General features: G+C 54.5%; 214 protein-coding genes, 4 tRNA genes, 3 other RNA genes, 4 pseudogenes and 1 riboswitch (2 of these 226 cut by a window edge). Of the genes and pseudogenes, 135 read left to right on the forward strand and 90 right to left on the reverse strand.

Translation table 11 applies throughout. The features are described from left to right. Positions 1-169: the start of a VirK/YbjX family protein gene (locus L462_RS20060; RefSeq protein WP_032677786.1), read on the reverse strand. It extends 788 nt beyond the left edge of the window; 169 of the gene's 957 nt are visible here — the first part of the coding sequence; its start codon is at positions 167-169; its stop codon lies off the left edge, out of view. Positions 170-328: 159 nt separating this feature from the next. On the opposite strand from L462_RS20060, the gene macA reads away from it, so the two are divergent. Next, a complete protein-coding gene (macA, locus tag L462_RS20055) occupies positions 329-1,444 on the forward strand; it encodes a macrolide transporter subunit MacA (protein ID WP_032677787.1) in 1,116 nt (371 codons plus the stop codon). Next, on the forward strand, positions 1,441-3,381 hold the full coding sequence (macB, locus tag L462_RS20050; protein WP_032677788.1) for a macrolide ABC transporter ATP-binding protein/permease MacB: 1,941 nt from the start codon (positions 1,441-1,443) through the stop codon (positions 3,379-3,381). Before macA ends, macB begins: the two co-directional genes overlap by 4 nt. Before the next feature lie 70 nt (positions 3,382-3,451). On the opposite strand, the gene cspD is transcribed toward macB, so the two are convergent. Further along, a complete protein-coding gene (gene cspD / locus L462_RS20045; RefSeq protein ID WP_008499993.1) occupies positions 3,452-3,673 on the reverse strand; it encodes a cold shock-like protein CspD in 222 nt (73 codons plus the stop codon). A gap of 267 nt (positions 3,674-3,940) precedes the next feature. Between cspD and clpS the strand changes: the two genes are divergently transcribed. The 3 genes from clpS to L462_RS20030 all read left to right on the forward strand — a co-directional run bounded on the left by clpS (position 3,941) and on the right by L462_RS20030 (position 7,391). Beyond that, positions 3,941-4,261, forward strand: a complete 321-nt coding sequence (gene clpS / locus L462_RS20040) for an ATP-dependent Clp protease adapter ClpS (protein WP_006174393.1) — start codon at positions 3,941-3,943, stop codon at positions 4,259-4,261. Positions 4,262-4,289: 28 nt separating this feature from the next. Continuing rightward, positions 4,290-6,569: an ATP-dependent Clp protease ATP-binding subunit ClpA gene (clpA, locus tag L462_RS20035; RefSeq protein WP_020884836.1), complete on the forward strand. Its 2,280-nt coding sequence runs from the start codon at positions 4,290-4,292 to the stop codon at positions 6,567-6,569. A gap of 375 nt (positions 6,570-6,944) precedes the next feature. Next, complete coding sequence (locus L462_RS20030) at positions 6,945-7,391, forward strand: hypothetical protein (RefSeq protein WP_032677789.1); 447 nt, start codon at positions 6,945-6,947, stop codon at positions 7,389-7,391. Positions 7,392-7,461: 70 nt separating this feature from the next. Here the strand turns inward: L462_RS20030 and infA are convergent, their stop codons facing one another. The 5 genes from infA to trxB all read right to left on the reverse strand — a co-directional run bounded on the left by infA (position 7,462) and on the right by trxB (position 13,286). After that, complete coding sequence (infA, locus tag L462_RS20025) at positions 7,462-7,680, reverse strand: translation initiation factor IF-1 (protein ID WP_002211347.1); 219 nt, start codon at positions 7,678-7,680, stop codon at positions 7,462-7,464. Positions 7,681-7,964: 284 nt separating this feature from the next. Then, a complete protein-coding gene (aat, locus tag L462_RS20020; RefSeq protein WP_020884834.1) occupies positions 7,965-8,669 on the reverse strand; it encodes a leucyl/phenylalanyl-tRNA--protein transferase in 705 nt (234 codons plus the stop codon). Between the two features lie 46 nt (positions 8,670-8,715). Further along, a complete protein-coding gene (gene cydC / locus L462_RS20015) occupies positions 8,716-10,437 on the reverse strand; it encodes a heme ABC transporter ATP-binding protein/permease CydC (protein ID WP_032677790.1) in 1,722 nt (573 codons plus the stop codon). Beyond that, the gene (cydD, locus tag L462_RS20010) at positions 10,437-12,203 is read right to left on the reverse strand and encodes a heme ABC transporter permease/ATP-binding protein CydD (RefSeq protein WP_032677791.1); all 1,767 of its coding nucleotides are present in this window, start codon (positions 12,201-12,203) and stop codon (positions 10,437-10,439) included. The genes cydC and cydD overlap by 1 nt, the downstream gene beginning before the upstream one ends. A gap of 114 nt (positions 12,204-12,317) precedes the next feature. Then, the gene (gene trxB / locus L462_RS20005) at positions 12,318-13,286 is read right to left on the reverse strand and encodes a thioredoxin-disulfide reductase (RefSeq protein ID WP_025204565.1); all 969 of its coding nucleotides are present in this window, start codon (positions 13,284-13,286) and stop codon (positions 12,318-12,320) included. A gap of 543 nt (positions 13,287-13,829) precedes the next feature. Here trxB and lrp point away from each other — a divergent pair. The 10 genes from lrp (at position 13,830) to L462_RS19955 (ending at position 27,984) form a co-directional block, all read left to right on the forward strand. Next, positions 13,830-14,324 (forward strand): leucine-responsive transcriptional regulator Lrp, encoded by a 495-nt coding sequence (lrp, locus tag L462_RS20000; RefSeq protein ID WP_000228469.1) that lies wholly within the window; start codon positions 13,830-13,832, stop codon positions 14,322-14,324. 135 nt (positions 14,325-14,459) lie between these two features. Next, complete coding sequence (gene ftsK, locus L462_RS19995) at positions 14,460-18,290, forward strand: DNA translocase FtsK (protein ID WP_032677793.1); 3,831 nt, start codon at positions 14,460-14,462, stop codon at positions 18,288-18,290. A gap of 127 nt (positions 18,291-18,417) precedes the next feature. After that, positions 18,418-19,032 carry an outer membrane lipoprotein periplasmic chaperone LolA gene (lolA, locus tag L462_RS19990; protein WP_014169368.1) on the forward strand — a complete coding sequence of 205 codons (615 nt, stop codon included), beginning with the start codon at positions 18,418-18,420 and terminating at the stop codon, positions 19,030-19,032. A gap of 9 nt (positions 19,033-19,041) precedes the next feature. Then, the gene (rarA, locus tag L462_RS19985; protein ID WP_032677794.1) at positions 19,042-20,385 is read left to right on the forward strand and encodes a replication-associated recombination protein RarA; all 1,344 of its coding nucleotides are present in this window, start codon (positions 19,042-19,044) and stop codon (positions 20,383-20,385) included. 92 nt (positions 20,386-20,477) lie between these two features. Further along, positions 20,478-21,770, forward strand: coding sequence for a serine--tRNA ligase (gene serS / locus L462_RS19980; RefSeq protein WP_008499983.1), 1,293 nt, complete (start codon positions 20,478-20,480; stop codon positions 21,768-21,770). A gap of 211 nt (positions 21,771-21,981) precedes the next feature. Next, a complete protein-coding gene (dmsA, locus tag L462_RS19975; protein WP_020884827.1) occupies positions 21,982-24,423 on the forward strand; it encodes a dimethylsulfoxide reductase subunit A in 2,442 nt (813 codons plus the stop codon). 10 nt (positions 24,424-24,433) lie between these two features. Beyond that, positions 24,434-25,051 (forward strand): DMSO/selenate family reductase complex B subunit, encoded by a 618-nt coding sequence (locus tag L462_RS19970; RefSeq protein ID WP_014169373.1) that lies wholly within the window; start codon positions 24,434-24,436, stop codon positions 25,049-25,051. Position 25,052: 1 nt separating this feature from the next. Further along, a complete protein-coding gene (locus L462_RS19965; RefSeq protein WP_025204556.1) occupies positions 25,053-25,916 on the forward strand; it encodes a dimethyl sulfoxide reductase anchor subunit family protein in 864 nt (287 codons plus the stop codon). Positions 25,917-26,190: 274 nt separating this feature from the next. Continuing rightward, complete coding sequence (locus L462_RS19960; protein WP_014169376.1) at positions 26,191-27,339, forward strand: MFS transporter; 1,149 nt, start codon at positions 26,191-26,193, stop codon at positions 27,337-27,339. 123 nt (positions 27,340-27,462) lie between these two features. After that, complete coding sequence (locus L462_RS19955; protein WP_020884824.1) at positions 27,463-27,984, forward strand: anti-virulence regulator CigR family protein; 522 nt, start codon at positions 27,463-27,465, stop codon at positions 27,982-27,984. 34 nt (positions 27,985-28,018) lie between these two features. Here L462_RS19955 and pflA read toward each other — a convergent pair whose 3' ends face one another. The 4 genes from pflA to ycaO all read right to left on the reverse strand — a co-directional run bounded on the left by pflA (position 28,019) and on the right by ycaO (position 34,322). Beyond that, positions 28,019-28,759 carry a pyruvate formate lyase 1-activating protein gene (gene pflA / locus L462_RS19950; RefSeq protein ID WP_020884823.1) on the reverse strand — a complete coding sequence of 247 codons (741 nt, stop codon included), beginning with the start codon at positions 28,757-28,759 and terminating at the stop codon, positions 28,019-28,021. 204 nt (positions 28,760-28,963) lie between these two features. After that, positions 28,964-31,246 (reverse strand): formate C-acetyltransferase, encoded by a 2,283-nt coding sequence (gene pflB, locus L462_RS19945; RefSeq protein WP_014169380.1) that lies wholly within the window; start codon positions 31,244-31,246, stop codon positions 28,964-28,966. Between the two features lie 51 nt (positions 31,247-31,297). Beyond that, entirely contained in the window at positions 31,298-32,155 is an 858-nt protein-coding gene (focA, locus tag L462_RS25005) for a formate transporter FocA (RefSeq protein ID WP_025204555.1), read from the reverse strand. A 406-nt stretch (positions 32,156-32,561) separates the two neighbouring features. Continuing rightward, entirely contained in the window at positions 32,562-34,322 is a 1,761-nt protein-coding gene (gene ycaO / locus L462_RS19935; protein ID WP_032677795.1) for a 30S ribosomal protein S12 methylthiotransferase accessory factor YcaO, read from the reverse strand. A gap of 127 nt (positions 34,323-34,449) precedes the next feature. On the opposite strand from ycaO, the gene L462_RS19930 reads away from it, so the two are divergent. From L462_RS19930 to L462_RS19870, 13 genes are all read left to right on the forward strand, one after another. Further along, positions 34,450-35,142, forward strand: a complete 693-nt coding sequence (locus L462_RS19930) for a DUF421 domain-containing protein (protein WP_032677796.1) — start codon at positions 34,450-34,452, stop codon at positions 35,140-35,142. A 162-nt stretch (positions 35,143-35,304) separates the two neighbouring features. Beyond that, complete coding sequence (gene serC, locus L462_RS19925; protein WP_025204554.1) at positions 35,305-36,393, forward strand: 3-phosphoserine/phosphohydroxythreonine transaminase; 1,089 nt, start codon at positions 35,305-35,307, stop codon at positions 36,391-36,393. A gap of 68 nt (positions 36,394-36,461) precedes the next feature. Then, the gene (aroA, locus tag L462_RS19920) at positions 36,462-37,745 is read left to right on the forward strand and encodes a 3-phosphoshikimate 1-carboxyvinyltransferase (RefSeq protein WP_032677797.1); all 1,284 of its coding nucleotides are present in this window, start codon (positions 36,462-36,464) and stop codon (positions 37,743-37,745) included. A gap of 253 nt (positions 37,746-37,998) precedes the next feature. Further along, positions 37,999-38,682, forward strand: a complete 684-nt coding sequence (gene cmk / locus L462_RS19915; protein WP_014169386.1) for a (d)CMP kinase — start codon at positions 37,999-38,001, stop codon at positions 38,680-38,682. A 110-nt stretch (positions 38,683-38,792) separates the two neighbouring features. Further along, positions 38,793-40,466: a 30S ribosomal protein S1 gene (gene rpsA, locus L462_RS19910; RefSeq protein ID WP_014169387.1), complete on the forward strand. Its 1,674-nt coding sequence runs from the start codon at positions 38,793-38,795 to the stop codon at positions 40,464-40,466. Positions 40,467-40,637: 171 nt separating this feature from the next. Then, complete coding sequence (gene ihfB, locus L462_RS19905) at positions 40,638-40,925, forward strand: integration host factor subunit beta (protein ID WP_008499965.1); 288 nt, start codon at positions 40,638-40,640, stop codon at positions 40,923-40,925. 215 nt (positions 40,926-41,140) lie between these two features. Beyond that, entirely contained in the window at positions 41,141-43,405 is a 2,265-nt protein-coding gene (locus L462_RS19900; protein WP_032677798.1) for a ComEC family protein, read from the forward strand. Between the two features lie 36 nt (positions 43,406-43,441). Continuing rightward, positions 43,442-45,190, forward strand: a complete 1,749-nt coding sequence (gene msbA, locus L462_RS19895) for a lipid A ABC transporter ATP-binding protein/permease MsbA (protein ID WP_032677799.1) — start codon at positions 43,442-43,444, stop codon at positions 45,188-45,190. Beyond that, positions 45,187-46,164, forward strand: coding sequence for a tetraacyldisaccharide 4'-kinase (gene lpxK / locus L462_RS19890; protein WP_032677800.1), 978 nt, complete (start codon positions 45,187-45,189; stop codon positions 46,162-46,164). The genes msbA and lpxK overlap by 4 nt, the downstream gene beginning before the upstream one ends. Before the next feature lie 44 nt (positions 46,165-46,208). Continuing rightward, on the forward strand, positions 46,209-47,438 hold the full coding sequence (locus L462_RS19885) for a winged helix-turn-helix domain-containing protein (protein ID WP_032677802.1): 1,230 nt from the start codon (positions 46,209-46,211) through the stop codon (positions 47,436-47,438). Between the two features lie 45 nt (positions 47,439-47,483). After that, positions 47,484-47,666: a protein YcaR gene (gene ycaR / locus L462_RS19880; protein WP_006174474.1), complete on the forward strand. Its 183-nt coding sequence runs from the start codon at positions 47,484-47,486 to the stop codon at positions 47,664-47,666. Further along, a complete protein-coding gene (kdsB, locus tag L462_RS19875) occupies positions 47,663-48,409 on the forward strand; it encodes a 3-deoxy-manno-octulosonate cytidylyltransferase (protein ID WP_032677803.1) in 747 nt (248 codons plus the stop codon). Before ycaR ends, kdsB begins: the two co-directional genes overlap by 4 nt. Before the next feature lie 141 nt (positions 48,410-48,550). Next, complete coding sequence (locus L462_RS19870; protein WP_014169395.1) at positions 48,551-49,444, forward strand: YcbJ family phosphotransferase; 894 nt, start codon at positions 48,551-48,553, stop codon at positions 49,442-49,444. Here L462_RS19870 and elyC read toward each other — a convergent pair. Next, positions 49,421-50,200 (reverse strand): envelope biogenesis factor ElyC, encoded by a 780-nt coding sequence (elyC, locus tag L462_RS19865; protein ID WP_014169396.1) that lies wholly within the window; start codon positions 50,198-50,200, stop codon positions 49,421-49,423. The genes L462_RS19870 and elyC overlap by 24 nt on opposite strands. A 124-nt stretch (positions 50,201-50,324) precedes the next feature. Here elyC and cmoM point away from each other — a divergent pair, with 124 nt between their 5' ends. The 7 genes from cmoM (at position 50,325) to L462_RS19830 (ending at position 60,963) form a co-directional block, all read left to right on the forward strand. Continuing rightward, positions 50,325-51,104: a tRNA uridine 5-oxyacetic acid(34) methyltransferase CmoM gene (gene cmoM / locus L462_RS19860; protein ID WP_032677804.1), complete on the forward strand. Its 780-nt coding sequence runs from the start codon at positions 50,325-50,327 to the stop codon at positions 51,102-51,104. Between the two features lie 3 nt (positions 51,105-51,107). Then, positions 51,108-52,430, forward strand: coding sequence for a chromosome partition protein MukF (gene mukF, locus L462_RS19855; RefSeq protein ID WP_014169399.1), 1,323 nt, complete (start codon positions 51,108-51,110; stop codon positions 52,428-52,430). Beyond that, a complete protein-coding gene (mukE, locus tag L462_RS19850) occupies positions 52,411-53,115 on the forward strand; it encodes a chromosome partition protein MukE (protein ID WP_014169400.1) in 705 nt (234 codons plus the stop codon). The genes mukF and mukE overlap by 20 nt, the downstream gene beginning before the upstream one ends. After that, positions 53,115-57,566, forward strand: a complete 4,452-nt coding sequence (gene mukB, locus L462_RS19845; RefSeq protein ID WP_014169401.1) for a chromosome partition protein MukB — start codon at positions 53,115-53,117, stop codon at positions 57,564-57,566. Before mukE ends, mukB begins: the two co-directional genes overlap by 1 nt. Positions 57,567-57,743: 177 nt before the next feature. Further along, positions 57,744-59,567, forward strand: coding sequence for a L,D-transpeptidase (gene ldtD, locus L462_RS19840; protein ID WP_032677805.1), 1,824 nt, complete (start codon positions 57,744-57,746; stop codon positions 59,565-59,567). Positions 59,568-59,743: 176 nt separating this feature from the next. Further along, positions 59,744-60,295, forward strand: a complete 552-nt coding sequence (locus tag L462_RS19835; RefSeq protein WP_014169403.1) for a peptidoglycan L,D-endopeptidase MepK — start codon at positions 59,744-59,746, stop codon at positions 60,293-60,295. A 20-nt stretch (positions 60,296-60,315) separates the two neighbouring features. Continuing rightward, entirely contained in the window at positions 60,316-60,963 is a 648-nt protein-coding gene (locus L462_RS19830; protein WP_020884810.1) for an MBL fold metallo-hydrolase, read from the forward strand. A 50-nt stretch (positions 60,964-61,013) separates the two neighbouring features. Here the strand turns inward: L462_RS19830 and aspC are convergent, their stop codons facing one another. The 4 genes from aspC to pncB all read right to left on the reverse strand — a co-directional run bounded on the left by aspC (position 61,014) and on the right by pncB (position 66,883). Further along, positions 61,014-62,204, reverse strand: a complete 1,191-nt coding sequence (aspC, locus tag L462_RS19825) for an aspartate transaminase (RefSeq protein ID WP_020884809.1) — start codon at positions 62,202-62,204, stop codon at positions 61,014-61,016. A 185-nt stretch (positions 62,205-62,389) separates the two neighbouring features. Next, positions 62,390-63,478 (reverse strand): porin, encoded by a 1,089-nt coding sequence (locus tag L462_RS19820; RefSeq protein ID WP_020884808.1) that lies wholly within the window; start codon positions 63,476-63,478, stop codon positions 62,390-62,392. 631 nt (positions 63,479-64,109) lie between these two features. Further along, a complete protein-coding gene (gene asnS, locus L462_RS19815) occupies positions 64,110-65,510 on the reverse strand; it encodes an asparagine--tRNA ligase (RefSeq protein ID WP_032677806.1) in 1,401 nt (466 codons plus the stop codon). Positions 65,511-65,680: 170 nt separating this feature from the next. Next, positions 65,681-66,883: a nicotinate phosphoribosyltransferase gene (gene pncB / locus L462_RS19810; RefSeq protein WP_025204545.1), complete on the reverse strand. Its 1,203-nt coding sequence runs from the start codon at positions 66,881-66,883 to the stop codon at positions 65,681-65,683. Positions 66,884-67,138: 255 nt separating this feature from the next. On the opposite strand from pncB, the gene pepN reads away from it, so the two are divergent. After that, positions 67,139-69,751 (forward strand): aminopeptidase N, encoded by a 2,613-nt coding sequence (pepN, locus tag L462_RS19805; protein ID WP_032677807.1) that lies wholly within the window; start codon positions 67,139-67,141, stop codon positions 69,749-69,751. Positions 69,752-69,794: 43 nt separating this feature from the next. On the opposite strand, the gene ssuB is transcribed toward pepN, so the two are convergent. From ssuB to ssuE, 5 genes are read right to left on the reverse strand one after another with little or no spacing between them, the layout of a single operon-like run. Continuing rightward, complete coding sequence (gene ssuB, locus L462_RS19800) at positions 69,795-70,565, reverse strand: aliphatic sulfonates ABC transporter ATP-binding protein (protein ID WP_032677808.1); 771 nt, start codon at positions 70,563-70,565, stop codon at positions 69,795-69,797. After that, a complete protein-coding gene (gene ssuC / locus L462_RS19795) occupies positions 70,562-71,353 on the reverse strand; it encodes an aliphatic sulfonate ABC transporter permease SsuC (protein WP_020884803.1) in 792 nt (263 codons plus the stop codon). The genes ssuB and ssuC overlap by 4 nt, the downstream gene beginning before the upstream one ends. Before the next feature lie 9 nt (positions 71,354-71,362). Beyond that, positions 71,363-72,508 (reverse strand): FMNH2-dependent alkanesulfonate monooxygenase, encoded by a 1,146-nt coding sequence (gene ssuD, locus L462_RS19790; RefSeq protein WP_032677809.1) that lies wholly within the window; start codon positions 72,506-72,508, stop codon positions 71,363-71,365. Further along, on the reverse strand, positions 72,505-73,467 hold the full coding sequence (locus tag L462_RS19785; protein WP_020884802.1) for a sulfonate ABC transporter substrate-binding protein: 963 nt from the start codon (positions 73,465-73,467) through the stop codon (positions 72,505-72,507). The genes ssuD and L462_RS19785 overlap by 4 nt, the downstream gene beginning before the upstream one ends. Beyond that, the gene (ssuE, locus tag L462_RS19780) at positions 73,460-74,035 is read right to left on the reverse strand and encodes an NADPH-dependent FMN reductase (RefSeq protein ID WP_032677810.1); all 576 of its coding nucleotides are present in this window, start codon (positions 74,033-74,035) and stop codon (positions 73,460-73,462) included. Before ssuE ends, L462_RS19785 begins: the two co-directional genes overlap by 8 nt. 249 nt (positions 74,036-74,284) lie before the next feature. Here ssuE and pyrD point away from each other — a divergent pair, with 249 nt between their 5' ends. Next, entirely contained in the window at positions 74,285-75,295 is a 1,011-nt protein-coding gene (gene pyrD, locus L462_RS19775; RefSeq protein WP_032677811.1) for a quinone-dependent dihydroorotate dehydrogenase, read from the forward strand. Between the two features lie 165 nt (positions 75,296-75,460). Further along, on the forward strand, positions 75,461-76,003 hold the full coding sequence (gene zapC / locus L462_RS19770) for a cell division protein ZapC (RefSeq protein WP_032677812.1): 543 nt from the start codon (positions 75,461-75,463) through the stop codon (positions 76,001-76,003). Here the strand turns inward: zapC and L462_RS19765 are convergent. Then, complete coding sequence (locus tag L462_RS19765) at positions 76,000-77,109, reverse strand: YcbX family protein (RefSeq protein ID WP_032677813.1); 1,110 nt, start codon at positions 77,107-77,109, stop codon at positions 76,000-76,002. The genes zapC and L462_RS19765 overlap by 4 nt on opposite strands. Before the next feature lie 98 nt (positions 77,110-77,207). Here L462_RS19765 and rlmKL point away from each other — a divergent pair, with 98 nt between their 5' ends. The 6 genes from rlmKL (at position 77,208) to rmf (ending at position 85,136) form a co-directional block, all read left to right on the forward strand. Beyond that, positions 77,208-79,316: a bifunctional 23S rRNA (guanine(2069)-N(7))-methyltransferase RlmK/23S rRNA (guanine(2445)-N(2))-methyltransferase RlmL gene (gene rlmKL / locus L462_RS19760; RefSeq protein WP_032677814.1), complete on the forward strand. Its 2,109-nt coding sequence runs from the start codon at positions 77,208-77,210 to the stop codon at positions 79,314-79,316. A gap of 12 nt (positions 79,317-79,328) precedes the next feature. After that, a complete protein-coding gene (locus L462_RS19755; RefSeq protein WP_014169423.1) occupies positions 79,329-81,236 on the forward strand; it encodes an ABC transporter ATP-binding protein in 1,908 nt (635 codons plus the stop codon). Positions 81,237-81,249: 13 nt separating this feature from the next. Further along, positions 81,250-82,503, forward strand: a complete 1,254-nt coding sequence (gene pqiA / locus L462_RS19750) for a membrane integrity-associated transporter subunit PqiA (protein WP_020884797.1) — start codon at positions 81,250-81,252, stop codon at positions 82,501-82,503. 4 nt (positions 82,504-82,507) lie between these two features. Next, the gene (gene pqiB / locus L462_RS19745) at positions 82,508-84,148 is read left to right on the forward strand and encodes an intermembrane transport protein PqiB (protein ID WP_020884796.1); all 1,641 of its coding nucleotides are present in this window, start codon (positions 82,508-82,510) and stop codon (positions 84,146-84,148) included. Continuing rightward, positions 84,145-84,711, forward strand: coding sequence for a membrane integrity-associated transporter subunit PqiC (gene pqiC, locus L462_RS19740; RefSeq protein WP_025204538.1), 567 nt, complete (start codon positions 84,145-84,147; stop codon positions 84,709-84,711). Before pqiB ends, pqiC begins: the two co-directional genes overlap by 4 nt. A gap of 257 nt (positions 84,712-84,968) precedes the next feature. Then, entirely contained in the window at positions 84,969-85,136 is a 168-nt protein-coding gene (gene rmf / locus L462_RS0123305; protein ID WP_013097261.1) for a ribosome modulation factor, read from the forward strand. Between the two features lie 72 nt (positions 85,137-85,208). Here rmf and fabA read toward each other — a convergent pair whose 3' ends face one another. After that, a complete protein-coding gene (fabA, locus tag L462_RS19735) occupies positions 85,209-85,727 on the reverse strand; it encodes a bifunctional 3-hydroxydecanoyl-ACP dehydratase/trans-2-decenoyl-ACP isomerase (protein ID WP_014169427.1) in 519 nt (172 codons plus the stop codon). Between the two features lie 68 nt (positions 85,728-85,795). Next, positions 85,796-87,556, reverse strand: a complete 1,761-nt coding sequence (locus tag L462_RS19730; protein WP_032677815.1) for an AAA family ATPase — start codon at positions 87,554-87,556, stop codon at positions 85,796-85,798. A 186-nt stretch (positions 87,557-87,742) separates the two neighbouring features. Between L462_RS19730 and matP the strand changes: the two genes are divergently transcribed. Further along, positions 87,743-88,195 (forward strand): macrodomain Ter protein MatP, encoded by a 453-nt coding sequence (gene matP / locus L462_RS19725; RefSeq protein WP_014169429.1) that lies wholly within the window; start codon positions 87,743-87,745, stop codon positions 88,193-88,195. A 69-nt stretch (positions 88,196-88,264) separates the two neighbouring features. Here the strand turns inward: matP and ompA are convergent, their stop codons facing one another. Beyond that, on the reverse strand, positions 88,265-89,320 hold the full coding sequence (gene ompA / locus L462_RS19720; RefSeq protein WP_020884794.1) for a porin OmpA: 1,056 nt from the start codon (positions 89,318-89,320) through the stop codon (positions 88,265-88,267). Between the two features lie 354 nt (positions 89,321-89,674). Further along, entirely contained in the window at positions 89,675-90,184 is a 510-nt protein-coding gene (sulA, locus tag L462_RS19715; RefSeq protein WP_032677816.1) for an SOS-induced cell division inhibitor SulA, read from the reverse strand. Between the two features lie 217 nt (positions 90,185-90,401). On the opposite strand from sulA, the gene L462_RS19710 reads away from it, so the two are divergent. Then, positions 90,402-91,028, forward strand: coding sequence for a TfoX/Sxy family DNA transformation protein (locus L462_RS19710; RefSeq protein WP_032677817.1), 627 nt, complete (start codon positions 90,402-90,404; stop codon positions 91,026-91,028). Here L462_RS19710 and yccS read toward each other — a convergent pair. Further along, positions 90,985-93,147 carry a YccS family putative transporter gene (yccS, locus tag L462_RS19705; protein WP_020884791.1) on the reverse strand — a complete coding sequence of 721 codons (2,163 nt, stop codon included), beginning with the start codon at positions 93,145-93,147 and terminating at the stop codon, positions 90,985-90,987. The two genes, L462_RS19710 and yccS, sit on opposite strands and share 44 nt — an antisense overlap. 19 nt (positions 93,148-93,166) lie before the next feature. Next, a complete protein-coding gene (locus L462_RS19700; protein ID WP_014169434.1) occupies positions 93,167-93,613 on the reverse strand; it encodes a YccF domain-containing protein in 447 nt (148 codons plus the stop codon). Positions 93,614-93,736: 123 nt separating this feature from the next. On the opposite strand from L462_RS19700, the gene helD reads away from it, so the two are divergent. Next, positions 93,737-95,791, forward strand: coding sequence for a DNA helicase IV (helD, locus tag L462_RS19695; protein WP_032677818.1), 2,055 nt, complete (start codon positions 93,737-93,739; stop codon positions 95,789-95,791). 59 nt (positions 95,792-95,850) lie between these two features. On the opposite strand, the gene mgsA is transcribed toward helD, so the two are convergent. Then, positions 95,851-96,309, reverse strand: coding sequence for a methylglyoxal synthase (mgsA, locus tag L462_RS19690; protein WP_020884788.1), 459 nt, complete (start codon positions 96,307-96,309; stop codon positions 95,851-95,853). 80 nt (positions 96,310-96,389) lie between these two features. Continuing rightward, positions 96,390-97,052: a curli synthesis inhibitor gene (locus tag L462_RS19685; RefSeq protein WP_032679662.1), complete on the reverse strand. Its 663-nt coding sequence runs from the start codon at positions 97,050-97,052 to the stop codon at positions 96,390-96,392. Positions 97,053-97,224: 172 nt separating this feature from the next. On the opposite strand from L462_RS19685, the gene L462_RS19680 reads away from it, so the two are divergent. Further along, complete coding sequence (locus L462_RS19680) at positions 97,225-97,641, forward strand: CoA-binding protein (RefSeq protein WP_025204532.1); 417 nt, start codon at positions 97,225-97,227, stop codon at positions 97,639-97,641. 34 nt (positions 97,642-97,675) lie between these two features. On the opposite strand, the gene hspQ is transcribed toward L462_RS19680, so the two are convergent. Then, positions 97,676-97,993 carry a heat shock protein HspQ gene (gene hspQ, locus L462_RS19675; protein WP_013097248.1) on the reverse strand — a complete coding sequence of 106 codons (318 nt, stop codon included), beginning with the start codon at positions 97,991-97,993 and terminating at the stop codon, positions 97,676-97,678. Between the two features lie 60 nt (positions 97,994-98,053). Continuing rightward, the gene (gene rlmI, locus L462_RS19670) at positions 98,054-99,244 is read right to left on the reverse strand and encodes a 23S rRNA (cytosine(1962)-C(5))-methyltransferase RlmI (RefSeq protein WP_032677819.1); all 1,191 of its coding nucleotides are present in this window, start codon (positions 99,242-99,244) and stop codon (positions 98,054-98,056) included. A 175-nt stretch (positions 99,245-99,419) separates the two neighbouring features. Here rlmI and L462_RS19665 point away from each other — a divergent pair, with 175 nt between their 5' ends. Genes L462_RS19665 through yccX form a run of 3 tightly spaced genes read left to right on the forward strand, consistent with a single transcriptional unit; the run spans position 99,420 to position 101,069 of the window. Continuing rightward, positions 99,420-99,977 carry a kinase inhibitor gene (locus L462_RS19665; protein WP_032677820.1) on the forward strand — a complete coding sequence of 186 codons (558 nt, stop codon included), beginning with the start codon at positions 99,420-99,422 and terminating at the stop codon, positions 99,975-99,977. A 7-nt stretch (positions 99,978-99,984) separates the two neighbouring features. Continuing rightward, the gene (locus L462_RS19660) at positions 99,985-100,776 is read left to right on the forward strand and encodes a helix-turn-helix transcriptional regulator (protein WP_032677821.1); all 792 of its coding nucleotides are present in this window, start codon (positions 99,985-99,987) and stop codon (positions 100,774-100,776) included. A gap of 11 nt (positions 100,777-100,787) precedes the next feature. Beyond that, on the forward strand, positions 100,788-101,069 hold the full coding sequence (gene yccX, locus L462_RS19655) for an acylphosphatase (RefSeq protein WP_020884783.1): 282 nt from the start codon (positions 100,788-100,790) through the stop codon (positions 101,067-101,069). On the opposite strand, the gene tusE is transcribed toward yccX, so the two are convergent. Together tusE and yccA are read right to left on the reverse strand one after the other, a co-directional pair. Continuing rightward, a complete protein-coding gene (tusE, locus tag L462_RS19650) occupies positions 101,066-101,395 on the reverse strand; it encodes a sulfurtransferase TusE (RefSeq protein ID WP_020884782.1) in 330 nt (109 codons plus the stop codon). The genes yccX and tusE overlap by 4 nt on opposite strands. An 88-nt stretch (positions 101,396-101,483) precedes the next feature. Further along, entirely contained in the window at positions 101,484-102,143 is a 660-nt protein-coding gene (yccA, locus tag L462_RS19645; protein ID WP_014169445.1) for an FtsH protease modulator YccA, read from the reverse strand. 269 nt (positions 102,144-102,412) lie between these two features. Here yccA and L462_RS19640 point away from each other — a divergent pair, with 269 nt between their 5' ends. From L462_RS19640 to L462_RS19630, 3 genes are all read left to right on the forward strand, one after another. Then, complete coding sequence (locus L462_RS19640; protein WP_032677822.1) at positions 102,413-104,041, forward strand: ABC transporter substrate-binding protein; 1,629 nt, start codon at positions 102,413-102,415, stop codon at positions 104,039-104,041. Between the two features lie 144 nt (positions 104,042-104,185). Beyond that, a tRNA-Ser gene (locus L462_RS19635) sits at positions 104,186-104,273 on the forward strand. A 133-nt stretch (positions 104,274-104,406) separates the two neighbouring features. Then, positions 104,407-104,494: transfer RNA gene (locus L462_RS19630), tRNA-Ser, on the forward strand. 109 nt (positions 104,495-104,603) lie between these two features. Here L462_RS19630 and L462_RS19625 read toward each other — a convergent pair. After that, positions 104,604-104,855 carry a DUF4942 domain-containing protein gene (locus L462_RS19625; RefSeq protein ID WP_323133841.1) on the reverse strand — a complete coding sequence of 84 codons (252 nt, stop codon included), beginning with the start codon at positions 104,853-104,855 and terminating at the stop codon, positions 104,604-104,606. Between the two features lie 644 nt (positions 104,856-105,499). Between L462_RS19625 and L462_RS24140 the strand changes: the two are divergent. The 10 genes and pseudogenes from L462_RS24140 to L462_RS24150 form a co-directional block, all read left to right on the forward strand. Next, positions 105,500-105,949 (forward strand): annotated as a pseudogene (locus L462_RS24140) (type VI secretion system ATPase TssH); the annotation flags it as partial. A gap of 1 nt (position 105,950) precedes the next feature. Beyond that, on the forward strand, positions 105,951-106,592 hold the full coding sequence (locus tag L462_RS19620) for a hypothetical protein (RefSeq protein ID WP_032677824.1): 642 nt from the start codon (positions 105,951-105,953) through the stop codon (positions 106,590-106,592). After that, complete coding sequence (locus L462_RS24145; RefSeq protein ID WP_072031437.1) at positions 106,589-106,801, forward strand: hypothetical protein; 213 nt, start codon at positions 106,589-106,591, stop codon at positions 106,799-106,801. The genes L462_RS19620 and L462_RS24145 overlap by 4 nt, the downstream gene beginning before the upstream one ends. Before the next feature lie 185 nt (positions 106,802-106,986). Further along, entirely contained in the window at positions 106,987-109,842 is a 2,856-nt protein-coding gene (locus L462_RS19615) for a type VI secretion system Vgr family protein (protein WP_254067909.1), read from the forward strand. Further along, positions 109,839-110,270, forward strand: coding sequence for a hypothetical protein (locus tag L462_RS19610; protein WP_032677825.1), 432 nt, complete (start codon positions 109,839-109,841; stop codon positions 110,268-110,270). The genes L462_RS19615 and L462_RS19610 overlap by 4 nt, the downstream gene beginning before the upstream one ends. Positions 110,271-110,303: 33 nt before the next feature. Next, on the forward strand, positions 110,304-112,082 hold the full coding sequence (locus tag L462_RS19605; protein ID WP_255358175.1) for a lipase family protein: 1,779 nt from the start codon (positions 110,304-110,306) through the stop codon (positions 112,080-112,082). 45 nt (positions 112,083-112,127) lie between these two features. Then, positions 112,128-112,319 (forward strand): hypothetical protein, encoded by a 192-nt coding sequence (locus L462_RS25455; RefSeq protein WP_233093471.1) that lies wholly within the window; start codon positions 112,128-112,130, stop codon positions 112,317-112,319. After that, positions 112,312-113,079, forward strand: a complete 768-nt coding sequence (locus L462_RS19600) for a hypothetical protein (protein WP_032677826.1) — start codon at positions 112,312-112,314, stop codon at positions 113,077-113,079. Before L462_RS25455 ends, L462_RS19600 begins: the two co-directional genes overlap by 8 nt. A gap of 48 nt (positions 113,080-113,127) precedes the next feature. Continuing rightward, on the forward strand, positions 113,128-113,916 hold the full coding sequence (locus L462_RS19595) for a hypothetical protein (RefSeq protein WP_032679664.1): 789 nt from the start codon (positions 113,128-113,130) through the stop codon (positions 113,914-113,916). 27 nt (positions 113,917-113,943) lie between these two features. Continuing rightward, a pseudogene (locus L462_RS24150) lies at positions 113,944-114,189 on the forward strand (PAAR domain-containing protein); the annotation flags it as partial. 232 nt (positions 114,190-114,421) lie between these two features. On the opposite strand, the gene L462_RS19590 reads toward L462_RS24150, so the two are convergent. The 3 genes from L462_RS19590 to hpxO are packed head-to-tail and all read right to left on the reverse strand — an operon-like array spanning position 114,422 to position 117,591. Beyond that, on the reverse strand, positions 114,422-115,372 hold the full coding sequence (locus tag L462_RS19590) for a PDR/VanB family oxidoreductase (protein ID WP_032677827.1): 951 nt from the start codon (positions 115,370-115,372) through the stop codon (positions 114,422-114,424). Between the two features lie 12 nt (positions 115,373-115,384). Then, a complete protein-coding gene (gene hpxD, locus L462_RS19585) occupies positions 115,385-116,419 on the reverse strand; it encodes a molybdenum cofactor-independent xanthine hydroxylase subunit HpxD (protein WP_032677828.1) in 1,035 nt (344 codons plus the stop codon). A gap of 17 nt (positions 116,420-116,436) precedes the next feature. Beyond that, positions 116,437-117,591 (reverse strand): FAD-dependent urate hydroxylase HpxO, encoded by a 1,155-nt coding sequence (gene hpxO / locus L462_RS19580; protein ID WP_032677829.1) that lies wholly within the window; start codon positions 117,589-117,591, stop codon positions 116,437-116,439. Between the two features lie 242 nt (positions 117,592-117,833). Here hpxO and uraD point away from each other — a divergent pair, with 242 nt between their 5' ends. Together uraD and uraH are read left to right on the forward strand one after the other, a co-directional pair. Continuing rightward, positions 117,834-118,334, forward strand: a complete 501-nt coding sequence (uraD, locus tag L462_RS19575) for a 2-oxo-4-hydroxy-4-carboxy-5-ureidoimidazoline decarboxylase (RefSeq protein WP_032677831.1) — start codon at positions 117,834-117,836, stop codon at positions 118,332-118,334. Then, entirely contained in the window at positions 118,331-118,654 is a 324-nt protein-coding gene (gene uraH / locus L462_RS19570) for a hydroxyisourate hydrolase (RefSeq protein ID WP_032677832.1), read from the forward strand. The genes uraD and uraH overlap by 4 nt, the downstream gene beginning before the upstream one ends. On the opposite strand, the gene guaD is transcribed toward uraH, so the two are convergent. Further along, on the reverse strand, positions 118,634-119,953 hold the full coding sequence (gene guaD / locus L462_RS19565) for a guanine deaminase (RefSeq protein WP_032670561.1): 1,320 nt from the start codon (positions 119,951-119,953) through the stop codon (positions 118,634-118,636). The two genes, uraH and guaD, sit on opposite strands and share 21 nt — an antisense overlap. Before the next feature lie 99 nt (positions 119,954-120,052). Then, entirely contained in the window at positions 120,053-121,549 is a 1,497-nt protein-coding gene (locus L462_RS19560) for an NCS1 family nucleobase:cation symporter-1 (RefSeq protein WP_014169461.1), read from the reverse strand. A 144-nt stretch (positions 121,550-121,693) separates the two neighbouring features. On the opposite strand from L462_RS19560, the gene L462_RS19555 reads away from it, so the two are divergent. The 3 genes and pseudogenes from L462_RS19555 to puuE all read left to right on the forward strand — a co-directional run. Beyond that, the gene (locus tag L462_RS19555; protein ID WP_020884746.1) at positions 121,694-122,410 is read left to right on the forward strand and encodes a GntR family transcriptional regulator; all 717 of its coding nucleotides are present in this window, start codon (positions 121,694-121,696) and stop codon (positions 122,408-122,410) included. After that, a pseudogene (locus L462_RS19550) lies at positions 122,410-123,280 on the forward strand (aspartate/glutamate racemase family protein); the annotation flags it as partial. The gene L462_RS19555 and the pseudogene L462_RS19550, both read left to right, overlap by 1 nt. After that, a pseudogene (puuE, locus tag L462_RS19545) lies at positions 123,183-124,100 on the forward strand (allantoinase PuuE); the annotation flags it as partial. The pseudogenes L462_RS19550 and puuE, both read left to right, overlap by 98 nt. Before the next feature lie 90 nt (positions 124,101-124,190). Here the strand turns inward: puuE and hpxZ are convergent. The 4 genes from hpxZ to hpxW are packed head-to-tail and all read right to left on the reverse strand — an operon-like array spanning position 124,191 to position 127,750. After that, positions 124,191-124,577, reverse strand: a complete 387-nt coding sequence (gene hpxZ / locus L462_RS19540; protein WP_032677834.1) for an oxalurate catabolism protein HpxZ — start codon at positions 124,575-124,577, stop codon at positions 124,191-124,193. Beyond that, entirely contained in the window at positions 124,574-125,971 is a 1,398-nt protein-coding gene (locus tag L462_RS19535) for an AtzE family amidohydrolase (protein WP_032677835.1), read from the reverse strand. Before L462_RS19535 ends, hpxZ begins: the two co-directional genes overlap by 4 nt. Beyond that, positions 125,968-126,156 carry an oxalurate catabolism protein HpxX gene (gene hpxX, locus L462_RS19530; RefSeq protein ID WP_025204497.1) on the reverse strand — a complete coding sequence of 63 codons (189 nt, stop codon included), beginning with the start codon at positions 126,154-126,156 and terminating at the stop codon, positions 125,968-125,970. Before hpxX ends, L462_RS19535 begins: the two co-directional genes overlap by 4 nt. A 10-nt stretch (positions 126,157-126,166) precedes the next feature. Continuing rightward, positions 126,167-127,750 carry an oxamate amidohydrolase gene (hpxW, locus tag L462_RS19525; protein ID WP_032677836.1) on the reverse strand — a complete coding sequence of 528 codons (1,584 nt, stop codon included), beginning with the start codon at positions 127,748-127,750 and terminating at the stop codon, positions 126,167-126,169. Between the two features lie 153 nt (positions 127,751-127,903). Between hpxW and hpxU the strand changes: the two genes are divergently transcribed. The 7 genes from hpxU to hpxK all read left to right on the forward strand — a co-directional run bounded on the left by hpxU (position 127,904) and on the right by hpxK (position 134,256). Then, entirely contained in the window at positions 127,904-128,743 is an 840-nt protein-coding gene (gene hpxU, locus L462_RS19520) for a MurR/RpiR family transcriptional regulator HpxU (protein WP_020884740.1), read from the forward strand. A 192-nt stretch (positions 128,744-128,935) separates the two neighbouring features. Continuing rightward, positions 128,936-129,718 (forward strand): transporter substrate-binding domain-containing protein, encoded by a 783-nt coding sequence (locus tag L462_RS19515; RefSeq protein ID WP_020884739.1) that lies wholly within the window; start codon positions 128,936-128,938, stop codon positions 129,716-129,718. A 4-nt stretch (positions 129,719-129,722) separates the two neighbouring features. Beyond that, a complete protein-coding gene (locus L462_RS19510; RefSeq protein WP_014169471.1) occupies positions 129,723-130,388 on the forward strand; it encodes an amino acid ABC transporter permease in 666 nt (221 codons plus the stop codon). Next, positions 130,388-131,044 carry an amino acid ABC transporter permease gene (locus tag L462_RS19505; protein WP_025204495.1) on the forward strand — a complete coding sequence of 219 codons (657 nt, stop codon included), beginning with the start codon at positions 130,388-130,390 and terminating at the stop codon, positions 131,042-131,044. Before L462_RS19510 ends, L462_RS19505 begins: the two co-directional genes overlap by 1 nt. After that, a complete protein-coding gene (locus L462_RS19500) occupies positions 131,025-131,762 on the forward strand; it encodes an amino acid ABC transporter ATP-binding protein (protein WP_032677837.1) in 738 nt (245 codons plus the stop codon). Before L462_RS19505 ends, L462_RS19500 begins: the two co-directional genes overlap by 20 nt. Positions 131,763-131,776: 14 nt before the next feature. After that, a complete protein-coding gene (locus L462_RS19495) occupies positions 131,777-133,018 on the forward strand; it encodes a pyridoxal-phosphate-dependent aminotransferase family protein (RefSeq protein ID WP_014169474.1) in 1,242 nt (413 codons plus the stop codon). Continuing rightward, positions 133,015-134,256, forward strand: a complete 1,242-nt coding sequence (hpxK, locus tag L462_RS19490) for an allantoate amidohydrolase (protein ID WP_032677839.1) — start codon at positions 133,015-133,017, stop codon at positions 134,254-134,256. Before L462_RS19495 ends, hpxK begins: the two co-directional genes overlap by 4 nt. On the opposite strand, the gene L462_RS19485 is transcribed toward hpxK, so the two are convergent. Continuing rightward, positions 134,253-135,368, reverse strand: a complete 1,116-nt coding sequence (locus tag L462_RS19485; protein WP_032677840.1) for an ABC transporter ATP-binding protein — start codon at positions 135,366-135,368, stop codon at positions 134,253-134,255. The genes hpxK and L462_RS19485 overlap by 4 nt on opposite strands. A 321-nt stretch (positions 135,369-135,689) precedes the next feature. Here L462_RS19485 and L462_RS19480 point away from each other — a divergent pair, with 321 nt between their 5' ends. From L462_RS19480 to L462_RS19455, 6 genes are all read left to right on the forward strand, one after another. Next, the gene (locus L462_RS19480) at positions 135,690-136,904 is read left to right on the forward strand and encodes an extracellular solute-binding protein (protein ID WP_032677841.1); all 1,215 of its coding nucleotides are present in this window, start codon (positions 135,690-135,692) and stop codon (positions 136,902-136,904) included. Between the two features lie 57 nt (positions 136,905-136,961). Next, positions 136,962-138,266 (forward strand): carbohydrate ABC transporter permease, encoded by a 1,305-nt coding sequence (locus tag L462_RS19475; RefSeq protein ID WP_032677842.1) that lies wholly within the window; start codon positions 136,962-136,964, stop codon positions 138,264-138,266. 11 nt (positions 138,267-138,277) lie between these two features. Beyond that, the gene (locus L462_RS19470) at positions 138,278-139,129 is read left to right on the forward strand and encodes a sugar ABC transporter permease (protein WP_014169479.1); all 852 of its coding nucleotides are present in this window, start codon (positions 138,278-138,280) and stop codon (positions 139,127-139,129) included. Positions 139,130-139,131: 2 nt separating this feature from the next. Continuing rightward, entirely contained in the window at positions 139,132-140,334 is a 1,203-nt protein-coding gene (locus L462_RS19465) for a glycoside hydrolase family 53 protein (RefSeq protein WP_032677843.1), read from the forward strand. 30 nt (positions 140,335-140,364) lie between these two features. Then, on the forward strand, positions 140,365-142,422 hold the full coding sequence (locus tag L462_RS19460) for a beta-galactosidase (protein WP_032677844.1): 2,058 nt from the start codon (positions 140,365-140,367) through the stop codon (positions 142,420-142,422). Between the two features lie 99 nt (positions 142,423-142,521). Continuing rightward, positions 142,522-142,764 carry a PTS sugar transporter subunit IIB gene (locus tag L462_RS19455; protein WP_025204491.1) on the forward strand — a complete coding sequence of 81 codons (243 nt, stop codon included), beginning with the start codon at positions 142,522-142,524 and terminating at the stop codon, positions 142,762-142,764. A 104-nt stretch (positions 142,765-142,868) separates the two neighbouring features. Here L462_RS19455 and L462_RS19450 read toward each other — a convergent pair whose 3' ends face one another. After that, a complete protein-coding gene (locus L462_RS19450) occupies positions 142,869-144,134 on the reverse strand; it encodes a maltoporin (protein WP_032677846.1) in 1,266 nt (421 codons plus the stop codon). Between the two features lie 269 nt (positions 144,135-144,403). Here L462_RS19450 and L462_RS19445 point away from each other — a divergent pair, with 269 nt between their 5' ends. After that, positions 144,404-145,480, forward strand: coding sequence for a LacI family DNA-binding transcriptional regulator (locus tag L462_RS19445; RefSeq protein ID WP_032677847.1), 1,077 nt, complete (start codon positions 144,404-144,406; stop codon positions 145,478-145,480). Positions 145,481-145,521: 41 nt separating this feature from the next. On the opposite strand, the gene L462_RS19440 is transcribed toward L462_RS19445, so the two are convergent. Then, positions 145,522-146,523, reverse strand: coding sequence for a magnesium transporter (locus tag L462_RS19440; protein WP_032677848.1), 1,002 nt, complete (start codon positions 146,521-146,523; stop codon positions 145,522-145,524). Positions 146,524-146,583: 60 nt separating this feature from the next. Beyond that, a riboswitch (M-box (ykoK) riboswitch) is annotated at positions 146,584-146,753 on the reverse strand. 290 nt (positions 146,754-147,043) lie between these two features. Here L462_RS19440 and L462_RS19435 point away from each other — a divergent pair. Then, positions 147,044-147,547 (forward strand): DedA family protein, encoded by a 504-nt coding sequence (locus L462_RS19435; RefSeq protein WP_025204489.1) that lies wholly within the window; start codon positions 147,044-147,046, stop codon positions 147,545-147,547. 1 nt (position 147,548) lies between these two features. On the opposite strand, the gene L462_RS19430 is transcribed toward L462_RS19435, so the two are convergent. Next, positions 147,549-148,298, reverse strand: a complete 750-nt coding sequence (locus L462_RS19430; RefSeq protein WP_032677849.1) for an SDR family oxidoreductase — start codon at positions 148,296-148,298, stop codon at positions 147,549-147,551. A 100-nt stretch (positions 148,299-148,398) separates the two neighbouring features. Between L462_RS19430 and L462_RS19425 the strand changes: the two genes are divergently transcribed. Together L462_RS19425 and agp are read left to right on the forward strand one after the other, a co-directional pair. Continuing rightward, a complete protein-coding gene (locus L462_RS19425; RefSeq protein ID WP_020884724.1) occupies positions 148,399-148,758 on the forward strand; it encodes a winged helix-turn-helix transcriptional regulator in 360 nt (119 codons plus the stop codon). Between the two features lie 86 nt (positions 148,759-148,844). Beyond that, positions 148,845-150,086, forward strand: coding sequence for a bifunctional glucose-1-phosphatase/inositol phosphatase (agp, locus tag L462_RS19420; protein WP_032677850.1), 1,242 nt, complete (start codon positions 148,845-148,847; stop codon positions 150,084-150,086). A 32-nt stretch (positions 150,087-150,118) separates the two neighbouring features. Here the strand turns inward: agp and L462_RS19415 are convergent, their stop codons facing one another. Next, positions 150,119-150,346 carry a YccJ family protein gene (locus tag L462_RS19415; protein ID WP_014169490.1) on the reverse strand — a complete coding sequence of 76 codons (228 nt, stop codon included), beginning with the start codon at positions 150,344-150,346 and terminating at the stop codon, positions 150,119-150,121. 18 nt (positions 150,347-150,364) lie between these two features. Next, the gene (gene wrbA / locus L462_RS19410; protein ID WP_014169491.1) at positions 150,365-150,961 is read right to left on the reverse strand and encodes an NAD(P)H:quinone oxidoreductase; all 597 of its coding nucleotides are present in this window, start codon (positions 150,959-150,961) and stop codon (positions 150,365-150,367) included. A 391-nt stretch (positions 150,962-151,352) separates the two neighbouring features. On the opposite strand from wrbA, the gene L462_RS19405 reads away from it, so the two are divergent. Continuing rightward, positions 151,353-151,523 (forward strand): con-10 family general stress protein, encoded by a 171-nt coding sequence (locus L462_RS19405; protein WP_001273664.1) that lies wholly within the window; start codon positions 151,353-151,355, stop codon positions 151,521-151,523. Between the two features lie 117 nt (positions 151,524-151,640). After that, positions 151,641-152,564 carry a DMT family transporter gene (locus L462_RS19400; protein WP_032677851.1) on the forward strand — a complete coding sequence of 308 codons (924 nt, stop codon included), beginning with the start codon at positions 151,641-151,643 and terminating at the stop codon, positions 152,562-152,564. On the opposite strand, the gene rutG is transcribed toward L462_RS19400, so the two are convergent. The 7 genes from rutG to rutA are packed head-to-tail and all read right to left on the reverse strand — an operon-like array spanning position 152,552 to position 157,992. After that, entirely contained in the window at positions 152,552-153,880 is a 1,329-nt protein-coding gene (gene rutG / locus L462_RS19395) for a pyrimidine utilization transport protein G (RefSeq protein WP_014169495.1), read from the reverse strand. The two genes, L462_RS19400 and rutG, sit on opposite strands and share 13 nt — an antisense overlap. A 21-nt stretch (positions 153,881-153,901) precedes the next feature. Then, on the reverse strand, positions 153,902-154,396 hold the full coding sequence (rutF, locus tag L462_RS19390) for an NADH-dependent FMN reductase RutF (RefSeq protein WP_014169496.1): 495 nt from the start codon (positions 154,394-154,396) through the stop codon (positions 153,902-153,904). Positions 154,397-154,405: 9 nt separating this feature from the next. Then, positions 154,406-154,996 carry a malonic semialdehyde reductase gene (locus L462_RS19385; RefSeq protein ID WP_025204485.1) on the reverse strand — a complete coding sequence of 197 codons (591 nt, stop codon included), beginning with the start codon at positions 154,994-154,996 and terminating at the stop codon, positions 154,406-154,408. Positions 154,997-155,005: 9 nt separating this feature from the next. Continuing rightward, positions 155,006-155,806, reverse strand: coding sequence for a pyrimidine utilization protein D (gene rutD, locus L462_RS19380; RefSeq protein WP_020884719.1), 801 nt, complete (start codon positions 155,804-155,806; stop codon positions 155,006-155,008). Between the two features lie 7 nt (positions 155,807-155,813). After that, entirely contained in the window at positions 155,814-156,200 is a 387-nt protein-coding gene (rutC, locus tag L462_RS19375; RefSeq protein WP_020884718.1) for a pyrimidine utilization protein C, read from the reverse strand. A gap of 11 nt (positions 156,201-156,211) precedes the next feature. Beyond that, entirely contained in the window at positions 156,212-156,901 is a 690-nt protein-coding gene (rutB, locus tag L462_RS19370) for a pyrimidine utilization protein B (RefSeq protein WP_032677852.1), read from the reverse strand. Continuing rightward, a complete protein-coding gene (rutA, locus tag L462_RS19365) occupies positions 156,901-157,992 on the reverse strand; it encodes a pyrimidine utilization protein A (RefSeq protein ID WP_025204484.1) in 1,092 nt (363 codons plus the stop codon). The genes rutB and rutA overlap by 1 nt, the downstream gene beginning before the upstream one ends. A gap of 243 nt (positions 157,993-158,235) precedes the next feature. Here rutA and rutR point away from each other — a divergent pair, with 243 nt between their 5' ends. Then, positions 158,236-158,874, forward strand: coding sequence for an HTH-type transcriptional regulator RutR (rutR, locus tag L462_RS19360; protein WP_014169502.1), 639 nt, complete (start codon positions 158,236-158,238; stop codon positions 158,872-158,874). Here the strand turns inward: rutR and L462_RS19355 are convergent. Next, positions 158,871-159,266, reverse strand: coding sequence for a lysozyme inhibitor LprI family protein (locus tag L462_RS19355; RefSeq protein ID WP_020884714.1), 396 nt, complete (start codon positions 159,264-159,266; stop codon positions 158,871-158,873). The two genes, rutR and L462_RS19355, sit on opposite strands and share 4 nt — an antisense overlap. 99 nt (positions 159,267-159,365) lie before the next feature. Continuing rightward, on the reverse strand, positions 159,366-163,328 hold the full coding sequence (putA, locus tag L462_RS19350) for a trifunctional transcriptional regulator/proline dehydrogenase/L-glutamate gamma-semialdehyde dehydrogenase (RefSeq protein ID WP_032677853.1): 3,963 nt from the start codon (positions 163,326-163,328) through the stop codon (positions 159,366-159,368). A gap of 423 nt (positions 163,329-163,751) precedes the next feature. Between putA and putP the strand changes: the two genes are divergently transcribed. After that, entirely contained in the window at positions 163,752-165,260 is a 1,509-nt protein-coding gene (putP, locus tag L462_RS19345; RefSeq protein WP_020884712.1) for a sodium/proline symporter PutP, read from the forward strand. Between the two features lie 115 nt (positions 165,261-165,375). Then, entirely contained in the window at positions 165,376-165,795 is a 420-nt protein-coding gene (locus L462_RS19340) for a DUF3574 domain-containing protein (protein ID WP_014169506.1), read from the forward strand. A 32-nt stretch (positions 165,796-165,827) separates the two neighbouring features. Here the strand turns inward: L462_RS19340 and L462_RS19335 are convergent, their stop codons facing one another. Then, positions 165,828-167,012: a NupC/NupG family nucleoside CNT transporter gene (locus L462_RS19335; protein WP_032677854.1), complete on the reverse strand. Its 1,185-nt coding sequence runs from the start codon at positions 167,010-167,012 to the stop codon at positions 165,828-165,830. Positions 167,013-167,263: 251 nt separating this feature from the next. On the opposite strand from L462_RS19335, the gene efeU reads away from it, so the two are divergent. From efeU to phoH, 4 genes are all read left to right on the forward strand, one after another. Then, complete coding sequence (gene efeU, locus L462_RS19330; RefSeq protein ID WP_020884710.1) at positions 167,264-168,097, forward strand: iron uptake transporter permease EfeU; 834 nt, start codon at positions 167,264-167,266, stop codon at positions 168,095-168,097. Positions 168,098-168,139: 42 nt separating this feature from the next. Further along, a complete protein-coding gene (gene efeO / locus L462_RS19325; RefSeq protein WP_032677856.1) occupies positions 168,140-169,267 on the forward strand; it encodes an iron uptake system protein EfeO in 1,128 nt (375 codons plus the stop codon). Between the two features lie 5 nt (positions 169,268-169,272). Next, entirely contained in the window at positions 169,273-170,556 is a 1,284-nt protein-coding gene (gene efeB / locus L462_RS19320) for an iron uptake transporter deferrochelatase/peroxidase subunit (RefSeq protein WP_020884708.1), read from the forward strand. Positions 170,557-171,055: 499 nt separating this feature from the next. Beyond that, complete coding sequence (gene phoH, locus L462_RS0123320; RefSeq protein ID WP_024908976.1) at positions 171,056-171,844, forward strand: phosphate starvation-inducible protein PhoH; 789 nt, start codon at positions 171,056-171,058, stop codon at positions 171,842-171,844. Between the two features lie 116 nt (positions 171,845-171,960). On the opposite strand, the gene L462_RS24155 is transcribed toward phoH, so the two are convergent. From L462_RS24155 to L462_RS19305, 5 genes are all read right to left on the reverse strand, one after another. Next, a non-coding RNA gene (locus L462_RS24155) (RtT sRNA) lies at positions 171,961-172,098 on the reverse strand. 44 nt (positions 172,099-172,142) lie between these two features. After that, positions 172,143-172,280: non-coding RNA, RtT sRNA (locus tag L462_RS24160), on the reverse strand. A gap of 44 nt (positions 172,281-172,324) precedes the next feature. Beyond that, positions 172,325-172,412: transfer RNA gene (locus tag L462_RS19315), tRNA-Ser, on the reverse strand. A gap of 147 nt (positions 172,413-172,559) precedes the next feature. After that, complete coding sequence (locus L462_RS19310; protein WP_032677857.1) at positions 172,560-173,237, reverse strand: isochorismatase family protein; 678 nt, start codon at positions 173,235-173,237, stop codon at positions 172,560-172,562. A 20-nt stretch (positions 173,238-173,257) separates the two neighbouring features. Continuing rightward, positions 173,258-174,118 carry a pirin family protein gene (locus tag L462_RS19305; protein WP_020884706.1) on the reverse strand — a complete coding sequence of 287 codons (861 nt, stop codon included), beginning with the start codon at positions 174,116-174,118 and terminating at the stop codon, positions 173,258-173,260. Between the two features lie 109 nt (positions 174,119-174,227). Between L462_RS19305 and L462_RS19300 the strand changes: the two genes are divergently transcribed. Continuing rightward, positions 174,228-175,133: a LysR family transcriptional regulator gene (locus L462_RS19300; protein ID WP_025204476.1), complete on the forward strand. Its 906-nt coding sequence runs from the start codon at positions 174,228-174,230 to the stop codon at positions 175,131-175,133. A gap of 120 nt (positions 175,134-175,253) precedes the next feature. Here the strand turns inward: L462_RS19300 and L462_RS24165 are convergent. After that, a non-coding RNA gene (locus L462_RS24165) (RtT sRNA) lies at positions 175,254-175,391 on the reverse strand. Between the two features lie 44 nt (positions 175,392-175,435). After that, a tRNA-Ser gene (locus L462_RS19295) sits at positions 175,436-175,523 on the reverse strand. Between the two features lie 232 nt (positions 175,524-175,755). Between L462_RS19295 and ghrA the strand changes: the two genes are divergently transcribed. The 4 genes from ghrA to L462_RS19275 all read left to right on the forward strand — a co-directional run bounded on the left by ghrA (position 175,756) and on the right by L462_RS19275 (position 178,670). Then, complete coding sequence (ghrA, locus tag L462_RS19290; protein ID WP_020884704.1) at positions 175,756-176,694, forward strand: glyoxylate/hydroxypyruvate reductase GhrA; 939 nt, start codon at positions 175,756-175,758, stop codon at positions 176,692-176,694. Between the two features lie 84 nt (positions 176,695-176,778). Beyond that, positions 176,779-177,516: a phosphatase gene (locus L462_RS19285; RefSeq protein WP_014169516.1), complete on the forward strand. Its 738-nt coding sequence runs from the start codon at positions 176,779-176,781 to the stop codon at positions 177,514-177,516. Positions 177,517-177,536: 20 nt separating this feature from the next. Beyond that, positions 177,537-178,091 carry a TorD/DmsD family molecular chaperone gene (locus L462_RS19280; RefSeq protein ID WP_032677859.1) on the forward strand — a complete coding sequence of 185 codons (555 nt, stop codon included), beginning with the start codon at positions 177,537-177,539 and terminating at the stop codon, positions 178,089-178,091. A gap of 96 nt (positions 178,092-178,187) precedes the next feature. Beyond that, complete coding sequence (locus L462_RS19275) at positions 178,188-178,670, forward strand: DUF1097 domain-containing protein (RefSeq protein ID WP_074176885.1); 483 nt, start codon at positions 178,188-178,190, stop codon at positions 178,668-178,670. Between the two features lie 43 nt (positions 178,671-178,713). Here the strand turns inward: L462_RS19275 and csgG are convergent, their stop codons facing one another. Genes csgG through csgD form a run of 4 tightly spaced genes read right to left on the reverse strand, consistent with a single transcriptional unit; the run spans position 178,714 to position 181,055 of the window. After that, complete coding sequence (gene csgG / locus L462_RS19270; RefSeq protein ID WP_014169519.1) at positions 178,714-179,547, reverse strand: curli production assembly/transport protein CsgG; 834 nt, start codon at positions 179,545-179,547, stop codon at positions 178,714-178,716. Between the two features lie 26 nt (positions 179,548-179,573). Next, positions 179,574-179,987 (reverse strand): curli production assembly/transport protein CsgF, encoded by a 414-nt coding sequence (gene csgF / locus L462_RS19265; RefSeq protein ID WP_020884701.1) that lies wholly within the window; start codon positions 179,985-179,987, stop codon positions 179,574-179,576. A gap of 23 nt (positions 179,988-180,010) precedes the next feature. Further along, positions 180,011-180,400 (reverse strand): curli production assembly/transport protein CsgE, encoded by a 390-nt coding sequence (gene csgE / locus L462_RS0123325; RefSeq protein WP_020884700.1) that lies wholly within the window; start codon positions 180,398-180,400, stop codon positions 180,011-180,013. A gap of 4 nt (positions 180,401-180,404) precedes the next feature. Then, positions 180,405-181,055, reverse strand: a complete 651-nt coding sequence (csgD, locus tag L462_RS19260) for a biofilm master transcriptional regulator CsgD (RefSeq protein ID WP_020884699.1) — start codon at positions 181,053-181,055, stop codon at positions 180,405-180,407. 767 nt (positions 181,056-181,822) lie between these two features. Here csgD and csgB point away from each other — a divergent pair. The 5 genes from csgB (at position 181,823) to ymdB (ending at position 184,296) form a co-directional block, all read left to right on the forward strand. Next, a complete protein-coding gene (gene csgB / locus L462_RS19255; RefSeq protein ID WP_020884698.1) occupies positions 181,823-182,278 on the forward strand; it encodes a curli minor subunit CsgB in 456 nt (151 codons plus the stop codon). Between the two features lie 41 nt (positions 182,279-182,319). Next, a complete protein-coding gene (gene csgA, locus L462_RS19250) occupies positions 182,320-182,775 on the forward strand; it encodes a curli major subunit CsgA (RefSeq protein WP_014169524.1) in 456 nt (151 codons plus the stop codon). A gap of 59 nt (positions 182,776-182,834) precedes the next feature. Next, positions 182,835-183,167 carry a curli assembly chaperone CsgC gene (csgC, locus tag L462_RS19245; protein WP_032677861.1) on the forward strand — a complete coding sequence of 111 codons (333 nt, stop codon included), beginning with the start codon at positions 182,835-182,837 and terminating at the stop codon, positions 183,165-183,167. Between the two features lie 159 nt (positions 183,168-183,326). After that, positions 183,327-183,647 carry a fimbrial protein gene (locus tag L462_RS19240; RefSeq protein WP_014169526.1) on the forward strand — a complete coding sequence of 107 codons (321 nt, stop codon included), beginning with the start codon at positions 183,327-183,329 and terminating at the stop codon, positions 183,645-183,647. A gap of 106 nt (positions 183,648-183,753) precedes the next feature. Continuing rightward, positions 183,754-184,296 (forward strand): O-acetyl-ADP-ribose deacetylase, encoded by a 543-nt coding sequence (gene ymdB / locus L462_RS19235; protein WP_032677862.1) that lies wholly within the window; start codon positions 183,754-183,756, stop codon positions 184,294-184,296. A 34-nt stretch (positions 184,297-184,330) separates the two neighbouring features. Here ymdB and mdoC read toward each other — a convergent pair whose 3' ends face one another. After that, the gene (gene mdoC, locus L462_RS19230; protein WP_014169528.1) at positions 184,331-185,470 is read right to left on the reverse strand and encodes a glucans biosynthesis protein MdoC; all 1,140 of its coding nucleotides are present in this window, start codon (positions 185,468-185,470) and stop codon (positions 184,331-184,333) included. A 255-nt stretch (positions 185,471-185,725) separates the two neighbouring features. Here mdoC and mdoG point away from each other — a divergent pair, with 255 nt between their 5' ends. The 3 genes from mdoG to L462_RS19215 all read left to right on the forward strand — a co-directional run bounded on the left by mdoG (position 185,726) and on the right by L462_RS19215 (position 190,108). After that, complete coding sequence (gene mdoG / locus L462_RS19225; RefSeq protein ID WP_025204472.1) at positions 185,726-187,279, forward strand: glucans biosynthesis protein MdoG; 1,554 nt, start codon at positions 185,726-185,728, stop codon at positions 187,277-187,279. Then, the gene (gene mdoH / locus L462_RS19220) at positions 187,272-189,800 is read left to right on the forward strand and encodes a glucans biosynthesis glucosyltransferase MdoH (protein WP_020884696.1); all 2,529 of its coding nucleotides are present in this window, start codon (positions 187,272-187,274) and stop codon (positions 189,798-189,800) included. Before mdoG ends, mdoH begins: the two co-directional genes overlap by 8 nt. An 80-nt stretch (positions 189,801-189,880) precedes the next feature. Then, on the forward strand, positions 189,881-190,108 hold the full coding sequence (locus L462_RS19215) for a YceK/YidQ family lipoprotein (protein ID WP_020884695.1): 228 nt from the start codon (positions 189,881-189,883) through the stop codon (positions 190,106-190,108). 6 nt (positions 190,109-190,114) lie between these two features. Here L462_RS19215 and L462_RS19210 read toward each other — a convergent pair whose 3' ends face one another. From L462_RS19210 to L462_RS19200, 3 genes are all read right to left on the reverse strand, one after another. After that, entirely contained in the window at positions 190,115-190,489 is a 375-nt protein-coding gene (locus tag L462_RS19210) for a MysB family protein (protein WP_020884694.1), read from the reverse strand. 84 nt (positions 190,490-190,573) lie between these two features. Further along, positions 190,574-191,803: a multidrug efflux MFS transporter MdtG gene (gene mdtG / locus L462_RS19205; protein ID WP_032677863.1), complete on the reverse strand. Its 1,230-nt coding sequence runs from the start codon at positions 191,801-191,803 to the stop codon at positions 190,574-190,576. A gap of 141 nt (positions 191,804-191,944) precedes the next feature. Beyond that, entirely contained in the window at positions 191,945-192,871 is a 927-nt protein-coding gene (locus L462_RS19200) for a Kdo(2)-lipid IV(A) acyltransferase (RefSeq protein ID WP_032677864.1), read from the reverse strand. Positions 192,872-193,093: 222 nt separating this feature from the next. Between L462_RS19200 and L462_RS19195 the strand changes: the two genes are divergently transcribed. Continuing rightward, positions 193,094-194,143, forward strand: coding sequence for an oxygen-dependent tRNA uridine(34) hydroxylase TrhO (locus L462_RS19195; protein ID WP_032677865.1), 1,050 nt, complete (start codon positions 193,094-193,096; stop codon positions 194,141-194,143). Positions 194,144-194,184: 41 nt separating this feature from the next. Here L462_RS19195 and L462_RS19190 read toward each other — a convergent pair whose 3' ends face one another. From L462_RS19190 to mdtH, 9 genes are all read right to left on the reverse strand, one after another. After that, a complete protein-coding gene (locus L462_RS19190; protein WP_020884691.1) occupies positions 194,185-194,763 on the reverse strand; it encodes a YceI family protein in 579 nt (192 codons plus the stop codon). Between the two features lies 1 nt (position 194,764). Beyond that, positions 194,765-195,331 (reverse strand): cytochrome b, encoded by a 567-nt coding sequence (locus tag L462_RS19185; RefSeq protein ID WP_025204469.1) that lies wholly within the window; start codon positions 195,329-195,331, stop codon positions 194,765-194,767. 228 nt (positions 195,332-195,559) lie between these two features. Beyond that, positions 195,560-195,673, reverse strand: a complete 114-nt coding sequence (locus tag L462_RS0123335) for a DUF2770 family protein (RefSeq protein ID WP_032670549.1) — start codon at positions 195,671-195,673, stop codon at positions 195,560-195,562. Between the two features lie 59 nt (positions 195,674-195,732). Next, positions 195,733-196,851: an N-methyl-L-tryptophan oxidase gene (solA, locus tag L462_RS19180; protein ID WP_020884688.1), complete on the reverse strand. Its 1,119-nt coding sequence runs from the start codon at positions 196,849-196,851 to the stop codon at positions 195,733-195,735. 116 nt (positions 196,852-196,967) lie between these two features. Beyond that, positions 196,968-197,222, reverse strand: coding sequence for a biofilm formation regulator BssS (bssS, locus tag L462_RS19175; protein ID WP_008500827.1), 255 nt, complete (start codon positions 197,220-197,222; stop codon positions 196,968-196,970). Positions 197,223-197,495: 273 nt separating this feature from the next. Continuing rightward, positions 197,496-197,741 (reverse strand): DNA damage-inducible protein I, encoded by a 246-nt coding sequence (gene dinI / locus L462_RS19170; protein WP_020884687.1) that lies wholly within the window; start codon positions 197,739-197,741, stop codon positions 197,496-197,498. A 74-nt stretch (positions 197,742-197,815) separates the two neighbouring features. Next, complete coding sequence (gene pyrC, locus L462_RS19165; RefSeq protein WP_032677867.1) at positions 197,816-198,862, reverse strand: dihydroorotase; 1,047 nt, start codon at positions 198,860-198,862, stop codon at positions 197,816-197,818. Between the two features lie 126 nt (positions 198,863-198,988). After that, on the reverse strand, positions 198,989-199,549 hold the full coding sequence (locus tag L462_RS19160) for a lipoprotein (RefSeq protein WP_020884685.1): 561 nt from the start codon (positions 199,547-199,549) through the stop codon (positions 198,989-198,991). Positions 199,550-199,673: 124 nt separating this feature from the next. Beyond that, on the reverse strand, positions 199,674-200,882 hold the full coding sequence (mdtH, locus tag L462_RS19155) for a multidrug efflux MFS transporter MdtH (protein WP_032677868.1): 1,209 nt from the start codon (positions 200,880-200,882) through the stop codon (positions 199,674-199,676). Positions 200,883-201,118: 236 nt separating this feature from the next. Between mdtH and rimJ the strand changes: the two genes are divergently transcribed. From rimJ to murJ, 4 genes are all read left to right on the forward strand, one after another. Next, positions 201,119-201,703 carry a ribosomal protein S5-alanine N-acetyltransferase gene (gene rimJ, locus L462_RS19150; RefSeq protein WP_013097146.1) on the forward strand — a complete coding sequence of 195 codons (585 nt, stop codon included), beginning with the start codon at positions 201,119-201,121 and terminating at the stop codon, positions 201,701-201,703. Between the two features lie 9 nt (positions 201,704-201,712). Continuing rightward, positions 201,713-202,363, forward strand: coding sequence for a YceH family protein (locus tag L462_RS19145; protein ID WP_014169549.1), 651 nt, complete (start codon positions 201,713-201,715; stop codon positions 202,361-202,363). 2 nt (positions 202,364-202,365) lie between these two features. Beyond that, positions 202,366-203,289 (forward strand): Gfo/Idh/MocA family protein, encoded by a 924-nt coding sequence (locus L462_RS19140; RefSeq protein WP_020884683.1) that lies wholly within the window; start codon positions 202,366-202,368, stop codon positions 203,287-203,289. A gap of 191 nt (positions 203,290-203,480) precedes the next feature. Next, entirely contained in the window at positions 203,481-205,016 is a 1,536-nt protein-coding gene (gene murJ / locus L462_RS19135; RefSeq protein WP_020884681.1) for a murein biosynthesis integral membrane protein MurJ, read from the forward strand. 59 nt (positions 205,017-205,075) lie between these two features. Here the strand turns inward: murJ and flgN are convergent, their stop codons facing one another. The 3 genes from flgN to flgA form a co-directional block, all read right to left on the reverse strand. After that, entirely contained in the window at positions 205,076-205,501 is a 426-nt protein-coding gene (gene flgN / locus L462_RS19130) for a flagella biosynthesis chaperone FlgN (RefSeq protein WP_025204463.1), read from the reverse strand. 4 nt (positions 205,502-205,505) lie between these two features. Continuing rightward, positions 205,506-205,799: a flagellar biosynthesis anti-sigma factor FlgM gene (gene flgM, locus L462_RS19125; RefSeq protein ID WP_032677869.1), complete on the reverse strand. Its 294-nt coding sequence runs from the start codon at positions 205,797-205,799 to the stop codon at positions 205,506-205,508. Positions 205,800-205,892: 93 nt separating this feature from the next. Further along, the gene (flgA, locus tag L462_RS19120) at positions 205,893-206,552 is read right to left on the reverse strand and encodes a flagellar basal body P-ring formation chaperone FlgA (protein WP_032677870.1); all 660 of its coding nucleotides are present in this window, start codon (positions 206,550-206,552) and stop codon (positions 205,893-205,895) included. A gap of 157 nt (positions 206,553-206,709) precedes the next feature. Here flgA and flgB point away from each other — a divergent pair, with 157 nt between their 5' ends. The 11 genes from flgB (at position 206,710) to flgL (ending at position 216,564) form a co-directional block, all read left to right on the forward strand. After that, entirely contained in the window at positions 206,710-207,126 is a 417-nt protein-coding gene (gene flgB, locus L462_RS19115) for a flagellar basal body rod protein FlgB (protein WP_014169556.1), read from the forward strand. Between the two features lie 3 nt (positions 207,127-207,129). Continuing rightward, complete coding sequence (gene flgC, locus L462_RS19110) at positions 207,130-207,534, forward strand: flagellar basal body rod protein FlgC (protein WP_013097138.1); 405 nt, start codon at positions 207,130-207,132, stop codon at positions 207,532-207,534. 11 nt (positions 207,535-207,545) lie between these two features. After that, on the forward strand, positions 207,546-208,256 hold the full coding sequence (gene flgD / locus L462_RS19105; RefSeq protein ID WP_020884678.1) for a flagellar hook assembly protein FlgD: 711 nt from the start codon (positions 207,546-207,548) through the stop codon (positions 208,254-208,256). A 26-nt stretch (positions 208,257-208,282) separates the two neighbouring features. Next, on the forward strand, positions 208,283-209,491 hold the full coding sequence (gene flgE / locus L462_RS19100; RefSeq protein WP_014169558.1) for a flagellar hook protein FlgE: 1,209 nt from the start codon (positions 208,283-208,285) through the stop codon (positions 209,489-209,491). A gap of 20 nt (positions 209,492-209,511) precedes the next feature. Then, positions 209,512-210,267 carry a flagellar basal body rod protein FlgF gene (locus L462_RS19095; protein WP_032677871.1) on the forward strand — a complete coding sequence of 252 codons (756 nt, stop codon included), beginning with the start codon at positions 209,512-209,514 and terminating at the stop codon, positions 210,265-210,267. Between the two features lie 11 nt (positions 210,268-210,278). Then, complete coding sequence (gene flgG / locus L462_RS19090; RefSeq protein ID WP_008500810.1) at positions 210,279-211,061, forward strand: flagellar basal-body rod protein FlgG; 783 nt, start codon at positions 210,279-210,281, stop codon at positions 211,059-211,061. Between the two features lie 57 nt (positions 211,062-211,118). Continuing rightward, positions 211,119-211,817 (forward strand): flagellar basal body L-ring protein FlgH, encoded by a 699-nt coding sequence (gene flgH, locus L462_RS19085; protein ID WP_023311139.1) that lies wholly within the window; start codon positions 211,119-211,121, stop codon positions 211,815-211,817. 12 nt (positions 211,818-211,829) lie between these two features. After that, positions 211,830-212,927 carry a flagellar basal body P-ring protein FlgI gene (locus tag L462_RS19080; RefSeq protein ID WP_014169561.1) on the forward strand — a complete coding sequence of 366 codons (1,098 nt, stop codon included), beginning with the start codon at positions 211,830-211,832 and terminating at the stop codon, positions 212,925-212,927. Next, on the forward strand, positions 212,927-213,880 hold the full coding sequence (gene flgJ, locus L462_RS19075; protein WP_014169562.1) for a flagellar assembly peptidoglycan hydrolase FlgJ: 954 nt from the start codon (positions 212,927-212,929) through the stop codon (positions 213,878-213,880). The genes L462_RS19080 and flgJ overlap by 1 nt, the downstream gene beginning before the upstream one ends. Before the next feature lie 75 nt (positions 213,881-213,955). Continuing rightward, on the forward strand, positions 213,956-215,596 hold the full coding sequence (gene flgK, locus L462_RS19070; protein ID WP_025204461.1) for a flagellar hook-associated protein FlgK: 1,641 nt from the start codon (positions 213,956-213,958) through the stop codon (positions 215,594-215,596). Between the two features lie 14 nt (positions 215,597-215,610). After that, positions 215,611-216,564, forward strand: coding sequence for a flagellar hook-associated protein FlgL (gene flgL, locus L462_RS19065; RefSeq protein ID WP_014169564.1), 954 nt, complete (start codon positions 215,611-215,613; stop codon positions 216,562-216,564). Positions 216,565-216,639: 75 nt separating this feature from the next. Here the strand turns inward: flgL and L462_RS19060 are convergent, their stop codons facing one another. After that, positions 216,640-217,854 (reverse strand): MFS transporter, encoded by a 1,215-nt coding sequence (locus L462_RS19060; RefSeq protein WP_032677872.1) that lies wholly within the window; start codon positions 217,852-217,854, stop codon positions 216,640-216,642. A 109-nt stretch (positions 217,855-217,963) separates the two neighbouring features. Between L462_RS19060 and L462_RS19055 the strand changes: the two genes are divergently transcribed. Then, positions 217,964-218,899 (forward strand): LysR family transcriptional regulator, encoded by a 936-nt coding sequence (locus tag L462_RS19055; RefSeq protein ID WP_032677873.1) that lies wholly within the window; start codon positions 217,964-217,966, stop codon positions 218,897-218,899. A gap of 40 nt (positions 218,900-218,939) precedes the next feature. Here the strand turns inward: L462_RS19055 and rne are convergent, their stop codons facing one another. After that, complete coding sequence (gene rne, locus L462_RS19050) at positions 218,940-222,050, reverse strand: ribonuclease E (RefSeq protein WP_032677874.1); 3,111 nt, start codon at positions 222,048-222,050, stop codon at positions 218,940-218,942. A gap of 572 nt (positions 222,051-222,622) precedes the next feature. Between rne and rluC the strand changes: the two genes are divergently transcribed. Next, entirely contained in the window at positions 222,623-223,570 is a 948-nt protein-coding gene (rluC, locus tag L462_RS19045; RefSeq protein WP_032677875.1) for a 23S rRNA pseudouridine(955/2504/2580) synthase RluC, read from the forward strand. 63 nt (positions 223,571-223,633) lie between these two features. Here the strand turns inward: rluC and L462_RS19040 are convergent, their stop codons facing one another. Next, positions 223,634-224,218 (reverse strand): Maf family protein, encoded by a 585-nt coding sequence (locus L462_RS19040; protein ID WP_032677877.1) that lies wholly within the window; start codon positions 224,216-224,218, stop codon positions 223,634-223,636. Between the two features lie 140 nt (positions 224,219-224,358). Here L462_RS19040 and yceD point away from each other — a divergent pair, with 140 nt between their 5' ends. The 9 genes from yceD to pabC all read left to right on the forward strand — a co-directional run. Further along, positions 224,359-224,880 carry a 23S rRNA accumulation protein YceD gene (gene yceD, locus L462_RS19035; RefSeq protein WP_014169570.1) on the forward strand — a complete coding sequence of 174 codons (522 nt, stop codon included), beginning with the start codon at positions 224,359-224,361 and terminating at the stop codon, positions 224,878-224,880. Positions 224,881-224,896: 16 nt separating this feature from the next. Beyond that, positions 224,897-225,070, forward strand: coding sequence for a 50S ribosomal protein L32 (gene rpmF, locus L462_RS19030; RefSeq protein WP_003857964.1), 174 nt, complete (start codon positions 224,897-224,899; stop codon positions 225,068-225,070). An 80-nt stretch (positions 225,071-225,150) separates the two neighbouring features. After that, positions 225,151-226,185, forward strand: coding sequence for a phosphate acyltransferase PlsX (gene plsX, locus L462_RS19025; protein WP_014169571.1), 1,035 nt, complete (start codon positions 225,151-225,153; stop codon positions 226,183-226,185). A 6-nt stretch (positions 226,186-226,191) separates the two neighbouring features. Then, on the forward strand, positions 226,192-227,145 hold the full coding sequence (locus tag L462_RS19020; protein WP_032677879.1) for a beta-ketoacyl-ACP synthase III: 954 nt from the start codon (positions 226,192-226,194) through the stop codon (positions 227,143-227,145). A gap of 15 nt (positions 227,146-227,160) precedes the next feature. Then, positions 227,161-228,090, forward strand: a complete 930-nt coding sequence (fabD, locus tag L462_RS19015; RefSeq protein ID WP_032677880.1) for an ACP S-malonyltransferase — start codon at positions 227,161-227,163, stop codon at positions 228,088-228,090. Between the two features lie 12 nt (positions 228,091-228,102). Continuing rightward, positions 228,103-228,837, forward strand: coding sequence for a 3-oxoacyl-ACP reductase FabG (gene fabG, locus L462_RS19010; protein WP_014169575.1), 735 nt, complete (start codon positions 228,103-228,105; stop codon positions 228,835-228,837). A 154-nt stretch (positions 228,838-228,991) separates the two neighbouring features. Next, complete coding sequence (gene acpP, locus L462_RS19005; protein WP_003857954.1) at positions 228,992-229,228, forward strand: acyl carrier protein; 237 nt, start codon at positions 228,992-228,994, stop codon at positions 229,226-229,228. Positions 229,229-229,317: 89 nt separating this feature from the next. After that, positions 229,318-230,559, forward strand: coding sequence for a beta-ketoacyl-ACP synthase II (gene fabF / locus L462_RS19000; RefSeq protein ID WP_014169576.1), 1,242 nt, complete (start codon positions 229,318-229,320; stop codon positions 230,557-230,559). A gap of 121 nt (positions 230,560-230,680) precedes the next feature. Further along, positions 230,681-230,686, forward strand: partial view of an aminodeoxychorismate lyase gene (gene pabC, locus L462_RS18995; protein ID WP_032677881.1) — the 5' portion only. It continues 804 nt past the right edge of the window; only the first 6 of its 810 coding nucleotides appear in the window; it begins with the start codon at positions 230,681-230,683; the stop codon falls past the right edge of the window.

Here is a 230,686-nt window from a genome sequence, read left to right on the forward strand (position 1 = left end):
TGGTGCTGAACGGTGTCATCAGCGAACGGAGCATGAATTTACGTCGATAAGCGGGGTTTTGCCATGCCAGCCCCGGAGTGATCTTCCCGAAGGCCAGATTATTGAAGAGCTGCCAGCCGGATTTAGGCTGGGGCTGATGAGAAAAAAGTGTATCGACGATGGAAGACATGTTAGATCCTGCTTCTGAAGGAAGGGCTCTATTTCAGCAGGCGAAATTTCAATAACTCATCAACAAATTGAGGCGATTTCGGTGCGCGGGGGTTTCGTTGAGGAGTCGTTTAGATAGAATCAACGTTTATAATTGCCAGAACATTTATTTGGAATATTTATGAACCTCAAGGGAAAACGCAGAACGTGGTTTCTGCTGCTGGCGGTAATTGTTATCGGGGGAGGGTTCTGGCTATGGCAGATCCTGAATGCCCCTGTACCACAGTATCAAACACTGATTGTCCGTCCGGGCGAGCTGCAGCAAAACGTGCTGGCGACGGGAAAACTGGATGCCCTGCGCAAGGTTGACGTGGGTGCACAGGTAAGCGGTCAGTTGAAAACGCTGTCGGTTGAGATTGGCGACAAGGTGAAAAAAGGCCAGCTGCTGGGCGTTATCGATCCTGAGCAGGCGCAAAACCAGATCCGTGAGGTGGAAGCCACGCTCATGGAACTGCGTGCCCAGCGTGCACAGGCGGAGGCTGAGCGCAACCTGGCCCAGGTAACGTTAACGCGTCAGCAGGCGCTGGCCAAAACGCAGGCCATCTCGAAACAAGATTTAGACACGGCCGCCACCGAGCTGGCGGTTAAGCAGGCGCAGATCGGGACTATCGATGCGCAGATCAAGCGCAACCAGGCCTCGCTGGATACGGCCAAAACCAACCTCGACTATACGCAGATTGTGGCGCCCATGGCCGGGGAAGTGACTCAAATTACCACGCTGCAGGGGCAAACGGTGATTGCGGCGCAGCAGGCGCCCAACATTCTGACCCTGGCGGACATGAGCACCATGCTGGTGAAAGCCCAGGTCTCAGAGGCGGATGTTATTCATCTGAAGCCGGGGCAGAAAGCCTGGTTTACCGTCCTCGGCGATCCTCAGACGCGCTATGAAGGCGCGCTAAAAGACATTCTGCCGACGCCGGAAAAAGTGAACGATGCCATCTTCTACTATGCGCGCTTCGAGGTACCTAACCCGCAGGGCGTGTTGCGTCTGGACATGACCGCACAGGTGCACATTCAGCTTACCGGCGTGAAAAATGTGCTCACCATTCCTCTCTCTGCGCTGGGTGAATCCACCGGCGAGAGCCGCTATAAAGTGAAAGTGCTGCGCAACGGCGAAACGCGTGAGCGAGAAGTGGTCATTGGTGCACGTAATGACACCGACGTGGTGGTGGTCAAAGGGCTGGAAGAGGGTGAGGAGGTTGTCACCAGCGAAAGCCTGCCCGGAGCCGCTAAATGACGGCGTTGCTTGAGCTGAATGACATTCGTCGTAGCTATCCGTCGGGCGATGGCCCGGTTGAGGTGCTGAAGGGGATCACCCTGCGCGTCGAAGCGGGCGAGATGGTGGCGATTGTCGGTGCGTCCGGCTCCGGTAAATCGACGCTGATGAATATTCTCGGCTGTCTGGACAGACCCACCAGCGGCACCTATCGGGTGGCCGGAATGGATGTTTCCACGCTGGACGGTGACGCGCTGGCAAAACTGCGGCGGGAACATTTCGGTTTTATCTTCCAGCGTTACCATCTGCTCTCTCACCTGACGGCGGCGCAGAACGTCGAAGTGCCGGCGGTCTATGCCGGCGTCGAGCGGAAAAAACGCCTTGAGCGCGCCCAGATGCTGCTGACGCGTCTGGGGCTGGCGGAACGGGTGGAGTACCAGCCCTCGCAGCTTTCCGGCGGCCAGCAGCAGCGTGTCAGTATCGCACGCGCGCTGATGAACGGCGGTCAGGTGATCCTCGCAGATGAACCGACCGGGGCGCTCGACAGCCATTCGGGTGAAGAGGTGATGGCGATCCTTCACCAGCTTCGCGATCAGGGGCATACGGTCATCATCGTTACCCACGATCCGCAGGTGGCTGCACAGGCCGAGCGCATCATTGAGATCCGCGACGGAGAGCTGGTCAGCAACCCGCCGGCGCGACACGCCCGGGCGGCGGCGCCGAAAGAAGTCCTGCCGGCGTCAACCGGCTGGGGACAATTTTCCAGCGGGTTTCGTGAGGCGCTGACCATGGCCTGGCTGGCGATGGCCGCCAACAAAATGCGCACCCTGTTGACCATGCTGGGCATCATCATTGGTATCGCCTCGGTGGTGTCGATTGTGGTCGTGGGCGACGCGGCCAAACAGCTGGTGCTGGCGGATATTCGGGCCATCGGGACCAACACCATTGATGTCTATCCCGGCAAAGATTTTGGCGATGACGAGCCGCAGTATCAGCAGTCGCTGAAGTACGACGATCTGGCGGCTATCCAGAAGCAGCCGTGGGTAAATTCGGCCACGCCGGCGGTCTCGCAAAACCTCCGTCTGCGGGTAGGCAATGTTGACGTTGCTGCCAGCGCCAACGGTGTCAGCGGCGATTACTTTAACGTCTATGGCATGACCTTCAGCGAAGGTGCCACCTTCAATGCCGAGCAGTTAGCGGGCCGGGCGCAGGTGGTGGTGCTTGACGCCAACTCGCGCCGGCAGCTCTTCCCCAATAAAACCAACGTGGTGGGCGAGGTTATCCTTGTCGGAAACATGCCTGCGACGGTGATTGGCGTGGCGGAAGAGAAACAGTCGATGTTTGGCAGCAGCAAGATCCTGCGCGTCTGGCTGCCCTATACCACCATCTCCGGACGGATTATGGGGCAGTCCTGGCTGAACTCCATCACCGTTCGCGTGAAGGAGGGCTACGACAGCGCGCAGGCCGAGCAACAGCTGGAACGGCTGCTGACGTTGCGTCACGGGAAGAAAGATTTCTTCACCTGGAACATGGACGGTCTCTTGAAAACGGCGGAAAAGACCACACGTACTCTTCAGCTGTTCCTGACGCTGGTGGCGGTGATCTCGCTGGTGGTTGGCGGTATCGGGGTGATGAATATCATGCTGGTATCGGTCACGGAACGTACCCGGGAGATTGGCATCCGCATGGCAGTCGGTGCCAGAGCCAGCGATGTGCTGCAGCAATTTTTGATTGAAGCGGTGCTGGTGTGTCTGGTGGGCGGCGCGATGGGCATTGCGCTGTCGATGATGATCGCGTTTGCTCTGCAGCTTTTTTTACCCGGCTGGGAGATTGGTTTCTCGCCGGTGGCCATTCTTACCGCATTTTTGTGTTCGACTTTTACCGGCATTTTGTTTGGCTGGCTGCCTGCCCGCAATGCGGCGCGTCTGGATCCTGTGGATGCGTTGGCTCGCGAATAGGCTGAAAATAAAAATGCCAGCCGATCGGGCTGGCATTTTGACGGCGGGATGTACACAATAAAACAGAGAGCTATGCGACCGTTTCTGCTTCAATGGGTACGATCAGGCTTGCATGATTGCCTTTGGGTCCCTGGTGTACATCGAACCGGACGGACTGCCCGGCTTTGAGCGTTCTGTAACCATCCATCTGAATGGTGGAATAGTGAGCGAAGATATCCTCGCCGCCGCCTTCGGGGCAGATGAAGCCAAACCCTTTGGCGTTGTTGAACCACTTAACAGTACCCATTTCCATGCTTCGACATCCTTCGTAAATCTTATAAGTTAAGATGGAATGAACCGGTGGTGGAGTGGGGGCTGTTCAAAACCTCGCCATCTCACGCTTGTACAATTTAGAGAAACGAAAGAAGTCGTCAAGCGTTTGGCGCTTGAGATGGGACAATAATCAACCAAAGTTTGAAGCAGTTAACGCTATTGCAACAGTTTGTGACAGACATCGCGGATGACAGTAATAGATGATTGTTATCTAACATCTGAGGTAGATTCAAAGTGGTTATGCAAAATGGGTAAGACCAACGACTGGCTGGATTTTGACCAGCTGGCGGAAGATAAAGTGCGTGACGCGCTAAAACCGCCATCTATGTATAAAGTTATGTTAATGAACGATGATTACACGCCGATGGAATTTGTTATTGACGTGCTACAAAAGTTCTTTTCTTATGATGTAGAACGTGCAACGCAACTGATGCTTACCGTTCATTATCGTGGCAAAGCTATCTGCGGCATCTTTACCGCCGAAGTGGCGGAGACCAAAGTCGCGATGGTGAACGATTATGCGAGGGAGAACGAGCATCCGTTGCTGTGTACGCTGGAAAAGGCCTGATAAGGCATAAAATTTGGGGGAGGTGCCTATGCTCAATCAAGAACTGGAACTCAGTTTAAATATGGCTTTCGCCAGAGCGCGTGAGCACCGACATGAGTTTATGACCGTCGAGCATTTACTGCTCGCACTGCTTAGCAACCCATCTGCCCGCGAAGCGCTGGAAGCCTGCTCCGTGGATCTGGTGGCGCTACGTCAGGAACTCGAAGCCTTCATCGAACAAACCACACCGGTGCTGCCAGCCAGTGAAGAAGAGCGCGACACGCAGCCGACGCTCAGCTTCCAGCGCGTGTTGCAGCGTGCGGTATTCCACGTCCAGTCTTCCGGACGTAGCGAAGTGACGGGCGCAAATGTGCTGGTCGCCATCTTCAGCGAGCAGGAGTCACAGGCTGCCTACCTGCTGCGCAAACACGAAGTCAGCCGACTCGACGTGGTTAACTTTATCTCTCACGGAACGCGTAAAGACGAGCCGAACCAGGCATCGGATTCCAGCAATCAGGTCAATAACAATGAAGAGCAAGCAGGCGGGGAGGATCGTATGGAAAACTTCACCACCAATCTCAACCAGCTTGCTCGCGTTGGCGGTATCGACCCGCTGATTGGTCGCGATAAAGAGCTGGAGCGCGCGATCCAGGTATTGTGCCGTCGCCGCAAGAACAACCCACTGCTGGTGGGTGAATCTGGCGTCGGTAAAACCGCGATTGCCGAAGGTCTCGCCTGGCGTATTGTGCAGGGCGACGTACCGGAAGTGATTGCCGATTGCACTATTTACTCGCTGGACATTGGCTCGCTGCTGGCGGGCACTAAATACCGCGGCGATTTTGAAAAACGCTTTAAGGCGCTTTTGAAACAGCTTGAGCAGGACACCAACAGCATTCTGTTTATCGATGAGATCCACACCATCATCGGTGCCGGTGCGGCCTCGGGTGGCCAGGTGGATGCCGCTAACCTGATCAAACCGCTGCTCTCCAGCGGTAAGATCCGCGTGATTGGCTCTACAACGTATCAGGAGTTCAGCAACATTTTTGAGAAAGATCGTGCCCTGGCGCGTCGTTTCCAGAAAATCGATGTGACTGAACCTTCTGTTGAAGAAACCGTGCAGATCATCAACGGTCTGAAACCGAAGTACGAAGCACACCACGATGTGCGTTATACCGCCAAAGCGGTACGTGCGGCGGTGGAGCTGGCGGTGAAATACATCAACGATCGTCATCTGCCGGATAAGGCCATTGACGTGATTGATGAGGCAGGGGCGCGTGCGCGTCTGATGCCGGCCAGCAAGCGTAAGAAAACCGTTAACGTGGCGGATATCGAGACCGTGGTGGCCCGTATCGCGCGTATCCCTGAGAAGAGCGTTTCTCAGAGCGACCGTGACACGCTGCGCACCCTTGGCAATCGCCTGAAAATGCTGGTCTTTGGGCAGGATAAAGCCATTGAGGCGTTAACCGAAGCCATCAAGATGGCCCGTGCCGGACTGGGGCATGAACATAAGCCTGTCGGTTCCTTCCTGTTCGCCGGTCCGACCGGTGTGGGGAAAACCGAGGTCACGGTTCAGCTCTCCAAAGCGCTGGGCATTGAGCTGCTGCGTTTTGATATGTCCGAGTACATGGAGCGTCACACCGTCAGCCGTTTGATTGGTGCGCCTCCGGGCTATGTGGGCTTTGACCAGGGCGGTCTGTTAACCGACGCGGTGATCAAGCATCCGCACGCGGTACTGCTGCTCGATGAAATCGAGAAAGCGCACCCGGACGTGTTCAACATCCTGCTGCAGGTGATGGACAACGGGACGCTGACCGATAACAACGGGCGCAAGGCGGACTTCCGCAACGTAGTGCTGGTAATGACCACCAACGCCGGTGTACGTGAAACGGAGCGTAAATCTATCGGTCTTATCCATCAGGATAACAGCACCGATGCGATGGAAGAGATCAAGAAGATCTTTACGCCGGAGTTCCGTAACCGTCTGGACAACATCATCTGGTTCGATCACCTCTCTACCGAGGTTATCCATCAGGTAGTGGATAAGTTCATCGTCGAGCTGCAGGTTCAGCTGGATCAGAAAGGCGTGTCGCTGGAAGTGAGCCAGGAGGCCCGCAACTGGCTGGCTGAGAAAGGCTACGACCGTGCGATGGGGGCCCGTCCAATGGCGCGTGTGATTCAGGACAACCTGAAGAAACCGCTGGCGAACGAGCTGCTGTTTGGCTTGCTGGTAGACGGCGGTCAGGTGACGGTCGCGCTGGACCAGGAGAAGAATGAGCTGACGTACGATTTCCAGAGTGCGCAGAAGCACAAGCCGGAAGCGGCTCACTAATTTCCAGCATTAGTCTTAAAAACCGGGCAATACACTGCCCGGTTTTTTTATGCCTGCTCACACCGAAACTTTGCGAGGCGCTTTCCATATTTTCATCTCACTCATTGCTGTATAAATTCACAGTCCTAGAATGGCGGCGCACCTGCAAAATCAGGTGTCAGGATTGGCGTCCTGAAAGTGTGTGAGCAGCACCATTGCTGCAGGCTTCGTTCGCCCTAAGGAAAAGGGTATAATTCTGCATCTGGCGGGCGAATCGGAAGCTTCTTTTGAAGCGCCAGTAGCACACACACTGGTACGCCAATTCCTTTTCGTCCGCCGCCAGCGAATCTGGCGTTTCCTGCGGTGGTAACTCAACGTGTGTGAAGGTATTACCCAATGAATACAGAAAACTGTTTCTCCCAGCTCTACAGCGAACTCTCCCTCAACCCCGATCTCCCGACCCTGGCCGGGCGCTGCATGCTGCTCACCGAAATTCTGCTGGACTGCAACGCCCACCCGCAAACGCAGCCCGTGTGCCGCTGTTTAGGCGCGTATCTGGAAGAAGTCAAAAGCGGACTCACAGAATCAATGCGTGATTTTCAGATAGTGGAATTTGAGGAGGACGCTGAACCACCGCGACAAAAAGCGTGGCTACTGGAAGATACCGAAACAAAGTGTGACTACTGCCGGGCAGTAAACCACGTGCTGCTGGTGTCCCATTTTGATCGGGATATGCTGCCGCACCTGACGGGATTGCTGCATGATATGGCGCATTCCATGGCCGGGGATTTAATCACGCCGGCGCAGCCCCGCATGACAATACATCTTCCTGCCCGGCATTAAACCGTTAAATAAAAAAGGCCGGGGTTAACCCGACCTTTATATATTCATCTGCCATTACAGGCGAAAACAATTAGCGACTACGGAAGACAATGCGGCCTTTGCTCAGGTCGTACGGGGTCAGTTCAACAGTCACTTTGTCGCCCGTTAAAATGCGGATATAGTTTTTGCGCATTTTACCGGAGATGTGCGCAGTTACCACGTGACCGTTTTCCAGCTCTACGCGAAACATGGTGTTAGGCAACGTATCAAGTACGGTACCCTGCATTTCAATATTGTCTTCTTTGGCCATCTAATCCTCTGGGGTATCACTACCAAGTTTTGAACCGGCAAGATAATGCCGAAATTCATCAATTAAGTAAAGAATTGCGCGTTTAAAACGCAGCAAAATAGTTTCGGCGCATTGCCCAAGCGTCACGGTACAACCGAACGGAAAGCGCATTCGTAAAGGGGATACAACAGGATAAACGTCAGGACGTTATCTGAAGCGGAGGACCCAAACGGCGGCGAGGCAACAGGCAGAACCTACTCTGCGGCATAATTATAACACCCTCACAAAAAATATGCGGAAAACATTTAGGCATTGGGCATAAAGAGCGTTCTTGGTACCCAGAAGTCTCGCGGCAGCTTCTCCTGACGGCAAACATCCAGATGTTCTATGTAGTGACGGCGGGGGATGTCAACCGCGCCGAGCGAGGCAGTATGCTCATTGAGGACCTGGCAATCCATCAGTTTTCCGCCGCGCTGGGCAAACTCCTGGCAGAAGATCAGCAGCGCGGTTTTCGAGGCATTCACGGCACGGGAGAACATCGATTCGCCGCAAAACAGCGTCCCCTGCGCAACGCCATACATCCCGCCGACGAGTTCACCGTCTTGCCAGACTTCAATGGAGTGCGCGAAACCCAGCTCATGCAGCTGGTGATAGGCGGTAATGATATCGCGGGTGATCCAGGTTCCTTCATGACGGTCTTCGGCACAGCCTTCAATGACCTGACCGAAGGCATGATTCAGGGTGACGCGGTAGGGTGATTTCGCATGGAAACGCTTCATGCTGCGGCTCAGGTGAAACTGCGCCGGCCACAGCACGGCACGGGGATCGGGCGACCACCATAAAATCGGGTCGCCGGGTGAAAACCACGGGAAAATGCCGCGCTGGTAAGCCATCAAAAGCCGCGCAGGACTGAGGTCGCCGCCAAGGGCCAGCAGCCCATTAGGTTCACGCAGCGCTCCCTCCGGCGAAGGGAACGCGATGTTATGACGAGAAAGCTGGACCAGGCGCATGACAGCAGAACTCCAATACGCGAGTTAGGATCGGTACAAATATAGTCTACAGACGCTGTTTAAACTGGTAGTAGCGACCCTGTTTCGCCAACAGTTCTGTGTGACTACCTTGCTCAATAATATGTCCGTTGTCCATCACAATTATCTGATCAAAACTCGCCAGCCCGCGCAGGCGGTGGGTGACCATCAGCACGGTTTTTCCGATCATAACATGGGCCAGTAAATCAAGGATTTGGCTCTCGGTTGTTGCGTCCAGCCCTTCGGTGGGTTCATCAAGCAGCATCAGCGGCGCATCGTGCAGCAACGCGCGTGCAATCGCCAGACGGCGCAACTCGCCGCCGGAGAGTTGACGACCGCCTTCCCCGAGCCAGCCGTTCAGCCCGTCGTTCTCAAGCAGTTTTTGCAGCCCAACCTGCTCCAGCATGGCGCGCAGATCATCGTCGGAGGCCTGAGGTGCCGCGAGCAGCAGGTTATCACGCAGCGTCGCGCTGAAGAGGTGCACGCGCTGCGGAACCACGCTCACGGTCTTGCGCAGCGTCTGTTCGCTGAAGTCGGTCAGCGGCGTATCGTTAAACCGAATCTGACCGTGCTGCGGATCCCAGGCGCGGGTCAGCAACTGAAGAAGGGTGGATTTACCGCAACCGGTACGACCGAGGAGCGCAATCCGCTGGCCTGCTTTAACAGACAGCGTGATCCCTTCCAGCGCGTTTTGCGCCTGTTTTTCATAGGCAAAGGTGACGTTATCCAGGGTCAGCGCAACCTGCGCCGGCACGGCGGTCTGAGCGCCGCTGAATGTAACCTCCGGCTCCTGCTCGGCAATCTGGGTGATGCGCAGGGCAGAAGCGATGACCTGTCCGAGATGCTGGAAGGCGCCCGTCACCGGGGCCAGCGCTTCAAACGCGGCCAGGGCGCAGAAAACGAAGAGGGCAATCAGAGGGCCGGGCTGGGTATTTCCACCTACACCACCTGAAGCCATCCACAACATGGCGATGACCGCCACGCCGCCGATTAACATCATCAGCGCCTGGGAGAATGCCGTCAGCTCCGACTGGCGGCGCTGAGCTTCATGCCAGTTCAGCTCAGTGCTTTCCATTTGACTGCGATAACGCGAGCTGGCACCAAAAATGGTCAGTTCCGCCTGTCCCTGCAGCCAGGATGTCAGCTGCTGTCGGTAGTCGCCGCGCAGTCGCGTCAGGTTCTCTCCGGTGGATTTACCTGCACGATAAAACAGCGGTGGCAGGATAATCAGCGTCAGCAGCATGATGCTACCCAGCGTGAGCGCAACGGGAACGTCCAGAACCGACAACCCCAGCGTGACCACCACAATCACCACAAACGCCCCCACGATGGGTGAGATGACGCGCAGGTAAAGGTGATCCAGCGTGTCGACATCGGCTACGACACGGTTGAGTAACTCACCCTGACGAAAACGCGCCAGCCCGGCAGGGGAGAGGGGTAACAGTTTGCTGAAGGTGTAAATGCGCAGGTGCTGTAGCACGCGGAAAGTGGCGTCGTGGCTGACCAGACGCTCAAAATAACGTCCGGCAGTACGCGTGATTGCGGTGCCGCGAACGCCTGCCGCCGGAAGCATATAGTTAAAGCTGTATAAACCCGCGAACCCCGCGACGGCCGAAGCGGACAAGAACCAGCCGGAGAGCGTAAGCAGACCGATGCTGGCAAGCAGGGTAACAATCGCCAGCACAATGCCCAGCAGCAGCATCCATTTATGGCGTTTATAGAGCGCAAGATAGGGAAGCAGAGCACGCATCAGATATCCTCCTGACGGTTTGCCAGCAGGGTGGCAAACGGGCCCTGCGCGGCAACGAGAGAGGCGTAATCGCCTTGCTCAACAATATGACCATTTTCCATAACCCAGATCTGATCCCAGTCAGCAATACCTTCCAGCTGATGGGTGACCATCAGGGTGGTCTGCTGCCGCGAGGCCGCATTCAGGGCATCCATGACGCGTTGCTCACTGTGTGCGTCAAGGCTCGCTGCTGGCTCGTCGAGCAGCATGAGCTGGCATGGGTTAAGCAGCGCGCGGGCAACCGCCACACGCTGGGCCTGACCGACTGACAGGCCGGCAGACTGGTCACCGACAACGGTATCGACACCCTGCGGAAGCTGCGGCAGAAACTCGCTGACCCAGGCGCGGTCGAGCACGGATTGCAGTTCATCGTCACGTGCATCCGGGCGAGCCAGCAGCACATTGTCTCGCAACGTGGCGGCAGGAAGCTGAGGGTTTTGTCCCACCCAGCTAAGCTGTTTACGCCAGGCAAGCGGATCGAGATCGCGCAGTTCAGTTTGGTTGATCCGCAGCGATCCGGTGTAGGCCATAAAACCCGATAGCGCATTGAGCAGAGAGCTTTTCCCTGAACCGCTGATGCCTACGAGCACCACACGTTTTCCGGCCGGAAGGGTAAAGTTAAGCGGGCCTGCCAGCACGTTGCCTTCAGGCGACAGAATGGAGAAATCACGCGCTTCAAGGGTAACCGGCTCTTTGGCGTTCAGCATCACGTCACCGCGTTCCGGATGCGCCAGTGGCGTTTCCATAAACGTCTTCAGGCTGTCAGCCGCGCCCACGGCCTGCGCTTTTGCATGATAGAAGGTACCCAGATCGCGAAGCGGCTGGAAAAATTCGGGGGCCAGTATCAGCGCAAGGAAACCGGCTGAAAGGGTCACCGCCGTGCCGTAGTGGCCAAAATCGAGCGCGCCGAGATACGAGAAGCCAAAGTAGACTGCCACGAGCGCAATCGACAGCGAGGTAAAGAATTCGAGTACGCCGGAGGAGAGGAACACCAGACGTAACACTTCCATGGTGCGCTGACGGAAATCCTGCGATGCGAGGCGGATATTTTCAGTTTCCGCTTCACCGCGGCCAAAAATGCGCAACGTTTCCATGCCGCGCAGACGGTCAAGGAAATGGCCGCTTAAGCGACCCAGAGCCAGAAAGTTACGTCGGTTAGCGTCCGCGGCGCCCATGCCCACCAGCGCCATAAACAGCGGGATCAGCGGGGCTGTGCCCAGCAGGATCAGCGCTGCCATCCAGTTGACCGGGAAAATGGCGATGACAATCAGCAACGGAACGAAGACGGCTAGCGCCATCTGTGGCAGATAGCGCGCATAGTAGTCATGCATATCGTCAATCTGCTCAAGGATCAGCGTCGCCCAACTTCCCGCGGGTTTACCCTGGATCCACGCCGGACCGGCCTCCTGAAGGCGGTCAAGCACCTGACGGCGGATCTCATAGCGGATATGCTGTCCGGCGTGAAAACCCACGCGCTCACGCAGCCAGACCACCCAGGCACGAAGAACAAAAATCAGGATCAGGACGATAAAGGGCAACAGGAGTGCTTCGCGCGGAATGTTCTCCATGATCATGTGATTAAGAATGCGGGCCAGCAGCCATGCCTGGGCAACAATCAACAGACCACTGACAAACCCCAGAAAACGGGAGATTGTTAGCCAGCGGCGGGAAAGAACGCTTTGCTGTTTCAGCCAGCGTGTTAACTCTTGTTGACGGGTTTTTTCCATTGCGTACTTAGCAGGTGACGTTATTAGAAGTTGGGCAGCGCAATGTTACAACGGAGAGACAATAAAGGCGACTTATCGCCGCCTTTATTTACGTTTGTTACTGACTTGTAAAGATTATTTACCTTGTTCCGCCAGCCCGTCGAGGTAGCGTTCAGCGTCCAGCGCGGCCATACAGCCGGTGCCAGCAGAGGTGATCGCCTGACGGTAGATATGGTCCATCACATCGCCAGCAGCGAATACGCCAGGAATGCTGGTCTGGGTCGCGTTGCCGTGAATACCGGACTGCACTTTGATGTAGCCGTTTTCCAGCTCCAGTTGCCCCTCGAAAATCGCGGTGTTCGGGCTGTGACCGATCGCCACAAACAGACCCGCCACTTCCAGCGTTTCGACGTTATCGGTGTTCTGGGTATCACGAATACGCAGACCGGCAACGCCCATCTGATCGCCCGTGACTTCTTCCAGGGTACGGTTGGTGTGCAGCACGATATTGCCACTCGCCACTTTATCCATCAGACGTTTGATCAGGATCTTCTCTGCGCGGAAGGTGTCACGACGGTGGATCAGGTGCACTTCAGAGGCGATGTTCGCCAGATAAAGGGCTTCTTCCACGGCAGTGTTGCCGCCACCGATAACCGCCACTTTCTGGTTGCGATAGAAGAAACCATCGCAGGTTGCGCAGGCGGAAACGCCACGGCCTTTGAATGCTTCTTCAGACGGCAGACCGAGGTAACGGGCAGAAGCGCCGGTCGCGATGATCAGCGCATCACAGGTGTACTCGCCGCTGTCGCCCGTCAGACGGAACGGACGGTTCTGCAGGTCAACCTTATTGATATGATCGAACAGAATTTCGGTTTCGAATTTCGTCGCATGCTCGTGCATACGCTCCATCAGCAGCGGCCCGGTCAGGTCGTTCGGGTCGCCTGGCCAGTTTTCCACTTCCGTGGTGGTGGTCAGCTGACCGCCTTTTTCCATGCCGGTAATCAGAACCGGTTGCAGGTTAGCGCGTGCAGCATAGACCGCCGCGGTATATCCCGCAGGTCCAGAACCAAGAATTAGCAGCTTACTGTGTTTGGCCGTGCCCATGAGATCCCCATTGTTGTTGGCAGACATTTGGCTGGATTGTAGGGAATTTGTTGTCGTAAAAAAAGAGCGCAGCAATTTTGATATCGATATGTGCAATAGCCAGCGACGATGAATTAAGCGCTATAACATCACGCTTTGCGCCGAAATTCGCTCGTTTGTACGGCAATAAAATGAGGATTAATACCCTGCCGTAATGAATATCCGGCATGTTGTACTAAAAATCGATGTTTTGCTTTGACAATCCCCTGCGCTTTTGCGAAAACATTCAAGGAAGAAAAAAACCGCGTTAACCGCATGCCGCATAGGCATGCACGTAAATGCCATTTTTACCGGGTCAGTGAAATCTACGCATGGCGTGGACAGACGCCATACGTGATATCGGTGACTGCCTTCGGGCAACGGTCTTCTTACCAACAGAACCCGAATCCGCATCGCGTCTAATACATAACCAGGCGATGTGATGACTAACGGGTACAGGCTCTGAACAGTGATGTGCACAGGGTCCAGGCAGGAGTAGGGAAGGAATACAGAGAGACAATAATAATGGTAGATAGCAAGAAGCGCCCTGGCAAAGATCTCGACCGTATCGATCGTAACATTCTTAATGAATTGCAAAAGGATGGGCGTATTTCCAACGTCGAGCTTTCAAAACGTGTGGGACTTTCCCCGACGCCGTGCCTTGAGCGTGTGCGCCGACTGGAAAGACAGGGTTTCATTCAGGGCTATACGGCTCTGTTGAACCCGCATTATCTGGATGCCTCACTTCTGGTATTTGTTGAGATTACTCTGAATCGTGGTGCGCCGGATGTGTTTGAGCAATTTAACGCCGCTGTACAAAAACTTGAAGAAATTCAAGAGTGTCATCTGGTATCCGGTGATTTCGACTACCTGTTGAAAACCCGTGTGCCTGATATGTCCGCCTACCGTAAGCTGCTGGGTGAAACCCTGCTGCGTCTGCCGGGCGTGAATGACACCCGTACCTATGTGGTGATGGAAGAAGTCAAACAGAGCAATCGTCTGGTTATTAAGACGCGCTAACACGGAACAGGTGCAAAATCAGTGTAGTTTGATTACACTCCTGTTAATCCATACAGCAACAGTGCCGGGGATACCCGGCGCTGTTGTCCGTTTTAGCAAACAGGCAGGATATGCCTGATACCTGGAGAGCCTTTCTTGAGCCAGGAATACACTGAAGACAAAGAAGTCACATTATCGAAGCTAAGCAGCGGACGTCGTCTCCTCGAGGCTTTGCTGATTGTTATTGCCCTTTTTGCCGTCTGGCTGATGGCAGCCCTACTCAGTTTCAACCCCTCAGATCCCAGCTGGTCACAAACCGCCTGGCATGAGCCTATCCATAACTTAGGCGGTGTTCCCGGCGCCTGGCTTGCAGATACGCTCTTCTTCATTTTCGGGGTGATGGCCTACACCCTTCCCGTCATTATCATTGGCGGATGCTGGTTTGCCTGGCGCCATCGTCAAAACGATGACTATATCGACTATTTCGCGGTGTCGCTGCGCCTGATTGGCGCACTGGCGCTGATCCTCACCTCGTGTGGGCTGGCGGCTATCAACGCCGATGATATCTGGTATTTCGCCTCTGGCGGGGTGATCGGCAGCCTGTTGAGCTCTGCGCTACAGCCCATGCTTCACAGCAGCGGTGGCACGCTTGCGTTGCTCTGCATCTGGGCGGCAGGACTGACGCTGTTCACCGGCTGGTCGTGGGTGAGCATCGCTGAGAAGATCGGCAGCTTTATCCTCACCCTCCTGACCTTCGCCAGCAACCGTACCCGTCGCGACGATACGTGGGTTGACGAAGATGAATATGAAGATGAGTACGAAGAGGAAGACGATGCTCCCGTACAGCGTCGCGAATCTCGTCGTGCCCGCATTATGCGCGGCGCGCTGGCGCGTCGTCAGCGTGTTGCCGAGAAATTTGCCAACCCGCTAGGCCGTAAAACCGATGCGGCGCTCTTCTCCGGCAAACGCATGGATGAAGACGATCAGGTTGAATATCGTGCAGCCGGTGCGGCTGTCGATCCAAACGATGTGCTCTTCTCTGGCAACCGTGCCACGCCGGGAGCGTTTGATGAATACGACCCGCTGTTAAATGGCCACTCCGTGACCGAGCCGGTCGCTGCAGCGGCCGCCGCCACTACGGCTTCACAGGCGTATGCCGCTCCAGCCGATGCGGTGATGCCTTCAGCACCGGTTCCACCACCCGAATCCGCCATTCAGCAACCTCAGGTGGAGTGGCAAACCGCCCCTGGCGTTCATACGCCTGAGCCGGTTATTGCGCCAGAGCCAGAGAGCTATATTCCTGTCCAGCAGGAAGCCTGGCAGCAGCCTTATCAGCCGGAGCCGGCATATGAGCCTCAGGGATATCCGCAGTATGCGCAGCCTGCCGCACAGCCTCATCAGGAGTACGTGCCGCAGCCGGTTGAACCTGAACAGCCATACGTAGCGCCTCAGCCAGAGCCTGACGTGGTGGAAGAGGCGAAACCGTCTCGTCCGCCATTGTACTATTTTGAAGAGGTCGAAGAGCGTCGTGCCCGCGAGCGTGAACAGCTGGCGGCCTGGTATCAGCCTGTGCCTGAACCGGTGCAGGAGCCTGTAACTAAAGCCCCTTCTGTTTCGGTTCCTCCGGTTGATCCAACGCCTGCCGTTGCACCTGTTGCTGAAAGCGTGAAGCAGGCTACAGCGGCAGCCGCTGCGGCTGCCCCGGTCTTTAGCCTCGCCACAGGCGGTGCGCCACGTCCACAGGTGAAAGAGGGCATTGGCCCGCAGTTACCTCGCCCAAACCGTGTTCGCGTGCCAACGCGGCGTGAGCTGGCCTCCTACGGTATCAAGCTCCCTTCTCAGCGTATGGCTGAGGAGAAAGCGCGCGAGAATGAGTATGAAGATGACGTTGATGAAATGCATCAGGATGAACTGGCGCGCCAGTTCGCCGCGCAGCAGCATCAGCGCTATGGCGAAGAATACCAGCATGAAGTGCATCATCCGCAAGACGAAGATGACGCGGCTGAGGCGGAATTAGCGCGCCAGTTCGCGGCCACGCAGCAGCAGCGTTATGCCGGTGAGCAGCCTGCTGGAGCGAATCCGTTCTCGCTGTCGGATTTTGAATTCTCCCCAATAAAAGATCTGGTTGATGATGGCCCGAGCGAGCCGCTGTTCACGCCGAGCGTGATGCCGGACGCTGAACCGACGCGTCCGCAGACTGCGCCAGCGCCGCAGGCGTATGCACAGCCGCAACAACCGGCACCGCAGGCGTATGCACAACCGCAGCAACCGGCACCGCAAGCGTATGCACAGCCGCAGCAACCGGCGCCGCAGGCGTTTGCACAACCGCAACAACCGGCACCGCAGGCGTATGCACAGCCGCAGCAACTGGCGCCGCAGGCTTACGCGCAACCGCAGCAGCCACCACAGCCGCCGCAGTTCCAGCAGCCTCAGGCACAGCCGCAGGAGAGTCTCATTCACCCGCTGCTGATGCGTAACGGCGACAGCCGTCCGCTGCAGCGTCCAAGCACGCCTCTGCCGTCGCTGGATCTGTTAACTCCACCGCCGGCTGAAGTCGAGCCGGTCGATACCTTTGCTCTTGAGCAGATGGCTCGTCTGGTGGAAGCGCGTCTGGCGGACTTCCGTATCAAGGCTGATGTGGTCAACTACTCCCCAGGGCCGGTGATCACTCGCTTCGAACTTAATCTGGCACCAGGCGTAAAAGCCGCGCGTATTTCTAACCTTTCCCGTGACCTGGCGCGGTCTCTGTCGACCGTGGCGGTGCGTGTTGTAGAGGTTATTCCGGGTAAACCTTATGTTGGTCTTGAACTGCCGAATAAGAAACGTCAGACCGTTTACCTGCGCGAAGTCCTGGATAACGCGAAGTTCCGCGATAACCCGTCACCGCTGAGCGTGGTTCTGGGTAAAGATATTGCGGGCGAGCCGGTGGTGGCCGATCTGGCAAAAATGCCTCACCTGCTGGTGGCTGGTACCACCGGCTCCGGTAAATCCGTCGGTGTGAACGCCATGATCCTCAGCATGCTCTATAAAGCGCAGCCGGAAGATGTTCGTTTCATCATGATCGACCCGAAAATGCTGGAACTGTCGGTCTATGAAGGTATCCCGCATCTGCTGACAGAAGTGGTTACCGACATGAAAGACGCGGCCAATGCTCTGCGCTGGAGCGTTAATGAGATGGAGCGTCGCTACAAGCTGATGTCTGCGCTGGGCGTGCGTAACCTTGCCGGTTATAACGAGAAAATCGCCGAGGCGGCACGGATGGGCCGTCCGATTCCGGACCCTTACTGGAAACCGGGCGACAGCATGGATGCCCAACATCCGGTGCTGGAAAAACTGCCTTACATCGTCGTGCTGGTGGATGAATTCGCTGACCTGATGATGACCGTCGGTAAAAAAGTGGAAGAGCTGATTGCACGTCTGGCGCAAAAAGCGCGTGCGGCCGGCATCCACCTGGTTCTGGCGACGCAGCGTCCGTCTGTGGACGTCATTACGGGTCTGATCAAAGCGAACATTCCAACCCGTATCGCGTTTACCGTATCGAGCAAAATTGACTCGCGTACTATTCTCGACCAGGGTGGCGCGGAGTCGCTGCTGGGTATGGGGGACATGCTTTACTCTGGCCCGAACTCCACCTCTCCGGTGCGTGTTCACGGCGCCTTTGTTCGCGACCAGGAAGTTCACGCCGTGGTGCAGGACTGGAAAGCGCGCGGTCGTCCGCAATATGTTGATGGCATTACCTCCGACAGCGAAAGCGAAGGCGGCGGTGGTGGCCTGGACGGCGGCGAGGAGCTGGATCCGTTATTTGACCAGGCGGTTAACTTCGTCACCGAAAAACGTAAAGCCTCTATCTCGGGTGTGCAGCGTCAGTTCCGCATCGGCTACAACCGCGCAGCGCGCATCATTGAGCAGATGGAAGCGCAGGGCATTGTGAGCGAGCAGGGGCACAACGGTAACCGTGAGGTGCTGGCACCGCCGCCGTTTGATTAACCTTCAGTGATTGCAAAGAAGGGTAAATCAGCCAAAATTAAGCATTTTCTTCTGTCGCCTGCCTTCGGGCAGGTACACAATAGAGGGCAGAACCCCATATCGGGATGACGTATTTTAAGGAATAACAATGAAAAAAATCGCAATCGCCTGTGCATTACTCACCAGTTTTGTCGCCAGCAGCGTCTGGGCTGATGCGGCCAGCGACCTTAAAAGCCGACTGGATAAAGTGAGCAGTTTCCACGCCAGCTTCACGCAAAAAGTGACTGACGGCAGTGGCAATGCGGTGCAGGAAGGTCAGGGGGATTTGTGGGTAAAACGCCCGAATCTGTTTAACTGGCATATGACTCAGCCGGATGAGAGTATCCTGGTTTCTGACGGTAAGACCCTGTGGTTCTACAACCCGTTTGTCGAGCAGGCTACCGCGACCTGGCTGAAAGACGCGACCAGCAATACGCCTTTCATGCTGATTGCGCGTAACCAGTCCAGCGACTGGCAGCAGTACAATATCAAACAGAATGGTGATGAATTTGTTCTGACGCCGAAAGGCAGCAATGGCAACCTGAAACAGTTCACCATCAACGTGAGCACCAACGGAACCATTAATCAGTTTGGTGCGGTTGAGCAGGACGACCAGCGTAGCAGCTACCAGCTCAAGACCCAGCAAAATGGCGCGGTTGACGCGTCTAAATTCACCTTTACCCCGCCGCAGGGCGTAACGGTGGACGATCAGCGCAACAAGTAAGAGGCATGAGTGAGCAATCTGTCGCTCGATTTTTCTGAGAATGCGTTTCAACCTCTGGCCGCTCGTATGCGGCCAGAAAATTTAGCGCAGTACATCGGCCAGCAACACCTGCTGGCTGCGGGGAAACCCTTGCCGCGTGCCATTGAGGCCGGGCATCTGCACTCCATGATCCTCTGGGGCCCACCCGGAACAGGCAAAACCACGCTCGCGGAAGTTATTGCCCGCTATGCTAACGCGGATGTCGAGCGCATCTCGGCGGTCACGTCCGGCGTGAAGGAGATCCGCGAGGCGATTGAACGTGCGCGGCAAAACCGCAATGCCGGGCGACGTACCATTCTCTTTGTCGACGAAGTTCACCGTTTCAATAAAAGCCAGCAGGATGCTTTCCTGCCGCACATTGAAGACGGCACCATTTTCTTCATCGGTGCCACCACCGAAAACCCGTCGTTTGAACTCAATTCCGCACTGCTTTCCCGTGCACGTGTTTACCTGCTCAAATCCCTGACCGTGGAGGATATTGAACAGGTTCTCACGCAGGCGATGAACGATAACGCGCGCGGCTACGGCGGGCAGGATATCGTTCTGCCTGACGACACGCGCCGGGCGATCGCTGAACTGGTTAACGGCGACGCCCGCCGGGCACTTAATACGCTGGAAATGATGGCCGATATGGCCGAAGTGGATGCGTCCGGCAAGCGGGTACTGAAACCGGCGTTGCTCACCGAGATCGCCGGGGAGCGCAGCGCGCGTTTCGACAATAAAGGCGATCGGTTTTACGATCTGATTTCGGCACTGCATAAGTCGGTGCGCGGCAGCGCGCCCGATGCGGCGCTTTACTGGTATGCCCGCATTATCACCGCCGGTGGCGATCCGCTGTATGTGGCCCGTCGCTGCCTGGCGATTGCCTCTGAAGATGTCGGGAATGCCGACCCACGCGCCATGCAGGTGGCTATTTCGGCCTGGGACTGCTTTACCCGCGTCGGGCCTGCTGAAGGCGAGCGTGCTATCGCTCAGGCGATTGTTTATCTGGCCTGCGCACCGAAAAGTAACGCTGTCTATATCGCCTTTAAAGCGGCCATGTCCGACGCCCGCGAACGTCCGGATTATGACGTGCCGGTACATCTGCGCAATGCGCCGACCAAACTGATGAAAGAGATGGGGTATGGGCAGGAATACCGCTACGCCCACGACGAACCCAATGCCTACGCCGCCGGGGAGGAATATTTCCCGCAGGAGATGGCACAAACCCGCTATTATCACCCCACAAACAGAGGTCTTGAAGGCAAGATTGGCGAAAAGCTCGCCTGGCTCGCCGGACAGGATCAAAATAGCCCTATAAAACGCTACCGTTAGTGCGATCGTTGCGGTAATGTTGGCAATGTATCCCTGTGGCCGCAGGCTGTGGTCACATTTTCCTATTTTAATTCGATAAGCACAGGATAAGCATGCTCGATCCCAATCTGCTGCGTAATGAGCCAGACGCAGTCGCTGAAAAACTGGCACGCCGGGGCTTTAAGCTGGATGTAGATAAGCTGCGCGCTCTTGAAGAGCGTCGTAAAGTTCTGCAGGTACAAACTGAAAATCTGCAGGCAGAGCGTAATTCTCGATCGAAATCCATCGGCCAGGCGAAAGCGCGCGGGGAAGACATTGAGCCATTACGCCTGGAAGTGAACAAACTGGGTGAAGAGCTGGATCAGGCGAAAGCGGAGCTGGACGTGCTTCAGGCCGAGATCCGTGATATCGCGCTGGCGATCCCGAACATTCCTGACGATAGCGTACCTGTCGGTAAAGATGAAAACGACAACGTTGAAGTGAAACGCTGGGGCACGCCTCGCGAGTTCGACTTCGAGGTTCGCGATCATGTGACCCTGGGCGAAATGCATGCCGGCCTGGACTTTGCGGCCGCAGTTAAGCTGACCGGTTCTCGCTTCGTTGTGATGAAAGGCCAGATTGCTCATCTGCATCGCGCTCTGGCGCAGTTTATGCTGGATCTGCACACCGAGCAGCACGGTTACAGCGAAACCTACGTCCCGTATCTGGTTAACCACGATACGCTGTACGGTACTGGCCAGCTGCCAAAATTTGCCGGCGATCTGTTCCACACCCGTCCGCTGGATGAGGAAGCTGACAGCAGCAACTACGCGCTGATCCCAACTGCGGAAGTGCCGCTGACTAACCTCGTGCGTGATGAGATCATCGACGAAGACGACCTGCCAATCAAACTGACAGCACACTCTCCGTGCTTCCGTTCTGAAGCGGGTTCTTACGGTCGTGACACGCGTGGTCTGATCCGTATGCACCAGTTCGACAAAGTAGAGATGGTGCAGATTGTCCGCCCGGAAGAGTCGATGGACGCGCTGGAAGAGATGACCGGCCACGCTGAGAAAGTGCTGGAGCTGCTGGGTCTGCCGTACCGTCGTATGGCGCTGTGCACCGGTGATATGGGCTTTGGTGCCTGCAAAACCTTCGACCTGGAAGTCTGGGTTCCTGCGCAGAATACCTACCGTGAAATCTCCTCCTGCTCAAACGTCTGGGATTTCCAGGCGCGTCGTATGCAGGCACGTTGCCGCAGCAAGTCTGACAAGAAAACTCGTCTGGTGCATACCCTGAACGGTTCTGGTCTGGCTGTCGGTCGTACACTGGTTGCCGTGCTGGAAAACTATCAGCAGGCGGACGGTCGTATTGAGATCCCTGAAGTGCTGCGTCCGTACATGAAAGGCCAGCAGTACATCGGTTAATGATTTGACGTGAAACAAAAAAGCGCCTCAGGGCGCTTTTTTTATACCTTAGAATTGATACGACGCAATAACCCCTCCCTCCAAAGTAGTAATACTCCTCCGAATGAAAGTCAGCATAAAAAACCAATAACGAAGTTATTCGTTATATATAAAACTATATAGCGGCATATGCCGCCTCTCTTTTCTTTGTGAGCAACCAAAGTGAGTCTCTATGAAAATCAAAGCGCCTGAAGCGTTAATGGCTGCCGAGGTCACTCGCCGTGGGTTGATGAAAACCACGGCAATTGGTGGTCTGGCCGTTGCCAGCAGCGCCTTTACGCTCCCTTTTTCTCGTCTGGTGTCGGCGGCGGATGCATTGTCCCCGGCCACCCCGGAAAAAGTGGTGTGGAGTGCCTGTACCGTAAACTGCGGTAGCCGTTGTCCACTGCGTATGCATGTGGTGGATGGTGAGATTAAATATGTCGAAACCGATAATACCGGGGACGATAACTACGAGGGGTTACATCAGGTCCGCGCCTGCTTACGCGGCCGTTCAATGCGTCGTCGCGTTTATAACCCGGACCGCCTGAAGTACCCGATGAAACGCGTTGGCAAGCGTGGAGAAGGGAAGTTCGAGCGCATTAGCTGGGATGAAGCCTACGACATCATCGCGACGAACATGCAGCGTCTGATCAAAGACTACGGCAACGAATCCATCTATCTGAACTATGGCACCGGGACGCTCGGCGGCACGCTGACCCGCTCCTGGCCACCGGGGAAAACGCTGGTGGCCCGTCTGATGAACTGCTGCGGCGGTTATCTGAACCATTATGGCGACTACTCTTCGGCGCAGATTGCCGCCGGTCTGAACTACACCTACGGTGGCTGGGCAGACGGTAACAGCCCGTCTGATATCGAAAACAGTAAGCTGGTGGTGCTGTTCGGCAACAACCCGGGTGAAACGCGTATGAGCGGTGGCGGGGTAACGTACTACCTCGAACAGGCGCGCGCCAAATCGAATGCCCGCATGATTATTATCGACCCGCGCTATACCGACACCGGTGCAGGGCGTGAAGATGAGTGGATCCCGATTCGTCCTGGCACCGATGCTGCGCTGGTCTCCGCGCTGGCGTGGGTGATGATCACTGAAAATCTGGTCGATCAGCCGTTCCTCGATAAATACTGCGTCGGTTATGACGAGAAAACATTGCCAGCCAGCGCGCCGGCTAATGGCCACTATAAGGCCTATATTCTCGGTCAGGGCAGCGACGGTATTGCCAAAACGCCGGAATGGGCGTCCACCATCACGGGAATTCCGGTAGACCGTATTGTTCAACTGGCACGCGAGATTGGCTCGGCTAAACCGGCCTATATTAGTCAGGGCTGGGGTCCACAGCGTCATGCGAACGGTGAAATTGCCACCCGTGCCATTTCGATGCTCGCCATTCTGACGGGTAACGTAGGCATTCATGGCGGTAACACCGGTGCGCGTGAAGGCTCCTATGAAGTGCCGTTTGAACGTATGCCGACGCTGGAAAACCCGGTTCAGACCAGTATCTCCATGTTTATGTGGACTGATGCCATTGAACGCGGCCCGGAAATGACTGCGCTGCGTGACGGCGTGCGGGGTAAGGACAAACTGGATGTCCCGATCAAAATGATCTGGAACTACGCCGGCAACTGTCTCATCAACCAGCACTCTGAAATTAACCGCACCCATGAAATCCTGCAGGATGACAAGAAGTGCGAGATGATTGTGGTGATCGACTGCCACATGACTTCTTCGGCAAAATATGCCGATATTATTCTCCCGGACTGCACGGCCTCTGAGCAGATGGATTTCGCGCTGGATGCCTCCTGCGGCAACATGTCCTACGTCATCTTTACCGATCAGGCCATTAAACCTCGCTTTGAGTGCAAAACCATCTATGAGATGACCTCTGAGCTGGCGAAACGTCTTGGCGTTGAGCAGCAATTTACCGAGGGGCGCACGCAGGAAGGGTGGATGCGCCATCTGCATGAACTCTCCCGCAAAGCGATCCCTGACCTCCCGGATTTCGATACCTTCCGTGAGCAGGGGATGTACAAACAGCGTGATCCGGAAGGCCACCACGTGGCGTACAAAGCTTTCCGTGACGATCCGCAGGCCAATCCGCTAACCACGCCATCGGGCAAAATTGAAATTTATTCAGAAGAGCTGGCAAAAATTGCCTCTACCTGGGAGTTGCCGGAAGGGGATGTTATCGATCCGCTGCCGATCTACACGCCGGGCTTTGAAAACTACAACGATCCGCTGACCGCGAAATTCCCGCTGCAGTTGACCGGCTTCCACTACAAAGCGCGTGTTCACTCTACCTATGGCAACGTCGACGTACTGAAAGCTGCCTGCCGTCAGGAGATGTGGATTAACCCGATGGATGCCAAAGCCCGTGGGATCAGCAATGGCGACCGCGTGCGCATCTTTAACGGTCGCGGTGAGGTACACATTGAAGCCAAGGTGACTCCGCGCATGATGCCTGGCGTTGTCGCGCTGGGGGAAGGGGCCTGGTATAGCCCGGATGCGAATCGCATCGACCAGGCAGGCAGTATTAACGTACTGACCACGCAGCGTCCGTCGCCACTGGCGAAGGGCAACCCGTCCCACACGAACCTTGTTCAGGTTGAAAAGGTGTAAGGAGTAACCGATGACAACCCAGTATGGATTTTTTATTGATTCCAGCCGCTGCACCGGGTGCAAAACCTGCGAGCTCGCCTGCAAGGATTACAAAGATTTAACCCCGGACGTCAGCTTCCGCCGTATTTATGAATACGCGGGCGGTGACTGGCAGGAAGACAACGGTGTCTGGCACCAGAACGTGTTTGCCTACTACCTGTCGATTGCCTGCAACCACTGCGAAGACCCGGCCTGTACCAAGGTCTGCCCGAGCGGGGCGATGCACAAGCGTGACGACGGGTTTGTGGTGGTGGATGAAGATGTCTGCATCGGCTGTCGCTACTGCCACATGGCCTGTCCGTACGGTGCCCCGCAGTACAACGCCGCCAAAGGGCATATGACCAAGTGCGACGGCTGCCACACCCGCGTGGCAGACGGCAAAAAGCCAATCTGCGTGGAGTCCTGCCCGCTGCGCGCGCTGGATTTCGGTCCTATCGACGAGTTGCGTAAAAAACATGGTCAGCTGGCGGCCGTCGCACCGCTGCCGTCCGCGCACTTCACGAAGCCGAGCATCGTGATTAAACCTAACGCCAACAGCCGCCCGACAGGGGATACCACCGGCTACCTGGCAAACCCGAAGGAGGTGTGAGATGGGAAGTGGATGGCATGAATGGCCGCTGATGATCTTCACGGTCTTTGGGCAGTGTGTGGCGGGCGGTTTTATTGTCCTCGCGCTGGCGCTGCTGAAAGGAAATCTCACTGCTGAGCAACAACAACGTTTAGTGTTGAGTATGTTTGGCCTGTGGGTGCTGATGGGAATTGGCTTTATTGCCTCTACGCTGCACCTCGGCTCGCCAATGCGCGCGTTCAACTCTCTGAACCGGGTGGGAGCATCGTCACTCAGTAATGAAATCGCCAGCGGGGCGATCTTCTTTGCTGTGGGTGGGCTGGGTTGGCTGCTGGCAGCACTGAAGAAATTGCCGGCAGGGCTGCGCAGCGTGTGGCTGATTGTCACGATGGTGCTGGGCGTGGTGTTTGTGTGGATGATGGTGCGGGTCTATAACACCATCGACACCGTGCCGACCTGGTACAGCATCTGGACGCCGATGAGCTTCTTCCTGACGCTGTTTATTGGTGGGCCGCTTCTTGGCTTCATGCTGCTGCGCGTCGCGGGTGTTGACGGTTGGGCGATGCGTTTGCTGCCTGTCGTTTCACTGCTGGCGCTGGTGGTGAGCGCAGTCGTCACCCTGATGCAGGGCGCGGAGCTGGCAACCATTCACAGCTCTGTTCAGCAGGCGTCTGCCCTGGTGCCGGCATACGGCTCGCTGATGGCCTGGCGCGTGGTACTGCTGGTGGTGGCACTAGTGTGCTGGATTGTGCCTCAGCTTAAGGGGTATCAACCCGCGCTGCCGCTCCTGTCACTGGCTTTTGTGCTGGTCCTCGCAGGTGAACTGATCGGCCGCGGTGTGTTCTACGGTTTGCATATGACCGTAGGTATGGCCGTCGCCAGTTAACGTTGCCGTGGGTGAGATAACGCCGGGACGGAGCGCCCGGCTTTTTTTATTTTAATCATGAAATTTTTCAACTGACGTTTTGTTTTCACTTCGGGCATTAATAAATAAAAACAGATACATAATTAATATCTATAGCAGGCGTTGCATTAGCAGGATAAGTTTTTTAAATCGACAGGGAACATATCGTGCGTGGCGGTGAAATCAGTGGATTGACTTTGTTTTTGCCAGTGGCATGATGCGCACGAAATCTGAACTTCCTCACGGTTTTTAATCCATGACCATCTATACCCGGCCAGTGCTTTTATTGCTCTGTGGCCTGCTTCTGCTGACCCTGGCGATCGCAGTGTTAAATACGCTCGTCCCGCTGTGGCTCGCCCATGAAAACTTACCGACCTGGCAGGTGGGTATGGTCAGCTCGTCCTTTTTTACCGGTAACCTGCTGGGTACGCTGGTTACAGGAAGCCTGATTAAACGCTTTGGTTTTAACCGCAGCTATTATCTGGCCTCGCTGCTCTTCGCTGTCGGATGTGCCGGGCTGGGCCTGATGGTGGGCTTCTGGAGCTGGATGGTATGGCGCTTTATCGCTGGAGTGGGTTGCGCGATGATTTGGGTGGTGGTTGAAAGCGCGCTGATGTGCAGCGGCACGTCACGTAACCGCGGACGCCTGCTGGCAGCCTATATGATGGTTTATTACATCGGTACCGTGCTTGGTCAACTGATGGTGAGCAAACTGCCAACCGACCTGATGAGCGTTCTGCCGTGGGTGACGGGAATGGTGCTGGCAGCAATCCTGCCGCTGCTCTTTACGCGCATTGTGAACCAGAACAGCGAACACCAGGAAGCAACCCACGTCTGGCCAATGCTGAGACTGCGTCAGGCGCGCCTTGGCGTTAACGGCTGTATTATCTCCGGAATTGTGCTTGGTTCACTGTATGGCCTGATGCCGCTTTATCTGAACCATCAGGGCGTCAGCGATTCCGGGATCGGTTTCTGGATGGCGGTGATGGTGAGTGCGGGGATTGTCGGTCAGTGGCCGATTGGACGCCTGGCCGATCGCTTTGGTCGCCTGTTGGTGCTGCGTGTTCAGGTTTTTGTGGTGATCATGGGTTGTCTCGCCATGCTCAGCAATGCGGCGATGGCGCCTGCGCTGTTTATTCTGGGTGCCGCAGGTTTTACGCTCTATCCGGTCGCGATGGCCTGGGCCTGTGAGAAAGTTGAACACCACCAGTTAGTGGCAATGAACCAGGCGTTGTTACTGAGCTATACCATCGGCAGCCTGCTGGGACCGACCTTTACCGCGATGCTGATGCAGAATTACTCCGACAATTTGCTGTTTATTATGATTGCCAGCGTATCGTTTATTTATCTCTTAATGCTGCTGCGCAAAGTGGGAGAACACCCGACGCCTGTGGCGCATGCCTGATTAATAAAAAGCCAGTCGATGACTGGCTTTTTTGTCCCCATCACATATAAGACTTTTACGTATTGTTTGTTTATTGCACCAGGCGATAATTCAGGTGAGTTATATCACTAAAAGGCAACAATCATGTCTACTCGTCGTTTTACCACTACCGCTCTGGCAGTAGTGTTGTCTTTAACGTTTGCTGCAGCTCCGGTCATGGCTAACCCGGGTAACGGGAATGGCAGTGGTCACGGGAACAGTGGCGGACAAGGTAATGGCGGCAGTCACGGCAATTCCGGTAGTCATGGCAACGGAAATTCCGGTACCCACGGTAATAAACAAAATAACGGTCAGGAAAATCCAGGTAAATCGAATAAAAGCGTCAGTGACGATGTCGACGCCCGTGTGAGCTTCGATCATGCCCGTCACCTGGCACTCAATTACGGCTTAACAGGTTATGAGTCACTGCCTCCGGGTATTGCGAAGAACCTCGCACGCGGTAAACCGCTCCCTCCGGGCATTGCGAAGAAAACCGTGCCGGCTTCTATGCTGGGCCAACTTCCTTCCTATCCTGGTTATGAATGGCGTGTCGTCGGTGACGATCTGGTCTTAATTGCGCTGAGTACTGCGGTTGTGACCACCATTATTAATGGCGTCTTCAGATAATATAAAAAAGGCCCGGTTCTCACCGGGCCTTTTCTTAATACATTACCTTGTGGCCGTACTGTTCAAGAATACCTTTCACGCGTTCCATCGTCTCTTTCTTCGGCGGCTTAACGCCATCGAGTTTATATTCTTCGCCCATGGCGACCCACTTGTGTTTACCCAGTTCGTGGTAGGGCAGAAGCTCAATTTTCTCAACGTTGCCCATATCGCGGGTAAATTCTCCCAGCCGATGCGCGGAATCGTCATCATCTGACCAGCCAGGTACAACAACATAGCGGATCCAGGTTTTGATGCCTTTCCCGGAGATGTATTTGGCGAACTCCAGCGTACGGTGGTTGGAAACCCCCACCAGATTCTGGTGGATCTCATCGTTCATCTGTTTGAGATCGAGCATCACCAGGTCGGTGACGTCGAGCAGTTCATCAATGACCGGATCGTAGCGGCGGACAAAACCGTTTGTATCGAGACAGGTATGAATGCCTTCTTTGCGACAGGCGCGGAACCAGTCGCGCACGAATTCGGCCTGCAGAATGGCTTCACCACCGGAAGCGGTTACGCCGCCGCCGGATGCGTTCATAAAGTGACGATAGGTCACCACCTCTTTCATCAGTTCTTCGACGGTCACTTCTTTGCCGCCGTGCGTATCCCAGGTGTCACGGTTATGGCAGTACAGGCAGCGCATCAGGCAGCCCTGGAAAAAGGTGATAAAGCGGATACCCGGGCCATCGACAGTGCCACAGGATTCAAAGGAGTGAATGCGACCAATAATTGACATTGCGGTGATATCTCCAGCATCGGCCCGTCCGGGGCCTGTGTATGCACAGCTCAAAACCGGCTGTGTTTAAGTCTGTTTTGGCTGTTATCCATAGAGTATAGATAGCGGACAAAAGAGACTGTGATGGAGAGAGTGTTAAAAAGGCCCCACGTATGTGGAGCCTTTATTGTACGCCTTTTAACGCGTGATTTCAGTCAATTCCACTTACATGGACTGAGTGAAAGTACGGGTGATAACGTCCTGCTGCTGTTCTTTCGTCAGGGAGTTAAAACGTACTGCGTAGCCGGATACACGGATGGTCAGCTGAGGATATTTCTCAGGGTGTTCCATCGCATCAAGCAGCATTTCACGGTTCATTACGTTCACGTTCAGGTGCTGACCACCTTCAATGGACGCTTCGTGGTGGAAGTAACCATCCATCAGACCCGCGAGGTTAGTTTTACGTACTTCGTCGTCTTTACCCAGCGCATTTGGCACGATAGAGAAGGTGTAAGAGATACCATCTTTCGCGTAAGCAAACGGCAGTTTAGCGACGGAGGTCAGAGAGGCAACAGCACCTTTCTGGTCACGACCGTGCATTGGGTTAGCACCAGGACCGAATGGCGCACCCGCGCGACGACCGTCCGGAGTGTTACCGGTTTTCTTACCATACACAACGTTAGACGTGATGGTCAGAACAGACTGAGTCGGGATAGCGTTACGGTAAGTGGTCAGTTTCTGAATTTTCTTCATGAAACGTTCAACCAGGTCAACCGCCATGTCATCAACGCGAGAGTCGTTGTTACCAAACTGCGGATATTCGCCTTCGATTTCGAAGTCAACAGCCAGACCGTCTTCGTCACGAATTGGTTTAACTTTCGCATATTTGATTGCAGACAGGGAGTCAGCCGCAACGGACAGACCTGCGATACCACACGCCATGGTGCGGATAACGTCACGGTCGTGCAGCGCCATCAGAGAGGCTTCGTAGCTGTACTTGTCGTGCATGTAGTGGATAACGTTCAGGGCAGTGACGTACTGTTTAGCCAGCCAGTCCATGAAGTGATCCATACGCTCCATGACTTCATCGAAGTTCAGAACGTCGCCTTTGATTGGTTCAGACTTAGGACCAACCTGCATTTTCAGTTTTTCATCAACGCCGCCGTTGATTGCGTACAGCATGGTTTTCGCCAGGTTTGCACGCGCACCGAAGAACTGCATTTGTTTACCAACAACCATTGGGCTTACGCAGCATGCGATAGCGTAGTCATCGTTGTTGAAGTCCGGACGCATCAGGTCATCGTTCTCGTACTGCAGAGAAGAGGTGTCGATGGACACTTTAGCGGCGAATTTCTTGAAGTTCAGAGGCAGTTTTTCAGACCACAGAACGGTGATGTTCGGCTCCGGAGAAGGACCCATGGTGTACAGGGTGTTCAGGAAGCGGAAGCTGTTTTTGGTAACCAGAGTACGGCCATCAACACCCATACCACCGATAGATTCCGTTGCCCAGATTGGGTCACCAGAGAACAGCTCATCGTATTCAGGGGTACGCAGGAAGCGAACCATACGCAGTTTCATGACCAGGTGGTCAATCATTTCCTGAGCGTCTTGCTCGGTGATTTTACCCGCTTTCATATCACGTTCGATGTAAGCATCCAGGAAGGTGGATACACGACCGAAGGACATTGCTGCACCGTTCTGAGACTTAACAGCGGCCAGGTAGCCGAAGTAGGTCCACTGGATAGCTTCCTGAGCGTTGGTTGCAGGACCAGAGATATCGCAGCCATATTTAGCCGCCATTTCTTTGATCTGACCCAGCGCGCGATGCTGTTCAGCGATTTCTTCACGCAGACGAATAGTCGCTTCCAGGTTTACACCGTTTTCCAGGTCAGACTGCAGGGAAACAAACTGCGCGTATTTGTCTTTCATCAGGAAGTCGATACCGTACAGCGCAACGCGACGGTAGTCACCGATGATACGGCCACGGCCATAGGCATCTGGCAGACCAGTCAGAACGCCAGATTTACGGCAGTTCAGAATGTCTTTGGTGTAAACATCGAATACACCCTGGTTGTGGGTTTTGCGGTATTCGGTGAAGATTTTTTTCAGCATTGGGTCCAGCTCGCGGTTATACGCTTTGCAGGAACCTTCAACCATTTTGATACCACCGAACGGGATGATCGCACGTTTCAGTGGTGCTTCAGTCTGCAGACCAACGATTTTCTCAAGGGCTTTGTTAATGTAGCCAGCATCGTGAGAAGTGATGGTAGAAGCAACGGAGGTGTCAAAATCAACTGGCGCGTGAGTGCGGTTTTCCAGTTTTACGCCTTCCATTACGCTGTCCCACAGCTTGGTGGTCGCGTCAGTTGCACCAGCCAGGAAGGATTCGTCACCTTCATACGGGGTATAGTTTTTCTGAATGAAGTCACGTACGTTTACTTCATTCTGCCAGTCACCTTTCGCAAAACCTTCCCAGGCTGTGGCTAACTTTTCATTAAGCTCGGACATGTAACACCTACCTTCTTAAGTGGATTTTTTATTTACTGCCTGAGATAACCATCAATGATGGTCGTCGCCACGCAGGTAAATGACCCAGTATGTCAACCCAACTAACAGACCCCCACCGATAATGTTCCCGATAGTGACAGGGATCAGGTTATCAGTAATGAAATTCATAATAGTCAGGTGAGAGAAACTTTCCGGGGTTGAACCAACAGCAGTCCAGAACTCCGGGCTTGCAAAGTTGCGGATTACAATTCCCATTGGGATCATAAACATGTTCGCAATACTGTGCTCGAAGCCGCTGGCAACAAACATCGCAACCGGCAGAACCATAATCATGGCTTTATCCATCAGGCTACGACCCGAGTAGCTCATCCAGACAGCCAGGCAGACCATCAGGTTAGCGAGGATGCCGAGAGCAACGGCTTCGATAAATGTGTGGTGCATTTTGTGGTCTGCGGTCTGCAGGACGTTGAGTCCCCAGCCACCGTTGGCGGTCATATACTCGCCAGAGAGCCACATCAACAGAACAAAGAGCAGACAGCCAATCAGGTTGCCAACATAGACATTAAGCCAGTTGCGCGCCAGTTGACCCCAGGTAATTCTTCCGCTGGCTTTTGCCACGACAATCAACACTGTAGAAGTGAAGAGGTCGGCGCCGCAGATGACGCAAAGAATCAGTCCCAGTGAGAAGCAAATACCGCCAATCAGTTTCGCCATGCCGAAAGGCATCGCGGCAGTACCGGTGGTGGCAGTGATGTAGAAGACAAACGCGATAGAGATGAACACACCAGCCGTGATCGCCAGATAGAACGTCTTCATCGGGTGTTTCGTTGCTTTATAGACACCCGCTTCTTCGGCAACTTTGGCCATAGCAGCTGGGAGTAAAAGATCAAAAGGGTTGTCAGCTTTCACACTAACTCTCTCTTTATTAAGTCGGCGACGAGATACTAACAAAGCATTATAGAAGAGAAATTGATATAGATCATATCTCGCCTGGCTTATAGGCCCGCAATGTGTATGGATTTACAGCAAAAGCGGAGTAAGTATTTGATTATCCGTATAAAAATAAATTTTAAAAGTTATGAAAAGAGTTGAATTATTTCTTTCGGCCACCTCTGCAACAGTTAATTAATATGGAGTAATTACCATAAAAAGTAACAGTAAAGCCCAGGTAAATATTATTATATTTACCCATATTTAACTTTATTATTACAATCAACAGTCATTGCCGAAAAAAATAAAAAACGGGGCAATGAAATTGCCCCGTAATATAGCCCAGACGATTGAATACGCCTACAGCTGATAATGTTATATGCGCTTATTTTGACCAGTAAGCGGATTTCGCCTTCTGCAATTTTTCATACGCTTTCAGCAGAGACTGATGTGCCGGGAAGGCTTTCAGGTCGCTATCCACAGCCTGAAGACCATAGAACGGCGCTTCACCGCTCAGTGCTGCGCTGGCGGCTTCAACGGCGTCAGCACCGTACATGCGAACAAACGCATTCAGGTATTGCAGCGGCTGACGATCTTCTTCCTGCGCGAGAAGCAGCAGGGTTTGCAGGCAGCGATAGTAGTTAGTGCGCTCGGCAGAGAAGACAGACTGGTTAAACTCCATAGTCCACTCGGTCCAGGCCAGAGCCTGATCCAGATCGCCGCCAGCCAGTGCCAGCATTGCTTTCAGCTCACCAATACGCAGGGTATACCAGCCGTTATCTTTACCGGTCGCCAGACCCAGCAGCTCGCGTACGCGGGTGAAGTCATCATGGCCTTCTTCGTCCAGTTGCGCGATCAGGTTCAGGTAATCTTCTTTTTCCCATTCGCTGCCCGGCAAGGCCAGCAGGGTTTCACGCAGGTGCGCGCCCATGCTGTTGTTCGCCAGCCACAGATCTTCTGCCGGATAGATGTCGGACATGCCCGGCACCAGAATGCGGCAGGCGTACACGCCTAGGTGTTCGTAGTCAGCGATGTAGACTTCTTTATCTTCCGCCTTAAAGATAGCCATCAGCGTGGCGAACTCTTCTTCGGTGGTACCTGCAAAGCTCCAGTCGACGAACGGATAGTCCGCGTCCTGCTTAAACAGATCCCAGGAGATCAAACCGCTGGAGTCGATGAAGTGGGTTTCAAGGTTGGTGTGCTCGGCCACTTCTTCGTCGTCAAAGGTCGGTGGCGTAAACACGTCCAGATCTTTCAGGCCACGGCCCTGCAGTAACTCGGTGACGGTACGCTCCAGAGCCACGCCAAAGTCAGGGTGCGCGCCGAAAGAGGCGAAGCAGGTTCCGTTTTCAGGGTTAAACAGCACCACACAGATAACCGGGTATTTACCGCCCAGTGAGCCGTCATAGGCAAAGATTGGGAAACCTTCCGCTTCCAGCCTGGCAATGGATTCCACCACGCCCGGGTAGCGCGCCAGCACGTCAGCCGGAATTTCAGGCAGGCTGATGGATTCGGCAATGATGCGGTTTTTAATGTGGCGTTCGAAGACTTCAGACAGCCCCTGTACGCGCGCTTCATTACGGGTATTACCGGCAGACATACCGTTGGACACATACAGGTTGCCAACGATGTTCATCGGGATATAGACGGTCTGCTCATCAGACTGACGCGTGAACGGCAGGGCGCAGATACCACGATCCTCATTGCCGGACTGCAGATCGATCAGCATGCTGGCGGTCAGTTCGTTTTCCGGATCGTAGAACGCACGTAGACGCGCGTCGAGAATGCCTTCCGGCAGCGCGTCGTCTTCAGGCAGCGGGAACCATTTTTCGTTCGGATAGTGCACAAACGGGCCGTTGGCGATGGTTTCACCCAGCCAGAAATCGGCGAAGAAATAGTTGGTCGACAGACGTTCAAAATACTCACCCAGCGCAGAGGCCAGTGCCGCTTTTTTTGTCGCGCCTTTACCGTTGGTAAAGCACAGGGCACACTCTTTATCGCGAATATGCACGGACCAGACATGAGGCACCGGGTTGAGCCAGGAGGCTTCTTCGATATTAAAGCCCAGGTCGGTCAGTTTCTGCTGGAAGCGAGCGATGGAATCTTCCAGAGCGGCGTCTTTGCCGGGGATAAACGTTTGAGTCATGGCGTTCACTTTTATCGTACGTAAAGCGCGCAATGATACGGGTTTTGCGTGACAGGTGCTATCTTCGGCGAAAATAAAAGACTCGACTATGCTTACAGACAGTAACTTACTGTTAAGGCATAGAAAAATGAAAGCATTTGATCTCCAGCGGATGGCGTTTGATAAAGTTCCTCCCGAATTTTTGGGCGAAGTGGCCCTGCGCAGCCTGTATACCTTTGTATTGGTCTTCCTGTTTCTCAAAATCACCGGGCGGCGTGGTGTCCGGCAGATGTCCCTCTTTGAGGTGCTGATTATTCTGACGCTGGGTTCAGCGGCGGGGGATGTCGCCTTTTACGACGATGTGCCGATGGTGCCGGTCTTTATCGTTTTTGTCTCACTGGCGCTACTTTACCGGCTTGTCATGTGGCTGATGTCGAAAAGTGAAAAGCTGGAAGATCTTCTCGAAGGGAAGCCGGTGGTTATCGTCGAGAACGGGCGGCTGGCCTGGGAAAATGTACAGAGTGCCAACATGACCGAGTTCGAGTTTTTTATGGAACTGCGTCTGAATAGCGTTGAACAACTCGGGCAGGTGCGGCTGGCAATCATGGAAACGAACGGGCAAATCAGCGTCTATTACTATGCTGACGACGAGGTGAAGCCGGGGCTCTGTATTCTGCCGGATATGCTTATTGAGCGTTTCATGACCGTGCCTGAGTCAGGCGAATATGCCTGTATAAGATGTAGCCATGTTGTGGCGATGCAGCCGGGCGATCATCAATTATGTCCCCGCTGTACAAATCCGGAATGGACGAAGGTTAGCCGGGCCAAACGCCTTACCTGACAGCCATATTGTCGGTTTTGCCGCAGTGAGATGGCAGATTGTATTGTGTGACGCGGGACACATTTCACCGGTCATAAGTTTTAGACATTGCGGCGCGTGTCACTGAATGATAAAACCGATATCCACAGTTATAACTTATTGCTTTTAGCGTGGTGAGGGGAAATGGCTCAAGTCTTTAATTTCAGTTCAGGTCCGGCGATGTTGCCGGCAGACGTGCTTAAACAGGCTCAACAGGAACTTTGCGACTGGAACGGTCTGGGTACGTCGGTGATGGAAATCAGCCACCGTGGTAAAGAGTTTATTCAGGTGGCGGAAGAGGCAGAAAAGGATTTTCGCGATCTGCTGAACATTCCCTCAAACTACAAAGTTTTGTTCTGCCACGGCGGTGGCCGCGGTCAGTTTGCTGGCGTCCCGCTGAATATCCTCGGCGACAAAACCACGGCAGACTACGTTGATGCGGGTTACTGGGCGGCAAGTGCGGTTAAAGAAGCCAAAAAGTACTGCTCGCCAAATGTTATCGACGCCAAAATTACCGTTGATGGCCTGCGTGCCGTGAAGCCGATGAGCGAATGGCAGCTCTCTGATAACGCTGCGTACCTGCACTATTGCCCAAATGAAACCATCGACGGGATTGCCATCGACGAGACCCCGAACTTCGGTAAAGACGTCGTGGTTGCAGCCGATTTCTCCTCTACCATTTTGTCCGCGCCAATTGACGTCAGCCGCTACGGTGTTATCTATGCGGGTGCGCAGAAAAATATCGGCCCGGCGGGTTTGACGATCGTCATCGTGCGCGAAGATTTGCTGGGTAAAGCCCATCAGTCTTGCCCGTCTATTCTGGATTATACGGTCCTCAACGATAACGACTCCATGTTCAACACCCCCCCTACGTTTGCCTGGTACCTCTCTGGACTGGTCTTTAAATGGCTCAAGCAAAACGGCGGCGTGGCGCAGATGGACAAAATCAATCAGCAGAAAGCCGACCTGCTGTATGGCGTGATCGATAAGAGCGATTTCTACCGTAACGATGTCGCGAAAGCTAACCGTTCTCGTATGAATGTGCCGTTCCAGCTGGCGGACAGCAACCTGGATAAAGTCTTCCTGGAAGCGTCCTTCGCTGCAGGCCTGCATGCGCTGAAAGGCCACCGTGTTGTAGGCGGTATGCGTGCCTCTATCTATAACGCGATGCCGCTGGAAGGGGTTAAAACCCTGACCGATTTCATGATCGACTTCGAACGTCGCCACGGTTAATTACGCTGTTTTCACCCCCGTAGCCCTGCTGCGGGGTTTTTATTATGTTGAGTTGAGAGTTAAGTTTCATGGAATCCCTGACGTTACAACCTATCGCGCGGGTAGATGGCACTATTAATCTGCCTGGTTCAAAAAGTGTCTCGAACCGCGCTCTGCTGCTGGCAGCTCTGGCAAACGGCACCACCGTCCTCACAAACCTGCTGGACAGCGATGACGTGCGCCATATGCTCAATGCGCTGAAAGCGTTGGGAGTTCATTACACGCTGTCTGACGACCGCACCCGCTGTGAAGTGACCGGCAACGGCGGCGCGTTACGCTCGGCTGAAGAGCGTGAACTGTTTCTGGGTAATGCGGGGACGGCGATGCGACCGCTGGCGGCGGCCCTGTGCCTGGGCAGCAACAATATTGTGCTGACCGGTGAGCCACGCATGAAAGAGCGTCCCATTGGCCATCTGGTAGATGCCCTTCGTCAGGGCGGCGCGCAGATTGAGTATCTGGAGCAGGAAAATTACCCGCCTATGCGTCTGCGCGGTGGTTTCAATGGCGGTAACGTCGAGGTGGATGGCAGCGTCTCCAGCCAGTTCCTGACGGCTCTGCTGATGACTGCGCCGCTGGCACCACAGGATACGGTCATCACCATCAAAGGCGACCTGGTCTCTAAACCGTACATTGATATTACGCTGCACCTGATGAAAACCTTTGGGGTTGAGGTGGAAAACCGCGCTTATCAGCAATTCGTGGTTCGCGGTGCGCAGCAGTACCAGTCTCCGGGTCATTACCTTGTGGAAGGTGATGCTTCGTCTGCCTCCTATTTCCTGGCGGCAGGGGCGATTAAGGGCGGTACGGTGAAAGTGACCGGCATTGGCCGTAACAGCGTTCAGGGCGATATCCGTTTTGCTGACGTGCTGGAAAAAATGGGCGCCACGATTACCTGGGGCGATGATTTCATCTCCTGCACCCATGGCGAGCTGAACGCTATCGATATGGACATGAACCATATCCCGGATGCGGCGATGACCATTGCCACGGCGGCGCTCTTCGCAAAAGGCACCACGACGCTGCGTAACATTTACAACTGGCGCGTAAAAGAGACTGACCGTCTGTTCGCAATGGCGACCGAACTGCGTAAAGTGGGCGCCGAAGTGGAGGAGGGCGAAGACTACATCCGCGTCACGCCTCCGGCAAAACTGCAGTTTGCGGAAATCGGCACCTATAACGATCACCGCATGGCAATGTGCTTCTCGCTGGTGGCGCTCTCCGATACGCCGGTGACCATTCTCGACCCGAAATGTACGGCGAAAACCTTCCCGGACTACTTCGAGCAATTGGCGCGTATCAGTACCCCTGCCTGATTTGCCTTCGCGCCAGCCTCTGTGCTGGCGCGCTTACAGCGTTCCCACTCATTGACGTGATGATCTACACTTCTGAAGATGTGCGCCTGCCGCCTGCAAGCAACGCGAACGATGTAGAAGTATCATTGCGCAATAATTCTTCATCTAAATACCTGTAATTCGCGTTTTTGCACACAACGTTAACGATTGTGGGCATTGGCGCGTATAATGCGCGGCGTTTACGTTAACGGTATGCCTGTTTAAGGAGATAAAGATGACGGCAATTGCCCCGGTCATAACCATTGATGGCCCAAGCGGTGCAGGAAAGGGCACCTTGTGCAAGGCAATGGCGGAAGCATTGCAATGGCATCTGCTGGACTCTGGTGCTATTTACCGCGTGTTAGCGCTTGCGGCGCTGCATCACCATGTTGATGTGGCCTCCGAAGACGCGCTGGTTCCGCTGGCTACCCATCTTGATGTTCGCTTTATCTCAACCAACGGAAATCTGGAAGTGATTCTCGAAGGTGAAGATGTCAGCGGTGAAATTCGTACTCAGGACGTGGCGAATGCCGCTTCACAGGTTGCCGCTTTCCCGCGCGTGCGTGAAGCACTGCTGCGCCGTCAACGCGCCTTCCGCGAACTGCCTGGCCTGATCGCTGACGGGCGTGACATGGGAACCGTTGTCTTCCCTGATGCGCCGGTGAAAATTTTCCTCGACGCCTCCTCGGAAGAACGGGCTCAACGCCGCATGCTTCAGTTGCAGGAAAAGGGGTTTAGTGTTAACTTTGATCGCCTTTTGTCCGAGATAAAAGAGCGCGATGACCGCGATCGTAACCGCGCCGTCGCCCCACTTGTTCCTGCAGAAGATGCATTAGTTCTGGATTCAACCAGTTTAACTATTGAGCAAGTGATTGAAAAAGCGCTACAATATGCGCGCCAAAAACTGGCACTCGCGTAATTGCGACCGATTTAGCAGTACCCCCGCTGCAATGGATTGACGGCGGGTATGTGAAACAACCCCATCCGGCACGGAGCCAGGTGGACGTTATATTAACCTGAAGATTAAACATGACTGAATCTTTTGCTCAACTATTTGAAGAATCCTTAAAAACAATCGAAACCCGTCCGGGTTCCATCGTTCGTGGTGTTGTTGTTGCTATCGACAAAGACGTAGTACTGGTTGACGCCGGTCTGAAATCTGAGTCCGCCATTCCGGCAGAGCAGTTCAAAAACGCCCAGGGCGAGCTGGAAATCCAGGTTGGTGACGAAGTTGACGTTGCTCTGGATGCAGTAGAAGACGGCTTCGGCGAAACCCTGCTTTCCCGTGAAAAAGCTAAACGTCACGAAGCTTGGATCACGCTGGAAAAAGCTTACGAAGAAGCTGAAACTGTGGTCGGTGTTATCAACGGCAAAGTTAAAGGTGGCTTCACTGTTGAGCTGAATGGTATTCGTGCGTTCCTGCCAGGTTCTCTGGTAGACGTTCGTCCAGTCCGTGACACCCTGCACCTCGAAGGCAAAGAGCTTGAGTTCAAAGTAATCAAGCTGGACCAGAAGCGTAACAACGTTGTTGTATCCCGTCGTGCCGTTATCGAATCCGAAAACAGCGCAGAACGCGATCAGCTGCTGGAAAACCTGCAGGAAGGCATGGAAGTCAAAGGTATCGTTAAGAACCTCACTGACTACGGCGCATTCGTTGACCTGGGCGGCGTTGATGGCCTGCTGCACATCACCGACATGGCTTGGAAACGCGTTAAGCACCCAAGCGAAATCGTGAACGTGGGCGACGAAATCACTGTTAAAGTGCTGAAGTTCGACCGCGAGCGTACTCGTGTATCCCTCGGCCTGAAACAGCTGGGCGAAGATCCATGGGTAGCTATCGCTAAGCGTTACCCAGAAGGTACTAAACTGACTGGTCGCGTTACCAACCTGACTGACTACGGCTGCTTCGTTGAAATCGAAGAAGGCGTTGAAGGCCTGGTGCACGTTTCCGAAATGGACTGGACCAACAAAAACATCCACCCATCCAAAGTTGTTAACGTTGGTGATGTAGTGGAAGTTATGGTTCTGGATATCGACGAAGAACGTCGTCGTATCTCCCTGGGCCTGAAACAGTGCAAAAACAACCCATGGCAGCAGTTCGCGGAAACCCACAACAAGGGTGACCGTGTTGAAGGTAAAATCAAGTCTATCACTGACTTCGGTATCTTCATCGGCCTGGACGGCGGCATCGATGGCCTGGTTCACCTGTCTGACATCTCCTGGAACGTTGCAGGCGAAGAAGCAGTTCGTGAATACAAAAAAGGCGACGAAATCGCTGCAGTTGTTCTGCAGGTTGACGCAGAGCGTGAACGTATCTCCCTGGGCGTTAAACAGCTCGCAGAAGATCCGTTCAACAACTGGGTTGCACTGAACAAGAAAGGCGCAATCGTAAACGGTAAAGTCACTGCAGTTGACGCTAAAGGCGCAACCGTAGAACTGGCTGACGGCGTTGAAGGTTACCTGCGCGCTTCTGAAGCTTCACGTGACCGCGTTGAAGATGCGACTCTGGTTCTGAACGTTGGTGACGACGTTGAAGCTAAGTTCACCGGTGTTGACCGTAAGAACCGTGCAATCAGCCTGTCTGTTCGTGCTAAAGACGAAGCTGATGAGAAAGATGCAATCGCCACTGTTAACAAACAGGAAGATGCAAACTTCTCTAACAACGCAATGGCTGAAGCTTTCAAAGCAGCTAAAGGCGAGTAATATCAGGTTGTCCGCATCATTTTGAGCTGTAACGCATTTACAGCGAGAAGGATGAGGAGCAAACTTGACAGATTAGAGGATTCGTCCTGTAATCAATAACAAAGGGCGGCTACGGCCGCCCTTGTTTAATGAGCTGTTCAGCTAATTGGTTTGAAAGGAACCGGAGGAATCATGACCAAGTCAGAATTGATTGAAAGACTTGCCAGTCAGCAACCGCATATCCCTGCGAAAGCAGTGGAGGATGCCGTAAAAGAGATGCTGGAGCATATGGCCTCCACTCTTGCCCAGGGCGAGCGCATTGAAATCCGCGGTTTCGGTAGTTTTTCTCTGCACTATCGTGCTCCACGTACCGGGCGTAACCCGAAAACTGGCGATAAAGTCGAACTGGAAGGTAAGTACGTTCCACACTTTAAGCCGGGTAAAGAACTGCGCGATCGCGCCAACATTTACGGCAACTGAGTTTAGCCATCAGCGCTAAACTGGGTTCGAAAGAAAGCACCTGCGGGTGCTTTTTTTGTGCCTGCCGCTTTTATTCTGAAGATGCCGCGCAATTTTCCTTTTGTTTTCTGCAAACGGATAAAAATGTTTCAGCGCCCGCTGTAAACCGTGTTTCTTCTGGCTGACGACTCACCCTGCCTGCTTCCATACTGTCACCCTCAAACAGGGAGGTAGTAATGGGCATTCCCGCGATAAGTTTTTGCGCCATTCTGGCGATCATGCCGTTACTCTGGTTACCCGTCCTGCCTGAACGTCATACCGTGTGGGTAATGATAGCCAGTGGGATAGCGCTGGCCGCCCAGCGATACAACGTCCTGAAGTATATGGGGATCATGGTGTTATTTTGTGCCTGGGGTCTTCTTGCTGCGCAGGAAAGCGTCTGGCCGATGCAACATTTAACGACGGGAGCAGTGCAGGCAGAGATAGAAATCACGGCCACCGATGGTGCAACAATGCATAAGGGCAACATTCTGCGTGTCGATGGTCAACGCTGGTGGGCATCCACGGGCGTGACGCTGTATGGCAATTACCTGCCGCAAAAGGTGTGTGCCGGTCAGCGCTGGGCCATGACGCTCAGGCTCCGGCCTGTGCATGGCGAGCTAAACGACGGGGGATATGATCCCCAGCGAAGCGCCTTTGCCCGACACCAGACGCTCAGCGGACGTTTCACGCAGGCGAAAATCGTCGATGAAAACTGCAGCTTGCGTGCTCAGTACCTGATGTCTCTGCAACAGCGACTTTCTGCTTTTCACTGGGGCGCGGTTATGCTTGGGCTGGGGATGGGAGAACGTCTGGAGGTGCCCCGGGAAATTAAAGATCTGATGCGCGACACCGGCACGTTGCACCTGATGGCAATTTCGGGTCTGCATATTGCGCTGGCCGCATCCATCGTCTGGTTACTTGCGCGTGGGCTTCAGTTTTTGATGCCGGGCCACTGGATCCACTGGCAGATTCCTCTCCTGGCCGGGTTGCTCTTTGCCGCTTTCTACGCCTGGCTTACCGGGCTGCAACCGCCCGCATTGCGAACGGTTATCGCACTTGCCGTGCTGGCGGCATTGCGCATTGGCGCCCGTCAGTGGTCTCCCTGGCAGGTGTGGTGTTGCTGTATCGCGGCAATCCTGATAAGGGATCCCTTAGCCGTGCTTTCTCAAAGTCTGGCCCTTTCAGCTTTTGCCGTCGCCGCGCTGATTTTCTGGTTTCAGTGGCTGCCTCTTCCTCGCGGGCACCGGGTTCGCTGGTTACAGCCTTTGCTGAATCTGCTCTATCTGCAAACCGGCATGTTGCTTCTGCTCATGCCATTACAGGTGCTGATTTTTCATGGGTTTAGCCTCTCTTCCCTGGTGGCTAATCTCTTTGCCGTCCCCCTGGTCACTTTAGTCTGCGTACCGCTGATCCTGGCCGGAATGTTGCTTCATCTGTTGCCGCTGACGGCGCTGGAAAGTGCCCTCTGGCTTGCAGCCGATAAATCCCTGGGGGGGTTGTTCTGGATGCTGATGCGCCTGCCGGATGGCTGGCAGAATGTAGATGAACGGTGGCAATACCTGACGTTATTGCCCTGGCTTGCCATTATCGGCTGGCGCTTTCATGCCTGGAAATCCGTTCCTGCAGTTTGTCTGGCAGGGAGTATCTTACTGGCATTTCCGCTCTGGCGAACGGTGAGGAGTGAGGGCTGGACACTGCATATGCTGGATGTGGGGCAGGGACTGGCAATGGTCATTGAACGCCATGGTAAAGCCCTTCTTTATGATACCGGGCTCGCCTGGCCGGGTGGTGATAGCGCCCGGCAGTTAATCATTCCGTGGCTACGCTGGCACCATTTGCAACCAGAAGGCGTCATTCTCAGTCATGAGCATCTCGACCATGCGGGCGGCCTGGCGACGCTGCAAAAAACATGGCCCACGTTATGGATAAGAAGCCCGTTAGGCCGGGCGGAACATCGGCCTTGTTTTCGCGGGCAGAGATGGATGTGGGAGGGGTTAACCTTCACCGTCCACTGGCCACCTGCGGGCTATTCCGAAAGGGGGAACAATCGCTCCTGCGTGGTAAAAATCGACGATGGTGAGCAGAGTGCGTTGCTTACGGGGGATATTGAAGCGCAAGCGGAACAGACTATGCTTAGCCATTACTGGCGTCATCTGACGTCCACTGTAATACAGGTACCCCATCATGGCAGCAATACGTCTTCATCATTGCCACTGGTGCAGCGGGTAGAGGGGAGGATCGCGCTCGATTCTGCGGCCCGCTATAACGCATGGCATTTTCCGTCGGCAAAAGTTATCAGACGTTATCGAAAAGAGGGCTATATCTGGCACGATACCCCCCATTCTGGACAAATATCGGTGACATTCTCGCAAAATCGATGGCAAATACAGCGCGTACGTGATGAATATTTACCGCGTTGGTATCATCAGTGGTTTGGCGCGCCCGTAGATAACGGGTAGAATATGCGGCTATTTCAACAGATGCTGGTTTTTTGAATGCATAACGACAAAGATCTCTCCACGTGGCAAACCTTCCGCCGACTCTGGCCGATGATTGCACCTTTTAAAGCAGGCTTGATCGTGGCGGGTGTAGCGTTAGTCCTCAACGCAGCCAGCGATACGTTTATGTTATCGCTTCTCAAACCGTTACTGGATGACGGTTTTGGTAAAACAGATCGCTCAGTGCTGATATGGATGCCACTGGTGGTTATTGGACTGATGATCTTACGCGGTATCACCAGCTACATTTCGAGCTACTGTATCTCCTGGGTTTCCGGGAAAGTCGTTATGACCATGCGCCGTCGGCTGTTTGGCCACATGATGGGCATGCCAGTAGCGTTCTTTGATAAGCAGTCTACCGGTACCTTGCTGTCACGTATTACCTACGACTCCGAGCAGGTGGCATCATCGTCGTCCAACGCGCTGATTACCGTGGTGCGTGAAGGTGCATCGATTATCGGTCTGTTCATCATGATGTTCTATTACAGCTGGCAGCTGTCACTGATCCTTATCGTGCTGGCACCGGTTGTCTCTATTGCTATTCGCGTCGTTTCAAAGCGTTTTCGCAACATCAGTAAGAATATGCAGAACACGATGGGCCAGGTTACGACCAGCGCTGAGCAGATGCTGAAAGGGCATAAAGAGGTGTTGATTTTCGGCGGGCAGGAAGTCGAAACCAAACGCTTTGATAAAGTCAGCAACAAAATGCGTCTGCAGGGGATGAAAATGGTTTCGGCCTCTTCAATTTCTGACCCTATCATCCAGCTGATCGCTTCTCTGGCGCTGGCCTTTGTTCTGTATGCGGCCAGCTTCCCGAGCGTGATGGAGACGCTGACGGCAGGTACCATCACCGTGGTCTTCTCATCGATGATTGCCCTGATGCGTCCGCTGAAATCACTGACGAACGTCAACGCTCAGTTCCAGCGCGGGATGGCTGCCTGCCAGACCCTGTTCAGCATTCTGGATACCGAACAGGAGAAAGATGAAGGTAAACGCGAGATTGAACGCGCCCACGGCGATGTTGAATTCCGCAATGTGACTTTCTCCTATCCTGGCCGTGAAACGCCGGCTTTGCGTAATATCAACCTGTCCATTCCCGCGGGTAAAACCGTTGCGCTGGTAGGCCGCTCCGGCTCTGGTAAATCCACCATCGCCAGCCTGATCACCCGTTTCTATGATATCGACGAGGGTGAAATCCTGCTGGATGGCCATGACCTGCGGGAGTATACCCTGCAGTCCCTGCGTAACCAGGTGGCGCTGGTCTCCCAGAATGTGCATCTCTTCAACGATACAGTGGCAAACAACATTGCCTATGCGCGTACAGAAGAGTACAGCCGTGCGGAGATTGAAAAGGCGGCTCGTATGGCCTATGCGATGGACTTTATCAACAAGATGGATAACGGTCTGGATACCATTATCGGTGAGAACGGTGTACTGCTCTCCGGTGGCCAGCGCCAGCGTATCGCCATTGCTCGTGCGCTGTTGCGTGATAGCCCGATTCTGATTCTGGATGAAGCAACCTCTGCGCTGGATACGGAATCTGAACGTGCCATTCAGTCTGCGCTGGATGAGCTGCAAAAGAACCGTACGTCGCTGGTGATTGCGCACCGTCTGTCGACTATCGAGCAGGCTGACGAAATCGTCGTTGTTGAAGATGGCGTGATTGTCGAACGCGGAAGCCACTCTGATTTGCTGGCGCACCGCGGCGTGTACGCCCAACTGCATAAGATGCAATTCGGCGAATGATTGCACGCATCTGGTCCGGTGAATCACCGCTGTGGCTGCTGCTTCTGCCGCTTTCCTGGCTTTATGGCCTGGTGAGCGGCCTCATTCGTCTGCTTTACCGCCTGGGGTTAAAGCGAGCATGGCGCGCGCCGGTGCCGGTTGTCGTGGTGGGTAACCTGACGGCTGGCGGCAACGGTAAAACACCGGTGGTGATCTGGCTGGTGGAGCAACTGCAAAAACGCGGTATACGCCCAGGCGTGGTATCGCGTGGGTATGGCGGAAAAGCGGCACAGTATCCCCTGTTGCTGACGGCGGAAACTACGACCGCTGAAGCGGGTGATGAGCCAGTATTGATATACCAGCGTACAGGTGCACCTGTTGCGGTTTCCCCGGTACGCAGTGATGCCGTTCAGGCACTTCTTGCCGAACACACGGTAGACATTATTATTACTGACGATGGTCTGCAGCATTACGCGCTGGCGCGTGATAAAGAGATTGTGGTCATTGACGGGGTTCGCCGGTTCGGTAACGGCTGGTGGCTACCCGCCGGACCAATGCGCGAACGTGCTTCGCGTCTCAGGTCCGTTGATGCGGTGATTGTTAACGGTGGAGAGGCCAAACCGGGTGAGATCCCTATGCATCTCAGGCCGGGAATGGCGGTGAATCTGTTGACCGGAGAGCGCCGTGCTGTCTCGTTGTTACCCGCGCTGGTGGCCATGGCGGGTATCGGTCATCCTCCGCGTTTCTTCGCGACGCTGGAACAGTGTGGTGCCCGGCTTGAAAAACGCGTTCCGCTGGCCGATCATCAGGCGCTGGTGCCAGATCAGGTCGCGGCCCTGACTGCGCCGGGGCAGACGCTAATCATGACTGAAAAAGATGCGGTGAAATGCCGTGCCTTTGCGAAGGATAACTGGTGGTATCTGCCGGTTGACGCTGAACTCAGCGGTGAGCAACCGGAACAATTGCTCAAGGAACTGATTGCGTTAGTGCAGTAATGGCTTACGCGGTTCTGGTGGCGCTTTGACTGACAGGAAAACGCATGTCTTTACCGCAACTCTCGCTTTCAGCCGCACGTCATTTGCACCTTGCCGCACAGGGGCTGCTCAAAAAGCCCCGCCGCCGCGCGCAGCCCGCCGATATTCTCTCTACCGTTCAGCGCATGTCGCTCCTTCAAATTGACACCATTAATATCGTGGCCCGTAGCCCTTACCTTGTGCTGTTTAGTCGACTGGGGAATTATCCGCCTCAGTGGCTGGATGACGCGCTCAGTAAGGGGGACTTAATGGAGTACTGGGCGCACGAGGCCTGTTTCCTGCCGCGCAGCGATTTTGCCCTGGTTCGCCATCGCATGCTGGCCCCCGAAAAGATGGGCTGGAAATACCGCCAGGAATGGATGCAGGAGCACGCGACTGAAATTGCACAGCTTATCGAGCATATTCAGCAAAACGGTCCTGTACGTTCCGCCGATTTTGAACATCCGAGAAAAGGGACCAGCGGCTGGTGGGAGTGGAAGCCGCACAAACGCCACCTTGAAGGACTGTTTACGTCCGGCAAAGTCATGGTGATTGAACGGCGTAATTTTCAGCGCGTGTATGACCTGACGCACCGCGTGATGCCCCACTGGGACGATGAGCGTGACTTACTCACCCAGGAGGCAGCGGAAGCCATCATGCTGGAAAACAGCGCCCGCAGTCTGGGCATTTTCCGGCCGCAGTGGCTGGCGGATTACTATCGCCTTCGCCAGCCGGCCCTGAAACCGCTGCTGGAAATGTGGCAGCGTGAACATCGTGTTATCCCCGTCACGGTAGAAACCCTCGGGGACATGTGGCTGCATTCGGATCTCCTCCCGCTCTTACCCCAGGCTCTGGACAGTAAGCTTCAGGCAACCCACAGCGCGGTGTTATCGCCTTTCGATCCGGTCGTGTGGGACAGAAAACGGGCCGAACAGCTGTTTAATTTCAGCTATCGGCTTGAGTGTTACACCCCCGCGCCAAAGCGTCAGTACGGCTACTTTGTGTTGCCTCTGCTGCACAAAGGGCAACTGGTCGGTCGAATGGATGCCAAAATGCACCGCAAAACCGGCACGCTGGAGATTATCGCGCTCTATCTTGAAGAGGGGATCAAGACCACAGCGGCGCTGGAAAAAGGATTAACCTCCGCCATTAGCGAATTCGCACGCTGGCAGGGGGCCCACGACGTGGCGCTGGGTCGGGTGCCTGACGGGTTGTTTAGCACCTGTCGACGTGGCTGGGAAACAGACACTCCCTGAAAAAGGAATGTGTTAAGCTTTAGCGATTACCCATACGGAGGAACTATGGATCACCGTTTACTTGAAATTATTGCCTGCCCGGTGTGCAACGGCAAACTTTACTACAGCCAGGACAAACAAGAGCTGATTTGCAAGCTGGACAGTCTGGCATTCCCGCTGCGCGACGGTATTCCGGTATTGCTGGAAAACGAAGCCCGCTCCCTGGTGGCAGAAGAGAGCAAACCATGAGTTTTGTTGTCATTATTCCTGCGCGTTATGCATCAACCCGTCTGCCGGGTAAACCGCTGGTGGATATCAACGGCAAACCGATGATTGTGCATGTCCTTGAACGTGCGCGTGAGTCCGGTGCTGAGCGCGTTATCGTGGCAACCGATCATCCGGACGTTGCCCGTGCGGTTGAGGCGGCTGGTGGAGAAGTGTGCATGACCCGCGCCGATCACCAGTCCGGCACAGAGCGGCTGGCAGAAGTGGTTGAGAAATGCGGTTTTAATGATGATACGGTCATCGTTAACGTGCAGGGCGACGAGCCGATGATCCCGGCGGTCATTATTCGCCAGGTGGCGGAAAACCTGGCGCAGCGCCAGGTCGGTATGGCTACGCTCGCGGTACCTGTGCTCCACGCTGAAGAGGCGTTTAATCCGAACGCGGTGAAAGTGGTGATGGATGCCGAGGGCTATGCGCTCTACTTCTCTCGCGCCACTATTCCCTGGGATCGTGACCGTTTTGCGGTTTCAAAAGAGACCATTGGTGATTCATTCCTGCGTCATCTGGGGATCTACGGCTACCGCGCTGGCTTTATTCGTCGTTATGTCACCTGGGCACCCAGCCCGCTGGAGCATATCGAAATGCTGGAGCAGCTCCGCGTGCTCTGGTACGGGGAAAAAATCCACGTTGCCGTTGCGCAGGAAGTGCCAGGTACGGGTGTTGACACCCCGGAAGATCTTGAGCGCGTCCGCGCCGAATTGCGTTAATAGCGCCCGCATCCCTCCTTACGGGGGGATGCTCTCTCCAGGTTATTTTCCCTTTCTTTTCCATAATTGATCTCTGTCGGGTGACATCTTCTGTCCGCGCGCTCATTATAAAAGCAGTAGTCTTAATGGGGGTAATCTCATATGGAACAGCTGCGTGCTGAACTGAGCCATCTGCTGGGTGAGAAGTTAAGCAGGGTTGAGTGTGTGAACGAAAAAGCAGATACCGCACTCTGGTCGTTATATGACAGCCAGGGAAACCCAATGCCGCTGATGGCCCGAAGTTTTACCTCGCCGGGCGTTGCCAGGCAGCTGGCCTGGAAAATGTCGATGCTTGCGCGACAAGGGACCGTCCGCATGCCGACGGTGTATGGCGTGATGACGCATGAAGAACACCCCGGCCCCGATGTCCTGCTGATTGAGCGGTTACGTGGCGTGCCTGTGGAAGCGCCTGCTCGTTCACCGGAACGCTGGGAACAGCTGAAAGATCAGATTGTCGAGGCGCTGCTGGGCTGGCACAGACAAGACAGCGGTGGGCTCGTCGGGCCGGTAGACAGCACCCAGGAAAACCTGTGGCCACTGTGGTATCGCCAGCGGGTCGAAGTGTTGTGGGGCACCCTTAACCAGTTTAATAACACCGGTTTGACCATGCAGGACAAACGTATTTTGTTCCGCACCCGGGAGTGTTTGCCCGCGCTGTTTGACGGCTTTAACGACAACTGCGTGCTGGTTCACGGCAATTTTACCCTGCGCAGCATGCTGAAAGACCCTCGCAGCGACCAGCTTCTGGCAATGGTAGGGCCGGGGATCATGCTCTGGGCACCGCGCGAGTACGAGTTGTTCAGGCTCAGCGACAGCGGGGCCGCAGAGGGGTTACTCTGGCATTATCTCCAGCGGGCGCCGGTTGCAGAAGCGTTTCTCTGGCGCCGCTGGCTCTATCTGCTCTGGGATGAAGTGGCGCAACTGGTCAATACTGGCCGTTTTAATCGCGCCAACTTCGATCTCGCCACGAAATCACTCCTGCCCTGGCTCGCCTGACGCGCCTTTTAGCCATTGCCAGAGGCGTCCAAGCGTTTCGTAACCGACACGATCGCTGTGCATCAGCCATACCGGGGACGGGATCGCCCGTTCCCACGGGTTAAGCGGCGCGTCGATGGCCATCTGGTTAGCCGGCGCGGGGAGGGGATGCAGGCCAACTCTTTCGAAGAAAATCATCGCCCGCGGCAGGTGCGAGGCGGACGTAACCAGCAGGAACGGGGCATCGCCAATCGCCTGCTTCACGGCAGCAGCTTCTTCTTCGGTGTCTTTTGGGCTGTCCAGCGTGATGATAGCGGAACGCGGTACACCCAGCGATTCAGCCACTCTGGCTCCGGCTTCGGCCGTGCTGACCGGGTTTGTTTTTGCCGCCGCACCGGTAAAGATCATTTTCGATCCCGGATTCGCCAGCCACAGGCGAATACCTTCGTTCAGTCGAGGCAGGCTGTTGTTAATCAGGTTTGAACTGGGCGCCCAGTTCGGATCCCAGGTGTAACCTCCACCCAGCACCACGATATACTTCACCTCCTGATGACCCTGCCATGTCGGGTACCTGTTTTCGACAGGGCGTAACAGGCTATCCGCGACCGGTTGCAGACTCAGCAACAGCAGAACCAGCCAGCCGATGGTAATAAGGGTTTTGCCACTTTTCTGAAAGCGACTAAACCACACCAGCGCCAGCCCTAGCGCAATAATGATAAGCAGCAGTGGAAGGGGAAGCATCATCCCCCCAATGTATTTCTTCAGGGTAAAAAGCATCCTTTTTGGTTCCTTTTTTAACCATATAGCAGGTGATTACTCGTGATATTACACCAGAGAGGTTCATTCTCCGCGCGGGTGTGACAAAATAGCGGTTTTGCAGTTAGCGAGTGGAACTCTCCCAATGCGGGATCGCAATTTTGATGACATCGCGGAAAAGTTTTCGCGCAACATTTATGGCACCACGAAAGGGCAGTTGCGTCAGACGATCCTCTGGCAGGATCTGGACAACATCCTGGCCTCGTTTGAGGGGCAAACGTTGCGCGTGCTGGACGCTGGCGGCGGTGAAGGGCAGACGGCGATCAAAATGGCCCAGCGCGGTCATCACGTAACGCTTTGCGATCTTTCTGCTGAGATGATCGCGCGTGCGACGCGTGCCGCAGAAGAGAAAGGTGTGAGCGACAACATGCATTTTATACAATGCGCCGCTCAGGACATCGCACAGCATTTGGAAACCCAGGTTGATCTGATATTGTTTCATGCAGTGCTGGAGTGGGTTGCCGATCCGCAAAGCGTGTTACGCACCCTGTGGTCGATGTTGCGCCCGGGCGGTACGCTGTCACTGATGTTCTACAATGCTAACGGCTTCCTGATGCACAACATGGTTGCGGGTAACTTCGACTATGTTCAGGTCGGGATGCCAAAAAAGAAAAAACGCACGCTTTCCCCGGATTATCCGCGCGATCCGCAGCAGGTGTATGGCTGGCTGGAAGAGATTGGCTGGCAGATAACCGGGAAAACGGGCGTCAGGGTGTTTCATGATTATCTGCGTGAAAAACACAAACAGCGTGACTGTTTTGACACCTTAACAGAATTAGAAACGCGGTATTGCCGTCAGGAACCTTTTGTCAGTCTTGGCCGCTATATTCACGTCACCGCGCACAAGCCGCAGATGCAAGGATAACCTATGAGTGAATTTTCCCAGACAGTCCCCGAACTGGTTGCCTGGGCCAGGAAAAACGATTTCTCCATCTCGCTGCCGGTAGACAGACTCTCTTTCCTGCTGGCGGTTGCCACGCTGAACGGCGAACGGCTGGATGGCGAAATGAGCGAGGGTGAACTGGTGGATGCGTTCCGCCATGTCAGTGATGCGTTTGAGCAAACCAGCGAAACCATTAGCGTGCGTGCCAACAACGCAATCAACGATATGGTGCGTCAACGTCTGCTGAACCGCTTTACCAGCGAGCAGGCGGAAGGAAACGCCATCTATCGTCTGACGCCACTGGGTATCGGCATCACCGATTACTACATCCGCCAGCGTGAATTTTCCACGCTGCGTCTTTCCATGCAGCTCTCGATTGTGGCGGGTGAACTTAAGCGCGCCGCCGATGCAGCGGATGAAAACGGTGACGAATTCCACTGGCACCGTAACGTCTATGCGCCGCTGAAATATTCGGTGGCAGAGATTTTCGACAGCATCGATCTGACCCAGCGTCTGATGGATGAACAGCAGCAACAGGTAAAAGACGATATCGCGCAGTTGCTGAATAAAGACTGGCGTGCGGCCATCTCCAGCTGTGAAATGTTGCTGTCGGAAACCTCGGGTACGCTGCGTGAACTGCAGGATACGCTGGAAGCCGCAGGGGATAAGCTTCAGGCGAACCTGCTGCGCATCCAGGATGCGACCATGGCCCATGACGATCTGCATTTTATTGACCGTCTGGTGTTCGATCTGCAGAGCAAACTCGATCGTATTATCAGCTGGGGTCAGCAGTCGATTGACCTGTGGATCGGTTATGACCGTCACGTGCATAAATTTATCCGTACCGCGATCGATATGGATAAAAACCGCGTCTTTGCTCAGCGTCTGCGCCAGTCGGTACAGACCTATTTCGATGCGCCATGGGCGCTGACTTACGCCAGTGCCGATCGTCTGCTGGATATGCGCGACGAAGAGATGGCCCTGCGCGATGAAGAAGTGACCGGTGAACTGCCACCGGATCTGGAATATGAAGAGTTCAACGAAATTCGTGAGCAACTTGCGGCGATGATCGAAGAACAGCTCGCTGTCTACAAAACCAGACAAGTGCCGCTGGATCTTGGGCTCGTGGTGCGCGACTATCTGGCGCAATATCCTCGCGCACGCCACTTCGACATCGCCCGCATCGTGGTAGACCAGGCCGTGCGTCTGGGCGTCGCGCAAGCAGATTTCACCGGGCTGCCGCCGAAGTGGCAGCCGATTAACGATTACGGAGCCAAGGTACAGGCGCATGTCATTGACAAATATTGAACAAGTGATGCCAGTTAAGCTGGCACAGGCGCTGGCGAATCCGTTGTTTCCGGCGCTGGACAGCCAACTGCGTGCCGGTCGTCACATTGGCTTAGACGAGCTGGACAATCACGCCTTTTTGATGGACTTCCAGGAGTACCTGGAGGAGTTTTACGCCCGCTATAACGTGGAGCTTATCCGCGCACCGGAAGGGTTTTTCTACCTGCGTCCACGTTCCACAACCCTGATTCCGCGTTCCGTGCTCTCTGAGCTGGATATGATGGTCGGCAAAATTCTTTGCTACCTCTATCTCAGCCCGGAGCGTCTGGCAAATGAAGGCATCTTCACCCAGCAGGAGCTTTACGACGAGCTGCTGGCGCTGGCGGATGAGAGCAAGCTGCTTAAGCTGGTGAACAACCGCTCCACCGGCTCGGATCTTGACCGCCAGAAATTGCAGGAAAAAGTTCGCTCTTCCCTTAACCGTCTGCGTCGTCTGGGCATGGTCTGGTTTATGGGCCATGACAGCAGCAAATTCCGCATTACGGAATCTGTCTTCCGCTTCGGCGCCGATGTGCGTGCGGGCGACGATGCGCGTGAAGCGCAGCTTCGCATGATCCGCGACGGTGAAGCGATGCCGGTGGAAAACCATTTGCAGCTCGACGATGAGCATGAAGAGAATCTGCCGGATAGCGGGGAGGAAGAGTAATGATTGAACGCGGTAAATTTCGCTCACTAACGCTGATTAACTGGAACGGCTTCTTTGCCCGGACGTTCGATCTGGATGAGCTGGTTACGACGCTCTCCGGTGGTAACGGTGCGGGTAAATCCACCACCATGGCGGCGTTTGTTACGGCACTGATCCCCGATCTGACGCTGCTCCATTTCCGTAACACCACCGAAGCGGGGGCGACCAGCGGCTCTCGCGATAAAGGCCTGCACGGCAAACTCAAAGCAGGCGTCTGTTATTCGGTACTGGACGTCATTAACTCCCGACATCAGCGTGTGGTGGTGGGGGTACGTCTGCAGCAGGTCGCAGGCCGTGACCGTAAAGTGGACATTAAACCGTTTGCCATCCAGGGTCTGCCAACCTCCATGCAGCCCACAGCGCTGCTGACGGAAACCCTGAATGAGCGCCAGGCGCGCGTGCTGACGCTGCAGGAGCTGAAAGATAAGCTCGAAACCATCGAAGGCGTGCAGTTCAAGCAGTTCAACTCCATTACGGATTACCACTCCCTGATGTTCGATCTGGGCGTTGTGGCGCGTCGTCTGCGCAGCGCGTCTGACCGTAGCAAATACTACCGTTTGATCGAAGCATCGCTGTACGGTGGTATCTCCAGCGCCATTACCCGCTCCCTGCGCGACTACCTGTTGCCGGAAAACAGCGGCGTGCGTAAGGCCTTCCAGGATATGGAAGCTGCGCTGCGTGAAAACCGCATGACGCTCGAAGCCATTCGCGTGACGCAGTCTGACCGTGACCTGTTTAAGCACCTGATTAGCGAGGCCACCAACTACGTGGCGGCGGACTATATGCGTCACGCCAATGAACGTCGTGTCCATCTCGATCAGGCGTTAGAGTACCGCCGCGAACTGTTCACCTCCCGTAAACAGCTGGTTGCTGAGCAGTATAAGCACGTCGAAATGGCGCGTGAACTGGGCGAGCACAACGGCGCCGAAGGCGATCTGGAAGCCGATTACCAGGCTGCCAGCGATCACCTGAACCTGGTGCAGACCGCCCTGCGTCAGCAGGAGAAGATCGAGCGCTACGAAGCGGATCTCGATGAGCTGCAAATTCGTCTCGAAGAGCAAAATGAAGTGGTGGCGGAAGCTGCCGACATGCAGGAAGAGAACGAAGCACGTGCCGAGGCCGCCGAGCTGGAAGTGGATGAGCTGAAAAATCAGTTGGCCGATTACCAGCAGGCGCTGGACGTGCAGCAGACGCGTGCAATTCAGTATACCCAGGCACTTCAGGCGTTACAGCGTGCAAAAGAGCTGTGTCATCTGCCTGACCTCACCCCGGAAAGCGCTGACCAGTGGCTGGATACCTTCCAGGCCAAAGAGCAGGAAGCGACCGAGAAACTGCTCTCGCTTGAACAGAAGATGAGCGTCGCGCAAACGGCGCACAGTCAGTTTGAGCAAGCGTACCAGCTGGTTGTGGCAATTAACGGACCGCTTGCGCGTAACGAAGCGTGGGAAGTTGCCCGTGAACTGCTGCGCGACGGTGTGAACCAGCGCCATCTGGCCGAGCAGGTTCAGCCGCTGCGTATGCGCCTGAACGAACTGGAACAGCGTCTTCGCGAACAGCAGGAAGCCGAGCGTATGCTGGCGGAGTTCTGTAAGCGCCAGGGCAAAAATTACGATTTCGACGATCTTGAAGCTCTGCATCAGGAGCTCGAAGCGCGTATTGCTGCGCTTTCCGATTCCGTATCCAACGCCAGTGAACAGCGCATGACGCTGCGCCAGGAGATGGAGCAGCTGCAGTCCCGTTCTAAGGTGCTGCTGCAGCGTGCACCAGTCTGGCTGGCTGCCCAAAGCAGCCTGAACCAGCTCAGTGAACAGTGCGGCGAACAGTTTGAGTCCAGCCAGGACGTGACCGAATATCTGCAACAGCTGCTGGAGCGCGAGCGCGAGGCGATTGTTGAGCGCGATGAAGTCGGCGCCCGTAAACGTGAGATCGATGAAGAGATTGAGCGCTTAAGCCAGCCTGGTGGTTCGGAAGATTCACGTCTGAACGCCCTGGCTGAACGTTTTGGCGGCGTGCTGTTGTCCGAAATCTATGACGATGTCGGTCTGGACGATGCGCCGTACTTCTCAGCCCTGTATGGCCCATCACGTAACGCGATTGTGGTCCCGGATCTGTCGCTGATTGCTGACCAACTGGCAGGGCTGGAAGATTGCCCGGAAGACCTCTATTTAATCGAAGGGGACCCGCAGTCGTTCGATGACAGCGTATTCAGCGTCGATGAGCTGGAAAAAGCGGTTGTCGTCAAAATCGCCGATCGTCAGTGGCGTTATTCTCGCTTCCCTGAGCTTCCGCTGTTTGGTCGCGCAGCGCGTGAAAACCGGATTGAAAGTCTGCACGCCGAGCGTGAGACGCTGTCTGAACGTTTTGCGACCCTGTCGTTTGACGTGCAGAAAACCCAGCGTCTTCATCAGGCGTTCAGCCGCTTTATCGGCAGCCATCTGGGCGTGGCGTTTGAAGCTGACCCGGAAGCCGAAATTCGCAAGCTCAACACTCGTCGCGGCGAGCTTGAGCGTGCGATCTCAAACCATGAAAATGACAACCAGCAAAGCCGCGTTCAGTTCGAACAGGCGAAAGAGGGCGTTGCGGCCCTTAACCGCATCCTGCCTCGCCTGAATCTGCTGGCAGATGACACGCTGGCTGACCGCGTGGATGAGATTCAGGAACGTCTGGATGAAGCTCAGGAAGCGGCACGTTTTGTTCAGCAGTACGGTAATCAGCTGGCGAAGCTCGAACCAATGGTCTCCGTGTTGCAGAGCGATCCGGAGCAGTTCGAACAGTTAAAAGAAGATTATGCCTGGTCGCAGCAGGTGCAGCGCGAAGCGCGCCAGCAGGCGTTTGCCCTGACGGAAGTGGTGCAGCGCCGGGCCCACTTCGGCTACTCCGATTCCGCGGAGATGCTGAGCGGTAACAGCGATCTCAATGAGAAGCTGCGTCAGCGCCTTGAACAGGCTGAAGCGGAACGTACTCGCGCCCGTGACGCGATGCGTAGCCACTCGGCACAGCTAAACCAGTACAATCAGGTCCTGGCCTCGCTGAAAAGCTCCTTCGACACCAAGAAAGAGCTGTTAAACGATCTTCAGAAAGAGTTACAGGACATTGGCGTCCGTGCTGACAGCGGAGCAGAAGAGCGGGCGCGTATCCGTCGTGATGAACTGCATGCGCAGCTCAGTAATAACCGCGCACGTCGTAATCAGCTGGAAAAAGCGCTGACCTTCTGTGAAGCGGAAATGGATAACCTGACTCGTCGCCTGCGCAAGCTGGAGCGTGATTATCACGAAATGCGTGAGCAGGTCGTGACCGCGAAGGCGGGCTGGTGCGCCGTCATGCGGATGGTGAAAGACAATAACGTTGAACGCCGTCTGCATCGTCGCGAGCTGGCCTATCTCTCTGCGGATGAACTGCGCTCTATGTCGGATAAGGCGCTGGGTGCCTTGCGTCTGGCGGTGGCGGATAACGAACACCTGCGCGATGTGCTGCGTATGTCCGAAGATCCGAAACGCCCTGAGCGTAAGATCCAGTTCTTCGTGGCCGTTTATCAGCACCTGCGTGAGCGTATTCGTCAGGACATCATTCGTACCGACGATCCGGTCGAAGCCATTGAGCAGATGGAAATCGAACTGGGCCGCCTGACGGAAGAGCTGACCTCCCGCGAGCAGAAGCTGGCTATCAGTTCCCGCAGCGTGGCGAATATCATCCGTAAAACCATCCAGCGCGAGCAGAACCGAATTCGCCAGCTGAACCAGGGCTTGCAGAGCGTATCGTTTGGTCAGGTAAACAGCGTGCGTCTGAACGTGAACGTGCGTGAAGCGCACTCGACGCTGCTGGAAGTGTTGTCTGAACAGCACGAACAGCATCAGGATCTGTTCAACAGCAACCGTCTGACCTTCTCCGAAGCGCTGGCGAAACTGTATCAGCGCCTTAATCCGCAGATTGACATGGGGCAACGCACGCCGCAAACCATTGGTGAAGAGCTCCTGGATTACCGTAACTACCTGGAAATGGAAGTGGAGGTTAACCGTGGTTCAGACGGCTGGCTCCGTGCGGAGTCCGGTGCACTCTCTACCGGTGAAGCTATCGGTACCGGGATGTCGATTCTGGTGATGGTGGTCCAGAGCTGGGAAGATGAAGCACGTCGTCTGCGCGGCAAAGATATCTCCCCATGTCGACTGCTGTTCCTGGATGAAGCGGCGCGTCTTGACGCCCGCTCAATTGCCACGCTGTTTGAACTCTGTGAGCGTCTTGATATGCAGCTCATTATCGCTGCGCCGGAGAACATCAGTCCTGAGAAAGGCACCACGTATAAACTGGTGCGTAAGGTATTCCAGAATACCGAACACGTTCACGTGGTCGGGTTACGCGGTTTTGCCCCACAGCCGCCAGAATCCTTACCGGAAACAACGGCAGACGCGTCCTGAGGCGTTTTCTAACCGTGAGCGGCGCACCAGCGCCGCTTTTTTTTTCGCTTAACTTGTGTTTAAGGCTGCGTTATCTTTAAACTTCTTTACATAAGGTAAGGCAACAGGTTTGCCGTCACCCTATAATAAAAGAAAGCCCCAACGTGATGGGCATGTCGTGAAAACAGGGGGCAAGGGATGTTGCTAAAGAAAAAATGTGGTCGTCAGCTGTCTGCGCTAAGTTTATGCCTGGCAGTGACGTTTGCTCCACTGTTAACCGCTCAGGCCGACGAGCCTGAAATTGTGCCGACTGACAGCACAGCAACGACTGGCACACAGCCAACGTCGCTGTCTCAACCGCTGGAGCAGTCTCCTGCGACGGCCATCATGGCCGGTATTAAACCGTTGCCAGAAGGCATCGACGCGGAATCGCTTCGCCAGCAGCTGCTGTCTGGGCTGCCAGCAGGCTACACGCCTGTCTATACCAGTCAGCTCACGCTGCTCTATGCGGCGCGTGACATGAAACCCATGTGGGAAAACCGCGATGCGGTGCGCGCCTTCCAGCAACAGCTGGCAGAAGTCGCCATTGCAGGGTTCCAGCCGCAGTTCACAAAATGGGTTGAGCTCTTAACCGATCCTGCTGTCACCGGGCAGGCGCGGGACGTGGTGCTTTCCGATGCCATGATGGGGTATCTCCAGTTTGTGGCCGGTATTCCGGTCAATGGTAACCGTTGGTTGTACAGCGATAAGCCTTACAAGCTGGCGACTCCGGCACTGTCGGTAATTAACCAGTGGCAACTGGCGCTGGATAGTGGCGATCTGCCGCGCTTTATTGCGAGCCTCGCGCCGGCACATCCGCAATACGCGACCATGCATCAGTCGCTTCTGGAACTGGTCGGGGATTCACGTCCGTGGCCGCAGATGCGTGGTACCGCGACGCTGCGTCCTGGACAGTGGAGCAGCGATGTGCCTGCCCTGCGTGAGATCCTCAAACGCTCCGGTATTCTTGATAGCGGGCCTAAAATTGCCCTGCCGGGTGACGATGCGCAAAGCGTCGTTGTCAGCCCGTCAGCCCCGGTGAAAGAGAAAAAAGCCGCCGTTCTGAGTGATAAGCCCGCGGCCTACGATCGGGAGCTGGTTGCAGCGGTTAAGCAGTTTCAGGCTGCTCAGGGGCTGGGTGCTGATGGCGTGATTGGCCAGTCAACGCGCGACTGGCTGAACGTCTCACCTGCGCAGCGTGCAGGGGTGCTGGCGCTCAATATCCAGCGTTTACGCTTGCTGCCAGGGACCCTCTCTACCGGCATCATGGTGAATATTCCGGCGTATTCGCTGGTCTATTACCAGAACGGCAGTGAAGTGCTGGCGTCACGCGTGATTGTGGGACGTCCCGATCGCAAAACGCCGATGATGAGCAGTGCCCTGAACAACGTGGTGGTTAACCCGCCGTGGAACGTACCGCCGACGCTGGCACGTAAAGACATTCTGCCCAAGATCTGGAACGATCCGGGTTACCTGGAACGCCATGGCTATACGGTGATGCGCGGCTGGAACAGCAAAGAGGCGATAGACCCCTATATGGTCGACTGGTCAACCATTACCGCGTCTAATCTGCCATTCCGGTTCCAGCAGGCACCCGGTGCGCATAACTCGCTCGGACGCTACAAATTCAATATGCCGAGTTCAGATGCTATCTATCTGCACGATACGCCGAACCACAATCTGTTCCAGAAAGACACCCGCGCGCTGAGTTCAGGCTGTGTGCGTGTCAATAAAGCCTCGGAGCTGGCTAATATGCTGTTGCAGGATGCAGGCTGGAACGATACGCGCATCTCTGACGCCCTGAAGCAGGGGGATACGCGTTACGTTAATATTCGTCATAATATTCCGGTCAATCTTTATTATCTGACGGCGTTTGTGGGTGAGGACGGGCGGACGCAGTATCGTACAGATATTTACAATTATGATCTCACGGCGCGATCCGGCGCACAAATTTTGCCAAAAGCTGAACAATTAATCAGGTAAATGAAGCAGTTCGGGAAAATAGGTTGTCGTAAGTAATGGTGAATACGGGGCTATATGGCTGGAGGCCGCGTATTTACTGGGGTTGGGTGCCTTGACGTAGTCGGCTTTGCCAGTTAAGGTGCCCTTCGTGCGCTAAGCATATTTACGATAAACATTGACCTGTAGACCTGATTATCATGGACAAATTTGACGCTAATCGCCGCAAACTGCTGGCGTTAGGTGGTGTTGCGCTCGGCGCAGCGGCCATCTTGCCGACGCCAGCATTTGCCACCCTCTCGACACCTCGTCCGCGAGTTTTAACGCTCAACAATCTCCACACCGGTGAGTCGTTAAAAGCGGAGTTCTTCGATGGCAGAGGCTATATTCAGGATGAATTAGCAAGACTTAACCATTTTTTCCGTGATTTCCGCGCGAATAAAATAAAAGCCATCGACCCAGGACTGTTTGATCAGTTATTCCGCCTTCAGGGCCTGCTGGGTACCAGCAAGCCAGTGCAGCTTATTTCTGGTTATCGCTCTGTTGATACCAATAATGAACTGCGCGCCCATAGCCGTGGGGTAGCGAAAAAAAGCTATCACACGAAGGGACAGGCAATGGATTTCCATATTGAAGGCGTTTCGTTAGCCAATATTCGCAAAGCTGCGTTATCTATGCGCGCAGGTGGTGTAGGATATTACCCAAGTAGCAACTTTGTGCATATTGATACCGGTCCGGTCCGGCACTGGTAATAACGAAACACAGGAGCAGTATGAACTATCGTATTATTCCGGTTACTGCATTCTCCCAGAATTGTTCATTAATCTGGTGTGAGCAAACCAAACTGGCCGCGCTTGTCGATCCCGGCGGTGACGCTGAGAAAATCAAGCAGGAAGTCGCTGATAGCGGTGTCACGCTGATGCAGATTTTACTGACGCATGGTCATCTTGATCATGTTGGTGCGGCGGCGGAGCTGGCACAGCACTTCGGTGTGCCTGTGATCGGTCCGGAAAAAGAAGATGAGTTCTGGCTGCAGGGTTTACCAGCCCAGAGCCGCATGTTTGGCCTTGATGAGTGTCTGCCCCTGACGCCCGATCGCTGGCTAAATGAAGGAGAGCGCGTTAACGTAGGGAATGTGACTTTGCAGGTGTTGCATTGTCCTGGGCATACGCCAGGCCATATTGTCTTCTTTGATGACCAGTCCCGTCTGCTGATTTCCGGCGATGTGATTTTCAAAGGTGGCGTAGGACGCAGCGATTTTCCACGTGGCGACCACGGACAGCTGATTCAGTCGATTAAACAGAAGTTGTTGCCGCTGGGCGATGATGTGACGTTTATCCCTGGACACGGTCCGATGTCGACGCTGGGTTATGAACGACTCCATAACCCGTTCCTTCAGGACGAAATGCCTGTCTGGTAACCAGAATAAAAAAAAGCCTGCATTACGCAGGCTTTTTTTATGGGTGCAATTTACAGCACGGCGACGATGGCTTCGCACAGCGGCGCCATATTGTCTGGGGTCATGCCTGCAACGTTGACGCGGCCAGACGCCACGGCGTAGACGCCAAACTCTTCACGCAGACGCAGAACCTGTTCTTTGGTCAGGCCGCTGAAAGAGAACATACCGTTCTGCTTAATAATAAAGCTGAAGTCACGGTCAGCGCCTTTCTCCGCAAGGGTGTTCACAAACAGCAGACGCATGCGCTGAATACGCTGACGCATATCGTTCAGCTCTTGTTCCCAGATAGCGCGCAGTGCATCGTTGCTCAGGATAGTCGCAACGACAGAGGCACCGTGTGCAGGCGGGTTAGAGTAGTTAGCGCGGATCACGGATTTCATCTGGCTGAATGCACGATCAACGGTTTCAGTGTTCGCCGCAACCAGCGTACAGGCACCGACACGCTCATTGTACAGACCGAAGTTCTTGGAGTAAGAGCTTGCCACGATCAGTTCCTGATGTACGGCAGCAAAAGCGCGCAGGCCTTCCGCATCTTCTTCCAGACCACGGGCGAAGCCCTGGTATGCAAAGTCAAACAGCGGCAGCCAGCCTTTTTCTACGGAGAGCTTCGCCAGCTGTTCCCACTGTTCCAGCGTTGGATCAATACCGGTTGGGTTGTGGCAGCAGCCGTGGAACAGCACCACATCACCCGCCTGAGCCTCGTTCAGGCTGGCCAGCAGACCGTCGAAGTCCAGAGAGTGGTTAGCCGCGTCGTAGTAAGCATATTCGCGGACTTCCAGGCCTGCAGAGTTGAATACGCTCTTGTGGTTTGGCCAGCTTGGGTTGCTCACCCAGACACGCTTAACAGAGGTGTTTTTCGCAAGGAAATCCGCCGCGACGCGCAGCGCGCCGGTACCGCCAGGGGTCTGTGCTGTACGCGCACGCTTGTCGCTCACAATTGCACTGCCTTTGCCGAACAGCAGTTCCTGAGTGCAACGACCAAATTCAGGGATACCATCAATACCGAGGTAATTTTTGGTGGTTTCATTTTCCAGCAGATACTGCTCAGCTTTTTTAACGCTGGTCAGCACCGGGGTTTTGCCGGTTTCATCTTTATATACACCAATACCCAGGTTGATTTTACCAGGGCGGTCGTCGGCACGAAACAGATCGGCCAGGCCCAGAATAGGGTCGGCAGGAGCGGCGGTAATGTTCTCAAACATGACGAAGTTCCATTGTGATTACAGAAGTGAAATCCGCTATCAGGTTAACGGTAGATTTACAAAATGCCAACCGTTTGCGACAAAAAGCGTGCGGCTTTTCAAAAGTCGCCATTTTTTGCTATCAGACATAAAAAAAACAGGGCCGAAGCCCTGTTCATTAAGCATATAACAACGTGGTGTACTGATTAGAACTGGTAGGTCACAGCCATTGCAACCTGGTCGTCTTTACCGTTCACGATACCCACGCTACGAGAGTAGTCGGTGTCGTCGATCAGGTTCAGCTGGTAATCAACATAGATGTTGAAGTTTTTGTTGAAGTAGTAAGTTGCACCCAGTTCAACGAATTTCTGCAGGTCAGCATCGCCGCCAGCGAAGGTGCCACGTTGTGCAAGGTTTTTACCTTTAGACTGCACGTAGGACACGGATGGGCGCAGACCGAAGTCGAACTGGTACTGAGCGATAACTTCGAAGTTCTGCGTTTTGTTTGCGAAAGAACCGTCGTCTTCACGGGTCATGTTACGCGTTTCAGCATAGGTGGTTGCCAGGTAGATGTTGTTCGCATCGTATTTAGCACCAACAGCCCATGCTTCCGCTTTCTCGCCTTTGCCGTCTGCGGATTGCCCGTCAGTACGGTCAGAGTTGCTGTATGCGCCGATCAGGCCGAAACCTTCACCGAACTCATAACCTACAGAGGTACCGAAACCGTCACCGTTAGCGGTTCTCACGTCAGTACGCTCGTTTTTGCCCTGATACTGCAGGCCCAGGCTCAGACCATCAACCAGACCGAAGAAGTCAGAGTTGCGGTAAGTCAGGAGACCAGAGTTACGGCCAGTCATGAAGTTGTCAGAGTAGTTTGCCCAGGTCATACCTGAGAAAGATGGCGCCATATCGGTGTAAGATTCTACGTCGTATACGATACCGTAGTTACGGCCGTAGTCGATGGAACCTGCATCACCCGCTTTCAGACCGGCGAATGCCAGACGGGTACGCTGAGTCTGGTTGCTTTCTGCCTGGCTTGCCAGAGCACGGTATTCCCACTGACCGAAACCAGTCAGTTGGTCGTTAATTTGAGTCTCGCCTTTGAAACCGATCTGAGCATAGGTAGCGTCGTTGCTGTCAGTGTTGTCACCAGAGGTAACGAAGTCGTGCTCACCAACCACTTTCCCGTACAGATCCAGTTTGTTGCCGCTTTTGTTATAGATTTCTGCAGCGTTAGCTGCACCGGCTACCAGCAGGGCAGGGATTACCACTGCCAGAATATTGCGCTTCATCATTATTTATTACCCTCATTGGTTTTTTTATGACACTCGCCACTGCCGTCAATAAATTCTGTCAATAAATTCTGTCAATAAATTCTGTCAATAAATATTTCCGGAACTATTGATGAGAGTTAGGTGTCTTTATGTATCTGACAGGCATCTTTCCATTCATAGAACCGTTTCGCTAGCCTGAAAGTGCTACAATTCTCAAGATTAAGTTACAAAAAGAAATCATGTGTAACTAAATGTGTATTTTTCGGAACTTTGTGAACCACCTCAAATTTCAGCGTCCACTGGCGAATTAAACGGCAGATACTTTGATATCTATATGAAAAGCTTATAATTAATTTAGATAAAGGCAATTCGTATAAACAGAAGCCAAACGGCTCATTTTTTCTTATGACCCGAAAAAGACTTCTGGATGGCTGTAAAACTGGTTGAATTTTGTGCTATTGCTTCAGATTGCAATAAGCGCAATAAGAATAGGGTTTATTTTTTGTGCGCAGATGTTTCGTGGAAACAAAACGTAACAGGTAGTGGTTGTAACGGGGTTGTGGTTTAAAAATGCTGACTTTGCGCTGACGAAAACTGACAATGCAGAATAAAATAATGGCCAGCAATTGCTGGCCATTTGTTATTCAGTCGATTAGAAACTGGCGTTACGCGGTGTGCGTGGGAATGGAATAACGTCACGGACGTTCTGAACACCGGTGACATAGGCGATCAGACGCTCAAAGCCCAGACCAAAACCGGCATGCGGGACGGTACCGTAACGGCGTAAATCGCGATACCAGCTGTAATCCGCAGGATTAAGGCCCATCTCTTCCATGCGTGCGTCCAGTACGTCAAGACGCTCTTCACGCTGAGAACCACCGATGATTTCACCAATGCCCGGCGCCAGGACGTCCATCGCCGCAACGGTTTTACCGTCTTCGTTAAGGCGCATATAGAAGGCCTTAATGTCTTTCGGGTAGTTTTTCACCACAACCGGTGCTTTGAAGTGCTTCTCAGCCAGGTAACGCTCGTGCTCAGACGCCAGGTCAACGCCCCAGTAAACCGGGTTCTCAAACTTCTCTCCGCATTTCTCGAGGATGGCCACCGCGTCGGTGTAGTCCACCTGCGCGAAATCTGCTGAGACGAAACGCTCCAGACGTGCGACTGCATCGCTGTCGACACGCTCTGCGAAGAATTTCATGTCATCAGGACGCTCTTCCAGCACCGCTTTGAAGACATATTTCAGCATCGCTTCTGCCAGACCCGCGACATCATCCAGATCTGCGAATGCCACTTCAGGCTCCAGCATCCAGAATTCCGCCAGGTGACGGCTGGTGTTGGAGTTTTCTGCACGGAAGGTAGGACCAAAGGTGTAGATTTTGGACAGCGCGCAGGCGTAAGTTTCACCGTTGAGCTGACCAGAAACCGTCAGGAAGGCCTCTTTACCGAAGAAGTCTTTGTCATAGTCCACTTTACCTTCTGGCGTACGCGGCAGGTTTTCCATGTCCAGCGTAGAGACGCGGAACATTTCACCCGCACCTTCCGTATCGGACGCAGTGATCAGTGGAGTAGACACCCAGAAATAACCCTGCTCATCGAAGAAACGATGCAGCGCCTGCGCCAGCGTATGACGCACGCGGGCAACCGCACCAATCAGGTTGGTGCGTGGACGCAGGTGCGCCACTTCACGCAGGTATTCGATGCTGTGACGTTTTGCCGCCATTGGGTAGGTGTCGGGATCTTCAACCCAGCCAGTGACTTCAATGGCTGAGGCCTGAATTTCGAAACTCTGACCCTGACCAGGCGATGCCACAACAACACCGGTTACGATAACGGAACAACCCGTTGTCAGGCGCAGAACGTCATCATTGTAATTGGGCAGAGAATTATTAATGACGGCCTGTACAGGATCAAAGCAGGAACCGTCATAGACGGCAAGGAAGGAGATGCCAGCTTTAGAATCTCGGCGAGTACGCACCCATCCGCGCACGGTGACTTCTTGGTCAACGGCGACACGGCCCTGGAGTACGTCGGCTACAGGCACAACGCTCATAATATTCTCTCTGTTAATAGTCGGAAAAAATAAACACTTGCCCACCCTTACTGGGGGGGGATATCTATGTTACCTGGCATCCGCCATCAGACAAGCAGATTTCGCAGTCAAAAGAGAAGAATTAAGAAATAAATTGAGGAGAGGGGAGCCTGAAAGGCTCCCGAAAGCAGTTAACTGGCTTTTTTGATCTGCGGTAGATCGAATGCTTTGCGTAATGCGCGCACAAAGGCTTTGTCATGGCAGATGGTTTTACCGGGGCTATCGGAGAGCTTCGCTACCGGCTTACCGTTACATTCCACCAGTTTTATCACGATGTTCAGAGGTTTTACCTGAGGGATGTCGCAGGTCAGGCGGGTGCCAATCCCAAAGCTCAGGTTAATTCTGGAGGTGAAATGACGATAGAGATCGACCGCTTTCGCCAGATCGAGGTTATCAGAGAAGACCAGCACCTTGCTCATCGGGTCAATGCCCAGTTTTTCGTAATGGGCTATGGCCTTTTCACCCCATTCAACCGGATCCCCGGAATCATGGCGTAATCCCTGATAACGTTCGGCAAATTCAGGGCCAAAATCACGCAGGAACGCGTCCATCGTAATACAGTCGGTAAGCGCGATGCCCAGTTGATTGGGATATTCTTCCAGCCACGCGGCCAGTGCGGCACGCTGGCTGTTTGCCAGGTCCGGGCTTATCTGCTGATGCGCCTGGAACCACTCATGCGCCTGGGTGCCCATCGGGGTCAGATCCAGACGACGTGCCAGATCGTAGTTGCTGGTGCCCACGAACCACGGCTCCTGCTGCAGACGCTTCACAATAGCCTGCTGCACTTCGCGAGAGAAACGGCGACGCGTGCCAAAATCCATCAGGCGGAAGCGGGACATATCCAGCCCTTCGGTCAGCGTTGAGAATGCGGCCAGTTTATTTTCCAGCGACGCGACTGCCTGCTCAACGCCGGTTTCCGGGGAACGGTAGCGGTGGGCCAGTTCACTGATCACCGCGAGAAGCGGAACTTCCCACATGATCACTTCACGCCACGGGCCTTCAAGACGAATATCCAGCTTGCCGTTATCATTGACCACGGTCACCTGCTCCGGCTTATAGCGGAAGTCGCGCAGCCAGTTCAGGTAGTCAGCTTTAAAGAAGGGCAGGCCAGAGAGCCACTGATATTCGTCGTCCTGCAGCGTCAGATGCTGCATAGCATCGACCTGTTCACGAATGGAGTCTGCGTAGATACCGAGCAAGTCGTCACCACGGCAGCGGAATTCCGCCGCGACATGGACGTCATAGTAATGGTGGAAAACGGCTTGCTGCATATGCAGTTTATACGCGTCGGTATCCAGCAATGTATGCAGAACAGGAGAAGCGAATTGAGTCATAGGTGCGCAGTAGCATCCTCTCACAGGAGCGTTTAGTACAATAAACAACTCCGGAGTATACCTTGTTTAGTGATTTATTGAACCCCGATCACAACATAAGCGCTCTTTATGGTCGAGGGCATTTTGTGCCCCGTGTTATACAAATGTAGCGAAAAAGGTGTTTGTACCTGAAAAGATGAACATTCTGCATAGCGCGTTTTACACAACAGGAATAGACTGGATTCGTTATTCGACAAACGATGCATAAGGTTTTCTATGACACAACAGCCACAAGCCAAATACCGCCACGACTACCGTGCGCCGGATTACCTGATTAGCGATATCGATCTGACTTTTGACCTGGATGCCACTAAAACCGTTGTCACGGCGGTAAGCCAGCTCACGCGCCAGAGCGCGACGGCTGTGCCGCTGCGTCTGGATGGTGAAGACCTGACGCTGGTCTCCGTGCAGATCAATGAGCAAGCATGGTCTGACTATAAAATAGAAGGCAACCAGCTGGTTATCGACAACCTGCCGGAACGCTTTACGCTGCGCATCGTGAATGAAATCAGCCCGGCTGCCAACACGGCGCTGGAAGGGCTTTACCAGTCTGGCGTGGCCCTGTGCACCCAGTGTGAGGCCGAAGGTTTCCGCCACATTACCTGGTATCTTGACCGCCCGGACGTGCTGGCACGCTTTACAACGAAAATCATCGCCGATAAAACCCTCTATCCGTTCCTGCTTTCCAACGGCAACCGCGTAGGTGAAGGCGAGCTGGAAAACGGTCGCCACTGGGTACAGTGGCAGGATCCGTTCCCGAAACCGTGCTACCTGTTTGCGCTGGTGGCGGGTGATTTCGACGTGCTGCGTGATACGTTCAAAACCCGTTCAGGCCGCGACGTCGCGCTGGAGTTGTTCGTCGACCGCGGCAACCTGGACCGCGCGCCATGGGCGATGACCTCGCTTATCAACTCCATGAAGTGGGATGAAGAGCGCTTTGGCCTCGAGTATGACCTCGACATCTATATGATCGTTGCTGTCGACTTCTTCAACATGGGCGCGATGGAGAATAAAGGTCTTAACGTCTTTAACTCCAAATACGTGCTGGCACGTACCGATACCGCGACCGATAAAGATTACCTGGATATTGAACGCGTCATCGGACACGAGTATTTCCATAACTGGACCGGAAACCGCGTCACCTGCCGTGACTGGTTCCAACTGAGCCTGAAAGAGGGCCTGACCGTCTTCCGTGACCAGGAGTTCAGTTCCGATCTGGGTTCCCGTGCGGTGAACCGCATTAACAACGTGCGCACCATGCGTGGCCTGCAGTTTGCGGAAGATGCCAGCCCAATGGCACACCCTATCCGTCCCGATAAAGTCATCGAGATGAATAACTTCTACACCCTGACGGTGTACGAAAAAGGGGCGGAAATTATCCGCATGATCCATACCCTGCTGGGTGAAGAGAACTTCCAGAAAGGGATGCAGCTCTACTTCGAGCGTCATGACGGCAGCGCAGCCACCTGCGACGATTTTGTGCAGGCGATGGAGGATGCGTCTAATGTCGATCTTTCCCATTTCCGCCGCTGGTACAGCCAGGCCGGGACGCCGATTGTCACCGTCAAAGACGACTACAATCCGGAAACCGAGCAGTACACCCTGACCATCAGCCAGCGCACGCCGCCAACGGCAGAGCAGGAAGAAAAACACCCGCTGCACATTCCTTTCAGTATTGAACTGTATGACAACGAGGGTAACGTGATCCCGCTGCAGAAGGGCGGTCATCCGGTCCACCACGTCCTGAACGTGACCCAGGCGGAACAGACCTTTATCTTTGATAACGTCTATTTCCAGCCGGTTCCCGCGCTGCTGTGTGAATTCTCTGCGCCCGTGAAACTGGAATATAAGTGGAGCGACCAGCAACTGACGTTCCTGATGCGCCATGCGCGCAATGACTTCTCACGCTGGGATGCGGCGCAAAGCCTGCTGGCGACCTACATCAAGCTGAACGTTAATCGTCATCAGCAGGGCCAGCCGCTGTCGCTGCCGGTTCACGTTGCGGACGCATTCCGCGCAGTCCTGCTGGATGAGAAGATTGACCCGGCGCTGGCGGCTGAAATTCTGACGTTGCCATCCGCAGGCGAAATCGCCGAACTGTTCGACATCATCGATCCGATTGCCATTGTGGCGGTGCGTGAAGCGCTGACCCGTACGCTGGCGAACGAGCTTGCGGACGAATTCCTCGCAATCTACAACGCCAATAAGCTTGACGCTTATCGTGTGGAACATGCTGACATCGGTAAACGTTCCCTGCGTAACACCTGCCTGCGTTATCTGGCCTTCGGTGAGCGCGAGCTGGCAAACACGCTGGTGAGCAAGCAGTATCACGAAGCAGACAACATGACCGACGCGCTGGCAGCCCTGGCTGCAAGTGTTGCCGCTGAACTGCCATGCCGTGATGCGCTGATGCAGGAGTACGACGACAAGTGGCATCAGGATGGTCTGGTCATGGACAAGTGGTTCATCCTGCAGGCCACCAGCCCGGCGGCCGATGTCCTCAGCAATGTACGCAGTCTGCTGAAGCATCGCTCCTTCACCATGAGCAACCCAAACCGCGTGCGTTCCCTGATTGGCGCGTTTGCCAGCAGCAACCCGGCGGCGTTCCATGCGGAAGATGGCAGCGGTTATCAGTTTATGGTGGAAATGTTGACCGAGCTGAACAGCCGTAACCCACAGGTGGCGTCACGCCTGATTGAGCCGCTGATCCGTCTGAAACGCTATGATGCACAGCGCCAGGCGAAAATGCGTGCTGCGCTTGAGCAACTGAAAGGGCTGGAAAACCTGTCTGGCGATCTGTACGAGAAGATCGCTAAGGCACTGGCCTGATCGAAAGACCAACCCTCCCTCTCCCGGTGGGAGAGGGAGGACGTCAGCCGTGAGCCGTCATTAACGCTCGCTCGCTGACCCCGCGCTGCATCACCCGATTCAGCACTTCCGCCTCCAGCTCTGCCAGTCTTGCCGACCCTACGCGGCGCGGACGCGCAATATCGACCGTGACATCAAGACCGATTTTCCCTTCTTCTATTAGCAGCACGCGGTCTGCCATCGCGACGGCTTCGCTCACGTCGTGCGTCACCAGAAGTACCGTAAAGCCATGCTTTTGCCAGAGTGCGGCAATCAGGTCCTGCATTTCGATTCGCGTCAGGGCGTCGAGCGCGCCGAGTGGCTCATCCAGCAGCAGCAAGCCCGGACGATGTATCAGCGCTCGCGCCAGCGCCACGCGTTGCTTCTGCCCGCCGGAGAGCGCCGCAGGCCATTCACCCGCACGGTTTTCCAGCCCTACGGCGGCCAGCGCCTGGCGGGCTTCATCCCGCCAGTTGCCGTTGAGGCCCAGTCCGACATTATCAATCACCGTTTTCCAGGGCAGCAGGCGCGCGTCCTGAAACATCATGCGGGTATCGTCCTGAATAGTGGCCAGCGGTGTCGCGCCTGCCAGAATTTCGCCGCCGTTGGGGGATTCCAGCCCGGCTAAAAGGCGTAACAACGTACTCTTGCCGCCGCCGCTGCGGCCCACAATGGCGACAAATTGTCCGGCAGGAATATGCAGATCCAGCGCGTTGAGAATCGTGTTTTCGCCATAGCGCTTCGTGACACCGTTAAGGAGCAGCGGTGTACCCTGAGTCAGTCGGGCAGTATTCATGCTTTAGCCTCCTGTGAAATATAGGCTGGATTCCAGCGCAGCCAGCTGCGTTCCAGCCACTGGGCGCTGACGTCGGCAAGTTTGCCGAGCAGGGCATAGAGGATAATGGCCACCACCACCACGTCCGTTTGCAGGAATTCGCGGGCGTTCATCGCCAGATAGCCAATCCCTGAGTTTGCAGAGATGGTCTCTGCCACAATCAGCGTCAGCCACATCAGGCCGAGCGCAAAGCGCACGCCGACCATTATGGAGGGCAGGGCGCCCGGCAGGATCACATGCATAAAGAGGGCAAAACCGGACAGGCCGTAACTGCGTGCCATTTCGACCAGTCCGCGATCGATGTTGCGGATCCCATGCCAGGTATTAATGTAAATCGGGAACAGCGTGCCCAGCGCGACGAGAAAAATTTTGGCGCTCTCATCAATACCAAACCACAAAATGACCAGCGGGATCAGCGCCAGATGCGGCACGTTACGCAGCATCTGAATGGAGGTATCGAGCAGCCGCTCGCCCCAGCGAGAAAGCCCGCTGATCAGACCCAGTACCAGGCCGATGCTTCCGCCAATCGAAAAACCAATTACGGCACGCCATGAGCTGATGGCCAAATGCTGCCAGAGTTCGCCGCTGACGCTCAGCGACCAGAATGCCTCTATTACGCCCTCCGGAGAGGGCAGAATACGGCTCGACAGCCAGCCGGCAGAGGACGCGAGTTGCCAGACAAGCACAATGCCAACGGGTAAAAACCATGGGGCGGCACGTAGCAACCATTTTTGTGAGGGGGCATTCATGGCAACTCCTTAGCTTTGTGCGGCTCTTCGCGGGATAAACTCGTTAGCCACGGCTTCGCCCTGAAGCTGGAGCTGGCGGGGCTGCGGTACGTCCGGGATGGCGACATCCAGATGCGGGAATAACAGCTCGCCCACTTTGTAGGCCTCTTCCAGGTGCGGATAACCGGAGAGGATAAAACTGTCGATACCCAGGTCCGCGTATTCATTGATCCGCGCAGCCACAGTTGGTCCGTCGCCGACCAGCGCGGTACCCGCACCGCCGCGCACCAGGCCGACGCCCGCCCACAGGTTCGGGCTGATCTCCAGATTCTCGCGCTTACCGTTGTGCAATGACGCCATTCTGTGCTGGCCGACGGAGTCGGTTTTCGCAAACGCCGCCTGAGCTTTAGCGATAGTCTCATCATCCAGATGCGCGATCAGCCGGTCGGCCGCCTGCCAGGCTTCTTCATTGGTTTCACGCACAATCACATGCAGGCGAATACCAAAGCGCACCTTGCGACCATGCGCTGCCGCTTTGGCGCGCACCTGGGCAATTTTCTCTTTGACCAGCTCGGGCGGCTCACCCCAGGTGAGGTAGAGATCAACCTGTTCAGCCGCCAGATCCTGCGCCACATCTGATGAGCCGCCGAAGTAAAGAGGAGGGCGCGGCTGCTGCACCGGCGGGAAGTAGAGCCTGGCGTCGCGAACGTGAATATGTTTACCTTCGAAGGTGACGGTTTCCCCCTCCAGCAGACGTCGCCAGACGCGGGTGAACTCGGCGGACGCTTCATAGCGTTCGGTGTGATCGAGGAACACGCCGTCACCCTCCAGCTCCTGCGGATCGCTTCCGGTGACCAGGTTAAACAGGGCCCGGCCGTTAGAGAGCCTGTCGAGCGTTGCCGCCTGGCGCGCCGCGACGGTCGGGGAGACCACGCTCGGGCGGAGTGCTACGAGGAACTTCAGGCGTTGGGTCACGGGGATCATCGATGCGGCTACCAGCCACGCATCCTCGCACGAGCGTCCGGTGGGGATCAGTACGCCGGTAAAACCGATTCGGTCGGCTGCCTGCGCAATCTGCTGCAGATAGCCGTGGTCAACCGGGCGTGAACCCTCTTCTGTGCCAAGATAGTGTCCATCACCGTGGGTGGGTAAAAACCAGAAAAGATTCAGACTCATGATTTGGTTCCTTCTTTGCCTGCGGGTTGCCAGATGCGTTCGCGAATATTCACCTGTTTTGGAACAAGCCGATTTTGATAGAAGAGATCTGCGGTTTGCTGCTGCAGCGCAGCGACGTGTGCGTCCACCGGGGTAATGGTGGTCTGTGGACGGTGATCGAGATAGCTCGCGATCACCGGCTCAGGTAAGCCCATGGTTTTCGCCAGCAGGGTAATGCTCTCCTGACGTTGGCTTTGCGTTAGCGCATCCGCCTGAGTAAAGGTGTTAAGAACATCCTGAATAAAAGCGCCATTCTTTTCCGCATACGGGCGCGCGGCGAGGTAGAACGAGCCGGTTTGTTTCAGCGTGGTGCCATCTTTTAATACCCGCACGCCACCCTGCAGTAAAGCTGCGGAGTAGTAGGGATCCCAGATAGCCCACGCGTCGACATTGCCCTGCTGGAAAGCGGCGCGAGCATCAGCCGGCGTCAAATAGACGGGTTGAATGTCGGTGAATTTAAGCCCCGCCTCCTGCAGGGCCCGCAGCAGCAGGTTATGCGAGCTTGAGCCTTTCTGGAATGCAACCTTGTGGCCTTTGAGATCGGCGACCGTCTTAATGGTGCTATTTTCAGGGACCAGAATGACCTCAGCCTTCGGCTTGGCGGGCTCAACGCCGACATAAACCAGGTCGGCCCCCGCCGCCTGCGCGAATATTGGCGGAATATCCCCGGTGCTGCCGAGGTCGATGCTTCCGACATTCAGGGCTTCCAGCATTTGCGGGCCAGCAGGGAACTCAATCCAGGAGAATGTGGTCTTCGGGAAGCGTTTTTCCAGAAGCTGATGGCTTTTGGCCAGCACCATACTGACGCTACCTTTCTGATAGCCGATGCGTAAATGTTCAGGCGCCGTCTCTGCCGCGTGGGCCAGCGACGTGAGCGCCAACAGCCCGGCCAGTCCGAGACGGGTTAATCTTTTAAACATGAGCGACTCCCTGTGATTGGTTAAACGCCGGGGCGTGGATATCTCTGCGGTGCAGGGCATGCCAGAAGGTTTCCAGGGCGCTGTCTAGACGGGTTTGCAGATTCGGCGTGAAGTGAGGCTTGTGTTGATAATCGATAACCTGCGAGTCGTCGGCAAAGACGCCGTGGAGGATCTCCTGCGCTTTTAGCGCATTGAGTACCGGCTTGAGGGCATAATCCACCGCCAGTAAATGGGCCACCGTGCCGCCCGTTGCCAGTGGCAGGACTACTTTGCCGTCCAGCGCACGTTCAGGCAGCAGATCGAGCAGGGTTTTCAGGGCCCCGGAAAACGAAGCTTTATAGATAGGCGTCGCCACGATTAAGCCATCAGCCCCTTTAAGCTGTTCAGTCAGCGTTTGCAGCGCCGGACTGTCAAAACGGGCGTAGAGCAGATCCTCGGGGTCGAAGTTATGCAGATTCCAGTGGCATACTTCCACATCCAGAGCATTGAGCTTTTCACGGGCATATTCCAGCAGTGCGCTGGAGCGAGAGGGGAATCGTGGACTTCCGGCCAGGGTTATGACGCGCATGCATGCTCCTTATAACTAATTGTTTGCTTTTATCTAACATTCATAACAATTTTCAGGAGTGTGACACTGCCCGGTTATTCCACTAAATGATTTATCTGCAATTAAAATGCGAAAAAGCGCATAAGAACGGGGCTGCGAGGTAAACGATTGCGTCTAACGGTGTTTTTTTTGCCACAGGTCAATTCCCTTTCCGGGTCGGATCGCACATAATCCCCTCCCGGTTTGCACACCGGGAATCCAGGAGAGTTCATGTACTACCCCTTCGTTCGTAAAGCCCTTTTCCAGCTCGACCCTGAGCGCGCTCATGAATTTACATTCCAGCAGTTACGTCGTATTACCGGAACGCCGCTGGCCGCACTGGTGCATCAAAACGTGCCGGAAAAACCTGTGCAATGCATGGGCCTGACCTTTAAAAATCCGCTGGGTCTCGCGGCGGGTCTGGATAAAAATGGTGAGTGCATTGATGCCCTGGGCGCGATGGGCTTTGGCTCCATCGAAATCGGTACCGTCACGCCGCGTCCGCAGCCAGGTAATGATAAGCCGCGTCTGTTCCGCCTGGTCGAAGCCGAAGGGCTGATCAACCGCATGGGCTTTAATAACCTCGGCGTTGATCACCTTGTTGAGAACGTAAAAAAAGCCCATTTTGATGGTGTATTGGGCATCAATATTGGCAAAAATAAAGACACGCCGGTAGAGCAGGGTAAAGATGACTATCTGATTTGTATGGAAAAAGTCTATGCCTACGCGGGGTATATTGCGGTGAATATTTCCTCACCAAATACCCCGGGTCTGCGCTCTTTACAATATGGCGAAGCACTGGACGATCTTCTGAGTGCCATTAAAAATAAACAAAATGAGCTCCAGGCGATCCACCATAAATATGTTCCGGTCGCGGTTAAGATCGCACCGGATCTTTCTGCTGAAGAATTGATCCAGGTTGCCGACAGTTTAGTTCGCCATAATATTGACGGGGTGATTGCGACCAATACCACACTCGATCGCTCGCTCGTTCAGGGAATGAAAAACTGTGACGAAGTGGGTGGGTTAAGTGGACGTCCGGTACAATTAAAAAGCACAGAAATTATTCGTGCCCTGTCAGCAGAATTAAAAGGACGACTGCCGATTATTGGCGTCGGTGGTATCGACTCCGTGATTGCGGCTCGCGAGAAGATGGCGGCGGGTGCCTCACTGGTGCAAATCTATTCCGGTTTTATTTTTAAAGGACCGCAGCTGATTAAAGAAATCGTTACTCATATCTAATCTTTTCTCTTTATCAGACAACCAGGGCTTTATTTCCAGCCCTGGTTGTTTTATATTCCGTCATTGTTGCTTATTTAGTCATTATAGTCTTTTATTAATGGTGTTATAAACGAAGCGGCAAACAGGACATTTTTAGTACAGGAAGTTTGGGGACGGGAGAGAAACATGCGAATTAAACCTGACGATAACTGGCGCTGGTATTTTTGTGACGAGCATGATCGCATGATGCTCGATTTAGCCAATGGTATGTTGTTTCGTTCCCGTTTTGCTCGCCGAATGTTAACCCCGGATGCCTTCTCCCCGTCAGGCTTTTGTGTTGACGACGCTGCGCTTTATTTCTCCTTTGAAGAAAAATGCCGCGACCTGGTGCTTTCTAAAGAGCAGCGTGCCGAACTGGTATTAAACGCGTTAGTGGCTATTCGATTCCTGAAACCGCAAATGCCGAAAAGCTGGCATTTTTTAGCGCACAGCATGAACTGGGCCCCCGCCACCGGTGATGCGGCGAGTGTAAACCTGAGCGATACCGCTGAAGAGGTGAGCCTGCTGGTGGTTGAGCCTGGCGAAAATGCCGCACTCTGTCTGCTGGCCCAGCCCGGTGTGACCATTGCCGGGCGGACGATGCAACTGGGGGATGCCATTAAGGTAATGAATGACAGGCTGAAACCGCAGCAACGCGTAGACGCTTTCAGCCTCGAGCAGGCCGTTTAAGCTTCCAGCTGTACCGACGTTTTCGGAATACAGCTGCAGCACAGAATTGTACCATCATCGCCAATCGCGGATTTTTTCAGCGCGCTGACTTCCCCTTCGACCAGCTTGATTCGACAGCACCCACAGATGCCTGCCCGGCAGGAGTAAGGTACGCGGATCCCCGCTTGTTCCAGCTGTTCAAGTAAAACCTGCTGATTGTTGCCGCGGATAACGGTGCCCTGCCAGTGAATGTCTACGGGCGAGCTGGCTGGCGTCTCAACGTCGACGAACTCTTCTTCCTGACCTGCGCCATACACTCTTGCGGGCCCACGGGCGAGAATTTCGACTTCGTCGCCCACGCGGATGACGCCGCTTGAGCGCGGAATGAGGTTCTGGCCGAAATCCACATCGCCATTGTCCTGCGCTGTGCGGAATGACTGCAGGGTTTTTAACGGCTCGCCGGAAGGGTGTTTCTGGCCTTTTTCGGGACTGACGGTGGTAAAGATACAGCGGCTGCAAGGCTTCACGATATCAAATACCACGCTGCCGATACGGATCACCTTCCAGGTATCCTCTTCCCAGGCGTCAGCGCCTGTAACAACCAGGTTGGGACGAAACTGCTCCATCTGGACGCTGGCTTTACAGCGACGCTGCAGGTCGCGCAGGGAGGCGTCGTTAGTCAGCAGGAAGGGGAAGCCGTCCGCGAATGAGAGCGGGACCGCCTCGTGGCGCTTAACGCGCCGCGTCAGCGCCGGGCCGACCCAGCGCAGCTGCACATCCCGGGAGAAGAAGCCGCTCAGCCAGCGGTTAATGTCATCCGGGGCGATGCGCGCGGTAAAATGATTGCCCCACACTTCCGTTGGCGCTTCGACAGGCGCAAAATCAGCAAAGCGGATCACCACGCTGGAGCCATCCGGCGCGGTGAGATGCAAACCGTCATAAAGCGGGGAAGGGGTAAAGCGAACCATTTGTGGGAACTGGCGTGCGGTAATGAACGTACCGTCAGGTTCGGTGACCATAAAGATACGATCGAAGGCAAATCCGCTCATGTCGGCCAGCGCGTGTGAAACGCCGATCCCGCGCATGGATTTCACCGGATGAATAAAAAGCCTGGATAACGTCGCCACTGCACAGCCCCTCGAATGAAAATAAGCCTTCAACTTTATGACATACACGTCATATTAGCTATAATGCGCGACAATTTTCTAAGAGTAAAAGTGACGATATGAATTCTCTGTTTGCCAGTACGGCCCGTGGGCTGGAAGAGCTGTTAAAAACTGAACTGGAAACCCTGGGTGCGCAAGAGTGCCAGGTGGTTCAGGGTGGTGTCCATTTTGAGGGCGACACACGGCTTATTTACCAGAGCCTGATGTGGAGCCGTCTGGCATCACGCATCATGCTGCCGATGAAAGAGTGCAAGGTTTACAGCGACCTTGACCTCTATACCGGCGTACAGATGATCGACTGGACAGAGATCTTCTCCCCGAATGCCACCTTTGCCGTGCACTTTAATGGCGTGAACGATGAGATCCGCAACAGCCAGTATGGTGCCCTGCGCGTTAAAGACGCCATTGTGGACTGCTTCACGCGTAAAAATAAGGAACGCCCAAACGTCGATCGTGAAAATCCCGATCTGCGGATCAACGTCTGGCTCAACGGCGACACCGCCAGTATCTCTCTGGATCTGAGCGGCGCGGGTCTGCACCTGCGTGGTTATCGCGATCGTACCGGTATGGCGCCCATCAAAGAGACTCTCGCCGCCGCCATCGTGATGCGTTCCGGCTGGCAGCCAGGCACACCGCTGCTCGACCCGATGTGTGGCTCCGGTACGCTGCTGATTGAGGCCGCTATGCTGGCCACCGACCGCGCACCGGGCCTGCACCGCGGCCATTGGGGGTTCGGCGGCTGGGCGCAGCACGATGAGGCGCTGTGGAAAGAGGTCAAAGACGAAGCGCAGACCCGTGCACGTAAAGGTCTGGCGGAGTACACCTCCCATTTCTACGGCTCTGACAGCGACTCACGCGTCATTGAGCGTGCGCGCAGCAACGCCCGCCGTGCCGGTATCGGCGAGCTGGTCACCTTCGAAGTGAAAGACGTGGCGAACCTGACCAATCCGCTGCCAAAAGGCCCATACGGTACCGTTATCAGCAACCCGCCTTACGGCGAGCGTCTTGATAGCGAACCGGCGCTGATTGCCCTGCACAGCCTGCTGGGCCGTAATATGAAAAATGACTTTGGCGGCTGGAACCTGTCGCTGTTTAGCGCCTCGCCAGAACTGCTGAGCTGTCTGCAACTGCGTGCCGAACGCCAGTTTAAGGCGAAAAACGGCCCGCTGGACTGCGTGCAGAAAAACTACCATCTGGCCGAGAAAGCGGCGGACAGTAAACCATCGGGTGTGGCGGAAGATTACGCTAACCGCCTGCGTAAGAATCTGAAGAAATTCGAAAAATGGGCGAAACAGGAAGGTATCGAATGTTATCGCCTGTATGATGCCGATCTGCCGGAGTACAACGTGGCGGTTGACCGTTACGCTGACTGGGTTGTGGTGCAGGAATATGCGCCGCCAAAAACGATTGATGCACAAAAAGCGCGTCAGCGTATGCTGGACGTGATTGCGGCAACAATTTCGGTGCTGGGCATTGCGCCTAACAAACTGGTGCTGAAAACCCGTGAGCGTCAGAAAGGGAAAAATCAGTATCAGAAAATGGGTGAGAAGGGTGACTTTATCGAGGTGGGCGAATACAACGCGCGCCTGTGGGTTAACCTGACCGATTATCTGGATACCGGTCTGTTCCTTGACCACCGTATCGCCCGCCGCATGCTGGGCCAGATGAGCAAGGGTAAAGACTTCCTGAACTTGTTCTCCTATACCGGCAGCGCCAGCGTGCATGCTGGCCTTGGCGGCGCGCGCAGTACCACCACGGTGGATATGTCCCGTACTTACCTGGAATGGGCAGAACGTAACCTGCGACTGAACGGTCTCACCGGTCGTCAGCATCGTCTGATGCAGGCTGACGTGCTGGGCTGGCTACGCGAAACGGACGAACAATTTGATCTGATCTTCATCGATCCCCCAACGTTCTCTAACTCCAAGCGTATGGAAGATAGCTTTGACGTTCAACGCGATCACCTGCGCCTGATGACCGACCTGAAACGCCTGCTGCGTAAGGGCGGTACCATTATGTTCTCGAATAACAAACGCGGCTTCCGCATGGATCATGAGGGGCTGGCTGCTCTGGGACTGAAAGCACAAGAAATTAGCCAAAAAACGCTGTCCCAGGACTTTGCCCGTAATCGTCAGATCCATAACTGCTGGTTGATCTCCGCGGTCTGAAAGGAATAATACATGTCTTTAATTAGTATGCACGGCGCGTGGCTCTCTTTCAGCGACTCGCCGCTTCTCGACAATGCAGAACTGCACATCGAGGACAACGAGCGCGTCTGTCTGGTCGGCCGTAACGGCGCGGGTAAATCCACGCTGATGAAAATCCTCAACCGCGAACAGGGCCTGGACGACGGGCGTATTGTTTACGAGCAGGATCTTATCGTCTCTCGCCTGCAGCAGGATCCGCCGCGTCACGTGACCGGCAGCGTTTACGATTTTGTTGCCGAAGGTATCTCTGAGCAGGCTGAATACCTGAAGCGTTATCACGAGATTTCACACCTGGTGATGACCGACCCGAGCGACAAGAATCTTAACGAACTGGCGAAAGTGCAGGAGATGCTCGATCACCACGGCCTGTGGCAGCTCGAAAACCGCATCAATGAAGTGCTGGCACAGCTCGGACTGGAACCGGACATGGAGCTGTCGGCGCTTTCTGGCGGCTGGCTGCGTAAGGCTGCGCTTGGCCGCGCGCTGGTCAGCGGGCCGAAAGTGCTGCTGCTGGATGAACCGACGAACCACCTGGATATCGAAGCGATAGACTGGCTGGAAGGGTTCCTCAAAACCTTCAACGGGACCATTATCTTCATCTCCCACGACCGTTCGTTTATCCGCAATATGGCCACGCGTATTGTCGATCTCGATCGCGGCAAGCTGGTGACCTACCCTGGCGATTACGATACCTATCTGCTGGAGAAAGAAGAAAACCTGCGTGTGGAAGAGTTGCAGAACGCTGAATTCGACCGCAAGCTGGCGCAGGAAGAGGTCTGGATCCGTCAGGGCATCAAAGCTCGTCGTACCCGTAATGAAGGCCGCGTTCGCGCGCTGAAAGCGATGCGTCGTGAACGCAGCGAGCGCCGCGAAGTGATGGGCAGCGCCAGAATGCAGGTTGAAGAGGCCTCCCGTTCCGGCAAAATTGTCTTCGAAATGGAAAACGTCAACTATCAGGTTGATGGCAAAGTGCTGGTGAAAGACTTCTCCGCACAGGTTCAGCGTGGGGATAAAATCGCGCTGATCGGGCCGAATGGCTGCGGTAAAACCACGCTGTTGAAGCTGATGCTGGATCAGCTGAAGCCTGACAGCGGCCGCATTCACTGCGGGACTAAGCTCGAAGTGGCTTACTTCGACCAGCACCGTGCGGAGCTGGATCCGGACAGAACGGTGATGGATAACCTGGCGGAAGGTAAACAAGAGGTGATGGTTAACGGTAAGCCGCGCCATGTGCTGGGCTACCTGCAGGACTTCCTGTTCCATCCGAAACGCGCGCTGACGCCGGTACGCGCGTTGTCAGGCGGTGAGCGAAATCGTCTGCTGCTGGCACGTCTGTTCCTGAAGCCAAGTAACCTGCTGATCCTCGATGAACCAACAAACGACCTGGACGTGGAAACGCTCGAACTGCTGGAAGAGCTGATCGACGGCTATCAGGGAACCGTGATGCTGGTAAGCCACGACCGTCAGTTCGTCGATAACACCGTGACCGAGTGCTGGATCTTCGAAGGTGAAGGGCGAATCGGACAGTATGTGGGCGGCTATCACGATGCGAAAGGACAGCAGTCGCAGTCTCAGGCGCTAAAACAGGCTAAATCCAGAACCAGTTCCGAACCTGCTGTAACAAAAGCAGAAACTGTCAAGAAAACCTCGGTTAAACTAAGCTATAACCTGCAGCGCGAACTGGAAGGACTCCCTCAGCGTCTTGAAGAGCTGGAAGCCGCACTTGAAGATCTGCAGGCGCAGGTCGCTGATGCGTCATTCTTTACCCAATCGCATGACTATACTCAAAAAGTACTGGCAGAACTGTCCGCGGCTGAAAAAGCCCTGGAAGAAGCATTTGAGCGCTGGGAGTACCTTGAGTCTCTGAAGAACGGCGCATAAACAGGGATACAATATGTGTGACCAGCACCATGCCGACAGGCATATATTATGCTCTCAATGCGATATGCTCGTGGCGTTGCCAGAGCTTGGTCACGGACATAAAGCCCTGTGTCCCCGTTGCGGTACGACGTTGACAACCGAGTGGGACGCACCAAGGCAGCGTCCCACTGCTTATGCGCTGGCGGCGTTGTTCATGCTGCTGCTTTCCAATCTCTTCCCCTTCATTTATATGAAGGTGGGAGGGATGACCAGCCAGGTCGATTTGCTTGAAATTCCGGGGGTTATGTTCTCGGAAGACTATGCCAGCCTCGGCACCTTTTTCCTCCTGTTCGTACAGATCGTCCCGGCTTTTTGTCTGGTCGTCATTCTGTTGCTGGTGAACCGCGTCGCGATGCCCCTCGCACTTAAAATCTGGCTCGCGCGTATCCTGTTCCAGTTAAAAAGCTGGGGCATGGCCGAAATCTTTCTGGCAGGTATCCTGGTCAGTTTCGTCAAACTGATGGCGTATGGCGATGTGGGTATCGGCAGCAGCTTTGTACCCTGGTGTCTGTACTGCGTGCTGCAACTGCGCGCCTTCCAGTGTGTGGACAGACGCTGGGCGTGGGACGATATCGCGCCGGCACCGACGCTGGTGCAGACGGTAAAGGTGGGGGTGCCAGGCATCCGTCAGGGGCTTCGTTCTTGCCCATGCTGCACCGCTGTGCTGCCAGCCGATCTGGATGTGTGCCCGCGCTGCGAAACAAAAGGATACGTGCGACGTAAAAATAGCCTGCAGTGGACAATGGCGCTGCTGGTGACTTCCATCATGTTGTACCTGCCGGCCAATATCCTGCCGATTATGATCACCGATTTGCTCGGTGACAAAATGCCCTCGACAATCCTTGCCGGGGTAATACTGCTGTGGGGTGAAGGCTCCTATCCCGTTGCGGGGGTGATCTTTATTGCCAGTATTATGGTACCCACGTTAAAAATGATCGCCATTGCCTGGCTCTGCTGGGATGCGAAAGGCCATGGCAAACGCGACAGCGAACGCATGCACCTGATTTATGAAGTCGTCGAGTTTGTTGGACGCTGGTCAATGATTGATGTGTTTGTTATTGCCGTTCTCTCTGCACTGGTGCGGATGGGCGGATTGATGAGTATTTATCCCGCGATGGGGGCATTAATGTTTGCGCTGGTCGTTATTATGACCATGTTCGCGGCCATGACCTTCGACCCTCGTTTATCGTGGGATCGTGAGCCTGAATCAAGCCATGAGGAACAGTAAGAGCATGGAAAATAAGAGTGGAGAGGCGAAAGTGCAGAAGGTCAAAAACTGGTCGCCGGTGTGGATTTTCCCCATCGTGACCGCGCTGATCGGTGCATGGATCCTGTTTTATCATTACAGCCATCAGGGACCGGAAGTGACGCTCATCACCACCAATGCCGAGGGGATTGAGGGCGGTAAAACGACCATCAAAAGCCGCAGCGTCGATGTGGGCGTGGTTGAAAGCGCAACCCTGACCGACGATTTAACCCATGTGGAAATCAAGGCACGCCTGAACGCGGGCATGGAAAAACTGCTGCACGGTGATTCAGCTTTCTGGGTGGTCAAGCCGCAGGTAGGACGTGAAGGGATCAGCGGCTTAGGTACGCTGCTCTCCGGTGCCTACATTGAACTGCAGCCGGGTAAAAAAGGAAGCCAGCCGGCGCAATACCAGCTGCTTGACTCGCCACCGCTTGCGCCGCCAGATGCGAAAGGCATCCGCGTGATCCTGGACAGTAAAAAAGCGGGCCAGTTAACGGCGGGCGATCCCGTGCTGTTCCGCGGTTATCGCGTGGGATCGGTTGAAACAAGTACCTTTGATCCGCAAAAGCGCACCATCAGCTATCAGCTGTTCATCAACGCGCCAAACGATCGGCTGGTCACCAGCAACGTCCGTTTCTGGAAGGACAGCGGGATCGCGGTTGATCTGACGTCAGCGGGAATGCGCGTGGAGATGGGCTCCCTGACCACGCTGTTTGGTGGCGGTGTAAGCTTTGATGTGCCGGAAGGGCAAGATTTGGGACAGCCGGTTGCAGAGAAAACGGCGTTCAGGCTTTTTGACGATCAACGCAGCATTCAGGACGCACTCTATACCGATCACATCGACTTCCTGATGTTCTTTAAAGATTCCGTCCGTGGCCTTCAGCCGGGCGCCCCTGTTGAATTCCGCGGCATTCGCCTGGGTACGGTGGGGCAAGTTCCGTTCTTTGTACCGGGTCTGCAGCAGGTACTGGATGACGATTACCGCATTCCGGTACTGATTCGCATTGAGCCGGAACGTCTGCTCAACCAGATTGGCGAGAATCAGGATATTGGTACGCATATTACCGAACTGATGAACCGGGGTCTGCGTGGGTCGCTGAAGACGGGCAACCTGGTGACCGGTGCGCTGTATGTGGATATGGACTTCTATCCAAAAGCCCCGCCGATTACCGGTATCCGGGAGTTCGGTGGTTATAAGATCATCCCGACGGTGAGCAGCGGCCTGGCACAGATCCAGCAGCGTCTGATGGAGACACTGGATAAGATTAACAATCTGCCACTGAATCCGATGATTGAAGCCGCGACCAGTTCGCTCAGCGAAAGTCAGGCAACGATGCGTCGCCTGCAAACCACGCTGGATAATATCAACAAGATCACCGCAAGCCAGAGTATGCAGCAGCTGCCGCAGGATATGCAGAAAACGCTGCGTGAGCTTAACCGCAGTATGCAGGGCTTCCAGCCTGGCTCGGCGGCGTACAACAAGATGGTGGCAGATATGCAACGTCTTGATCAGGTCTTGCGTGAACTGCAGCCGGTTCTGAAAACGCTCAATGAGAAGAGCAACGCGCTGGTGTTCGAAGCGAAAGATAAAAAGGATCCTGAGCCTAAGAGGGCAAAAGAATGAATAAATGGCTATTAATGGTTGGCGCTCTGCTGTTAACGGCGTGCAGTTCAGGCGTGGAGAACAAGAGCTACTATCAGTTGCCTCTTGCAGCGCAAAACGGGGTACAAAGTACCGCCAGTCAGGGAAACCGTCTGCTGTGGGTTGAGCAGGTTGCCGTGCCGGATTATCTGGCAGGCAACGGCGTGGTCTACCAGACCAGCGACGTAAAATACGTGATTGCGACAAACAACCTGTGGGCCAGCCCGCTGGATCAGCAGCTGCGCAACACGCTGGTGGCCAATTTGGGCAGCCAGCTTCCGGGTTGGGTTGTCGCGTCGCAGCCGCTGGGTAACGACCAGGATACGCTGAACGTCACGGTTACGGGTTTCCATGGCCGTTATGACGGTGCGGTGGTGATTAGCGGAGAGTGGTTGCTGAACCATCAGGGCCAGATGATTAAGCGTCCTTTCCATCTTGAGCTGAAACAGCAGAAAGATGGCTACGATGAAATGGTGAAAGTGCTGGCCCAGGGGTGGGCGCAAGAGTCGGCCAGCATCGCCAGGGAGATTTCCCGGCTGCCATAAGTAAAATTCATCGGTAAAAACCGCAGTCGGCCTGTTGCTGATTGCGGTTTTTTTTTCAGTTTCACTTCAGACCGTTACTTGTGCCGGGTCACAATTTTTGTACAAATGATCTTCCAGGTAGCTCACAAATATGACACCCGTATGAATTTTGAACATTGACGCTGCGACTAATTCGGGGTATTCGTTATCTGTGCCTGCGCAAGTTTGTGCAGACACTGTTTTCTTTCCACCAGACAAAAGAATGAGGGAAACGAGGCATGAAGAGACAGAAACGAGATCGCCTGGAACGGGCTCATCAACGTGGTTATCAGGCCGGCATCGCTGGACGATCTAAAGAAATGTGTCCTTATCAGACGATAAATCAAAGGTCACAATGGCTTGGAGGCTGGCGAGAAGCCATCGGCGACAGGGCACTCATAGCCTGATAACGTCTCTTTCAAAAAAAGAAACCTCCGCACTGCGGAGGTTTCGCCTTTATGGGGTCGCTCAACGCGAAATCAGAACGCGGAAGTGTCCTGGAACAGACCCACTTTCAGGTCGTTTGCGGTATAAATCTGACGACCGTCTACCAGCACTTCGCCATCTGCCAGGCCCATAATCAGGCGGCGGTTAACGATGCGTTTGAAGTGAATACGATAGGTCACTTTCTTCGCAGTAGGCAGAACCTGTCCGGTGAATTTCACTTCGCCCACACCCAGCGCACGGCCTTTACCTTCACCACCCAGCCAGCCCAGATAGAAGCCAACCAGCTGCCACATTGCATCCAGACCCAGACACCCAGGCATTACCGGATCGCCAATAAAGTGGCAACCGAAGAACCACAGGTCCGGATTGATATCGAGTTCTGCTTCTACGTAACCCTTATCGAAGTTGCCGCCGGTTTCGGTCATTTTCACGACACGGTCCATCATCAGCATGTTCGGGGCCGGTAACTGTGGGCCGTTAGCACCAAACAGTTCACCGCGACCAGAGGCAAGAAGGTCTTCTTTTGTATAGGATTCGCGTTTATCTACCATGTTCTCAGTAAGCCTTATTTTAGTGAAGGACGCAGGATAGCTAACACGTGTACGCTGAACAAGTCCGATCAGTTTGAACTAAACCAGCCTAACCAGCGTAACGGCCAGGGATAACGATGACGAGCATCCTGCTGCGTCGCCTGAGCAATGCGCTCCTGGATAGTCTGCATCAGGGTTGTTTGCCCTTCGCCGTCCCATACCAGGTTTGTCAGTAAGGGTAGTGCATCATCAATGCCTTCGATGGCCCAGATGGTGAATTGTTCCTGGTCCACGGCATCCAGAATGTCCTGGCTGAGGCTCAAATGGCGCGCGTTAGGGGCAGGAATAATCACCCCCTGTTTGCCGTTTAACCCACGCTGCTGACAAATCGAGAAGAAGCCTTCAATCTTTTCGTTCAGACCACCCACTGGCTGCGCACGACCAAACTGATCGACCGAGCCGGTGATCGCGATGTTCTGATTAACTGGCACTTCTGCCAGAGCGCTGATTAAGGCGCACAGTTCCGCCATAGAGGCGCTATCACCATCGACTTCACTGTATGATTGCTCAAACGTCAGCGAGGCGGAGAAGGGGATTTGCTGCTCAAGCTGCAGCTCTGACATCAGGAACGCCTGCATGATCATCATGCCTTTAGCGTGAATGTTGCCGCCCAACTCGGCTTTGCGTTCGATATCAGTGAACTCACCGTCACCGACATGCACAACGCAACTGATGCGGGAAGGTTCCCCGAAAGCGCGCGGGTGGCCGGGGAATTCAATCACCGACAGGGCATTGATCTGCCCGATACGTTCGCCTTCGGTCTCAACCAGAATTTGTTCCAGCAGAATTTCATCCTGCATACGGTCAGCAAGATAGCCTTCACGCCACTCACGCTGCGCCAGCATCTGGGTAAGCTGCTCACCGGTGAATGCGCCGTTACCGCTGACGACACCCACTTCACGTAACTGCTTGCCGATCCAGAGCGGGCAGAGCGGCAGCGTCTCCTGGTCACCGGTGTAGCGAACCGCTTCGCGGATCAAACCAGGCCAGGCGTCGGCGGCCGGCGTTGGCAGTGCGAAACGTTCCGCAACGCTCAACACCCACTGGCACCACTGTGCCATATCATCGGCATCGGTAATCTGGATGTTATCTTCGTATTCGCTGTAGACCGCCTGCTCAGCCAGTTCGGGCTCCATCTCCTGGAAGTCAGCCAGCGATTCACGATCACCCGTCAGCACCACGGTCAGCGACAGCGGCATTGAAGGAACTGAGACAGGCAGGGGACGAGACTCGTCGTAGCCAACCCAGTCAAAACGCTGCTGGCTAACCACCGTTTTCAGGCGCATCCACAGCAGAGGTTGTGAGAGGAGGGTGCGCAACGAGATGATCAGTACGCCGCCATTGGCGCGGTGCACCAGCCCTGGTTGCAGCGAGAGCTCACCGTTAAACTGGCGCAGACAACCAAAGAGTTGTTCAGCCTCGACCCAGTTAGCGGTAATCACCTCACCCCTGGCAGCAAAGCGGTCGTCGGGCTGCTCTGCCGGTTCGAATGTGACATCATGTCCCGCGATACGATATTGGCCGCCAAAGACGGCGTTCGCTTGCGGTCGCAACTGGCGCATGGCATCACCCAGAAGCGTCAGATATTCCGCTTCTTCCGGGGCCTTGAGCATCATGAAGGGTGATGTTGCCCAGGGGCTTAACACCTGCTCCAGCGCATAATGCAAACGGGGTTGCGTATCGCTAAGGATGAATTCGTGTTCTTTTGCGAGATCGGGTCGTGCAAACAGTTCCTGATAGCTCTCGGTATCCGGAACGAGGTCACGCCATGCAAGTTTCGTAATGGTCAAAGTTGATGTTTTTTAGTTAGATGTAAAAGCGTGGAGTATACCGTAAGCGGGGGGCTCTACCCAAGCAGGATTGGGCATTTCGGCAGGGCGATTGGCTGCATTCACTCACAGGATATGATTTCTTTTCAGCAGATTGCCAAAAAACTGATATTCTGAACAGAGTTACGTGGTAACACTGAGATCGCAATGAAATATCAACAACTGGAAAATCTCGAAAGCGGCTGGAAATGGAAGTACCTGGTCAAAAAGCACCGTGAAGGGGAGCTGATCACCTGCTACATCGAAGCCAGCGCAGCGCAAGAAGCCGTGGATATTTTGCTGACCCTCGAAAATGAACCGGTACAAGTTAACGGCTGGATTGAGAAACACATTAATCCTGCGTTGTTAAACCGGATGAAGCAAACTATTCGTGCGCGTCGCAAACGGCATTTTAATGCGGAGCATCAGCACACTCGCAAAAAATCCATCGACCTGGAGTTTATGGTCTGGCAACGTCTGGCAGGGCTTGCGCAACGGCGTGGGAAAACGCTGTCAGAAACGATAGTGCAGTTGATTGAAGATGCCGAGCATAAAGAGAAGTACGCCAACCAGATGTCGACGCTGAAGAATGATCTTCAGGCTCTCTTGGGTAAGAAATAGATTTTTGTTTTCTTCAGATTCAGATAATAAAAAACCCCGCAATGCGGGGTTTTTTTATAAGACGATAACTTATGCCGCTGGCTGAGTTACAACGTCTTTGATGCCTTTAACTTCGATCTCTACGCGACGATCTGGAGCCAGGCAGTCGATCAGTGCAGCGCGAGCTTTAACGTTGTCACAGGTGTTGCCAGTAACTGGGTTAGCTTCGCCCATACCACGTGGGGAGATCTTGTTAGCTGGGATACCTTTAGAGATCAGGTAATCAACAACAGACTGAGCACGTTTCTCAGACAGTTTCTGGTTGTAAGCGTCAGAACCGATACGGTCGGTGAAGCCCAGAACCACTACAGAACCGTCTTTAGGATCCAGGTTGCTCAGCTGGGTGTACAGCTGATCCAGTGCCTGCTGACCTTCTGGTTTCAGGGTAGCTTTGTTGAAGTTGAACAGAACGTCAGACTTCAGAGTGAAGTGCTTGGTCTGTACTTCTGGAGCTGGAGCCGGCGCTGGAGCAACGATTGGCGCTGCATCTTCCTGCTGGCCGAAACGGTAGGAAACACCTACGCTCAGCATGCCGTTGTCCGGACGAACACCAACGGTGTTGCCGTCGCCGATGTTGTTAACCCACTGGTATTCCAGGCGGGTAGCGATATCACGGGTCATAGCCCACTCAACGCCACCAGCGAATACTGGGGAAACACCGGTGTCATGGTCGTCGCCAGCGATGCTGTTGCTGGAGTCAGCGCGCCATACCATGCCGCCCAGACGAGTGTACACGTCCAGATCGTCAGTTACTGGGTAACCCAGTTTAGCGGTCAGCTGTACGCCCTGAGCTTTAAAAGCGCCGTTTACGTTGTCGCCTTTGTATGGCATACGACCTAACCAGTCGTAACCCATTTCAAAACCAACATACGGGTTAACCTGATAGCCACCGAACGCACCTGCACCAAGCTGGCTCTCGTGAGTAGGGCCATCGTTGTTCAGGCTGCTGTTGTACCAGCCGGTGTCATGGAACTGAGACCAGCCCAGTTTACCACCTGCATACCAGGTATTATCTTTCGGAGCGGCCTGCGCTACGGTAGCGAAGCCAGCCAGTGCCACTGCAATCGCGATAGCTGTCTTTTTCATTTTTTGCGCCTCGTTATCATCCAAAATTCGCCATGAAGGTCTCAATAGAGATTCACGGTTAAATCCTTCACCGGGGGGCGTGGTCAAATATAAATCTACCGATATCTTCGGCTTAGGCCGAGCACCCCTGGCGATGTAAAGTCTACAACGTAGCTGAAAACTTACAAGTGTGAAGTCCGTCAGGCATATGAAAAAAAAAGTTCCGTATACCGATTATTTAACATTTTTCGAACGAGTTTTGTGCAATAAAATTAAGGAGAACCGCACCAGACAAGCCTTGCCGCAGTTTTGGCGCCTGGAACTAAAATCGCATCTTGTGGTCAAAAAAAATTCCAGGAATAATCTTAATTTTCCTCAATGATACAAATTTGAGTGAATTTTTAGGCCAGAAAGTTGTCCTCTGCGATAAGAATCTGGTCGAACCGGGCGCATGATCAACCCGATCGCACTACCTTCTTCAGCCGCTTCAGTCAGTCGAAAATGTTCCTCATCGGTCAATTCGTCGGATAACCATCCAATCACCACGCTGTAATTCCCCGTACGTAACGCCCGGATCATCGATTCTACGGTATCGCAGGGAGAGAGTTGGTTAATTTGCATGACCTTTGTCAGCGGGAGACCCGCGGACTGCACCCATTCACGGCTCAGTTTTTGTTGAGGCGTCAGCCAAAGCTGCCAGCGCGACTGCTGACCAAGCTGTTGTAATAACGGCAACAGCAGAAGTTGAGTGAGCAGGGGCTGGTCTTCACGATAAACCACTTCACTGATAAGCCCTGTCGAAACACGCCCGGTGGAATTCTGCGTGACATTGCCAGCGGAAGAAGAGAGAGAGGTTGAGCGATTTGCATAGCCTGAAGTGTACATATTCATTCCAGCCCTGTAGTTACTGTATGGATATACAGTAACCCCTGTATGCATAAAGATCAACCTCATTTTCGGAAAGCGACTCGCAAAATTCATTCATTATTGATGCGCCTGGAAAAATCATCTTGCTCAACGACGATAAGTTGCCTATTTTCCTGCTAACGGATCCGCTAGTAAGAAATTTCGTTGTTACTTTATGATTTTGAAGGGAAATATCATGAAAAAGATATCTTATGAACGGATTTATAAATCCCAGGAATACCTTTCACCCTTAGGTGAAATCCACCATCGTGCGCTGTTCGGGGGGTATACCCTGGCCGTAGATGATGCCGTCTTCGCTATGGTCTCCGATGGGGAACTGTATCTCCGGGCCTGTGAGGAAAGTGCAAAATACTGTGTAAAAAATGCCTCGTCATTTTTAACCCTGATGAAACGGGGTCGTCCGGTGCTGCTCAATTATTATCGTGTCGATGACGGACTGTGGCAGGACAGAGAACGGCTGCTTCAGCTCTCCTCGTTCGCGCTCAATGCGGCACGAAAAGAGCGTTCGCAGCGTGATCGGCGAAACCGCCTCAAGGACTTGCCCAATCTCACCTTTCAGCTTGAAGTGCTGCTCTTTGAAGCCGGAATCACTAATGAAGAGACGCTGCGGGAGCTGGGGGCCCGTGCGAGCTGGCTGAAGATGCGGGCGAAGAATAAAGCGCTCAGCATTAAAGTGCTCTTCGCACTGGAAGGGGCCATCGCCGGACTTCATGAAGCGGCACTCCCGGCGGGAATTCGCCGGGAGTTAACGGAGTGGTTTAATGCGCTGCCTGAGCCACAGGAGAATCACTCCTCCAGGTAGCGATCTGCAGTTGCAGTCGGCAAATTTCTGGCAGCAGAGCGATAAGGAGGCCAATCTGCTGAAGAACCAGCGGTGCTTTGCTGTCGCTTCCCGGGTCAATATGCGTAATACGCTGAGCCAGTTCATCCAGCGCGTGTTGGACGCGAGGCTCATCGGCTGGTCGGTGATGAAGCGCGTCATCGACATAGCATACGGCATCATCCAGCAGGGCGAGGATGGCCGGGTGAGTCAATTTCTCACGGTGGGCACCCAGCGTCGAAATATAGCTGGTGAAGGTATGGTTCAGACAGAGCAGGCGGAAAGCCGTTTCCCGAATTTCTGCCGTGGCGCGAGGCTCCGTGGACATGTTAGAGACCACCGAAGCCAGTTCAGCATCACAGTTATGCGCATCGCGGCGTGCGATACGATAAGCCAGACGGTTATCGCGACCCTGATGATACTGCTCAAGGATGGCATCAAGGTATCGACAGTTCGCGTTCATCGCCCTGTCTACCACACGCGGTAAATTACGGAATCGCCAGTCCGGCCAGATAAAACTGACCGCCGCCCAGGCGATAGCGCAGCCAATCAGCGTATCTATCACGCGGGGCAGGGCCACTTCAAATCCTTCACCCAGCAGGTTAAAGCAGAGTAGCACCAGCAGCGTGATGAACATTGTGGCATGCGCATACTGCACATTACGAAAGGCGAAGAACAATACACCGGTGATCACGATCAGGATCAGCTGGCCTTCGACAGAGGGCACGAAATAGAGCACCGGCAGCCCAATAGCGACGCCCACCAGCGTACCAATAATACGTAGCGCAAGGCGGTGGCGGGTGGCGTTATAGTTTGGCTGGCAAACAAACAGGCTGGTCAGCAGGATCCAGTAACCGTGATGTAAGCCGGTTATCTGAATGATGGCATAACCCACGCACAGCACCAGTGACATCCTCACCGCATGGCGAAACAGTGCCGATTCCGGCGTAAAGTTGCGGCTCAGTCGCAGCCACATATCGCTGAAGCTATGCACGCTGTCATCAGCAAGCTGATTCTCCACATCTTTATCGGGGAGCGCCATCGCCTGCTCGGATTCAATGGTAGCCAGCTGAGCATCTATCGCCCGCAGGTTATTCAGCAAAAATCCCAGTGCTTTAATATGTTCCGGCGATGTTCCACTGGCCTGAACGCGATCGAGCGCCGCATCAAGATGGCTAAATACGCGTTCGAAGCGCGGGTCATGTTGATAGGGCGTACGCAGCAAAATGGAGCGTGCCAGCTGCTGGCACGCCTGAGACTGCATCGACAGCAGGCGCTGGAAGCGGAACATCACGTCGCTGTAGCGGAACTTCTCGCGCAGGGCAGCATACTGAACGTGCGAGGAGCTGGCACGCTCATGAATATCCTGCGCCGCGAAATAGTAGTGCAAGGTTCTTCGCGTTCCGCGCTGACCGCGATCGCCCCGCAGACGGGTAAGCAGTGAGGCTTTCGTCTGGTTAAGCGTGGCGACCAGTTGACCGTTGGCCAGAGCCAAATCGTAAAGCGGAGACTGGCTCTCCTCCTCGATATCCGGATCGAAGAGCCGGGATTTTAGCTCAAGATAGTGGGCCAGTTGCTCAAAGCTGCGGGCAAGATTGTCCTGAAGAGGGCGAACCGGAAAAATAAGATGCCCGGTTAACGTCAGCAGGTTATACCAGATGGCCCCCAGCAACAGCAGTATGGGCTGCTGGTACCATTGATCATAAAGGGAAACACCCAGCATGGTGTAAATGGCGATCAGCAGGGCACCAAAGGCGATAGTGGCATAGCGCTGCCCAAGCCCGCCAAGCAAAATAAACCCGCTGGTAGAGAGCGTAAGGCCAATGGCAAACAGCCAGGGCCAGGGGAAGAGCAGCTCCACGGAGGCTGACGCGATAAAAAAACAGACCAGCGTAATCACAAGATTACGCAGGCGCCCGGCAAGGCGATCGTCCAGATCCGCCAGCGCCCCCGCAACCACTCCCAGCGTGAGCGGGATGGTGAGTTTTACGTCATTCAGCCACCACGGCAGGGCAACCGTGCCGCAAAGTGCGATAAATATTCTGACGTTATAAAGCCAGATGCTGTTCCAGGTATAACGGCGAAGCAGTGGGCTTAGCATAAGCACGGCCAGTCCTTATTTACTGAAAACGACGACGCGCGTTTGCTTCACGTGCCGCCTGTGCCACTTCTACCGGAACGACCCTGCGCCCGACTGGCCAAAGCGCGATGGCGGCAATCTTAAAGTTCGCGATCCCCACCGGAATACCAATAATGGATATGCACTGGGCAATACCGGCAAAGATATGCATCACACACAGCCACCAGCCGAAGAAAACCAGCCACAGAATATTGAGGACCGTGCCTCCCGTGTTCAGCAGTGCGTTTTTGCTCTCCGGGTTCAGTTCGTCAATGTGGACGGCTTCATTCCCGTACGGGATGAAAGAGAGTTTGGTGATTTCCCAGCAGGAACGGGTCAGGGGGAGCGTAAAAATAAGGACGATGCTCACCAGCGTGGCAAAAAGCCAGGCAAGAGTGGTGGCAAAACCGCCTAACACAAAATTCAAAACATTCAGAACAGTACGCATAAACCCTCAGTTCCTTTCGATATGATTAACGCCCAGTGATTGTAACGTTTTTTTAGGCTGGAGCACCTTAAAACTGGCAGTTAAACTGTCAGGTAAATTATCTCTTCGTGGATTCGGCTGGACATGGAACTGAAAGCAACATCATTAGGCAAACGCCTGGCGCAACACCCCTACGACAGGGTTGTCCTCCTTAATGCCGGAGTGAAAGTCTCCGGAGAACGCCACGAATACCTCATTCCGTTTAATCAACTGCTGGCTATCCACTGTAAACGCGGGTTGGTCTGGGGCGAACTGGAGTTTGTCCTGCCTGACGATAAAGTCGTGCGCCTTCACGGTACCGAGTGGGCTGAGACCCAGCGCTTCCATCATCACCTGAATATGCTCTGGCAGCAGTGGAGCCAGGATATGAGCGTGATTGCCGCTCAGGTACTGCAGCAGGTACTGAACGATATTGCACAAAGTAACGAGCAACAAATGTGGCTCACCCGCCAGCAGACGGCCGGGTTGCAGCAAAAGATTAGGCAGGCGCTGGCGGCACTGCCGTTATCCGTGACGCGTCTTGACGAGTTCGACAATTGCCGTGACGCCTGGCGTCAGTGTCAGGCCTGGCTTGGCGATACAGACAAGAGCCGGCTGGCGCACAACCAGGCGTGGACAGATGCCATGCTGACCCGTTATGCCGACTTTTTCAGCACGGTTGAATCTTCACCGCTTAACCCTGCACAGGCGCGCGCCGTGGTTAACGGCGAGCACTCCCTGCTGGTGCTGGCGGGTGCCGGAAGCGGCAAAACGTCGGTGCTGGTGGCCCGTGCGGGTTGGCTACTGACAACGGGTGAGGCTGTTGCCGACCAGATACTGTTGCTGGCGTTTGGCCGTAAGGCGGCCGAGGAGATGGACGAACGCATACAGGAACGCCTGCATACCCGGGATATTACCGCCAGAACCTTCCATGCCCTGGCGCTGCATATCATTCAGCAGGGCAGTAAAAAAGTGCCTGCCATCAGCAAGCTGGAAAACGACACGCAGGCGCGTCAGGCGTTGTTCATTAAAACGTGGCGTCAGCAGTGCAGTGAGAAAAAGGCGCAGGCTAAAGGGTGGCGTCAGTGGCTGGAAGAAGAACTCAACTGGGACGTACCGGAAGGCAATTTCTGGCAGGATGAAAAACTGGCTCGTCGCCTGGGCTCTCGCCTCGACCGCTGGGTTAGCCTGATGCGGATGCACGGCGGATCGCAGGCCGAGATGATTGAAAGCGCGCCGGAGACGATCCGCGCCCTGTTTTCGAAGCGGGTTAAGCTGATGGCTCCGATACTGAAAGCCTGGAAAACCGCGCTGAAAGAGGAAAATGCCGTCGATTTCTCCGGTTTGATCCATCAGGCCATTATCATTCTTGAGAAAGGCCGTTTTGTCAGCCCGTGGAAGCATATCCTGGTGGATGAATTCCAGGATATCTCGCCGCAACGTGCCGCGCTGCTCTCGGCGTTAAGGGCGCAAAATAAACATACCTCGCTGTTTGCGGTGGGCGATGACTGGCAGGCTATCTATCGCTTCAGCGGGGCACAGCTCTCCCTGACGACTGCATTCCATCACTATTTTGGCGAAGGCGATCGCAGCGATCTGGATACCACCTACCGCTTCAATTCCCGGATTGGTGAAGTTGCCAACCGCTTTATCCAGCAGAACCCGCATCAGCTGGTAAAACCGCTAAATAGCCTCCGGGCCGGGGACAAAAAAGCCGTTACCCTGCTGGTGGACGATCAGCTGGAGCCGCTGCTGGACAAACTGAGCGGCTATGCGAAGCCGGATGAACGTATTCTGGTGCTGGCACGCTATCACCATCTTAAGCCTGCGGCGCTGGAAAAAGCCGCGACCCGCTGGCCGAAGCTGCAGCTCGATTTTATGACCATCCACGCCAGCAAAGGACAGCAGGCCGACTATGTGATAGTGATGGGGCTCAAAGAGGGGAGCGATGGTTTCCCTGCTCCGGCACGAGAGTCGGTAATGGAACAGGCGTTACTGCCGGTCCCGGAAGATTTTCCGGACGCCGAAGAGCGGCGTTTGCTGTACGTGGCGATGACCCGCGCGCGTCATCGCGTGTGGCTGCTGTTCAACAAAGAGGAGCCGTCGGTGTTTGTCGATATTCTGAAGAGTATTGATGTGCCAGTGGCGAGGAAGCCTTAACGGGATAGCGGAGCGGTAATATTGCAGGCCCGGTAAGCGTGTCGCCACCGGGCAAAAAACTACTTCAGTCTTTCGGAAAGATAGCGCTGATAATCCGGGATCAGGATCTCAACCGGTGAGTTGAAGTGCGGGGATTCAATGATGAAATCTGCCGTCGACAGGTTTGTCGCCACCGGAATATTCCATACCGTTGCCAGACGCAGCAGGGCTTTGACATCCGGGTCGTGCGGAACCGCATTCAGCGGATCCCAGAAGAAAATCAGTACATCAATTTTCCCTTCAGAAATCTGAGCGCCGACCTGCTGGTCGCCGCCCATCGGGCCGCTCAGCATGGCATTGACCTCCAGACCCGTTTCGCGGTGGATCAGGTTACCGGTTGTCCCGGTCGCTGAGAGAGCATGCTTTTCCAGCAATGGCTGATGGCGGCGAACCCAGTTAAGCAGCATTTGTTTACAGTGATCGTGCGCAACCAGAGCAATGTGTTTGCGTTCCGGTAGCGTGCGTGTTGTCAGTTCCATAATCTTATCCATCAGGTTAACTGACTACACGATGACGGGAACCGCCTGACGCTGCAAGAGAAAGGCGAAAAAAATGTGGCTTATGATGAAGGTTGTTGCTTCACCCACTGTAAAAAACGCGCCCGGGTCTCAGGATCGGCCTGCTGGAACCAGAATTTAAGACGCTGTTCCGTCAGCGTCTGGGACTGTGGCGGAATAACATCCAGCTCTGAGACACCGGACAGCAGCGTACTGTCGTCGGCCATCCTGGTGGCAAACTGTGGAAGGGAAGCGCGTTTGCCCGCCTTGTTATAGATTTCGGTCGCGGCCTCGTAATCGGTGCCTTTCGGGGACGAGGTTAACGCCAGAATATCGAGTTTTACCGGAATCGGCATTGAATCCCCGTCCAGCAGTTCAAGGCGCGGAGAGGCGTCAAAGGCCGCCGACTCTTTTTCGGTTTCAAGACGCGGGAGGGTAATGTTCACCTGACTGACCCGCTGGGTATTAAAGCTGACAATCAGCGGCGCAGAGATATACATGCGTTGTTCATGATTAGCGAGGCCGATGGTTTTTTCTACCCGCAATACCAGCTGGTGTGGCCCATTATCAAGTTCGATGCTGTCCGCACCGCGCAACAAGGAACTGGACACTTTTTTTCCGTCCAGCACCAGCAGATCAATATCCGTTGTAAGCCGTAGCGTGGTCGCAAAGACGCAAACTGGCATCACTAACGCAATCACAGCAGTGGCAATGCCGGTTTTCATAGAGGGCTCCTGTTGAAATGACTCGGCCGCGGTAATGTATCCAAATATTTCGATAATCACGTTTACTAACATATAGACATATTCTGCCGTTTTGCCCTCATGCATCTGCATGGGATGCATGGTTGAGATGTGCGCTTTGACGTACACTCATAAAAAAGCCTGGAGGAAAACCATGAAAGAGAACGAAATTGCCGAGATTCTGACATCGACGCGCACGATTGCACTGGTAGGGGCAAGCGATAAACCGGATCGCCCAAGCTACCGGGTGATGAAATACCTTCTCGATCAGGGCTATCACGTCATCCCTGTGTCGCCGAAAGTGGCCGGTAAAACCTTACTGGGTCAGCAGGGATACGCCACGCTGAACGAGGTACCTGAAAAAGTCGACATGGTGGATGTTTTCCGCAATTCCGAGGCAGCGTGGGGAGTGGCACAAGAGGCCATCGCCATCGGCGCGAAAACGCTGTGGATGCAGTTGGGTGTCATTAACGAGCAGGCGGCGGTGCTGGCGCGAGAAGCCGGTCTGACGGTGGTAATGGACCGATGTCCGGCGATTGAGATTCCCCGTCTGGGGCTGGCGAAGTCATAAAAAAAAGCCCGTTTATCGGGCTTTTTTTACACGCTTAGTTCCGCAGGCGCGGGGCCTGTAACTGTTTGCGGATAGTCTGAGCAAGTTCATCCATCGTGGGTTGCTCTGGATGCTCATCCTGCAGTTCGCTACTCAGCTGCGCTTCAGCAAGGTAGGTGTGAACGGGTTGTCCATCATCCCCCTCCATCACCACATGATACCAGGGCGCGGCGCGAAGCTCTGCGTTAACCGCCAGCTCATCCGCTGACGGTTCATCAAGGGAATACTCCGGGTCGATATCCACGACCACACCCAAATACCCTAGCAAAGTGTGGCGGACCTGCTGGCCGATACCGAATTTGCTGGCAATCATAGTCACCTCCCGGGAAACACTACTTACACGTTATGTGCGGGCAATATTTCTCTTTTCAAGTTACATGACGCGACAGGCAAACCCTTTCAGATACAGCCCTTCCGGGTAGGTAGCGATCACCGGGTGATCGGCTGCCTGACGGAACTGTTCTATAAATTGTACATCACGACCAGCATCTATTGCGGCATCAGCGATGATTTTCTGAAATAAATCTGTGGTCATCAGGCCGGAGCAGGAGAAGGTGAGAAGCACTCCACCCGGGTTCAGCAACTGGATGGCCAGCATGTTGATATCCTTATAGCCGCGGCAGGCACCCATCAGCTGACTTTTGTTCTCCACAAACTTCGGTGGATCCATCACGATGACGTCGAATTTCTCGCCCTGATCGCGATACTTACGCAGCAGTTTGAAGACGTCATCGCGAACAAACTCGGCTTTGCTCAGATCCAGCTTGTTCAGCTCGACGTTTTGTTTCGCCACGTCCAGCGCTTCCTGAGAGGTATCAACGCTGACAACCTGGGCACAGCCGCCCATCAGCGCCGAGACGGCGAAGCCGCCGGTATAGGAGAAGCAGTTCAGCACGCGTTTGTCGGCAACATACTGGCGAGTGGCCAGGCGGCTGTCACGCTGGTCCAGGTAGTAACCCGTTTTATGGCCGCCCTGGATATCCACCAGCAGCTTCATACCGTGCTCTTCGATTGGCAACAGGGCAGGCGGCAGTTCACCGGTGACCGGACCTTGCGTCAGCTCCATGCCCTCTTTTTTGCGCACTGCCACATCACTGCGGTCATAAATGGCGCATTCCGGGAAAACCGATTGCAACGCGCTGATCAGCGCAGCACGTTGATATTCAGCCCCTGCGCTTAACAGTTGCAGTACCAGGAAGTTACCGAAGCGGTCGATCGTCACGCCAGGCAGACCGTCAGACTCACCGGCGATCACACGGTAGCTGTCCAGACCGTCACGCTTTGCCAGCCACTCACGCCACTGCTGCGCCTGCTGTAAACGACGAACGAAGAAATCAATATCGATCGTTTCATCTTTATCAAAGGTCCAGACGCGAGCGCGGATTTGGGACGCTGGCGAATATGCGCCTCGCGCTAACCATTTCCCCTGATGGTCAACGATATCGATGGTCTCTCCGAGGCTGGCTTTGCCTTCCATACGGGCTACTGCACCGGAAAAGACCCAGGGATGGCGGCGCAATAATGACTTCTCGCGCCCTTTGGCTAACACTAAACGTACACTCATAATTTGCTATTCTGTCGATTCCAGGGAAATGGCGCGTAGAGTAGCACATTCAGCAAGTCGCAATCATCTGCGGATGCCTTTGAGCGTTTCGGCACAAAATCAAATCGCTTAGGCACAGTACTGCGCTGCAGTGGGCTTTACAGTAGGGTTTCCGGTATAGCAAAGGGAAACACAAATGAAAAAGCGCCGTGCGATAGCAGTAACCACCCTGGTGGTGGTCAGTTTTCATGTTTTAGCGGCATCGTCTTTCACCATCAGCAGTCAGGATCTGGCCAGTGAACGCCCGTTGTCGCAACAGCAGGTGTTTGACGGGTTTGGGTGTCACGGTGGGAATCACTCTCCACAACTGGCGTGGAAAAATCCGCCTGTCGGGACGAAAAGTTTTGCCGTCACGGTATTTGACCCTGATGCCCCTACCGGAAGTGGATGGTGGCACTGGACGGTGGTCAATATTCCCCTCCAGACGCTGACGCTTCCCGCCGATGCCGGAAACCCGAAGGGTGAGACATTACCGGCCGGGGTTGTGCAGGGGCGTAATGATTTCGGTTATTCTGGTTTCGGCGGCGCATGTCCGCCCAAAGGGGATAAGCCGCACCGTTATCAGTTTACCGTCTGGGCGCTGGATGTGGATAAATTGCCTGTCGACAGGAATGCCAGCGGCGCGCTGGTGGGTTTTATGCTTAACAGTCACGTCCTGGCAAAGGCCAGCTTAACCGTTACCTACAGCAGATAAGGATGGCATGGTGCAGGGAGTCCAGTTTCAACATAAACATTTGACGGCTGGTGAAGTGAGTGCCAGTAAAATGCATCACCTGCACCAGGTTAAACTCTTTCTTCCTGCCATTTGCCATATCACTCACGGCAGTAAAGTGATTGTTCAGGACGATAACCGCCTGGTGGCGACGAAAGCGTCGCTGATCATTATTCCCGCCAATATGCCGCTGGAGATCATAAATCAACCCGCGAATGGTCTCTTTCGCTCTGACTTATTGATGTTGTCACCGGAGCTTCTGGCGGAGTTTAAAACGCATTACCTGAAATCCTGGCCGCGCACAGAATTACATTCCCTCTGTGCTCCCCTGAGTGAGGGGCTGGCATTTATGTGGGGTAACCTGCTGCATGCCGTGCGTCAGGATTTACCGGAGGCGTTACAAAAGCATCAGGCTTTCGGCCTTTTGCTGGCATTGTTACATGACGGCGTCGCAGGGCCGTTGCTTATAGAGCGTAATAGCCACCTGTCCGAGCAGGTGCGGCAGTTCATCATGCTGTCGCCCGCCAGGGCCTGGACTGCACAGGATGTTGCCAGCCGCCTGGCATTGAGCGTGCCGACACTACGCAGACGGTTACGCGAAGAGTCGCAGAGTTTTCGCCAGATTGTTGAGGAGGTGAGGATGGCCGTTGCGCTGTCACACTTACAGTCAACCCGGTTACCTATTGGCGAAATCGCATTACAATGTGGTTATCTTTCCAGCTCTCGTTTTACTGCCCGTTTCCGGCAACATTATGGCTGTTTGCCGAAAACGCTACGTTAAGGAGTAGAAAAATGTCAAAAATCTGCACAATTGCCTGGGTACACGGCATGGTTCAGGGCGTCGGATTCCGTTACAGCACGCAGCGCGAAGCTATGCAACTGGGGCTCACGGGATACGCGCGAAACAGGGATGATGGCAGCGTTGAGGTGGTTGCCTGTGGTGATGCGGAGCAGGTTGAAAAGCTGGTGGCGTGGCTGAAAGCAGGTGGGCCGCGCAGCGCGCGGGTTGATAAGGTTTTAACCGAACCCCATCAACCCGGCCGGGAATACGTTAACTTCGGTATTCGCTACTAAATGCATTTCACCGGTTTTGGCAGGCCGGCGATTTTGGTGGCCTGTTTTGCCGGGCCTTTCGGGAACAGGCGATACAGGTAACGGCTGTTGCCTTTCTCTTCACCGAATTTATTGGCCATTGCCTTGACCAGCATGCGGATCGCCGGGGAGGTGTTGAATTCGAGATAGAATTCGCGCACAAAACGCACCACTTCCCAGTGTTCCGGGGAGAGGGCGATACCTTCGTTTTCGGCGATTTTTTCCGCCAGCGGCTCGCTCCACTGGCTGCTCTCTTTCAGATAACCGTCGTTATCAGTTTCAATCTCTTTACCTTCAAAACTCAACATAGTCATTCACGCGTCAGTCAAAAACCGCAGCAGTGTACCAAAAAACAAAGCCCCGCATAAGCGGGGCTCTGGTTCACAGCATTGTTGATTAATCGCGGCTGGCGAAGCCCAGGATGCTCAACAGGCTGACAAAGATGTTGTACAGCGATACATACAGGCTCACGGTGGCGCGGATGTAGTTCGTCTCACCGCCGTGAATGATGTTGCTGGTTTCATACAGGATTGCGCCAGATGAAATCAGAATAAACACGGCGCTGATCGCCAGGTGCAGGGCAGGCAGCTGCAGGAAGATGTTTGCCACCATACCTACCAACACCACCACGATACCTGCCATCAGCATACCGCCGAGGAAGGACATATCCTTACGGGTGGTCAGCACGTAGGCCGAACAGCAGAAGAACACCAGCGCGGTACCGCCCAGCGCCATGCCAATCACGTCGCCCATACCGGCGGACAGATAGGCGTTGAGGATGGGCCCCAGGATATAGCCCAGGAAACCCGTAAAGGCGAACGCGGACAGAATACCCACCGGTTTATCAGCAGTTTTGTAGGTCAGGAACATCAGACCATACATCCCCACCAGCGTCAGGATCAGACCCGGTGACGGCAGCATCAGCACGGTGCTGGCCGTTGCGGTCATCGCCGAGAATGCCAGCGTCAGGCTGAGCATGAAATAGGTATTGCGCAGCACCTTGTGGGTACTGAGTAGCGATGTGCGGTCGCGTGAAGAAGTAATTATACGATCCATGAGTCACTCTCTTATGACAGATGTAATTAGCGGAAAGAATAGGAAACGGCGCGCCAGTCTCAAAGTGGTTTTACCCATCTTTACTCAGGACGTTAGCGTTACTGCTGGTTGTTTATTCTTCAGAAAACCTTTTCAGCAGAATGAACAACGGTTTGCTTCATTTATTCAGATCAAGCTCTTATAGGTTACTGAAAAATATTGCGTTATTACACTTTGAGCGCTAAGTGTTATTTCCGGATCGTCAAAAAACAGACAATAAGGCGAAGGAAATGAAACCACAAGCACGCACGCGCTTTACACTCTCTTTGTTAACGGCAGGGATCCTGTGCGCCAGCACGGCGACCTGGGCGGCTAACGTGCCAGCAGGAACACAGCTGGCGGATAAACAGGAACTGGTCAGAAACAACGGTAATGAACCGGCCTCACTCGACCCGCATAAAGTCGAAAGCGATGTCGAATTCAATATTATCAGCGATATCTTCGAAGGGCTGGTTAGCGTTTCTCCAACTGGTGAAATTCAGCCACGGCTGGCAGAAAAATGGGAGAACAAAGACAACACCGTCTGGACTTTTCATCTGCGTCCAGGCATCACATGGAGTGACGGCACCGCGATTACCGCGAAGGATGTGGTCTGGAGCTGGCAGCGTCTGACAGACCCCAAAACCGCCTCACCGTATGCCAGCTATCCGGGCAACATGCATATTGTTAACGCCGCTGATATCGCTCAGGGGAAAAAAGCACCGGATACGCTGGGTGTAAAAGCCATTAACGATACCACGCTTGAGGTCACGCTGACTCAACCTAATGCCGCATTCCTTGCCATGCTGGCCCACCCGTCGCTGGTGCCGGTGGATAAGGTGCTGATTGGTCGGTTTGGTGATAAGTGGACCAAACCGGAGCATATCGTCACCAGCGGAGCGTATAAACTGTCGCAGTGGGTGGTTAACGAGCGCATCGTGGCGGAGCGTAACCCGCGCTACTGGGATAACGCACATACCGTTATCAATAAGGTGACCTATCTGCCGATCACCTCCGAGGCCTCGGATGTAAACCGTTTTAAAGCAGGTGAAATCGATATTGTTTATACGGTGCCGATCAACCAGTTTGCCCAGCTCAAGAAAACCCTGGGTAGCCAGCTGGATGTCTCCCCGCAGCTTGCCACCTATTACTATGAATTCAACACCACCCGGCCGCCATTCAACGACGCGCGTGTACGTAAGGCGCTGAACATGGCGCTGGATAAAGAGATCATTGCCGGGAAGGTATTAGGGCAGGGGCAGCGTCCGGCGTGGCTTATCAGCCAGCCAGATATTGGCGGTGTGACGCTCCAGAACCCGGACTATGCCAGCTGGCCGATGGATAAACGTATCGAAGAAGCGAAAAAGCTGCTGGCCGAAGCAGGCTTTAACGCCAGCCATCCGCTGCGTTTTAACCTGCTCTATAACACCTCTGAATCGCACCAGCGCATCGCGATTGCCGCCAGTTCGATGTGGAAGAAAAACCTTGGGGTGGAGGCGAAGCTGCAAAATCAGGAGTGGAAAACGATGCTCGATACGATGCATACCCACGACTTCGACGCAGTGCGCTACGCCTGGATTGCCGATTACGACGATGCTGCCACTTTCCTGAACAACTTCCGTACCGGTGACAGCGAAAACACCAGCCAGTACAGCAATCCGGAGTATGACCAGGCGCTGGTGAACGCCGCGAAAGCCAAAACGCCGGCAGAGCGCGGTAAGTTCTATCAGCAGGCGGAAGATTTGCTGGCGCGCGATGTGCCTGCCATTCCGGTATATCACTATGTCCGTACGCACCTGGTCAAACCGTGGGTGGGAGGATTCACGCCGGACAAACTGGGGTACTATTTCACCAAGGACATGTATATCAAAAAACACTGAGCATGAACGCTGAATTTTATGCTGATAAAATGGCCGATACGTTGTCTATTCAACCGATTAAACGCGTTTTGGCTATTTTTAAAGCGAACGAATGCGGTCACTCTTTACAGCATGCGGAGAGGTGTTTATAGTTCGCCTCACTTAGGAAGTGTGGCCGAGCGGTTGAAGGCACCGGTCTTGAAAACCGGCGACCCGAAAGGGTTCCAGAGTTCGAATCTCTGCGCTTCCGCCAGACATAAAAGCCCCGCGATAGTCATATCGCGGGGCTTTTTGCTTTTAAGGGGCATGGATAGCACCCGCAGAAAAAAATAGAAAAATTCCTGCTTTACAAGGCGCTAATAGATGTTTATAGTGCGCCTCACTTTGGAAGCGTGGCCGAGCGGTTGAAGGCACCGGTCTTGAAAACCGGCGACCCGAAAGGGTTCTAGAGTTCGAATCTCTACGCTTCCGCCAAATTTGAAACCCAGGTCGTTATGCGACCTGGGTTTTTTGTTTTTGTCGATTTTCAGTATGCCATTGCCGTCTGGCTTGTGTCGGTGGGGCTAAGAATCCATCGGACGGATTAGTAACCGGCATCTGTTACATCTTGCTCCTGGTGTTCCAGGATACTGCCAGCGATGATGTCATTGGGGTTATCCACCCGCTCTGGTCGTTTAATGACGTGAGTCGTTCCCTTCTCAAAATAGTTAATAGCAAACATCTCATCTTCATAACGATTGCAATGCCTGTTTTCATCAGTGAGAGCATTCAGTCGTCTGGTTACATTTTCATGGTTATCGGATGTAGCCACACGATCTAAGGGAACCAGCTTCACAGGTACGCCCTTATGCATATAACTTACGGAACGATCGACACCCTTCCGAATTTTTTCAAGCTACACAGCAAAGGTTGTTGTTCAAGGTCGTACCCACTCCTCGAACGATACCTGAGATGTACATATCACGAGTACTGGGGTGAGACATGCAAAAATCCCCTGTGATATTTGTTTTTCTGATGAAAATAATAAGACCCATTTAAATAAATAATAAAAACGGTGAAGGCCAGTAAATGTCGCCAATTTTTCACACAGGCAGGCACGTTCTGCCTTTCATTTTTTGATAAAAGTACAAAATCAGATATTTCATGTGATTGATGAGATTTTATACAAAGTTGTCCCTAAATTAAATTGATCACTTACTGTACACACTTATTTCATAAGGGTTAAAGGGGTATGCAAGAAAATTCTTATAAATCAGAAAGATGATCTTTGGCCATCAGGATTTCTTTGGGAAACATTTTGTTACATTTTTTGATTTCCGATCGGGTGGGGAACGTTCCTACACTCCAGCTATTGGGTCTTATCCGAAATTTTTTCATTTCAGACAAATACTCAAAAATAAATATTGTGTCGACATGCTGGTGAATGGAATGCGTCCGCTATTAATTCCGGGGGTTAATTTCCATCGAATGATGTAAACCGGCAGCGACCACCTGATGCAACTGCTGGATGAACAGCCGGACGCCACCGAAGGCGATCTGCAGGAACTGCTGCGATTTTATGTGACCACTTTCAGCTGGCGCTGCTGGCCCGTTTCCAGACGGTGATTTACCGCCCGCTACATGAGGCTGCCATGCGTACCATCGTGGAAATGAAGCTCGCTCAGGTGAGCAAGCGCCTGCATCGTCATGACGGCTTGTCCACGAAAATTGAAGAGAGCCTGTATGACGCTCTGACTGCTGCCGGATACCGGCGTGCGTAACGTCGACAGCCTGCTCAATCAACAAATTCTGCCGGTGCTGAGTCAGCAGTTGCTGAGACACATGGCTGCGAAGCAGAAATCCGCTTCCCTGACTCTGGGATGGAGTGAGAAAGAGGGCATCGGGCTAGAGTTTGATGTGCGCTCTGGCTCTGTAATAGAGGGGGAGTGATATGGACAGCGCAAAAGAGATTGCCAGAGATATGCTTGAGGCCATTAATATCGATGGGTCCGGTTTTTGGGGGGCAATAGGAAAAGGGTTTATTTCATTTCCAGTCAGTCTTGCCTATCTGGGGTATGATTTCATTGATACTGAGCATCGCAGAGATAATCTGGATGATAAGTTCAGGCTGGCGCGATTAGTTAAAAAGGGTGTATTTAATCATCAGGTTATTGAGCAAATCATTAAGACCTCTCTCGAAGATTTTATTTCACGCATTCACGCCGAAAAGATATCTTCTATCGTGAAAAATGTTTCCGGTTCGTTTATGGGGAAAATGGCGTTTACTGAACTAACGGGGGTAAAGCTGGGCGAAGCAATAGTATCCAGAGGTGTATCAGCCTTTTTTGCAGGAAGTTTGGCGGGCTTATTGTTATCTGTTGGTGCTGAAACATCCAGAGCAATTTATACATCAAGAGACCTCGAAGACAGAAATCCTGTTTTGCACAATAAACTCCAATGTCGGGGTGACCTGGATCTTCTTTATTTTATTGTCGAAGATATCGTTAAGCCTTTTGATACAGCTTGTGAAATAGGAGACAGAAATCCTGCCGAGTTTGATAAAGTATGCGAATACTTTTTTGGAGGCTTATGAAAATCAAGGTGATTCTTCTGGCAATCCTTTCCCGATTAATTCGCGGGGCAGGGATGGGGCTGGGTGTTTCTGGTATTGCATTTACTATTTGGTTTTTTTTCTTATCTTCAAGCGAATCCAGATACATCTGGGGTATGTTTTCGATAGCAGAATTTTTTGCAGGCTATCTTATATATCGGTTTGCTTATACATATGTTTATGATGAATAACCTTACGGTTTTGTCATCCCCTGAAAATCAATCAGGAAGATATTTACAACGTCCCACCAACAGGCATAGAGACAACGTGGCTATACGGTGGAGTAGCTAAATAAAATAATTTAAACCTTATATCGTTGTCTTTCTTTCCGTCACTGGTCATTAAGGATGTAGAAATATTACACGGAGTCAAGAGCGTGAGTCTGACAGATACACTGAGCAGTTTAATCTATACCCCGCTAAACCGTTACCAACTGGATATTCCGTCGTGTGCGGCAAATATTGACGTGGAAGGTTTCAGCGGCTCAGAAGCGATGAGTTCACTGTACAAGTACACCATCAACTTCACCAGTGCCGACAAGAACATTGATGCCCGGCAGATGCTGAGCAAGCCAGCGACGCTGACCATGGGTGCGGGTAATCTGCTTTCCCTGACGGCGCGCAAGGTGGTTCACGGAGTAGTGACGCATTTCGAGCGTACGGGCGGTTCAGCGGATGAAGCGCAGTACTGCATCGTGCTGGAGCCGTTTCTGGCGCTGTTGGGCAATCAGTTTCGTACTCACCGTTTCTTCGTCAACAAATCAGTGCCGGAAGTGGTAGAGCAAATTCTTGGCGAGCATGGTTTGAAGGGATGGGAGTATGAGTTCAAGCTTAAACAAACTTACCCAAAACGGGAACAGATAAACCAGTACCAGGAAAGTGACCTGGAGTTTATCGAACGCCTGCTGGCCGAGGTTGGGATTTTCTACTTCTTCACTCTGCAGCCGGACACGCAAACTGAAGTGGTGCACTTTGCTGACAAGCAGAGCGCCTGGACGTTTGGCAAATCGCTACCTCTCAGCAGCCCGTCAGGGATGAATGATAATGCTGCCGAATCGGTGTGGGGCGTTAACGTTCAGCAGAACGTGGTGGAGCGTTCTGTCACGGCCAGTGACTATAACCACCGTGAAGCCCAGAACATCCTGACTTCAGTACCGGCTGACATGACCCGCGGCGACGGGGAGGGGAATACTTACGGTGATGTGTATCACTACCGGCCACGTCACCTTGAACGTGGCGATAAAATCACGCCGGCGGCAGAAACCGGTAACTTCTGGGCGCGCCTGGAGCATGAGCGCTTTCTGTCCACCCAGACCACGGTAACCGGCAGCAGCACCGACCACACCCTGGGGCCGGCGCAGGTGCTGACCATCACCGAAATGGCTATCCCACCAACACTGCCCCGCGAAACGGAGAACGGTGTTGTTATTATCCGCACTGGCTACTCTGCCAGCCGTAAGAATGCCCTGAAGGTGGCATGGGTAGCGATGCCTTACTACGAGAACCGCTGCTGGCGGCCTGCTGCTAAAAAGCGCCCGGTGGTCAGCGGCACCCTGACGGCCCGCGTGACCAGCGCCAAAGATAACGACATCTACGCCTGGCAGGATGCATCAGGCATGTACCGGGTGAAATTTGATGCTGACCGTGACGACAAGCGTCAGGGCATGGAAAGTATGCCGGTACGCTTTGCCAAACCTTATGGAGGCGACAAGTACGGTTTTCACTTTCCGCTGATACAGGGTACTGAAGTCGCCATTGCGTTCCATGAAGGTGACCCAGACCGTCCATACATCGCTCACGCCCTCCACGACTCCCGCCACGTTGACCACGTCACTGAAGCCAACAGCACGCGTAACGTTATCCGCACAGCTGGCCTGAACAAACTGCGGATGGAGGACAAGCGCGGCGAAGAGCACGTCAAGCTCAGTACAGAATACGGAGGTAAGACCCAACTTAATTTAGGGCACAACGTCAATGCTTCCAGGGTTCTTCGTGGCGAAGGGGCGGAGCTGCGCACTAACGACTGGGTCAGCGTTCGTGGTGGTAAGGGCATTCTGCTTACTGCAGATGCTCAGCCTGACGTCGGCAGTAAAATGCTTGAAATGGACAGGGCTGTAGAACAACTGGAGCAGGCACTCACGCTGGCAAGAAGCCTCCAGGCTGCTGCGAAAGGGGCACAGGCGACAGTATCTGACATCGACAGCCAAAAGACGCTAAACAGCTCACTGAAATATCTGAAAATGCCAGGAATGCTGGCCAGTGCTCCCGCTGGAATAGGCATTCTCAGTCCTGAGGCTGTCCGGCTTGCTTCAGGCGGGGCAAGTATTGGCCTCATGTCAGGTAAAAACACGGATATCAGTACCGGGCAATCGTTCACTGTAGCGGCAAGCGAGGCTGTAAGTTTGTTTGCACAGGCTGCAGGAATGAAAATGTATGCCGGGGCAGGGAAGGTTGATATTCAGGCGCAGGCGGATGCCATGAATGTCTCGGCGCTACAGGACATCACCATCACCAGTGGTCAGGGAAGTGTAAAGGTGAATGCCAGCCAGGAGCTGGTTTTAAGTTGTGGTGGCGCTTATATAAAGCTTAGCGGCGGGAATATTGAACTGGGATGTTCGGGAAATATTTTACTGAAAGCGGCCAATGTTAATCAAACGGGACCTGCAACACTTGATACTCCACCTCTTACTTTCCTTAAGGGGTATGGCGGATCGTTTACTGTTACCGATCCTGAATCAGGGGATATCAAACCATTCACGAGTTATAAAGTAACCTCTCCAGATGGCGAGGTGCTTGAAGGAATATCTGACTCGTCAGGAAAGACTGCACCGTTTTACTCCTCGACACCGGGTAATGTAAAAATCGAGTTTCCACGTGAGCAAAAGGATGAAGGACCTGGGCATTGGGTTACTGATGATCATGATTATCACGGGTTGAAGAATACTGCAATTATGGCAATCAACCGCTTAACCTCTATGGGAGATGAGGGGCGTGTTTTTGGTTCTGAAGGGAAGGACTATATGAATACGAAAAGAGATAAGATTCAGGAATGGCAGCCTTTGCCATCTGATGTTACAGACGAGATGGAGCAGCAATCTGTAGTACATCGTTATGGCCAACAGCGAAAGATAACACAAACTTTTTTGGAAGGTGACGATTCCTGGGCTGTTACGGGTCAGTCTTGGCACTGGCAACCAACGACCGCTGATGATATGTATGAGGGAAATAAATGAAGTTAAGATTAAATCAGAACTATATATTATATTTTTGGGGGGTGTTTGATCTCTTTTATATTGCCAGATTTATCTGGCTGAATATCTCTCAGGGAAGAATTCCTTTAATTTCTGATATATTGTCTTTTGGCAATATTTATCCACAGCAAGAGTTTTATTCGCTAGTCCTTTTTTTATCTTCATTGCTGTTTAATATGTCGATTGTTTTTTCTGCTGTAATGCTTTTAAAAAAGTGGAAGTATGTGAATTGGGTAGTTTATTTTCAAACACCATTCAGACTATTCTTCATGATCCCTTCTATATCAATATTGCCATGGTTCTTCAAAACTATGTCAATCAAAGTTGGAGTGATATTTATTGCCGCTGTATTCTTGTCAGAGATAATTAAGATTGGGACATTTTATCTTACAAGAGAACAAGGCTCATAAATTTTTGTTACATCTGAATAAAGAGGGATATTTATGGCAGGCAGTTCATTAGTGACATCCGTGACACATACAGAGGCAAAAGCTACGGCTGGAAAGCAAAAACCCTACTGGGTAGAATTTCAACTGGTTGATGAGCAGGGCGAACCTGTGGCGAATATGCCATGGACTGTGGAAAGTTCTCATCCAGTTACCGGGCCGGTGGAGGGATTCACTTATTCTGATCAGAGCGATACTGACGGGATAATCAGAGTCGATATGCCGCATGGGCTGGAACTGAGGTTGACGTTAGATGGCAATCAGCTGGCTACGGAAATGGAAAAACGTGCCTTACGCGTTAGTCGCGATGCGGAAAATGATTCTATTGTGCGTCCTGAAGTTGAAGAGAAAGGGTATATCTGGCACTATGTAGTTATCGGTGAACTTTGCCGTACCCTTCCCTCCGTTAAACTACGAAAAGGAGAAGTGTGGCCGCCATTTCATTTTCCGGCAGACAAGGTTATGAAAGGGTTGACGATAAGGTCAAATCAGCTTGAAAAACGTCATGTAATAGAAATATGCCCATTCCGGGCGTGGGAACTTGTCTTACATCATCAGAAAGATTATTCGCTGGCTAATGCTATAAATTTAGGCGGAGGGGCTTGCCTGGCATATGCAGATGATAATGTGTTTGATGAAAAATCAATAACCCGCTTTTTCATAAGTCAATGTCAGGACTTAAAGCAATTACCAAAGTTTCATAAAGGTAGCAATACTTACAATGCCCTTGTATGTGATGTTCCCTATAGCGATCGCTATAATCCACCGGTATTTATGGATACATCAAAAAATACCGGTGGATCTTCATCTGATGGCGGGAGTACTCCGAAAAATAATAGTACTACAGGCAAAGCCGATGGCGATACTCAGTTATATTACGTTTATAAATCAGATAAAGTCATAGTTTCATGGCGCGGCACAGCAAGTTTATATGACGTTGGAACTGGTCTTTCATTTTCTCCGGTAAATACTAAAACATGCAATGTGGATAAGACAGCATGCACCGAATTGCTTTGGGCCGGAAAAGTCCATAATGGTTTTTGGAGTGGCTATTGCCGAGTTGAACGTAAATTTGATGACCAAATGCTAGAGTTAGAGCAATTAGCTGGTGGCTTGAAATTGTTTATATGCGGTCATAGTTTAGGCGGTGCATTAGCTTTGATCCACTCAGTGAGGCTAAGAAGTTTAGATCCAAAGATTTATACATATGGAATGCCTCGGACATTTACAAAAAATGCTGTCCAGCAGTTATCCGGCATAACTCACTACCGCCATGTTAATGACAATGACCCGGTTCCTGCTGTTCCACCTGAAGCTAATGTTGACAATGAGTTATACAATATGTGGGGACCAGTTGGTGCATTATTAGGTATGACTTGGGCCGTAGGTGAATTGATGGCATATCAATTGAAATCTTGGGGGGATTGTTTTTGGCATCATGGGAAAATCGTTGCATATTTCACGGCAACGCAATTTAGAGAATGGAAAGAGTGTAAAATTAGTTTTCCTGAACCAGCTGGATGTATAACTTTGAGTGGCCCGCTACCAATTACAGCAAAGCTTTATCTGGTACCATCATTTGCAGAGATGGAATCTGAAGAAGCTGGGGAAAAACAGCATGAATATAAAAAATCATTAACGGCACATGATTTAAGTAAATATTTTCCTGAAGAGCAAAACCCATCCAGATTAGCGGATTTAAATTTTGGGGAGCACTTCATGACATCTTATATGCCTTACATTAATAACAAAATTCTTGGTTTGATTGATAAATAAGGTCTGAGTAAGAAGAAACACTTTACTGAGCATGCTGAAAATATTGTGAAATTTAAAGATCAAATTTCGGAAGAACAAAAATATATTCCCGACACTGAGCTTAAGCGAAATGAATTGTTTCTCTTGTTGGAAGATAGGCTTGATGTGGCATTAAACACGACACTCTTAATGAAAGATGGTGGTAACGCTCTGGAACGTATTGCTTTGTATGGAGAAGAGGATATGGAAAATGCATAAGTTGATAAAAATTATCGCTGTTTGTCTGTCTGCATTTATTTTGAATAGCTGCGCACAGGCAATGGATAAAACACTTTCTCCGCCTTCAGACACGAAGTGGGTGAATGTTGAAGTTAAAAACCCATCGCGTTATACCAAACCTTTTCCACTTGAGGTGACTTACATTTCGCATAAATGTCTTAAAAACAGGACCAGTGGTTTTGATGGTTCGTCGGTCACTGAACCGAGCTATAACGGAACGAAAATCCCGCTCGAGCAGCAGGGTAAAAGCGATGTCTGGATTGCTAAGGTTGCGATGAGAGGCGGTGGGTCATGTGACTGGACATTAAGCGAGTTCAATTTAGGAATTGAGTATATAGATGCAACGCATCTTGGAGAAGACCTTGCTCCTGGAGCTGCAGTAGGTGCAACGATTGCATTTGATAACGATGCATCAAGAAATGGTCAGTTCACCTTCGTGAAGGGGGATGTTAGGTTAACTCCGAAATATTATCCATATATAAGAGAGTGGCATTTGGTAAGGCAAAAAAATGAGCTAACCTTTCTTGCAAAGGAAAGATTTTTTTCTTATAGGGCGGAGGGGGCGACAGCGATATCATATATGCCAATGATTGATGAAAGTAAAGTTGTTAGATATTTAGAGCCAAGAAAAAAAACGGATGACTCTCATCCCACTATAATATACCCGGATGGAACAGTTGTATCTGACGGTTCAACTTTTCCTGACTTTGATAAAGTAGAAGGAATGAAAAGTAAATGATTCTTTTATGATTGTATGGTTGTATCTGTTATATCCGGGGGTATAGGAATGCATAAGTTGATAAAAATTATCGCTGTTTGTCTGTCTGCATTGATTTTGAATAGCTGTGCACATGCAATGGATAAAACACTCTCGCTGCCTTCTGACACGAAGTGGGTCAATATTGAAGTAAAAAACCCGTCTCAGTATACAAAACCCTTCCCGCTGGAAGTCAGATATATCTCGTATGAATGCATGAAAAAGAGAATCTGTGGATTTGATGGCTCAGTTGTCACAGAACCCAGCTATAACGTTATCGGGATCCCTATGATGCAAAGAAGTGGAGATGTTTGGGAAGCAAAAGTTGCTATGACTGGTGGCGGTTCATGCAAATGGACTTTAAGTGCAGTAAATGTAGGTATTGAATATATAGAAGCGACTCATCTTGGAAAGGATCTCATCCCAGGCTCCGCTGTGGGCGTAACGGTTGCATTTGATGCTGATGCTTCTAGAAATGGGAAATTTGAAATTATAAGTGGAAATAAATTCAATTACACTCCTAAATATTACCCCGTATTAGAAAGGTGGAGTACTCAAAAGAACTCTACAAAATCAGATAAACTGAACTTGTTTGGGGAGAAAAGTTCCTTTTTTGATGTTCGTATGATTATAAAAGATAATGATGCTTGGGTGAATTACCATCCAACAATCGATGAAGATAAGAAAGTTGAGATGATATTCCCTTATGAAAAGAAAAAAGGAGTGGCATTCACTTTTGTATATCCCAATGGTGAAAGGGTGTCATCGCGAGAAATAAAACCTGACTTTAAAAAACTTGATGAAATGAACGTTAATTGATTCTTATTTATTGTTCGAGGATTCAACATGACAAAAGGCTTGGTTTTGCTTGGTGACAAAACTTCTCATGGTGGAAAAGTGATCTCCGCTTCCTCCAATATTACTGTCGATGGGAAAAAAGCCGCGTTAGTTGGCGATATGGTCAGCTGCCCGGTAGAAGGGCATGGAACTAATCCTATCGTGGAAGGATCACCGCACCGGCCACTTAACGGTCGCGCTGTTGTCGTCGATGGCTGTAAATGTCAGTGCGGTTGTACTGTAATTTCAAGTGCTCAGTACCTGTCAGGCAGAGCAGGCACCACTGCTTGCCAGGATGATGAAGTGTCAGGCCAGTTATGCTGCCATGAGGGATCGTTTTATCGTCCGGTCTGCTTTTTTTGAGGTGATATCGGTGATAATGGACATGCTTTTTCTCCGAAACCCGGTATGCCGTTTGTTTTGACTATCCGTGGATCCCGCCAAATCCGAAAACCCTGCGATAGCAATATCGCAGGGTTTTTTCGTTCTACAACCCAATCACTAGTTCCCTTGAATGGCTTCGTGAGCAGCACAGCGCCACCTGCTGGTCTGCTGCGCTTTTCTCCGCCTCCGACTGCACGCTATCCCGGTGATCCACTACGCCGTCGATAACCGGCGTCAGACAGGCGCCGCAAATCCCCATTTCACAGGAGAGCGGTACCGCCACGCCGTTTTCCAGCAGCACCTGCGCGATAGTTTTGTCCGCCGGCACTGGCCAGCGCTCGCCGGTTGATGCCAGCTTGACTGTAAAAATCTCGCCCGTTTCATTACAGTCGGCGGGCATAACGGGCTGGAATGCTTCGCTGTGAAGATTGCTCTCCGCCCAGCCTCTCGTGAGGGCGACCTGATACACTTTCTCCATAAAGCCTGCCGGCCCGCAGACCCAGGCGTGGAAACCGGGCGCTGGCGTGGGCATGTGCTCTGCCAACGCAGTGCGCGGGCTGATGGTATGGATGACACACTCGCCGTGTTTAAATTGCATGAGTTCACGTGCAAACGCCGCGTTGCCATGCTCTTTAACGTAATAGTGCAGCGTAAACGGGGTGCTGGAAGCCTCCAGCTGCCGGGCCATCGCATACAAGGGCGTTATGCCTATCCCTGCCGCCAGCAGCAAGAAGCGTTCAGCCTCGTGCAGCGCAAACAGATTGCGCGGTGAGGAGATAAGCAGTTTCTGCCCCGGACGTAGCGTCTCGTGAACATAGCGTGACCCGCCGCGCGAGGCGGTTTCACGTCCTACGCAAATAAGATAGCTCTCGCTGTCGCTTGCCCCGGTCAGCGAATACTGGCGAACCAGCCCGCAGGGCAGATGCACGTCAATGTGCGCCCCGGGCTGCCAGCCCGGCAGGGCTTCACCGCATTCTGACACCAGCCTGACGGCGAGATTCTTATCCCCCTCACGCCAGAGACCGTCGACAATAACGCTCAACATTTCGCTCATCACGTTCCTCCGTCACACCAGGAAAAACTCGCCGAAGCCCATCTTTTTCAGCCCCCGGCGGTAGGCAATCGAGCTTTTATCCGCAGGGATGTGGGCTTCCAGAGTCAGATCCAGCGGCAGGCTTTCCGGGCGCTGCGTCTCAACCATCAGGCGGTCTTCTTCAAAAATACGCAAATTGAAGGCGTGCACTTCCTCTACCGGAATATGCAGGTCAAAGTTGCGCGCGATAGGGGCGAACATGCGGGTTACCCGTGAAGAGACGGGCGAGGCGGCGTTCATGATCACCAGCCTGGCTTCCCCCGGAAAATGGATTGTCAGCGTGGCGGTAAACGGTAAATGCATTTCAAAATGACGCAGCCACTGGAAGCCTTCCGGGGCCTGGACATCGGAGCTGGCGGGGTAGTTGCTCACCGAGCTCCAGTAATCGGCAACAAAGCCAAACGGCGTCTCCTGGGGCTGATAATGGGGTACCAGCGGATTATTGGGGTCAGCAAAGGTGTCAGTGTGGATCCAGGCAAAATGCGCCACGTCCAGAAACCCTTCCACCTGGCGGCCGGCGAAGCCATTCACCTCAAACGCCGGGCAGTTGATCTGCTGAAACCCGTCGTTATCCCAGTGCGGCATGGTGGGCAGCGGCATTGGGTTATCCGGATCAAACGCCAGGCAGGTCCAGATCAACCCAAAGCGCTCCTCCACGGCATAGTTAATCAGGTTAAGCTTCGCGGGAACCGGCTGATCAGGGCTGGAAGGAATGCGGTTGCAGCGTCCATCTTCACCAAAGCGTAAGCCATGATAAGGGCAGATAATCCCGTGTTCATCGTGAAAGCCCAGCGTCAGCGGTACGCCGCGGTGCGGGCAAACGTCCCGGGCGACCACAACCTGGTCTTTGACGCGGTAGATAACCAGTTGTTCGTCGAGCAGGGTGGCTTTGACCGGTGCCGCGCCGATGTCGCAGGCGCGAGCAACCGGGTGCCAGCATTTTGCCAGACGCAGCCAGTCCTCTGGCTCAAACGTACAATGGGCGGGTGGAGTCGGTTGTATTTTCATGGTTGTCCCTCTCGCGTTCAGCCTAAAGGCCCGGCCTGAATGGTGTCGCACAGACCGTTAATGATGCGCTCTCCGGTCTCTTCTTTGAGCTCCTGGTACCAGGCCCGGGTCAATGCCATGTCTTTGCCATGCGTGATATCACAGCGTTTACGGGCCTTAAGCACCAGGTCGCGGACCCGGTCACAGCGCAGCGCTTCGTACTGCCGCAACGCCAGTGCGATGTTGTGGTTCTCGCGCAGGCAGTCACCCAGCACCACGGCGTCCTCCATCGCCGCGCATCCGCCCTGGCCGATATCCGGCGTGGTGCTGTGCGCGGCATCGCCAAGAAGCGCCACGTTGCCGCGCACCAGGGTGTCGAACGGTTCAATGTCGTGGATTTCGATACGGTTGGTGGTCCCGGGATCCAGCGCGGCGATGAGCTTCTGCACCGGTGGCGTCCAGCCGCGGAAGTAGCCCGTGAGATCGGCGCGAAGGGTAGTGCGATCTTCCGCCAGCCCGAGGGGGAGCGGAACATCAAAAAAGAAATAGAAACGTCCGCCGGCGACGGGCATCAGCGAAACGCGCTTGCCCTCGCCGACGAAGGTGGTCCACTGGTGCGCAGGGGCAATCTCTTCATCAATCTTCACCAGCCCGTTCCAGTTGACGTAACCGGCGTAGCGGCGCTCGGGCGTATAGCCCAGCACGTACGGGCGAACCGCGGAGTGACTGCCATCGGCGGCAATCAGGAAATCCCCCGTCGCGGTAGTACCGTCGGTGAAGGTGGCGGTGATGCCAGCCGCGTCCTCACGGACGCTTTCAACGCGTTTGCCGAACTGAACGTTCTCGTGCCCCCAGAAGTTCAGCATTTCGCGCTGCAGTTCCGTACGCGACACGGGGCAGGGGCGACCGCCCGTGCGCTCGACCAGCGGGGCAAGGCTAAAGCGGGTGAGGGTATCGCCGCGCCGGTGATCCTTATAGGCCATAAAGCGCATAGGGCCGCCGTAGGTCTCGATGATGTCGCCCATTCCGAGGTGCTGCATGCATTTCACCCCATTGGGCCAGATGGAAATGGCCGCACCGACGGGCTTCATCTCTTTCACGGCCTCAAACACGGTACAGTCGATTCCCGCCTTCTTCAGCGCTACAGCGGCGCTCAGGCCGCCAATGCCCGCGCCAATAACGATTGCTCTCATGCTTCTCTCCTTTTGCAGGGTGTAAAAAGGGAAGAGCAATTTGCGTACCAGGCTGCAGAGTGGCGAAAAGCGCGTTGTATGGGGTGGTTTTGCACTGCTAAGGTGCGCAAACGCGGTGAGAATGCCTTTTTATGAATCAATAATTTCCTGTTGTGCGATCCGGAATCGACTGTTTCATAGGGGATGGCAAGAGTGGCGTAGTTTGTGCAAAGCGAGAAAACGACGATATGACGGGAGTGAGTATGATTGCACTGCAAACTTTTAATCAACTGAGCCACGAAGAGGCGCTCGCGCGGTTGCAGCCCTGCGTGGCGTTGCCCGACTGGGCCGATGCGCTGGTGCAGGGGCGGCCCTATTTACACCGCAAAGCACTGTTCGACGCCGCCCGGGTGCTGGCCCAAACCTGGGATGAAACGGCGCTTACGCAGGCCCTGAATGCGCACCCGCGAATTGGTGCGAAACCGACAGGAGCCCGGGCGGAGGCGGTGCTTTCGCGCCAGGAGCAGGGCGCCGTCGACAACCGCGACAGGCAGCTGGCACAGGCACTGCAGGAAGGGAACGCTCGCTACGAGGCCCGTTTTGGACGCGTGTTTTTGATCCGCGCGAAAGGCCGTAGCGGTGAGGAGATTTTACGCGCCCTCAACGCCCGGCTGGAAAACAGCGATGCGCAGGAGGTACAGGCCGCACTGGAACAGCTGCGGGAAATTACGCTGCTTCGGCTGGAAGGAGTCATTGACGAATGAGTACGTTAAGCACGCATGTCCTTGATATTTCAACGGGGAAGCCTGCGCAGGGCGTAAGGGTTTATCTTGAGCAGGACGGCGTCGTATTGGCCACTGCTTTCACTAACGCCCAGGGGCGCATCACCGCGTTTATCCCTTTCCTGCCTGCAGGACGTTACCGGCTGGTGGCCGAGATAGGGGCTTGGTTCACCGAAACCGGCCGCGACACGCTTTACCCCTGCGCACAGATCGATTTTGTGACGGGAGAAACGGCAGACGAGCACTTCCACCTGCCGTTTGTGATAGCGCCGGGCGGGTGGTCAACCTACCGCGGCAGTTGACCACACCTGCACACCGTTGACCCAGGTCTCGCTAATATTGCGCTCGTCGCCCAGGGTCATCAGCACAAACAGCTGCTCATAAATGTCCTGACAGCGCCGGTTACGCAGGCGCTGTAGCGGCGTAACGGCCGGGTCGATGACGATAAAATCGGCCTCTTTGCCGGGGGCGAAATTGCCAATCTTATCGTCCAGCCTCAGGGCGTGAGCGCCGCCCAGCGTGGCGTGATAAAACGCTTCGCTGGCGCGCAGGCGGTAGCTCTGCAGCTGACCCACCTTGTACGCCTCCCCCAGGGTGCGCAGCATGCTGAAGGTGGTTCCGGCACCCACATCGGTGCCAATGCCCATACGCACCTGGTGTTGCCAGCAGGCGGGTAAGCGGAACAGTCCGCTGCCGAGAAACAGGTTCGAGGTGGGGCAAAACGCCACTGCAGAGCCGGTATCGTGCAGACAGCGCCATTCGCTCTCATGGAGGTGGATCCCATGGGCAAACACGCTGCGTTCGCCGGTCAGCCCGTAATGATGATACACATCCAGATAACGTTCATGTTCCGGCCACAGATCGCTTACCCAGGCCACTTCATTTGGGTTTTCGCTCAGATGGGTCTGCATCCACGTGTCGGGAAACTCCTCTCTGAGCAGGCTGACCGCGGCCAGCAGTTCCGGTGAGGAGGTCGGGGCAAAGCGTGGCGTAATGGCGTAGCCCAACCGCCCACGGTGGTGCCAGCGCTGGATCAGCTCGCGCGTCTGCCGGTAGCTCTCTTTCGCGGTTTCACTCAGGTAGTCAGGCGTGTGGCGGTCCATCATCACCTTGCCGGCGATAAGGCGCATGTTAAGGCGCAGGGCCTCGGTGAACAGCGCCTCGACCGATTCAGGATGCAACGTACAAAACACCAGCGCGGTGGTGGTGCCGTGGCTGACCAGTTGGTTGATGAAAAACGCCGCAATCTCTTTCGCATAGGCCTCATCGGCAAACTGGCTTTCTACCGGGAACGTGTATGTGGTCAGCCACTCCAGCAGTTGCTCACCAAAAGCGCCAATCATCTCCGTCTGCGGGTAATGGACGTGGGTATCGACAAAACCCGGGAGCAGCAGTTTGCCGCGCAGGTCGGTGTACCCTTTATAGGGATCAAGATACTGCTCGCCCTCCTGCCAGGCCATCTGGGCCAGAATTTTGCCGTTATGGATGAACAGCAGCCCGTCTTCAAGGTAGCGCGCCTGTTGGGCGATAACGTCTGCACTGTCGCAGACCTGGGCAATATCAAAAAATGCACCGCGGATCGCAGTCTGGTAGTCCATCATGTTTCCTGCCTTAGTGTTTGCGTAGCGGGGTGATGAGACTGAGCAAAAACGGTGCCAGAATGAAAAAGGCCGCAGAGGAACTGCGGCCCGAAGGAAGGGTTACTCTTTTTGCGTCGCCACGCGGGGGCTGAACGACGAGGCGTCTGCCGCTTCACGCTCTTCCCGCGCCAGCCAGCGGTAGGTGACCCCGCCCAGGAAGACACCGATAAACCAGCTAAAGTTTGCCACTTCATGCAGGGAGGGAATAAAGCTTATCACCAGTCCAACGGCAACGGATGGCACCAGCGCGCCGATGGCTTTCGGGTTGAAACCGTTGCGATACCAGTATTTGCCTTTTGGCGTGTCATCAAACAGATCGTCTACGGAGACCTTGCCGCGCTTAATCAGGTAAAAATCGGCAATCAGAATCCCGAACAGCGGGCCAATAAACGCCCCGAGCACGTCCAGAGTGTAGTGGATAAGCTCCGGCGAGTTAAACAGGTTCCACGGGGTTAACAGGATAGAGCCGACGGCGGCGATCATCCCCCCGGTGCGGAAGCTGATTTTTTGCGGTGAACAGTTAGAGAAATCAAACGCCGGGGAGACGAAGTTCGCCACGATGTTGATCCCGATGGTGGCGGTGATCATGGTCAGCAAGCCAATGGCCACGGCCAGATCGTTGCCCACACGGCTGACGGTTTCAATCGGGTCAGTGATCATGCGGCCAAACAGCGATTGCGTACCCGACACAATCACCACGGTAACGATGGAGAACAACAGAAAGTTAAACGGCAGGCCCCAGCGGTTACCGCGGCGGATCTCCCCCATGCTTTTACCGTAGCGGGAGAAGTCACCAAAATTGAGCAGCGGGCCGGAGAAGTAAGAGACCACCAGCGCCGTGGCGGTGATCATCTGCCAGGTCTGCTCACCGGCGCTCAGGGATTTACTGGCGAGGGTAAAGGAGATGCCGTCAAAACCGGTCTTGTATACAATCCATCCCGCCAGCGCCAGCATCACCACGTAGACCGCCGGACCGGCGATATCAATAAAGCGCTTAATGGCGCTCATGCCGTGCCAGAAGACCATCGCCTGAAGCACCCACATGATAGCGAAACAGATCCAGCCAAGATGCGACAGGCCCAGGAACGAACCGGTGGTGAGCGTCGCGAGTGAAGGCCAGAACTTAAGCGCCACCAGCATCAGCGCGTTGGCGGCCAGGTAGGTCTGAATGCCGTACCACGCGAAAGCAATCAGCCCGCGGATCACCGCCGGAATATTGGCCCCGAAAACGCCAAATGCCTGACGGCAAATCACCGCGTAGGGTACGCCTGCCATCTGACTCGGTTTCGCCACCAGGTTGGCGCACAACTGCACAATGCAAATCCCTATCAGCAGGCAGAGCAAGACCTGCCAGCTTGCCAGCCCGAGCGTAAAGAAGCTCGCGGCAACAACATAACCCCCCATGCTGTGGACGTCCGACATCCAGAAAGAAAAGATGTTGTACCAGCTCCAGTTCTGGTCACGCGTCGGTGCCAGATCCTCATTGCAAAGCCGTGGGCTGTAAACCGCACCGGAATCAGCGGCCGTACCGTGCTGCGCGTTTTGTCTGTTTGGCATGAAACCTGCTCCTGTGAATGAAAACCCGTTAAGTGGGAGTGCAGACGGTGTTGCAGGATCCAGGCCAAAATAATAAATCTTGTATGCAATATTTTATTTTTATGTATACGATTCGATAGCGAAAAGTAAAAATCGGAGTGGTGAATGAACAACATAAACAGCCTGCAGACCGCGCCAGACCTGCATGACAAAGATGAATCCATCTTTCAGGCGCTGATGACCGCGATAGTCGAACATCAGTTGCTCCCGGGAAGTAAATTGCCTGAAGAGGCGCTGGCTGAGGTCTTCGGCGTGAGCCGCACCGGTATTCGCAAGGTGCTGCAACGACTCGCCGCTGTGCAAATGGTCACCTTAACGCCCAAACGTGGTGCGCACGTGGCCAGCCCGACGGTAGAAGAGGCGCAGCAGATCTTCCGCACGCGCGCTCTGCTTGAGGTGGCTAACCTGCCGGACGTGCTGGCCCACTGTCAGCCGCCGCATCTGGCTGCACTGGAAGGGATTATTCGCCAGGAGCAGCAGGCGCACGAGGCGTATGACGGTCCCGCCGCAATCCGCCACTCCGCCAATTTCCATATTCAGCTTCAGGCCATTTCAGGCAATCAGGTGCTGACAGAGATGGTGACCGGACTGAGCCAGCGGTCGTCGCTGGTGATCGCAGCCTGGGGCGCGCCGTGGCGTCAGGGCTGCCGCTGCAATGACCACGAGCAACTGGTGGAACTCTTGCGCCAGAAGGCGCTCCAGCCCCTGAGTGAGGCCTTAATGCACCATTTTGAACATATTGTCGCCAGCCTTTGTTTCGAACGGGCCGGTGAGTGCCTGCCTGATTTTGCCCGGCTGTTCGCCAGCCACAAGGAGTCGTAATGTCGTCTGTTTGTATACAAGTGATTAACCCCAACACCAGTCTCGCGATGACGGAAACCATCGGCGCCGCAGCCCGCGCGGTAGCAGCACCGGGAACGGAGATCCTCGCCGTCTGCCCGAGCGCAGGTGTGCCCTCGATAGAAGGTCATTTTGATGAGGCCATCGCCGCCGTGGGCGTTCTCGAACAGATAAAACGCGGACGGCAACAGGGCGTGGATGGACACGTGATTGCCTGCTTTGGTGACCCCGGCCTGCTGGCGGCGCGCGAGCTGGCGCAGGGGCCGGTCATCGGTATCGCAGAAGCTGCGATGCATATGGCCACGCTGGTGGCAACACGCTTTTCTGTTGTGACCACGCTGCCGCGCACGCGGATTATCGCCCGTCATCTTTTGCACCAGTATGGTTTCCAGGACCACTGTGCAGCCCTGCATGCCATCGATCTGCCGGTGCTGGCACTGGAAGACGGTAGCGGCCTGGCTCAGGAGAAGGTGCGCGCGCGCTGCATCCAGGCGCTGAAAGAAGATGGCTGCGGCGCGATTGTGCTCGGCTGCGGTGGAATGGCGACGCTGGCGCAGGAGCTGACGCGCGAGCTGCACGTGCCGGTGATCGACGGCGTCAGTGCAGCGGTGAAAATGGTCGAGTCGCTGGTGGCGCTGGGGCTGTCAACCAGCAAGCACGGGGACCTGGCTTTCCCGGAGAAAAAAGCGTTGAGCGGACACTTTCAGGCACTGAATCCATTTTAATTGAGGGGGTGATAATGGCGCTTTTTAACGAAGATTATCCGCGGGACTTACGCGGCTATGCAGGCAAGCCGCCGCACGCGCAGTGGCCGAACCAGGCGCGCATCGCCGTGCAGTTTGTACTCAATTACGAAGAAGGGGCGGAAAACCACGTTCTGCACGGTGATGCCGGCTCAGAACAATTCCTCTCGGACATCATCGGTGCGGCCAGTTATCCGGACAGACACATGTCGATGGACTCCCTCTATGAATACGGCAGCCGCGCTGGGTTCTGGCGGATCCATAACGAATTCTGCAAGCGTGGCCTGCCGCTGACGGTCTTTGGCGTGGCAATGGCGCTGGCGCGACATCCCGATATCGTCGACGCCATCAAAGCGGCTGATTATGACGTGGTCAGCCACGGCTGGCGCTGGATCCACTATCAAAGTATGGATATCAACCAGGAGCGCGAGCACCTGCACAAGGCGGTGCATGTCCTGACTGACCTGTTTGGCAAACCGCCTGCCGGCTGGTACACCGGGCGTGACAGCCCAAACACCCGCCAGCTGGTAGTGGAGCATGGGGGCTTTGACTATGACAGCGACTACTATGGCGATGATTTACCGTTCTGGACGCAAGTGGCGTGCAGCGACGGCACGCGCAAACCCCACCTGATTGTGCCGTATACGCTGGATGCCAACGACATGCGCTTCGCGACCGCGCAGGGGTTCAACACCGCCGAGCAGTTTTATACCTACCTGAAAGACAGCTTTGACGTGTTGTACGAAGAAGGGGAATGTGCGCCGAAGATGATGTCCATAGGCATGCATTGCCGTCTGCTGGGGCGTCCGGGGCGTTTTCGTGCACTCCAGCGGTTCCTCGATTACCTTGCGCAGTACGATCGGGTATGGGTCTGTACCCGCCAGCAGATAGCCGATCACTGGCGTGAGGTGCACCCGTTCCAACAATAACGGTCCAGCAGTGCGCCGGGCGGCGGTGACGCCTGTCCCGGCCTGCTGCTTATCTGATGGGAAAAGCGCCATCGGGCAGGGTTATTAGCATTACGCCATCACGCTCACCTGCGCCGCCACAATTCGCCAGCCGTACGGGAAGCGTACCCATGTCTGCTGCTGGCGGCCAATCCGCTCCGTTCCTTCGCGCGTGAATTCGGTGCTACACACGGCGTAATCCTCTCCGAAGGTGGTGATTACCGTATGGCGCAACGTCCTTTGCAGACCCGCGGACGGGCGCGCCGCCCGAAAGGCGCGGATTTCCTCAATGCCGTACAGGTTTTCGCCCGCACCGAGACGCACCGTGTTTTTGTCGTGCCAGAACAGCTCATCCAGCACCGGAATGTTGTTGCTTACCAGCGCATCTTCATAGCGGTAAAAGGCTGCGGTCACTTCTGCAACGACCCACGGAAGATTAATGTCATCGTGATTTATCATGGTGCCATCTCCGCCGGCCGGGCATCGGTTATTCCGCTTGCTTCCAGCACCCGCGCCACGCGCAGGCAGGCTTGCTCGTTAAACGGCGCGGCGATCAACTGCAGGCCAACAGGTGCGCCCTGAGCGGTGCGCAGCGGGACGGTGGTAACGGGTAAACCTAAAAACGAAATCGGCTGCGTCAGCATGCCCATGCTGGCGCGAACCGGTAAAGGTTGGCCGTTGATCTCCATGATCTCTTCGCCAATTTGCGTTGCACTGCGCGGCGTGGCCGGGGCGATCAGCACGTCGGCCTGCGCAAACAACGCTTTAAACGCCTGTCGGGCCTGCGTGCGAAAACGCTGGGCCTGAATATACCAGGCAGAAGGGATCATCGCGCCGGCCAGAAGCCGTTCGCGCGAATGGGGTTCAAAACGCCCGGGCTCGCGGCGAAGCCCGGGCAGGTACTGATTTCCGCCTTCCGAGGCGCTGATGATAAACGCTGCGGAGCGGGCCAGCTCGGCATCGGGGAATTGCAGCGTTTCCTGCACGTCGAGAGCTTTTGCCACCCGCGCCACGGCGTCTCGCATGTCGCTGTCGCACCAGGTACTGAAATAGCCGCCGAGCACCGCGCAGCGCAAACCATCCAGACCGCGGTCGAGCAGGGGCCGGGTCTGCTCCCGGGAGCTCTCCGCCTGAAATCCGTCGCTGGTATCCCGACCCTGCAGTGCATCGTACACCGACGCCAGATCGCTCACGCGACGGGCAAACGGCCCGATGTGATCCAGACTGGCGACAAACGGATGGCTGCCGGCGCGTGACAGACGACCAAAAGTGGGCTTAAGACCGTATATTCCGCACAGGGAGGCCGGTACGCGAATCGACCCGTTGGTGTCGGTACCGAGCGAAAAATGAACCAGTCCGGCAGCGACCGCGGCGGCAGAGCCGCCGGACGATCCTCCGGCAATGCGCGTCACATCGTGCGGGTTACGCGTTGCGCCGTAGTAACTGTTTTCCGTCGTAAAGCCGTAGGCGTAGGCATCCATGTTGACCATTCCCGACAATAAGCCGCCGGCACTGCGCAGCTGGCGTACCGCAAAGCTGTCAGCGGTGGCGGGGGGGCGCTGGCTGAACAGCTCTGCACCGGCAAGGGTCGTGTGCCCGGCGACGTCGAACAGGTTTTTCACCGCGTAGGGAATGCCCGCCAGCGGCGGCAGAGGGCGTTTCTCCCGACGCAGGGTGTCGATATTCTCGGCTTCGGCCAGCATGCGTTCTTCCGTGACGGTGGTCCAGGCGTTGATATGGGGATTGATGCGCGTAATGGCTTCCAGGGTCTGGCGGGCGATGTCATGGGCGCTCAGGTCGCCTGCACTCAGCGCCTGCTGGATCTCACTGATACTCATCTCGTGTAGCGTCATGCTTTGTATACTCCTGCGATCTCCAGACGGTCATCAAGCGGCAGCGCCATCAGCGGGGCGGCCATCGCCGCGATACGGCAGAACTGCACATGGAGTTCTGCCCGGCGGGCGTCATCCAGCTCAACGCCCAGCACGGACTCCATTTGCGCCAGATAGGCATGCCAGTCAGGTTGTGTGGTATTCATCAGTCTCTCCTTAAAATCCGGCGGCGGCGCCGTTGCTGCGCGGGTCAAATGCCCCTTCAAACAGCCCGTTAGGATGGCGAACAATCGCACCCGCGTGGCCCATGGCTTCGCTGAATTCCGGGAAGCACTCCACGTCGTGGCCCAGCGCCCGCAGGCGCGCGACGGTCTGCGGCGTAAAGCGGCCTTCCACCTTCAGGGTGTCGGACGTCTGTCCCCAGGTGCGCCCCAGTAACCAGCGCGGGCGGGCGATGCTCTCCTGCAGTGGTACACCCTGCACCACATAGCGGGTAAACAGGGTGGCCTGGGTTTGCGGCTGGCCGTCACCGCCCATCGAGCCGTAGACCATGACGCGTCCGTCATGCAGACGCGCGGCTGCCGGGTTCAGGGTGTGGAACGGTTGTTTTCCTGGCGCAAGCGCCAGCAGGTGACGGGGATTGAGGCTGAATGAGGCTCCCCGGTTTTGCCAGACGATGCCGGTATCAGGCAGGACCACGCCGCTGCCGAACTCGTGATAAATGCTCTGGATAAACGACACGGCAAGACCGCTGTTATCCATTACCCCCATCCAGACCGTATCACCAGGGCCTTTGCCGCAGCCCCACGGTGCGGCCTGGTTATCATCGACCTGGTCGGCGAGGGCGGCCAGTGCGGCAGGTTCCAGCAGACCCTGGATATCGGTTTTCAGCTCGCGCGGGTCGGTGATATGGGCATCGCGCAGACCAAACGCCAGCTTGGTGGCCTCTACAATGCGGTGAACGGTGGTCGCTTCGTCAGCATCGGCCATGGACAGGCGGTCGGTTATCCCGAGGATCGCCAGCGACACCAGCCCCTGCGTTGGCGGCGCGAGGTTCCACACTTCGCCCTGCTGATGCTGTAATTTCAGCGGCGTGGTGCGCCGGGCGACATGCGCGTTTAGGTCAGCCAGGGTGATGGGCAGCCCCAGCGTTGCCATGCCCCGGGCCAGACGCTCCGCCAGCGGGCCGCGATAAAAACTGTCCAGACCGTCTTCTGCGAGGTGCGAGAGCGTGGAGGCCAGCGCCGGTTGATAAAACCGGCTGCCGACCTGCGGCGGTTTGCCGTCAGCCAGCCAGGTCTCTGCGAAGCCGGGCAGGTCCTTCAGTTCATCCAGCTTACTGGCCGTGGCGGCGGCCTGAGACGCGGTCACCGGCGTGCCGTTTCTGGCATAGTCAATGGCGTCTGCCAGCAGGCGATTCAGGGGAAGAGCGGTGCCCGTCAGCGTGCGCGAAACCTTCAGTGCTTCGTCCCAGCCGCTCACCGTTCCCGCCACGGTCAGCGCCGCGCGAGGCCCGCGATGGGGGATCTGAGAGACATCGTCATAGGCGGCAAGCGTCGCCAGTGAGCCAGCTGCGCCGCTGGCGTCAATGGCGACCGGTTCGCCATCGGGCGGCACGATAAGCCAGAAACCGTCCCCACCGAGACCGTTCATGTGCGGGTAAACCACGGCAATGGTTGCGGCGGCGGCGACCATTGCCTCAATCGCGCTACCGCCTTCGCGCAGAATGGCCAGGGCGCTCTGGCTGGCAAGATGGTGGGGCGCCACGGCCATTCCGTGTACGGAGACATTACTTTGCATGGAGAGTCCTCATAACCCAAAAGTCACAAGGTGCTGCAAAAGCTGTTCCAGTTATGAATGAAAAGTTTCACGTCAGTCGTAACATAACGTTTTAAGAAGCTGGCATGCTTAATGAAAGGTATAGTGAGGTGAAACAAAAGTTACAGAGGCTTTATGGAACAGCTTGATGAACGTCTGAAAGCGCAATACGCGTCGTTGTCACCGCAGGAGCAACGGGTGGCTGATTTTATTTTTGATCATTTCGACGACCTCATTAGCTATAACAGCGCCGAGCTGGCGCAGCTGAGCGGGGTGTCGAAAGCCACGGTGAGCCGTCTGTTTAAGCGTCTGGGCTATGAGAAGTATAAAGAGATGCGCGACGAACTGCGCACGCTGCGCCAGAGCGGCATGCCGCTGACCGATAACCGCGATGCGGTGCAGGGCAACACTCTGCTGGCGCGGCATTATAAGCAGGAGATGGCAAACCTCACCCAGTGGGTCAACGCTCTGGATGCTCAGCAGTTTGCCGAGGCCATGGCCTCAATGGTGAAGGCACGGCGGATTGTGATTATCGGGATGCGCAACGCCTATCCGGCGGCGCTGCACCTGCGCCAGCAGCTGTTGCAGGCGCGCGGACAGGTGCTGCTGCTGCCGCAGCCGGGGCAGAGCCTGAGCGAGGAACTGGTCGATTTAACGCCCGACGATCTGGTGATTATGATGGCATTTCGCCGTCGCCCGCGGATCGTTCGGCCGCTGTTGCAGCAGCTTCAGCACAGCGGTATTCCGGTTCTGCTGATGTGTGAGCCGCAGGCGCACAGCCTGTTTCCGCTGACCAGCTGGCAGCTCTGCGCCCCGCTGGACAGCGTCTCGGCGTACGACAGCTACTCGTCGGTCAACAGTCTGATCAACCTGCTGGCTAATGCCTTCCTGCATGAAATCCTCGATAAAGGCCGTCCCCGGATCCACGATATCGCCTCCCTGTATCAGCAACTGGACGAACTGGAACAGCGATAATGGGGCATCAGGCTGGTGCTTTGCATTAAAATAGTGCAGAAGAGCGGGGCGGAAAAGGGAGGCCTTTTCCGCCCCGCTCTCGTTTTATCAGGCCCTCAGAGAAAATTTCCCGTTTCGCTTCATCTGGCACATTAGTTGCAAAATCCAATTCAAAGAATCTTTTGTTTCATGTTAACGTTACGGGGAAGCACCATGAAAAAGTTATTGATTGCACTGACCGGGGCCGTCTGTCTGTTTGCAAACCTGCCAGCAAAAGCTGACCAGCTTCAGGATATTGAGAAACGCGGCACTCTTCGTATCGCCGTCCCGCAGGATTTTCCTCCGTTTGGTTCGGTCGGGACCGATCTCCAGCCGCAGGGCTACGACATCGACATGGCGCGCTATCTGGCAAAGCAGATGAAGCTCAAGCTGCAGCTGGTACCGGTGACCAGTGCCAACCGCGTACCGTATCTGCAAACCGATAAGGTGGACCTGGTGATCTCAAGCCTCGGTAAAAACGCCGAGCGTGAAAAGGTGATCGATTTTAGCCGTGCCTATGCGCCGTTCTTCCTCGGCGTGTTCGGCCCGAAAGGGGCTGAACTGAAAGATGCTGCTCAGCTGAGTGGAAAAACCATTGGCGTGACGCGCGGCGCGGTGGAGGACATGGTGCTGACCAGCCTTGCGCCGAAAGATGCAGACGTCAAACGCTACGAAGACAATAACACCACCCTGTCGGCTTACCTGTCCGGTCAGGTCCAGTACGTGGCGACAGGCAATCTGGTCGTGGCGGCGATTTCCCGCCAGAACGCCGCCAAAGCCCCGGTTCCGAGCTTTATGCTGAAGGACTCGCCGTGCTTTATCGGGCTGAAGAAAAACGAACCGGCGCTGAAAGCGAAAGTTGATGCGGTGATTGAGCAGGGAATTAAAGACGGCACCCTGAATAGCCTCTCTGAGCAGTGGCTGAAAGCGCCGTTGCCGGCAAGCCTGGGCGTGTAAGGCGATGACAGAGCAACTCCATTTCTCTGCGCTCTGGCCGTACTGGCCGGCGCTGCTGGCAGGGCTATGGGTCACCATTCAACTGACGGTGATGGCAACCCTCGGCGGGCTGGCGATCGGTATTTTCGGGGCGGCGATTCGCAGCGGCCGGACGACGTGGTTCAGCCGGATCTGGGGCGGCTACGTGGAGATTATCCGCAACACGCCCTTTGTCGTGCAGCTGTTTTTCATTGTGTTCGGTCTGCCGAATCTGGGGCTGAAGATGACGGCGGGCGAAGCGGCGCTGCTGGCAATGGTCGTCAACCTGGGCGCGTACAGCACGGAGATTGTCCGTGCCGGTATTCAGGTTACGCCCAAAGGACAGTGGGAGGCCGGCCGCGTGCTGGGGCTTACCCGCCTGCAAACGTTTATACGCGTGGTGCTGCCACCGGCACTGCAGCGTATTTATCCGGCGCTGGTCAGCCAGTGCATTATCGTTATGCTCGGTTCGTCGGTGGTGTCGCAGGTCTCCTATGAAGAGCTGACTTTTGCCGCCAACCTGATTCAGTCAAGAACGTTCCTGAGCTTTGAGGTCTATCTGGTGACCACCGGAATTTACCTGGTGCTGTCAATTACCCTACGCCAGCTAATGATGGCGGCAGGACGGAAGTGGCTGGGGGTACAGGCATGATGACCACCTTTACCGACTGGGACATTATTCGCAATTTGCTGCTCGCCGGACGCTGGACGGTGCTGCTGTCGCTGGTGGCGTTTGTCGGCGGGGCGGCGGTAACGCTGCCGCTGTTGCTGTTGCGCCTCACGGGTGGGCGTACGGTAAAACGTCTTATTCGCGGCTATATCGAACTGTTTCAGGGCACGCCGCTGCTGATGCAACTGTTCCTGGCCTTCTTCGGCGTGGCGCTGTTGGGTATCGATGTTTCGCCGTGGACCGCCGCGTCGCTGGCCCTGACGTTCTACACCAGCGCCTTTTTGCTTGATATCTGGTTTGGCAGTATTCGTGCGCTGCCGAAAGGGCAGTGGGAGGCGTCGCGCTGTCTGGGGCTGACCTTCGGCCAGACGCTGTTTCGCGTGGTGGCTCCCCAGGCGTTACGCATCGCCATCGCCCCAACGGTGGGGTTCGCCGTGCAGGTGATTAAGGGGACCGCGCTGGCATCCATTATCGGTTTTATCGAGCTGACCAAGGCCGGGACGATGCTGACCAACGTGACCTATCAGCCGTTTAAAGTCTTTGCGCTGGTGGCGCTCGGCTACTTCATTCTGTGTTATCCGCTGTCGCGCTACAGCCGTTATCTGGAGACTAAATTCAATGCCTCTCATCACCATTAATCAGGTGCAGAAGTACTACGGCGATAACCACGTGCTCAAGGGCGTGGATCTGGACATCGACATGGGCCAGGTTATTTCAATTATCGGGCGCAGCGGTTCGGGTAAAAGCACGCTGTTGCGCTGCATTAACGGCCTCGAAGGGTATCAGGACGGCAGCATCAAGCTCGGCGGCATGACCATTACCGACCGGGATTCCCAGGCGCGTGAAATCAGCCGCTCGGTCGGCATGGTATTTCAGAACTTCAACCTTTTCCCGCACATGACGGCGATGGAAAACGTGATGCTCGCGCCACGTCGGGTGCTGAAGAAAAGCGCAGCAGAATGTCAGGCACTGGCGCAGCGCATGCTGGAGAAAGTCGGGCTGGGTGACCGTCTGGATTACTACCCGTCAAGCCTCTCCGGCGGCCAGCAGCAGCGCGTGGCGATTGCTCGTGCTCTGGCGATGTCGCCTAAAGTTTTACTCTGTGACGAGATAACTTCCGCGCTCGATCCGGAACTGGTAGGCGAAGTGCTCAAGGTGCTGGAACAACTGGCCGCTGAGGGGATGACGCTGATCCTGGTGACCCATGAAATGAATTTTGCCCGCGAAGTGGGCGACCGCGTGGTGTTTATGCATCAGGGGCGCGTCTGGGAGCAGGGCGACAGCAAAACGCTGTTCGCTAACCCACAGACCACTGAGCTTAAACAGTTTATCTCCTCCGTGCGCGGCCTCAATTAACTAAGGACTAAAAAATGGATATCGCTCAATTTCCGCAAATCAATCCGCCACAACGTCTGCTGATGGGGCCGGGGCCAATCAACGCCGATCCGCGCGTGCTGCGTGCCATGTCGAGCCAGCTTATCGGCCAGTACGATCCGGCGATGACCCACTACATGAACGACGTCATGGCACTCTACCGCGGCGTGTTCCGCACGGAAAACCGCTGGACGATGCTGGTGGACGGCACCTCCCGCGCGGGGATTGAAGCGATTCTGGTATCGGCCATTCGTCCGGGAGACAAGGTGCTGGTGCCCGTTTTTGGTCGCTTCGGCCATCTGCTGTGCGAAATTGCCCGCCGCTGCCGCGCAGAGGTCCACACCATCGAGGTACCGTGGGGCGAGGTGTTCACACCGGATCGGGTGGAAGATGCCATTAAACGCGTGCGTCCGCGCCTGCTGTTAACCGTGCAGGGGGATACGTCCACCACCATGCTGCAGCCGCTTGCGGAACTCGGGGCAATCTGCCGTCGTTACGATGTCCTGTTTTATACCGATGCTACCGCGTCGCTCGGCGGCAACGCCCTGGAGACCGATGCCTGGGGGCTGGATGCGGTCTCGGCGGGGATGCAGAAATGTCTTGGCGGTCCGTCCGGCACCTCGCCTGTTACCCTGAGCCCACGGATGGAAGAGGCAATCCGTCGCCGCAAATGCATCGAAGAGGGGATCCGTACCGATGCCCATCGCGACGGCGACGAGGAGATGATTTACTCCAACTATTTCGACCTCGGCATGGTGATGGATTACTGGGGACCCGAGCGTCTGAACCACCACACCGAAGCGACCACCGCGCTGTTTGGCGCCCGCGAATGTGCCCGCCTCATTCTGCAGGAAGGGCTGGATAACGGTATCGCCCGCCACAAGCTGCACGGGGATGCGCTGCTGAAAGGTATTCAGGCGATGGGACTCGAGACCTTCGGCGACCTCAGGCACAAGATGAACAACGTGCTGGGCGTGCTTATCCCTCAGGGCGTAAACGGTGACCAGGTGCGTAAACTGATGCTGGAGGATTTCGGCATTGAAATCGGTACTTCGTTTGGTCCGCTGCACGGCAAAGTGTGGCGTATTGGCACCATGGGCTATAACGCGCGTAAAGACTGCGTAATGACCACCCTGAGTGCGCTGGAGTCGGTACTGAACTACCTGAAGTTTTCCACTACGCAGGGTGCCGCGATGCAGGCCGCGTGGGATCATTACCGCACTGAGACGGCGCTATGAATCACGCGACACGCCAGCAGGCGGCAGAACGTGTGATGGCCCGCGCCGATGCGCTGGCCGCCATCAGCGAAACCCAGGATTCCCTTACCCGCGTGTACCTCTCTGCCCAGCATCTGCAGGCTAACCAGCTGGTCGGGCAGTGGATGAACCAGGCGGGCATGACCGTCTGGCAGGACAGCGTGGGGAATATCTGCGGACGTTATGAAGGCGAGCAGGAGGGCGCACCGGCGGTATTGCTTGGCTCGCATCTGGATACCGTGCGCAATGCCGGACGCTACGACGGGATGCTGGGGGTGCTGGCGGCCATTGAAGTCGTTGACAGCCTGCACCAGCAGGGAAAACGGCTGGCGCAGGCCGTTGAGATTGTCGGCTTTTGCGATGAAGAGGGTACCCGCTTTGGTATCACGCTGTTGGGCAGCCGCGCCCTGACGGGCACCTGGCCTGTGGGCTGGCTCGACACGTGCGATCCCAGAGGTATCAGCGTGGCGCAGGCGATGGTACAGGCAGGGTTAGATCCCAGCCGTGTCGCGATGGCCGCCCGACGCCCGGATGATTTCAGCGCCTGTCTGGAGCTGCATATTGAACAAGGACCGTGTCTGGAACAGGCCGGTCTGGCGCTGGGCGTGGTTGAAGCCATTAACGGCGCGCGTCGTCTGAACTGCCGCTTCACCGGTGAGGCCGGCCACGCCGGGACCGTGCCGATGGCGCATCGTAAGGACGCGCTGGCCGCCGCCGCCGAATGGATGGTGCTGATTGAAAACACCACCCGTCAGTACGGCGGCAACCTGGTGGCCACGGTGGGTGAGTTGCGCTGTCTGCCTGGTGCGGTAAACGTCATCCCCGGCGAGGTCGCGCTCTCGTTAGATATTCGCGGCCCGCAGGATGCGCCGCTTGACCTTCTGCTTACTGCACTGCTGACGCAGGCGCAGGCGATAGCGGCCCGTCGCGGAATACATTTTGCAGCCGACGAATTTTACCGAATCGCCGCCACGCCATGCGATACACGTCTGCAGGCGCTGCTGGCGGAGGCTGTAGAATCGGTGCAGGGGAAGACATTATCGCTGCCGAGCGGTGCCGGTCATGACACCATCGCCCTGGCGGAGCGCTGGCCGGTAGGGATGTTGTTTGTGCGGTGTAAGGGAGGCGTCAGCCACCATCCGGCGGAATCGGTGATGGCTGAGGATGTCGCGCTGGCGGTTGATGCCTTTACGCGTGCGGTGATGCGTCTGGCGGGTTAAGCGACCGAGCGTACCGCTTCATCGATGTCGGCACTCACCCGCACATCCTGCTCGTTAAACACCATGCAGTGGCGATCGTCAAAAGCCACATCAATTTGCTGCCACGGTGCGAATTTCACATCGCCCGGCAGCAAAATCTTCACATTGTCATGGCCGTAGCACTGACCAAAGAGGTAGGTGTTGTTGCCCAGACGCTCAACCACTTCACAGTTAAACGTCAGCCGCGTGCCGTGGCGGAGATCGGTGGTTAAATGTTCCGGACGGATGCCCAGCGTCACCGGGCTGCCTGTGTTCAACGGTGTGGTGGTCAGGGCCAGTGTGAGTGTCTTCTGCTGGGATAATCTCACCGTCAGCTCACCCGGTTGCCAGGCCTCTACCGTTGCCGGCAGGAAATTCATCTTCGGCGAGCCGATAAACCCGGCCACGAACTTGTTCGCCGGTTTGTAGTAGAGTTCCATCGGCGCGCCCATCTGCTCAACCTTTCCGTAGTTCATCACCACAATTTTATCAGCCAGGGTCATCGCTTCTATCTGGTCGTGGGTGACATACACCATGGTGGTTTTCAGTTCCTGGTGCAGACGGGCAAGGTGCAGACGCATCTCCACGCGCAGCTCGGCATCCAGGTTGGAGAGCGGTTCGTCGAACATAAAGACCCGCGGATTACGTACGATGGCGCGGCCAATGGCCACACGCTGGCGCTGGCCGCCGGAAAGCTGCTTAGGTTTGCGATCCAGAAGATGGGAAAGCTGCAGCGTTTTGGCCACCATCTCGACCTGATGGCGGATCTGATCTTTCGGCACCTTATTTACCTTCAGGCCGTAGCCCATGTTTTCGGCCACCGTCATATGTGGGTAGAGCGCATAGGACTGAAACACCATCGCCACGCCGCGGTGGGAGGGGGCAACGTCGTTCATCACCTCGTCACCAATCAACACTTCCCCTTCGCTAATGTCCTCCAGTCCGGCAATCATGCGCAGCATTGTCGATTTACCGCAGCCGGAAGGACCGACAAAGACGGCAAACTCACCGTCTTCAATCTCAAGATTCACGTTGTGCAAGGTTACGGTGTCGCCAAAGCGTTTGGTGACATTCCTCAATTGTATGTTCGACATCTGTATTCCCCGAGTAAACCGCCGCGTATGTATTACGTATAACAATTATTTGCTACATGGCTGGACGGTGCAATTTGTCTGCTCTGACTATAACTTCCAGTATTCACGCACCCTATACTGATATTCCATTAATGTTATGACGATCACACAACTTACAGTTTTTTGTAGAGTTATCATGATGTGAAGGGTAGCGTATACCAAACCAAAGGCATTTGATGTTATACGTTGTACGCCAGTTTTAGTCGGTTTTCTGGCGAAGGTGTATGGCGGTGAAATGCAATAACAACCATAAAATTGTTATACCTTCACATGAGGTTGATAATGAAAAAGAACATACTCGCTGCTCTGATCCTCTCTACGCTCGCGGTGCAGGCTCACGCCACCACGCAGCTTAACGTCTGGGAAGACATCAAAAAGTCGTCCGGCATTAAAGACGCGGTCGCCGATTTCGAAAAGCAGTACGACGTTAAGGTTAACCTGCAGGAGATGCCTTACGCGCAGCAGCTGGAAAAACTGCGCCTCGACGGCCCGGCAGGAATTGGCCCGGACGTGCTGGTCATTCCCAATGATCAACTCGGCGGCGCGGTTGTGCAAGGGCTGCTGACCCCCCTGAATCTGGAGGCGAAGCAGACCGAACAGTACACGCCGGCGTCGATAAATGCCTTCAAAATGGATAACACCCTTTACGGTGTGCCGAAAGCGGTTGAGACGCTGGTGCTGATTTACAACAAAGACCTGATCGCGAAGCCGCTCAACTCACTTCAGGACTGGTATGACTTTTCTAAACAGCAGCGCGCCAAAAACCAGTACGGCCTGCTCGCCAAGTTCGACCAGATTTACTACAGCTGGGGGGTTATCTCCCCGATGGGCGGGTACATCTTCGGTAAAAACGATAAAGGCGGTTATAACGCCAGCGACGTGGGCCTGAACAAGCCGGGCGCGGTAGACGCGGTCACCTACCTGAAAAAATTCTATACCGATGACGTGTTCCCGGCGGGGATCATCGGCGATAACGGTCTGAACGCGATCGATTCTCTGTTTACCGAGAAAAAAGCGGCAGCCGTCATCAACGGTCCGTGGGCGTTCCAGCCGTATGAAGCGGCGGGCATTAACTACGGCGTTGCGCCGCTGCCGACGCTGCCGGACGGTAAGCCAATGAGTTCATTCCTGGGCGTGAAGGGCTATGTCGTCTCTACCTGGAGCAAAGACAAAGCCATGGCGCAGAAATTTATCGAATTTATCAACCAGCCGCAGTACGTCAAAACGCGCTATATCGCGACGCGAGAAATTCCGCCGCTGACCGCGATGATTGACGATCCGCTCATTAAGAACGACGAGAAAGCCAGCGCGGTTGCCGTGCAGGCCGCACGGGCGACAGCGATGCCGGGCATTCCGGAAATGGGTGAAGTCTGGGCTCCGGCGAACGCGGCCCTCGAGCTGAGCCTGACCGGTAAACAGGATCCGAAAGCCGCGCTCGACAGCGCAGAAAAACAGGTTCAGATGCAAATCGAAGCCATGCAGGCCAGCAACCAGTAGTTTTCTGACGTCGCAGAACGGGAGGGTGTCTCTCCCGTTTTTTGAAAGGAGTTGTTTGTGAGTATCATCCCGGAACATTTTGCCAAACCGCGCGTGGCCGGGCGTCACGCCTGGACCAGCCTGCTGCTGGCGGTCATTCCCGGCTTCGGTCAGTTTTACCACCGTCAGTGGCTGAAAGGGGTCATCTTCCTGGTGCTGCTTGCCAGTTTTATCGGCGTATTTGCTGATTTTCTGCGCGAAGGGCTGTGGGGACTGGTGACGCTGGGTGAGGAGGTGCCGCGCGACAACTCCATCTTCCTGCTGGCGGAGGGGATCATCAGCGTGTTAATCGCTGCGTTCGGCGTGATGGTGTATTACCTGTCGATGCGTGACGCGTGGGTCAATGGCCTGAAACGTGACGAAGGGTTGCAGCTTAACAGCGTGCGTAAACAGTATCAGATGCTATTGAGCGACGGCTTCCCGTATCTGATGATCACCCCGGGCTTTATCCTGCTGGTGTTTGTGGTGGTGTTTCCCATTTTGTTCGGGTTTGCCATCGCCTTTACCAACTACAACCTCTACCACACGCCGCCGGCTAAGCTGGTTGACTGGGTCGGGTTTAAGAACTTCATCAATATCTTTACGCTCTCTATCTGGCGTTCCACCTTCTTCGAAGTGCTGCAGTGGACGGTGGTCTGGACGCTGCTCGCCACTACGCTGCAGTGTACGGTGGGCGTACTGCTGGCGATTCTGGTGAACCAGAAAGATTTACGCTTTAAGCCGCTGATCCGTACCATCTTTATTTTGCCGTGGGCGGTGCCGGGCTTTGTCACCATCCTGGTTTTCGCCGGGATGTTTAATGACTCGTTCGGGGTGATTAACAACGCCATTCTGGCCTTCTTTGGGATTGCGCCTAAAGGCTGGATGACCGATCCGTTCTGGACCAAAACGGCGCTGATCATGATGCAAACCTGGCTTGGTTTCCCGTTTGTTTTCGCCATGACCACCGGCGTGCTGCAGGCCATTCCTGATGACCTGTATGAAGCGGCCACCATGGACGGCGCCAGCAGCTGGACCCGGTTGCGGACCATTACGCTGCCGCTGGTGCTCTACGCCATTGCGCCGATCCTGATTACGCAATACACCTTTAACTTCAATAATTTCAACATCATCTATCTGTTCAATAACGGCGGACCGGCGGTGGTGGGGTCGAATGCGGGCGGCACCGACATTCTGGTGTCGTGGATCTACAAACTGACGATGTCATCTTCGCAATATGCCATTGCGGCGACCATCACCATCCTGCTGTCTGTTTTTGTCGTCGGCCTGGCGCTATGGCAGTTCCGCGCCACCAAATCTTTCAAAAATGACGACATGGCGTAAGGGACGTAACAATGGCTAAATCACAAAGTATTAAACGTGAGAAATGGGTCCGCCTTTCACTCTCCTGGCTGGTTATTGTGCTGGTGTCGGTCATCATCATTTACCCGCTGGTGTGGACGGTGGGCGCCTCACTCAACGCGGGCAACAGCCTGTTAAGCTCCTCTGTTATTCCGCAGAACCTGTCGTTCCAGCATTACGCTGACCTGTTTAATGGTCAGGTGAACTACATGACGTGGTACTGGAACTCGATGAAAATCAGCTTCCTGACCATGGTGTTGACCTTAATCAGCGTTAGCTTTACCGCCTATGCCTTCTCGCGTTTTCGCTTTAAGGGGCGGCAGAACGGACTGATGCTCTTCCTGCTGCTGCAGATGATCCCGCAGTTCTCGGCGCTGATTGCCATCTTCGTGCTCTCTCAGCTGTTGGGCTTAATCAACAGCCATCTGGCGCTGGTGCTGATTTACGTTGGCGGCATGATCCCAATGAACACCTATCTGATGAAGGGCTACCTGGACGCCATTCCTAAGGATCTGGATGAGTCCGCGCGCATGGACGGAGCCAGTAACTTCCGCATCTTCATCGAGATCATCATGCCGCTTTCCAAACCCATTGTGGCGGTGGTGGCGCTGTTCTCCTTCACCGGGCCGCTGGGGGATTTCATTCTCTCCAGCACCATTTTGCGCACCCCGGACAAATACACCTTACCCATCGGGCTTTATAACCTGGTGGCGCAAAAAATGGGTGCCAGTTACACCACCTACGCGGCAGGCGCGGTGCTGATTGCGGTGCCGGTCGCGATCCTTTATCTGGCCTTACAAAAATACTTCGTCTCCGGTCTGACCTCCGGGAGTACTAAGGGATAACCATGAAAAGACTCAAACCCGCTTTGCTTGCTGTTTGTCTTTCTTGCGGTCTTGCCGCGAGTGCGTTCGCCGCGGACGGGGTAAAAACGCGTCCTTTTAACGCCATGCCGGCAGACTTTATTAAGGGGGCGGACATCTCGACGCTGCTCGAGGCGGAACAGCATGGCGCAACATTTTATAACCAGAATGGCCAGCAGCAGGACGCGATTGCCATTCTGAAAGCCAACGGCGTGAACTATGTGCGCCTGCGTTTGTGGGTGGATCCGCAGGATGCCAACGGAAATACCTACGGGGGCGGCAGTAACAATCTGGAAAACACGCTGGCGCTGGCGAAGCGCGTGAAGGCCCAGGGCATAAAACTCCTGCTCGATTTCCACTACAGCGATTTCTGGACCGACCCGGGCAAACAGTTCAAACCAAAAGCCTGGGAGAAGATGGATTACCCGCAGCTTAAAACGGCAATCCATGACTATACGCGCGACACCATTGCCCGCTTTAAAAAAGAGGGCGTGCTGCCGGACATGGTCCAGATTGGTAATGAAATCAATGGCGGAATACTCTGGCCGGAAGGCAAAAGCTGGGGGCAGGGTGGCGGCGAGTTTGACCGCGTATCCGGGTTACTCAACGCCGCAATCAGCGGGATGAAAGAGAACCTGACCGACGGCGAGCAGGTGAAAATTATGCTGCACCTGGCCGAAGGCACTAAAAATGACACCTTCCGCTGGTGGTTTGATGAGATCACGAAGCGCGATGTGCCGTTCGATATTATCGGCCTGTCGATGTACACCTACTGGAATGGTCCGATCGGCGCGCTGAAAGCCAATATGGACGACATCAGCAAACGCTATAACAAAGACGTCATTGTGGTGGAAGCGGCCTATGGCTATACGCTGGAGAACTGCGATAACGCAGAAAACAGTTTCCAGGCCAAAGAAGAGAAGGACGGTGGCTATCCCGGCACCGTGCAGGGTCAGTACGATTATATCCACGATTTAATGCAGGCCGTGATTGACGTTCCCGATCGTCGCGGTAAGGGTCTGTTCTACTGGGAGCCGACCTGGATTGCCGTACCGGGCACCACATGGGCCACCAAAACCGGCATGAAATATATCCATGATGACTGGAAAGAGGGAAATGCCCGCGAAAACCAGGCGTTATTTGATTGTCATGGCAAAGTGCTGCCGTCGATAACGGTATTTAAATAGTATTCTGTTTCACTTCAGGACGTTTTTAATATGAATAAATTTGCGCCTTTAAGTTCGAAGGTCGCTGCGTTATTGCATGGCGCCGACTATAACCCGGAGCAATGGGAGAATTACCCCGGTATTATTGAAAAAGATATTGCCATGATGCAGCAGGCGAAATGTAATGTCATGTCGGTGGGCATATTTAGCTGGGCGAAGCTCGAACCGCGTGAAGGGGAATATGATTTTGTCTGGCTGGATAACGTCATTGATAAATTATATTCAGCGGGGATCCATATTTTCCTCGCCACGCCGAGCGGTGCGCGACCGGCATGGATGTCGCAAAAATACCCGCAGGTGCTGCGCGTAGGGCGTAACCGCGTGCCTGCGCTGCACGGTGGGCGTCATAACCACTGTATGTCTTCCCCTGTGTACCGTGACAAGACATTCAAAATGAATACCTTACTGGCTGAGCGTTATTCACAGCACCCGGCGGTGCTGGGCTGGCATATCTCCAATGAGTACGGCGGTGAGTGCCACTGCGATCTGTGCCAGGAGCGCTTTCGTGACTGGCTGAAAGCGCGCTACAAAACCCTGGATGCGCTGAACCACGCATGGTGGAGCACCTTCTGGAGCCACACCTATAGCGACTGGTCGCAGATTGAGTCCCCTGCGCCGCAGGGCGAGGTGTCCATTCACGGTCTGAACCTCGACTGGCGCCGCTTTAATACGGCGCAGGTAACAGATTTCTGCCGCCATGAGGTTGCGCCGCTAAAAGCCGTCAACGCAGCGTTGCCGGTGACGACCAACTTCATGGAGTACTTCTACGATTACGACTACTGGCAGCTTGCGAAAGCGATCGACTTTATCTCCTGGGACAGCTACCCGATGTGGCACAAGGAGAAAGACGAAACCCAGCTCGCCTGCTATACCGCCATGTACCACGACATGATGCGCAGCCTGAAAGGCGGCAAACCTTTTGTGCTGATGGAGTCCACGCCGAGCACCACCAACTGGCAGCCGACCAGCAAGCTGAAAAAGCCGGGGATGCATATTCTCTCGTCAATGCAGGCGGTGGCACACGGGGCCGATGCCGTACAGTACTTCCAGTGGCGTAAAAGCCGCGGTTCGGTGGAGAAATTCCACGGGGCGGTTATCGACCACGTGGGGCATCTTGATACGCGTGTCGGGCGCGAAGTGACGCGTCTTGGCGAAATGCTTGAGCGCCTGCCGGGGGTGGTCGGGTGTCGCACGCAGGCACGGGTGGCGATTATCTTCGACCAGCAAAATCGCTGGGCGCTGGACGATGCCGAAGGGCCGCGCAACATGGGGATGGAGTACGAAAAAACCGTTAACGAACACTACCGTCCGTTCTGGGAAAAAGGCATCGCGGTGGATGTGATTGATGCCGACGGCGATCTCAGCCAGTACGCGCTGGTGATTGCGCCGATGCTTTATATGGTGCGGGAAGGCTTCGCCGAACGCGCAGAAGCGTTTGTCGCCGGGGGCGGCCATCTGGTGACCACCTACTGGAGCGGCATCGTGGATGAAAGCGATCTTTGTCATCTCGGCGGGTTCCCGGGGCCGCTGCGTAAACTGCTCGGCATCTGGGCAGAAGAGATCGACTGTCTCGGTGAGGGAGAACGTAATCTGATACAGGGGCTGGCGGGTAATGCGGCTGGCCTGCAGGGCCCGTATCAGGTTCGCCATCTGTGCGAACTGATCCATGTCGAAAACGCTCAGCCGCTGGCGACCTACCGGGATGATTTCTACGCCGGTCGGCCTGCCGTGACGGTGAACCGTTTCGGTAAGGGGAAAGCGTGGCATGTGGCGTCGCGCAACGATCTGCCGTTCCAGCGTGATTTCTTCGCCGGGATTATTGACGAACTGGCGCTGCCGCGGGCCATGGAATGCGATTTCCCACCGGGTGTAGTGGCAACGGCCCGCACGGACGGCGAAACCACGTGGGTGTTTGTGCAGAACTACACCGCCCAGCAGCAGCTCATTACGCTGCCGCAGGGGTATACCGACTGCATGACCGATGCCGCCGCCGCGGGTGATACTGCTCTGCTGCCGTGGGATTGTCGGGTACTCAGGCGTAAAGCGTAGTCGCTGAGGGCGTCGCGTCGTACAACCCTGGCTAATCAATCTGAAGGCGCCTGCTCTATGAGCAGGCATTTTTTTATCTGCATAACAGAGAGGCGTATTATGGACAGTGAAATAACTCAGCGTTTAATTCCTGCATTTGGCGGCGACGATAATATCGAACATGTTGAAGCCTGCATTACCCGTCTGCGCGTCACGGTAAAAGATTTAAATAAGGTGGATACGCAGGCGTTACAACAGGAGGGGGCGCTGGGCGTAATTATTATTGGCCAGCAGGTGCATGCCATATTTGGCCGGCAGTCTGATACCTTGCGGCAATTATTAGATGCGCATTTTAATCATTAACATTAAAAAAGGGATAGCCAAAATAATGGCTATCCCAAACGAGGAGAATAGACTGCCAGTTGTTGGAGATACAATAACGATTAACGCATATCAGGAAATAAACATTACCACCAGGCTTCCACCTGCACGCCAAAATTCCAGGTATTATTTGCGGTGCCGTCTTCGAAGGATTGTCCTTTCTCGGAGTCATTCAGGTAAGAGGCGAAGACGCGCAGTTCAGGACGCGACATAAAATCAGGCCCATCCGCCAGTCCGAGTGCGAGGGTGTACTTCTCTCCGCTCTGCTTGTAGCTGGAGCCGTCGGTGTAGGTATCTTTCTGGTAGAAACCGCCCACTTCACCAATCAGACGCACGTATTCGGTGAACTGGTACTGCGCGCGACCCACCAGAGAGACAAGGCGCGATTTATCGGTGAATTGCGTGGTGTCATCCGCCGCGCCCCAGGTCAGCACGTGGTTGAAGGAGAGCTTGTCCGTAATCGGAATTAAGCCGGTGTTAATCACACGGTAGCCGCTGGCGTCGTTCACGTAGTTCCACATGTCATACCAGCCGCCGCCCTGGGACACCATGTTCTGCGCCAGGCCTTTGTTCGCATACTGCAGCACCAGCTTGTTGTAGCCGCCTAACATGTCCTGGCTGATCTCACCGGTGACCATGACGCCGTTGTCGGCCTCATACAGCCCACCGTACTCTTTCTGCTTATTGGTGGGGTTTGGCATGGCGTAATCAATGCCCACTTCAGTCCATGCACCCGCCCACGGCTTCCAGCCCGCATAGCGAAGGTCGATGTAGTTGATATTGACGTCACTATCGCCGTCCACGCGATAGTCCACGTCGTTGGCATCGCCACGGATCCAGGCCACGGACACCGCACCCGGTCCGAGCGTGTAGTTTTCGATACCGGCACCCGCGCCTGAGATGTTCCAGTATTTGGTGTCAATGATGTGCAGGTCATGGCGCTGGTAGTAGCGCTTACCGCCCCAGATCACCGCGTTCGGATCGCCGGGGATCAGGCCCTTGATCTGCAGATTCAGCTGACGCAACCCGAACTGCGCATCGTCGCCGAAGGTGGTTTCATTGTCGTTAGAGCCGTCAGAGACCATGCTCACCATGCTGTCGAGGTAGAAGCTGACATCGTTCTTTTTGTACACCTCTGAGCCCAGCTCCAGCTCGCCGTAGGTATCCGCCTCGTTACCCAGACGGCCAATTTTATTTTTTTGCCACTCCTCCATCCCACCATCCCGTGAGACGCCCACACCGGAGCGAAGATACCCATGAAAATCAATTGGTACTGAAGACGCTGCAAACAGCGAAGGAGACGCTAACGCGGCAGCCAACGCAACAGATACAGAGCGGATCGTCGTGTTCATTGTTACCCTCTTATTGTTTTGTAATACGTTCACAAATCCGCTGTCATAAAATGCCTAAACCTTTTTTCTGGCAATTGCGTGATCGTTAATCTGTGATTAAGTGCAAATAAAATAGCCAATTTTGTTACGATTGATGAGGTGTGACCAGAAATGTAGTATTGTGAACGTAATACTTTTTGATGGTGTTATGGCAGCCGAAAGTGCCCAGTGGGCGTTTTTTTATATCGCCCCTGATACAATCAGCGCATAACAACATAAGGAACCGGACCATGAAGTCGAAAAGCGCAACGTTAGAGGACGTCGCACGCCATGCGGGCGTCTCCTATCAGACCGTGTCCAGGGTACTGAATAAATCTGCCAATGTATCCGAAGCCACGCGTCACAAGGTGGAGAAATCCATAGAGTTATTGCGGTATGTCCCGAACCGCCTGGCGCAGCAGCTGGTCGGAAAGCAGACCCAGACCGTCGGACTGGTGACGATTTCGCTGGCTTTGCATGCGCCGTCACAGGTCGCCGCGGCGGTAAAACGCTATGCAAATGTGGAAGGGTATCAGGTGTTGATCTCCATGATTGATGAGAACGTCAACCACAGCATCCAGGATTCGATCAATGAACTGAAATCTCAGCTCGTCAGTAAGGTGATCATCAACGTCCCGCTGGAAGCAGAGCAGGCGCAGAAAATCGCGACGGACAACGACGATATCGTCTGTCTGTTCCTCGACGTTGACCCTTACAGTTCCGTGTTTAACGTTTCGTTTAACCCGGCAGATGGCACCCGTGCCAGCGTCAAATATCTCTACGAACTGGGGCACCGGGAAATCGCGTTGCTGGCGGGGCCAGCCTCTTCTGTCTCGGCGCAGCTCAGGCTGAAAAGCTGGATTGAAACCCTGAAAGGTTACGGTCTGGAGCCGGCCTCGGTGATCCGCGGGAACTGGGATGCGCAGAGCGGTTACGCGGGTGCGTTGCAGATGCTGCGCGAGACGCCGCAATTTTCTGCCGTGCTGGTGGCCAACGACCAGATGGCGCTGGGGGTACTAAGTGCTTTCCATCAGCATCAGATTTCCATTCCGGGTGAAAAATCGGTGATTGGCTACGATGACACCTACGAAAGCTCATTCTTCTATCCGGCATTGACCACGGTATCGCTGGACCTGGATCTGCAGGGGAAAGAGGCGGTGCGCCGCATTCTTGACAGTGGCGAAGACAATGCCGTGCGCATGTCATCCATTTTGCCTGCCCGGCTGGTGGTGCGGCAGTCGACCGGGCCGAAAGGTGAGAAGGGCAAAAACCTGCAGGCGCTGGCGCAACAGCTTCGTGATATCGCACATCAGCTTGGCGATATGTAAAACGGTGAGCACCTCATCCCGGTGGGTGAGGTGCTGCACTCTTATTCCAGCCCCAGCGTGTACTGCGCAATCTTGAAGTAGATAATCAGACCGGTTCCGTCGATAAGCGTCGCGATAAAGGGCGCGGAAACGACGGCCGGGTCAATGCCGCAGCGCTTCAGTACCATCGGAATAACTGACGAGACAATCGCACTCCACAGCGTAATGCAGACCAGCGTCAGGCTGACGATAAGGGTAATTTCCAGCCCGATACCCATCATCCAGGCGCGAACACACCCGGCAAGACCAAGCGTGGCGGCAATCATCAGCGAGGTGGTCATCTCCTTTCGTAACACGCGGCCAACGTCGCGCAGACGCACTTCACCCAGCGCCATTGCACGCACCAGCGTGGAGGTGATCTGCGTCCCGCTGTTCCCACCGGTCCCTATCAGCAGCGGAATAAAAAAGGCCAGGGCAATGGCGGATTCCAGCGCCTCTTCGAAGTGCTGAATAACCGAGCTGGTATAGGCTTCAGCGACAAACAGCAGCAGCAGCCAGACGGAGCGTTTTTTCCACAGGCTGTAGGGGCTGGTTTCCAGATACGGCTTTTCCAGCGGCAGCGTTGCTCCCTGGAGCTGGGCATCTTCGGTGACATCATCTTCCAGCAGATGGGCGATTTCGCGTTCGGTCAGGCAGCCTACCACTTTACCGTGCGTGACCACCGGCACGACATCCGCCTCGCCGTGGGCCAGCAGCCCGGCGACATCGGCACGCTCGTCTTCCGGTTTGACCTGCAGAAATTGAGAAATCATCAGCGTTTTCACCGGCTGTACCGTATCGGCGGTCTGCAGCAGTTTGCGCACCGCAACCATGCCCGCCAGCCGACCGTTATCTTCGAGGAAAATATGCGATGGAATATCATCGTCTTTTAATTTTTCGAAAAATTGCTCGCGTGCCAGCGCCACGCATAATGAAATATCGAGGACGATAAAATCGGTATTCATATATTGCGCGATTGCGCTGTCATTGAATGCCAGGTTTTGATTGTGAATAGCGTAAGACATAGTGAATTCCCTTTGAATAATAAAATCTCTCAGGGGCGAGCAAGACAGGGCATGTCGAAGAGGAGATCCCCACGTCCTGGGTTCAGCACTGTACACCGTATCCCGTAAGGGAAGTTATACTGACAAAGCCTTGATTCGACAGTGCCTGTTTTACCCTGTGCCGGTTCTCTCGAACCCACCAGAGCGATAACGTGTATTTGTACAGGAGCCTCGCCATAACGAGATCGTTGTAAAACGAGAGGGATAATACGCCACTTTAAAAATCGCGCTGTGGAATTTAAAAGACGTTTAAGAAACGTTTAGAACAATAATTTAATCCCGCGTATTAATGACATCGATTATTCATCAATGACGGAGGTTATTGCTCAAGAGAGTATAATTCCACACCTCTGTGTTTCTAAATGGCGCTGACATTTTCGCGTGTCGTTAATGCCTTCCTGCTGGAGGTCTGAGCGGTTGATACCCCATTTAAGGTTGTTCGTTTCTAATGGTCAGCATCACGAACGCTGCGGGGTGGAATATGACGTGGTTTGACAATCTGCTGAATCATTTTGCGCTCTATCCGACGCATCTGTTCGCGCTGCTTTTCGTCATCGCGCTGAGCAAGTCTACGGTACTGGTTTCCTCCGTGCTTCCGCCGGCCTCGGTGATGCTGCTGGCAGGGATCACCGTCAGCCAGACCAGCCTGCATCCGGGACTGACGTGGCTGGCTGTCGCGGCGGGTGCCGCAACAGGGTCGGTATTGAATTATCATATCGGCCAGTTGATGGGCCACACGCGGCTGGTCACGCGCTTTACCTCCCGGCACGCCGAGAAATTTTTGCGGGTACAACATCAGCTGCAGAAAAACGGCGTGCTGGTGCTCTTTACCGCGCGTTTCCTGGCGGTGCTGCGCTATATCGTCCCGCTGGCAGCGGGCATGCTCAGACTGAACGCGGCGAAGGTGTACGCGGTAAGCCTGATTTCAGCCGTCGTATGGGCGGCGCTGTATGTCGGCATCGTCACCGGCATCAGCGCCTTTTGACCTACAGGTTTCCCATTCCGCCGTCGACCAGCAGTTCCGTTCCCACCATATAGCGCGATTCGTCAGAGGCAAGATAGAGCGCGGCTTTCGCCAGCTCCGTCGGCGTGCCCATTCTGCCCAGCGGCACAAGTTTGGTGATATCCCCCAGTATCGCCTTGAGCGCTTCCTCGCTTAACCCCGTTTTATTAAATGCCGGTGTTTCCACCGGACCCGGGCTCAGGCCGTTGACGCGAATACCGCGCGGCAACAGCTCCCCTGACAGCGTGCGTGCCAGCGACAGTAATCCCGCCTTGCTGGCGGCATAAACGCTGCTGGCAGGCAGCCCGATGCGGGCGCTCACGGATCCGCACAGGATCACAGAGGAGGGATTATTGAGCAGCGGCAGCAGTGCCTGAATCAAAAAGAACGGTCCTTTAAGGTTGATGCCCATCAGGCGATCCCAGGCGTCTTCCTGCCACTCTTCAAGCAGCCCGTGCGTCACATCGCCGGCGTTAATAAACACGGCATCAAGACGTGGCCAGCGAGAGGTGAGCGTGTCCGCCAGCACTTTTTGCGCGGCGATGTCACCCGCATCAGTCGGAATAACCCAGGCATTATCGCCCAGAATGCGTTGTGCTTCGGCAAGGGTATCCGGGTTACGTCCGGTGACAGCAACGTGCGCCCCTTCGGCAATAAATTCCTGCGCGGTAGCGAGACCAATACCGGAAGTACCGCCGGTAATCAGCGTATATTTACCTGCTAAACGACCCATGTGCTTCTCCTGAAATGACTCTGGAGAAAGCACTATAGAAACGTTAGTATCGAAAGGAAACCAGGTACCATTTGGATACTAATGAGGCAAGAGGTGTGCTATGGCGGAATCACTCACTATACCCTGTGAAAAAAAATCTGAGGTTTATCTCTGCCCGATGACGCAGTTTGTAAACCTGATTTCCGGTAAGTGGGCCATCCCGGTGCTCTATCGCCTGATTATGCTCAATGCACCGGTCCGGTTTGGCGATCTGCTGCGCGCCGCTGCCCCCATCACGCAAAAAGAGCTCACGAAGCAGTTGCGCCTGTTTGAGCAGCGCGGGCTGGTGTCGCGCACTATCTACCCGGAGATCCCACCGCGGGTGGAGTATCAGATAACCGCGCTGGGGTTAACCCTCCAGAGCGCGCTCTCCCCGCTGGCCGACTGGATGAGCGAATACGGCGATCGCCTTGAAAAGTAATCCTCAGTTTGCGAAACGCTTCCCGGAAAATTGTCACGAATCTGTCACACTCACTGCGACATTTTAAAACGAGTGAGGAATTAGGGATGAGAAAAGCACTACTCGCGCTGGCAATCGCCGGTTCCATTGCAGTGACATCTGGCGTGCAGGCGCAAGAGACGCCGGAAGGGTATCAGCTGGAACAAGTTTTAATCATGAGTCGCCATAATTTGCGCGCGCCGCTCGCCAATAATGGCAGCGTGCTCGAGCAATCCACACCGAAGCAGTGGCCAGAATGGGAGGTGCCAGGCGGTCAGCTCACCACCAAAGGTGGCGTGCTTGAAGTCTATATGGGCCACTATATGCGTGAGTGGCTGGCACAGCAGGGGATGGTGAAAACCGGCGAGTGCCCGGCCGCGGATAGCGTATATGCCTATGCCAACAGCCTGCAGCGCACTGTCGCCACCGCGCAGTTCTTTATCACCGGCGCCTTCCCGGGGTGCGATGTGCCTGTGCATCATCAGGAAAAAATGGGCACCATGGATCCGACCTTTAACCCGGTGATTACGGATAACTCACCTGCATTCCGTGAAAAAGCGCTGAAGGCGATGGAGACTGAGCGGCAGAAAATGCAGCTTGGCGAGAGCTACAAGCTGCTGGAGCAGATGACGAATTACGCCGATTCACCGTCCTGTAAAGAGAAGAACGTGTGCTCGCTGGCAGAGGCGAAAGATACCTTCAGCGCCGACTATGAAAAAGAACCTGGCGTATCGGGGCCGTTAAAAGTCGGTAACTCGCTGGTGGATGCCTTCACGCTGCAGTATTACGAAGGCTTCCCGGCAGACCAGGTTGCCTGGGGTGAAATTAAAACCGATCAGCAGTGGCGCGTGTTGTCGCAGCTGAAAAATGGCTATCAGGACTCGCTGTTTACCTCCACCGAGGTGGCGCAAAACGTGGCCAAACCGCTGGTGAAGTATATCGACCAGGCTCTCGTCACCGGGCAGGCGAAAGCGCCGAAAATCACCCTGCTGGTGGGGCATGATTCCAATATCGCGTCGCTGCTTACGGCGCTGGATTTCAAACCGTACCAGCTGCATGACCAGCACGAGCGGACGCCAATTGGCGGGAAAATTATTTTCCAGCGCTGGCATGATAAAAACGCCAACCAGGAGCTTATGAAGATTGAGTATGTCTATCAGAGCGCCGACCAGCTGCGTAACGCCAGCGTATTGTCACTGGATGCGCCGGCACAGCGTGTGACGCTGGAGCTGAAGGGGTGTCCGGTTGATGCGAACGGTTTTTGCCCAATCGATAAATTCAATGTGGTGATGAATAACGCGGCGAAATAGGTAAAACCCCCCGCTCAGGCGGGGGGAAACGTTCAGACGTTTTTACGTTCGATGGTTTGCTCACCCCAGAAGAGCGCGTCTTTGTCCGTTTTCCCGAAGGCACGTTCCAGCACTTCATCGCTGCCTTCTTCCCAAATCTGCTCTGCCAGCTTCTCGTCATAGTTCGCGACTTCAAAAATGGCTTCGGCGATCTCCGGAGAGGTGTTGCGTAAACTTGCCCATTCACCCACGCGGTGGGCTTTGGATTCTTGAGTTGGCATACTTGTCCTCCTGTTGAGTTAGCCGTTCAGTTTTTTGGCGAGGCCTGCGACATACTCACCCTGATAGCGGGCGATAGTGAGCTCTTCGTTGCTCGGCTGTCGGGAGCCATCGCCACCGGCAATGGTGGTGGCGCCGTACGGTGTCCCGCCACGAACCTGGGAAATATCAAACAGTTCCTGCGCGCCGTAGCCAATCGGCACAATCACCATCCCATGATGAGCAAGGGTAGTCCAGGTTGACGTAATCGTCTGCTCCTGACCGCCGCCGGTCCCGGTGGAGCTGAAGACGCTGGCGAGTTTGCCGTATAACGCTCCGGATGCCCAAAGTCCTCCGGTTTGATCGAGGAAGGTCCGCATCTGGCCTGACATATTGCCAAATCGGGTAGGGGTGCCGAAAATAATGGCATCGTAATCAGCCAGTTCCTGCGGGGTGGCAACCGGGGCATTTTGTGTTTTCCCCCCGGCTTTGGCGAACGCCTCAGCCTGCATCGTTTCCGGTACGCGTTTCACCACAACTTCTACGCCGTCCACTCTGTTTGCACCTTCTGCTACCGCGTGAGCCATGGTTTCAATGTGTCCATACATGGAATAATAGAGCACCAGAACTTTTGCCATTTTGCATCACTCCTCGTTTGTGTTTTCTGACAGCGGATCGCTGCGTTCATTTAAAGATAAGTCATCACAGCCAGACTGCAAAAATGAACGGCATTTCTTTGATTTATAACAATATGGATACAAAAGCGCTTTGTAGCAAAATGAAACAACTTTCCCGCTGCGGATTTTTAAAATGATAAGAAAGGCTTATAAATGGCCGTCGCGTAATCTCACCCGAATGGCTGAGATCATGTTGCAGAATATTACCTCTGACTTGCCGGATAGCCGCATTCCACTAAGCTTAATTTCACGCGGCACAGATAAAGGCACTGTCCTTCAGCCGCGCGGTGAAAGAATCCTCTTTTACTGAATGCAATATGATGTCTAATGTTTCACACTCTGGAGGTTAGAGATGGCAAACCATCGTGGTGGTTCAGGTAATTTCGCTGAAGACCGTGAAAGAGCATCAGAAGCAGGTCGTAAAGGTGGCCAGTCTAGCGGGGGGAATTTCAAAAATGACCCTCAGCGGGCATCAGAAGCTGGCAAAAAAGGGGGCAAAAACAGTCATGGCAGCAATAAGTAATACGCCGGGCTGATACCCTGCCGCCGGGATCTCCCGGCGGTTTTTTATTTCTGCAACATTGAACTGTCACCAAAGGCATCGCACACTAGAGGATTGATGCTTATTTGCTGGTGCCGCATGTCTCTCTCCCGTTTCACATTCTCCGTCAAACCTCAGGAAGCCCTTCTCATTCTGATCACCATGTTCTGGGGCGGAACCTTTCTCGCCGTCCAGTACGCGGTCACGCTGAGCGGTCCGTTCTTTTTTGTCGGCCTGCGCTTTGCGACGGCGGCGATTGCCGTGGGATTACTCTCGCTTAAAACCTTGCGCGGGCTGACGCTTAAAGAACTGAAGGCCGGGGTGGCCATTGGGGTTGCGATTGCCATGGGCTACAGTCTGCAGACGTGGGGATTGCAGACCATCACCAGCAGCAAATCGGCGTTTATCACTGCCATGTATGTGCCGCTGGTGCCATTACTGCAATGGCTCTGTCTGGGGAGAATACCGGGTCTGATGTCCTGCACGGGGATCGTGCTGGCGTTTATTGGCCTTATCTTGCTTGCCGGGCCGGAAAACAACCTGCTGGCGCTGGGGCCGGGCGAAATCATTACGCTGGTGGGTGCTATCGCGATTGCCGCGGAAATTATTCTGATCAGCGCCTGGGCTGGCAAAGTGGACGTCAAGCGCGTCACCGTGGTTCAGCTGGCGACCGCGTCGCTGGTGGCTTTTGCCACCATGGTGCCGGCAGGGGAGTCTGTTCCGCCGATGTCCACCGGGCTGGTTGTGGTGGCGCTGGGGCTGGGTATCTTTAGCGCCATTATTCAGGTCACCATGAACTGGGCGCAGCGCAGCGTTTCCCCGACGCGTGCGACGGTTATCTATACCGGTGAACCGGTATGGGCGGGCATTTTCGGGCGTATCGCCGGAGAGCGTTTACCGCTGCTGGCGCTGGTGGGTGCGGTGTTTATTGTCGCCGGCGTGCTGGTGAGTGAGCTGAAGCTGAAACGGAAGAAAAAAGCGCTGCCAGAGCGTGACAGCGCTGCGATAAATCAAGAGTCCTGATGTACCACGTCGCCCTGCGGTGCGGCCGCTTCCCGGCGGCTCAGCAGGGCGTTAAGCAGGATTGCGCCAAAGGTTGCGGTGCCAATCCCACCAAGGGTGAAGCCGCCCAGCGTCAGGGCAAAATCTCCCGCCCCCAGCACCAGCGTGACCGCCACCATAATCAGGTTGCTGTTCTGGCTCAGATCGACACGATGTTGCACCCAGATGCGTGCCCCGGCAACGGCAATCAGACCAAATACCACAATCGATGCCCCACCAATCACCGGTGCGGGAATGGTGTGGATCAGCGCGCCGAATTTCGGTGAGAAGCCGAGGAGCATCGCCATCACCGCTGCCGCCACGAAGACCAGGGTGGAGTAAACTTTGGTCACTGCCATCACACCAATATTTTCAGCGTAGGTCGTTACACCGCTGCCGCCGACCGAGCCGGAGAGCATGGTAGCCAGACCGTCGCCGACAAAGGCGCGGCCCATGTAAGGGTCCATGCTGCGCCCGGTCATACCCGCAACGGCTTTCAGATGGCCTAAGTTTTCTGCCACCAGGATCACCGCAACCGGCGCGATTAACATCATCGCCTGCGTGTTAAAGACCGGAGACGTCACCTGCGGCAGGCCGAACCAGGCGGCGTTATGCAGCAGCGTAAAATCAACCGGCTTGCCCAGACCGAAGACGTTTGCCAGCAGGGCGTACACCAGACAGGCAACGATTAATCCCACCAGGATCAACAGTCGCTGGATCATCCCCCGCGTAAACACCGCCACCAGGCCAATGCAGAGTACCGTGATCACCGCCATCCAGCTTTCAAAGGGCGAACCGGAGACGCTTCTGACGGCTATTGGCGCAAGGTTCAGACCAATTGCCATCACCACTGCCCCGGTGACGACGGGAGGCATCATCCGCTCTATCCAGCGCGTCCCGACCTTCATGACCACCAGGCCAATCAGCGTGTAGACCAGCCCGCAGGCGATAATGCCGCCGAGCGCGACGCTCAGATTCGGGTTGATGCCCTGACCGTTAAAGCCGGTGGTGGCGATGACCACGCCGACAAACGCAGCGCTGGAACCAAGATAGCTGGGCACGCGCCCGCCGGTGATGAAAAAGAACAGCAGGGTACCGATACCCGACATCAGAATGGACAGATTGGGATCAAGCCCCATCAGCATGGGCATCAGCACCGTTGCGCCAAACATCGCGACTGCGTGCTGAACCCCCATCACTAAGGTTGGCCCGAGCGGGAGCCTTTCATCCGGCGCGACCACGCCAGGTTCCGTAGAGGTCGATTTCAACTGCCAGTGGGGAAAACCGAACATTGCCATGAGCTGACTCCTTAAGGAGGGTTAACAGGCGGGTCGCATAAGCGCGTGATAGCCGCGGTCAAACCACACCAGCCCTTGCGGCGCGGGGTGGCGAATAATCGAAACGATGTCGCAAAACAGGATGTCGTGCGTGCCCACGCTCACCACCTGGCTGATACGGCAGTCAAACGAGGCCAGCGCCTCCTCCAGACGCGGGCACCCCGTTTCGCCGGTCTCCCAGCGCGCGGCGGCGAAGCGCTCGTCCATCGGGGTTTTCCCCCCAAACAGGTTTGATAGCGGCTCTTGTCCGGCGCTCAGGGTATTGACGCACAGGGTGCGGTTTTCACTGAAAGTCGGCCAGACGGATGCGCCACGGTTCAGGCATACCAGCAGCGTGGGCGGTGAATCCGTTACGCTGCACACCGCGCTGGCGGTGAAGCCCGCCATCCCGGCAGGACCGTCGGTGGTGATGATATTGACCGCCGCACCGACGCAGGCCATGGCATCACGGAAGGTTTGTTTATCGGGTGTCATCATGATGGCTCCTTATGCCAGTGCGCATGCGTCTTCAAAGGCCAGACGCGGCAAACGGCCGTAGAGTTTGCTGGTATCGCCATAGCCAATATTGATAAGCAGATTACTTTTCAGCGACGTGCCGGTGAAAAACGCGTCGTCGACTTTTTGGCGATCAAAGCCTGACATCGGGCCCGTATCGAGCCCCAGCGCCCGACAGGCGAAAATCAGGTAAGCCGCCTGCATTGCGCTGTTGCGAAAGGCGGTCTCTTCGGCAAGCGCCGGGCTTGAGGTAAACCAGCTCCGCGCATCCCCGTGGGGGAACAGGGCGGGAAGGCGTTCATAAAATTCACTATCCCAGGCGACAATCGCCGTGACCGGGGCGGTGAGGGTTTTCTCCAGGTTGCCGCTGGAAAGCGCCGGGCGCAGTTTTTCTTTTCCCTCTGCGCTTCGTACAAACACAATCCGCGCTGGCGAGCAGTTGGCGGACGTGGGACCCCATTTCATCAGGTCGTAGATCTCGCGCAGCGTCTCGTCGCTGACGGGGATCGCCTGCCAGCCGTTATGGGTGCGTGCGCCGGTAAACAGTGATGCCAGCGCGCCAGGGGTAATCGCTTCGCTCATCAGGGCTCCTTATAAAGCGGGTTCAGGGCTGTGCAGCAGGCTGGCAAGCCCGTTCAGCAGCAGCGTATTAAAGGTTTCTGGCTCGGTGACGTTGCAGGCGTGCCCGCCCTGTCGCATCACCACCTTGTGGCTGCCGGGGATGGCCGCCTGCAGCTCAGTGGAACAGACCGCAGGGATGAGCAGATCGTCGGCGGAGCAGATGAGGTGTACCGGGCAGTGAATGCGTGACGCATGGCGACTGAAGTCCGCTTTCTTCAGGGCATTCAGCCTGTGCAGCAGGTTGTTTTTGCCCTGGAAGTGGGCCAGTGCCAGGGCCTCTTCGGCCTCCAGGCGCGGCGCGCGGGCGGCCATCCAGTCGGCCGGGTAAAGAAACAGCGGCTGTGCCTCTACCCACGCCTGTGCGCCGCCTGCATGAAGCAGGCGTTCGCGGATCTGGAAACAGCGTCGGGTATGAGCATTCAGAGTGAGCCAGCCGTTCACGCACACCAGCGCGCTGAGGGCATCGGGGTGGTCGAGCGCCAGCTGCAGGCCGATCAGCGCTCCCAGCGCATGACCCACGACGCAGTAACGAACGATCCCGGCGGCATTCAGCGCCCGGGCCAGCTCGTCGGCCATCATCGCCAGGCTGTAGGCTTCCGGCAGCACGTCGGGATTATTGCCCGTCCCGCGCTGGTCGTAGCACACCACCTGGTACTCTTGCTCCAGGACGGCAAGCTGCGGTAGCCAGTAGCTGCCGCCCCCGCCAAGCCCGGCAATCAGGACAACCGTGGGCGCGCCGTCGTAAGGGGGAGGTGAGACAGAGAGCTTCATGGCCGCCTCACTTTGCGATGTGTGCAACGGTCGCGATTTCAACCAGCGCATCTGGCTTCACCAGCCCACACTGAATGCAGAACCGGGCCGGTTTATCACCGGGAAAGAATTCGGCGTAAATGTCGTTAATCGCGGCGTAGTTTTTCCAGTCGGTGATAAAGATACTGTTGAACGTCACATCCTCCATTGTGCCACCCGCTGTTTCGATCACTTTTTTGATCGTCTCCAGCACGTGGCGGGTTTGCGCCTTTGGGTCGTTGGGGTAGACCACGTTATTGTGCTGATCAAACGGCAGCGTGCCGGATACATACACCACACCATCGGCCAGCGTGCCGGGCACGAACGGGGCAATCGGGGTACTGGTTCCTGGCGGAATAATCACGGATTTCGGCATGGTCTTGTTCCTCAGGCAATACGGGCTAACGGTGGATTCAGGGCGTCGCAAAAATCCGCGACGTTGCTGACCCAGCCAAAAAAGGTTTCGATGTTGAACAGGGCCGCTTGCTGCGCAAACGCCGGCCCGGCCTGATGGGTGGCGTCTTCCAGCACCACGCCAAAATATTCCAGGAAGAAGCCGTCGCGCAGGGTGGATTCCACGCAGACGTTGGTAGCGATGCCGGTAAAGACCAGATGACGGATCCCCCGGCTGCGCAGCAGGCTGTCGAGCGGGGTGTTGAAAAAGCCGCTGTAGCGCGGTTTGGGCAGCACGATATCGCCTGCCTCTGGCACCAGCTCATCCACCAGCTGGTAATCCCAGCTGCCTTTCGCCAGCAGTGTGCCCTGCAGTTCGGGCCGTTTGCGCATGGTTTTCAGGGCGTTCGATTTATGGAAATTGGGAGAGCCCGGGCCACCGGCCTCCACATATTGATCGTCCCAGCCGTTCTGGAACCAGACGATCAGCATGCCAGCCGCGCGGGCTGCGTTGACTGCGGTTTTAATGTTCTCAATCACCGTTCGGGTGGCGGAGACGTCAAATCCCGCCAGATCCAGATAGCCGCCCTGGCTGGCATAGGCGTTTTGCATATCCACCACAATCAGGGCGCTTTGGTGCGGCGCAAAGGTGATGGCTTCCGGACGTGCTGCAAGCGTGGTCATTACGCGACCTCCTTTGTGATGGCAGGAATGTGGGCGCGGCACTGCATCAGCGGCTGAATGCGCTCGCCGAAAGTTTCCACACCGGTCAGGAACTCATCGAAGGTCAGCAGCACGCCTTCCGCACCGGGCACGGCGGCCACTTCATCGAGCATTCTGGCGACGCTGGCATAGGAACCGACCAGCGTGCCCATGTTGATGTTGACCGCTGAGGTCGGGTCGGCCATCTGACGGACGTTGGTGTCCGAGCCGGAACGGGTATCTTTCTGGCTCTGTTCGGTGAGCCAGCTCAGCGCTTCATCGTCCGCGCCCGCCTTATACCGTTCCCATTTCGCGCGGGCGGCGTCGTCGGTTTCGTCGGCAATGACCATAAACAGGACATAGGAACCCACATCGCGACCGGTTTTGTCCGCGGCCTCTTTCATGCGTGCCGCGGTCGGGGCGAAGGCGGCTGGGGTATTCACGCCTTTGCCAAAGCAGAAGTTGAAGTCGGCGTATTTAGCGGAGAATTCCATTCCTGCGTCGCTCTGCCCGGCGCAGATCACTTTCATCGGGGCGGAAGGCTGCGGGCTGACGCGGCAGTCGTTCATGGTGAAGTAGTCACCTTTGAAGTCGCTTTTGCCTGTGCCCCAGAGATCGCGCAGCACCTGCACATACTCGGTCAGGTAGTCGTAGCGGCGGGAGAAATACTCGTCGCCCGGCCAGATCCCCATCTGCTCATATTCAGGTTTTTGCCAGCCCGTAACCAGGTTAACGCCAAAGCGACCACCGGAAATGGAGTCGATGGTGGAGGCCATTCTGGCAACGATCGCCGGCGGCAGGGTGAGGGTGGCGGCCGTCGCGTAGATCTGAATGCGCGAGGTGACGGCTGCCAGCCCGGCCATCAGGGTGAAGGACTCCAGGTTGTGATCCCAGAATTCGGTTTTTCCGCCGAAACCCCGCAGTTTGATCATCGAAAGCGCAAAATCGAAATGGTAGTGCTCCGCCTTTTGCACGATGGCCTTATTCAGCTCAAAAGTAGGCATGTATTGCGGGGCGGTGGTCGAGATTAGCCAGCCGTTGTTGCCGATAGGTACAAATACGCCAATTTTCATCACGAACCTCTCTTTACGACGTTGCAGGTAAAGAGGGTTTTGCAAAGGCAATGCCAGTTTTGAAAATGGCTTTGTTATTAATGTGTTAATCAATGGTTGGTTAATTGAGATACGCAAATGTGGACTAAATGGTCAAAAACATTGCACAGAAAACAGGCATTCATGCGCGATCGGAGTGCAGAGTGTCGTGGTCGGTGAGGGGTTTTGCTATGCTGATGACAACGCAAAATATGGAGAGCGGGAATGACACAAGGTGCAGTGAAAACACCCGGTAAACGTTCGCAGGCGGTCAGTGCGAAGAAGCAGGCCATCCTGAGTGCGGCGCTGGAGACCTTTTCGCAGTTTGGTATTCATGGCACGCGCCTGGAGCAGGTGGCGGAACAGGCCGGGGTGTCGAAAACGAATCTGCTCTACTACTACCCGTCGAAAGAGGCGCTTTACATTGCGGTGATGCAGCAGATCCTCGATATCTGGCTGGCGCCGCTCAAGGCGTTTCGCGAAGAGCTTGCCCCGCTGGTGGCAATCAGGGAGTACATTCGCCTGAAGCTGGAGGTGTCGCGTGATTATCCGCAGGCGTCACGGCTGTTCTGCCTGGAGATGCTGCAGGGTGCACCGCTGTTGCAGGCGGAACTGACCGGGGATTTAAAACAGCTGGTTGACGAGAAATCGGCCATTATTGCCGGATGGGTGGCGGGCGGGAAGCTGGCTCCAGTTGACCCACATCATCTGATCTTTATGATTTGGGCCTCCACTCAGCATTACGCTGACTTTGCGGCCCAGGTTGAAGCGGTAACCGGTAAGACGCTTCAGGATGAGGCGTTTTTCCACAGCACGCTGGAAAACGTTCAGCAGATGATCATTGAAGGGATCCGCGTGCGTTAGTTTCCCGGCGGAAGAGGGCAGCTTAAATCGCCCTCTTCACACTGCATCAGTGAGGCAAGAAACGCTTCACGCTCAACGGTTTTTTCGTTCAGGCACTGGCTGATGATCATCGGCTGGACGCTGCCTCCCTCAGTACCCGACCCGATAAAGTTGCAGTCGGCATCGCGCAGGGCAATCCACGCCTGCTGTGCCTTTTTCAGAAGCTCACGCTGTGGGGCTTCTGCGCGTTTGATGGCAGCCTGATACGTCTGATTCAGTTTTTTATCGGCGGCCTGGTACTGCTGCGCCGTACAGGTATTCATTTCAAGCTGGGTGGTCGCATTTGCGCACTCTTCTGCCAGCGCGTTCGCGCTCAGCAGCAATGCAGCCCCCGCGATCAGATATCTTTTCATCATCCCTCCATGTAAAAAAGCCGGATGCGCTGTGCTTATCCGGCCCTGGTTATTTTGTCACCCCGGTAAGCGTAGTGCCACCGGGGATATTTTACACGATTAACCGATTGTCATCAGGCTCGCGTTACCGCCCGCCGCCGCGGTGTTCACGCTGAGCGAGCGCTCAACGTACAGACGTTCCAGCAACAGGTTGGTTTCGCCGCGGGCGAAGCCCTGTACCGAAACAATCGCACCGCTGCGGGCCGCTACCTGCTCGCACAGTTCGCGCAGCTGGTCGGAATCACCGTGATAGATAACGGCATCAAACGGCTGAGTCAGCAAAGCATCGGGCTTCGCAAAATGAATGCGGGCAGAGACCGTTTTCGGCAGCTGTTTCGCGAGGTCACGATGCAGTGCATCTTCCGGCCACAGCACTTCACAACCGGTTGCAGCAGCGGCGGCCAGCTGAACCAGCGCATCCTGCTCGTTGTCCGCCACGCACAGCACACGCTCGCGCGGCATCAGCGTCCAGGTGTTGCGCTCACCGGTTGGCCCCGGCAGCAGGCGCTGCGTTCCCGCCTGCGCCAGTTCGCCATACTGCTGTGCGACAGCGCGCAGTTCCGGGCGTTTTTCTGCCCACGTGATGAGCGCTTCAAGCGGCTGTGTCAGCACGGCCTTCAGCTGCGCGTCCACCGGACGTTCGGCATCCTGACGTGCCAGCGTCACGCCGAGCGCATTGTCCGGACGGTTTGCCAGCAGACGGTACAGGTAGAGTGGACCGCCGGCTTTTGGACCGGTACCTGACAGACCTTCACCGCCGAACGGCTGTACGCCCACCACCGCGCCGACCATGTTACGGTTGACGTACAGGTTGCCTACTTTAGCGCTGCCGGTCACCTGAGCGATGGTCTCATCGATGCGGGTATGCACGCCGAGGGTCAGGCCATAGCCGGAGGCGTTAATCTGTTCAATCAGCTCGTTGAGGTTGTTACGGTTGTAGCGCACCACGTGCAATACCGGGCCAAAGACCTCTTTTTTCAGCTCGTCGAAGCTGGCCAGTTCAATCAGCGTTGGCGGCACAAAGGTGCCGGTCTGCCACTCGCGGGCATCCTCGTTGTTTTCACGCACGGCCTGGAAGACCGGACGGCCTTTGGCGCGCATGGTCTGAATGTGGTTTTCGATATTTGCTTTGGCTTCCGCGTCGATAACCGGCCCGATATCGGTCGTGAGACGGCCCGGGTTACCCATACGACATTCGCCCATCGCGCCGCGCAGCATCTTCAGCGTGTGGTCTGCCACGTCATCCTGCAGACACAGCACGCGCAGGGCGGAACAGCGCTGGCCCGCGCTGTCGAAGGCGGAGGCGAGAACATCGACCACCACCTGCTCGGTGAGCGCGGAGGAGTCGACGATCATGGCGTTCATGCCGCCGGTTTCAGCGATGAGCGGCGTTGGACGCCCCTGTGCATCAAGACGGGTGGCAATATTGCGCTGCAGCAGGGAGGCCACTTCAGTCGAGCCGGTAAACATCACGCCGCGCACACGGTTATCGGCGGTCAGTTTCGCCCCGACCGTTTCACCGCGGCCCGGCAACAGCTGTATGACACCCGCAGGCACGCCCGCTTCCAGCAGAATGTTAATACCCTGAGCGGCAATCAGCGGGGTCTGCTCCGCCGGTTTTGCCAGCACGCTGTTGCCTGCGGCAAGTGCGGCGGCAATCTGGCCGGTGAAGATCGCCAGCGGGAAGTTCCACGGACTGATACACACCACCGGACCGAGAGGACGGTGGGTTTCGTTATCGAAATCATCACGAACCTGGCCTGCGTAGTAGTGCAGGAAGTCGACCGCTTCACGAACTTCGGCAATGGCGTTGCTGAAGGTTTTACCTGCTTCGCGCACCAGGATCCCGATGAGCGACTGCATCTGGTCTTCCATCAGCACCGCAGCACGTTCCAGAATGGCGCCACGCTCTTGCGGCGGCGTCGCGAACCAGATTGGCGCGTTATTCACCGCGCTGTCCAGCGCCTGATCCACTTCTGCTTCGGTTGCTTCCCGCACGTAGCCGACGATATCTTTTGGCTCCGCCGGGTTAATCACGGGCTGCATTTCGCCATCAGCGACGGGCTGCTCCAGAATCGGTTTGGCCTGCCATTTCTGCAGCGCGCTGTTGAGCAGGGCGGAGGAGAGGGAGGCCAGACGGTGTTCGTTCGCCAGGTCCAGGCCCGCGGAGTTCACGCGACCTTTGCCGTACAGTTCACGCGGCAGCGGGATCTTCGGATGCGGCAGGCCAATCTGACCTTCCTGGGCCGCCATCTTCTCAACCGCCTGCACCGGATCGGCAACCAGCTCGTCAAGCGGCAGGGTGGTATCGGCGATACGGTTAACGAAGGAGGTGTTCGCCCCGTTCTCCAGCAGACGACGCACCAGGTACGCCAGCAGGGTTTCATGGGTGCCCACCGGGGCATAAATACGGCACGGACGGTTCAGTTTGCCATCCGCCACTTTACCGGTGACCTGCTCGTACAGCGGTTCACCCATGCCGTGCAGGCACTGGAACTCATACTGACCCGGATAGTAGTTCTGTCCGGCCAGGCTGTAGATGGCCGCCAGGGTGTGGGCGTTATGGGTGGCAAACTGCGGGTAAATCAGGTTCGGCACGCCGAGCAGTTTTTTTGCGCAGGCGAGGTATGAGACATCGGTGTAAACCTTGCGGGTATAGACCGGATAGCCTTCCAGACCTTCCATCTGGGCGCGTTTAATTTCGCTGTCCCAGTAGGCGCCTTTCACCAGGCGGATCATCAGGCGACGGCGGCTGCGGCTTGCCAGGTCAATCAGGTAATCAATCACGAACGGACAACGTTTCTGATACGCCTGGATAACGAAACCAATTCCGTTCCAGCCTGCCAGCTCCGGCTCGAAGCACAGTTTTTCCAGCAGATCGAGGGAGATCTCCAGGCGGTCGGCCTCTTCGGCATCGATGTTGATACCGATGTCGTACTGGCGCGCCAGCAGGGTCAGGGATTTCAGGCGCGGATAGAGCTCTTCCATCACCCGGTCGTACTGCGCACGGCTGTAGCGCGGATGCAGGGCCGAGAGCTTGATGGAGATCCCCGGGCCTTCATAAATACCGCGACCGTTTGACGCTTTACCAATGGCGTGAATCGCCTGCTGGTAAGAGACCATATAAGCCTGCGCATCGGCGGCGGTCAGCGCCGCTTCACCCAGCATGTCGTAAGAGTAGCGGAAACCTTTATCTTCGAGCTTACGGGCGTTGGCCAGCGCTTCCGCGATGGTTTCGCCGGTAACAAACTGCTCGCCCATCAGGCGCATCGCCATATCCACGCCTTTGCGGATCAGCGGTTCACCGCTCTTGCCGATGATGCGGTTCAGGGAGCGAGAGAGGTTGGCTTCGTTATGAGTCGAGACCAGTCGGCCGGTAAACAGCAGGCCCCAGGTCGCCGCGTTGACGAACAGCGACGGGCTGCGGCCAATGTGTGACTGCCAGTTACCGTTGCTGATTTTGTCGCGGATCAGTGCGTCACGGGTGGCTTTGTCAGGAATACGCAACAGCGCTTCCGCCAGACACATCAGCGCTACGCCCTCCTGAGAGGAGAGGGAAAACTCCTGCAGCAGACCCTGTACCATTCCGGCGCGGCCGGTGGCATTTTTCTGGTTACGCAATTTGTCGGCAAGTTGATACGCCAGGCTGTGCGCCTGAGAGGCAATGGCTTCTGGCAGACGGGCCTGCTCCAGCAGCATCGGTACGGCGTCGGTTTCGGCACGACGGTAAGCACCGGTAATGGCGGCGCGGCTGACCGACTGAGGCAGGATCTGCTCGGCGAATTCAAGGAACGGCTGATGGTTTTCGTCAGCAGCGGCGGAAACCTCATCACTTTCATTGGCCGCACCCGCCAGCAACGCGGGCAGCTCTGGCAGCCCCTCATCGCTTTCGAGCCTTTCGAGGTAGTTAAAAATCGCCTGCTTGATTAGCCAGTGCGGCGTGCGGTCAATGCGGGTTGCTGCGGTCTTAATCCGTTCGCGGGTTGCGTCATCCAGCTTAACCCCCATGGTGGTCATACCCATGCCAAAGCTCCTGTTGTTCTGTCGTCGTGTGCTATCGATAGCGTGAAATATCCACCATGTTGCAACTTTGTGCAACCGTGTTAAATGTGACCTGGTTTGCAACCCAGGAAATGAATGGATTGTTAAGAGATGGTTAGCTGGAAAAAAGTGCTGGTTTCTGGATGAGAGGCCTGTTTTTATGCGGGACTTAACACTTTTAAAAGGTGCAACCCGTAAAAGCGTGAGCGAGTGCAACCTATACGAAAGACGTATAAAACCAGGGATGAATTTGATGTAAATGCAGTGTTAAATCGTTTGTGTGCGAGCACTGCTTACGGCAGGATACGCGCGGCCAACAGAAACACATACACACATCACTACGTTCCGGTGATGACATAACAAGGCAACCCGGACGGTTGTCGCTCGACATTTTGGAGAATTTGAATGGCAATTAGCACACCGATGCTGGTGACATTTCTCGTTTATATATTTGGCATGATCCTGATAGGGTTTTTGGCATGGCGTTCAACAAAGAACTTTGACGACTACATTCTGGGCGGGCGTAGCTTAGGGCCGATGGTCACCGCACTCTCTGCGGGCGCGTCCGACATGAGCGGCTGGCTGCTGATGGGGCTGCCGGGGGCGATTTTCATCTCCGGTATTTCTGAAAGCTGGATTGCCATTGGCCTGACCGTCGGGGCATGGATCAACTGGAAGCTGGTTGCAGGCCGTCTGCGCGTGCATACCGAAGCCAACAACAATGCGTTGACCCTGCCGGATTACTTCACCGGACGCTTTGAAGATAACAGCCGCGTGCTGCGTATTATCTCTGCGCTGGTTATCCTCGTGTTCTTCACCATCTATTGTGCCTCTGGCATTGTGGCCGGTGCGCGCCTGTTCGAAAGCACCTTCGGCATGAGCTATGAAACGGCGCTGTGGGCCGGTGCTGCGGCAACCATTCTCTATACCTTCGTGGGCGGTTTCCTGGCCGTAAGCTGGACTGACACCGTGCAGGCGAGCCTGATGATCTTCGCTCTGATCCTGACGCCAGTCATTGTCATCTTCACCGTCGGCGGCTTTGCTGATTCGCTTGAAGTGATTAAGCAGAAGAGCATTGAAAACGTCGACATGCTGAAAGGGCTGAACTTTGTCGCCATCGTTTCGCTGATGGGCTGGGGTCTGGGCTACTTCGGTCAGCCGCACATTCTGGCGCGCTTCATGGCCGCTGACTCTCACCACACGATTGTTCATGCCCGTCGTATCAGTATGACGTGGATGATCCTCTGTCTGGCGGGTGCCTGTGCGGTTGGTTTCTTCGGCATCGCTTACTTCAACAATAACCCGGCGCAGGCAGGTGCAGTAAACCAGAACGCCGAGCGTGTGTTCATCGAACTGGCGGGCATTCTGTTCAACCCGTGGATTGCCGGTATTCTGCTCTCCGCGATCCTGGCGGCCGTGATGTCCACCCTGAGCTGCCAGCTGCTGGTCTGCTCAAGTGCAATCACCGAAGACCTCTACAAAGCGTTCCTGCGTAAAGATGCGAGCCAGAAAGAGCTGGTATGGGTGGGGCGTTTCATGGTGCTGGTGGTGGCCTTAATCGCCATTGCGCTGGCGGCAAACCCTGAGAACCGCGTGCTGGGCCTGGTAAGCTACGCGTGGGCGGGCTTTGGTGCGGCGTTTGGTCCGGTGGTGCTCTTCTCGGTGCTGTGGTCGCGCATGACCCGCAACGGCGCGCTGGCGGGGATGATTATCGGTGCGCTTACCGTGATCGTCTGGAAGCAGTTCGCCTGGCTCGGTCTGTACGAAATTATCCCGGGCTTCATCTTCGGCAGTATCGGCATTGTGGTGTTCAGCCTGCTGGGTAAAGCGCCTTCTGCCTCAATGCAGAAACGTTTTGCTGAAGCAGACGCACACTATCACACTGCACCGCCGTCTAAGCTGCAGGCTGAGTAATCTTTTTCGCTGATAGTCAGGCCGGGTAAGCGCGCGCGCTACCCGGCTTTTTTCTTGCCAAAATCCGCAATTTACGATGATATCGCTGTGCTTATAACAATGAGGATAGCGAAGCATGACAATCAAAACAGGGGTAATGGCAGCGGCATTATTGATGCTGGCGGGCTGCAGTGTGCCGTCGCAACACGCGGCGATGGAGACCTGCAAAGCGGATAACCAGATGCAGCAAACCACGCTCTATTTCGGGCTAAACCGTCCTGCAGGGGCGCAAATTACCACCGGCGAGTGGCAGCAGTTCGTTGACCAGGACGTGACGCCGCGTTTTCGCGATGGCCTGACGGTCTTTGATGCGCGCGGGCAGTGGCTGGGTAACGACGGGAAAGTGGCGCGTGAACCGAGCAAGGCGCTTATGCTGATCCACGGTAAAGATGCGCAGAGCGAGAAGAATATTGAAGCGTTGCGCGGTATTTATAAATCACGCTTCGCGCAGGAGTCGGTGATGCGGGTCGATCAACCGGTGTGCGTGCAGTTTTAATGAAAAACGGCGGGAGAACCCGCCGTTATCGCTTACAGCACCAGTCCTGCAAAGCTGGCGGACAGCAAACTGACCAGCGTCGCGCCATACACCAGACGTAAGCCAAAACGCGATACCACGTTCCCCTGTTGCTCGTTCAGGCCTTTGATCGCCCCGGCCACAATGCCGATAGAGGCAAAGTTAGCGAACGACACCAGGAAAACGGACAAAATGCCCAGTCCGCGTGGTGACATCTGATGCGCAATTTTTTGCAGCTCAATCATTGCCACAAATTCATTTGCGACCAGCTTGGTTGCCATAATACTGCCGGCATTCAACGCGTCGCTCAGTGGGATACCAACCAGCCACGCCAGCGGATAAAATACATAGCCCAGGATCTGCTGGAAGCTCATACCAAATACGCTGGAGAAGAGGGCGTTAACGGCGCTAATAAGGGCAATAAAGCCAATCAGCATCGCCAGAATAATCATCGCCACTTTAAAACCGGCCAGAATATACTCGCCAAGCATTTCGAAGAAGCTCTGGGACTCGTGCAGCTTTTCAAGCTTGATGTCCGGCTCTGCTTCCGGGCGCGCCGGGTTGATAATGGAGAGAATAATAAAGGTGCTGAACATGTTCAGGATGAGCGCGGCAACGACAAATTTGGCGTCGAGCATGGTCATATAGGCACCGACAATCGACAGGGATACCGTCGACATGGCCGTGGCCGCCATGGTGAAGAGACGACGAGAGGAGAGGTCGCCAAGTACACCCTTGTAGGCAATAAAGTTTTCAGACTGTCCGAGGATCAGCGAGCTCACCGCGTTGAACGATTCCAGCTTACTCATGCCATTCAGTTTTGACAGCAGTGTCCCGATCACCCGAATAAAAATCGGCAGAATTCGCCAGTGCTGAAGAATACCAATCAGTGCGGAGATAAAAATAATCGGGCAGAGTACGCCGAGGAAAATGAACGCCAGTCCTTTTTCACCCATCCCGCCAAAGACGAAATTGGTGCCTTCGGCCGCGAATTTCAGCAGTGACTCAAAGAATCCCGAGACATATTTAATAATGAACAGCCCGCTTTCGGCATGAAGGAAAAAGAACGCCAGGGCTATTTCAATGACAATCAGCTGTAAAACAAAACGAATGCGAATTTTTCGGCGGTCGAAACTCACCAGCCAGGCAAGCGCAAGAATAATCACCAGCGCCAGCAGGAAATGGATAATGTTAAACATGGTTAATTTTCAGTTGGTTTTTGAGGCAGATATTTAGCCACAGCCCTGATTAACCGTAAATGGGCATTTTCGCTATAACTTATAAACTTAACGATAACGCCAACAATTATTACCAGGCTGGGTGTTTACAACTCGTCATCAAAACAACACACATTTCGCTTGTTTTTCTTGCTGGCGTAATGATAATCACTATCACAAGAATTTACCTTTCTTTGCATCAGTTGACCGCGATAAACATTTAAGGTGTCGGCATGTTTGTTCCATTTCTCATTATGTTACGTGAAGGTCTCGAAGCGGCCCTCATCGTCAGCCTCATCGCCAGTTATCTGAAGCGAACCCAGCGTGGACGCTGGATTGGTGTCATGTGGATTGGGGTATTCCTCGCTGCAGCACTCTGTCTGGGCCTCGGCATTCTTATCAATGAAACCACCGGTGAGTTTCCCCAGAAAGAGCAAGAGTTGTTTGAAGGGATCGTGGCCGTCATTGCCGTGGTAATCCTCACCTGGATGGTGTTCTGGATGCGTAAAGTGTCCCGCAACGTGAAGGTGCAGCTTGAGCAGGCGGTGGATAACGCCCTGCAAAAGGGCAATAACCACGGCTGGGCGCTGATCATGATGGTCTTTTTCGCCGTGGCGCGGGAAGGGCTGGAGTCGGTTTTCTTCCTGCTGGCGGCATTTCAGCAGGATGTGGGGATCTGGCCACCGCTGGGTGCGATGCTGGGTCTGGCCACTGCGGTGGTGCTGGGCTTCCTGCTCTACTGGGGCGGCATTCGTCTTAACCTGGGTGCGTTCTTTAAATGGACCAGCCTGTTTATTCTGCTGGTGGCCGCTGGGCTGGCGGCGGGGGCGATCCGCGCTTTCCACGAAGCGGGCCTGTGGAATCACTTCCAGGAAGTGGCGTTCGACCTCAGTAACGTGCTCTCAACGCACTCCCTGACCGGTACCTTGCTCGAAGGTATTTTTGGTTACCAGGAAACGCCGAGCGTCAGCGAAGTGGCGATGTACTTTATCTATTTGGTTCCGGCGCTGGTGCTGTTTGCCATGCCGCCGCGCACCGGCACTCAGACGTCGCGCGTTGCGCCGTAATCTGACTGCATTAGTTACAACATACTTTTAAAGGGAAGAGTCATGGCAATTCAGTTCCGTCGTAGTGCGTTATGCGTAGGCATTGCCGCGCTGTTCGCTTCAGCATTTTCCGCCTGGGGCGCGGATGTTCCGCAGGTCAAGGTTTCGGTCAATGATAAGCAGTGCGAGCCAATGACCATCACGGTCAACAGCGGCAAAACCCAGTTTATTATTCAGAACCACAGCCAGAAGGCGCTAGAGTGGGAAATCCTGAAAGGCGTCATGGTGGTGGAAGAGCGTGAAAATATCGCGCCGGGCTTTAGTCAGAAGATGACTGCCAACCTGCAGCCGGGTGAATATGAGATGACCTGCGGGCTGCTGACGAACCCTAAAGGCAAGCTTATCGTGAAGGGCGACGCCACGGCCGACGCCGGAAAAGGCACGGCCCTGTTGAGCCTGGGTGATGCGATTACTGCTTATAAAGCGTATGTCATCAAAGAGACGGCGGACCTGGCTACCGGTACCAAAGCCTTCACCGATGCAGTAAAAGCGGGCGATATCGCGAAAGCGAAATCCCTGTATGCGCCAACCCGTCAGCATTACGAGCGTATTGAGCCGATTGCCGAGTTGTTCTCTGACCTGGATGGCAGCATTGATGCCCGTGAAGATGATTTTGAGCAGAAAGCCGCCGACCCGAAATTTACCGGCTTCCATCGTCTGGAGAAAGCCCTGTTTGGCGATAACACTCTCAAAGGGATGGATAAATATGCCGATCAGCTGAACAGTGACGTGCTTGAGCTGCAAAAACGCATCAGTGAGCTGGCCTTCCCGCCATCAAAAGTGGTGGGCGGTGCCGCGGGTCTGATTGAAGAAGTGGCGGCAAGTAAAATCAGCGGTGAAGAAGACCGTTACAGCCACACCGACCTGTGGGACTTCCAGGCGAACGTCGATGGCGCGCAGAAAATTGTCGATCTGCTACGTCCTCAGCTGCAGAAAGATAACAGCGAACTGCTGGCGAAAGTGGATGCCAACTTCAAAAAAGTCGACACCATTCTGGCGAAGTACCGTACCAAAGACGGGTTTGAAACCTACGATAAACTGACCGATGCCGACCGTAACGCGTTGAAAGGCCCGATTACCACACTGGCGGAAGATCTCTCCCTGCTGCGTGGCGTACTGGGTCTGGATTAAGCACGATGAACAAGCAGAATGAACACGACGTGGTGGAACCTTCACGTCGTCGATTGTTAAAAGGAGTAGGGGCGCTGGGGGGCGCCCTTGCTCTGGCCGGAGGGTGCCCGGTGGCGCATGCGGCGAAACCGCAAAGTGCTCCCGGCACGCTGTCACCCAATGCACGCATGGAGACGCAGCCTTTTTATGGCGAGCATCAGTCGGGCATTCTGACGCCACAGCAGGCCTCCATGATGCTGGTGGCTTTTGATTCGCTGGCAAGCGATAAAGCCGATCTTGAGCGTTTGTTCCGCCTGCTGACGACGCGCATCGCGTTTCTCACCGCCGGTGGTCCGGCGCCGGACACGCCTAACCCGCGTCTGCCGCCGATGGATTCCGGTATCCTCGGGGCATTTATCGCTCCGGATAACCTGACGATAACCGTTTCGCTCGGTGAGTCGCTGTTTGATGCGCGTTACGGGCTGGCAAAACAGAAGCCAAAAGCGCTGCAGAAAATGACGCGTTTCCCGAATGACTCTCTGGATGCTGCTCTCTGCCACGGCGATCTGCTCCTGCAAATTTGCGCCAACACCCAGGATACGGTGATCCACGCGCTGCGCGACATCATCAAGCACACGCCGGACCTGCTGAGCGTTCGCTGGAAGCGGGAAGGGTTTATCTCTGACCATGCCGCCCGCAGCAAAGGGAAAGAGACGCCCGTAAACCTGCTGGGCTTTAAAGACGGCACGGCCAACCCGGACAGCCGTAATGACCCGCTCATGAAAGAGGTGGTCTGGGTGACGGCCGATCAGGGCGAGCCGGCATGGGCTGTGGGTGGAAGTTATCAGGCGGTGCGGATTATTCAGTTCCACGTGGAGTTCTGGGACCGTACGCCGCTCAAAGAGCAGCAGACGATTTTTGGCCGCGATAAACAGAGTGGCGCTCCGCTCGGGATGAAGAACGAGCATGATGTGCCTGACTACGCCAGCGATCCGAATGGCGATGTCATCGCGCTGGACAGCCATATCCGCCTGGCCAATCCGCGTACCAAAGAGACACAATCCAGCCTGATGATGCGTCGGGGATATAGCTATTCACTTGGCGTAACCAACGCCGGCCAGCTCGATATGGGGCTGCTGTTTGTCTGCTATCAGCACGACCTGGAGAAGGGCTTCCTGACCGTACAGAAACGCTTAAACGGGGAAGCGCTGGAAGAGTACATTAAACCCATCGGCGGCGGTTATTTCTTTGCCCTGCCTGGCGCACGCGATCGCAACGCCTATCTCGCTCAAGGGTTGATTGAAGCCTGATAATTGTCCCTGCGATAATTCGCGGGGACATTATTTTTTCATATGCCTGTCCTGCTGTTATATTTCTGTAATATTCCTGTATGAGACTGATTTCCACTGTAGGGACAGTCTTAAAGTTACGTTCAGGTAAAATAAATGTTGCATTTATGATAACTCCTGATGTACTTAAGATAAGACAGCGGTAGTTCCCGGCAGTGATGCTGAATCACTATGGAGATCGCGAATGGTTGCGTCCTGTACTGGACATGGTAAACACAACACCCGCAGCACCCGGCGCGGAGGCTCAGACTCCGGCAGCGATTTCCTCACCACAAAATTATCCCCTTCAACTCAAGAATCTCTTTCGACCGACGTGCAGAATGGTGCGCGTAGCCGTTCTGTTGCGTCATCCGGTAAAGCAAGCAATGGCTTACAAGGAAGCCAACCCTCTGATGTTCGTGCGCATAATCGTGCTGAAACTGGCACGTGTGATGAATACCAACAACTCAAGGTGCTATCCATGGGAAGACAAAAAGCAGTGATCAAAGCTCGTCGCGAAGCAAAACGTGTGCTGAGACGGGATTCACGTAGCCATAAACAGCGTGAAGAAGAATCGGTCACCTCGCTTGTGCAGATGAGTGGCGTAGAAGCAATTGGCATGGCCCGAGACAGCCGTGATAATTCTCCAATTGTGGCGCGCAATGAGGCTCAGGCGCACTACCTGAATGCTATCGAGAGTAAACAGCTCATCTTTGCAACCGGCGAAGCCGGATGCGGGAAAACGTGGATCAGTGCAGCCAAAGCGGCAGAGGCGCTGATCCATAAAGACGTGGAGAGAATTATTGTCACCCGTCCGGTACTGCAGGCTGATGAAGATCTTGGCTTCTTGCCCGGAGATATTTCAGAGAAGTTTGCCCCTTACTTCAGGCCCGTCTATGACGTGCTGGTGAAACGTCTGGGAGCATCCTTTATGCAGTACTGTCTGCGACCAGAGATTGGCAAGGTGGAAATCGCGCCGTTCGCTTATATGCGCGGACGTACATTTGAAAATGCGGTCGTCATTCTTGACGAGGCTCAGAACGTGACCGCAGCGCAAATGAAGATGTTTTTAACGCGCCTCGGGGAAAACGTGACGGTCATCGTCAATGGTGATATTACCCAGTGCGATCTGCCGTCGGGCGTGAAGTCCGGACTGAGCGACGCCATGTCACGTTTTGAGGAAGATGAGATGATTGGGGTGGTACGCTTCACGAAAGAAGACTGCGTGCGTTCAGCGCTCTGCCAGCGCACGCTGCAAGCGTACTATTGAGTTAGCCGTTGTGTTCAAGGCCCGGGAAACCGGGCTTTGTTTTTTGTGCGGGCGTCCTGTCCGGAGAATATAAAAGAAAAAAGCCCGTACTTTCGTACGCGCTCTTATCTTGAATATGGCGGTGAGGGGGGGATTGACTCGCTTCGCTCGCCCTGCGGGCAGCCTGTTCGCTGCGCGCTCAGTCTGTCCAACTGGCTGTCGCCAGTTGTCGAACCCCGGTCGGGGATTCTCATCCCCCCTGTCCGGGGAATATAAAAGAAAAAAGCCCGTACTTTCGTACGAGCTCTTATCTTGAATATGGCGGTGAGGGGGGGATTGACTCGCTTCGCTCGCCCTGCGGGCAGCCTGTTCGCTGCGCGCTCAGTCTGTCCAACTGGCTGTCGCCAGTTGTCGAACCCCGGTCGGGGATTCTCATCCCCCCTGTCCGGGGAATATAAAAGAAAAAAGCCCGTACTTTCGTACGAGCTCTTATCTTGAATATGGCGGTGAGGGGGGGATTCGAACCCCCGATACGTTGCCGTATACACACTTTCCAGGCGTGCTCCTTCAGCCACTCGGACACCTCACCATATTGTTTTGCTGCCTGACCGCTTGGGGGGCAACGGGGCGCTACTATAGGGAGTTGCGCTAAAACGGTCAAGCAGATTTTCTGCTTTAGTGCTTGTTCGGTTAAGCAATAATCAGCTCCACGTCTTTTTGACCGTGGAGCCGGTGATTAACGCTGTGAATCGAGCACTTCGCTGTTTTTGACCACCTCTTGTGCTCTGGTATAGCTTTCGATCAGCAACTGATAGGCAGGGAAGATATGGGTATACACTTCAGCCCACTCGGCTGCATCTTCCCGGTTCCATGTCCGCTGGATCTCAGAGGCAACCGCCGCGGTATCCATTGGTACCACCCCGGCCTGGACCACGCGCGCCAGGGTGATCTCCTGAGCCATTTTGCTGTAGGTGCCGGAGGCATCAATAACCGCAAACACTTTATAACCCTCCGCGACTGCGCTAATAGAGGGAAACGCCATGCAGACGCTGGTGATGGTGCCGGCGATGATCAACGTTTTGCGCCCGGTGGCTTTCACCGCAGCCACAAACTCCGGGTTATCCCAGGCGTTGATCTCACCTTTACGTGGAACGTATTGCGCATGTGGCGCATTAGTGTGGATCTCCGGGATAAGGGGGCCATTCGGTCCCTGTGGAACAGAAGCGGTGGTGATCACCGGGATCTTCGCCAGGGTAGCGATTTTTGCCAGCGCCGCAGCACGTGCGCGCAACTCTGGCATTGGCATATCCCCCACGGTCTGGAAAAGTCCGCTCTGGTGATCGATAAGCAACATCACCGCATCGTTTACATCAATAACCGGGCGTGAGCCGTTAAAATTTGCAGGTGCAGACATCTTCTTCTCCTTTATTACCATCAGATCTGGCCGAAGCGGCCGGAGTTGAAATCACGAATGGCTTCCGCGATTTCGGTTTTACTGTTCATCACAAACGGCCCATAGCCCACGATGGGTTCATTCAGCGGCTCGCCGGCCATCAGCAGGACTTTGGCATCGAGGCTCGCTTCCAGATGGAGTGTGTCGCCTTGCTGGCTTAATACAACCAGCTGTGCCTCGCCTGCCTGGGCTGTTCCGTTCACTGTAATGGTGCCTTCCATCACAACCAGCGCCGTGCTCCAGCCCTCCGGCTGACTGAGCGTGAGATGGCTACCCTGATTGAGCGCGATGTCCCAGACGTTTAGCGGCGAAAAGGTGTGCGCGGGGCCAGCAACATCCTCGTAGCGACCTGCGATAACCCGCAGCGAGCCGCTGTTATCCGGCAGCGTGACCACAGGGATATCCGCCTTAGTGATGCTCTGGTAGCCCGGCGTCGCCATTTTGTCTTTGGCAGGCAGGTTGACCCACAGCTGCATCATTTTCAGTTCACCGCCTTTCTGCGCGAACGCGCTGGAGTGGAACTCCTCGTGCAAAATGCCAGCGCCCGCCGTCATCCATTGCACGTCCCCGGGGCCTATTACGCCGCCTCTGCCGGTGGAATCGCGATGTTCAACTTCGCCGGAATAGACGAGGGTGACCGTTTCGAAACCCCGGTGTGGATGCTCGCCGACGCCGCGCTTTGCCCCATCCGCCGGGAAGGTGTATGGCCCGGCATAGTCCAGCAGTAAAAACGGGCTGAGCGGCTCGCCGTGCGTCTGGTAAGAAAACATTGAACGTACCGGGAAACCATCACCAACCCAGTGTTGACGGGGAGCGGTATACACGCCTGTTACGTTTTTCATGATGAACTCCTGAAGCGTTGTTGATGTAATTAGCTTATATTCAGCGTTAATATCCCGGTAGATAGTGAAAATGGCATTCACTGTTCTGAAAATAGAACGATGAGGATTTATGCAGGATCTCAATGACTTCGTCTGGTTTGTGAAGGTGGTCGACTACGGTGGTTTTGCTGCCGCGGGGCGTGCGCTCGATTTGCCGAAGTCCCGGCTAAGTCGCCGGATAGCTCAGCTGGAAGAGCGGCTTGGCGTGCGGTTAATACATCGCACAACGCGGCAGTTTACGGTGACAGAAGTAGGCCAGACCTTCTATCAGCACTGTAAAGCGATGATGGTGGAAGCAGAAGCTGCTGAGGAGGCGGTGGCCGCGTTACAGGCTGAGCCGCGCGGTATTGTCAGGATCACCTGCCCGATAACATTGTTGCATGTCCATGTTGGCCCGATGCTGGCGAGATTTATGGCGCGCTATCCAGGGATCGCGCTGCAGCTTGAGGCAACCAACCGGCGGGTAGACCTGGTGGGGGAGGGGATTGATGTCGCGATCCGTGTGCGCCCGCGTCCGTTCGATGACAGCGATCTGGTGTTAAGGGTACTGGCTGACCGGGGACATTGTCTGGTCGCCGCACCGGCGTTGATTCAGCGGATGGGTAAACCGTTGGTGCCCTCTGAACTCAGTGCCTGGCCCGGATTAAGCACGAACGAGGGTAAACACATCCATAAATGGGAACTGAGCGGACCCGAAGGGGCGAAGGCGGAAATCCATTATCATCCTCGCCTGATCACTACCGATATGCTGGCGTTGCGTGAAGCGGCTATAGCGGGTATCGGCGTGGTGCAGTTGCCCATATTGATGGTGAAAGATCAGCTTGCGTCAGGGGACCTCATTCGCGTACTTGATGCCTGGGAGCCACGACGTGAGGTGATTCATGCTGTGTATCCTTCAAGACGCGGGTTACTCCCGTCTGTCAGGGCACTGGTGGATTTTCTTACCGAAGAGTATGCGCGAATGGTGGAAGATTAATCTTTCCCTCTCCCCTGGAGCGTGGGTGAGGATCTTACACCACACAAGGCCTCATGCTGCATGGGCGGGGAATATAAAAGAAAAAAGCCCGTACTTTCGTTCGAGCTCTCATCTTAAATATGTCGGTGAGGGGGGGATTGACTCGCTTCGCTCGCCCTGCGGGCAGCCTGTTCGCTGCGCGCTCAGTCTGTCCAACTGGCTGTCGCCCGTTGTCGAACCCCGGTCGGGGATTCTCATCCCCCCTTTCCGGGGAATATAAAAGAAAAAAGCCCGTACTTTCGTACGAGCTCTCATCTTGAATATGGCGGTGAGGGGGGGATTCGAACCCCCGATACGTTGCCGTATACACACTTTCCAGGCGTGCTCCTTCAGCCACTCGGACACCTCACCATATTGTCATCCCGTTGTTGCCGGGACGGGCGCTAATGTAAGGAAAAGCCGAACTGGCGTCAACTCACTTTTTCAGTAAATCAGTGCATTTAGACAAACTTCAGTCAATATGGCTTTTAAATGTGCTGAAAGCGCCTTTTTTATCAACAACGCGGTGGCGGGAAAAATTTGTTATGCTGGCAATCCAGTTGAAAATGAACACAAAACAGCGCAATAAAAGGCAGGAATGACTATGGATATAATCTTCTATCACCCCACTTTTGATACTGCTTACTGGATTAAGGCACTTTCGGCGGCATTGCCCGGGGCGCGCGTGCGTGAGTGGAAACGTGGTGATAACGAACATGCTGACTACGCGCTGGTCTGGCATCCGCCGGTAGAAATGCTCCAGGGCCGTAAACTGAAGGCCGTTTTTGCACTGGGCGCTGGCGTGGATTCGATTCTGAGCAAACTGAAAGCACACCCTGAAATGCTGCCGGAAGAGATCCCTCTTTTCCGTCTGGAAGATACCGGCATGGGCCAGCAAATGCAGGAGTATGCCGTCAGCCAGGTGCTGCACTGGTTCCGCCGCTTCGACGACTATCAGGCACTAAAACAGCAATCCCACTGGGAACCGCTGCCGGATTATCAGCGAGAAGATTTTACCATTGGTATCCTCGGGGCTGGCGTGCTCGGCTCAAAAGTCGCTGAAGCACTTGCCCCGTGGGGCTTCCCACTGCGCTGCTGGAGCCGTAGCCGCAAGGATTATCCGGGCGTAGAAAGTTTTGCCGGCGCTGATGAGCTTCCTGCGTTCCTGAACGGTACACGCGTGCTCATCAACCTGCTGCCAAATACGGCCGAAACGGTGGGGATTATCAATGGTGCACTGCTTAATCAACTGGCTGACCAGAGTTACGTAATGAACCTGGCGCGCGGGGTACACCTTGTTGAGTCCGATCTGCTTCAGGCGCTGAACAGCGGAAAACTGAAAGGGGCGATGCTGGATGTGTACAGCCGCGAGCCGTTACCGGCCGAAAGCCCGCTGTGGGCACATCCGCGTGTGGCGATGACGCCGCACATTGCAGCGGTCACGCGTCCGGCGGAAGCTGTTGCCTATATTACCCACACCATCAGTGAGATGGAACAGGGCCATCCGGTAACCGGACAGGTCGACAGACAGCGCGGCTACTGAGTGAAACCCGGCGTTAGCCGGGTTTTTGCTAATATTCGCTGCAGATAACTGCTATCCTTTGGAAAAACCGCAGAGGAGAGAAAGATGTATCCCGTTGACCTGCATATGCACACCGTCGCCAGTACCCACGCGTATAGCAACCTCCATGATTATATCGCGCAAGCGAAACGCAAGGGCATTACGCTTTTTGCGATTACCGATCACGGCCCGGACATGGCAGATGCGCCGCACTACTGGCATTTTGTGAATATGCGGATCTGGCCACGTCTGGTGGACGGTATTGGGATACTGCGCGGCATCGAGGCAAACATTAAAAATACAGACGGTGAAATCGACTGTACCGGACCGATGCTGACCTCTCTGGATCTGATCCTTGCCGGTTTCCATGAGCCGGTTTTCGCGCCGCAGGATAAAGAGACGAACACCCGAGCGATGATTGCTGCTATAGCCAGCGGCAACGTGCACATTATTTCTCATCCGGGTAATCCTAAATACCCGATTGATATCGAGGCTGTTGCCCAGGCGGCAGCGAAACACCGCGTGGCGCTGGAGATCAATAACTCTTCTTTTGTTCACTCGCGTAAGGGCAGTGAAGCAAACTGTCGCGCCGTGGCAGCTGCAGTGCGGGATGCCGGTGGCATGGTGGCGCTGGGTTCCGATTCCCATACCGCGTTTACGCTGGGTGATTTTAGTGAATGCCTGAAAATACTGAATGACGTGGATTTCCCGGAAGACAGGATCCTTAACGTTACCCCACGCCGCATGCTTGATTTCCTCGAGTCACGCGGAATGGATCCGATTGATGAATTTGCCGATCTTTAATTGTGTAATGGAATAAAAAAATGAATGAGTTTTCCATCCTTTGCCGCGTGCTGGGTACGCTGTTCTATCGTCAGCCGCAAGACCCGCTGCTGGTTCCACTCTTTACCCTGATTCGTGAAGGGAAACTGGCGCAAAACTGGCCGCTGGAACAGGATGAGTTGCTGGAGCGTCTGCAAAAAAGTTGCGATATGCAGCAGATTTCAACGGATTACAACGCACTGTTTATTGGTGACGAATGCCGCGTTTCGCCGTACCGTTCAGCCTGGCAGGAAGGGGCGACGGAAGCGGAAGTGCGCGCGTTTCTCTCTGAACGCGGAATGCCGCTGACGGATATCCCTGCGGACCATATCGGAACGTTGCTGCTGGCTGCATCCTGGATTGAAGATCACGCCGCTGATGATGAGAACGAGGCTATCGAAACGCTCTTCGAAGCGTATCTGCTGCCGTGGTGCGGTACTTTCCTCGGCAAAGTTGAAGCACATGCGACCTCGCCGTTCTGGAGAACGCTGGCTCCGCTGACCCGCGACGCCATTGCGGCAATGTGGGATGAGCTGGAAGAAGAGGATGAAGAGTGATTTAGATCACATAAATTCTGCAACCATACATTTCATCTTGCACGGAATGTGCATCTGATCTCATTTCCATGGCGCGCTTCTGCTAAGATGCGCGCCATGAACATATTACTTTGTATCGCATTCACGACAGGCATTCTCTCCGGACTATGGGGATGGGTGGCGGTCTCTCTCGGGTTGCTCAGCTGGGCCGGGTTTCTGGGCTGTACGGCCTACTTTGCCTGCCCGCAGGGCGGCGTAAAAGGGCTTTTTATCTCTGGCTGTACCCTGATGAGCGGTGTTATCTGGGCACTCGTGATTATGAAGGGCAGCGCGCTGGCCCCGCATCTGGAGATCCTGGGCTATATCATGACCGGCGTAGTCGCGTTTTTGATGTGTATCCAGGCAAAGCATATGCTGCTGTCGTTTGTACCCGGTACCTTTATGGGCGCATGCGCGACGTTTGCAGGGCAGGGGGACTGGGCACTGGTGCTTCCCTCGCTAATGCTGGGGTTGGTGTTTGGCTATGCCATGAAGAACAGCGGCCTCTGGCTGGCCGCCAGACGGGATAAAGCGCAAAACATCACTGCGGTAAGCGAATAAAAAAAGGCGAGATGATGATCTCGCCTTTTTTATGCGCTTCCTGTCAGGATTCCGGAGGCACCGACATATCGCGGTATTTAACCAGTATCGGGTTTTGCGCCTCTGCTTTGTTCTGCAGGTCCCACAATCCACGATCGATACCATCATTAATCAGGAAGATTACTCCGGTTTCTATGGCTGACATCAGACACATCATGACCGGTTCGTTAGAGGTATACCCGATTTCACCCTCCAGCAAACGCTGGTAATCGATGAAGCGGAAAACCCCGGCCTGCACTTCATAAGAAAGAATGGTTTTGCTGGTCGTTACCGAAGAGAGCACTTCGCCCGTGCTGACGTTGACGACACGCAGGTTTACGGCGATTTGGTCGAGCTGATATTGCGTATCAGCACCGATACCAAAGTAACGCGCGCCCACACCACCCGATTTAACGTTGCTTTCATAACCAATAATCGATCCCTCGATCATGACGTTCGCCGCGGCCAGTGATTCCAGCGGCATGCGGTTATTATTCGCGACGGTGCCATTTTCCTGCGCAGCGCGAATAATTTTCCGTTCATTTAACAGGTTCTGCAGACCCTGACGTTCCAGAGGAATAAACCAGTGCGAATCCTTCAGGGCGGTCACCAGCATGGCGGTGGCGCTCTGTGGCACTGCCGTAGAGAAGTTACTTGCCGGATAAGGTTTAAATTGTCCCGTTTCATCCTGAATGTTGTAAACCGAGACAAATATTTTACCGGTCGGCGCAGGTAAATGTGTTAAATCACGATAGCTTTGAGCCCGAGGCATTAATGTTGGTTTTGCAGCTTCTTTAGGTGGAGCAGTTAAACAACCGCTCAATAAGCACACTGCAACAAATATCAGGAAGCGCTGCATGATCGTTGTCCTTATTTCGTTGTTGTTTAAAAGTTCGTTGAATCACTTTGTAGACCGGAAACCTGAATGGTGGAGGTTTTCCCGGTTTTTCGATCGGTAACGTTCAACTGGAGTTGTCCGTCCTTGTTGGCGATGTCGACAATGAAGTCGTTGGTCACCATTCGGCCGGGTTTGCCGGTATTAATGTTGGTCAGCAACCCTCCCAAAATCTGCGACTGGATAGCCTGCGTGAAGTTGTCCAGTGCCGATGGGGTATCGACGCTAAAATCCTTAAAGCTGGGATCCTTATAGGAGTTTTGCGCCTGGGCTTCGTTCAACAGAAACGCCCCATTATTGGGATTACCGCCAAAGTTAGGGTTACGGAACTGGAACGTCATATTTCCGGCCCAGCTTATAGGGGTTATTAGCATTATCGAAACAACTGCATATGCAATACGCATGACAGCCTCCGGATATAGGTTCGCTAGAATTCGTCTTTTGCTAAATCGCTGGTGCTTAATAGCGCTTTATCAATTTGCAGGCGATTAATAGCATCTTCTGATTGAGCCAGTGCTAAGGCTACGTTTTTATCGAAGTCTATTTTCGTGGGGAATAAAAATGTTTGATAAATAACGTCCTGATTAGCCGTTATTGTTATCCAACTTCCCCATCGTGCACTGGGCCGTTCGTTGATTGTTATATTTCCAGTAAATGTACTGTCCCATTTGTCACTGAATGCACGATAAAAATTGTGCCCGACCGAGGAGACAGTGTGGTCTGTTAACAATCCAGGAACTTCGACCTCGACGGCCCGTACGTTCCCGGCAGCGAGCATAAAACTCGCTGCGGCGATCCAACTCAATGTGCGTTTCATTTGATTAACGCCTGAGGTTATCGTTTGCCCATGAAACAGCCTGAGTTCGGTTCTTAACAGCTATCTTCTTGAAAAGATTATAAAGGTGCGTCTTTACCGTATTTTCGCTGATAAATAACGAACGGGCGATTTCAATATTTGAAGCACCAATGCGCAATTTGTTCAGGATCTCTTTCTCACGGTGCGTTAGCAGCGCTGACTCTGAACTGTTATAGCGGTAATTTCCGGAGTGCGTGATGAGGTAGCTGGCAAGTTTTTGCGAAAAATAACACTCGCCGCGCAATATACCTTGCAGACCTTCGACCAGCCGATCTTCTTCTTCCGTGATATAGAACACACCATTGATATGCGGCCAGCTTTCAATATCTCTGAAGGGATACTCATCAGGGGTATTCAATAATAACACGCGGATATTATTGTTTTTCCTGCTTAAATTATCTTGCCAGTAATGGATAAGCTTTTTATCCGCTTCCATCATATCAATCAGAATGATACTGCCAGGTGCAATATCATCAAAAGAACGTTGAATATTATGTAATTTCCCGTGCAGAGACAGCGATTGCTTTAAGTGTTGTAATAAAGCGGTCGCTTGCAACGAAGGTTTTGTGATCAACAGTAACGTATGACCATGTAAACTTTGGACTTCATTATACATGATGAAACCCCACTTTTTTATGACACCTGACAGCGGTCCTCCAGATAAAAAAGAGGACCCCAGAAGTACTGACAGATGTTGCACTGCTGTGTGAAGAAAAAAAACCATAACCTCCAGCAGGAGGTAAATATAAAACAAATTTCGTACATCTGATTTCAATCTAGCTATTACTAACTTTAAAGCAAGTGTTAAACGTGTAACAGGATGTAAAAATCAATATTAATTTGTGAAAATGGACTCTTTTAAATGTTGTGGAATGATAAGAAAGTTGTACATGTAAATAACCCTGCACAGATTTTAAAAATCATACAAATATTTATAATTGTTTGATTTTTATGAATATTAGTTATTTATTTCTGCCCGTAAAGAGGTATGAGTCACAGAGATTTTCTAAGTCCTGGAATGAACTGTGCTGCGTCTTAAGAAAACAGGTCTCGTGTCACGTGTTGTGTAAAATGTCCTCCTGGCGTTTCGTTTAGCGTCCGTTGCATGGGGGCTTTACCCCTCTCGTCCCGCCGCACAATCGATTATTAAGAAAAGCTTAATAGAAAAATAAGAACCCCGGTCTATAACGTTTTTTTGCATGGAATTACTACTTTGAGGTGACGTCATAAATAAAAATAAGCCACGTGGGTGAGATATTTAAAATGTTTCGGCAGACATACTCATCACCGTAACGACTCGTTAACAAATTACGAGTCGTTCTAACACGAAGTCACAGTAACAAGGTTATGGCGTTATCAAATAGCCAGGTCCAGGGTGACAACATGAAAAATACATCGTTATTTATGATGTTTACATTACTGGGTGCGCCTGGATTTGTAATCGCGGCTGATTCAGATTTGGCTAACGCTGAATATAACTTCACGGTTAATGAATTAAGTCGTTCATCATTAAATCAGGCAGCCATTATTGGTCAGCAGGGCATGTTAAATGATGCTCAGGTTCGCCAGGACGGGTCAAAATTATTGTCCATTGTTTCTCAGGATGGAGCAGGCAACAGAGCGAGAGTTGATCAATCAGGGACTTATAATATTGCCTGGATCGATCAGAGCGGTAGCGCGAATGATGCAGGTATTACGCAAGATGGATATGGTAATAGTGCGAAAATTATCCAAAAAGGGTCGGGTAATAGAGCAAATATTACGCAGTACGGTACGCAGAAAACCGCAGTTGTAGTGCAGAGACAGTCGCAAATGGCGATTCGCGTTATTCAGCGTTAGTTATTTAGCGGCGACTTTAATCAATCCGATGGGGGTTTACCATGAAATTTATCAAAGTGGCAGCAATTGCAGCAATCGTAGTTTCTGGTAGTGCTATGGCCGGTAGTATTAATCAAGGCGGTTGGGGTAACGGGCATGGCCACGGTGGTCATGACAGTGGTCCAAATTCAACGCTGAGCATTTACCAGTACGGTGGCGGTAACTCGGCTCTCGCTTTGCAAACCAGTGCGAGAAATTCCACACTGACCATTAATCAGAGTGGCGGCGGTAACGGTGCTGACGTTGGTCAGGGCTCTGATGACAGCTCAATTAGTCTGACTCAGAATGGTTTCGGTAACAGCGCAACGCTTGACCAGTGGAATGGTAACCACTCGGTGATGAACGTTAGCCAGTACGGTGGTGGCAACGGTGCTGCTGTTGATCAAACCGCATCCGGATCCACTGTGACTGTTCAGCAGGTTGGTTTTGGCAACCACGCGACTGCACATCAGTATTAATTTCCAGTCTGAGCTACAAAAAACAGGGCATTTGCCCTGTTTTTTTTCGGGAGTTCATCATGAATACCTTAATTCTCCTCGCGGCGCTTTCCAGTCAGATCACGTTTAAAACATCGCAACAGGGAAATATGACCACCATTATTCCGCAGGTTATTCTGACGGAACCGTGTGAATGTCAGGTGCAGATTGTCTCTTTGCGACAGGGGCAGGGGGGGCAAAGTTCTTCACGGCAACAAAACACACTTTCTATTCCCGCTAATCAGACGATTGATTTAATGCGGCTGAGTTTAAATATAGATTCCGGAGACAAGGTGAACATTACTGTCACTGTCTCTGACGGGAAATCGCTTCATTTATCACAGCAATGGTCCCCGGCGGGAAGTGCGCTCTAATGATTATGAAATCAAGACGTTGTGGATATGGCGGGCGTGCGCGGTTGAGCTATGCTGTTATCAGGAACTGTGCAGTGCTGTTCCATAACGTGATGCTTTGTTTGCCCTAACGGAGCGCGTTTACCCCTCAAGGACGACTTTCATTGAGGAGTACATATAGTGACCAAATATTTAGCCCGACGGGTTTATGGTTTAGGTTTGATCCTCTCTGCATTTATTACTCCCGCTTTTTCAGCCACGATTGTCGACGGTGGTGTGATTCATTTTCGCGGCGCTATTGTCGCAGACCCCTGCGTGGTCACACCGCATCATGACGCGTTTGCAATGACATGCCCGGATAATAATCGGATGCAAACGCGCAGGGTCAGCTATGAAGATGTACTTAACGGTCAGGTCAACGATTCCAGCCTCGCAACTCTCAGCATGAAGTACCTTAATCCCGAAAAAACGCTCGCGGTTGTTCAAATTCAGTATCGTTAATTCTTGCTCTTCCGCTCCCCGGCGGAAGAGGTTTTTCCCCGATAGTTTTTTATCCATACCTCCTCTGCGATACACTTAAGAAAAAGGCGGGTAGCAGAGGGTACGTATGAAACCGCAAATTGAAGTCATTCATGGCGATATTACGACGATGCACGTCGACGTGATCGTTAATGCGGCCAATCCATCACTGATGGGCGGGGGCGGTGTTGACGGCGCAATCCACCGGGCTGCAGGACCGCAGCTCCTTGAGGCCTGTAAAGCTGTGCGTCAGCAGCAGGGTGAATGTCCTCCGGGTCATGCGGTGATTACCCTCGCGGGAGATCTTCCTGCCAAAGCGGTGATTCACGCTGTGGGGCCTCTATGGCATGGCGGCGATCGGCATGAGGCGAGTATTCTGGAGGAGGCGTACCGCAACTGCCTGCGCCTGGCAGCGGATAACGGCTATAAGACGATGGCTTTTCCGGCTATCAGCACTGGGGTATATGGATATCCAAAACCTGCCGCTGCCACGATCGCGGTAGAGACCGTTTACCGATACCTCTCCCTCAAGCCGATGCCTGAGAAGGTGATTTTTGTCTGTTTCGACGAAGAAACCACACACCTTTATCAGCGGCTTCTCACGCAGCGTGGACAGGACGTAGAGAGCTAAAACAAACGCGGCGCACTGAGTGCGCCGCGTTTGTTTATGAGGCTTTAGCCTGTGGTTTTCCTGAAAAGAGGAAACGCAGGAGCGGGATCCGCAGATGGATTTCATAAAGCACGATGGCAATCCCAATCACAAAGACCAGTCCGGTAAAGAAACCCAGCGTGTTGGACGCAATATGTGGCGTGATATAAGCGCCGAAGAACAGCGTCAGCGGGTGGTGCACCAGGTAAATAAACAGTGAAGCATTGACGAAGTAGGTCACGCGGCTGGACTTAAAGTTCAGCAAGCGGTGTCCCAGCGCGAAGACCACATTCACCATCCACAGACCCAGCAGCATGGTGATCACGCTTTCTGTTTCATACATCCAGCCATCGCCGCTGCCATAGCGCTGATTTAACAGATAGGCCGCAAACGCGATAGCGGCACCCAGGGCGCACCATGGCGACGGGGTGGTAAACAGCGATTTAAGTTTGGGATGAATAAATGCCAGCGCACCGGCTAAAAAGAAGGGGATGTAAAACAGCGACTGCATCACGACGAAATTGAACAGCCCGTCACTCAGTATCGGCGGATACACGATAAATAGCGTGCGTCTCACGGCCGCATAGGCGATACCCAGCAGCAAAAAGAGCAGAGACAGTTTACCCAGCGTAATATTGGCGAAGAAGGTATCGGCCTGGGTACTCAGGCGATGGCGCAGGCGGCTGAAAATGACCAGACTGACCGTGGTGAGCACCACCAGGACCAGCAGGAACCACAGGTGAGACACCAGTTCCCAGACCAGGGTATTGTACTTTTCATACAGCGTCAGATTTGGCCAGTTCTCCGCTTTGCCTTTGACGTACTGCAACATAATAAACTGCGGCAACGTCAGCAGGGGAATGGCGGTCAACATCGGAATGCCCACACGCTCCACGCGCACTTTCCACCAGCGTTTTACCGGGTAGCGTAAGAACAGCATGTAGGAGAAATAGCCGGATATGACAAAAAACACCTGCATACGAAAGGCATGGATAAAGTCATTAAACAGCGTGAGCCACCAGGAAGGCATCTGGCTATTCACATGCCAGGTGTGGCTGGAGTAAATCAGTGAAATGTGAAAGGGGATCCCCAACAGCATCAGCCATGCCCGGATCGAGTCGAGGAAATATTCACGTTCTACAGGTGTTGAGCTCATATAACTTTGTGCATTCTCAGACTTTTCGCCTTATCCCTAAGACTCATAATGGTTACATTCGAAGCCAACCCTACACCAAGACCGACACCCTGTCTCCAGGATAAGCACGCAAAGTGAAAAGCGGGTTCTTTCATTTGCTTAATCCATGAGCCAGCGAGCTGAACAAAGCAGTGATAATGTTGTCGGATTGCCTGAGTTTCCATTAAAATGGATCGGATCGATATAAGCACACAAAGGGGGAAGTGCTTACTTATTATGAAACATAAACCACAGATGATGAAAATGCGTTGGTTGGGTGCTGCAGTGGTGTTATCTCTGTATACCTCATCGGCACTGGCCTTTAACATCGACGATGTCGCAAAACAGGCAAAATCGATGGCAGGCAAGAGCTACGAAGCGCCAAAAAGTAACTTGCCCTCCGTTTTCCGCGACATGAAGTATGCGGACTATCAGCAGATCCAGTTCAACCATGACAAAGCGTACTGGAACAACATTAAAACCCCGTTCAAGCTTGAGTTTTATCATCAGGGAATGTACTTCGACACGCCTGTTGCCATTAATGAAGTGACGGCGACCGCGGTACGTAAAATCAAGTACAGCCCGGATTACTTCAATTTTGGCAATGTTCAGCACGATAAAGATACGGTTAAAGACCTGGGCTTCGCTGGCTTCAAGGTGCTTTACCCGATCAACAGCAAAGATAAAAACGACGAAATCGTCAGCATGCTCGGTGCCAGCTACTTCCGCGTGATCGGGGCAGGGCAGGTGTACGGGCTTTCTGCGCGTGGCCTCGCCATTGATACCGCGCTGCCATCAGGTGAAGAGTTCCCGCGTTTCCGCGAGTTCTGGATTGAACGTCCAAAACCAACCGACAAACGCTTGACTATTTATGCACTGCTGGATTCCCCGCGTGCGACCGGTGCTTATCGCTTTGTGATTATGCCTGGCCGTGACACGGTCGTTGACGTGCAGTCCAAAGTTTACCTGCGTGATAAAGTCGGCAAACTGGGCGTTGCACCGCTGACCAGTATGTTCCTGTTTGGGCCGAATCAGCCGTCACCGGCGACGAACTTCCGCCCGGAACTGCACGATTCCAACGGTCTTTCTATTCATGCAGGTAATGGTGAGTGGATCTGGCGTCCGCTGAATAACCCGAAACATCTGGCTGTTAGCAGTTTTGCGATGGAAAACCCGCAAGGTTTCGGCCTCCTGCAGCGTGGCCGTCAGTTCTCCCGATTTGAAGATCTGGATGACCGCTATGACCTGCGCCCAAGCGCCTGGGTCACGCCGAAAGGTGACTGGGGTAAAGGTAAGGTTGAGCTGGTTGAAATTCCAACCAATGACGAAACCAACGATAACATCGTTGCTTACTGGACGCCGGATCAGCTGCCGGAAGCCGGTAAAGAGATGAACTTCAAATACACCATTACCTTTAGCCGCGACGAAGACAAACTGCATGCGCCGGATAATGCGTACGTCATGCAGACTCGCCGTTCTACGGGTGATGTGAAGCAGTCTAACCTGATCCGTCAGCCTGATGGCACCGTGGCCTTTGTTGTGGACTTCGCGGGCCAGGATATGAAAAAACTGTCCCCGGATACTGCCGTTGCGGCTCAGGCCAGCATCGGTGATAACGGTGAAATCGTTGAGAACACCGTACGCTATAACCCGGTAACGAAAGGCTGGCGTCTGACGCTGCGCGTGAAAGTGAAAGATCCGAAACAGACCACTGAAATGCGTGCTGCGCTGGTCAGTAACGATCAGCCGCTGAGTGAAACCTGGAGCTATCAGCTACCTGCCAATGAATAATACATCTGAATATATTGATGCCATGCCGCTGACGGACATTGAAAAAGCGGCGCTGCCTAAAAGCGACATCCGCGCGGTGCATACCGCGCTGGATGGCGAACATCGTCCGTTTTCCCGTGACGATGATACGCCGCTGGGGTCAGTAAAGGCGCGTCTGGCGCAGGCATGGCCAGACTCGCTGGCAGAAGGGCAGTTGATTAAAGACGATGAAGGACGCGATCAGCTTCAGGCAATGCCGAAAGCCACGCGTTCCTCAATGTTCCCTGACCCGTGGCGCACCAACCCGGTTGGCCGCTTCTGGGATCGCCTGCGTGGGCGTGATGTTACGCCGCGCTATCTGTCGCGCCTGACGAAAGAAGAGCAGGCCTCCGAACAGAAATGGCGTACCGTGGGGACCATTCGTCGTTACATTCTGCTGTTACTGACGCTGGCGCAGACCGTGGTCGCTACCTGGTACATGAAAACCATTCTGCCTTACCAGGGCTGGGCGCTTATCAACCCTGCAGACATGATGGGCCAGGATATCTGGGTCTCCTTCATGCAGCTGCTGCCGTATATCCTGCAGAGCGGCATTCTTCTGCTGTTTGCCGTTCTCTTCTGCTGGGTGTCAGCCGGTTTCTGGACCGCGCTGATGGGCTTCCTGCAGCTGCTGATGGGGCGGGACAAATACAGCATTTCAGCCTCAACGGTCGGGGATGAACCCCTTAATCCTGAGCACCGTACGGCGCTGATCATGCCTATCTGTAACGAAGACGTTGACCGCGTATTTGCGGGTCTGCGTGCGACCTGGGAGTCCGTAAAGGCAACCGGTAACGCGGCGCATTTTGACGTCTATATCCTGAGTGACAGCTACAACCCGGACATCTGCGTTGCCGAGCAAAAAGCCTGGATGGAACTGATCGCGGAAGTGCAGGGTGAAGGCCAGATCTTCTACCGCCGTCGTCGTCGTCGCGTGAAGCGTAAAAGCGGAAACATCGATGACTTCTGCCGTCGCTGGGGGAATCAGTACAGCTACATGGTCGTGCTGGATGCTGACTCCGTAATGAGCGGCGACTGCCTGAGCGGTCTGGTGCGTCTGATGGAAGCCAACCCGAACGCGGGGATCATCCAGTCTTCGCCAAAAGCGTCCGGTATGGACACGCTTTATGCGCGCTGCCAGCAATTTGCAACCCGCGTCTACGGGCCGCTCTTTACCGCTGGTCTGCACTTCTGGCAACTGGGTGAGTCTCACTACTGGGGTCACAACGCCATTATCCGCGTGAAGCCGTTCATTGAGCACTGTGCGCTGGCTCCGCTGCCGGGTGAAGGTTCGTTTGCGGGGTCTATTCTGTCGCACGACTTCGTGGAAGCGGCGTTGATGCGTCGTGCTGGCTGGGGCGTCTGGATCGCCTACGACCTGCCGGGATCTTACGAAGAGCTGCCGCCGAACCTGCTGGATGAGCTCAAGCGTGACCGCCGCTGGTGTCACGGTAACCTGATGAACTTCCGCCTGTTCCTCGTAAAAGGGATGCACCCGGTTCACCGTGCTGTGTTCCTGACTGGCGTAATGTCTTATCTCTCCGCACCGCTGTGGTTTATGTTCCTTGCACTCTCTACTGCGCTACAGGTGGTGCATGCTCTGACGGAACCGCAATACTTCCTGCAACCGCGCCAGCTGTTCCCGGTGTGGCCGCAGTGGCGTCCGGAGCTGGCGATTGCGCTGTTTGCCTCCACCATGGTGCTGCTGTTCCTGCCTAAGCTGCTCAGTATCATTCTGATCTGGTGCAAAGGCTCGAAAGAGTACGGTGGTTTCTGCCGCGTGACGCTCTCGCTTCTGCTGGAAGTGCTGTTCTCCGTGCTGCTGGCGCCGGTGCGTATGCTGTTCCATACCGTGTTTGTGGTCAGCGCGTTCCTCGGCTGGGAAGTGGTCTGGAATTCACCGCAGCGTGATGATGACTCCACGCCGTGGGGGGAAGCCTTCATGCGTCATGGCTCGCAGCTGCTGCTGGGTCTGGTATGGGCGGCAGGTATGGCCTGGCTGGATCTGCGCTTCCTGTTCTGGCTGGCACCGATTGTCTTCTCGCTGATCCTGTCACCGTTTGTGTCAGTGATTTCGAGCCGCTCAACGGTGGGGCTGCGTACCAAACGCTGGAAACTGTTCCTGATCCCGGAAGAGTATTCGCCGCCACAGGTGCTGGTGGATACCGACACGTATCTGGAGCAGAACCGCAAACGCTCGCTGGAAGATGGTTTTATGCACGCGGTGTTTAACCCGTCATTTAACGCTCTGGCGACGGCCATGGCGACAGCGCGTCACCGTGCAAGCCAGGTACTGGAGATTGCCCGCGATCGTCACGTTGAGCAGGCGCTGAACGATACGCCGGAAAAACTCAACCGCGACCGTCGTCTGGTGCTGTTGAGCGATCCGGTTACAATGGCACGCCTTCACTACCGTGTGTGGTCTGCGCCGGAAAAATACTCTTCGTGGGTCAGCCACTATAAAGAGATTAAAATTAATCCACTCGCGCTGAAGGCGAAGTAAGCCTTCTGTGCCCGGCGGCGTTACGCTACCCGGCAAATAAAATACCGGCTGAAAAGCCGGTATTTTTTTAGAGGTCATTGATGAAAATAATCCTCGCCGTGATGATGGCGTGTTTACTCAGCGGCTGTGGCAGCATCATCAGCCGCACCATTCCAGGGCAAGGCCACGGTAATCAGTACTACCCCGGGGTAAAATGGGATGTACGTGACTCAGCGTGGCGCTATCTCACCGTGCTCGATTTACCGTTTTCACTGGTATTCGATACGCTATTGTTGCCGATCGACGCTCAGCACGGCCCTTATGAATAGGGGAAATTAACGCTCATCCCACTCATCGGCTGCGGTCTGTCCTTCTTCCGTATCCAGCGGTGGCTCGAGCTGAAATTCGCCCTCATCCCACTCGTGCAGGGTGTTTTCTTCAAGCCATTCCTGCCGTAGTTCGATTTCGTCATAGTCGCCATCAAAGACGGCCTGCGCACCTTCTCCGCTCAGGACCGGCAAACATTCTCCTTCCTCGCCATCATCAGCAAAGAATTCGGCCTGCCACATAATATCCCCGTCCTGCAGAACGTATTTCTGGATATTAAGTTGTTGCACGTCAGCATTTTCTTCCTCAACGCCGGGATTATCGGCGAGGAACTCTTCACGAGCGGCATCAATAGCTTCTTCCAGTGTGGCGTACATGGTCATTGGTGTCTCCCTGTTTTCCTGAAGGTTTCAGGGAAAGAATAGCTGAATATCGGGTTCTGCAAGTATGAATGCAAAAATAAGCTGTCACGCGTTCGTCTTATTAACGACCGGTCGTAAAGCCCTCGATAAACTGAACCACGAATAAACCGCATTAAACAACACCACGCCCGCGGTGACGATAAACACGGCGCGGAAACCAAAACTGGCGGAAATCCCAGCTCCGACAAGCGGTCCGGTGACGTTGCCGATATCGCGAAATGACTGGTTATAGCTAAAAATGCGGCCGGCTATCTGGTTCGTTGAGTTGTACACCAGCAGGGTCTGAACCGCAGGCAGTAACGCGCCGTCTGCCGCTCCCAGTAAGAAACGCAGCAGGCCAAGCTGCCACGGTGCTTGTACCATCGACATCGGAATGAGGAGCAGAACGGAAATCACCAGGGCGCATATCAGGATTTTTTCCGGGCCCACGCGGTCCCCCAGTTTTCCCAGCCTCGGGGCGCTGAGCAACGCTGCCACGCCGGGCACCGACGCGATAAGCCCGCTAATAAACGCAATATTACTGACGTCACCGGCCAGATCGCGAACGTAGAGCGTCAGAATAGGGGCAATCGACCCGGTTGCTACCTGAATAATCAGGGTCGTGACGAACAGGCTTAGCACCAGCCTGGGATTTTTAAGCGAGGTCAGCACATCCCGTGCGTGGAGCATCTCTTTTCGGGGGACCGGGGTGAAACGTTCACGGATACAGAGCAGCGTGACGATAAAGCAGAGAAATAGGACGCTGGCAGTAATGAAAAAGACCGGACGCAGGCCGTAGTTATCCGCCAGCAGTCCGCCTGCCAGCGGTCCCAGCAATGCGCCGCTCACGCCACCGGTGGAGAGCGTTCCGAGCGCCCAGCCGCTTTTGTGTCGCGGAATTTGGGTGGCGATGAGCGCATTTGCGTTAGGAATAAAGCCCCCCAGCAGGCCCAGTAACGCGCGCAAAATCAGAAATTGCCAGACGTTCTGCGCAAGGCCCATCAGCGCCATGATGATGGCCATCCCCAGTGCCGAACGCAGCAGCATGATCTTTCGTCCTTTGCGATCGGCAAGGCCACCCCAGAAGGGCGAAGCAATCGCGGAAAAGAGAAAGGTGATACTGAAGACCAGGCCAGACCACATATTGAGCGCACTGTGACCGGTGACGCCAAGTTGTTCAACGTAAAGCGGCAGGAAGGGCATCACCAGGCTAAACGCCGCACCGGTGAGAAAACAGCCAAGCCACGCAACCGTGAGGTTACGCTTCCAGTTTATGGGGGCATCTGAGGGTGACATAACAATCCGCATAATGAGGTGCAAAGCACCATAGGCCTGAAGTAATAAGCCTGCTAAGTATGCGCCTGGGTTATGATCGCTGCAATGCGGAGGCGCTTTTAAAGCTAAATGAGCGTGCGGCCCTGATGGCCGCACGGAAAATTAATAGCGCGACGGCATACCCTCTGGCCGCGTTTTGAAGCGACGATGGAGCCACATATACTGCTCCGGCGCAAGCATGATGCATTTCTCAACCACTCTGTTCATCCAGCGAGCGGTCGTTTCCGCATCGTCCAGCGGCGGCGCGAGTTCCGGCTCGAGCATCATTAACTCGTAGCCTGAGCCATCCGGCTTGCGACGCGGGACAAACGGGACGATCGCGGCTTTGGACATTTTCGCCAGCATCCAGGTACCGGTGGTTGTGGCCGCCTCTTCAACGGCGAAGAACGGGACAAATACGCTGGATTGCGGGCCATAATCGTGGTCAGGGGCATACCAGATCACTTCACCTGATTTCAGCGCGCGGATCATCCCCTTCAGGTCTTTACGGTCGATCATACTTTTGTTGGAGCGCATACGGCCGTTGGTCTGGATTAAATCGATCACCGGGTTATCGTTAGGGCGATAAACACCAATACCGGGTGCCTGCATGCCAAACATACGCGCACCGATCTCCAGCGTCAGAAAATGCACGCCAATCAGCAGTACGCCTGTCTTATTGGCCTGAAGCGTATGCACAGGCTCCATACCTGTCCCGGTGACTTCACTCCAGCGGGCCATCCGTTTGTCTGGCCAGAACCACGCCATACCGGTTTCCATCAGCCCCATGCCAACGGATTCGAAATTCCTGGTAACCATCTCATGACGTTCCGCCTCGCTCATCTGCGGGAAGCACAGCTCAAGGTTGCGGTAGGCAATCCTGGCGCGGCGTTTCATGAATTTTTGACCAATACGACCCACACATTTGCCCACACGGAAAATCACAGGGTAAGGGAGTTGGACCATCAGCCATAAAAAACCAATGCCAAGCCAGGTCAACCAATAGCGGGGATGCAAAAGGGTGACAGTAAATTTCGGTAACTGGGTCATGTCTTTCCTGTGTTCTAACGTCCTGTTTAGCTATTGTCTCATTTTTTGAGGCGTAGCCAAAATGTCTGTCTTCGAAACGTGTACGAATGCAGCAATTGTTAAGTCTGACTAACTAGGGTGTGTGAAATGTAGCGTAAATTGTGTGGATGTAAATTGTCATTGTTTGCTATATGATGCCGACCGATTTTTCATTCTCTCTAACGATTGCAGGACTTGTACACCATGCCAGTGTTACACAACCGCGTTTCGAATGAGATGTTAAAGGCGCGTATGTTGGCTGAAACCGAACCGCGCACGACAATCTCATTCTACAAATACTTTACCATCAACGATCCACAAGCGACCCGCGATGCGCTTTATCAGGCCTTCACGACGCTGAATGTTTTCGGGCGCGTCTATCTTGCCCGTGAAGGCATCAATGCCCAGATCAGCGTACCGGAAAGCAAAGTAAACGCCTTCCGCGACCTGCTTTACGGGTTCGATCCGGCTCTCAACGGTGTACGCCTGAACATTGCCCTGGATGATGACGGTAAATCATTCTGGGTACTGCGCATGAAAGTGCGTGAACGCATTGTCGCGGACGGTATTGACGATCCGGCGTTTAACGCCGCTGATGTCGGAGAATACCTGAAAGCGGCGGAAGTGAATGCGATGCTGGACGATCCGGATGCGGTGTTCATCGATATGCGTAACCACTATGAGTATGAAGTGGGGCATTTCGAAAACGCGATGGAAATTCCGGCTGATACCTTCCGCGAGCAACTGCCAAAAGCGGTTGAGATGATGCAGGAACATAAAGATAAAAAGATCGTGATGTACTGCACCGGTGGGATCCGCTGTGAGAAGGCCAGCGCCTGGATGAAGCACAACGGGTTTAATAAGGTCTGGCACATTGAAGGCGGCATTATTGAGTACGCCCGCCGTGCCCGTGAGCAGGGTTTACCGGTGCGTTTTATCGGTAAGAACTTTGTCTTTGACGAACGAATGGGCGAGCGTATTTCAGAGGATGTGATTGCCCACTGTCACCAGTGCGGTACGCCGTGTGATACCCATACCAACTGCAAAAATGACGGATGTCATTTGCTGTTTATTCAGTGTCCGACCTGTGCCGAGAAATTTAACGGATGCTGCAGCGAACTGTGCAGTGAAGAGAGTATGCTGCCGGAAGAGGAGCAGCGCCGTCGTCGTGCAGGACGGGAAAACGGTAACAAGATTTTTAATAAATCCCGTGGCCGTCTGAACACCAAACTGGGTATTCCCGACCCTGAATAAGGCTGATGCCCGGCAGTGTGAAAGCCTGCCGGGCGTCGTTATTATGACTTCTGCTGAACGCCTTCAACGGAAATAATGAGTTCGACATCCTGAGACGCCGGGCCCAAATCGGTAGTAATATTAAAGTCTTTCAGGTGAATTTTACCTGCGGCTTCAAATCCGGCACGTTTACCCCCCCACGGATCGTCACCTTGGCCCATTAATTTTGCATTCAGCGTAACCGGTTTTGTCACGCCGTTGAGCGTCAGGTTGCCGGTAATATCCAGCTTATCGCCATCTTTTTTCACTTCCGTGGAGGTGAAGGTGGCCTGTGGGAATTTAGACACGTTCAGGAATTCCGCACTGCGCAAATGTTTATCGCGTTCTGCATGATTGGTGTCGACGCTGTTGGTATTAATGGTCACGTTGACTTTATCGGCGGCAGGATTTTTTTCGTCAAAGCTGAATGTGCCGTCAAAATCATTAAAGGTGCCATACAGCCAGCTATACCCGAGATGCTGAATACGGAAATTGACGAAAGCATGTTGGCCCTCTTTATCAATTTTATAGTCAGCAGCAACGGCTGAGCCGGTGGTAAATAACAGAGAACCCAGTGCGATACCCAGCAGGTGTTTTTTCATTTTAAGCTCCAGAGTCAACTGACGAGCGGCCAAGCATGCGCTTTAGCGTATCGTCTTTATCGATGAAATGATGTTTAAGGGCGGCAAGCCCGTGCAGCACGGACAGGATAACCACGCTCCATGCCAGCCAGAGGTGAATCACCCCGGCAATATCGGCCTGTGATCCCGCATCGGCAAGCGTTGCCGGGACATCAAAAATGCCAAAAACGCTTATTGGCTTACCCTCTGCTGTCGAGATGAGATAGCCGCTGATCAGAAGCGCGAAGAGCAGCGCATAAAGCGTAATATGCGCGGCAACAGCGCTGATACGGGTAAATTTACTGTGGGTCTTTGGCGCGGCAGGCGGCGGTGAAATGTGTCGCCAGATCACGCGAATAACCAGCCCCATCATCAGCAGCACGCCGATGCTCTTATGCAGCTCCGGGGCCTGGTGATACCAGCCATCGTAATAGCTGAGCGTCACCATCCAGAGGCCAAGTCCGAACATGGCATAGACCGCAATAGCAAATATCCAGTGCAAGCTTATGGATATTATTCCATAGCGCCGGGAGGAGTTACGCAATTGCATCAGGATTACCATTATCAAATAAACAGAACAGTAAAAATGAACGGGAAGGAATGATATTGCAACTGAAATAAGTCGATATTGATTTTTATTTTATTTATTTCAGCGGTTTTGAAAATGATCCGCAAAGGTAATTCAATGTCTTCGTGCAAGACTTAACAAAGGGCTGATTGAGGAATTGTTCTAACTTAAGTAAATATAAAGTAATGTCAATAAATGTCAGGCAGGCTTTCAGTAAAATACAATGTAAATAAAATCAATGATGGCCAGCAGCGCCCACAATAAGATATAGAGCATCAAATGCTCACGAATATTATTGATGAGAAAACCCACAACTTTGCGCATAGCGCCCCGCAAATCGTAACAAAAAGACGGGCTCCGGAACGTCCGAAGCCCGTGGTGGATTATCCGTTAAAACGTGAAAGAGAGAAGGGCGTCAGATCAAACTGCGGCGTAATACCCTGGGCAAACTGCGCGGCAATTTCACCCAGCACCGACGCGAACTTAAAGCCGTGACCGCTCAGACCGGTGATGAGCAATGTGTTCTCATGCCCGGGCAGCGTATCGATAATAAAGTCTTCGTCCGGCGTGTTGTCGTAGGTGCATGCCGCGCCATAGAGTAAGCCACCGACGCCCGGCAGAATATTTCGCAGGAACGAGAAGGCTTCAGAGCCATCCTGTGGGTAGGCGCCAAACGGTTTACGTTCTTCAGGAGAGGAGATAATTTGTCCCCCATTGTGTTTCCCGATTTTGAGCGCGTCTTTATCCGAAGGGAAGCCGTAGAACTGATCGCCGTTGGGTAACTCGCCGGTGAACGCCGGGAATTTATTCTGCGTACTGTAACGGCCATCAGACTGGAACCAGGAGAAGACCTTGCGCACCGGCTGTACGGGCAGGTCTGGCAGCAGACGGGTTACCCAGGTACCTGCACTGATGAGCAATCGGGAGGCCGTGTACTCTCCATCCAGGGTTGTCACCGTGACGCCGTCAGCATCATGTTTAATGGCCTCGACCGGGCAATTGAAAAGCTGGGCGCAGCCTGCTTTCGCGGCCAGCGCTATCCAGGTTTTTATTGCTGTTTCGCAATGCAACACCCCAGAATGGGCTTCAAAGAGACCAACATAATCGTCCGGGACGGTGATTTCCGGCCAGCGTGACATGATCCCCGCCGCGTCGAGCTTCTCAACGTCCAGGTTGAATGTCTTCGCGCTGCGTTCGACGCTGGCGAGAAAATCAGAGCGGGCAGGACCAAGGTTAATGATACCGGTGCGTTCGAAAATGCGCTCCTCAGTCTGTTTAGCCAGTTCGTCCCAGAGCGCTTGCGCGCGAAGTACCAGCGGGACATAGCGCTCGCCTTCACCATAGGCGTGACGAATGAGGCGAGTATCGCCATGATGACTTCCCTCTGAATGAGGGGGAAGATGGGCATCTATCATCAGAACCTTGAGGCCAGCCTGGGTGGCATAATATCCGGCGGCAGAACCAACGGAGCCGCTACCAATAATAATCAGATCATATTTCATGGGCATCTCTTAAACTAACGCTTTGTTAGCAGAGTAATTAACATCGGGGGCTTATACAAGGGAGAAATAAATAAGGCACCCCGAGGGTGCCTGTAGAGTGAAAAGTGGGCTAAACGCTAATGCCGTTTATACTCATTTTCCTGGTAGTCGCCAGATTCTATTTTTGCGATGCCTGCTTCCAAAATAGAAATAAACTGACGGGCGACGTCTGTCGTAAGCCACAGCGTCTGTCCAACTTCCGCTTCTTCACGGTTCAGCTGATTTGGGGTCTGGTAGTGCAAACGCAGCATCAGTGCATCGTAGCTGTCTACGGTACTGATATCCCAGCCAACGAGTGGGTGGGTCTGGATGACTTCGCTATTCTTTTCCATTATAACCCCCATAATGCGTGTTAGAAGACAACGACTTCGAGGTTCAATGCATGTTTTTCTGAAGCAACTTCAGTATACAAGTAATAAGGGTTCCTAAGGGAAAAATAAACAGCTAGCAACACATTTTTCTGCTTTTTAGGATTGTTCGAACAATAAAACACCATGTTGTTCACGATTTTTAAAGAAGTTGCCGAATTAATTTGAACTTTCTGGATTTTCAGGCGAAAAAAAAGCCGGGGCGACCCGGCAAAAAAACACAATGAGGGAGCAGTGTTAATCTGTGATGAACCAGTCGTCGGCGCTTTCCCACGTTTCCTGCAGGATTTCGGTGATACGCGCTTTATCTTCTTTCGCGCCGCCAATGACGGAGAGGTTGTTTGCGGCCGCGTAACGCACCGTTACGGCACCGTCGTTTTCGGGAAAGGTGTTATTAATACGACGGGATAATTCGCCTGCAAGCGCATCAAGCGCGCCGGCAGGCAGAACAGTAGTTTTGGCTATGGTGACTTCAATACGCATAAATGCCCCCTGTGTAATATACTGTTTATTTATACAGGTATATTATCGGTTTGACAACAAGGGGCACTGATTTTTTAGCGTTTTACCGTCCAGCGAACGGTTTCACCTGCCAGGAATGGGATCAGCGTGTCATCGGTCAGTGGAATGGCTTCCTCAACCTGGCTCTCTTTACGTTCCAGCTCAATGAAGGTCTCATTGACCGGCAGCCCATAAAAACGGGGGCCATTGAGTGAGCAGAACGCCTCGAAATGCGGCAGGGCATTCATCTCTTCAAACACGGTTGCATAGCTGGCGAGAGCGGTTGGGGCATTAAAGCAGCCCGCACAGCCGCAGCTTGCTTCTTTGCGATGACGCGCATGAGGTGCGGAATCCGTGCCCAGAAACGCGCGGGAGAAACCGCTGGCAACCAGTTCGCGCAGCGCCTGCTGGTGAATGTTACGCTTGAGGATCGGCAGGCAGTACAGATGCGGACGTACACCGCCAACCAGCATGTGGTTACGGTTAAACATCAAATGCTGTGGCGTGATGGTGGCGGCGATAAGCTCGTTACCGTCGCGGACATACTCCGCGGCATCTTTGGTGGTGATGTGCTCGAAGACCACTTTGAGCGCGGGAAGGCGCTGACGCAGGGGCTCCATCACGGTGTCGATAAAACGGGCTTCACGGTCAAAGATGTCGATCTCGGCATGCGTGACTTCACCGTGAACCAGCAGCGGCATACCCAGTTTCTGCATACGCTCCAGTACCGGCATGATGGCATCAATGCTGGTAACGCCGTGGCTGGAGTTGGTGGTGGCATTGGCCGGGTAAAGTTTCGCAGCGGTGAATACGCCTTCGTTAAACCCGCGCTCCACTTCGTTTGGATCCAGGGAATCGGTCAGGTAGCAGGTCATCAGCGGGGTGAAATCATGGCCCGCCGGGACGGCATCCAGAATGCGCTGGCGATACGCCATTGCGGCATCGACGGTGGTGACTGGTGGCACCAGGTTAGGCATGACAATCGCGCGGCCATAAATTTCGCTGGTATAAGGCACGACGGTTTTGAGCATATCGCCATCGCGCAGATGGATATGCCAGTCGTCAGGGCGGCGGATTTTAAGAACCTGGGGTTGTGCAGTCATGGAAGCTCCGGCTTGTCAGGAATCAGTCATTCGGATGGCTGTTTTTGCCGGACACAAATCATAAGCGGAAACGTTTTCGTTTGCACACTTTTCCGTAAAAAAAAGGGCGCCTCGGCGCCCTACGGGTTAATCAGTGAAGGGAATAATGATTTCTCCCGGTTTCACCTCTATCCCTTTAGCATACTTTTTCGCAAGCGCTTCACCCTTGCTCTTGTCTTCACTTAAGACATAGGCCGGCTGCTGATTAAAATAGTTACGCAGCGACTGATTCAGATAAGGCATCAGGGTTTGCAGCACAGATTTCATCTTGTCCGGCGTGACTTCCGCATCGACGACTTCCATCTCCTGCAGGTAAATAGCCCCTTTCTCTTTGTTAAAGACCGGCAGCGCTTTCAGCTTCAGCTTGATATTGGCTTTCTGGTTGCCGAAGAGGGAGGTCATATCGAGGTTTGCATCCCCGTTCAGCGTCACTTTGTTTGGCTCTTCACGTCCTATCTGGCTGGTCAGGTTACTGAGGACGATATGCGCATCGGCAAGCCCGGGCACGCCGATGTCTTTTGAAAAGTTGTTATGTTTTTCCAGCGCCTGATTAATTTCCTGTTCACTGACGGTGTATTGCGTAAGCTGGTTACAGCCCACCAGCAGACCGCTGACAATGAATGCAGCGGCAATGACAATTTTCTTCATAGTGTTCCTCAACGAAAAATCGGCGCTTCTGTCCTGTTACGTCAGTATGTCAGTGTGAAATGGCAGAAACCAGCAGAAAAAACTGAGAAGTGAGGCGGGAGCGACCTCCCGCCAGAGGGAAGGGCTACGCGCCCGGTTCGAGCATGCCGCTTGCGCTGCGCTTCTGGCTGAACTGCCACCAGAGGGCCAGCAGCGTCATAAAGCCCACCGCGCCGAGCATCATCCACGGCAGTTCCGGTTGATTCAGCGCTTTGCCTGCATCAAACAGCCAGCCGCCGCCGGCGTAACCCAAAGCCCCACCAAAGGCCAGACCGAGTCGGCTGAACCCCATATAGCTGCCGCGGGCACGCGCATTTGCAAGCGAGGCGCTCAGCGTCTCACGAGCCGGCTCGGCGATGATAGAGCCGATATAGAAGGTGCAAATCAGCGTAAATAGCTGCTGGAGAGAATTCACCAGACCGATGGGCATCATGCTCAGCGTCATTAAAAACAGCCCGGCCATCAGACGATGCTCCAGGCGAAAACGCCGTTCACTCCAGCGGGCAATCGGATAGAGCAGCGTCAGCGAAAGCGCGGCTTCGATGGCGTACATCCATTTCACGGCGGCCGGGGTTCCCGTAATATCATTCACCATGATAGGCAGCATCAGCATCACCTGCACGGCAAGCATGTAGTAACCCGTCAGGGTCAATACGTAGGTGACAAAACGTTTGTCGTGCAGGACGCGGCCCAGCCCTTCGCGTACCGGCGCTTTCACCGTCGACAATTTCCATGCGGGCAGATACAGGCCATTAAAGAGGGCGCACAGAATAAAGAGCACCGCGCCAGCCGCGCAGACCAGACGGAAATCGTACTGCAGCAACCAGCTCCCCAGAAGCGCGCCAATTACCGCGCCCGCGCTGTCCTGCATCATCAAAATCGAGAAGAAACGTCCGCGGTGCTGCGGGCGAATTAACTTCACCACCAGCGCGGTGCGCGGCGGGTCAAACAGGGTTCCGCCGATCCCGGAGAGAAAGCAGGAGAACCACAGAAGCCAGGGCTCATGGGCAACCGCCATCGTGGCAAAGCCTGCCGCACGCAGCAGCATACCGGTCACAATCATCGGTTTCGCGCCGAAGCGGTCAGCAATGGCGCCGCCAAACACCCCAAGGCCTTGCTGGACAAACTGGCGTAACCCCAACGCGATGCCAACCATCAGCGCCGCCCAGCCCATTTGATCGACAAAGCGGATCGAGATAAGAGGAAACACGACAAAAAAGCCGAGCACGACCAGCATGTTATCGACTAGCAGGAAATATTTACCCAGGCTCCTCGCCTGTGATACGCGGGACATTTTCCCTCCAGGGAAAACAGGATGGTGAGCACGCTAACATTCTGCGGGGTTACTGCGCGTTTTCCCACCCCTGGGCGTGACAATATTTTTTTATCAAAAGAACGCTTTGATAGAGAGTTCTCATCGAAAAATGTGAAAAGAGGTCAAAATGGTATGTCACTGTTTTCACAGACGGCGCAGGCACAGGTATAGTAAAGCTAATGGGTCAGCAGAAGTGACGGGAAGGAGTGGTATCGATGTTTGGCTATCGCAGTAATGTGCCAAAAGTGCGTCTGACAACGGACAGGCTGGTCGTTCGTCTGGTGCATGAGCGTGATGCCTGGCGTCTGGCGGATTATTACGCCGAGAATCGCCAGTTTTTAAAACCCTGGGAACCCGTTCGGGATGAGAGCCATTGTTACCCATCCGGCTGGCAGGCGCGCCTCAGTATGATTGCGGAATTTCATAAGCAGGGAAGTGCGTTTTATTTTGCGCTGCTGGATCCTGAAGAAAAAGAGATCATCGGCATCGCCAACTTTTCAAACGTCGTGCGCGGATCGTTTCACGCCTGCTACCTCGGCTACTCCATCGGTCAGAAATGGCAGGGGCAGGGGCTGATGTATGAAGCATTAACGGTGGCGATCCGTTATATGCAACGCACGCAACATATTCATCGTATTATGGCGAACTATATGCCGCATAATCAGCGCAGCGGTAATTTGCTGGCGCGTTTAGGGTTTGAGAAAGAGGGTTACGCCAAAGACTATCTGCTGATAGATGGAGAATGGCGCGACCATGTCCTCACGGCATTAACCACCCGGGACTGGACAGCGGGTCGCTAAGGAGAAGAGATGAAATATCAGTTAAGCGGTGCAGAAGCGCGCGTCGTCGGATGCCTGCTGGAAAAACAGGTCACGACGCCGGAGCAATATCCGCTCTCTGTCAATGCCGTCATGATGGCCTGCAACCAAAAGACCAACCGCGAGCCGGTAATGAACCTCAGCGAGCATGACGTTCAGGATGTGCTGGATGAACTGGTGAAACGCCATTATCTGCGCACCGTCAGCGGCTTCGGAAACCGCGTCACCAAGTACGAACAACGTTTTTGTAATTCCGAATTCGGCGACCTGAAGTTGAGCGCCGCGGAAGTGGCGGTGATCGCGACCCTTTTACTGCGCGGGGCACAAACTCCCGGCGAGCTGCGCACGCGGGCTTCCCGTATGCATGAGTTTGCGGATATGCAGGAAGTGGAACAAACCCTGGAAGGGCTTGCAACCCGCGAGGATGGCCCTTACGTGGTGCGTCTGGCACGCGAACCGGGCAAGCGTGAGAGCCGCTATATGCATCTCTTCAGTGGCGAGGTGGATACCGCGACGCTGGCAACGGAACAAGAGTCCACTGTTGTCAGCGGCAGCCTGACGGCGCGCGTGGACGCGCTGGAAGAGGAGGTCGCTGGGCTGAAACAGCGCCTGGACGCACTGCTGGCACATTTGGGAGATTAACAGTGAAAAAATTACGTGTAGGCGTGGTGGGGCTTGGCGGTATTGCACAAAAAGCCTGGTTACCGGTATTAGGCGCGGCAACGGACTGGACGCTTCAGGGCGCGTGGTCACCTACCCGCGAGAAGGCTGAACGCATCTGCGCAACCTGGCGGATACCTTATGCCGCTTCGCTGTCGGATCTTGCCCGCGAGTGCGATGCGGTATTTGTGCATACCTCAACGGCAACGCACTATCAGGTGGTCAGCGAACTGCTGAATGCCGGTGTTCACGTCTGTGTGGATAAGCCCCTGGCGGAGAACGTTCAGGATGCCGAGCGACTGATAGAGCTGGCGGCACGCAAGAACCTGACGCTGATGGTGGGCTTTAACCGCCGCTTCGCTCCGCTTTATCAGCAGCTGAAGTCACAGCCGGGCGCGCTGGCCTCCCTGAGGATGGATAAACACCGTACCGACAGCGTCGGGCCAAACGATCTGCGCTTTACGCTTCTCGATGATTATCTGCACGTGGTGGACACGGCGCTCTGGCTGACAAACGGCCAGGCTCAGCTGAAAAGCGGGACCCTGATGACCAACGATCTGGGCGAGATGGTCTACGCCGAGCACCACTTTGCGCTGGAACATCTGCAGGTGACCACCAGCATGCATCGTCGTGCGGGCAGTCAGCGGGAGTTTGTCCAGGCCGTCACTGACGGTGCGCTGTATGACATCACTGACATGCGGGAGTGGCGAGAAGAGAAGGGCAACGGTGTGGTCACGCTTCCGGCGCCGGGCTGGCAGAGCACTCTGGAGCAACGCGGCTTCGCGGGATGCGCCCGTCACTTCATTAGCTGCGTGCAAAATCAGACGGTTCCGGAAACCGCCGGTGAACAGGCCATCATGGCGCAACGCATCGTGGAACGGCTCTGGCGAGAGGCCATGAGTGAATAACCCTCTGTAACATCTGCCGATAGTAATTCCCTTAAATCCGGGTAGACTAAGCGCCGATTGTTGGTTTCGCCGGGAGGCTTTTCGCCTACCCGGCCTGCAAATCCGAAGGCCTGCGCAAGCGCAACGCCGTCGGGCATTCATTACGCCTGCTCTGCAGGCGTTTTGCCGTATGGTTGTGGAAATTCACATTAATGAACTTATTAAAATCGCTGGCAGCCGTCAGCTCGATGACCATGTTTTCTCGCGTACTGGGTTTTGCGCGCGATGCCATTGTGGCAAGGGTTTTTGGTGCTGGGATGGCAACGGACGCCTTTTTCGTCGCGTTCAAACTGCCGAATTTATTGCGCCGTATTTTTGCTGAGGGGGCTTTCTCGCAGGCCTTCGTTCCAATTCTGGCAGAATATAAAAGCAAGCAGGGCGAAGATGCTACGCGGGTGTTTGTCGCCTACGTCTCCGGGCTACTGACGCTGGCGCTGGCTATAGTGACAGTCCTGGGGATGCTGGCTGCGCCCTGGGTGATTATGGTGACCGCGCCGGGGTTTGCCGACACCGCTGATAAATTTGCGCTCACCACCCAGCTGCTGCGCATTACCTTTCCTTATATCCTGTTGATCTCACTGGCCTCGCTGGTGGGGGCAATCCTCAATACCTGGAACCGCTTCTCCGTTCCGGCGTTTGCGCCGACGTTTTTGAATGTCAGCATGATCGGCTTTGCCCTGTTTGCCGCACCGCATTTCAACCCGCCGGTACTGGCGCTGGCCTGGGCGGTGACCGTGGGTGGCGTCCTGCAGCTGGCATATCAGCTGCCGCATCTGAAGAAAATTGGCATGCTGGTTCTGCCGCGCATTAATTTCCGTGATGCCGGCGCAATGCGCGTCATGAAGCAGATGGGACCTGCAATCCTCGGGGTTTCTGTCAGCCAGATCTCACTTATCATCAATACCATCTTTGCCTCTTTCCTGGTGTCCGGTTCGGTCTCCTGGATGTACTACGCTGACCGTCTGATGGAGTTTCCTTCTGGCGTACTGGGCGTCGCGCTGGGGACGATTCTGCTGCCGTCGCTCTCTAAAAGCTTTGCCAGCGGCAACCATGATGAGTATTGCCGCCTGATGGACTGGGGCTTACGCCTCTGTTTCCTGCTGGCACTGCCAAGCGCGGTGGCGCTGGGGATCCTCGCGAAACCGCTGACCGTCTCGCTGTTCCAGTACGGTAAATTTTCAGCCCATGATGCGTCCATGACTCAGCAGGCGCTGGTGGCGTACTCGGTGGGATTGATGGGGCTGATTGTTGTTAAAGTGCTGGCACCAGGGTTCTACTCCCGTCAGAACATTAAAACGCCGGTGAAGATTGCCCTGGTGACGCTGGTGATGACCCAGTTGATGAACCTGGCGTTTATTGGCCCGCTGAAGCACGCGGGGCTGGCTCTGTCTATTGGTCTGGCGGCCTGTCTGAATGCCGGGCTGTTGTACTGGCAGCTGCGTAAGCAGGATATCTTCACGCCGCAGCCGGGCTGGGCGAGTTTCCTTGTGCGACTGGTTATCGCGGTGCTGGTGATGGCAGCGGCGTTGCTCGGCATGATGCACGTGATGCCGGAGTGGTCGCTCGGCACCATGCCTTATCGTCTGCTGCGACTGATGGCCGTGGTGGGTGTTGGGGTTGTGGCTTACTTTGCCACCCTCGCCGTGTTGGGCTTCAAAGTGAAAGAGTTTGCCCGCCGTACGGCATAAACGCCAAAAGGGGAGTTCACCTTATGGTGCTCCCCACTGCTTGATTTGTCGCTTATGCTTCAAATCGAAATCTTTTTCCCGCCCGTAATACGTGCCGTCGCTGTCTGCCCATCCGCACCGTACAGCCCGGTTTCTTTATGCGGTTTTAACACCTCAAGCGCTTGCTGATTACGCTCTATCTGACCTTCAAGCAGCCAGCCGTTATGCTGGTTGAGATCGCGAAGATGCTGGGTTTTTTCTGTAATAGTCTGCCAGCGCTCAACGATATCGTCGTTAGCACTGCGCTTAGGATCCTGCTCAGCGCGACGTTGCTGCTCAAGGTAATCCAGCGTCGCCAGGAGCGAGCTTTTGTCTTCAGTAATACGCTGCAACGCGCTGCCGTTGATGTGACCGGAAGAGAGGTGCTGTTGCTCAGCGTCCATTACCGTTTTCAGGTCGTTCAGGACAACCGTCATTTGATCCAGTATTTCTGACAGTCGACTCATACGGTTAGTTACTCTGTAAGAAACTCTGCGCTTCCTGAATCAGGGCGTCAGCAATTTTGCTGGTGTCCATTTTCAGCTCGCCGTTACGAATAGCCGTTTTCAGCGTTTCAACGCGTTCCATGTTGATATCGTTGCCGCCTGGCTGCATCAGTTTTGCCTGGGCATCGCTCAGGGTTACGCTGGTGCTGTTAGACGTTGACGGTTTTTCCAGACGCGTTTTCTGCGGCGTAGCGTCATTCGTTTCGCGAGGTTGTACAGCGCTTACCGGCTTCAGGGCTGATGTACGATCAATGCTCATAGTGTTGTCCTCATCGAGGGTTCGCGGCGTTGGCGCCTGACATCATCATTAGTTGAATATTTATCGGCAGCTGCAGCGAAATCTTTAAAAAGATTATAGGTTAATCAGAATATTCCCATCAGAATCGACGGTTCCGCTAACCACCTGCCCTGAAGACATTCTGACGCGGGCATTTTGCGCTACCGCGGCATTGTTTAACGCTTTCCCTTCACTGTTGATACTGAAGCCATCTCCATTGGCCACCACCAACACCTGTTGACCCGCCTTGACGCGCCACGCCTGGCGCAGCATCGACAGCTGTATCGGCTGGCCCGGTGCGACATCACGCAGGCTGACGGCGTCCTGCGCCTGGTTAATTTCAAGCATTGTCCGTGGCGGCAGCTGATCCAGACGGCCGCGCTTCAACGTCACGCTGTTGGCCTGCAGTGCGGTACCCCGGGCAATGGGGACAGCGGCGACAACATAATTGCCTGTCGCCTGGACTGCAACCTGTAAATACCGTTTTTCGTTGGCGCAGCGTGCCAGCACGTTCACGTTCCCCCACAGTCTGGTGGTGCCGGTCACGGTAAATGACGGCTGCTCACAGGAGGGATACAGATTTGGTGGCGTGCGTACCGTGACGACAACTTCATCGCTAAAGCCCGCCAGCTTCTGGGCAAAAAAGGTGTTTAGCTGATCCTGTAAACCATCCGCCTGCACCAGGGGGCTAAAAAGCAAGAAAGTTGCCATCAGGCCACGTTTTAACGTTTGCATCGCAAGTTCCACCGTTTCCAGAATTGAGTGAATTCTACCTGCAGTGGTTTTTCATCAACGCAATAAATAGCGACGCATTTTGCGCTTATTCCGTCGATAAGGCGGATGGGTTGAGATTTAAGCTGTGAACTGAAATTTTGCCATCAGCGGAGGAGACATGCTCGATAAACTCGACGCCGCGTTACGTTTTCAGCAGGAAGCGCTCAATTTACGTGCCCAGCGGCAGGAAATTTTAGCCGCCAATATCGCTAACGCCGATACGCCAGGGTATCAGGCGCGCGATATTGATTTTTCCAGTGAGCTTAAAAAAGTGATGGAGCGTGGACGCGCAGAAGGGAGCGGTGTCGCGCTCGCGCTGACCTCCTCACGCCATATTCCCGCTCAGACGATGACCGCACCAACGACCGATTTGCTTTATCGCATTCCCGACCAGCCTTCACTCGACGGTAACACCGTGGACATGGACCGGGAACGTACACAGTTTGCCGATAACAGCCTGAAATACCAGACAGGCCTGACCGTTCTCGGCGGACAAATCAAAGGCATGATGAACGTCCTGCAGGGGGGCAACTGATAAATGGCCTTGCTGAATATTTTTGATATCGCCGGCTCGGCGCTTACCGCGCAGTCCAAACGTCTGAACGTAGCCGCCAGTAACCTGGCGAACGCCGACAGCGTGACCGGACCAGACGGTCAGCCTTATCGTGCGAAACAGGTCGTCTTTCAGGTCGATGCGGCGCCAGGCGCGGCCACCGGCGGTGTGAAAGTCTCTGATGTGGTTGAGAGCCAGGCACCGGACAAGCTGGTGTATGAGCCTGGCAACCCGCTGGCGGATGCGAACGGTTACGTAAAAATGCCTAACGTGGATGTGGTGGGTGAGATGGTGAACTCCATGTCGGCGTCACGCAGTTACCAGGCAAACGTCGAAGTGCTTAATACCGTGAAGAGCATGATGCTCAAAACACTCACTCTCGGCCAGTAAAGGAGACATGCATGTCCATCGCCGTAAATGTGAATGATCCCACGAACTCAGGTGTTAATGGCGCCAAAAGTTCGACGGGTTCCAACGCCCTGACGGGCAGTAACGCGTCCGATCTGCAGAGCAGCTTTCTGACGCTGCTGGTGGCGCAGCTGAAGAACCAGGATCCCACCAATCCGATGCAGAACAACGAGCTGACCACGCAACTGGCGCAGATCAGTACCGTCAGCGGCATTGAAAAACTCAACACCACCCTTGGCTCCGTTTCCGGTCAGATTGACAACAGCCAGTCTCTGCAGGCTGCGAATCTGATTGGTCATGGGGTGATGATCCCGGGGACCACGATCCTTGCCGGCACCAGCACTACCGAGGGGACGTCAACCACGACCACCACGCCGTTTGGCGTTGAGCTGCAGCAGCCGGCTGACAAAGTGACTGCGACGATCAGCGATGCGAGCGGGGCAGTGGTACGCACCATTGACATCGGTGAGCTGAAGGCAGGCGTACACACCTTTACCTGGGACGGCAGCCTGACCGACGGCACGAAAGCACCAAACGGTTCTTACAAAGTGGCGATCAGCGCCAGCAACGGAACCACCCAACTGGTGGCACAGCCGCTGCAGTTCGCACTGGTTCAGGGCGTGATTAAAGGCGCTGGCGGTAACAAACTGGATTTGGGTACCTCAGGTACCACCACGCTCGACGAAGTTCGGCAGATTATCTAAGCCTTAACACTTATCAGGAGTAAGTCATGGCCTTTTCTCAAGCGGTCAGCGGCCTGAATGCTGCGGCCACCAACCTGGATGTCATTGGCAACAACATCGCCAACTCCGCGACCTATGGTTTTAAATCCGGTTCTGCCTCATTTGCAGATATGTTTGCCGGTTCCAAAGTGGGTCTGGGCGTGAAAGTTGCGGGCATCACTCAGGACTTTACCGACGGTACGACGACCAACACCGGTCGTGGTCTGGACGTCGCCATCAGCCAGAACGGTTTCTTCCGTATGGTCGATTCCAACGGCTCTGTGTTCTACAGCCGTAACGGTCAGTTCAAACTGGACGAAAACCGTAACCTGGTGAACATGCAGGGTCTGCAATTAACCGGTTATCCTGTTGCGGGTACTCCGCCAACGGTTCAGACCGGCGCTAACCCGCAGGCGATCAATATCCCAACGACCTTGATGGCGGCGAAATCCACCACCACCGCGTCCCAGCAGATCAACCTGAACTCCACTGACACCGCGCCAACCACGGCCTTTGATCCGACCAACCCTGACAGCTACAACAAAAAAGGGACGGTGACGGTCTTTGACAGCCAGGGTAATGCGCACAACATGAACCTGTTTTACGTTAAAGACGCGACTCCGGCAAACTCCTGGAAAGTCTATGCCCAGGACGGCAGCGTTGCAGGAAGCACGCCATCCCTGGCGACTACGCTGACCTTCAACACCAGCGGCGTACTGACCGGCGGCGGCAGCATCAATATCACTACCGGCACCGTTCCAGGTGCAACGCCAGCCACGTTTGCGATGAGCTTCGCCAATTCCATGCAGCAGAACACCGGCGCCAATAACATCGTGGCAACCAACCAGAACGGTTACAAACCGGGTGACCTGGTGAGCTACCAGATCAACGACGACGGCACCGTGGTGGGTAACTACTCCAACGAACAGACCCAAGCCCTGGGCCAGATCGTGCTGGCTAACTTCGCCAACAACGAAGGTCTGAAGTCTGAAGGCGATAACGTCTGGTCTGCCACCCAGTCTTCCGGCGTGGCGCTGCTGGGTACCGCGGGCTCCGGTAACTTCGGTACGCTGACCAACGGTGCGCTGGAAGCGTCTAACGTGGATCTGAGTAAAGAACTGGTGAACATGATCGTCGCGCAACGTAACTATCAGTCGAACGCGCAGACCATCAAAACCCAGGATCAGATCCTCAACACGCTGGTTAACCTGCGTTAAGCGGCTGACAGGAAAGCGCAATGGATCACGCAATATATACCGCGATGGGCGCGGCAAGCCAGACGCTCAATCAGCAGGCTGTTACTGCCAGCAACCTGGCAAACGCCTCTACACCGGGCTTTCGTGCGCAGCTTAATGCGCTGCGTGCGGTCCCGGTGGAAGGGCTCTCCCTGCCGACGCGTACGCTGGTTACGGCCTCTACGCCGGGTGCGGATATGACGCCAGGCCAGATGGATTACACCTCACGCCCGCTGGACGTTGCCCTGCAACAGGACGGCTGGCTGGCGGTGCAGACCGCTGACGGCGGTGAAGGATATACCCGTAACGGTAACATCCAGGTGAGTGCCACGGGCCAGCTGACGATTCAGGGTCATCCGGTAATGGGTGAAGCGGGCCCGCTGACGGTGCCGGAAGGGTCTGAGCTGACTATCGCGGCCGACGGGACCATTTCGGCATTGAACCCGGGCGATCCGGCCAATACCGTTGCGCCCGTCGGGCGTCTGAAGCTGGTGAAGGCGGAAGGCAAAGAGGTGCAGCGTGGCGATGACGGGATGTTCCGTCTGAGCCAGGCGACCCAGGCCACTCGGGGTGCCACGTTACAGGCCGATCCGAGCATCCGCGTGATGTCCGGCGTTCTGGAAGGCAGTAACGTCAAGCCGGTCGAAGCGATGACCGACATGATCGCCAGTGCCCGCCGTTTTGAAATGCAGATGAAGATTATCAGCAGCGTTGATGAAAACGCGGGCAAGGCTAACCAACTTCTGGCTATGAGTTAACAGGACTCCTTATGATCAGTTCTTTATGGATCGCGAAAACTGGCCTGGACGCGCAGCAAACCAACATGGATGTGATTGCCAACAACCTGGCAAACGTCAGCACCAATGGTTTCAAGCGTCAGCGTGCCGTTTTCGAAGATTTGCTTTATCAAACCATCCGCCAGCCTGGAGCGCAGTCTTCTGAACAAACGACACTGCCATCCGGTCTGCAGATTGGTACCGGTGTTCGTCCGGTAGCCACCGAGCGTCTGCATAGCCAGGGCAACCTGTCTCAGACCAACAACAGCAAAGACGTGGCAATCAAAGGCCAGGGGTTCTTCCAGGTGCAGTTGCCTGACGGTACTTCTGCCTATACCCGCGACGGATCGTTCCAGGTCGATCAGAATGGTCAGCTGGTGACGGCGGGTGGTTTCCAGGTTCAGCCTGCGATTACCATCCCGGCGAATGCCCTGAGTATTACTATCGGGCGTGACGGCGTGGTGAGTGTGACGCAGCAGGGGCAGGCCGCACCTGTTCAGGTTGGACAACTAAACCTGACCACCTTCATGAACGACACCGGTCTGGAAAGCATTGGTGAGAACCTCTACACCGAAACGCAATCCTCCGGTACGCCAAATGAAAGCACCCCGGGCCTCAACGGTGCGGGTCTGTTGTATCAGGGTTATGTGGAAACCTCGAACGTGAACGTTGCGGAAGAGCTGGTGAATATGATCCAGGTCCAGCGCGCGTATGAAATTAACAGTAAAGCAGTGTCGACGACCGACCAGATGCTGCAGAAACTGACGCAACTCTAAGGTGTAGCCCGGTGCGGTCAACGCCGCGCCGGCTCCCTGTTTTCGAAGATGAAGGCAATGCAAAAAAACGCGGCGTTTCGTTATCCGATACTGACTGTTCTGGCTGTCACCCTCAGCGGGTGTGCCTTGATCCCGTCTAAACCTTTAGTGCAGGGTGCGACTACCGCCCAACCCGTTCCTGGCCCGGCGCCAGTGGTGAACGGCTCCATTTTCCAGACCGCGCAGCCAATCAATTATGGCTATCAACCGCTGTTTGAAGATCGCCGCCCGCGTAATGTCGGCGATACGTTGACCATTGTGCTGCAGGAAAACGTCAGCGCGAGCAAGAGCTCGTCGGCGAATGCCAGCCGCGATGGCAAAACCAATTTCGGTTTCGATACCGTTCCACGCTATCTGCAGGGCCTGTTCGGCAATGCGCGTGCTGATGTCGAGGCCTCTGGCGGCAATACCTTTAACGGTAAAGGTGGCGCGAATGCCAGCAATACCTTTAGCGGCACGCTGACGGTGACGGTTGACCAGGTGCTGGTTAACGGCAATTTACACGTTGTGGGTGAAAAACAGATCGCCATCAATCAGGGCACTGAGTTCATTCGTTTCTCGGGCGTGGTTAATCCTCGCACCATCAGCGGCACCAACACCGTTCCGTCCACCCAGGTGGCGGATGCGCGCATCGAGTACGTCGGTAACGGCTACATCAATGAAGCGCAAAATATGGGTTGGCTGCAGCGTTTCTTCCTTAACTTATCGCCGATGTAAGCGAGGTGACCCATGTTTAAATCGATCTTCGCCGTGGCGCTGGCGCTGGTGGCAACGTTTGCCCAGGCTGACCGTATTCGCGATCTCACCAGCGTTCAGGGCGTACGCGAAAACTCGCTGATTGGCTATGGCCTGGTGGTGGGTCTGGACGGAACGGGCGACCAGACCACCCAGACGCCATTCACGACTCAAAGTTTGAACAACATGCTTTCCCAGCTCGGTATTACCGTCCCGGCGGGAACCAACATGCAGCTGAAAAACGTGGCCGCGGTCATGGTCACCGCCTCCTACCCGGCGTTCGCGCGCCAGGGGCAGACGATTGATGTCGTGGTCTCGTCAATGGGTAACGCCAAAAGCCTGCGTGGCGGCACGCTGCTGATGACTCCGCTGAAAGGGGTCGACAGCCAGGTTTATGCGCTGGCGCAGGGGAACATTCTTGTCGGCGGTGCCGGCGCGTCTGCGGGTGGCAGCAGTGTGCAGGTGAACCAGCTGAACGGCGGGCGTATCACCAATGGTGCAATCATTGAGCGTGAACTGCCGACCCAGTTTGGCGCAGGTAACACCATTAACCTGCAGTTGAATAATGAAGACTTCACAATGGCGCAGCAGATTGCCGACACCATCAACCGTAGCCGCGGCTACGGCAGCGCCACGGCACTGGATGCCCGTACCGTGCAGATCCGCACTTCTACCGGCAGCAGCAACCAGGTCCGTATGCTGGCTGATATCCAGAATATGGAAGTGAATGTTCCGGTTCAGGATGCCAAAGTGATTATCAACTCGCGCACCGGTTCGGTCGTAATGAACCGCGAAGTGTCGCTCGACAGCTGTGCCGTGGCGCAGGGTAACCTCTCCGTGACGGTTAACCGTTCCGCCAACGTCAGTCAGCCTGATACCCCGTTCGGGGGTGGCCAGACCGTGGTGACGCCACAAACGCAGATTGATTTGCGCCAGAGCGGTGGATCGCTGCAGAGCGTACGCTCCAGCGCGAACCTCAATAGCGTGGTTCGGGCCCTGAATGCCCTGGGGGCGACGCCGATGGATCTGATGTCGATTCTGCAATCCATGCAAAGCGCGGGCTGTCTGCGCGCCAAACTGGAAATCATCTGATGCTGACCGATAGCAAGCTGTTGACCGGTGCTGCCTGGGATGCCCAGTCGCTCAACGAACTGAAAACCAAAGCAGGTAAGGACCCGGCGGCGAATATCCGCCCGGTCGCCCGCCAGGTGGAAGGGATGTTTGTACAGATGATGCTGAAAAGCATGCGTGAAACCCTGCCGAAAGACGGGATGTTCAGCAGTGATTCAACCCGTCTTTACACCAGCATGTATGACCAGCAGATTGCGCAGCAGATGACCGCCGGGAAAGGACTCGGTCTGGCTGATATGATTGTCAAACAGACCGAAGCCGCGCAGGGCATCCAGCCGGATGATAAGCCACAGCAGGTGCCGATGAAGTTCGACCTGCAAACGGTGACCAGTTATCAGAATCAGGCCCTGACGCAGATGGTGCGCAAAGCCGTACCGAAGGCCACGAGTACCAGCGATGAGCCACTTTCTGGCGACAGCAAAGACTTCCTGGCGCAGCTCTCGCTGCCGGCACGTCTTGCCAGTGAACAGAGCGGCGTGCCTCACCACCTGATCCTCGCGCAGGCGGCGCTGGAGTCCGGCTGGGGTCAGCGGCAGATCCGTAAAGAAAACGGCGATCCGAGCTTTAACATCTTCGGCGTGAAGGCCACGTCGAGCTGGAAGGGGCCGACCACCGAGATCACCACCACTGAATATGAAAACGGTGCGGCGGTGAAGGTTAAAGCCAAATTCCGCGTCTATAGCTCCTATCTGGAAGCCTTATCCGACTATGTGGGCCTGTTGAGCCGAAATCCGCGTTACACCGCCGTTACACAGGCGGCAACCGCGGAGCAGGGCGCTCAGGCACTGCAGAACGCGGGCTACGCCACCGATCCGAACTATGCGCGTAAGCTCACCAGCATGATTCAGCAGCTGAAATCGATGGGCGAGAAGGTCAGTAAAGCCTATAGCACAGATATCGAAAATCTGTTCTGAAAGTTCTCAAGTCCCGGTGGAGGCTGCCGATAACCTTCATCAGGACTCGTGTCTGAACGTATAAAAGGAACCCCCATGTCCAGTTTGATTAACAGTGCCATGAGTGGCCTCAGTGCTGCGCAGTCGGCACTCAATACCGTCAGTAATAATATTTCAAGCTATAACGTGGCAGGTTATACCCGCCAGACGACAGTGCTGGGCGCGTCGAACAGCACGCTGACCGGCGGTGGCTGGGTAGGTAACGGGGTTTATGTCTCCGGTGTCCAGCGTGAGTATGATGCATTCATTACCAACCAGCTGCGCGCCGCGCAGACCCAGAGCAGCGGCCTGACTACGCGCTATCAGCAGATGTCAAAAATCGACGATGTGCTCTCGGATACCACCAACTCGCTCTCTACCACGCTGCAGGACTTCTTCAAAAGTCTGCAGACGTTGGTGAGCAACGCGGAAGATCCGGCTGCGCGCCAGACGGTGCTGGGCAAAGCGGATGGCCTGGTCAATCAGTTTAAAACCAACGATCAGTATCTTCGCGATCAGGATTCTCAGGTGAATACCGCGATTTCTGCCAGCGTCGATCAAATTAATAACTACGCCAAACAGATTGCGAACCTGAACGATCAGATTTCCCGTCTGACCGGCGTGGGTGCTGGCTCATCACCAAATGACCTGCTCGATCAACGCGATCAGCTGGTGAGCGAACTGAATAAAATTGTCGGTGTTGAAGTTTCTGTGCAGGATGGCGGCACGTATAACGTCTCATTTGGCACCGGTTACAGCCTGGTACAGGGGAGCAAAGCGAACCAGCTGGCTGCGGTGAATTCCAGCGCAGACCCAACCCGTACAACGCTGGCCTATACCGATGACGTTTCCGGGAATATCGAAATTCCTGAGAAGCTGATTACCACCGGCACCCTTGGCGGTTTACTCACCTTCCGCTCTGAAGATCTGGATAAAGCGCGTAATAGCCTTAACCAGATGGCGCTGGCCTTTGCTGACGCGATGAACAAGCAGCATGAAGCGGGTTTTGATGCTAACGGCGATGCTGGCGGCAAGCTCTTTGACTTTGGCTCGCCTGCGGTTGTGTCCAACAGCAAGAATTCAGGTACCGCCGCGCTGACAGCCTCCGTGACTGACAGTACTAAAGTCCAGGCAACCGATTATAAGCTGCAGTTCAACGGAACCGACTGGACCATTACGCGTACGTCGGATAAGACCAGTTTCACGATGAGTCCGGATGCGAGCGGCAATCTGTCTTTCGACGGCCTGAATGTCAACGTGAGCGGTACCGCGAATAACAAAGACAGTTTTGTTGTGAAGCCCGTTTCTGATGTCATCGTAAACATGGAACTCAAGTTTAATGATGAGTCCAAACTGGCGATGGCATCGACAAGCGCCGGTGGCGAAAGTGACAACCGCAACGGTCAAAAATTGCTGGATCTGCAAAATAGCAAGCTTGTCGGCGGGAATAAGTCTTTCAATGATGCTTATGCTTCCCTTGTCAGTACCGTTGGTAGCTCAACAGCGGCACTGAAAACCAGCAGCGAAACGAAAGCGAATGTGGCGACGCAGTTAACCAAACAGCAGCAGTCGATCTCAGGGGTAAACCTTGACGAAGAGTACGGCAATTTGCAGCGCTATCAGCAGTATTACCTCGCTAATGCGCAGGTTCTACAAACTGCCAGCTCGCTCTTTGATGCAATCATTAATATTCGCTAAGGCTGAGGTGAAACATGCGTATTAGCACCCAGATGATGTACGACCAAAACATGCGCGGGATCACCGATTCCCAGAGCAAGTGGTTGAGTTATGGTGAACAAATGTCCACCGGCAAGCGCGTCAATCGCCCGTCGGACGATCCTATCGCGGCGTCGCAGGCTATTGTTCTGTCACAATCACAGTCACAAAATAGCCAGTTTGCGTTGGCAAGATCGTTCGCATCACAAAAAGTTTCTCTCGAAGATAATGTTCTTAACCAGGTTACTGCCGCTATCACCAGTGCTAAAGAGAAATTAGTCTATGCCGGAAACGCAACCTTAAGTGATGACGATCGCCTGTCGCTGGCGAGCGATTTGCAAGGTATTCGCGACCAATTGATGAACCTTGCAAACACCGCGGATGGTAATGGTCGGTTTATCTTTGCCGGCTTTAAGACTGAAGTGCCACCGTTTGATTCCGTTACCGGTGACTACAAAGGCGGTACTGAGGCTATTTCGCAGCAGGTTGATACCGCGCGTAATATGGTCATTAGCCACACGGGTCAGCAGATCTTCGAAAGCATCACCAGTAACGCCAAAGAACTGCCAGGTGGCGGATATGGCGAGACGAACATGTTCAAGATCCTCGATACGGCGATTACCGCGCTTAAGGTTCCCGTCGATACCGACTCTGCTGCAGCTGAAGCACAGGGGAAAATCATTTCTGATGCTCAAACCGGCATCACAAATACCCAGAACAACATTCTTACTGTCGCTGCTGATGTAGGTACCAAGATGAACGAGCTTGAAAAGCTGGATAACCTTGGTGACGATCGTGCACTGGGCCAGACTAAGCAGATGAGCGACCTGGTTGATGTGGACTGGAATGCAGCGATCTCCTCTTACACCATGCAGCAGGCCGCGCTGCAGGCATCTTATAAAGCGTTTAGCGATATGCAGGGCATGTCCCTGTTCCAGCTGAACAGATAACATCTTGACCTCTTGGAACATGTCTTGAAACTGGGCATGTTTTACTGCCCAATCCGTGTGGATTGGGCATTTTTTTTACGCGATTTCTGCCGGTGCGGAGGCGACGCGTGCACTTTCAATCAGACGTATTGCCAGCGCAATGACACCGCATACCGTTGCCAGGGCAACCACGCCCGTCCAGCCAGCCAGCGTGTAGATTTTACTCCCCGCAGCCGAACCCAACGCCATGCCGATAAAGACCACCGTAAACAGCAGGGCATTAAGACGCCCCCTGGCCTGAGGCTCAAGGCTATAGACCAGATTCTGGTGCGCCACCAGACTGGATTGCAGGCCCAGATCAAACCCGATGGCTGAGACTGCAATCAGAATCAGTTGTCCATGAAGACCCAGCGCGGGCATCAGGAACATCAGGGCAAACGAGACGGTAACCAGTGCTGCGCCAAGCTGCGTGACTTTTCCGGCGCCCAGCTTGTCCGCCAGACCTCCCGCCAGCGGGGCGGCTAAGGCCCCCGCGGCCCCGGCAATACCAAAACCACCCGCGACGGCGCTCCCCAGGTGATAGCGCTCCAGCAGCATGACCGCCAGCGTTGACCAGAAGGCGCTAAAGGCAATCGACAGAAAACCCTGTGCCAGTGCTGCACGACGCAGAGCCGGATAACGACGCCACAGATGTTCCATTGAGCGCATCAGGGCGGGATAACTCAGCGTGGAGTGAATGGCAAAACGCGGGAGTACCCGCCACATCACCGCTCCAATAAATGCGATGCTTACAGCGGCCAGCTGATACATGACGCGCCAGCCAAAAGCTTCACCCACCACACCGCTGACGGTTCGCGACAGCAAGATACCCATCAGCAACCCTGTCATCACGGTTCCCACGGTTTTTCCCTGTTTCCCTTCGGGGGCGAGGATAGCCGCTGCGGGAACGATATCCTGTGCCATGGTCGCGGCCATGCCAATCAGCAGGCTTGCCAGCAGCAGTGAGTGCTGCTGCCCGGTCAGGCTGCAGCCCAGCAGAAACAGTGCCAGGGCGGCGCTTTTTATCAGGATTAACGTCCTGCGGTCGTGACGATCGCCAAGCGGCAACAGAAACAGAATACCGAGCGCGTAGCCTGCCTGGGTCAGCGTCGGGACCAGCCCCATCCCTTCGATAGTGAGATGAAGGTCGGCGCCTATCAGCGGCAGCAGCGGTTGCGCGTAGTAAATGGATGCGACGCTAAAGCCAGCCCCCAGAGCCAGCATAAAAATCACCCAGCGACTGGCGGCATGGGGAGCAGTTGTTGTGTTCATAAGACGTTCCTCACTCATAGTGTGCCGCTATTTTTTATCACTACGCCTTGCGACGGTAGAGGGTCTGGTGGTAAAACGCTTATACGTTTGGCGTATAGAAGAGAAAATAATGAAGCGAGTTGAGCGTATAGACAGGGTTGAACTCATGCGCACATTTGTTCGTATTGTGGAAAGCGGATCGCTATCCGGGGCGGCAAGACTGCTTGCGACGAGCCAGGCCACGGTGAGCCGCCGCCTTCAGTCTCTGGAAACGCTGCTGGGGGTACGGCTTTTATTGCGAACCACCCATGCAACAAAACTTACCGATGACGGCGAGCGCTGCTATCAACATGCCCGGCGGGTCATTGATAGCTGGCTGGCACTGGAAGATGAAATCGGCCAGACGGAGGACGAGCCGGTCGGGGTGTTACGGGTACGTGCACCGCACGCCTTTGGGCAGGATCAGCTCCTGAGACCGTTAACGGAGTTTTTGCAGCGTTATCCTCAGCTGTCGGTGGAGTGGATGCTCAACGATAAGTCGGTGGATTTTCTGAGCGACAATCTGGATTGTGCTATTCGAGTTGGCGCAGAGGTGGATCCGGCAACCGTCTCCGTGCTGCTGGCGGAAGTGCCACGCTGTGTGGTGGCATCGCCTGCGCTGCTGAACCAGTTTGCGCCGGTTCACACACCGGAGGATCTGCAGGCGCTTCCCTGGATTGCCATCAGCACGTTCTATCAGCGACATGTGGAGTTGTGGGATGATCTTTCGCAGGTAAAACGCATCTCCATTGCGCCACGGCTAAGCACGGATAGCCTGCATGTTGCGCGCAATACCGCCCTGACAGGTTTAGGGGTGGCGATGGTTTCAAGCTGGACGGTCAAGGAGGATATCCAGGAAGGGCGCTTAGTGCATTTGCTTCCACAGTGGCAGCCCGCCGCGCTCCCGGTCCATCTGGTTTATCCGTGGTCGCGTTATTATCCGGCGCGTTTACGCCGTTTTCTGGAGATGATGAAGAGGGTGATGCCGGACATTGCGGGTATGAGAAAGCCGGCACGCGAGCAATAAAAAAGCCGACCCGAAGGTCGGCTTTTTACGCTATGTGTCGTTACTCAGCAGACTGCGGACGGGTAGCCGGTGCCGTCGCCTGATGCGTTGCACTGTGGCCACCGGCAGAGCCTTTACCGTCAAAGTTGAACGCAGGGCGGACCCAGTCACTGTGACGCGGCGCTTCCGGCACATATTCCGGCGCTGGTGCGCGAGTCATCGGGGCTGTCGCAACGTGAGCAGGGGCCGGCGCTGTGATTACCGGCTCGGCTTTCACTTCTGGCTCTTCTGCTTTCGCGGCTTCACGCACTGGTTCGACGTCAATTTCAACGTCCTGAACCACGTCTTCAGTCACGGTTTCGACAACCACGTCCGGGGTCTCTTCTACCGCTGCTGCTGGCTGAACCTCAGCAACAACGTCTTCAGCGACCACGGTGTCTTCTTCAGCAATAAGCTGCGGTGCGGCGTCAACCGGCGCGGCAATCACTTCTGGGTGCGTGGTTTCAACCTCTACTGCATGAGGCGCTTCTGACTCAACGGCCTGTGGCTCAACCACGATAGCGGCTTCATTTACCGCTTCTTCAGTTGCGGCTACCGGGGCAATCACCTCTTCGGTGACAGCCTGTTCTTCCACAACCTGCTCCTGACGAGCAACCGGGTAGCGGATCCAGACTTTACCGGATGCCATTTCAGGAGACGCGCACGCCACGGTTAATGGCATTGGCGACTGTGTCGGGTAACGCTCATCGCGATAACGACGACGACGTTGACCGCTGACGCGCAGGTGACGCGGAGAACGGCGTGAACGACGTGGCATACCCGCGTTATCACGGCCTTCACCGTTATCGTCTTGCTCAGCGTTGTTTTCGACGACGGCTGGCAGATCCACTTTCGCCAGTTGGGTGCCCGGTGCAGTGTCACTTGCTTCTGCAGGGACGATGACGGTCTCTTCCACCGGCAGGGCACCTACACGCACTTTCTGTGACAGCTGGCGCTGCTTACGACGCGGCATAACCTGAGTACGTTCTTCCTGCTCGCTTTCCTGCTGTTCAACAGGCTCTTCGCGGTTCAGGTTTTTGACTTCCTGCTGCGCCTGGCGCTTCTCGTCGTTACGACGACGGCTACGCTCACGGCGTGGCTGCTGCTCGTCGCGCTGTTTGCTCTTCTCAGACTCATCGCCCGCCTGCTGGCGAATTTCACGATCTTCAACATTCTGCGGTTGCTTCTCGCGACGGTTGCGACGGTTGTCTTCGCGTTGCTCACGACCCTCATTATTGTCCGAACGGTTGTCACGGCGTTCGTTACGGTCATTACGATCGTTACGGTCACGGCGGTTGTTCTGACGTTTACGACGGTCCTGCTGACGTTCAGGTTTCGCTTCTTTCGGTGCTTCTTTCGGTTGCTCAGGCTGCTGGACTTCTTCGCCTGCAAACATCTTCTTCAGCGCACCGAAGAGGCGGCTCAGCAGACCCGGTTGTTCTGGCTGGGCTTTGACCGCAACGGCTTCTGGTTTTTGCGCAACCGGTTTGGTCACAGGTTTTTCCAGCGCCGTTTCTGGCGGAGCTTCAGGCATGATGAAGGTCGCTAAGGCTGGCTGCTCTGGCAGTTTGCGCTCGGCAGGTTCTTCATCGGAAGGCAGCGCCATCTCTTCTTCATGCAGCTTAGGCAGCAGATAGCTGAGCGTGCTGGTCTCTTCACCCTTACGGACACGCAGCACGTGGTAGTGCGGAGTTTCCATCTGATCGTTAGGCACGATGATGCAGCGAACATCGCCCTGGCGTGATTCAATTGCGCTGACGGCCGCACGTTTTTCGTTCAGCAGGTAGGACGCAATTGGCACAGGAACAATGGCATGAACCTCTTTGGTGTTCTCTTTCAGCGCTTCTTCTTCAATCAGACGCAGAATAGAGAGGGACAGAGATTCGTTATCACGAACCGTACCGGTACCGGAGCAGCGCGGACAGACGTGATGGCTGGATTCACCGAGTGAAGGGCTCAGACGCTGACGGGACATCTCCAGCAAGCCGAAGCGTGAGATATGGCTAATCTGGATACGAGCACGATCCTGACGTACCGCTTCGCGCAGACGGTTTTCAACCGCACGCTGGTGGCGAACAGGGGTCATGTCGATAAAGTCGATAACAATCAGACCACCCAGGTCACGCAGGCGGAGCTGGCGGGCGATTTCATCAGCGGCTTCAAGGTTGGTGTTGAAGGCGGTCTCTTCGATATCACCGCCGCGCGTAGCACGTGCGGAGTTGATGTCGATGGCGGTCAGCGCTTCGGTCGTATCAATAACGATAGAACCACCGGATGGCAGACGCACTTCACGCTGGAAAGCGGATTCAATCTGCGATTCGATCTGATAATGGCTGAACAGCGGGATTTCACCGGTGTACAGTTTGATTTTGCTGGTGAAATCAGGACGACCCAGCGCAGCGATGTGCTGGCGCGCCAGCTCAAGCACTTTCGGGTTATCGATCAGAATCTCACCGATGTCCTGACGCAGGTAGTCACGGAAGGCACGCACAATCACGTTGCTTTCCTGGTGAATCAGGAACGGCGCTGCGCGGCTTTCTGCCGCTTTCTGGATTGCTTCCCAGTGCTTCAGACGGAAGCTTAAGTCCCACTGCAGCGCTTCGGCAGATTTGCCGACGCCTGCGGTACGCACGATAAGCCCCATGCCGTCAGGCAGTTCAAGACTTGCCAGCGCTTCTTTCAGCTCGGTACGGTCATCACCTTCGATGCGGCGAGAGATACCACCGGCACGCGGGTTGTTTGGCATCAGGACCAGGTAACTTCCCGCAAGACTGATAAAGGTGGTCAGTGCGGCACCTTTGTTGCCACGCTCTTCTTTATCAATCTGAACAATGACTTCCTGACCTTCACGCAGCACATCTTTGATGTTTGGGCGGCCATGGGAGTTATAGTTTGCAGGGAAATATTCGCGGGCGATTTCTTTCAGAGGGAGGAAACCGTGACGCTCAGCACCGTAATCGACAAATGCAGCTTCAAGGCTTGGTTCAATGCGGGTGATTTTACCTTTGTAAATGTTCGCTTTTTTCTGTTCGTGTCCAGGACTTTCGATATCCAGATCGTACAGGCGCTGCCCATCCACAAGGGCGACACGCAACTCTTCTTGCTGAGTTGCGTTGATTAACATTCTTTTCATCGTAACTTACTCGTTATTCTTACATTGACGACAAAGCTGCGGGCAAGGTGACGCTTTCCGGGGTATGAACCGATGGCCTCGTGTCTATTCACGTCGCCAACCTCACGGTTGTCGCTCGCTTAAGAGGCGCAGAGTGTCGGTTGCCTGTATTTCATACGGAAACACAGCGCAATTATCAGGGGAATTGCCTGGGTAGAACTCTCCAGAGAACAATCCTTATACCGGGAAGTACTGCAACCCGCAGCCCGCTAACTGCCTGAAAGATCAATACGTCTTACGCCATTGCTGCGTGGATGATCGGTCAGACAAAATTGGTCATTCCGTCGAGATCCTTACTTAACCAGGATTTAACACGGAAAACGAGTTCATTATTCCACTGCTCGCCGGGTTATAGCAAGATGACTTTTACCAATTATCACCCGGTTACTCACAGTTTCTTCACTTCAAGGTGGTGATTGGTTTAATAACCACCAAATCGATTGCGTGAAACAGGGGACAGGCCGGATAAAAGTAAATATAAGCATAGAAAAATGAGTGGCGCTAATGGCTGACGATATTTAGAATCGCCAACCATGAAAACAGAGACTCCAGCCGTAAAAATGGTTGCCATCGCGGAAGACGACGCGGGGCAACGTATCGATAACTTTTTGCGCACCCAACTCAAAGGCGTGCCAAAGAGCATGATTTACCGCATCCTGCGCAAGGGTGAAGTGCGGGTTAACAAAAAACGCGTAAAGCCTGAGTACAAACTCGAAGCCGGTGATGAAGTGCGTATCCCACCGGTCCGTGTTGCGGAACGCGAAGAAGAGGTCGTTTCACCCAGGTTGCAGAAAGTGGCCGCCCTGAGTGACGTTATCCTTTATGAGGATGATTATATCCTGGTGCTGAATAAACCGTCAGGTACCGCTGTCCATGGCGGGAGTGGTCTCAGCTTTGGCGTGATTGAAGGCCTGCGTGCGCTGCGCCCTGAAGCCCGTTTCCTTGAACTGGTTCACCGTCTCGATCGCGATACCTCCGGCGTGTTGCTGGTCGCAAAAAAACGTTCTGCCCTGCGTTCCCTGCATGAGCAGCTGCGTGAAAAAGGGATGCAGAAGGATTATCTGGCGCTGGTTCGCGGCCACTGGCAGTCCCACGTTAAGGCAGTGCAGGCACCTTTGCTGAAGAATATTTTGCAAAGCGGTGAGCGCATTGTACGTGTGAATCAGGAAGGGAAGCCGTCTGAGACGCGTTTCAAAGTGGAAGAGCGCTATGCGTTCGCCACGCTGGTGCGCTGCAGCCCGGTAACCGGCCGTACCCACCAGATCCGCGTACATACGCAGTATGCCGGTCATCCGATCGCATTTGATGACCGCTATGGCGACAGGGAGTTTGATAAGCAACTGGCGGGCACCGGGTTGTCACGCCTGTTCCTGCATGCGGCGGCACTGACGTTCACTCACCCGAATACCGGCGAAACAATTCGCATTGAAGCCCCCCTTGATGAGCAGTTAAAACGCTGCCTGAAGGTGCTGCGCGGCTGATTTGGCTGGCACTTACCGACCTGAGGTCTCTCAGGCCGGTGAGTGATGCATCAATCGTAATACTCACATCTTCAGCGGATTACACTCCTCGCGTCTGAGCATCTGGCACAATGCTATCAACGGCAACCCAACCAGCGTGTTTGGGTCACGTCCGTCCAGCTTGTCGAACAGGGCAATCCCCAGACCTTCACTTTTGAAGCTTCCGGCGCAATTGAGCGGTCGCTCCCGACGCACATAGTCGGCGATTTCCTGCTCACTAAGATGGCGAAAATGGACGTCGAAAGGTTCGCATTCGGTTTGCAGGTGACCCGAGGCGGAGTTGTAGAGTGCCAGACCCGTATAAAAGGTGACGATATTGCCCCGCGCTTGCATAAGCTGCTGACAGGCATTCGCTTCAGTGTGCGGCTTTCCGGTGATAACACCGTCCAGCACACAAACCTGATCGGAGCCTATAATCAAATGCGAAGGGTAGCGTGCGGCAAGTGATTGCGCTTTCTCCTTCGCAAGACGGGTGACCAGGTGACGCGGTGATTCGCCCGGCTGCGGCGTCTCGTCAACTTCCGGCGCCGCGCATTCAAACGGGATCCCGAGCTTTTCCAGCAACATTCGGCGGTAGGGTGAGGTGGAGGCAAGAACGAGATTTGGCATATTTTTATCACCAGATATAGCGTATCGATGCCAGCCATTTTAAACTACAGGCCGCAATGTGTGCGAATAATTGGCAAAAGGCAGCTGTGGTTGCCTTTTTCTTTGACTATATGACGTTACAAAGTTAATATGCGCGCCCTATGCAAAAGGTAAAATTACCCCTGACTCTTGATCCGGTTCGCACGGCTCAAAAACGCCTCGATTACGAAGGTATTTATACTTCCGATCAGGCTGAGCGTGTCGCCGAATCCGTAGTCAGTGTGGACAGTGATGTAGAATGCTCCATGTCGTTCGCTATCGATAACCAGCGTCTCGCCGTTTTAACCGGCGATGCAAAGGTGACGGTAACCCTCGAATGTCAGCGTTGCGGGAAACCGTTTGTACAGCATGTTCACACAACGTATTGTTTCAGTCCGGTCCGTTCTGACGAACAGGCTGAAGCACTCCCGGAAGCGTATGAACCGATTGAAGTTAATGAATTCGGTGAAATCGATCTTCTGGCTCTGGTTGAAGATGAAATCATCCTCTCCTTGCCAGTCGTTCCGGTGCATGAATCTGAACACTGTGAAGTGTCCGAGGCGGACATGGTCTTTGGGGAACTGCCTGATGAAGCGCAAAAACCAAACCCATTTGCCGTATTAGCCAGCTTAAAGCGTAAGTAATTGAGGAGTAAGGTCCATGGCCGTACAACAGAATAAACCAACCCGTTCCAAACGTGGCATGCGTCGTTCCCATGACGCGCTGACTGCAGTTACCAGCCTGTCTGTAGACAAGACTTCTGGTGAGAAACACCTGCGTCACCACATCACCGCTGACGGTTTCTACCGCGGCCGCAAGGTTATCACTAAGTAATCACGCGTCAGCGTGATTAGGCTTAGTGAGGATTTCCCCGTGCAAACGGGGAATTTACCGAACCAGGCTGTGACGATACCTTGACACGTCTAACCCTGGCGTTAGATGTCATGGGAGGGGATTTTGGCCCTTCCGTGACAGTGCCTGCAGCTTTGCAGGCACTGAATTCTAATTCGCAACTCACACTTCTTTTAGTCGGCAATCCCGACACAATCACGCCATTACTTGCAAAAGCTGACTTCGAACAACGTTCGCGTCTGCAGATTATTCCTGCGCAGTCAGTTATTGCCAGTGATGCACGTCCATCGCAGGCGATTCGCAATAGCCGGGGCAGTTCTATGCGAATGGCGCTGGAGCTGGTGAAGGAAGGACGCGCGGAGGCTTGCGTCAGTGCGGGAAATACCGGCGCGCTGATGGGGCTGTCGAAATTGTTGCTCAAACCTATTGAAGGTATTGAGCGTCCGGCGCTGGTGACGGTATTACCGCATCAGCAGAAGGGCAAGACCGTGGTGCTCGATTTGGGTGCTAACGTCGATTGTGATAGTACAATGCTGGCTCAGTTTGCCGTGATGGGGTCGGTGCTGGCAGAAGAAGTGGTCGGGATAAACAATCCCCGTGTTGCGTTATTGAACATCGGTGAAGAAGAGACCAAAGGCCTGGACAGTATTCGCGAAGCTGCCGAATTGCTCAAACAGGTTCCCTCCATCAACTATATTGGTTATCTCGAAGCCAATGAGTTGCTGACGGGGAAAACGGATGTTCTGGTGTGTGATGGCTTCACCGGGAACGTAACGTTGAAGACCATGGAAGGGGTCGTGCGAATGTTTCTCTCACTGCTTAAATCGCAGGGAGAAGGCAAAAAAAGCGCCTGGTGGTTGATTTTATTAAAGCGTTGGTTACAAAAAAGCCTGACGCGGCGATTCAGTCACCTCAACCCCGACCAGTATAATGGCGCCTGTCTGTTAGGATTGCGCGGCATCGTGATTAAGAGTCATGGTGCCGCCAATCAGCGAGCATTTACTGTCGCCATTGAACAGGCAGTGCAGGCGGTGCAGCGACAAGTCCCTCAGCGGATTGCCGCTCGCCTGGAATCTGTATTAGCTAAAAGTGACTGAGCGTACATGTATACGAAGATTTTAGGTACCGGCAGCTACCTGCCAAAAAACGTGCGTACCAACGCCGATCTTGAAAAAATGGTAGATACGTCTGACGAGTGGATTGTCACGCGCACAGGTATCCGTGAACGTCGTATTGCCGCGCCAGACGAAACCGTTTCGACCATGGGTTACGAAGCCGCGCAGCGTGCTATCGAAATGGCGGGCATTGATAAAGATCAGATTGGCTTGATCGTGGTTGCCACGACCTCTGCCACGCATGCCTTCCCAAGCGCAGCGTGCCAGGTGCAAAACATGCTCGGCATTAAAGGCTGCCCGGCATTTGACGTTGCCGCAGCGTGCGCAGGGTTCACCTATGCGCTGAGCGTTGCCGATCAGTATGTTAAATCCGGTGCCGTGAAATATGCGCTGGTCATCGGTGCTGACGTGCTGGCACGTACCTGCGATCCAACCGATCGTGGGACGATCATTATTTTTGGTGATGGTGCGGGCGCGGTACTGCTCGGTCAGTCCGAAGAGCCGGGCATCATCTCTACGCATCTGCATGCCGATGGCAGCTACGGCGAATTACTGACCCTGCCTAACGCCGATCGCGTTAATCCGGATAACGCTATTTACCTGACGATGGCCGGTAATGAGGTGTTCAAGGTGGCGGTGACTGAGCTTGCGCACATTGTCGATGAAACGCTGGAAGCGAATAACCTTGACCGCTCCGCACTCGACTGGCTGGTGCCGCATCAGGCGAACCTGCGCATCATCAGCGCGACCGCTAAAAAGCTGGGCATGTCGATGGATAATGTTGTGGTGACGCTGGATCGTCACGGCAATACCTCTGCGGCGTCAGTACCGTGCGCATTTGATGAAGCGGTACGTGACGGACGAATCAAACGGGGCCAGTTGGTCTTGCTTGAAGCCTTTGGTGGCGGGTTCACCTGGGGTTCCGCGCTGGTTCGTTTCTAGTATAAGGATTAAATAATGACGCAATTTGCTTTTGTGTTCCCGGGCCAGGGTTCTCAGGCCGTTGGGATGTTGTCTGAAATGGCAGCAAAGTATCCGGTTATCGAAGAGACTTTCCGTGAAGCTTCCGCTGGGCTGGGTTATGATTTGTGGGCGCTGACCCAACAGGGACCAGCCGAAGAGCTGAACAAAACCTGGCAGACTCAGCCGGCGCTGTTGACGGCGTCCGTTGCGCTGTGGCGTGTCTGGCAGCAGCAGGGCGGTAAAGCGCCAGCGCTGCTCGCGGGCCATAGCCTGGGTGAATACTCTGCGCTGGTGTGTGCCGGTGTTATCGCGTTTGCTGACGCGGTGCGTCTGGTTGAACTGCGCGGTAAGTTCATGCAGGAAGCAGTACCTGAAGGCACCGGTGGCATGTCTGCTATCATCGGCCTCGATGATGCTGCGATTGCAAAAGCGTGTGAAGAATCCGCTGAAGGTCAGGTGGTGTCTCCCGTTAACTTCAACTCGCCAGGCCAGGTGGTTATCGCCGGTCATAAAGACGCGGTTGAACGTGCTGGTGCAGCCTGTAAAGCTGCAGGCGCGAAACGCGCTCTGCCGCTGCCCGTCAGCGTACCGTCCCACTGCGCACTGATGAAACCTGCTGCCGATAAACTGGCCGTTGAGCTTGAAAAAATTACTTTTAACACACCGACAATTTCCGTTGTGAACAACGTCGATGTGCAATGCGAAACCTCGCCGGACGCTATCCGTGATGCGCTGGTTCGCCAGCTCTACAGCCCGGTACAGTGGACCAAAACCGTTGAGTTTATGGCTTCTCAGGGCGTTGAGCATCTGTATGAAGTCGGCCCAGGTAAAGTCCTCACCGGTCTGACAAAACGTATTGTTGACACCCTGACTGCTTCGGCAATTAACGAGCCGGACGCGATGTCAGCGGCACTCTCGCAATAAAAGAGGAATACCATGAGTTTTGAAGGAAAAATTGCCCTGGTCACTGGCGCAAGCCGCGGTATCGGGCGTGCAATTGCTGAAACACTGGTTGCGCGCGGCGCGAAAGTGATTGGTACAGCAACCAGCGAGAATGGCGCTAAGGCCATCAGCGAGTATCTGGGTGCGAACGGTAAAGGTTTGGTTCTGAATGTGACCGAACCTGCATCTATCGAATCTGTTCTGGAAAATATTCGCGCAGAATTTGGCGAAGTGGATATTCTGGTAAATAATGCCGGGATCACTCGTGATAACCTGTTAATGCGAATGAAAGACGACGAGTGGAACGATATCATCGAAACCAACCTGTCATCTGTATTCCGTCTGTCAAAAGCGGTAATGCGCGCTATGATGAAAAAGCGTCATGGTCGTATTATCACTGTCGGTTCTGTGGTTGGTACCATGGGAAATGCTGGTCAGGCTAACTACGCTGCGGCGAAAGCAGGTCTGATCGGTTTCAGTAAGTCGCTGGCACGTGAAGTTGCGTCCCGCGGTATTACTGTAAACGTTGTTGCTCCGGGCTTTATTGAAACGGACATGACGCGTGCGCTAACTGATGAGCAGCGTGCGGGTACGCTGGCAGCTGTTCCAGCGGGCCGCTTAGGCGACCCTAAAGAAATTGCCAGCGCGGTTGCATTTTTAGCCTCTGACGAAGCGGGTTACATCACTGGTGAGACCCTCCACGTCAACGGCGGGATGTACATGGTTTAATCACGATGAAAAATATTTGCGTTATTAGGGCGAATGGCCTCAAAATAACGTAAAATCGTGGTAAGAACTGCCGGGATTTAGTTGCAAATTTTTCAACATTTTATACACTACGAAAACCATCGCGAAAGCGAGTTTTGATAGGAAATTTAAGAGTATGAGCACTATCGAAGAACGCGTTAAGAAAATTATCGGCGAACAGCTGGGCGTTAAGCAGGAAGAAGTTGTGAACTCCGCTTCCTTCGTTGAAGACCTAGGCGCAGATTCTCTTGACACCGTTGAGCTGGTAATGGCTCTGGAAGAAGAGTTTGATACTGAGATTCCGGACGAAGAAGCTGAGAAGATCACCACCGTTCAGGCTGCCATTGATTACATCAACGGTCACCAGGCGTAAGTGAACATCTCCAGGCGGTCATTCGACCGCCTGAGTTTTATCTTTTTTGTCCCACGAATCTCTTTTTTATCCCTCCCTGGAGGACAAACGTGTCTAAGCGTCGTGTAGTTGTGACCGGACTTGGCATGTTGTCTCCTGTCGGCAATACCGTAGAGTCCACCTGGAAAGCTCTCCTTGCCGGTCAGAGCGGCATCAGCCTAATCGACCATTTCGATACTAGCGCCTATGCAACGAAATTTGCTGGCTTAGTAAAGGATTTTAACTGTGAAGAGATCATCTCGCGCAAAGAACAGCGCAAGATGGATGCCTTCATTCAATATGGAATTGTCGCTGGCGTTCAGGCCATGCAGGATTCTGGCCTTGAAATTACGGAAGAGAACGCAACCCGTATCGGTGCCGCTATCGGTTCCGGGATTGGCGGTCTGGGTCTGATCGAGGAAAACCATACATCTCTGATGAATGGCGGCCCGCGTAAAATCAGCCCGTTCTTCGTTCCGTCCACGATTGTTAATATGGTGGCAGGTCATCTGACCATCATGTTCGGCCTGCGTGGGCCAAGCATTTCTATCGCTACCGCATGTACCTCTGGCGTGCATAACATCGGCCAGGCCGCGCGCATGATTGCGTACGGCGATGCAGATGCTATGGTTGCGGGCGGTGCGGAAAAAGCCAGTACTCCGCTGGGAGTGGGTGGCTTTGGTGCAGCGCGTGCGCTGTCTACCCGCAACGATAACCCGCAGGCGGCAAGCCGTCCGTGGGACAAAGACCGTGACGGTTTCGTGCTGGGTGACGGTGCGGGTATGATCGTACTTGAAGAGTACGAACATGCTAAAAAACGTGGCGCGAAGATTTATGCTGAAGTTGTCGGCTTCGGGATGAGCAGCGATGCATACCACATGACGTCACCACCAGAAAATGGTGCGGGCGCCGCGCAGGCAATGGCCAACGCGATTCGCGACGCGGGTCTTACCCCGGAGCACATCGGTTACGTTAACGCGCACGGTACTTCTACGCCTGCAGGCGATAAAGCAGAAGCTCAGGCTGTTAAGTCTATCTTCGGCGAATACGCCAGCCGCGTGCTGGTGAGCTCCACGAAATCCATGACCGGTCACCTGTTGGGTGCGGCGGGTGCAGTAGAGTCTATCTACTCTATTCTTGCGCTGCGCGATCAGGCTGTTCCGCCAACCATCAACCTGGATAATCCGGATGAAGGTTGTGACCTGGACTTCGTTCCTCACGAAGCGCGTCAGGTAAGTGGTATGGAGTACACCCTGTGTAACTCCTTCGGCTTTGGTGGTACTAACGGTTCACTGATCTTCAAAAAGATCTGAGCCTGACTGCATCATGGCGATTAAAAAAGGTCCGCTTGTCGGGCCTTTTTTATTAAGCCTAATCTTCTTGTCGGCTGCATGGCATCCTGCCAGACTAAATGCCCACGCATAAGGAGCCACCATGTTT

Origin of the sequence: Enterobacter sp. BIDMC 26 (genome assembly GCF_000534435.1) — a bacterium.
Classification (GTDB): Bacteria; Pseudomonadota; Gammaproteobacteria; order Enterobacterales; family Enterobacteriaceae; genus Enterobacter; species Enterobacter ludwigii.

What these genes read in the sequence shown, in the direction of transcription:
- macA (WP_032677787.1), top strand. Translation starts at nt 329, where the DNA reads ATGAACCTCAAGGGAAAACGCAGAACGTGGTTTCTGCTGCTGGCGGTA.
- macB (WP_032677788.1), top strand. Translation starts at nt 1,441, where the DNA reads ATGACGGCGTTGCTTGAGCTGAATGACATTCGTCGTAGCTATCCGTCG.
- cspD (WP_008499993.1), bottom strand. Translation starts at nt 3,673, where the DNA reads ATGGAAATGGGTACTGTTAAGTGGTTCAACAACGCCAAAGGGTTTGGC.
- clpS (WP_006174393.1), top strand. Translation starts at nt 3,941, where the DNA reads ATGGGTAAGACCAACGACTGGCTGGATTTTGACCAGCTGGCGGAAGAT.
- clpA (WP_020884836.1), top strand. Translation starts at nt 4,290, where the DNA reads ATGCTCAATCAAGAACTGGAACTCAGTTTAAATATGGCTTTCGCCAGA.
- L462_RS20030 (WP_032677789.1), top strand. Translation starts at nt 6,945, where the DNA reads ATGAATACAGAAAACTGTTTCTCCCAGCTCTACAGCGAACTCTCCCTC.
- infA (WP_002211347.1), bottom strand. Translation starts at nt 7,680, where the DNA reads ATGGCCAAAGAAGACAATATTGAAATGCAGGGTACCGTACTTGATACG.
- aat (WP_020884834.1), bottom strand. Translation starts at nt 8,669, where the DNA reads ATGCGCCTGGTCCAGCTTTCTCGTCATAACATCGCGTTCCCTTCGCCG.
- cydC (WP_032677790.1), bottom strand. Translation starts at nt 10,437, where the DNA reads ATGCGTGCTCTGCTTCCCTATCTTGCGCTCTATAAACGCCATAAATGG.
- cydD (WP_032677791.1), bottom strand. Translation starts at nt 12,203, where the DNA reads ATGGAAAAAACCCGTCAACAAGAGTTAACACGCTGGCTGAAACAGCAA.
- trxB (WP_025204565.1), bottom strand. Translation starts at nt 13,286, where the DNA reads ATGGGCACGGCCAAACACAGTAAGCTGCTAATTCTTGGTTCTGGACCT.
- lrp (WP_000228469.1), top strand. Translation starts at nt 13,830, where the DNA reads ATGGTAGATAGCAAGAAGCGCCCTGGCAAAGATCTCGACCGTATCGAT.
- lolA (WP_014169368.1), top strand. Translation starts at nt 18,418, where the DNA reads ATGAAAAAAATCGCAATCGCCTGTGCATTACTCACCAGTTTTGTCGCC.
- serS (WP_008499983.1), top strand. Translation starts at nt 20,478, where the DNA reads ATGCTCGATCCCAATCTGCTGCGTAATGAGCCAGACGCAGTCGCTGAA.
- dmsA (WP_020884827.1), top strand. Translation starts at nt 21,982, where the DNA reads ATGAAAATCAAAGCGCCTGAAGCGTTAATGGCTGCCGAGGTCACTCGC.
- L462_RS19970 (WP_014169373.1), top strand. Translation starts at nt 24,434, where the DNA reads ATGACAACCCAGTATGGATTTTTTATTGATTCCAGCCGCTGCACCGGG.
- L462_RS19965 (WP_025204556.1), top strand. Translation starts at nt 25,053, where the DNA reads ATGGGAAGTGGATGGCATGAATGGCCGCTGATGATCTTCACGGTCTTT.
- L462_RS19960 (WP_014169376.1), top strand. Translation starts at nt 26,191, where the DNA reads ATGACCATCTATACCCGGCCAGTGCTTTTATTGCTCTGTGGCCTGCTT.
- L462_RS19955 (WP_020884824.1), top strand. Translation starts at nt 27,463, where the DNA reads ATGTCTACTCGTCGTTTTACCACTACCGCTCTGGCAGTAGTGTTGTCT.
- pflA (WP_020884823.1), bottom strand. Translation starts at nt 28,759, where the DNA reads ATGTCAATTATTGGTCGCATTCACTCCTTTGAATCCTGTGGCACTGTC.
- pflB (WP_014169380.1), bottom strand. Translation starts at nt 31,246, where the DNA reads ATGTCCGAGCTTAATGAAAAGTTAGCCACAGCCTGGGAAGGTTTTGCG.
- ycaO (WP_032677795.1), bottom strand. Translation starts at nt 34,322, where the DNA reads ATGACTCAAACGTTTATCCCCGGCAAAGACGCCGCTCTGGAAGATTCC.
- L462_RS19930 (WP_032677796.1), top strand. Translation starts at nt 34,450, where the DNA reads ATGAAAGCATTTGATCTCCAGCGGATGGCGTTTGATAAAGTTCCTCCC.
- serC (WP_025204554.1), top strand. Translation starts at nt 35,305, where the DNA reads ATGGCTCAAGTCTTTAATTTCAGTTCAGGTCCGGCGATGTTGCCGGCA.
- aroA (WP_032677797.1), top strand. Translation starts at nt 36,462, where the DNA reads ATGGAATCCCTGACGTTACAACCTATCGCGCGGGTAGATGGCACTATT.
- cmk (WP_014169386.1), top strand. Translation starts at nt 37,999, where the DNA reads ATGACGGCAATTGCCCCGGTCATAACCATTGATGGCCCAAGCGGTGCA.
- rpsA (WP_014169387.1), top strand. Translation starts at nt 38,793, where the DNA reads ATGACTGAATCTTTTGCTCAACTATTTGAAGAATCCTTAAAAACAATC.
- ihfB (WP_008499965.1), top strand. Translation starts at nt 40,638, where the DNA reads ATGACCAAGTCAGAATTGATTGAAAGACTTGCCAGTCAGCAACCGCAT.
- L462_RS19900 (WP_032677798.1), top strand. Translation starts at nt 41,141, where the DNA reads ATGGGCATTCCCGCGATAAGTTTTTGCGCCATTCTGGCGATCATGCCG.
- msbA (WP_032677799.1), top strand. Translation starts at nt 43,442, where the DNA reads ATGCATAACGACAAAGATCTCTCCACGTGGCAAACCTTCCGCCGACTC.
- lpxK (WP_032677800.1), top strand. Translation starts at nt 45,187, where the DNA reads ATGATTGCACGCATCTGGTCCGGTGAATCACCGCTGTGGCTGCTGCTT.
- L462_RS19885 (WP_032677802.1), top strand. Translation starts at nt 46,209, where the DNA reads ATGTCTTTACCGCAACTCTCGCTTTCAGCCGCACGTCATTTGCACCTT.
- ycaR (WP_006174474.1), top strand. Translation starts at nt 47,484, where the DNA reads ATGGATCACCGTTTACTTGAAATTATTGCCTGCCCGGTGTGCAACGGC.
- kdsB (WP_032677803.1), top strand. Translation starts at nt 47,663, where the DNA reads ATGAGTTTTGTTGTCATTATTCCTGCGCGTTATGCATCAACCCGTCTG.
- L462_RS19870 (WP_014169395.1), top strand. Translation starts at nt 48,551, where the DNA reads ATGGAACAGCTGCGTGCTGAACTGAGCCATCTGCTGGGTGAGAAGTTA.
- elyC (WP_014169396.1), bottom strand. Translation starts at nt 50,200, where the DNA reads ATGCTTTTTACCCTGAAGAAATACATTGGGGGGATGATGCTTCCCCTT.
- cmoM (WP_032677804.1), top strand. Translation starts at nt 50,325, where the DNA reads ATGCGGGATCGCAATTTTGATGACATCGCGGAAAAGTTTTCGCGCAAC.
- mukF (WP_014169399.1), top strand. Translation starts at nt 51,108, where the DNA reads ATGAGTGAATTTTCCCAGACAGTCCCCGAACTGGTTGCCTGGGCCAGG.
- mukE (WP_014169400.1), top strand. Translation starts at nt 52,411, where the DNA reads ATGTCATTGACAAATATTGAACAAGTGATGCCAGTTAAGCTGGCACAG.
- mukB (WP_014169401.1), top strand. Translation starts at nt 53,115, where the DNA reads ATGATTGAACGCGGTAAATTTCGCTCACTAACGCTGATTAACTGGAAC.
- ldtD (WP_032677805.1), top strand. Translation starts at nt 57,744, where the DNA reads ATGTTGCTAAAGAAAAAATGTGGTCGTCAGCTGTCTGCGCTAAGTTTA.
- L462_RS19835 (WP_014169403.1), top strand. Translation starts at nt 59,744, where the DNA reads ATGGACAAATTTGACGCTAATCGCCGCAAACTGCTGGCGTTAGGTGGT.
- L462_RS19830 (WP_020884810.1), top strand. Translation starts at nt 60,316, where the DNA reads ATGAACTATCGTATTATTCCGGTTACTGCATTCTCCCAGAATTGTTCA.
- aspC (WP_020884809.1), bottom strand. Translation starts at nt 62,204, where the DNA reads ATGTTTGAGAACATTACCGCCGCTCCTGCCGACCCTATTCTGGGCCTG.
- L462_RS19820 (WP_020884808.1), bottom strand. Translation starts at nt 63,478, where the DNA reads ATGATGAAGCGCAATATTCTGGCAGTGGTAATCCCTGCCCTGCTGGTA.
- asnS (WP_032677806.1), bottom strand. Translation starts at nt 65,510, where the DNA reads ATGAGCGTTGTGCCTGTAGCCGACGTACTCCAGGGCCGTGTCGCCGTT.
- pncB (WP_025204545.1), bottom strand. Translation starts at nt 66,883, where the DNA reads ATGACTCAATTCGCTTCTCCTGTTCTGCATACATTGCTGGATACCGAC.
- pepN (WP_032677807.1), top strand. Translation starts at nt 67,139, where the DNA reads ATGACACAACAGCCACAAGCCAAATACCGCCACGACTACCGTGCGCCG.
- ssuB (WP_032677808.1), bottom strand. Translation starts at nt 70,565, where the DNA reads ATGAATACTGCCCGACTGACTCAGGGTACACCGCTGCTCCTTAACGGT.
- ssuC (WP_020884803.1), bottom strand. Translation starts at nt 71,353, where the DNA reads ATGAATGCCCCCTCACAAAAATGGTTGCTACGTGCCGCCCCATGGTTT.
- ssuD (WP_032677809.1), bottom strand. Translation starts at nt 72,508, where the DNA reads ATGAGTCTGAATCTTTTCTGGTTTTTACCCACCCACGGTGATGGACAC.
- L462_RS19785 (WP_020884802.1), bottom strand. Translation starts at nt 73,467, where the DNA reads ATGTTTAAAAGATTAACCCGTCTCGGACTGGCCGGGCTGTTGGCGCTC.
- ssuE (WP_032677810.1), bottom strand. Translation starts at nt 74,035, where the DNA reads ATGCGCGTCATAACCCTGGCCGGAAGTCCACGATTCCCCTCTCGCTCC.
- pyrD (WP_032677811.1), top strand. Translation starts at nt 74,285, where the DNA reads ATGTACTACCCCTTCGTTCGTAAAGCCCTTTTCCAGCTCGACCCTGAG.
- zapC (WP_032677812.1), top strand. Translation starts at nt 75,461, where the DNA reads ATGCGAATTAAACCTGACGATAACTGGCGCTGGTATTTTTGTGACGAG.
- rlmKL (WP_032677814.1), top strand. Translation starts at nt 77,208, where the DNA reads ATGAATTCTCTGTTTGCCAGTACGGCCCGTGGGCTGGAAGAGCTGTTA.
- L462_RS19755 (WP_014169423.1), top strand. Translation starts at nt 79,329, where the DNA reads ATGTCTTTAATTAGTATGCACGGCGCGTGGCTCTCTTTCAGCGACTCG.
- pqiA (WP_020884797.1), top strand. Translation starts at nt 81,250, where the DNA reads ATGTGTGACCAGCACCATGCCGACAGGCATATATTATGCTCTCAATGC.
- pqiB (WP_020884796.1), top strand. Translation starts at nt 82,508, where the DNA reads ATGGAAAATAAGAGTGGAGAGGCGAAAGTGCAGAAGGTCAAAAACTGG.
- pqiC (WP_025204538.1), top strand. Translation starts at nt 84,145, where the DNA reads ATGAATAAATGGCTATTAATGGTTGGCGCTCTGCTGTTAACGGCGTGC.
- rmf (WP_013097261.1), top strand. Translation starts at nt 84,969, where the DNA reads ATGAAGAGACAGAAACGAGATCGCCTGGAACGGGCTCATCAACGTGGT.
- fabA (WP_014169427.1), bottom strand. Translation starts at nt 85,727, where the DNA reads ATGGTAGATAAACGCGAATCCTATACAAAAGAAGACCTTCTTGCCTCT.
- matP (WP_014169429.1), top strand. Translation starts at nt 87,743, where the DNA reads ATGAAATATCAACAACTGGAAAATCTCGAAAGCGGCTGGAAATGGAAG.
- ompA (WP_020884794.1), bottom strand. Translation starts at nt 89,320, where the DNA reads ATGAAAAAGACAGCTATCGCGATTGCAGTGGCACTGGCTGGCTTCGCT.
- sulA (WP_032677816.1), bottom strand. Translation starts at nt 90,184, where the DNA reads ATGTACACTTCAGGCTATGCAAATCGCTCAACCTCTCTCTCTTCTTCC.
- L462_RS19710 (WP_032677817.1), top strand. Translation starts at nt 90,402, where the DNA reads ATGAAAAAGATATCTTATGAACGGATTTATAAATCCCAGGAATACCTT.
- yccS (WP_020884791.1), bottom strand. Translation starts at nt 93,147, where the DNA reads ATGCTAAGCCCACTGCTTCGCCGTTATACCTGGAACAGCATCTGGCTT.
- L462_RS19700 (WP_014169434.1), bottom strand. Translation starts at nt 93,613, where the DNA reads ATGCGTACTGTTCTGAATGTTTTGAATTTTGTGTTAGGCGGTTTTGCC.
- helD (WP_032677818.1), top strand. Translation starts at nt 93,737, where the DNA reads ATGGAACTGAAAGCAACATCATTAGGCAAACGCCTGGCGCAACACCCC.
- mgsA (WP_020884788.1), bottom strand. Translation starts at nt 96,309, where the DNA reads ATGGAACTGACAACACGCACGCTACCGGAACGCAAACACATTGCTCTG.
- L462_RS19685 (WP_032679662.1), bottom strand. Translation starts at nt 97,052, where the DNA reads ATGAAAACCGGCATTGCCACTGCTGTGATTGCGTTAGTGATGCCAGTT.
- L462_RS19680 (WP_025204532.1), top strand. Translation starts at nt 97,225, where the DNA reads ATGAAAGAGAACGAAATTGCCGAGATTCTGACATCGACGCGCACGATT.
- hspQ (WP_013097248.1), bottom strand. Translation starts at nt 97,993, where the DNA reads ATGATTGCCAGCAAATTCGGTATCGGCCAGCAGGTCCGCCACACTTTG.
- rlmI (WP_032677819.1), bottom strand. Translation starts at nt 99,244, where the DNA reads ATGAGTGTACGTTTAGTGTTAGCCAAAGGGCGCGAGAAGTCATTATTG.
- L462_RS19665 (WP_032677820.1), top strand. Translation starts at nt 99,420, where the DNA reads ATGAAAAAGCGCCGTGCGATAGCAGTAACCACCCTGGTGGTGGTCAGT.
- L462_RS19660 (WP_032677821.1), top strand. Translation starts at nt 99,985, where the DNA reads ATGGTGCAGGGAGTCCAGTTTCAACATAAACATTTGACGGCTGGTGAA.
- yccX (WP_020884783.1), top strand. Translation starts at nt 100,788, where the DNA reads ATGTCAAAAATCTGCACAATTGCCTGGGTACACGGCATGGTTCAGGGC.
- tusE (WP_020884782.1), bottom strand. Translation starts at nt 101,395, where the DNA reads ATGTTGAGTTTTGAAGGTAAAGAGATTGAAACTGATAACGACGGTTAT.
- yccA (WP_014169445.1), bottom strand. Translation starts at nt 102,143, where the DNA reads ATGGATCGTATAATTACTTCTTCACGCGACCGCACATCGCTACTCAGT.
- L462_RS19640 (WP_032677822.1), top strand. Translation starts at nt 102,413, where the DNA reads ATGAAACCACAAGCACGCACGCGCTTTACACTCTCTTTGTTAACGGCA.
- L462_RS19620 (WP_032677824.1), top strand. Translation starts at nt 105,951, where the DNA reads ATGGACAGCGCAAAAGAGATTGCCAGAGATATGCTTGAGGCCATTAAT.
- L462_RS24145 (WP_072031437.1), top strand. Translation starts at nt 106,589, where the DNA reads ATGAAAATCAAGGTGATTCTTCTGGCAATCCTTTCCCGATTAATTCGC.
- L462_RS19610 (WP_032677825.1), top strand. Translation starts at nt 109,839, where the DNA reads ATGAAGTTAAGATTAAATCAGAACTATATATTATATTTTTGGGGGGTG.
- L462_RS19605 (WP_255358175.1), top strand. Translation starts at nt 110,304, where the DNA reads ATGGCAGGCAGTTCATTAGTGACATCCGTGACACATACAGAGGCAAAA.
- L462_RS19600 (WP_032677826.1), top strand. Translation starts at nt 112,312, where the DNA reads ATGCATAAGTTGATAAAAATTATCGCTGTTTGTCTGTCTGCATTTATT.
- L462_RS19595 (WP_032679664.1), top strand. Translation starts at nt 113,128, where the DNA reads ATGCATAAGTTGATAAAAATTATCGCTGTTTGTCTGTCTGCATTGATT.
- L462_RS19590 (WP_032677827.1), bottom strand. Translation starts at nt 115,372, where the DNA reads ATGAGCGAAATGTTGAGCGTTATTGTCGACGGTCTCTGGCGTGAGGGG.
- hpxD (WP_032677828.1), bottom strand. Translation starts at nt 116,419, where the DNA reads ATGAAAATACAACCGACTCCACCCGCCCATTGTACGTTTGAGCCAGAG.
- hpxO (WP_032677829.1), bottom strand. Translation starts at nt 117,591, where the DNA reads ATGAGAGCAATCGTTATTGGCGCGGGCATTGGCGGCCTGAGCGCCGCT.
- uraD (WP_032677831.1), top strand. Translation starts at nt 117,834, where the DNA reads ATGATTGCACTGCAAACTTTTAATCAACTGAGCCACGAAGAGGCGCTC.
- uraH (WP_032677832.1), top strand. Translation starts at nt 118,331, where the DNA reads ATGAGTACGTTAAGCACGCATGTCCTTGATATTTCAACGGGGAAGCCT.
- guaD (WP_032670561.1), bottom strand. Translation starts at nt 119,953, where the DNA reads ATGATGGACTACCAGACTGCGATCCGCGGTGCATTTTTTGATATTGCC.
- L462_RS19560 (WP_014169461.1), bottom strand. Translation starts at nt 121,549, where the DNA reads ATGCCAAACAGACAAAACGCGCAGCACGGTACGGCCGCTGATTCCGGT.
- L462_RS19555 (WP_020884746.1), top strand. Translation starts at nt 121,694, where the DNA reads ATGAACAACATAAACAGCCTGCAGACCGCGCCAGACCTGCATGACAAA.
- hpxZ (WP_032677834.1), bottom strand. Translation starts at nt 124,577, where the DNA reads ATGATAAATCACGATGACATTAATCTTCCGTGGGTCGTTGCAGAAGTG.
- L462_RS19535 (WP_032677835.1), bottom strand. Translation starts at nt 125,971, where the DNA reads ATGACGCTACACGAGATGAGTATCAGTGAGATCCAGCAGGCGCTGAGT.
- hpxX (WP_025204497.1), bottom strand. Translation starts at nt 126,156, where the DNA reads ATGAATACCACACAACCTGACTGGCATGCCTATCTGGCGCAAATGGAG.
- hpxW (WP_032677836.1), bottom strand. Translation starts at nt 127,750, where the DNA reads ATGCAAAGTAATGTCTCCGTACACGGAATGGCCGTGGCGCCCCACCAT.
- hpxU (WP_020884740.1), top strand. Translation starts at nt 127,904, where the DNA reads ATGGAACAGCTTGATGAACGTCTGAAAGCGCAATACGCGTCGTTGTCA.
- L462_RS19515 (WP_020884739.1), top strand. Translation starts at nt 128,936, where the DNA reads ATGAAAAAGTTATTGATTGCACTGACCGGGGCCGTCTGTCTGTTTGCA.
- L462_RS19510 (WP_014169471.1), top strand. Translation starts at nt 129,723, where the DNA reads ATGACAGAGCAACTCCATTTCTCTGCGCTCTGGCCGTACTGGCCGGCG.
- L462_RS19505 (WP_025204495.1), top strand. Translation starts at nt 130,388, where the DNA reads ATGACCACCTTTACCGACTGGGACATTATTCGCAATTTGCTGCTCGCC.
- L462_RS19500 (WP_032677837.1), top strand. Translation starts at nt 131,025, where the DNA reads ATGCCTCTCATCACCATTAATCAGGTGCAGAAGTACTACGGCGATAAC.
- L462_RS19495 (WP_014169474.1), top strand. Translation starts at nt 131,777, where the DNA reads ATGGATATCGCTCAATTTCCGCAAATCAATCCGCCACAACGTCTGCTG.
- hpxK (WP_032677839.1), top strand. Translation starts at nt 133,015, where the DNA reads ATGAATCACGCGACACGCCAGCAGGCGGCAGAACGTGTGATGGCCCGC.
- L462_RS19485 (WP_032677840.1), bottom strand. Translation starts at nt 135,368, where the DNA reads ATGTCGAACATACAATTGAGGAATGTCACCAAACGCTTTGGCGACACC.
- L462_RS19480 (WP_032677841.1), top strand. Translation starts at nt 135,690, where the DNA reads ATGAAAAAGAACATACTCGCTGCTCTGATCCTCTCTACGCTCGCGGTG.
- L462_RS19470 (WP_014169479.1), top strand. Translation starts at nt 138,278, where the DNA reads ATGGCTAAATCACAAAGTATTAAACGTGAGAAATGGGTCCGCCTTTCA.
- L462_RS19465 (WP_032677843.1), top strand. Translation starts at nt 139,132, where the DNA reads ATGAAAAGACTCAAACCCGCTTTGCTTGCTGTTTGTCTTTCTTGCGGT.
- L462_RS19460 (WP_032677844.1), top strand. Translation starts at nt 140,365, where the DNA reads ATGAATAAATTTGCGCCTTTAAGTTCGAAGGTCGCTGCGTTATTGCAT.
- L462_RS19455 (WP_025204491.1), top strand. Translation starts at nt 142,522, where the DNA reads ATGGACAGTGAAATAACTCAGCGTTTAATTCCTGCATTTGGCGGCGAC.
- L462_RS19450 (WP_032677846.1), bottom strand. Translation starts at nt 144,134, where the DNA reads ATGAACACGACGATCCGCTCTGTATCTGTTGCGTTGGCTGCCGCGTTA.
- L462_RS19445 (WP_032677847.1), top strand. Translation starts at nt 144,404, where the DNA reads ATGAAGTCGAAAAGCGCAACGTTAGAGGACGTCGCACGCCATGCGGGC.
- L462_RS19440 (WP_032677848.1), bottom strand. Translation starts at nt 146,523, where the DNA reads ATGTCTTACGCTATTCACAATCAAAACCTGGCATTCAATGACAGCGCA.
- L462_RS19435 (WP_025204489.1), top strand. Translation starts at nt 147,044, where the DNA reads ATGACGTGGTTTGACAATCTGCTGAATCATTTTGCGCTCTATCCGACG.
- L462_RS19430 (WP_032677849.1), bottom strand. Translation starts at nt 148,298, where the DNA reads ATGGGTCGTTTAGCAGGTAAATATACGCTGATTACCGGCGGTACTTCC.
- L462_RS19425 (WP_020884724.1), top strand. Translation starts at nt 148,399, where the DNA reads ATGGCGGAATCACTCACTATACCCTGTGAAAAAAAATCTGAGGTTTAT.
- agp (WP_032677850.1), top strand. Translation starts at nt 148,845, where the DNA reads ATGAGAAAAGCACTACTCGCGCTGGCAATCGCCGGTTCCATTGCAGTG.
- L462_RS19415 (WP_014169490.1), bottom strand. Translation starts at nt 150,346, where the DNA reads ATGCCAACTCAAGAATCCAAAGCCCACCGCGTGGGTGAATGGGCAAGT.
- wrbA (WP_014169491.1), bottom strand. Translation starts at nt 150,961, where the DNA reads ATGGCAAAAGTTCTGGTGCTCTATTATTCCATGTATGGACACATTGAA.
- L462_RS19405 (WP_001273664.1), top strand. Translation starts at nt 151,353, where the DNA reads ATGGCAAACCATCGTGGTGGTTCAGGTAATTTCGCTGAAGACCGTGAA.
- L462_RS19400 (WP_032677851.1), top strand. Translation starts at nt 151,641, where the DNA reads ATGTCTCTCTCCCGTTTCACATTCTCCGTCAAACCTCAGGAAGCCCTT.
- rutG (WP_014169495.1), bottom strand. Translation starts at nt 153,880, where the DNA reads ATGGCAATGTTCGGTTTTCCCCACTGGCAGTTGAAATCGACCTCTACG.
- rutF (WP_014169496.1), bottom strand. Translation starts at nt 154,396, where the DNA reads ATGATGACACCCGATAAACAAACCTTCCGTGATGCCATGGCCTGCGTC.
- L462_RS19385 (WP_025204485.1), bottom strand. Translation starts at nt 154,996, where the DNA reads ATGAGCGAAGCGATTACCCCTGGCGCGCTGGCATCACTGTTTACCGGC.
- rutD (WP_020884719.1), bottom strand. Translation starts at nt 155,806, where the DNA reads ATGAAGCTCTCTGTCTCACCTCCCCCTTACGACGGCGCGCCCACGGTT.
- rutC (WP_020884718.1), bottom strand. Translation starts at nt 156,200, where the DNA reads ATGCCGAAATCCGTGATTATTCCGCCAGGAACCAGTACCCCGATTGCC.
- rutB (WP_032677852.1), bottom strand. Translation starts at nt 156,901, where the DNA reads ATGACCACGCTTGCAGCACGTCCGGAAGCCATCACCTTTGCGCCGCAC.
- rutA (WP_025204484.1), bottom strand. Translation starts at nt 157,992, where the DNA reads ATGAAAATTGGCGTATTTGTACCTATCGGCAACAACGGCTGGCTAATC.
- rutR (WP_014169502.1), top strand. Translation starts at nt 158,236, where the DNA reads ATGACACAAGGTGCAGTGAAAACACCCGGTAAACGTTCGCAGGCGGTC.
- L462_RS19355 (WP_020884714.1), bottom strand. Translation starts at nt 159,266, where the DNA reads ATGAAAAGATATCTGATCGCGGGGGCTGCATTGCTGCTGAGCGCGAAC.
- putA (WP_032677853.1), bottom strand. Translation starts at nt 163,328, where the DNA reads ATGGGTATGACCACCATGGGGGTTAAGCTGGATGACGCAACCCGCGAA.
- putP (WP_020884712.1), top strand. Translation starts at nt 163,752, where the DNA reads ATGGCAATTAGCACACCGATGCTGGTGACATTTCTCGTTTATATATTT.
- L462_RS19340 (WP_014169506.1), top strand. Translation starts at nt 165,376, where the DNA reads ATGACAATCAAAACAGGGGTAATGGCAGCGGCATTATTGATGCTGGCG.
- L462_RS19335 (WP_032677854.1), bottom strand. Translation starts at nt 167,012, where the DNA reads ATGTTTAACATTATCCATTTCCTGCTGGCGCTGGTGATTATTCTTGCG.
- efeU (WP_020884710.1), top strand. Translation starts at nt 167,264, where the DNA reads ATGTTTGTTCCATTTCTCATTATGTTACGTGAAGGTCTCGAAGCGGCC.
- efeO (WP_032677856.1), top strand. Translation starts at nt 168,140, where the DNA reads ATGGCAATTCAGTTCCGTCGTAGTGCGTTATGCGTAGGCATTGCCGCG.
- efeB (WP_020884708.1), top strand. Translation starts at nt 169,273, where the DNA reads ATGAACAAGCAGAATGAACACGACGTGGTGGAACCTTCACGTCGTCGA.
- phoH (WP_024908976.1), top strand. Translation starts at nt 171,056, where the DNA reads ATGGGAAGACAAAAAGCAGTGATCAAAGCTCGTCGCGAAGCAAAACGT.
- L462_RS19310 (WP_032677857.1), bottom strand. Translation starts at nt 173,237, where the DNA reads ATGTCTGCACCTGCAAATTTTAACGGCTCACGCCCGGTTATTGATGTA.
- L462_RS19305 (WP_020884706.1), bottom strand. Translation starts at nt 174,118, where the DNA reads ATGAAAAACGTAACAGGCGTGTATACCGCTCCCCGTCAACACTGGGTT.
- L462_RS19300 (WP_025204476.1), top strand. Translation starts at nt 174,228, where the DNA reads ATGCAGGATCTCAATGACTTCGTCTGGTTTGTGAAGGTGGTCGACTAC.
- ghrA (WP_020884704.1), top strand. Translation starts at nt 175,756, where the DNA reads ATGGATATAATCTTCTATCACCCCACTTTTGATACTGCTTACTGGATT.
- L462_RS19285 (WP_014169516.1), top strand. Translation starts at nt 176,779, where the DNA reads ATGTATCCCGTTGACCTGCATATGCACACCGTCGCCAGTACCCACGCG.
- L462_RS19280 (WP_032677859.1), top strand. Translation starts at nt 177,537, where the DNA reads ATGAATGAGTTTTCCATCCTTTGCCGCGTGCTGGGTACGCTGTTCTAT.
- L462_RS19275 (WP_074176885.1), top strand. Translation starts at nt 178,188, where the DNA reads ATGAACATATTACTTTGTATCGCATTCACGACAGGCATTCTCTCCGGA.
- csgG (WP_014169519.1), bottom strand. Translation starts at nt 179,547, where the DNA reads ATGCAGCGCTTCCTGATATTTGTTGCAGTGTGCTTATTGAGCGGTTGT.
- csgF (WP_020884701.1), bottom strand. Translation starts at nt 179,987, where the DNA reads ATGCGTATTGCATATGCAGTTGTTTCGATAATGCTAATAACCCCTATA.
- csgE (WP_020884700.1), bottom strand. Translation starts at nt 180,400, where the DNA reads ATGAAACGCACATTGAGTTGGATCGCCGCAGCGAGTTTTATGCTCGCT.
- csgD (WP_020884699.1), bottom strand. Translation starts at nt 181,055, where the DNA reads ATGTATAATGAAGTCCAAAGTTTACATGGTCATACGTTACTGTTGATC.
- csgB (WP_020884698.1), top strand. Translation starts at nt 181,823, where the DNA reads ATGAAAAATACATCGTTATTTATGATGTTTACATTACTGGGTGCGCCT.
- csgA (WP_014169524.1), top strand. Translation starts at nt 182,320, where the DNA reads ATGAAATTTATCAAAGTGGCAGCAATTGCAGCAATCGTAGTTTCTGGT.
- csgC (WP_032677861.1), top strand. Translation starts at nt 182,835, where the DNA reads ATGAATACCTTAATTCTCCTCGCGGCGCTTTCCAGTCAGATCACGTTT.
- ymdB (WP_032677862.1), top strand. Translation starts at nt 183,754, where the DNA reads ATGAAACCGCAAATTGAAGTCATTCATGGCGATATTACGACGATGCAC.
- mdoC (WP_014169528.1), bottom strand. Translation starts at nt 185,470, where the DNA reads ATGAGCTCAACACCTGTAGAACGTGAATATTTCCTCGACTCGATCCGG.
- mdoG (WP_025204472.1), top strand. Translation starts at nt 185,726, where the DNA reads ATGAAACATAAACCACAGATGATGAAAATGCGTTGGTTGGGTGCTGCA.
- mdoH (WP_020884696.1), top strand. Translation starts at nt 187,272, where the DNA reads ATGAATAATACATCTGAATATATTGATGCCATGCCGCTGACGGACATT.
- L462_RS19215 (WP_020884695.1), top strand. Translation starts at nt 189,881, where the DNA reads ATGAAAATAATCCTCGCCGTGATGATGGCGTGTTTACTCAGCGGCTGT.
- L462_RS19210 (WP_020884694.1), bottom strand. Translation starts at nt 190,489, where the DNA reads ATGACCATGTACGCCACACTGGAAGAAGCTATTGATGCCGCTCGTGAA.
- mdtG (WP_032677863.1), bottom strand. Translation starts at nt 191,803, where the DNA reads ATGTCACCCTCAGATGCCCCCATAAACTGGAAGCGTAACCTCACGGTT.
- L462_RS19200 (WP_032677864.1), bottom strand. Translation starts at nt 192,871, where the DNA reads ATGACCCAGTTACCGAAATTTACTGTCACCCTTTTGCATCCCCGCTAT.
- L462_RS19195 (WP_032677865.1), top strand. Translation starts at nt 193,094, where the DNA reads ATGCCAGTGTTACACAACCGCGTTTCGAATGAGATGTTAAAGGCGCGT.
- L462_RS19190 (WP_020884691.1), bottom strand. Translation starts at nt 194,763, where the DNA reads ATGAAAAAACACCTGCTGGGTATCGCACTGGGTTCTCTGTTATTTACC.
- L462_RS19185 (WP_025204469.1), bottom strand. Translation starts at nt 195,331, where the DNA reads ATGCAATTGCGTAACTCCTCCCGGCGCTATGGAATAATATCCATAAGC.
- L462_RS0123335 (WP_032670549.1), bottom strand. Translation starts at nt 195,673, where the DNA reads ATGCGCAAAGTTGTGGGTTTTCTCATCAATAATATTCGTGAGCATTTG.
- solA (WP_020884688.1), bottom strand. Translation starts at nt 196,851, where the DNA reads ATGAAATATGATCTGATTATTATTGGTAGCGGCTCCGTTGGTTCTGCC.
- bssS (WP_008500827.1), bottom strand. Translation starts at nt 197,222, where the DNA reads ATGGAAAAGAATAGCGAAGTCATCCAGACCCACCCACTCGTTGGCTGG.
- dinI (WP_020884687.1), bottom strand. Translation starts at nt 197,741, where the DNA reads ATGCGTATTGAAGTCACCATAGCCAAAACTACTGTTCTGCCTGCCGGC.
- pyrC (WP_032677867.1), bottom strand. Translation starts at nt 198,862, where the DNA reads ATGACTGCACAACCCCAGGTTCTTAAAATCCGCCGCCCTGACGACTGG.
- L462_RS19160 (WP_020884685.1), bottom strand. Translation starts at nt 199,549, where the DNA reads ATGAAGAAAATTGTCATTGCCGCTGCATTCATTGTCAGCGGTCTGCTG.
- mdtH (WP_032677868.1), bottom strand. Translation starts at nt 200,882, where the DNA reads ATGTCCCGCGTATCACAGGCGAGGAGCCTGGGTAAATATTTCCTGCTA.
- rimJ (WP_013097146.1), top strand. Translation starts at nt 201,119, where the DNA reads ATGTTTGGCTATCGCAGTAATGTGCCAAAAGTGCGTCTGACAACGGAC.
- L462_RS19145 (WP_014169549.1), top strand. Translation starts at nt 201,713, where the DNA reads ATGAAATATCAGTTAAGCGGTGCAGAAGCGCGCGTCGTCGGATGCCTG.
- murJ (WP_020884681.1), top strand. Translation starts at nt 203,481, where the DNA reads ATGAACTTATTAAAATCGCTGGCAGCCGTCAGCTCGATGACCATGTTT.
- flgN (WP_025204463.1), bottom strand. Translation starts at nt 205,501, where the DNA reads ATGAGTCGACTGTCAGAAATACTGGATCAAATGACGGTTGTCCTGAAC.
- flgM (WP_032677869.1), bottom strand. Translation starts at nt 205,799, where the DNA reads ATGAGCATTGATCGTACATCAGCCCTGAAGCCGGTAAGCGCTGTACAA.
- flgA (WP_032677870.1), bottom strand. Translation starts at nt 206,552, where the DNA reads ATGCAAACGTTAAAACGTGGCCTGATGGCAACTTTCTTGCTTTTTAGC.
- flgB (WP_014169556.1), top strand. Translation starts at nt 206,710, where the DNA reads ATGCTCGATAAACTCGACGCCGCGTTACGTTTTCAGCAGGAAGCGCTC.
- flgC (WP_013097138.1), top strand. Translation starts at nt 207,130, where the DNA reads ATGGCCTTGCTGAATATTTTTGATATCGCCGGCTCGGCGCTTACCGCG.
- flgD (WP_020884678.1), top strand. Translation starts at nt 207,546, where the DNA reads ATGTCCATCGCCGTAAATGTGAATGATCCCACGAACTCAGGTGTTAAT.
- flgE (WP_014169558.1), top strand. Translation starts at nt 208,283, where the DNA reads ATGGCCTTTTCTCAAGCGGTCAGCGGCCTGAATGCTGCGGCCACCAAC.
- L462_RS19095 (WP_032677871.1), top strand. Translation starts at nt 209,512, where the DNA reads ATGGATCACGCAATATATACCGCGATGGGCGCGGCAAGCCAGACGCTC.
- flgG (WP_008500810.1), top strand. Translation starts at nt 210,279, where the DNA reads ATGATCAGTTCTTTATGGATCGCGAAAACTGGCCTGGACGCGCAGCAA.
- flgH (WP_023311139.1), top strand. Translation starts at nt 211,119, where the DNA reads ATGCAAAAAAACGCGGCGTTTCGTTATCCGATACTGACTGTTCTGGCT.
- L462_RS19080 (WP_014169561.1), top strand. Translation starts at nt 211,830, where the DNA reads ATGTTTAAATCGATCTTCGCCGTGGCGCTGGCGCTGGTGGCAACGTTT.
- flgJ (WP_014169562.1), top strand. Translation starts at nt 212,927, where the DNA reads ATGCTGACCGATAGCAAGCTGTTGACCGGTGCTGCCTGGGATGCCCAG.
- flgK (WP_025204461.1), top strand. Translation starts at nt 213,956, where the DNA reads ATGTCCAGTTTGATTAACAGTGCCATGAGTGGCCTCAGTGCTGCGCAG.
- flgL (WP_014169564.1), top strand. Translation starts at nt 215,611, where the DNA reads ATGCGTATTAGCACCCAGATGATGTACGACCAAAACATGCGCGGGATC.
- L462_RS19060 (WP_032677872.1), bottom strand. Translation starts at nt 217,854, where the DNA reads ATGAACACAACAACTGCTCCCCATGCCGCCAGTCGCTGGGTGATTTTT.
- L462_RS19055 (WP_032677873.1), top strand. Translation starts at nt 217,964, where the DNA reads ATGAAGCGAGTTGAGCGTATAGACAGGGTTGAACTCATGCGCACATTT.
- rne (WP_032677874.1), bottom strand. Translation starts at nt 222,050, where the DNA reads ATGAAAAGAATGTTAATCAACGCAACTCAGCAAGAAGAGTTGCGTGTC.
- rluC (WP_032677875.1), top strand. Translation starts at nt 222,623, where the DNA reads ATGAAAACAGAGACTCCAGCCGTAAAAATGGTTGCCATCGCGGAAGAC.
- L462_RS19040 (WP_032677877.1), bottom strand. Translation starts at nt 224,218, where the DNA reads ATGCCAAATCTCGTTCTTGCCTCCACCTCACCCTACCGCCGAATGTTG.
- yceD (WP_014169570.1), top strand. Translation starts at nt 224,359, where the DNA reads ATGCAAAAGGTAAAATTACCCCTGACTCTTGATCCGGTTCGCACGGCT.
- rpmF (WP_003857964.1), top strand. Translation starts at nt 224,897, where the DNA reads ATGGCCGTACAACAGAATAAACCAACCCGTTCCAAACGTGGCATGCGT.
- L462_RS19020 (WP_032677879.1), top strand. Translation starts at nt 226,192, where the DNA reads ATGTATACGAAGATTTTAGGTACCGGCAGCTACCTGCCAAAAAACGTG.
- fabD (WP_032677880.1), top strand. Translation starts at nt 227,161, where the DNA reads ATGACGCAATTTGCTTTTGTGTTCCCGGGCCAGGGTTCTCAGGCCGTT.
- fabG (WP_014169575.1), top strand. Translation starts at nt 228,103, where the DNA reads ATGAGTTTTGAAGGAAAAATTGCCCTGGTCACTGGCGCAAGCCGCGGT.
- acpP (WP_003857954.1), top strand. Translation starts at nt 228,992, where the DNA reads ATGAGCACTATCGAAGAACGCGTTAAGAAAATTATCGGCGAACAGCTG.